Source organism: Mucilaginibacter gossypii (assembly GCF_017569325.2).
In the GTDB taxonomy this organism is placed as follows: domain Bacteria; phylum Bacteroidota; class Bacteroidia; order Sphingobacteriales; family Sphingobacteriaceae; genus Mucilaginibacter; species Mucilaginibacter gossypii.
Window position 1 is genome coordinate 2,649,544 of record NZ_CP071878.2, and the last position, 230,686, is coordinate 2,880,229.

General features: G+C 42.3%; 191 protein-coding genes and 1 tRNA gene (2 of these 192 running past the window's edge). 72 read left to right on the forward strand and 120 right to left on the reverse strand.

Annotation, left to right across the window (positions count from 1 at the left end; all coding sequences use genetic code 11):
* A protein-coding gene (locus J3L18_RS11065; RefSeq protein WP_112654922.1) for an alpha/beta hydrolase crosses the window boundary here: on the forward strand, nucleotides 1-551 show its 3' portion. The gene continues 313 nt to the left of window position 1, outside the view; the window shows 551 of its 864 coding nt (coding positions 314-864); the start codon falls outside the window, past its left edge; it ends in the stop codon at nucleotides 549-551.
* A gap of 65 nt (nucleotides 552-616) precedes the next feature.
* Here the strand turns inward: J3L18_RS11065 and J3L18_RS11070 are convergent, their stop codons facing one another.
* From J3L18_RS11070 to J3L18_RS11095, 6 genes are all read right to left on the reverse strand, one after another.
* Nucleotides 617-1,384 carry a putative universal stress family protein gene (locus tag J3L18_RS11070; RefSeq protein ID WP_129567664.1) on the reverse strand — a complete coding sequence of 256 codons (768 nt, stop codon included), beginning with the start codon at nucleotides 1,382-1,384 and terminating at the stop codon, nucleotides 617-619.
* A 501-nt stretch (nucleotides 1,385-1,885) separates the two neighbouring features.
* Entirely contained in the window at nucleotides 1,886-3,262 is a 1,377-nt protein-coding gene (locus J3L18_RS11075; protein WP_129567665.1) for an OmpA family protein, read from the reverse strand.
* A 310-nt stretch (nucleotides 3,263-3,572) separates the two neighbouring features.
* On the reverse strand, nucleotides 3,573-4,412 hold the full coding sequence (locus tag J3L18_RS11080) for a maleylpyruvate isomerase N-terminal domain-containing protein (RefSeq protein WP_129567666.1): 840 nt from the start codon (nucleotides 4,410-4,412) through the stop codon (nucleotides 3,573-3,575).
* A 28-nt stretch (nucleotides 4,413-4,440) separates the two neighbouring features.
* A complete protein-coding gene (locus J3L18_RS11085) occupies nucleotides 4,441-4,869 on the reverse strand; it encodes an OsmC family protein (RefSeq protein WP_129567667.1) in 429 nt (142 codons plus the stop codon).
* 91 nt (nucleotides 4,870-4,960) lie between these two features.
* A complete protein-coding gene (locus J3L18_RS11090) occupies nucleotides 4,961-5,377 on the reverse strand; it encodes a DUF3052 family protein (RefSeq protein ID WP_129567668.1) in 417 nt (138 codons plus the stop codon).
* On the reverse strand, nucleotides 5,377-5,811 hold the full coding sequence (locus J3L18_RS11095; protein ID WP_129567669.1) for a DinB family protein: 435 nt from the start codon (nucleotides 5,809-5,811) through the stop codon (nucleotides 5,377-5,379). The genes J3L18_RS11090 and J3L18_RS11095 overlap by 1 nt, the downstream gene beginning before the upstream one ends.
* Nucleotides 5,812-5,894: 83 nt before the next feature.
* On the opposite strand from J3L18_RS11095, the gene J3L18_RS11100 reads away from it, so the two are divergent.
* From J3L18_RS11100 to J3L18_RS11110, 3 genes are all read left to right on the forward strand, one after another.
* Nucleotides 5,895-7,142 (forward strand): spore maturation protein, encoded by a 1,248-nt coding sequence (locus J3L18_RS11100; RefSeq protein ID WP_129567670.1) that lies wholly within the window; start codon nucleotides 5,895-5,897, stop codon nucleotides 7,140-7,142.
* 71 nt (nucleotides 7,143-7,213) lie between these two features.
* A complete protein-coding gene (locus tag J3L18_RS11105; RefSeq protein ID WP_129567671.1) occupies nucleotides 7,214-7,633 on the forward strand; it encodes a hypothetical protein in 420 nt (139 codons plus the stop codon).
* Nucleotides 7,634-7,757: 124 nt separating this feature from the next.
* The gene (locus J3L18_RS11110) at nucleotides 7,758-8,171 is read left to right on the forward strand and encodes an OsmC family protein (RefSeq protein ID WP_112654931.1); all 414 of its coding nucleotides are present in this window, start codon (nucleotides 7,758-7,760) and stop codon (nucleotides 8,169-8,171) included.
* A gap of 221 nt (nucleotides 8,172-8,392) precedes the next feature.
* On the opposite strand, the gene J3L18_RS11115 is transcribed toward J3L18_RS11110, so the two are convergent.
* Entirely contained in the window at nucleotides 8,393-9,010 is a 618-nt protein-coding gene (locus tag J3L18_RS11115; RefSeq protein WP_091163733.1) for a TetR/AcrR family transcriptional regulator, read from the reverse strand.
* 178 nt (nucleotides 9,011-9,188) lie between these two features.
* Between J3L18_RS11115 and J3L18_RS11120 the strand changes: the two genes are divergently transcribed.
* On the forward strand, nucleotides 9,189-10,316 hold the full coding sequence (locus J3L18_RS11120) for a mechanosensitive ion channel family protein (RefSeq protein ID WP_129567672.1): 1,128 nt from the start codon (nucleotides 9,189-9,191) through the stop codon (nucleotides 10,314-10,316).
* Here J3L18_RS11120 and J3L18_RS11125 read toward each other — a convergent pair.
* The 5 genes from J3L18_RS11125 to J3L18_RS11145 all read right to left on the reverse strand — a co-directional run bounded on the left by J3L18_RS11125 (nucleotide 10,295) and on the right by J3L18_RS11145 (nucleotide 17,548).
* Complete coding sequence (locus J3L18_RS11125) at nucleotides 10,295-10,798, reverse strand: DUF4126 family protein (RefSeq protein WP_189549015.1); 504 nt, start codon at nucleotides 10,796-10,798, stop codon at nucleotides 10,295-10,297. The genes J3L18_RS11120 and J3L18_RS11125 overlap by 22 nt on opposite strands.
* A gap of 126 nt (nucleotides 10,799-10,924) precedes the next feature.
* Nucleotides 10,925-14,347: an efflux RND transporter permease subunit gene (locus J3L18_RS11130; protein WP_129567674.1), complete on the reverse strand. Its 3,423-nt coding sequence runs from the start codon at nucleotides 14,345-14,347 to the stop codon at nucleotides 10,925-10,927.
* A 25-nt stretch (nucleotides 14,348-14,372) separates the two neighbouring features.
* A complete protein-coding gene (locus J3L18_RS11135; protein ID WP_129567675.1) occupies nucleotides 14,373-15,476 on the reverse strand; it encodes an efflux RND transporter periplasmic adaptor subunit in 1,104 nt (367 codons plus the stop codon).
* A 30-nt stretch (nucleotides 15,477-15,506) separates the two neighbouring features.
* Complete coding sequence (locus J3L18_RS11140) at nucleotides 15,507-16,856, reverse strand: TolC family protein (RefSeq protein ID WP_129567676.1); 1,350 nt, start codon at nucleotides 16,854-16,856, stop codon at nucleotides 15,507-15,509.
* A gap of 80 nt (nucleotides 16,857-16,936) precedes the next feature.
* The gene (locus J3L18_RS11145) at nucleotides 16,937-17,548 is read right to left on the reverse strand and encodes a TetR/AcrR family transcriptional regulator (protein ID WP_129567677.1); all 612 of its coding nucleotides are present in this window, start codon (nucleotides 17,546-17,548) and stop codon (nucleotides 16,937-16,939) included.
* A gap of 204 nt (nucleotides 17,549-17,752) precedes the next feature.
* On the opposite strand from J3L18_RS11145, the gene purB reads away from it, so the two are divergent.
* The 3 genes from purB (at nucleotide 17,753) to J3L18_RS11160 (ending at nucleotide 21,008) form a co-directional block, all read left to right on the forward strand.
* The gene (purB, locus tag J3L18_RS11150) at nucleotides 17,753-19,096 is read left to right on the forward strand and encodes an adenylosuccinate lyase (RefSeq protein ID WP_129567678.1); all 1,344 of its coding nucleotides are present in this window, start codon (nucleotides 17,753-17,755) and stop codon (nucleotides 19,094-19,096) included.
* 189 nt (nucleotides 19,097-19,285) lie between these two features.
* On the forward strand, nucleotides 19,286-19,837 hold the full coding sequence (locus J3L18_RS11155) for a NifU family protein (RefSeq protein WP_129567679.1): 552 nt from the start codon (nucleotides 19,286-19,288) through the stop codon (nucleotides 19,835-19,837).
* A gap of 241 nt (nucleotides 19,838-20,078) precedes the next feature.
* Nucleotides 20,079-21,008 (forward strand): TFIIB-type zinc ribbon-containing protein, encoded by a 930-nt coding sequence (locus J3L18_RS11160; RefSeq protein WP_129567680.1) that lies wholly within the window; start codon nucleotides 20,079-20,081, stop codon nucleotides 21,006-21,008.
* Nucleotides 21,009-21,021: 13 nt separating this feature from the next.
* Here the strand turns inward: J3L18_RS11160 and J3L18_RS11165 are convergent, their stop codons facing one another.
* The 5 genes from J3L18_RS11165 to J3L18_RS11185 all read right to left on the reverse strand — a co-directional run bounded on the left by J3L18_RS11165 (nucleotide 21,022) and on the right by J3L18_RS11185 (nucleotide 25,165).
* Nucleotides 21,022-21,813, reverse strand: coding sequence for an inositol monophosphatase family protein (locus J3L18_RS11165; protein ID WP_129567681.1), 792 nt, complete (start codon nucleotides 21,811-21,813; stop codon nucleotides 21,022-21,024).
* Nucleotides 21,779-22,267, reverse strand: a complete 489-nt coding sequence (locus J3L18_RS11170) for a GtrA family protein (RefSeq protein ID WP_129567682.1) — start codon at nucleotides 22,265-22,267, stop codon at nucleotides 21,779-21,781. The genes J3L18_RS11165 and J3L18_RS11170 overlap by 35 nt, the downstream gene beginning before the upstream one ends.
* Nucleotides 22,260-23,429: a prolipoprotein diacylglyceryl transferase gene (locus tag J3L18_RS11175; protein WP_129567683.1), complete on the reverse strand. Its 1,170-nt coding sequence runs from the start codon at nucleotides 23,427-23,429 to the stop codon at nucleotides 22,260-22,262. Before J3L18_RS11175 ends, J3L18_RS11170 begins: the two co-directional genes overlap by 8 nt.
* Nucleotides 23,430-23,457: 28 nt before the next feature.
* Entirely contained in the window at nucleotides 23,458-24,777 is a 1,320-nt protein-coding gene (mtaB, locus tag J3L18_RS11180) for a tRNA (N(6)-L-threonylcarbamoyladenosine(37)-C(2))-methylthiotransferase MtaB (RefSeq protein ID WP_129567684.1), read from the reverse strand.
* Between the two features lie 202 nt (nucleotides 24,778-24,979).
* Entirely contained in the window at nucleotides 24,980-25,165 is a 186-nt protein-coding gene (locus J3L18_RS11185; RefSeq protein WP_129567685.1) for a hypothetical protein, read from the reverse strand.
* Between the two features lie 116 nt (nucleotides 25,166-25,281).
* Here J3L18_RS11185 and J3L18_RS11190 point away from each other — a divergent pair, with 116 nt between their 5' ends.
* Complete coding sequence (locus J3L18_RS11190; RefSeq protein WP_129567686.1) at nucleotides 25,282-25,890, forward strand: hypothetical protein; 609 nt, start codon at nucleotides 25,282-25,284, stop codon at nucleotides 25,888-25,890.
* 237 nt (nucleotides 25,891-26,127) lie between these two features.
* Here the strand turns inward: J3L18_RS11190 and J3L18_RS11195 are convergent, their stop codons facing one another.
* From J3L18_RS11195 to J3L18_RS11225, 7 genes are all read right to left on the reverse strand, one after another.
* Nucleotides 26,128-26,856 (reverse strand): (Fe-S)-binding protein, encoded by a 729-nt coding sequence (locus tag J3L18_RS11195; protein ID WP_129567687.1) that lies wholly within the window; start codon nucleotides 26,854-26,856, stop codon nucleotides 26,128-26,130.
* 13 nt (nucleotides 26,857-26,869) lie between these two features.
* Nucleotides 26,870-28,192: an MFS transporter gene (locus J3L18_RS11200; protein ID WP_129567688.1), complete on the reverse strand. Its 1,323-nt coding sequence runs from the start codon at nucleotides 28,190-28,192 to the stop codon at nucleotides 26,870-26,872.
* A gap of 59 nt (nucleotides 28,193-28,251) precedes the next feature.
* Nucleotides 28,252-28,584, reverse strand: coding sequence for a YnfA family protein (locus J3L18_RS11205; protein ID WP_176844389.1), 333 nt, complete (start codon nucleotides 28,582-28,584; stop codon nucleotides 28,252-28,254).
* Nucleotides 28,585-28,703: 119 nt separating this feature from the next.
* Nucleotides 28,704-29,228: a DinB family protein gene (locus tag J3L18_RS11210; RefSeq protein ID WP_129567689.1), complete on the reverse strand. Its 525-nt coding sequence runs from the start codon at nucleotides 29,226-29,228 to the stop codon at nucleotides 28,704-28,706.
* Nucleotides 29,229-29,314: 86 nt separating this feature from the next.
* The gene (locus J3L18_RS11215) at nucleotides 29,315-29,659 is read right to left on the reverse strand and encodes a hypothetical protein (protein ID WP_129567690.1); all 345 of its coding nucleotides are present in this window, start codon (nucleotides 29,657-29,659) and stop codon (nucleotides 29,315-29,317) included.
* A gap of 47 nt (nucleotides 29,660-29,706) precedes the next feature.
* Nucleotides 29,707-31,035, reverse strand: coding sequence for an MFS transporter (locus J3L18_RS11220; RefSeq protein ID WP_129567691.1), 1,329 nt, complete (start codon nucleotides 31,033-31,035; stop codon nucleotides 29,707-29,709).
* A 70-nt stretch (nucleotides 31,036-31,105) separates the two neighbouring features.
* Entirely contained in the window at nucleotides 31,106-31,636 is a 531-nt protein-coding gene (locus J3L18_RS11225) for a hypothetical protein (RefSeq protein WP_091163683.1), read from the reverse strand.
* A gap of 53 nt (nucleotides 31,637-31,689) precedes the next feature.
* Here J3L18_RS11225 and J3L18_RS11230 point away from each other — a divergent pair, with 53 nt between their 5' ends.
* A complete protein-coding gene (locus J3L18_RS11230; protein WP_129567692.1) occupies nucleotides 31,690-32,208 on the forward strand; it encodes a hypothetical protein in 519 nt (172 codons plus the stop codon).
* 615 nt (nucleotides 32,209-32,823) lie between these two features.
* Here the strand turns inward: J3L18_RS11230 and J3L18_RS11235 are convergent.
* The 18 genes from J3L18_RS11235 to J3L18_RS11320 all read right to left on the reverse strand — a co-directional run bounded on the left by J3L18_RS11235 (nucleotide 32,824) and on the right by J3L18_RS11320 (nucleotide 49,897).
* The gene (locus J3L18_RS11235) at nucleotides 32,824-34,563 is read right to left on the reverse strand and encodes a thiamine pyrophosphate-dependent enzyme (protein ID WP_129567693.1); all 1,740 of its coding nucleotides are present in this window, start codon (nucleotides 34,561-34,563) and stop codon (nucleotides 32,824-32,826) included.
* A 194-nt stretch (nucleotides 34,564-34,757) separates the two neighbouring features.
* Complete coding sequence (locus J3L18_RS11240) at nucleotides 34,758-34,967, reverse strand: hypothetical protein (RefSeq protein WP_129567694.1); 210 nt, start codon at nucleotides 34,965-34,967, stop codon at nucleotides 34,758-34,760.
* A gap of 2 nt (nucleotides 34,968-34,969) precedes the next feature.
* Nucleotides 34,970-37,285, reverse strand: coding sequence for a TonB-dependent receptor domain-containing protein (locus J3L18_RS11245; protein ID WP_129567695.1), 2,316 nt, complete (start codon nucleotides 37,283-37,285; stop codon nucleotides 34,970-34,972).
* Between the two features lie 38 nt (nucleotides 37,286-37,323).
* Entirely contained in the window at nucleotides 37,324-37,719 is a 396-nt protein-coding gene (locus tag J3L18_RS11250; RefSeq protein WP_129567696.1) for a hypothetical protein, read from the reverse strand.
* Nucleotide 37,720: 1 nt separating this feature from the next.
* On the reverse strand, nucleotides 37,721-38,488 hold the full coding sequence (locus J3L18_RS11255) for an ABC transporter permease subunit (RefSeq protein WP_129567697.1): 768 nt from the start codon (nucleotides 38,486-38,488) through the stop codon (nucleotides 37,721-37,723).
* Entirely contained in the window at nucleotides 38,481-39,200 is a 720-nt protein-coding gene (locus tag J3L18_RS11260) for an ABC transporter ATP-binding protein (RefSeq protein ID WP_129567698.1), read from the reverse strand. The genes J3L18_RS11255 and J3L18_RS11260 overlap by 8 nt, the downstream gene beginning before the upstream one ends.
* Nucleotides 39,188-40,423, reverse strand: coding sequence for a nitrous oxide reductase family maturation protein NosD (locus tag J3L18_RS11265; RefSeq protein ID WP_129567699.1), 1,236 nt, complete (start codon nucleotides 40,421-40,423; stop codon nucleotides 39,188-39,190). Before J3L18_RS11265 ends, J3L18_RS11260 begins: the two co-directional genes overlap by 13 nt.
* A gap of 8 nt (nucleotides 40,424-40,431) precedes the next feature.
* Nucleotides 40,432-40,857, reverse strand: coding sequence for a nitrous oxide reductase accessory protein NosL (locus J3L18_RS11270; RefSeq protein WP_189549017.1), 426 nt, complete (start codon nucleotides 40,855-40,857; stop codon nucleotides 40,432-40,434).
* The gene (locus J3L18_RS11275) at nucleotides 40,793-41,422 is read right to left on the reverse strand and encodes a hypothetical protein (protein ID WP_208102459.1); all 630 of its coding nucleotides are present in this window, start codon (nucleotides 41,420-41,422) and stop codon (nucleotides 40,793-40,795) included. Before J3L18_RS11275 ends, J3L18_RS11270 begins: the two co-directional genes overlap by 65 nt.
* A gap of 53 nt (nucleotides 41,423-41,475) precedes the next feature.
* A complete protein-coding gene (gene nosZ, locus J3L18_RS11280; protein ID WP_129567701.1) occupies nucleotides 41,476-43,452 on the reverse strand; it encodes a Sec-dependent nitrous-oxide reductase in 1,977 nt (658 codons plus the stop codon).
* A 20-nt stretch (nucleotides 43,453-43,472) separates the two neighbouring features.
* A complete protein-coding gene (locus J3L18_RS11285) occupies nucleotides 43,473-43,979 on the reverse strand; it encodes a c-type cytochrome (RefSeq protein ID WP_223266067.1) in 507 nt (168 codons plus the stop codon).
* A 220-nt stretch (nucleotides 43,980-44,199) separates the two neighbouring features.
* Nucleotides 44,200-44,628 carry an RrF2 family transcriptional regulator gene (locus J3L18_RS11290; RefSeq protein ID WP_129567702.1) on the reverse strand — a complete coding sequence of 143 codons (429 nt, stop codon included), beginning with the start codon at nucleotides 44,626-44,628 and terminating at the stop codon, nucleotides 44,200-44,202.
* Nucleotides 44,629-44,650: 22 nt separating this feature from the next.
* Nucleotides 44,651-45,613: an iron-sulfur cluster repair di-iron protein gene (gene ric / locus J3L18_RS11295; RefSeq protein ID WP_129567703.1), complete on the reverse strand. Its 963-nt coding sequence runs from the start codon at nucleotides 45,611-45,613 to the stop codon at nucleotides 44,651-44,653.
* 233 nt (nucleotides 45,614-45,846) lie between these two features.
* Complete coding sequence (locus J3L18_RS11300; RefSeq protein ID WP_129567704.1) at nucleotides 45,847-46,215, reverse strand: response regulator; 369 nt, start codon at nucleotides 46,213-46,215, stop codon at nucleotides 45,847-45,849.
* Between the two features lie 41 nt (nucleotides 46,216-46,256).
* Nucleotides 46,257-47,468, reverse strand: a complete 1,212-nt coding sequence (locus tag J3L18_RS11305) for a hypothetical protein (RefSeq protein WP_129567705.1) — start codon at nucleotides 47,466-47,468, stop codon at nucleotides 46,257-46,259.
* Nucleotides 47,468-47,800, reverse strand: coding sequence for a metal-sulfur cluster assembly factor (locus tag J3L18_RS11310; RefSeq protein WP_208102458.1), 333 nt, complete (start codon nucleotides 47,798-47,800; stop codon nucleotides 47,468-47,470). Before J3L18_RS11310 ends, J3L18_RS11305 begins: the two co-directional genes overlap by 1 nt.
* Complete coding sequence (locus J3L18_RS11315; protein WP_129567706.1) at nucleotides 47,793-49,079, reverse strand: hypothetical protein; 1,287 nt, start codon at nucleotides 49,077-49,079, stop codon at nucleotides 47,793-47,795. Before J3L18_RS11315 ends, J3L18_RS11310 begins: the two co-directional genes overlap by 8 nt.
* Before the next feature lie 2 nt (nucleotides 49,080-49,081).
* The gene (locus J3L18_RS11320; RefSeq protein WP_129567707.1) at nucleotides 49,082-49,897 is read right to left on the reverse strand and encodes a DUF2249 domain-containing protein; all 816 of its coding nucleotides are present in this window, start codon (nucleotides 49,895-49,897) and stop codon (nucleotides 49,082-49,084) included.
* A 491-nt stretch (nucleotides 49,898-50,388) separates the two neighbouring features.
* Here J3L18_RS11320 and J3L18_RS11325 point away from each other — a divergent pair, with 491 nt between their 5' ends.
* Complete coding sequence (locus tag J3L18_RS11325; RefSeq protein WP_129567708.1) at nucleotides 50,389-51,204, forward strand: universal stress protein; 816 nt, start codon at nucleotides 50,389-50,391, stop codon at nucleotides 51,202-51,204.
* A gap of 48 nt (nucleotides 51,205-51,252) precedes the next feature.
* Here J3L18_RS11325 and J3L18_RS11330 read toward each other — a convergent pair whose 3' ends face one another.
* From J3L18_RS11330 to J3L18_RS11340, 3 genes are read right to left on the reverse strand one after another with little or no spacing between them, the layout of a single operon-like run.
* A complete protein-coding gene (locus tag J3L18_RS11330; RefSeq protein ID WP_129567709.1) occupies nucleotides 51,253-52,464 on the reverse strand; it encodes an acetate/propionate family kinase in 1,212 nt (403 codons plus the stop codon).
* An 8-nt stretch (nucleotides 52,465-52,472) separates the two neighbouring features.
* Nucleotides 52,473-54,578: a phosphate acetyltransferase gene (gene pta / locus J3L18_RS11335; protein WP_091163631.1), complete on the reverse strand. Its 2,106-nt coding sequence runs from the start codon at nucleotides 54,576-54,578 to the stop codon at nucleotides 52,473-52,475.
* A 30-nt stretch (nucleotides 54,579-54,608) separates the two neighbouring features.
* Nucleotides 54,609-54,983, reverse strand: coding sequence for a hypothetical protein (locus J3L18_RS11340; protein WP_129567710.1), 375 nt, complete (start codon nucleotides 54,981-54,983; stop codon nucleotides 54,609-54,611).
* A gap of 527 nt (nucleotides 54,984-55,510) precedes the next feature.
* Between J3L18_RS11340 and J3L18_RS11345 the strand changes: the two genes are divergently transcribed.
* The 4 genes from J3L18_RS11345 to J3L18_RS11360 all read left to right on the forward strand — a co-directional run bounded on the left by J3L18_RS11345 (nucleotide 55,511) and on the right by J3L18_RS11360 (nucleotide 60,882).
* The gene (locus J3L18_RS11345; protein WP_129567711.1) at nucleotides 55,511-55,912 is read left to right on the forward strand and encodes an HYC_CC_PP family protein; all 402 of its coding nucleotides are present in this window, start codon (nucleotides 55,511-55,513) and stop codon (nucleotides 55,910-55,912) included.
* Nucleotides 55,913-56,040: 128 nt separating this feature from the next.
* Nucleotides 56,041-56,544: a DUF3347 domain-containing protein gene (locus J3L18_RS11350; RefSeq protein ID WP_129567712.1), complete on the forward strand. Its 504-nt coding sequence runs from the start codon at nucleotides 56,041-56,043 to the stop codon at nucleotides 56,542-56,544.
* A 43-nt stretch (nucleotides 56,545-56,587) separates the two neighbouring features.
* Entirely contained in the window at nucleotides 56,588-58,780 is a 2,193-nt protein-coding gene (locus J3L18_RS11355) for a multicopper oxidase domain-containing protein (RefSeq protein WP_129567713.1), read from the forward strand.
* Nucleotides 58,781-58,818: 38 nt separating this feature from the next.
* On the forward strand, nucleotides 58,819-60,882 hold the full coding sequence (locus J3L18_RS11360; RefSeq protein ID WP_129567714.1) for a heavy metal translocating P-type ATPase: 2,064 nt from the start codon (nucleotides 58,819-58,821) through the stop codon (nucleotides 60,880-60,882).
* Nucleotides 60,883-60,896: 14 nt separating this feature from the next.
* On the opposite strand, the gene J3L18_RS11365 is transcribed toward J3L18_RS11360, so the two are convergent.
* Nucleotides 60,897-61,589: a hemerythrin domain-containing protein gene (locus J3L18_RS11365; RefSeq protein WP_129567715.1), complete on the reverse strand. Its 693-nt coding sequence runs from the start codon at nucleotides 61,587-61,589 to the stop codon at nucleotides 60,897-60,899.
* Between the two features lie 233 nt (nucleotides 61,590-61,822).
* The gene (hemA, locus tag J3L18_RS11370) at nucleotides 61,823-63,094 is read right to left on the reverse strand and encodes a glutamyl-tRNA reductase (RefSeq protein WP_208102457.1); all 1,272 of its coding nucleotides are present in this window, start codon (nucleotides 63,092-63,094) and stop codon (nucleotides 61,823-61,825) included.
* Between the two features lie 394 nt (nucleotides 63,095-63,488).
* On the opposite strand from hemA, the gene J3L18_RS11375 reads away from it, so the two are divergent.
* Nucleotides 63,489-63,941: a pyridoxamine 5'-phosphate oxidase family protein gene (locus J3L18_RS11375; RefSeq protein ID WP_129567716.1), complete on the forward strand. Its 453-nt coding sequence runs from the start codon at nucleotides 63,489-63,491 to the stop codon at nucleotides 63,939-63,941.
* 239 nt (nucleotides 63,942-64,180) lie between these two features.
* On the opposite strand, the gene J3L18_RS11380 is transcribed toward J3L18_RS11375, so the two are convergent.
* From J3L18_RS11380 to J3L18_RS11390, 3 genes are all read right to left on the reverse strand, one after another.
* On the reverse strand, nucleotides 64,181-65,701 hold the full coding sequence (locus J3L18_RS11380) for a RagB/SusD family nutrient uptake outer membrane protein (RefSeq protein WP_129567717.1): 1,521 nt from the start codon (nucleotides 65,699-65,701) through the stop codon (nucleotides 64,181-64,183).
* A 9-nt stretch (nucleotides 65,702-65,710) separates the two neighbouring features.
* On the reverse strand, nucleotides 65,711-69,133 hold the full coding sequence (locus J3L18_RS11385) for a TonB-dependent receptor (protein ID WP_208102456.1): 3,423 nt from the start codon (nucleotides 69,131-69,133) through the stop codon (nucleotides 65,711-65,713).
* Nucleotides 69,134-69,272: 139 nt separating this feature from the next.
* Complete coding sequence (locus tag J3L18_RS11390) at nucleotides 69,273-70,442, reverse strand: FecR family protein (protein ID WP_129567718.1); 1,170 nt, start codon at nucleotides 70,440-70,442, stop codon at nucleotides 69,273-69,275.
* Between the two features lie 139 nt (nucleotides 70,443-70,581).
* On the opposite strand from J3L18_RS11390, the gene J3L18_RS11395 reads away from it, so the two are divergent.
* Nucleotides 70,582-71,166, forward strand: coding sequence for an RNA polymerase sigma factor (locus tag J3L18_RS11395; RefSeq protein WP_129567719.1), 585 nt, complete (start codon nucleotides 70,582-70,584; stop codon nucleotides 71,164-71,166).
* A gap of 87 nt (nucleotides 71,167-71,253) precedes the next feature.
* Here J3L18_RS11395 and J3L18_RS11400 read toward each other — a convergent pair whose 3' ends face one another.
* Nucleotides 71,254-72,699 (reverse strand): phytoene desaturase family protein, encoded by a 1,446-nt coding sequence (locus J3L18_RS11400; protein ID WP_129567720.1) that lies wholly within the window; start codon nucleotides 72,697-72,699, stop codon nucleotides 71,254-71,256.
* A 699-nt stretch (nucleotides 72,700-73,398) separates the two neighbouring features.
* Between J3L18_RS11400 and J3L18_RS11405 the strand changes: the two genes are divergently transcribed.
* From J3L18_RS11405 to J3L18_RS11425, 5 genes are all read left to right on the forward strand, one after another.
* Nucleotides 73,399-74,412 carry a glycoside hydrolase family 2 TIM barrel-domain containing protein gene (locus J3L18_RS11405; protein ID WP_189549019.1) on the forward strand — a complete coding sequence of 338 codons (1,014 nt, stop codon included), beginning with the start codon at nucleotides 73,399-73,401 and terminating at the stop codon, nucleotides 74,410-74,412.
* 287 nt (nucleotides 74,413-74,699) lie between these two features.
* Nucleotides 74,700-77,393 carry a glycosyltransferase family 2 protein gene (locus J3L18_RS11410; RefSeq protein WP_208102455.1) on the forward strand — a complete coding sequence of 898 codons (2,694 nt, stop codon included), beginning with the start codon at nucleotides 74,700-74,702 and terminating at the stop codon, nucleotides 77,391-77,393.
* 6 nt (nucleotides 77,394-77,399) lie between these two features.
* Nucleotides 77,400-79,085 (forward strand): glycoside hydrolase family 26 protein, encoded by a 1,686-nt coding sequence (locus tag J3L18_RS11415; RefSeq protein ID WP_129567723.1) that lies wholly within the window; start codon nucleotides 77,400-77,402, stop codon nucleotides 79,083-79,085.
* 122 nt (nucleotides 79,086-79,207) lie between these two features.
* Nucleotides 79,208-80,158: a manganese catalase family protein gene (locus J3L18_RS11420; protein WP_129567724.1), complete on the forward strand. Its 951-nt coding sequence runs from the start codon at nucleotides 79,208-79,210 to the stop codon at nucleotides 80,156-80,158.
* A 212-nt stretch (nucleotides 80,159-80,370) separates the two neighbouring features.
* Nucleotides 80,371-81,225, forward strand: a complete 855-nt coding sequence (locus tag J3L18_RS11425; protein ID WP_129567725.1) for an SDR family oxidoreductase — start codon at nucleotides 80,371-80,373, stop codon at nucleotides 81,223-81,225.
* A gap of 335 nt (nucleotides 81,226-81,560) precedes the next feature.
* Here J3L18_RS11425 and J3L18_RS11430 read toward each other — a convergent pair whose 3' ends face one another.
* The 14 genes from J3L18_RS11430 to J3L18_RS11495 all read right to left on the reverse strand — a co-directional run bounded on the left by J3L18_RS11430 (nucleotide 81,561) and on the right by J3L18_RS11495 (nucleotide 106,611).
* Nucleotides 81,561-83,168 carry an arylsulfatase gene (locus J3L18_RS11430; protein ID WP_129567726.1) on the reverse strand — a complete coding sequence of 536 codons (1,608 nt, stop codon included), beginning with the start codon at nucleotides 83,166-83,168 and terminating at the stop codon, nucleotides 81,561-81,563.
* A 22-nt stretch (nucleotides 83,169-83,190) separates the two neighbouring features.
* Nucleotides 83,191-85,662, reverse strand: a complete 2,472-nt coding sequence (locus J3L18_RS11435; RefSeq protein ID WP_129567727.1) for a glycoside hydrolase family 31 protein — start codon at nucleotides 85,660-85,662, stop codon at nucleotides 83,191-83,193.
* Nucleotides 85,662-86,807, reverse strand: a complete 1,146-nt coding sequence (locus tag J3L18_RS11440; protein ID WP_129567728.1) for a glycoside hydrolase family 88/105 protein — start codon at nucleotides 86,805-86,807, stop codon at nucleotides 85,662-85,664. The genes J3L18_RS11435 and J3L18_RS11440 overlap by 1 nt, the downstream gene beginning before the upstream one ends.
* A 42-nt stretch (nucleotides 86,808-86,849) precedes the next feature.
* On the reverse strand, nucleotides 86,850-88,991 hold the full coding sequence (locus J3L18_RS11445; protein WP_129567729.1) for a hypothetical protein: 2,142 nt from the start codon (nucleotides 88,989-88,991) through the stop codon (nucleotides 86,850-86,852).
* Nucleotides 88,992-88,999: 8 nt separating this feature from the next.
* Nucleotides 89,000-90,073 (reverse strand): glycoside hydrolase family protein, encoded by a 1,074-nt coding sequence (locus J3L18_RS11450; protein ID WP_223266068.1) that lies wholly within the window; start codon nucleotides 90,071-90,073, stop codon nucleotides 89,000-89,002.
* A gap of 26 nt (nucleotides 90,074-90,099) precedes the next feature.
* Nucleotides 90,100-90,906: a rhamnogalacturonan acetylesterase gene (locus tag J3L18_RS11455; RefSeq protein ID WP_129567730.1), complete on the reverse strand. Its 807-nt coding sequence runs from the start codon at nucleotides 90,904-90,906 to the stop codon at nucleotides 90,100-90,102.
* A 13-nt stretch (nucleotides 90,907-90,919) separates the two neighbouring features.
* A complete protein-coding gene (locus J3L18_RS11460) occupies nucleotides 90,920-91,687 on the reverse strand; it encodes a rhamnogalacturonan acetylesterase (protein ID WP_129567731.1) in 768 nt (255 codons plus the stop codon).
* 1 nt (nucleotide 91,688) lies between these two features.
* Complete coding sequence (locus J3L18_RS11465) at nucleotides 91,689-94,625, reverse strand: exo-beta-1,4-galactosidase (protein ID WP_129567732.1); 2,937 nt, start codon at nucleotides 94,623-94,625, stop codon at nucleotides 91,689-91,691.
* Nucleotides 94,603-96,012: a glycoside hydrolase family 28 protein gene (locus tag J3L18_RS11470; RefSeq protein WP_129567733.1), complete on the reverse strand. Its 1,410-nt coding sequence runs from the start codon at nucleotides 96,010-96,012 to the stop codon at nucleotides 94,603-94,605. The genes J3L18_RS11465 and J3L18_RS11470 overlap by 23 nt, the downstream gene beginning before the upstream one ends.
* 187 nt (nucleotides 96,013-96,199) lie before the next feature.
* Entirely contained in the window at nucleotides 96,200-97,723 is a 1,524-nt protein-coding gene (locus tag J3L18_RS11475; RefSeq protein WP_129567734.1) for a RagB/SusD family nutrient uptake outer membrane protein, read from the reverse strand.
* A 19-nt stretch (nucleotides 97,724-97,742) separates the two neighbouring features.
* The gene (locus J3L18_RS11480; protein WP_129567735.1) at nucleotides 97,743-100,958 is read right to left on the reverse strand and encodes a SusC/RagA family TonB-linked outer membrane protein; all 3,216 of its coding nucleotides are present in this window, start codon (nucleotides 100,956-100,958) and stop codon (nucleotides 97,743-97,745) included.
* A gap of 170 nt (nucleotides 100,959-101,128) precedes the next feature.
* Nucleotides 101,129-103,987, reverse strand: coding sequence for a glycosyl hydrolase (locus tag J3L18_RS11485; protein WP_129567736.1), 2,859 nt, complete (start codon nucleotides 103,985-103,987; stop codon nucleotides 101,129-101,131).
* Between the two features lie 13 nt (nucleotides 103,988-104,000).
* Nucleotides 104,001-105,221 (reverse strand): oligogalacturonate lyase family protein, encoded by a 1,221-nt coding sequence (locus J3L18_RS11490; RefSeq protein WP_223266069.1) that lies wholly within the window; start codon nucleotides 105,219-105,221, stop codon nucleotides 104,001-104,003.
* Between the two features lie 46 nt (nucleotides 105,222-105,267).
* Nucleotides 105,268-106,611, reverse strand: a complete 1,344-nt coding sequence (locus tag J3L18_RS11495; RefSeq protein ID WP_129567738.1) for a rhamnogalacturonan acetylesterase — start codon at nucleotides 106,609-106,611, stop codon at nucleotides 105,268-105,270.
* Nucleotides 106,612-106,864: 253 nt separating this feature from the next.
* Here J3L18_RS11495 and J3L18_RS11500 point away from each other — a divergent pair, with 253 nt between their 5' ends.
* The gene (locus tag J3L18_RS11500) at nucleotides 106,865-107,896 is read left to right on the forward strand and encodes a GntR family transcriptional regulator (RefSeq protein WP_129567739.1); all 1,032 of its coding nucleotides are present in this window, start codon (nucleotides 106,865-106,867) and stop codon (nucleotides 107,894-107,896) included.
* Here J3L18_RS11500 and J3L18_RS11505 read toward each other — a convergent pair.
* The 9 genes from J3L18_RS11505 to J3L18_RS11545 all read right to left on the reverse strand — a co-directional run bounded on the left by J3L18_RS11505 (nucleotide 107,891) and on the right by J3L18_RS11545 (nucleotide 117,086).
* Nucleotides 107,891-108,898, reverse strand: a complete 1,008-nt coding sequence (locus tag J3L18_RS11505) for a GntR family transcriptional regulator (RefSeq protein WP_129567740.1) — start codon at nucleotides 108,896-108,898, stop codon at nucleotides 107,891-107,893. The genes J3L18_RS11500 and J3L18_RS11505 overlap by 6 nt on opposite strands.
* 223 nt (nucleotides 108,899-109,121) lie before the next feature.
* Entirely contained in the window at nucleotides 109,122-111,125 is a 2,004-nt protein-coding gene (locus tag J3L18_RS11510; RefSeq protein WP_129567741.1) for an FAD-dependent oxidoreductase, read from the reverse strand.
* Between the two features lie 443 nt (nucleotides 111,126-111,568).
* Nucleotides 111,569-113,548, reverse strand: a complete 1,980-nt coding sequence (locus tag J3L18_RS11515) for a glycoside hydrolase family 127 protein (RefSeq protein ID WP_129567742.1) — start codon at nucleotides 113,546-113,548, stop codon at nucleotides 111,569-111,571.
* A 487-nt stretch (nucleotides 113,549-114,035) separates the two neighbouring features.
* Nucleotides 114,036-114,764 carry a DUF72 domain-containing protein gene (locus J3L18_RS11520; RefSeq protein ID WP_129567743.1) on the reverse strand — a complete coding sequence of 243 codons (729 nt, stop codon included), beginning with the start codon at nucleotides 114,762-114,764 and terminating at the stop codon, nucleotides 114,036-114,038.
* Nucleotides 114,761-114,988, reverse strand: a complete 228-nt coding sequence (locus J3L18_RS11525; protein WP_090525124.1) for a hypothetical protein — start codon at nucleotides 114,986-114,988, stop codon at nucleotides 114,761-114,763. Before J3L18_RS11525 ends, J3L18_RS11520 begins: the two co-directional genes overlap by 4 nt.
* The gene (locus J3L18_RS11530; RefSeq protein ID WP_091176224.1) at nucleotides 114,985-115,368 is read right to left on the reverse strand and encodes a TraR/DksA family transcriptional regulator; all 384 of its coding nucleotides are present in this window, start codon (nucleotides 115,366-115,368) and stop codon (nucleotides 114,985-114,987) included. The genes J3L18_RS11525 and J3L18_RS11530 overlap by 4 nt, the downstream gene beginning before the upstream one ends.
* Nucleotides 115,369-115,726: 358 nt before the next feature.
* On the reverse strand, nucleotides 115,727-116,215 hold the full coding sequence (locus tag J3L18_RS11535; protein WP_091176196.1) for a DUF421 domain-containing protein: 489 nt from the start codon (nucleotides 116,213-116,215) through the stop codon (nucleotides 115,727-115,729).
* Between the two features lie 175 nt (nucleotides 116,216-116,390).
* Entirely contained in the window at nucleotides 116,391-116,858 is a 468-nt protein-coding gene (locus J3L18_RS11540) for a low affinity iron permease family protein (RefSeq protein WP_129567744.1), read from the reverse strand.
* 36 nt (nucleotides 116,859-116,894) lie between these two features.
* Complete coding sequence (locus J3L18_RS11545) at nucleotides 116,895-117,086, reverse strand: hypothetical protein (protein ID WP_129567745.1); 192 nt, start codon at nucleotides 117,084-117,086, stop codon at nucleotides 116,895-116,897.
* Between the two features lie 106 nt (nucleotides 117,087-117,192).
* Between J3L18_RS11545 and J3L18_RS11550 the strand changes: the two genes are divergently transcribed.
* On the forward strand, nucleotides 117,193-117,363 hold the full coding sequence (locus J3L18_RS11550) for a hypothetical protein (RefSeq protein WP_189549021.1): 171 nt from the start codon (nucleotides 117,193-117,195) through the stop codon (nucleotides 117,361-117,363).
* A 108-nt stretch (nucleotides 117,364-117,471) separates the two neighbouring features.
* A complete protein-coding gene (locus tag J3L18_RS11555; RefSeq protein WP_129567746.1) occupies nucleotides 117,472-117,834 on the forward strand; it encodes a hypothetical protein in 363 nt (120 codons plus the stop codon).
* A gap of 136 nt (nucleotides 117,835-117,970) precedes the next feature.
* Here J3L18_RS11555 and J3L18_RS11560 read toward each other — a convergent pair whose 3' ends face one another.
* Together J3L18_RS11560 and J3L18_RS11565 are read right to left on the reverse strand one after the other, a co-directional pair.
* Nucleotides 117,971-118,345, reverse strand: a complete 375-nt coding sequence (locus tag J3L18_RS11560; RefSeq protein ID WP_112655010.1) for a response regulator — start codon at nucleotides 118,343-118,345, stop codon at nucleotides 117,971-117,973.
* 117 nt (nucleotides 118,346-118,462) lie between these two features.
* The gene (locus J3L18_RS11565; protein ID WP_129567747.1) at nucleotides 118,463-118,981 is read right to left on the reverse strand and encodes a sensor histidine kinase; all 519 of its coding nucleotides are present in this window, start codon (nucleotides 118,979-118,981) and stop codon (nucleotides 118,463-118,465) included.
* Here J3L18_RS11565 and J3L18_RS11570 point away from each other — a divergent pair.
* On the forward strand, nucleotides 118,970-119,209 hold the full coding sequence (locus J3L18_RS11570; RefSeq protein ID WP_189549024.1) for an ABC transporter permease: 240 nt from the start codon (nucleotides 118,970-118,972) through the stop codon (nucleotides 119,207-119,209). The two genes, J3L18_RS11565 and J3L18_RS11570, sit on opposite strands and share 12 nt — an antisense overlap.
* A 202-nt stretch (nucleotides 119,210-119,411) precedes the next feature.
* Here J3L18_RS11570 and J3L18_RS11575 read toward each other — a convergent pair whose 3' ends face one another.
* On the reverse strand, nucleotides 119,412-121,724 hold the full coding sequence (locus tag J3L18_RS11575) for a PAS domain S-box protein (RefSeq protein ID WP_129567748.1): 2,313 nt from the start codon (nucleotides 121,722-121,724) through the stop codon (nucleotides 119,412-119,414).
* 238 nt (nucleotides 121,725-121,962) lie between these two features.
* Between J3L18_RS11575 and J3L18_RS11580 the strand changes: the two genes are divergently transcribed.
* From J3L18_RS11580 to J3L18_RS11600, 5 genes are all read left to right on the forward strand, one after another.
* The gene (locus J3L18_RS11580; RefSeq protein ID WP_129567749.1) at nucleotides 121,963-124,311 is read left to right on the forward strand and encodes a PAS domain S-box protein; all 2,349 of its coding nucleotides are present in this window, start codon (nucleotides 121,963-121,965) and stop codon (nucleotides 124,309-124,311) included.
* A gap of 87 nt (nucleotides 124,312-124,398) precedes the next feature.
* On the forward strand, nucleotides 124,399-124,530 hold the full coding sequence (locus J3L18_RS11585; RefSeq protein ID WP_262511165.1) for a hypothetical protein: 132 nt from the start codon (nucleotides 124,399-124,401) through the stop codon (nucleotides 124,528-124,530).
* A 289-nt stretch (nucleotides 124,531-124,819) separates the two neighbouring features.
* Nucleotides 124,820-127,093: a tetratricopeptide repeat-containing sensor histidine kinase gene (locus tag J3L18_RS11590; protein WP_189549026.1), complete on the forward strand. Its 2,274-nt coding sequence runs from the start codon at nucleotides 124,820-124,822 to the stop codon at nucleotides 127,091-127,093.
* A 210-nt stretch (nucleotides 127,094-127,303) separates the two neighbouring features.
* Nucleotides 127,304-127,987: an alpha/beta fold hydrolase gene (locus J3L18_RS11595; RefSeq protein WP_129567751.1), complete on the forward strand. Its 684-nt coding sequence runs from the start codon at nucleotides 127,304-127,306 to the stop codon at nucleotides 127,985-127,987.
* A gap of 337 nt (nucleotides 127,988-128,324) precedes the next feature.
* Complete coding sequence (locus J3L18_RS11600) at nucleotides 128,325-130,718, forward strand: DUF5686 family protein (RefSeq protein ID WP_189549028.1); 2,394 nt, start codon at nucleotides 128,325-128,327, stop codon at nucleotides 130,716-130,718.
* Between the two features lie 938 nt (nucleotides 130,719-131,656).
* Here J3L18_RS11600 and J3L18_RS11605 read toward each other — a convergent pair.
* The 3 genes from J3L18_RS11605 to J3L18_RS11615 are packed head-to-tail and all read right to left on the reverse strand — an operon-like array spanning nucleotide 131,657 to nucleotide 137,634.
* Entirely contained in the window at nucleotides 131,657-132,124 is a 468-nt protein-coding gene (locus J3L18_RS11605; protein ID WP_091170908.1) for a DUF4231 domain-containing protein, read from the reverse strand.
* A 48-nt stretch (nucleotides 132,125-132,172) separates the two neighbouring features.
* Complete coding sequence (locus J3L18_RS11610; RefSeq protein WP_311086061.1) at nucleotides 132,173-136,240, reverse strand: nSTAND1 domain-containing NTPase; 4,068 nt, start codon at nucleotides 136,238-136,240, stop codon at nucleotides 132,173-132,175.
* Nucleotides 136,240-137,634, reverse strand: a complete 1,395-nt coding sequence (locus tag J3L18_RS11615; RefSeq protein ID WP_129567754.1) for a toll/interleukin-1 receptor domain-containing protein — start codon at nucleotides 137,632-137,634, stop codon at nucleotides 136,240-136,242. Before J3L18_RS11615 ends, J3L18_RS11610 begins: the two co-directional genes overlap by 1 nt.
* A gap of 800 nt (nucleotides 137,635-138,434) precedes the next feature.
* Here J3L18_RS11615 and J3L18_RS11620 point away from each other — a divergent pair.
* Nucleotides 138,435-138,965 (forward strand): recombinase family protein, encoded by a 531-nt coding sequence (locus tag J3L18_RS11620; RefSeq protein ID WP_129567755.1) that lies wholly within the window; start codon nucleotides 138,435-138,437, stop codon nucleotides 138,963-138,965.
* Nucleotides 138,966-138,999: 34 nt separating this feature from the next.
* On the opposite strand, the gene J3L18_RS11625 is transcribed toward J3L18_RS11620, so the two are convergent.
* The 6 genes from J3L18_RS11625 to J3L18_RS11650 form a co-directional block, all read right to left on the reverse strand.
* Nucleotides 139,000-139,890 carry an IS1595 family transposase gene (locus tag J3L18_RS11625; protein WP_189549506.1) on the reverse strand — a complete coding sequence of 297 codons (891 nt, stop codon included), beginning with the start codon at nucleotides 139,888-139,890 and terminating at the stop codon, nucleotides 139,000-139,002.
* A 207-nt stretch (nucleotides 139,891-140,097) separates the two neighbouring features.
* Nucleotides 140,098-140,177 (reverse strand) — tRNA-Leu (locus tag J3L18_RS11630).
* A gap of 19 nt (nucleotides 140,178-140,196) precedes the next feature.
* Nucleotides 140,197-140,721 (reverse strand): Fe-S protein assembly co-chaperone HscB, encoded by a 525-nt coding sequence (gene hscB, locus J3L18_RS11635; RefSeq protein WP_129568657.1) that lies wholly within the window; start codon nucleotides 140,719-140,721, stop codon nucleotides 140,197-140,199.
* 50 nt (nucleotides 140,722-140,771) lie between these two features.
* Nucleotides 140,772-140,966, reverse strand: coding sequence for a hypothetical protein (locus J3L18_RS11640; RefSeq protein WP_129568658.1), 195 nt, complete (start codon nucleotides 140,964-140,966; stop codon nucleotides 140,772-140,774).
* Nucleotides 140,967-141,068: 102 nt separating this feature from the next.
* Nucleotides 141,069-141,461 carry a hypothetical protein gene (locus J3L18_RS11645; RefSeq protein WP_129568659.1) on the reverse strand — a complete coding sequence of 131 codons (393 nt, stop codon included), beginning with the start codon at nucleotides 141,459-141,461 and terminating at the stop codon, nucleotides 141,069-141,071.
* 88 nt (nucleotides 141,462-141,549) lie between these two features.
* A complete protein-coding gene (locus J3L18_RS11650; RefSeq protein ID WP_129568660.1) occupies nucleotides 141,550-143,181 on the reverse strand; it encodes a carboxylesterase/lipase family protein in 1,632 nt (543 codons plus the stop codon).
* A 143-nt stretch (nucleotides 143,182-143,324) separates the two neighbouring features.
* Here J3L18_RS11650 and J3L18_RS11655 point away from each other — a divergent pair, with 143 nt between their 5' ends.
* The 14 genes from J3L18_RS11655 (at nucleotide 143,325) to J3L18_RS11720 (ending at nucleotide 156,381) form a co-directional block, all read left to right on the forward strand.
* Nucleotides 143,325-144,074 (forward strand): NUDIX hydrolase, encoded by a 750-nt coding sequence (locus tag J3L18_RS11655; RefSeq protein WP_091167709.1) that lies wholly within the window; start codon nucleotides 143,325-143,327, stop codon nucleotides 144,072-144,074.
* Nucleotides 144,075-144,239: 165 nt separating this feature from the next.
* Nucleotides 144,240-144,674 carry a VOC family protein gene (locus tag J3L18_RS11660; protein WP_091167712.1) on the forward strand — a complete coding sequence of 145 codons (435 nt, stop codon included), beginning with the start codon at nucleotides 144,240-144,242 and terminating at the stop codon, nucleotides 144,672-144,674.
* A 104-nt stretch (nucleotides 144,675-144,778) separates the two neighbouring features.
* Nucleotides 144,779-145,000, forward strand: a complete 222-nt coding sequence (locus tag J3L18_RS11665; protein WP_223266127.1) for a hypothetical protein — start codon at nucleotides 144,779-144,781, stop codon at nucleotides 144,998-145,000.
* Between the two features lie 64 nt (nucleotides 145,001-145,064).
* Nucleotides 145,065-145,448, forward strand: coding sequence for a VOC family protein (locus J3L18_RS11670; RefSeq protein WP_129568661.1), 384 nt, complete (start codon nucleotides 145,065-145,067; stop codon nucleotides 145,446-145,448).
* Nucleotides 145,449-145,875: 427 nt separating this feature from the next.
* Nucleotides 145,876-146,262 (forward strand): response regulator, encoded by a 387-nt coding sequence (locus J3L18_RS11675; RefSeq protein ID WP_090525064.1) that lies wholly within the window; start codon nucleotides 145,876-145,878, stop codon nucleotides 146,260-146,262.
* On the forward strand, nucleotides 146,243-147,331 hold the full coding sequence (locus J3L18_RS11680; protein WP_112655027.1) for a sugar transferase: 1,089 nt from the start codon (nucleotides 146,243-146,245) through the stop codon (nucleotides 147,329-147,331). Before J3L18_RS11675 ends, J3L18_RS11680 begins: the two co-directional genes overlap by 20 nt.
* Before the next feature lie 4 nt (nucleotides 147,332-147,335).
* Nucleotides 147,336-148,019 carry a TolC family protein gene (locus J3L18_RS11685; protein ID WP_129568662.1) on the forward strand — a complete coding sequence of 228 codons (684 nt, stop codon included), beginning with the start codon at nucleotides 147,336-147,338 and terminating at the stop codon, nucleotides 148,017-148,019.
* 3 nt (nucleotides 148,020-148,022) lie between these two features.
* Complete coding sequence (locus J3L18_RS11690; RefSeq protein WP_129568663.1) at nucleotides 148,023-150,188, forward strand: exopolysaccharide transport family protein; 2,166 nt, start codon at nucleotides 148,023-148,025, stop codon at nucleotides 150,186-150,188.
* A gap of 47 nt (nucleotides 150,189-150,235) precedes the next feature.
* Nucleotides 150,236-150,373: a hypothetical protein gene (locus tag J3L18_RS11695; RefSeq protein ID WP_167516160.1), complete on the forward strand. Its 138-nt coding sequence runs from the start codon at nucleotides 150,236-150,238 to the stop codon at nucleotides 150,371-150,373.
* Between the two features lie 24 nt (nucleotides 150,374-150,397).
* Complete coding sequence (locus tag J3L18_RS11700) at nucleotides 150,398-151,909, forward strand: O-antigen ligase family protein (RefSeq protein WP_129568664.1); 1,512 nt, start codon at nucleotides 150,398-150,400, stop codon at nucleotides 151,907-151,909.
* Nucleotides 151,910-151,913: 4 nt separating this feature from the next.
* Nucleotides 151,914-152,528 (forward strand): acyltransferase, encoded by a 615-nt coding sequence (locus tag J3L18_RS11705; RefSeq protein WP_112655031.1) that lies wholly within the window; start codon nucleotides 151,914-151,916, stop codon nucleotides 152,526-152,528.
* A gap of 10 nt (nucleotides 152,529-152,538) precedes the next feature.
* Nucleotides 152,539-153,882, forward strand: coding sequence for an oligosaccharide flippase family protein (locus J3L18_RS11710; protein WP_129568665.1), 1,344 nt, complete (start codon nucleotides 152,539-152,541; stop codon nucleotides 153,880-153,882).
* A 9-nt stretch (nucleotides 153,883-153,891) separates the two neighbouring features.
* A complete protein-coding gene (locus tag J3L18_RS11715; protein WP_129568666.1) occupies nucleotides 153,892-155,115 on the forward strand; it encodes a glycosyltransferase family protein in 1,224 nt (407 codons plus the stop codon).
* Nucleotides 155,116-155,166: 51 nt separating this feature from the next.
* On the forward strand, nucleotides 155,167-156,381 hold the full coding sequence (locus J3L18_RS11720; RefSeq protein WP_129568667.1) for a glycosyltransferase family 2 protein: 1,215 nt from the start codon (nucleotides 155,167-155,169) through the stop codon (nucleotides 156,379-156,381).
* 135 nt (nucleotides 156,382-156,516) lie between these two features.
* Here the strand turns inward: J3L18_RS11720 and J3L18_RS11725 are convergent, their stop codons facing one another.
* Genes J3L18_RS11725 through J3L18_RS11740 form a run of 4 tightly spaced genes read right to left on the reverse strand, consistent with a single transcriptional unit; the run spans nucleotide 156,517 to nucleotide 159,069 of the window.
* Nucleotides 156,517-157,068, reverse strand: coding sequence for a sensor histidine kinase (locus tag J3L18_RS11725; protein WP_112655035.1), 552 nt, complete (start codon nucleotides 157,066-157,068; stop codon nucleotides 156,517-156,519).
* A gap of 14 nt (nucleotides 157,069-157,082) precedes the next feature.
* On the reverse strand, nucleotides 157,083-157,418 hold the full coding sequence (locus J3L18_RS11730) for an STAS domain-containing protein (RefSeq protein ID WP_129568668.1): 336 nt from the start codon (nucleotides 157,416-157,418) through the stop codon (nucleotides 157,083-157,085).
* Nucleotides 157,419-158,558 (reverse strand): fused response regulator/phosphatase, encoded by a 1,140-nt coding sequence (locus tag J3L18_RS11735; protein ID WP_129568669.1) that lies wholly within the window; start codon nucleotides 158,556-158,558, stop codon nucleotides 157,419-157,421. It abuts the gene before it with no gap.
* 10 nt (nucleotides 158,559-158,568) lie between these two features.
* Nucleotides 158,569-159,069, reverse strand: a complete 501-nt coding sequence (locus J3L18_RS11740; protein ID WP_112655037.1) for a hypothetical protein — start codon at nucleotides 159,067-159,069, stop codon at nucleotides 158,569-158,571.
* A gap of 77 nt (nucleotides 159,070-159,146) precedes the next feature.
* Between J3L18_RS11740 and J3L18_RS11745 the strand changes: the two genes are divergently transcribed.
* Together J3L18_RS11745 and J3L18_RS11750 are read left to right on the forward strand one after the other, a co-directional pair.
* Nucleotides 159,147-160,070 (forward strand): glycosyltransferase family 2 protein, encoded by a 924-nt coding sequence (locus J3L18_RS11745; RefSeq protein ID WP_129568670.1) that lies wholly within the window; start codon nucleotides 159,147-159,149, stop codon nucleotides 160,068-160,070.
* Nucleotides 160,067-161,242, forward strand: coding sequence for a glycosyltransferase family 2 protein (locus J3L18_RS11750; RefSeq protein WP_129568671.1), 1,176 nt, complete (start codon nucleotides 160,067-160,069; stop codon nucleotides 161,240-161,242). Before J3L18_RS11745 ends, J3L18_RS11750 begins: the two co-directional genes overlap by 4 nt.
* 226 nt (nucleotides 161,243-161,468) lie before the next feature.
* Here the strand turns inward: J3L18_RS11750 and J3L18_RS11755 are convergent, their stop codons facing one another.
* Nucleotides 161,469-162,194, reverse strand: coding sequence for a glycosyltransferase family 2 protein (locus J3L18_RS11755; RefSeq protein WP_129568672.1), 726 nt, complete (start codon nucleotides 162,192-162,194; stop codon nucleotides 161,469-161,471).
* An 82-nt stretch (nucleotides 162,195-162,276) separates the two neighbouring features.
* On the opposite strand from J3L18_RS11755, the gene pbpC reads away from it, so the two are divergent.
* The 9 genes from pbpC (at nucleotide 162,277) to J3L18_RS11800 (ending at nucleotide 173,430) form a co-directional block, all read left to right on the forward strand.
* Nucleotides 162,277-164,667: a penicillin-binding protein 1C gene (gene pbpC, locus J3L18_RS11760; RefSeq protein WP_129568673.1), complete on the forward strand. Its 2,391-nt coding sequence runs from the start codon at nucleotides 162,277-162,279 to the stop codon at nucleotides 164,665-164,667.
* 99 nt (nucleotides 164,668-164,766) lie between these two features.
* On the forward strand, nucleotides 164,767-165,474 hold the full coding sequence (locus J3L18_RS11765; protein ID WP_091167756.1) for a 3'-5' exonuclease: 708 nt from the start codon (nucleotides 164,767-164,769) through the stop codon (nucleotides 165,472-165,474).
* Nucleotides 165,475-165,476: 2 nt separating this feature from the next.
* The gene (locus tag J3L18_RS11770; protein ID WP_129568674.1) at nucleotides 165,477-167,174 is read left to right on the forward strand and encodes an ABC transporter ATP-binding protein; all 1,698 of its coding nucleotides are present in this window, start codon (nucleotides 165,477-165,479) and stop codon (nucleotides 167,172-167,174) included.
* A 78-nt stretch (nucleotides 167,175-167,252) separates the two neighbouring features.
* Entirely contained in the window at nucleotides 167,253-169,391 is a 2,139-nt protein-coding gene (gene rnr, locus J3L18_RS11775) for a ribonuclease R (RefSeq protein WP_129568675.1), read from the forward strand.
* 89 nt (nucleotides 169,392-169,480) lie between these two features.
* Nucleotides 169,481-170,455 (forward strand): polyprenyl synthetase family protein, encoded by a 975-nt coding sequence (locus J3L18_RS11780; protein ID WP_129568676.1) that lies wholly within the window; start codon nucleotides 169,481-169,483, stop codon nucleotides 170,453-170,455.
* Between the two features lie 13 nt (nucleotides 170,456-170,468).
* Nucleotides 170,469-170,828, forward strand: coding sequence for an energy transducer TonB (locus tag J3L18_RS11785; protein ID WP_129568677.1), 360 nt, complete (start codon nucleotides 170,469-170,471; stop codon nucleotides 170,826-170,828).
* A gap of 2 nt (nucleotides 170,829-170,830) precedes the next feature.
* The gene (locus tag J3L18_RS11790; protein WP_129568678.1) at nucleotides 170,831-171,244 is read left to right on the forward strand and encodes an energy transducer TonB; all 414 of its coding nucleotides are present in this window, start codon (nucleotides 170,831-170,833) and stop codon (nucleotides 171,242-171,244) included.
* A 172-nt stretch (nucleotides 171,245-171,416) separates the two neighbouring features.
* The gene (locus J3L18_RS11795) at nucleotides 171,417-173,009 is read left to right on the forward strand and encodes a M1 family metallopeptidase (RefSeq protein WP_129568679.1); all 1,593 of its coding nucleotides are present in this window, start codon (nucleotides 171,417-171,419) and stop codon (nucleotides 173,007-173,009) included.
* 4 nt (nucleotides 173,010-173,013) lie between these two features.
* Nucleotides 173,014-173,430, forward strand: a complete 417-nt coding sequence (locus J3L18_RS11800) for an energy transducer TonB (RefSeq protein ID WP_129568680.1) — start codon at nucleotides 173,014-173,016, stop codon at nucleotides 173,428-173,430.
* A 66-nt stretch (nucleotides 173,431-173,496) separates the two neighbouring features.
* Here J3L18_RS11800 and rpmA read toward each other — a convergent pair whose 3' ends face one another.
* The 5 genes from rpmA to J3L18_RS11825 all read right to left on the reverse strand — a co-directional run bounded on the left by rpmA (nucleotide 173,497) and on the right by J3L18_RS11825 (nucleotide 176,741).
* Nucleotides 173,497-173,919 (reverse strand): 50S ribosomal protein L27, encoded by a 423-nt coding sequence (gene rpmA, locus J3L18_RS11805; protein WP_091167783.1) that lies wholly within the window; start codon nucleotides 173,917-173,919, stop codon nucleotides 173,497-173,499.
* Between the two features lie 49 nt (nucleotides 173,920-173,968).
* Nucleotides 173,969-174,277, reverse strand: a complete 309-nt coding sequence (gene rplU / locus J3L18_RS11810; protein ID WP_090467954.1) for a 50S ribosomal protein L21 — start codon at nucleotides 174,275-174,277, stop codon at nucleotides 173,969-173,971.
* Nucleotides 174,278-174,352: 75 nt separating this feature from the next.
* Nucleotides 174,353-174,859, reverse strand: coding sequence for a hypothetical protein (locus tag J3L18_RS11815; RefSeq protein WP_189549128.1), 507 nt, complete (start codon nucleotides 174,857-174,859; stop codon nucleotides 174,353-174,355).
* A gap of 60 nt (nucleotides 174,860-174,919) precedes the next feature.
* Nucleotides 174,920-175,285 (reverse strand): four helix bundle protein, encoded by a 366-nt coding sequence (locus J3L18_RS11820; RefSeq protein ID WP_129568681.1) that lies wholly within the window; start codon nucleotides 175,283-175,285, stop codon nucleotides 174,920-174,922.
* Nucleotides 175,286-175,367: 82 nt separating this feature from the next.
* Nucleotides 175,368-176,741 carry a dicarboxylate/amino acid:cation symporter gene (locus J3L18_RS11825; protein WP_129568682.1) on the reverse strand — a complete coding sequence of 458 codons (1,374 nt, stop codon included), beginning with the start codon at nucleotides 176,739-176,741 and terminating at the stop codon, nucleotides 175,368-175,370.
* Between the two features lie 270 nt (nucleotides 176,742-177,011).
* Between J3L18_RS11825 and J3L18_RS11830 the strand changes: the two genes are divergently transcribed.
* Genes J3L18_RS11830 through J3L18_RS11845 form a run of 4 tightly spaced genes read left to right on the forward strand, consistent with a single transcriptional unit; the run spans nucleotide 177,012 to nucleotide 179,232 of the window.
* A complete protein-coding gene (locus J3L18_RS11830) occupies nucleotides 177,012-177,539 on the forward strand; it encodes a hypothetical protein (RefSeq protein ID WP_129568683.1) in 528 nt (175 codons plus the stop codon).
* 41 nt (nucleotides 177,540-177,580) lie between these two features.
* Nucleotides 177,581-178,078, forward strand: coding sequence for an RNA polymerase sigma factor (locus J3L18_RS11835; RefSeq protein ID WP_090525007.1), 498 nt, complete (start codon nucleotides 177,581-177,583; stop codon nucleotides 178,076-178,078).
* Nucleotides 178,065-178,655: a hypothetical protein gene (locus tag J3L18_RS11840; protein WP_090525003.1), complete on the forward strand. Its 591-nt coding sequence runs from the start codon at nucleotides 178,065-178,067 to the stop codon at nucleotides 178,653-178,655. The genes J3L18_RS11835 and J3L18_RS11840 overlap by 14 nt, the downstream gene beginning before the upstream one ends.
* Before the next feature lie 25 nt (nucleotides 178,656-178,680).
* Complete coding sequence (locus J3L18_RS11845) at nucleotides 178,681-179,232, forward strand: GNAT family N-acetyltransferase (protein WP_129568684.1); 552 nt, start codon at nucleotides 178,681-178,683, stop codon at nucleotides 179,230-179,232.
* Between the two features lie 60 nt (nucleotides 179,233-179,292).
* Here J3L18_RS11845 and J3L18_RS11850 read toward each other — a convergent pair whose 3' ends face one another.
* The 8 genes from J3L18_RS11850 to J3L18_RS11885 all read right to left on the reverse strand — a co-directional run bounded on the left by J3L18_RS11850 (nucleotide 179,293) and on the right by J3L18_RS11885 (nucleotide 196,170).
* Complete coding sequence (locus J3L18_RS11850; protein WP_129568685.1) at nucleotides 179,293-181,650, reverse strand: GAF domain-containing protein; 2,358 nt, start codon at nucleotides 181,648-181,650, stop codon at nucleotides 179,293-179,295.
* 22 nt (nucleotides 181,651-181,672) lie between these two features.
* Complete coding sequence (locus J3L18_RS11855) at nucleotides 181,673-185,278, reverse strand: BamA/TamA family outer membrane protein (protein WP_129568686.1); 3,606 nt, start codon at nucleotides 185,276-185,278, stop codon at nucleotides 181,673-181,675.
* 49 nt (nucleotides 185,279-185,327) lie between these two features.
* Complete coding sequence (locus J3L18_RS11860; RefSeq protein WP_223266128.1) at nucleotides 185,328-186,224, reverse strand: SdiA-regulated domain-containing protein; 897 nt, start codon at nucleotides 186,222-186,224, stop codon at nucleotides 185,328-185,330.
* On the reverse strand, nucleotides 186,211-188,256 hold the full coding sequence (gene ppk1 / locus J3L18_RS11865; protein WP_129568687.1) for a polyphosphate kinase 1: 2,046 nt from the start codon (nucleotides 188,254-188,256) through the stop codon (nucleotides 186,211-186,213). Before ppk1 ends, J3L18_RS11860 begins: the two co-directional genes overlap by 14 nt.
* A gap of 36 nt (nucleotides 188,257-188,292) precedes the next feature.
* On the reverse strand, nucleotides 188,293-189,534 hold the full coding sequence (locus tag J3L18_RS11870; RefSeq protein ID WP_129568688.1) for a Pycsar system effector family protein: 1,242 nt from the start codon (nucleotides 189,532-189,534) through the stop codon (nucleotides 188,293-188,295).
* Between the two features lie 278 nt (nucleotides 189,535-189,812).
* A complete protein-coding gene (locus tag J3L18_RS11875; protein WP_129568689.1) occupies nucleotides 189,813-192,374 on the reverse strand; it encodes a DUF3857 domain-containing protein in 2,562 nt (853 codons plus the stop codon).
* A gap of 228 nt (nucleotides 192,375-192,602) precedes the next feature.
* Nucleotides 192,603-192,962 carry an endonuclease domain-containing protein gene (locus J3L18_RS11880; protein WP_129568690.1) on the reverse strand — a complete coding sequence of 120 codons (360 nt, stop codon included), beginning with the start codon at nucleotides 192,960-192,962 and terminating at the stop codon, nucleotides 192,603-192,605.
* Between the two features lie 184 nt (nucleotides 192,963-193,146).
* On the reverse strand, nucleotides 193,147-196,170 hold the full coding sequence (locus J3L18_RS11885; protein ID WP_129568691.1) for a DUF2723 domain-containing protein: 3,024 nt from the start codon (nucleotides 196,168-196,170) through the stop codon (nucleotides 193,147-193,149).
* Between the two features lie 359 nt (nucleotides 196,171-196,529).
* Here J3L18_RS11885 and J3L18_RS11890 point away from each other — a divergent pair, with 359 nt between their 5' ends.
* Nucleotides 196,530-198,158 carry a gliding motility protein RemB gene (locus tag J3L18_RS11890; protein WP_223266129.1) on the forward strand — a complete coding sequence of 543 codons (1,629 nt, stop codon included), beginning with the start codon at nucleotides 196,530-196,532 and terminating at the stop codon, nucleotides 198,156-198,158.
* Between the two features lie 57 nt (nucleotides 198,159-198,215).
* On the opposite strand, the gene J3L18_RS11895 is transcribed toward J3L18_RS11890, so the two are convergent.
* Both J3L18_RS11895 and J3L18_RS11900 read right to left on the reverse strand, forming a co-directional pair.
* On the reverse strand, nucleotides 198,216-198,362 hold the full coding sequence (locus J3L18_RS11895) for a glycine zipper domain-containing protein (RefSeq protein ID WP_189549148.1): 147 nt from the start codon (nucleotides 198,360-198,362) through the stop codon (nucleotides 198,216-198,218).
* 20 nt (nucleotides 198,363-198,382) lie between these two features.
* Nucleotides 198,383-198,685, reverse strand: a complete 303-nt coding sequence (locus tag J3L18_RS11900; protein ID WP_091167818.1) for a hypothetical protein — start codon at nucleotides 198,683-198,685, stop codon at nucleotides 198,383-198,385.
* A 127-nt stretch (nucleotides 198,686-198,812) separates the two neighbouring features.
* On the opposite strand from J3L18_RS11900, the gene J3L18_RS11905 reads away from it, so the two are divergent.
* Together J3L18_RS11905 and J3L18_RS11910 are read left to right on the forward strand one after the other, a co-directional pair.
* A complete protein-coding gene (locus J3L18_RS11905) occupies nucleotides 198,813-199,868 on the forward strand; it encodes a winged helix DNA-binding domain-containing protein (protein ID WP_129568692.1) in 1,056 nt (351 codons plus the stop codon).
* Nucleotides 199,869-199,913: 45 nt separating this feature from the next.
* A complete protein-coding gene (locus J3L18_RS11910; protein WP_129568693.1) occupies nucleotides 199,914-200,684 on the forward strand; it encodes a DNA-formamidopyrimidine glycosylase family protein in 771 nt (256 codons plus the stop codon).
* Between the two features lie 104 nt (nucleotides 200,685-200,788).
* On the opposite strand, the gene J3L18_RS11915 is transcribed toward J3L18_RS11910, so the two are convergent.
* From J3L18_RS11915 to J3L18_RS11925, 3 genes are all read right to left on the reverse strand, one after another.
* Complete coding sequence (locus tag J3L18_RS11915) at nucleotides 200,789-201,370, reverse strand: hypothetical protein (protein WP_129568694.1); 582 nt, start codon at nucleotides 201,368-201,370, stop codon at nucleotides 200,789-200,791.
* Between the two features lie 129 nt (nucleotides 201,371-201,499).
* Nucleotides 201,500-203,041 carry an MFS transporter gene (locus tag J3L18_RS11920; protein ID WP_129568695.1) on the reverse strand — a complete coding sequence of 514 codons (1,542 nt, stop codon included), beginning with the start codon at nucleotides 203,039-203,041 and terminating at the stop codon, nucleotides 201,500-201,502.
* Between the two features lie 103 nt (nucleotides 203,042-203,144).
* Nucleotides 203,145-203,837: a hypothetical protein gene (locus tag J3L18_RS11925; protein ID WP_129568696.1), complete on the reverse strand. Its 693-nt coding sequence runs from the start codon at nucleotides 203,835-203,837 to the stop codon at nucleotides 203,145-203,147.
* 180 nt (nucleotides 203,838-204,017) lie between these two features.
* On the opposite strand from J3L18_RS11925, the gene J3L18_RS11930 reads away from it, so the two are divergent.
* Nucleotides 204,018-205,250, forward strand: a complete 1,233-nt coding sequence (locus J3L18_RS11930; protein ID WP_129568697.1) for an alpha/beta hydrolase-fold protein — start codon at nucleotides 204,018-204,020, stop codon at nucleotides 205,248-205,250.
* Between the two features lie 14 nt (nucleotides 205,251-205,264).
* Here the strand turns inward: J3L18_RS11930 and J3L18_RS11935 are convergent, their stop codons facing one another.
* Both J3L18_RS11935 and J3L18_RS11940 read right to left on the reverse strand, forming a co-directional pair.
* The gene (locus J3L18_RS11935; protein ID WP_090524975.1) at nucleotides 205,265-205,636 is read right to left on the reverse strand and encodes a DUF779 domain-containing protein; all 372 of its coding nucleotides are present in this window, start codon (nucleotides 205,634-205,636) and stop codon (nucleotides 205,265-205,267) included.
* Nucleotides 205,637-205,750: 114 nt separating this feature from the next.
* Entirely contained in the window at nucleotides 205,751-207,253 is a 1,503-nt protein-coding gene (locus J3L18_RS11940) for an aldehyde dehydrogenase family protein (protein WP_129568698.1), read from the reverse strand.
* A gap of 154 nt (nucleotides 207,254-207,407) precedes the next feature.
* On the opposite strand from J3L18_RS11940, the gene J3L18_RS11945 reads away from it, so the two are divergent.
* A complete protein-coding gene (locus J3L18_RS11945; protein ID WP_129568699.1) occupies nucleotides 207,408-208,340 on the forward strand; it encodes an AraC family transcriptional regulator in 933 nt (310 codons plus the stop codon).
* Between the two features lie 105 nt (nucleotides 208,341-208,445).
* Here the strand turns inward: J3L18_RS11945 and J3L18_RS11950 are convergent, their stop codons facing one another.
* A complete protein-coding gene (locus J3L18_RS11950) occupies nucleotides 208,446-209,093 on the reverse strand; it encodes a redoxin domain-containing protein (protein WP_129568700.1) in 648 nt (215 codons plus the stop codon).
* Nucleotides 209,094-209,608: 515 nt separating this feature from the next.
* Here J3L18_RS11950 and J3L18_RS11955 point away from each other — a divergent pair.
* The 5 genes from J3L18_RS11955 to J3L18_RS11975 all read left to right on the forward strand — a co-directional run bounded on the left by J3L18_RS11955 (nucleotide 209,609) and on the right by J3L18_RS11975 (nucleotide 221,339).
* On the forward strand, nucleotides 209,609-211,267 hold the full coding sequence (locus J3L18_RS11955) for a L,D-transpeptidase family protein (protein WP_129568701.1): 1,659 nt from the start codon (nucleotides 209,609-209,611) through the stop codon (nucleotides 211,265-211,267).
* Nucleotides 211,268-211,631: 364 nt separating this feature from the next.
* Nucleotides 211,632-214,799 carry a SusC/RagA family TonB-linked outer membrane protein gene (locus J3L18_RS11960; RefSeq protein WP_208102453.1) on the forward strand — a complete coding sequence of 1,056 codons (3,168 nt, stop codon included), beginning with the start codon at nucleotides 211,632-211,634 and terminating at the stop codon, nucleotides 214,797-214,799.
* 5 nt (nucleotides 214,800-214,804) lie between these two features.
* Complete coding sequence (locus tag J3L18_RS11965) at nucleotides 214,805-216,421, forward strand: SusD/RagB family nutrient-binding outer membrane lipoprotein (RefSeq protein WP_091167840.1); 1,617 nt, start codon at nucleotides 214,805-214,807, stop codon at nucleotides 216,419-216,421.
* Between the two features lie 248 nt (nucleotides 216,422-216,669).
* Nucleotides 216,670-219,897 carry a VCBS repeat-containing protein gene (locus tag J3L18_RS11970; protein ID WP_129568833.1) on the forward strand — a complete coding sequence of 1,076 codons (3,228 nt, stop codon included), beginning with the start codon at nucleotides 216,670-216,672 and terminating at the stop codon, nucleotides 219,895-219,897.
* 104 nt (nucleotides 219,898-220,001) lie between these two features.
* Nucleotides 220,002-221,339: a vanadium-dependent haloperoxidase gene (locus J3L18_RS11975; RefSeq protein ID WP_208102452.1), complete on the forward strand. Its 1,338-nt coding sequence runs from the start codon at nucleotides 220,002-220,004 to the stop codon at nucleotides 221,337-221,339.
* A gap of 102 nt (nucleotides 221,340-221,441) precedes the next feature.
* Here the strand turns inward: J3L18_RS11975 and J3L18_RS11980 are convergent, their stop codons facing one another.
* The 4 genes from J3L18_RS11980 to J3L18_RS11995 form a co-directional block, all read right to left on the reverse strand.
* Complete coding sequence (locus tag J3L18_RS11980; RefSeq protein ID WP_112655073.1) at nucleotides 221,442-222,023, reverse strand: TMEM175 family protein; 582 nt, start codon at nucleotides 222,021-222,023, stop codon at nucleotides 221,442-221,444.
* A gap of 15 nt (nucleotides 222,024-222,038) precedes the next feature.
* Nucleotides 222,039-223,247 carry a glycoside hydrolase family 88 protein gene (locus tag J3L18_RS11985; RefSeq protein WP_129568702.1) on the reverse strand — a complete coding sequence of 403 codons (1,209 nt, stop codon included), beginning with the start codon at nucleotides 223,245-223,247 and terminating at the stop codon, nucleotides 222,039-222,041.
* A 219-nt stretch (nucleotides 223,248-223,466) separates the two neighbouring features.
* Nucleotides 223,467-224,114 (reverse strand): LamG-like jellyroll fold domain-containing protein, encoded by a 648-nt coding sequence (locus J3L18_RS11990; protein WP_129568703.1) that lies wholly within the window; start codon nucleotides 224,112-224,114, stop codon nucleotides 223,467-223,469.
* A 19-nt stretch (nucleotides 224,115-224,133) separates the two neighbouring features.
* Nucleotides 224,134-224,784 carry a hypothetical protein gene (locus tag J3L18_RS11995; protein WP_129568704.1) on the reverse strand — a complete coding sequence of 217 codons (651 nt, stop codon included), beginning with the start codon at nucleotides 224,782-224,784 and terminating at the stop codon, nucleotides 224,134-224,136.
* Nucleotides 224,785-224,917: 133 nt separating this feature from the next.
* Between J3L18_RS11995 and J3L18_RS12000 the strand changes: the two genes are divergently transcribed.
* The gene (locus J3L18_RS12000; RefSeq protein WP_129568705.1) at nucleotides 224,918-226,198 is read left to right on the forward strand and encodes a hypothetical protein; all 1,281 of its coding nucleotides are present in this window, start codon (nucleotides 224,918-224,920) and stop codon (nucleotides 226,196-226,198) included.
* A gap of 93 nt (nucleotides 226,199-226,291) precedes the next feature.
* On the opposite strand, the gene J3L18_RS12005 is transcribed toward J3L18_RS12000, so the two are convergent.
* From J3L18_RS12005 to J3L18_RS12020, 4 genes are all read right to left on the reverse strand, one after another.
* Nucleotides 226,292-226,738 (reverse strand): hypothetical protein, encoded by a 447-nt coding sequence (locus J3L18_RS12005; protein ID WP_129568706.1) that lies wholly within the window; start codon nucleotides 226,736-226,738, stop codon nucleotides 226,292-226,294.
* A 9-nt stretch (nucleotides 226,739-226,747) separates the two neighbouring features.
* On the reverse strand, nucleotides 226,748-228,958 hold the full coding sequence (locus J3L18_RS12010) for an outer membrane protein assembly factor BamB family protein (RefSeq protein WP_129568707.1): 2,211 nt from the start codon (nucleotides 228,956-228,958) through the stop codon (nucleotides 226,748-226,750).
* 223 nt (nucleotides 228,959-229,181) lie between these two features.
* Nucleotides 229,182-230,492, reverse strand: coding sequence for a hypothetical protein (locus J3L18_RS12015; RefSeq protein ID WP_129568708.1), 1,311 nt, complete (start codon nucleotides 230,490-230,492; stop codon nucleotides 229,182-229,184).
* A 94-nt stretch (nucleotides 230,493-230,586) separates the two neighbouring features.
* Nucleotides 230,587-230,686 carry the end of a hypothetical protein gene (locus tag J3L18_RS12020; protein ID WP_129568709.1) on the reverse strand. It continues 1,208 nt past the right edge of the window, so only the last 100 of its 1,308 coding nucleotides appear in the window; the start codon falls outside the window, past its right edge; its stop codon occupies nucleotides 230,587-230,589.

Below are 230,686 nucleotides of genomic sequence, written 5' to 3' on the forward strand. Positions count from 1 at the left end.
CTATTGATCCTAACAGCAAGTTTGAAACTTATATTATTAAGGAAGTGATTCCTTTTATCGATAGCAAATACCGCACTGTTAATGATAAAAAAGGCAGGCTTATCACCGGCTTATCTATGGGAGGATTTGGCGCGTTGTATCTTTCAACCAGGCATCCGGAACTTTTTGCAGCAGCAGGTAGTATGAGCGGAGCACTTGACCCAAACATGACCACCTGGAAGCTCCCCCCCGATAGGTTTGAGATGCTTACCAAAATGCTTGATAAAATTTGGGGGCCTATGACGCCGGATACTTACCTGCAATATTCGGTTGTGAACATGGCTGATCAGATCCGTAAAAACGGGCTGCCATTGGTTATTAATATAGGAGTTGATGACTTTTTGCTTGAGCCCAACCGTGAATTACACCGCAGATTAGTTTATAACCATACTCCACATGATTATTCCGAACAACCAGGAGGCCATACCTGGGAGTTTTGGCAAAACGCCTTGCCGGGGCATTTGTTGTTTTTCAGTAAAATTCTGAAAGCAAATGGTGTTTACGTTTTATAAACGGCGAAATTGAATATATAAGGGAAGATCGATGACGGTATCTTCCCTTTATATTTACGCTATTTTCAGCATGGAAAGATAAGCGCCGGTAGATGGGCATGTTCTTCATTCTCCATATTCTCCCAATCCCATAACCCATTTAATTGCGAGCTGCGGTTGCTCAATACAAAAAAATCAACTCGCATTATATTGGCCAGTACATCAACGGTTTTCATGATATCCCGCTCCTTGATATTCACCAGGTTCAGCCTTGAACCGGAGAACAATTGCCTGAACACAGCATCAGCATAATCATTATGCATATGGGGTAATCCCGATTCAGTTATATTAAAAAGCGAGGCCTTTACACCCATAGCTTCACTCATTTTACTTAAAAAATTTACAATATCCTTTTTGGCATAACGAAGATCGGCAAGGTATCCCATATTCGTAATATTGAATGAGGCACCTTCCGGAACGGCCAGTAATGGGCAGCATGAATGATTTAAAACAGGCACAAGCTGTTCATTAATTTCTTTTGCAGTTCCGCCAACCCCTTTGATAATTAAACCTATATCATATTTAGCTATAATTGCGTGGAGCGACATCCCCAAAGTATCCAGATAGTTAAGGAAAACTATCTTTTCGATGCCTTTATTTTGATCTTTAAAACTAAAATCCTCATCATCAAATATATCCTGTGTGGTAGTATCTGATTGCTGAACACTCATCGGCTCGGGTACCGTGTTCATAACAATTACTTTGGTTTTTAATTTATCACCTAAATTACCGGCGTAAGTAAGTGCATAATTGCTTTCTTTTTTGAGATTGTGAACTACCAGGATTCCTTTCATAGCTAATTTATATAATAATGAGATGTATGATTTGAACAAGTGATAACAAGAGCTGTTTCTTAATTTGTAATTAAAAAAGTCATAAAAAAGTCAGTTTGATACGCTCATGAGTTGCTGGCGGTGTATAAACTTTAACCTTTAGCTGAAAAGCGGATATTATTCACCACCTGTTGCAATAAACGGTTATGTTAGGTAATCTTTAAAATGGCTTTGTTTTAATTTACACTGATATTAAATAACGTTGCTTATTGATGTCACGGATAAATAAAAACAGATCAATTTGCAATAAAAATGACCGCTCATGCTAAACACTTGATCACTGTTGACGATTTCCTGGTAGCACCACCATTATCCGCTCCTGCTACAGGAAATTAGACAGGATGATGATATTGGCGAACTGATTAAAATCCTGCCTATTCAAACAATCACCTTTGATTGCTAAATATGAAAGCAAAAAAGCCACTCAATTGAGCAGCTTTATATAAGGTTTAACAACCTTTGTTAATACAAGGTAAATTCAACCCTGCGGTTAGCCTGACGGCCTGCAGCTGTTTTGTTTGTAGCTATTGGCTGTGTTTGACCATAGCCGGTTGCTTCAATACGCGAGGGATTTGCACCTTTACTTGCGAGGTATGATTTAACCGATTCAGCACGATCTTTTGATAAACGCATGTTTAAATCAGCCGAACCTGTATTGTCAGTATGGCCAGCAAGTTTCAGGCTAAAGTTTTTATCAACTAATAACTGTGCTACCCTATCCAAACTTGGATATGAATGCGCACGAATGGTAGCTTTACCCAAATCAAACTCAAGGTTTTTAATGGCGTCTTTAACTACTTTCTTATCTTCTTCAGTAACATAAACTACCGGTTTAGCCAAAGGACAACCTGAGCCATCAACTTTTTGGCCGGCCGGTGTGTTAGGGCATTTATCGTTTACGTCCACAACACCGTCACCGTCGCTGTCGGTAGTTAACTTGGCAAGATTGGCATTGGTTGTTGCAAGGTCGCCGGCCAGCTGTGCGTTTTTCGCTTTTTCAGCATCAATCTGTTGCTGTAGTTCAGCGCGGGTACGCTGGTTTTCCCATTGGTACTCTGTACGCATTGATGATACGGGATTATGGGTTGCCATCTGGTGCTTTTTCTTATTACCAAGGGCAAACTCCAAACCAATATGAGCGTATGAAAACCTGTCATCACCCGCCCCATACTTATATCCGTCAAGGTTATCGGCCTGTACAAAGTTAACCTGGTAACCTAAATCAAGGTTTATGCCCGGGGCAAGGTCAAATTTCAAACCTAAGCCAATGGGGATAAACAATTCGTTGATATGGCCATTATCGGTTTTCTTAAAGTTTTCCTGTTGCCCACCAATCGGGGTAATCCTCGGTGTGTAGTTCAAATTACCAACACCAGCGGTTAAATAAGGCTGAATAAATGGCTTTTCATGGCGCCAATTGATGTTAGCCAGCGTAATATTAGCACTTAAAGCTGCCGACCAATTTAATTTAGTAGAGTATGAATCATAGGGAGAGGTACCTGCTGCGTTAGGCTGACTGTTTGATGAAGTTAATTTACCGCGAAGGAAGTCGGCCTGTAAGCCCAAGGATGGCAATATTTGTTTTTTAATGTATCCGCCGTAACCAAACTGTTCGGTTGGATTGGTAAAATCCTGCCTATTGTTGCGTCCGAATATGGTAAAGGGGGTTAATAAACCGCCATGTACACCTATCGACCAGGTACGTAATTCACTGCCACCCGAAAATGGCCTCACGTAATCTTTTGCTGTAGCTGAGGTATCTGTTGACTGAGCGAATAATTTGCTACCAATCATAACTCCTGTAAGAAGTAATGAGGCTTTTTTTAAATTTGTTTTCATATCTATATATTTAATTATACGTTTAACATTCAAGTAAAACGTGCACTGGTTAATCCAACATTGATGCCATCAATATTTATTAAACCAGAAAGCCCATGGCCAAAAGGCAGGCTAATCAAATAAAAAAAGCATATGAAATTTGATATAAAATGCTGACTCACTAAGTCAAATGCTTAGGTTTTTATATCACCACTAAGGTTGCTTTAAACAGGCAATCACAACCAAATTCTTAACTTTTTGTACAAATTGGTTAATGAGTAAAAAAGAATACAGTTTTGTACAGTTAAAGAGTAATTAAACAAAATGGTTGTTAAGCGATCACAGCAACCATATTAAACAAGTTTTCGCCCAGGTTAATATTACCGCTAACTTTGGAAGCCTCCAATGCGGTTTGCGGATTGATGCCTTTGGTGAAAACCTTCCAGGCAATATCAGGCGATAAAGTTACTATAGCATCCGGCACAGATCCGGCATTTTTGATGAGTGTCCAGCCCTCAGCCATTTTAAGCAGGTACCAGTTACCGCCAGCTTCGCCAGTTACAGTGATTTGAATTAGCGTACTGGTGTTTGCTTTAACCGTACGATATGTATGCGGAAGCCCGCACATAAAAGTATCGATACAGGGATAAAACAATTCGGCAGTTAGGATGCCTTGTTTGCCAACCGCTTCGCGGATCTGTTGCTGGTGATGAAACTTTTCGGTGTATTCGCGGGCTATATGAAACCAGTTAACGGATTCATCTTCACCTGCCCAGGCTACTGAAAATGGTGCAGGTGCAAACAAATCAGCGGCAGCCATTACTTTGCTGTATTGTTTGCCTGTAGTTTCTAAAAGGTCGATAAGCAACTGCGGGCTTACACGCTTCATAGCGTTTACCCAGGTGGCGTTTAATCCATTCAAAAAATCAACTAAATCACTATAGTTATTGATGGGATTTGAAGGAGGATCGCCTGCAAATTGATGAGACGAAGAAATGACGCGTATGTTACCATCAAGCAAATGAGCGGCTATATCCTTTACTGCCCAAAGTTTTGCTAATGTAGGCCTGTTCCAGTCGTCCGCTGATAAAGACTTAAGCAGTTCTGTCAGCTTTTGATCCAAAAGGGGGAACAGGTGAACTGTTTTAATAGGGACTTCCTGTTCCGCCATCTGGTATTTTCAATGAGTAATAACTATGTTATTGAGCAGGGTGAACAATCACCTTCCATTTAATTTCGGCACCGGCTTTTGCAAGTGTTGCAGCAACCGAGCAGTATTTGTTAATAGAAAGTTCGGCAGCACGCACAGCTTTATCTTCATCAACATTGCCGTAAATATGAAATTCAATATCCACATCTTCCCACAGTGAAGGTTCCTTACCTGCTTCACGTTCGCCGTTAACCACCATTTTATAATCGGTTATTTCCTGGCGTTGTTTTTTCAGGATACTGATTACGTCAATTGCCGAACAACCAGCAAGGCCCATTAAAAGCATCTGCATTGGGCGGATGCCAAAATCCTGGCCGCCACTTTCCGGACTGCTATCCATTTTTACGGTGTGACCGTTAGCGTCAACAGCTTCAAAGCCAAAATCTCCATGTACACGTTTTAATTCAATCTGAGCCATATTATCGGGTATTATTGTGCTAAGTTATACAATTAAGTGCTTATGCTAAAACGCAGTGCCGTTTGTTTAACTGGTTTTAACTAAAAATGACCTATACCACATATTTCCTGTTTTTAACAGGTATCACCAGCTTTAAACCCGACCACACTTCATCAACCGCGCAAACCTTGATGTCAACCAAGCCTATTTGCAAAGCAAAGCTCCTGATCAAATCTTCTGTAATATCAGTAACTACTTTCGAAGCCTTTTTGGGCCAGGATACCCAAATCATGCCGTCCTGTTTAATTTGCTTTATCAGTTCAGGCAGCTTAACCCGGTATTCATCCGCACTTTTGCTAAAGAAATGGATCACATCAATTTCAAATGAAATATCATCTGTAAAATAAACATCAGAAGGCATGTCGCTAAACAGATCAAGGTAATGATCAGGTGCATTAACAAGCAACAGCTTCCTGCCTGCTTTTATGCCGAGTTTTTTTGCCAGGGGCGTAGCTGAATAGCCAGCCATTACAATATATCTTTCAGGTGATGCAGCATATGATCAACATAGTCGGCGGCAAGCCATTCTACAGTTTGCAGGTTTGGTTCCTGTTTGCTGCTGTCACAGCGGGAACTCCATCTGTCGGCAGGGTAATTCTCTAAAACCCGTACAATCTGCAGGTTCAGCAAGGCCCAAAGTTCAATCAATTCGTTAATGTCAGCATCCTGGTAACGTGCGGCAGCAACCCATTCTACCTGTTGGTAGGTAAGCCTGAAGTTTTCTTCATAGGTGCAACGCACAAAACGCTGCAGGTTAATTTGAGCACTGTCAATCAAATGGCCAACCACTTCTTTTTTTGACCACTTAGCGGACGATGCCTTACAGGCCCAGTCAATATCGCGGCCTTTTAGTTGCCTTACATTATCTATAATTCCGTTGAGTTTATGGATTGTATCGTTCATTTATTGGTTTATCGGTAGTATAAAAGTATCAGTATTTCATATTAAACAGCAAAAGCACTAACTTCAAAGCCTTAAACATTACTATGGCGCTTAACTATATCTGGATAGCTTTTTTTGTAATTGCATTTGTAGTTTCACTCATAAAATTAGTTTTTTTCGGCGACACAGAAGCTTTCAAATTATTGGTTGAAGGATTATTTAATTCGTCAAAATCGTCGGTAATGGATATCGCTTTGCCGCTGATTGGCTCTATGGCATTCTGGCTCGGCATTCTGAACATTGGCGAAAAAGCGGGGGCAATTAACCTTTTATCAAGGATAGTGAGGCCATTCTTTAGCCGCTTGTTCCCGGATGTGCCGAAAGACCACCCCGCCACTGGCCAAATGATGATGAATTTTTCGGCCAATTTAATGGGCCTTGATAACGCAGCTACACCGCTTGGCTTAAAAGCGATGGGCAGCCTGCAGGAGTTGAATCCAGATAAAGAAACAGCATCAAACGCCCAGATCATGTTCCTGGTGCTACATACATCCGGCTTGCAGTTATTGCCGGTTACGATTATTGCCCAAAGAGCTATCCTTAACTCCAAAGATCCTGCGGAGGTATTTTTACCCTGCATTATCGCCACATACGTAGCTACAGTAGTGGGACTTATAGCTGTGGCCATTAAGCAAAAGATCAATCTTTTCGACAGGGTAATTATTGGCTGGCTTGGCGGCGTTACCGTTTTCATTACATTGGTGGTATGGTACTTTACCACGCAGCTAACCAAAGAGCAGATCAGTACGGTATCATCAGTTATAAGCAATGTGATGTTGTTTACCATACCGGTAATATTTATCGTGGGCGGCCTTATAAAGAAAGTAAATGTGTTTGAAGTTTTTGTAGAGGGTGCCAAAGGAGGTTTTGAAACATCTGTCAAAATAATCCCCTATCTGGTAGCTATGCTGGTTGGGATCAGCGTGTTCAGGAATTGCGGCGCGTTGGATTATATGAATGAAGGATTGCGCTGGGTCTGCGTTCAGTTTAATTTAGATACGCGCTTTGTAGATGCTATGCCTGTAGCTTACTTGAAACCACTTAGCGGTTCGGGCTCAAAAGGTATGATGATAACGGTAATGCAAAATTTTGGTGTCGATAAATTTGCGGGGCGGCTTGCCGGGATCTTTAACGGTTCGGCCGATACTACTTTTTACATCGTTGCTTTATACTTTGGTTCGGTGGGTATTAAAAAATCGCGTTATGCTATTCCGGCAGGACTTATTGCCGATTTGGCCGGCGTTATTGCGGCTATTTTTATTGCTTATTTGTTCTTCGGCCATCAGCCATAATTGCTACATAAAGGGGTGGGGCTTTTATTTATCAATTAAATTGCTACTTTTATTGCACCCTTTTTAAACTAATGACTCAAACTTATCTTAAAGAAAAGCAGCTTAAAAAAAAACGCGCTATGAAAGGCGTATATGCCATTATCATCGCTGGTATAGTATTTATTTTTATTATGGTAAAGTTTGCCTTATCCGGCGGTGTTACAGAGGTGCTTTCATTTAGTAAAATGCCTAATGCTGATGACGCCTATAAAATTGCGAAGGAATTTGTAATCCCAACCATACGTTCGGGAAACATCTCCTTCCCCGATGACAGGTATCAATTTGGCAAAAAGGCCGACTCTGTTTTTATTATCAAATCGTATGCTATTTCAACAGATAGCCAGGGAGAAACAAACCGTACCAATTTTGAAGTGATCCTGAAATATAACGGCGGCCCAACCTTTCTGAAAAAGAACTGGAACCTTGTTGATATTAACGAAACACCCGAATAAAGAAAATTAAGTCAATAGTATTAAGTCGGAAGTCGGCAATCTGTTTTTTGCTTCTCTATACTAAGATCTCATACCTTAAGACTAAGCTTAATTTATTAATAACAGTACTCTATTTAAAAGTCTTATGGAAGAAACAGGAATTGAGTTAATAGAAACAGCTACTGCACTTATAGGACTCACTCAATATCAAACAGTAGTTAACAGTGGTGGGCATGGCCTTATAACCGATGAACCCCTTGAGGCTGAAGGCAGCAATACAGGCATGAACCCGTTTAGTTTGTTACTGGCGAGCCTCGCAAGCTGCACTGTGATCACCCTACGCATGTACATTAACCGTAAAATGTGGCCTATAGAGGAAATTAAAGCCGATGTTGAAATGTTTAAGACTTTAAGTGGTACACGCATTGAAACTAAAATTAGCTTTAAAGGTGAAGTAAATGACGAACAAAGAGATCGGTTATTGAAAATAGCAAATGCATGTCCGGTACATAAAATATTGACCGGCAATATTGCTATCCGTACAAATATCAACCCATAAAAAAAGCCCGCACGGCAAAAAGCTATGCAGGCTAAATCACTCTAAAACAATCACCTCTTAAAAAAGAAGTATTTTATAAATAACTAAACAGGGAGGTAATTACCTGGCTATTACATTATTTGTAAGTACAAATGTACCTATAAATAATAGCCATACTATTTAACAGCCAATTCATTTGACGGCTAACTGACAGTATGGGGTATTTATACCTTAAGATGACTTTAGTACATCAATCCTTTGATAAAAATATCAAGCAGGAGTAGTTTTTTATGATGAATTTCTTCCAGGTGTTCCTTGCGCGGAAAGTTGGTTTTCTTTTGAGATATTGCCCCCACCCTGATGCCGTGCAAGGCGTCCATCAATACATCAACAACTTCGTCAGGATTTTCTACAGGCTTAATGGCTCCTTTTTCAACTTCCGATTTAATAGCATTGCTTAACAAGTTTAGCTCGGCACTGTGCACTTCGCTAACTATTTGCCAAATGGTTTCGGGGAGGTTTTGTTCGTTAAGCCTGAAAAAATCAAAAAAGTTATAATTGTTTACTATAAACTCGTGATGGGTATTTACCTGGAAGGTGAAAGCTTCTTTTAAATTGGTAAATGTATTTAGCCTGTTTTCAAGTGTTTTAAGATAATCAGTAGCAAGCTTACGCATTACAGCAATGTACAACTGGCTTTTATCCGGGAAATAATAATAAAGCAGGGCCTTTGACATAGAGAGGTCGCCGGCTATTTCGTTCATAGTAGTTTTTGAATAACCGTAATGTAAAAAGCGCTGGTGCGAGGCTTCTAAAATTTTCTCTCTTTTAATATCCTGCTGGTCATTCACTGCTGCCATGTGCTCGTTAAGTTTTATTTAAACAGGTAAACAAAAAGTTAAGACAATCGATTTCCTGACTTTTTTAACAAAACTATCAAAAATTCATTAAACATATGTAACAACACCCGGTACCGCGGCATTTGCTAAAACAATTTTACATTCCAACTATTTTACTGTAGAAAACATTTGCCTTGCTATGAATATTGAAAACAGCTTATCCCCCGACCTGCTCACATTTTCACAGCGCATACCATCATTTGTCTGGAATCTGATCATCGCGCTAGTAGCCATACTTGTTGGCCTGAGTATAAAATTCATAATAACCCGTCTATTTAAATTTTATGCAAAAAAAACAGACGCATCCTACTCAATCTTAAGATCGATACTGGTTAACCTTGGGCCGGCTGTAGCTTATTTCATCCCGCTGTTTCTATTCAATATTCTTTCGCCATTAATGCGAATGAATCCGGTTTATTACAAACCTCTTGACAAAACTTTTGAGATTTTACTTACCATATCTTTCGCGGGCCTGCTTGTACGTTCGGTAAGGATCCTGGAAGATTATATCTATCACACTTACGACCTTAATAAAGTGGATAACCTGAAGGAACGTAAGGTACGCACCCAAATCCAGTTTATCCGTAAGATCATTGTAGTGACTATTATCTTTTTGACGATTGCCATTATATTGCTCAGTTTTGAAAGCATGCGTAAAATAGGTACCGGTTTACTTACCGGTGTTGGGATAGGTGGTATCATAGTTGGTTTTGCAGCACAGAGCTCATTAGGTAATTTGCTGGCCGGCTTCCAGATAGCTTTTACTCAGCCTATTCGTATTGATGATGTTTTGGTTGTAGAGGGCGAATGGGGACGCGTGGAGGAGATCACGCTTACTTATGTGGTTTTAAAAATCTGGGACGAACGTAGGCTGATACTCCCCATCAATTATTTTATTCAAAAACCCTTTCAAAATTGGACGCGGACATCTGCAGATATCCTGGGCACTGTATTTTTATATCTGGACCATACCGCCCCTATTGATGCGATACGTGAAGAATTTGAACGACTGATAGTTAAATCGAACCTGTGGGACAAGCGGGTTAAAGTAGTACAGGTAACTGACGTTAAAGAACATACCATAGAGATCAGGGTGTTAATGAGTTCCCGAACCTCATCAGATGCATTTGACCTCCGTTGCTATATCCGTGAAAACCTGATAAGCTTTATTCAAAAGAACTATCCTGACAGCCTGCCCCGGTCGCGTAATGAGATCAGCAACCTGGGCGAACTTGAAAAATATGTTCAGCCTGCAACCGGGGCATAGGTCTGCTTACTTAAGCCAAAGCCCGATCCTATTACCAAAGCATCTTCAATTGCGCCAATTACCGGGTCGGCGATATGATTTACCTTAACCGTATTTTTGCGTAAAAAGTAACTGGCATAGGTTGCAGATATTGCCGCCACCCCTCCTATCAAGGCTCCAGTTAATGCTTTGCCCCCCACCGCTTTATAAATACTGGCGCCGGCCAGGGCACCAGATAAACACCTTGCCGCTACCCCTGCGGGTTCTATACGGTTTGGAGTGGAGGGTAATTTATCTGCAATGAGTTCAGTAACGGATACGATCTTTAAAACAGCAGCCACCGATGTTGATTGCATGAATCTTAACGGTGGTGTTTCCAGTTGCTTTGATGGATGATGACTTAATACATGCGTAGTTACAACAGGGGCAGATAAGGTACGCATACCGGCTAACGTACCAAGGCATATTACCGGCCAAAGCGGTTTTGTTATTTTAAGTTTCATGGCTGTGATAAACGTTTGCATAGAGAACCATAAATACATTATTATGTTTTATTTAAAAACTGTCAAAAAACAAAACAGCCGCAATCTTTCGACTGCAGCTGTTTGTGTTATTAATGGCTCTTTATTTTAAACAGCTTCTGTTTCTAATACTTCAACATGTTTAGCTTCAACCGATTTTTTGCCGAACAACCTTGCTTTCAGATTATAACGGATCAGGTATAAACATGGTACAAGGATCAATGTAATAATGGTGGCGAAACCTAAACCGAAGATCATTGTCCAAGCCAGCGGCCCCCAGAAAGCAACGTTATCACCACCAAAGTGGATATGTGGCTCAAAATGGGTAAACAAGCCAACGAAATCGATATTGAAACCAACTGCCAAAGGTATCAGGCCCAAAATAGCTGCCGTTGCGGTTAACAACACAGGCGTCATACGGGTATGCCCAGCTTCAACCACCGCATCGTGGATGCTTACCCCCTGCTCCAACAGCATATCGGTAAACTCAACTAATAAGATACCGTTACGAACAACCACACCCGCCAGTGCGATGATACCAATCCCAGTCATTACTATAGACATGGTCATACCAAAGACACTAACACCCAGCAACACCCCAATAATACTAAAGAGGATCTCGCTAATGATAATGAGTGTTTTACCGATAGAGTTAAACTGGATCATTAAAATAATGAGAATAAGCCCGAACGACACACCAAGCGCAGAAAGCAGGAAAGTCATTGCTTCCATTTGGTCTTCCTGACCACCACCCTGCCTTATAATAACATTATCCGGTTTCTTAAAGTTGTTTATCGCCTTTAAAATATTGGCATTAACCTCGTTAGGGTTATTAGGCTTAATAACATTTGAGCCAAGCGTTAAAACCCTGCGTTGCTGTTTACGCTTGATATTGCTGTACGTAGTTGTATAACGTACATCAGTGAAAGCTGATATTGGCACCTGGCGTATTGTTCCATTCATTGCCATATCGCGATAGGTTATTTTTAAGTTTTTGATCTCATCAATACTGCCTCGCTGATCTTCGAGTGCTCTTACTTTTATTTGATAATCATCCTCTTTAGTATTTCTAAAATCAGCTGCTTTTTTTCCAAAAATAGCGGTTGCCAAATTATCAGTAATCTGCCCGGACGATATTCCTTCCCTGTTGGCACGCTCACGGTCAACATCGAATACTATTTCAGGCTTATCACTTTGCACGTCGGCAATAAGATTTTCGATACCAGCAATATTCTGTTTTGCTAAATAATTTTTCAGTCGGGTGCCTGTCGCTACCAAAGTATCTAAATTATCACCAACAATTTCAATACTTATATCCTTTTGTACAGGCGGGCCACTATTTTCTTGGGTTACTGATATTTTAGCGCCTGGGACACCTTGTACTGCTTCACGTATACGTTTGAGTATTGCTTTAGTATCTTTTCCGTTTCGCTTACCAAACTCAACAAAAGCAACTGTTATTTTGCCTTTATTCTGGTAGTCACTTTGGTCTTCATCTGTTGGATCGTTTACTCCCTTTGTAACATTTGAAATAACTGACGACACAATATCTTTATCAGGCTCAACAACTGTTGCAACCTTTTTTTCTATCTGCCTGGTTACTTCGTTAGTGTAAGCTTGATCAGTACCGATAGGCAAAGTAATATAGACGTATGCAAAGTTAGGGTCGCCGGAAGGAAAAAACTCCGGAGTCTTTCCTCGTACTGCCATCAGGAAAATAGCAAAACCAAATAAGCCAATGGTTCCTACCAAAACGGTTACTGGTCTGCGGACAGCGCGTTCAAGCCATTTGGCATACCAATTTTGAAATTTGGGCCAGGCGTTTTTCTGAAATTTGTCAATAATCCGCAGCAGGAAGAAATGATTGATCAGATATAATACCATGATCAGCACCATCAGGTTGCCAAAACCAATATTGATCAAGTAACCGATTACTGCAGCGATGGCCAAAAATATCATAGCCCTTTTTGTAGGCCTGTCAAACTTAGGGTTATCATGCTCACCATCATGATGAGGTTTCATAAAGTCAACCGCAAATACAGGGTTAAAGATATAGGCTACCACCAACGAGGCCAACAAAGTAATGATCAGTGTTATAGGCAGGAAAAACATGAAATGACCAATCAAACTATTCCAGAATGCCAATGGTATAAATGGAGCCAAAGTGGTCATGGTCCCTGAAAACACTGGCAAGAAAACCTCGCCTGCAGCCATTTTTGCGGCCTCCTTAATCGGAACCTTTCCGTTAGCAAAAATACGGTGTGTATTTTCTATCACTACAATAGCATCATCTACCACAATACCCAGCGCCAGCAAAAACGAGAACAACACGATCATATTGAGCGTAAAGCCAATAGCAGGCATCACCAAAAAGGCTATAAAGCATGACAACGGAACCGAGAGCGCAACGAAAATAGCATTGGTTGTGCCCATGAAAAACATCAGAATAACGGTAACTAGCAAAAAACCAATAACAATCGTGTTGATTAAGTCGTTTAACGTTGTACGGGTTTTGTCAGATTGATCCCCGGTTACTGTAATATCTAATCCTTTGGGAAATACTGTCTTCTGCTTAAGTTTGATCAGGTCGTTGATTTTGTCTGAGGCTTCTATCAAGTTTTCCCCCGCTCTTTTACTTACATTAAGCGTAATTACATTTTTAAAATTAGGGTTGGCATTAGTTTTCAAACGAGCATAGCTTTCCTGCTCAAGAAATGAATCCTTCACTTCCGCAATATCCCTAAGATATATTGGCTGTCCTTTAGGGTTCCTGATTACCATTGCTTTTACTTCATCAGCATTTTTAAAATCCTGCTTGATATCAATGGTACGTCGTACTCCATCTGTTTTCACTGTGCCCGTAGAAGCTAATATATTTTCGTTTCCTACAGCTGTAGTAATATCATTGAAGGTAAGCTGCGCGGCAGCCATTTTATTGATATCGACATTTATTTGAATTTCTGGAGTCAATGCGCCCACCTCGTCTACTTTAGAGATTTCTTTAAATCCTTCTATTTCATCTTTTAACGCGTCTGCATATTCTTTAAGCTTTTTGAGGTCGTAATTACCCGATATATTTATATAAAGGATAGGGATATCAGCCACATTAATATCTGAAATGGTCGATTCCTTAAGATTTGGATCTCCTTGCGGAAGATCCTGCTTCGCTTTATCAACAGCTTCCTTAACATCTGTTTTCGCATCTTTTATATCAATATCAGCATTGAACTCCGCAGTAATTACCGAAGCGTTTTGAATTGAATTAGATGTTACCTTTTTTAAACCTTTTAATGATTTCAGGCGTTTTTCGATTTGCCTGGTTACCAAATTTTCAATATTCTGCGGTGATTGCCCCAGAAACTGTGTTGTGACAAACACCTTTGATTGTGCTATATCCGGAAAATTCTCCTTAGGCAGGCGGTTATAACTTATCAGCCCCAGCGCAGTGATCAGGAACATGAGCACATAAATGGCTGTTTTGTTATCAATGGCCCAGCTTGAAGGGCCAAATTCTTTTTTTACATCTTTCATAATGAACAGATCAATTGGTTAATAACTAATTGGCCGACTGAACAACTTTGATCTTATCGCCGTCTTCTATTTCAGTTGCACCTTCAACAACCAGCTGGTCGCCGGCTTTTAAGCCTGATAATATCTCTGTTTGGCCACCATAGGTAACACCCGATTTTACATTTACCTGCTTGGCAATACCATTCTGATTAACAAAAACATGGTCGCCATTCTCTGATTTCTGTATAGCTTTAACCGGTACTGCTATAGTATTTGTTTTTGAATAATCAGCAATTTTTAAAATTGCAGTCATATTAGGGCGAAGTGTGCTGCGCTGAGGTAATTTGACCTCCACACCGAAACTACGCGATGTTGGGTCGATGGCTTTGGCAGCAAAAGTAACTTTAGTAACCAACGAGTCCTTAGCATCTGGAATTAATATTTTAACATCATTACCGGTATTTACGCTACTTGCATATGATTCAGGGACATCGGCCTTAACTTTTAAAACATCAGCATTCACAATACGGATCCCTGTTTGCCCCGGCGCGGCACCTTGTCCCAGCTTCAGGTCCATTTGATCCACAACGCCATTTATAGGTGATATGATACGATATAATGCCGACTGCTTTTTTAACGATGCTAAAGCTTTTTGGCTGCTTTGCAATGTGGTTTGAGCTTGCAAATATTGCACTTCGGTGCCAATTTTCTGATCCCACAGGTTTTTCTGACGATCAAACAATTGTTGATTTAAACTTACCTGGGCTTCGCTTTGCGCAATGTTTTGCTGCATAACGCTGTTGTCCAATTGCGCTAATACCTGCCCTTTACTTACATGCTGGCCTGGCTTTACATAAATAGCTGTAATAATTGCTTGTGCTTGCGGATAAGCCGTAACATTATCCTGCGCATCTATTTTACCCTGGATCTGTACATAGTTAATAAAACTGCCGTTTTTCACTTCTGTAACACTTACATCGGTTGTTTTAGCCGAATCGGTAGTACCCATTTCAGCCTGCAGCTTCGCTATTTTTGAATTGATATCCGATTGTTGCTTTTGCAGATCGGCCAGTTCGGCCTTTTTATCTTTGGGCTTACTTGAGCATGCAGCCAGTAAAACCAGGAAAGGTATGTATATGAATTTTTTCATTTTCATTGTTATATAGTGAGTTTAGTGTTGTTATTTAATTCGTCCGTAAGCTTTGTCAAGGTCAACTTTACTAACCAGGGCATCATAAAGGCCCTGGATATATTTATTGTCAGCATCTTCAAGGCTGGTTTGGGCCTGTGTGACCTCAATGCTTGATCCTACTCCCTGCTGATATTTTACTTTTGATACATGGAGTACTTCCTGTGCAAGCGCCTGGTTACGTTTTTGATTATTAAGTGATTGTAAGCCATTAATATATGACACAGTTGCCACCTTTGCATCAAGGTTTATCGTATTTTTAAGGTTTACGAGGTCGTTTGTTAATTTTTGAACTTCAATTTTTGCTTGTCTTACCTGGTTTAATCTTTGCCCTCCGCTAAAAATAGGGACGTTAAGCGTCAAACCAATATAGCTTGAAGGAAAAACCTGGCTGTAAAGCTTACTAAAGTTATTATTCTGATATGATGCCGCATAGCTGCCATTCGCGCTTAATGTTGGCAAATAAGTTGTTTTTTTGTTTTGCAGATCAAGCTCATTTAGTTTTTTCTGAGTTTCCTGCAAGGAGTACTCTATACGATTATGGTAAAAGCCTGTATCTACCGATATTTCTGCAACATTATTATCAAGACTAACATCGCTTAGCTTATCTTTCAACACAAGATTTTCATCAACAGGCATTCCCATCTGAAACTTCAGCATTTGATAGTTCAAAGCCAATGAACGTACAACGTTTTCGCGGTTAGTTATTAAATTATTGTATTGCACAGTAATGCGGTCTACATCAATTTTTTCAACAAAGCCTTGCTTATTTTGTGCTACGGTTTGGTCAACCTGCTGTTTTAACTGGGTTATATTAGCATCGTATAGTTTAATTTGTTCGTCGCTAACCAAAACCTGATAATATGCTTTGGTGACAGCAACGTTGGCTTCAATTTTTGAGCGGGTATAATTACGCTGTGAAAGCTCACGATATGTTCTTGAAGCCTTTAAACCAACAAGATAACTCCCGTTAAAAAGGATCTGATTTAAACTAACACCAAGGTTTGATTGGTACTTTACACCAAATTTAACCGGCACAAAGGTACCAGGGGCTCCAAAAAACTCACCCGGTAATAACGTGGTTGGTATTTTAAGATAATCCTGGAATGAGGCTGAGCCGCTGATTTGTGGTAAGCCAATGCCGGTTGTTTCTTTAACCTTATACTCCGCACTTTTGATATCGAGACCCGAGTTCACAACTGCGCTTTGGTGCTCGTAAGCATAATTTACACAATCCTGAACCGTAAAGTTAAAGGTTTGTCCATTTGGCGTTGCCTCCTGCGCGTAGCTTTTAAAGGCTACGGCGCAAAATACAGTTGCCGTAAAAAATAGATATTTCATTATATATATTGTGATTGAGTGATTTACTTAAACTGATACAAATTTCTTTTAGCTATTGACAACCTTGTGTCAGCAGCCGGTTATTCATTATTAATATTTTTATATTCGTTAAGCAGCTTGTAGCCCTCAAGCGTACAAATGCCATAGTTAAAATGATCTAGAAACTGAACTTGTACCTTCCAGGGGCTAAATTCAGTTACCGGAAATATTGAAGTGTTAAAACCCAACTCCACCTGGTTAACCCGCATCCGCGCCATTATCTTTACGTCAATATCCTTACGAATGTAACCCTGACCCATACCTTTAGTTAAAAGTTCTTCCATTTTTTGGATCAGTACCCCGGCCTTGAATCTTTGAAAGTCGTCCCAGGCTTCAGCATGATATTTTTGCAAATCATGAATAACAATCGGGTTGATCCTTGAAAATATCTCTTCTGAGCATTTGGTCATATTGATCATCTCCTCAATCACATTAGCTGATTTACTGATAATCTCATTCATTTGATCTTCATCTTCCTTCAATTTCTTTTTTGTAAGGGCAACAACTAATTCGTTTTTGTCCTTGAAAAATTGATAGATCGTTTTTTTTGACATGCCAAGGTGCCTGGCTATATCATCCATGGTGATACTTTTAATTCCCGCCGTTAAAAACAGGTCTTCAGCACCTTTTATAATTCTTTCTGTTTGACTCATTGACTTTCCGGGTCAAAACTAAGGAAACATTTTTTGAATAAAAAGTTTCCGTTCATTTTTACTTTTTCATTACAAATACTTGTTTGCTTTTTTTAACATCAGTTAGTTATTGTTTGTTGTAGTGGCTTATTTGCAAAGCTTTTAGTCTGCAAATGGCACATCAAAAATGATTACCTTTGCAAAAAATTATACCACTCTTTTAATATGACGCTTACTCCACTTTCAGCGATCTCGCCTATTGATGGCCGTTATAGAAACACCACCGCCGAACTTGCCGGATACTTTTCAGAATATGCCCTTATCAAGTACCGTGTATTTGTTGAGATAGAATATTTCATAGCACTTGCCGAATATCCACTACCTCAGTTACAATCATTTGATAAAAATCTATCAGAAAAGTTACGCGATATTTACAGGAATTTTTCGGAAGATGACGCTGAGAGTATCAAAGTGATTGAAAAAACGACAAATCATGATGTTAAAGCCGTTGAATATTTCATTAAAAAAGAGTTTGATAAATTAGGTCTGGAGCTCTACAAAGAGTTTATCCACTTTGGGCTTACTTCTCAGGATATCAACAACACCGCTATCCCGTACACCTTTAAACTGGCATTAAATAATAGCTACTACCCTGCCATTGATGATCTGGTTAGTATCCTGAAAGCATTTGCTGCAGAGTGGGAGAATGTTCCGTTATTGGCACATACTCATGGCCAGCCAGCTTCTCCAACCCGCTTGGGCAAAGAGATCCTGGTATTTGTTGAACGTTTGGAAGCCCAGCTTGTGTTGCTAAAACCTATTCCAAATTCAGCCAAGTTTGGTGGCGCTACCGGTAATTTTAACGCTCACTTTATCGCCTATCCTGATAAGGACTGGAAATCATTCGGTAATCATTTTGTGAACGAAATATTGGGTTTAAAACGCTCGCAGTTTACTACCCAAATTGAGCACTACGACAACTTTGCAGCTCAATGCGATGCTTTAAAGCGCGTAAACAACATCCTGATTGATCTTGACCGTGATATGTGGACTTACATATCCATGAACTACTTTAAACAAAAGATCAAAGCGGGCGAAGTTGGTTCATCGGCTATGCCGCATAAAGTTAACCCTATCGACTTTGAAAATTCGGAAGGCAACCTGGGAATCGCTAATGCTTTATTTGAGCACCTTGCAGCCAAATTGCCAATATCAAGACTACAACGCGACCTTACCGACTCTACCGTATTGAGGAATATCGGTGTGCCATTTGCGCATACATTGATCGCTATTAAATCAACCGTTAGGGGATTAAACAAACTATTATTAAACACCGATGCCATCAATGCCGATCTGGAAGCTAACTGGCCGGTTGTTGCAGAAGCTATCCAAACCATACTAAGGCGCGAGGCTTACCCTAACCCTTATGAAGCCCTTAAAGACCTTACCCGTACCAACCAGCAAATCAACGCCAACACAATAGCAGAGTTTGTTGATACGTTAAATGTAAGTGACGCCATTAAGGATGAGATTAAAAAGATAACGCCGTTGAATTATACGGGAATTTGAGTTAGATGCGCAAATGATATTTTGATTTGATGATGCTTTTGTTGTTCAATCAATTTGCACATTCGCATATCTGCACATTTGGAATCTGATCATCTGCACATCAAAGAAATGTCATAACAAAGTTTAGGGTAGCATTTAATAAAAAAGGTAGTTAAATTTGTTAATTAGATTGAATAAAAACACGAAACGATGAATATCAACGTATATACCGAATTAACGCCTAACCCGGCAACTATGAAATTCATAGTTAACAAACTGCTTATTAATGGCAGTGTTGACTTCCCTACTAAGGAAAGTGCCGAACATTCACCTTTTGCAAAAGAACTGTATAAGTTTTCGTTTGTAAACGGCGTTTTCTTTGCCAGCAATTTTGTTACCATTACCAAAACTGAAGGCAGCGAATGGGCAGATGTTGAACCGATAATGAAAGAGTTTGTTAAAGGCGCAATCGAATCTGAATTAAAGATCCAGTTAGAGGAAGAAGCCGAAGCCGGAAACTTTGAAGGCTCTGAAACTGAAGTTAAAATTCAGCAGATCCTGCATGATTATGTTCGTCCGGCTGTTGAGCAGGATGGCGGCGCTATCTCTTACCGCTCATTTAACGAGGGTGTTGTAACTGTTGAGCTTCGCGGTTCATGCAGCGGCTGCCCGTCATCAACAGTAACCCTTAAAGCCGGTATCGAAAACCTGCTTAAACGCATGGTGCCTGAAGTTACCGAGGTGGTTTCCGAAGCCTTATAATATTATTGATTTTGGGGTTCGAGCCCCATTGCATACCCGAAAGCCTTTCATGAAAATGAGAGGCTTTTTGCTTTTTTACCCCTAATCCTGTTTATAATTAAATGAGGTTATCTGTCTATAAGTTTCTATTTTAGCCACCCAATCGTTAAACTTTATCACAATGCCAAATTTGATTGATATTTCAAACCTCCACATTCTAATTTCAGTTGATGATACTTTGTTTACTCCAACTTTCTAAACTATGGAAGTTAATGAATTACTAAATTGTAAGAATTGCGGTGCAATATTAACTGCAAGCGCAAATCAAACAATTAAATGCGACTATTGCGGAACAATTTATCACCCAAAACCGCAGACAGATCATACAATATCGTCTACAGAAGTTACAACGGAAGGAGTACAACACCAACTGGAAAACGTGGAAAATGGTGATGCCAATGAAACACTCCAGTCAGATGATTTTCCTACCGATAAGCAAAATACAAATCTTGGATGTAGTATCGCTCTGATAGCTTCGGCCGCCATCATGGTGGTAATAGTCATAGCTAAAATCATTGGATCGGAGCAGAAGACTACTTATAGTGGTAGCATAGCTATTGACACCTCAATGTTAAACACACAACCCCAGCCTGTTGAACTGTCAGAAACAGCGCAAGCGAGTCTCAAAAAATTAGCCGCAATCAATGTGGATAAGAAACTCTTTAAAAAGTTAATTAAAGATTCAAGCAATATCACAAGAGAGTCTGCGGTTCAGCCAACGTATTTCAGAGATAAAAATTCAATAGTCGGTAAGCCAGTCACCGGTTTATACGCCTATATAAATTGTTATGACATAACAGGCTGCAACATTTATTTTGGTTGTCAACATATAAATAAAAAACCTTTAGGATTACAGAGTTTGACATTTGTTATAAATGGTAAACGTCTCCGGTACAAACCCGATTTTGCAACAGACTCTTTACAGCATTGGATAAACGAATACAGCGAGGAGACGATTTACGACGACAAAATCTCAATATTATTAAAACTTGTAACAGCAGATAAGGTCATTGTTCGTTTTAACGGTAACAAAGGCCACGATCAAATAATATTACCAAAAGATCAGCAAGATGCGCTTAAGAGGCAAGTGCAACTTTATAAAGGATTGCTTTTGGGATATGCTAAGGAATAAAGGTGTAAAAGTATTACCTGAAATACTTCTGTATCGCCCCCAACATCTCCCCCGTGATCTTCCCATTGGTAGCCAACAGTTCCCGCGTATCCAAAACCTCATTGCCGCCTTTAAAGTTCACCACTTCACCTCCTGCTTGTTTTACAATCACAATACCGGCGGCCACATCCCAGGCGTTGAGGTTATACTCGTAAAAAGCATCAAAACGGCCGCAAGCTGTATAGGCCAGATCAACAGCGGCTGAACCCAAACGGCGTAAGCCATGGCTGCTGCGCATCAGCTCTGTAAATAATTCAATATAGGCAGCCTGCTTGGTAAAATCGTAATATGGAAAACCCGTTGCCAGTAAGCTGGTACCGACTGTGCTGTTATTGCTTACGCTGATCTCTTTACCGTTCAGGTATGCGGGAGCATCTTTCCAGGCGTAAAAGCATTCGTCAAGGTTTATTTCATATATCACACCGGCTATCAGTTCATCGTATTCTTTCAAAGCAATACTTACTGAAAAAGCGGGTAAACCATGAATAAAATTGGTAGTACCATCCAGCGGATCGATGATCCAGTTGTAGCGTTCGCCTATTTTAGTGGTTGTTTTTTCTTCGGTAATGAAACCGGCTTCAGGCAAAATTTTGCTCAGGCCCTTTACAATAGCTTCTTCGGCGGTTTTATCAACGTAGGAAACCATATCGTTAAGGCCTTTATATTCTATCCTATCCGGGTCAAATGCTTTACGCTCCTGCCTGATGAAGTCACCTGCCTGTTTTGAAACTTCAATTACCTGGTGTATGATGTTCGCTGTTTGCATGGTTACGTTTTAATGATAGGCTAAATGAAAAAACTTTATGGATAAAAAAACTGGCGAAGAATAAGCTTAATGCAGCCGAAATCCGTGCTACTGTAGGATTAAAGCTGCAAGTTTGGATCAATATTTTTACAACTGATAAGTTGGCGAAGAAACCGATTATAGCCACCGTTACAAAGCGAAAAAACTGCTTGCGCGGTGCCGATTTAGATTCATTGAACACCATGTAACGGGTAATTAAAAAATTAACTATCACGCCCATAAAAAACGATAATGCCAATGATACGGTATAGTTACGAACGGTAAGCCCGAATATCCGGTAAGTGTGCTGTATTAGCAGGTTGTGGTAAAAAAGATAAAACGCCGAAACATCGACCAAAAAGCCGGCACCGGCCGAAACTACAAATCTGAATACCTGGTTATGGATTAAACTGCCTTTTGATTTGTTATCAGCCATTTGTTGTGCCCAGCGCTTTCTTTTCTTTGTTTAATCCGGTTACAATAAGTGTAATACCACCCAAAACCATGATCACAGAGATCATTTCGGCCTGGGTAAATGAAACACCAGCAACAACATACTTTGTATTAACCCTGATGAGCTCAATAAAGAAACGCTCAACACCTGCTAATATCATGTATATACCAAACAAAACGCCCGGAGCTTTAAAAATGTGCCTTATTTTCCACAATACAAAGAACAGTAATAAACAAATTACAGATTCATAAAATGAGGTTGGATAAACCGGATATTGCAGTTCATGGCAAAATTTGCCCATGCAATTTACCATTTGCACACCTTCGTCGTTCACGTTGTGCGGAAATTTGAAGCTCCACATCCAATCAGGTGCCCAGCTTAACCAATGAGGCTTTGGCGCCAGGTTAACTATACCCCAATCACCATCGCCGCTCATCTGGCAGCCGATACGGCCTAAAGCATAAGCCAGCATCATGCCCGGACCACCGATATCAAGCATATCCAGCGGTTTAATACCGTGTTTGTTAGCAATATAGAGTACTGCCGCGCCACCGCAGATCAGACCGCCATAAAAGGTTAAACCACTAAAGCCTATCAGCATGCCAACCGGGTCTTTCATAAAGTCGCCCCAGTTTTCCAATGCATTAAAAAGCTTCGCACCGGCAAAACCAAATACGGCTGCCCAAAGCAGTATACTGCCCAACAATTCATGTGGATGCACAATCACATCTTTTGTTTCGGGTTTATCAAGCTTTTGTTTTTGAGCTTCATGCCATGCCCAGTACGCGAACGCTGCAGCTCCAAGGATCCCACCTATCCAGTTGCCTCGCAGGGATAACAAAAAATCCTGCGGACTATCAATGAGAGCCTGGTAATTGAGAATACTGTCAACAATTTTATAGCCTAATATGAAGCCAAAAACACCATTTCCCGCAAGCTCGGCATTTGAAGCCGGCAACCCGATAGTAACCCGTTTTTTAAAAGTATGGATAACACCCAACGCTTCTTTACGTTTAAACTCCTGGCCAAATGCCCAGTAAGCGCCAACAAAAGCTATCGCCACAAAAAAGCCGAAGGTTTGTATAGGCAAAGGAAGATTAAAACCAAAAAGGTATTTCAGTAACGATGTAAGCGTTGGAAACATAGGTTATATTTTAAGGCGAATATAGAATTTAATACACTAATATTTCTTCGCCTTCTGTTATTTCAACATCACCATCAGGTGAAATATTTGTTAGGTGCACCGTTTTTAATTCGTTCACCAGTACAGGATCATACTTGGTGCGTACTTTCACATAGTTACGGGTAAAGCCGTGCATAAAGCCATCTTTAATATCGCCCTCAAACAAAACTTCCTGGTTTTTACCGAATTGGCTTTCATAAAAAGCACGGCGCTTTTTGTCCGATAGGATATGTAGCATTTTACTCCTCTCGCCACGTGCCGAGCCGGGTACCGCGCCCGTCATCTGAGCGGCCAAAGTATTTTCCCTTTCCGAATAAGTAAATACGTGCAGGTACGATATATTAAGTTCGTTGAGGAAGTTATAGGTATCGATAAAATCCTCCCTTGTTTCGCCGGGGAAACCAACGATAACGTCTACACCAATGCAGCAATCGGGCATCAGCTCTTTTATTTTGGCGACACGGTTAACATAGAGGTCGCGCTTGTAACGGCGGCGCATCAGCCCCAAAATCTTATCCGAACCTGATTGCAGCGGGATATGAAAATGCGGTACGAAACGTTTTGAAGCAGCCACAAAAGCGATGATCTCGTCGGTAAGCAGGTTAGGTTCTATGGATGAGATCCTGAAACGGTCGATACCTTCTACCTCATCAAGGGCCTTAACCAAATCAAAAAACTTGTCTTCGCGTTTACCGTTCCGGATCCCGAAATCGCCAAGGTTTACACCGGTAAGTACAATTTCCTTTACGCCCGACTCAGCAATTTGCTTTGCCTGCGCAACAACGTTCTCAATGGTATCGCTTCTGCTGGCGCCGCGGGCCAGCGGAATGGTACAAAACGTACAGGAGTAATCGCAGCCATCCTGCACTTTCAGAAAAGTGCGGGTACGGTCGCCAAAAGAATATGCGGGAACAAACTCATTAGCTTCAGACACCGGCTGATTAAGCACCAGCGCCTTTGGCCTTTTAGTTAGGTCGGTAATATGATCAACTATCTGAAACTTTTCGGCAGCGCCAAGCACCATGTCTACGCCGGGGATTTCGGAAATTTCCTGCGGTTTTAGCTGTGCGTAGCAACCTACTATAGTTACGTAGGCATTAGGTGAAATTTTAAGCGCCTCCTTAACAATCTTTTTACACTTTTTATCGGCATTATCAGTTACCGAGCAGGTATTGATCACAAAAACATCCGGTGTTTCGGTAAAATTTACCGTATCATAACCGGCCTGGTTAAACAGCCGACCAATAGATGAGGTCTCTGAATAATTCAGCTTGCAGCCTAAAGTGTAAAAAGCGACTTTCTTGTTCATTTCAATCGGCAAAGATAATGTTTTTTAAAGAAATGCCTATTTCAGCAATTTCACTTCAAGGTAAAAAGTATTTGTAAAATTATGGGTGTACCAAAATCGCCATTCCCCAAATAAAATTGGTTTTGCCTTTGCCGATTTTTTAAAATGTCCCATTTTTTGAGACTGAAACGCAAAACATGCTTTTTATGAAACATATTGATAATCAAAGCTTTAATATTTTACCTGAAACACCAATAAATATTTGATTATCAACCACTAAAACTTTATGGAGTATAAAATCAACACTTAAAGGGCGTACATTTATTTTCGGCTTTTTTTGAGTTTTTTTGAGTTTTTTTAAACCTGCAGGGCCTATTGCCAATACCCGCTGACAAAACAATACCACCATCGTTGCTTTAGTTTTTCTATAAACAAGAGCCTCTTTATAGTCCCGGTATTTTCATAATCCTGGTAATTTGCCTATTTTCAGTGCGGATAAAACGTAAACCCTAAACCGCCAATATCATGATCATATACGGCATCAAAGCGAAACTATTAAAAGCTGAAATAACAAGCGACACCTGCCCAAACTGCAATACCGGCAACAGTATACAAATGAATGTATTTCAACGCTGGGCACATATTTTCTGGATCCCGTTTTTCCCGATAGGTAAAACAGGCGTATCCCAATGCCTCAATTGCAGGCAGGTTTTGAAGCTTAAGGAAATGCCCGCCTCGCTTAAATTAAGCTATGATAATATAAAATCTCAAACTACAATACCTGTGTGGACATTTGCAGGCTGTTTCCTGATCGTTATCGGTTCGATATTTTTTTATATCAGCGAAAAGCAGAAAGCAAAAAAAGTAAACCAATGGGTTTTATCGCCACAAAAGAACGATATATTTCATATCAAACTTAAAAACGAACACTATACCCTTTACAGGGTAAATAAGGTTTCGGGCGATTCTGTTTACCTGGCCTTAAACAAATATGAATCAGACCGTGAAGAGGGCCTTGATGATATCGCGGCAAAGGGTGATACCGCCTATGATAACGCCCAGCAAGGTATTGCCAAACCCTTCCTTATAGAAATGGCCAAAGAAGGAGCTATTCTGGATATTGAGCGGAAGTAAAATAGTATCTTTTGGGACACTATCAAAAAATATTTATTGCCGTTGGTTTTAACCGATGGTAAAAAAGCTAAGAAGTCTTGGCTTTAGCCCAATTGTATTAGCGGATTTGGGCTGAAGCCCTCTTATCGCTACTCATTATCCCGTTGGTTAAAACCAACGGCAATGAAGCATTATCTATCTGTAAACGATATTCGTCAATTTTAAACGATGTCTAAATACGATTGATAAAAAACCTAACTACACATTCCCCCAGCCCAAAGCCAAAACATCAGCAATATGCATGGTTTGGATAGGCAGGTTATTTTTATCGATGTACCCCTGCATATGCATTAAGCATGAAGTATCTGTTGAGATAATGTACTCGGCACCGGCATCAAGGGCGTTATTTACTTTTTGCTGCGCCATGGCGGTTGAAATGCCATCAAACTTAACGGCAAAGGTACCGCCGAAACCGCAGCAGGTCTCGCCATCCTTGAGGTCTAACAATTCGAGGCCGAGTACTTTAGAGAGCAGTTGGCGCGGCTCATCCTTTATTTTGCACTCGCGCAGACCGGCACAGCTATCATGATAAACGGCCTTGCCATCAAGTTCGGCGCCGAAATAATCAAACTCCAGGATATTCACCAAAAAGTCTGATAGCTCGTAGATATTCCCTTGAATAGCCCTGCATTTATTGTGAACAGCCGTATTGGTAAACAGATCGTTATAGTAATTCTTTACCATTCCGGTGCATGACGCCGAAGGCGAAACAATAACACTGTCTTCCGAAAAATCGCTTAAAAACTTGCTTCCCACCTCTTTGGCATCATCCCAAAAACCGGCATTAAAAGCCGGCTGACCGCAGCAGGTTTGCGCCGGGTTATAACTAACCTTGCAGCCTGCTTTCTCCAACAATTTTACAGTATTAAAAGCAGTTGCCGGAAACAACTGATCTATGAAACACGGTATAAACAATTCAACCTTCATCGGCACAAATTAGTTAACGGGCGCTAAAATCCAAATTTTTATTGACGTTTCGTTCAGCCCTCAGCAAAGAAAACAACAAAACTAAGCCAACAATGAAAAATACACCCAATACCAAAACCGAATTTCGCGGACTACCGGTTATTTCTTCAAAAAAACCAAAGCTAAATACCCCGCCTACTATGGCCAGCTTTTCGGTAACATCATAAAAACTGAAGAAAGATGCCGTATCGGGGATATTTTCGGGCAGATATTTTGAATACGTTGAGCGCGACATGGACTGGATACCGCCCATCACCAAACCAACCACCACTGCTATGATGTAAAACTGTGTTTGTGTATAGGTAAAGTAAGCAGCTATACAAACCGCGATCCACAGGATCACCACACTAATTAAAACCCTTACGTTACCGTATTTACCCGACAGGCGCGACATAAGCGTAGCACCCAAAATAGCAACCAATTGAATAATTAAAATGATAGTGATGAGCTGCGGAGTTTCCATTTTAAGCTCTTTGGCAGCAAAACCGGTTGCCACCAGCATAATGGTTTGCACACCCATCGAATAGAAAAAGAACGATGGTAAAAACCTTTTTAACAACGGCATTTCCTTAACCTTTTTCCAAACGTGCCCTAATTCGATAAAACCGCCTTTTATAATATGATGGTTATGGCTTTGCGCATTCGGGCTGCCCTTAGGCAATACACTGAACGGGATCATAGCAAAACCTATCCACCATAAGCCAACCAGCAAAAATGATAATCGGGGCGCGAATGTTTTATCAACAATACCAAACCACTCCCCTTTCAGCACAAATAAAAAACAAATAAGCTGAAGCAGTACACTGCCGATGTAGCCATAGGTGAAACCTTTGGCACTCACATTATCCTGCATATCCACAGTGGCAATTTCGGGCAGGTATGAATTGTAAAATACAAAACCACCGCTATAACCGATAGCCGCCAGGGCAAAGCAAATGATACCTAACTCCAAGTGGTCTTTGTCAAAATTGAACAACGCGCAGCAGGCCGCCGAACCAAGCAGGGTAAAAAACATCATGAAGATCTTCTTATTGCCTTTATAGTCGGCTATTGATGACAATATAGGCAGCAGCAATACCATCACCAGGTAAGCAGCAGATAAGGCATAATCAGAAAGGGCAGTATTTACAAAGCTTTTACCAAAAAAGTTGACCCTATCGCCGTTGGCATGGTTAGTTGTGATGGCTACATAGTATGCCGGAAAAATGGTTGAAGTAATGACAAGGTTATACGCGGAGTTGGCCCAATCAAAGAAAGCCCAGGCGCGGATGGTTTTTTTGTTGTTTTTATTTTCCATTTGCTCACTAAATGTATGCAAATTTTAGAAACTGCAAAAAAGACCAACAATAGTACTTATCAATGCCCGCGCGGTGCATAAACAATGATACAAGCACCTGTCAATGCAATCAAAGCGCCGATAATATCATAACGGTCGGGCTTAAATCCATCCACCTTCCAGGCCCAGATCAATGCCAGTACAATAAAAATACCGCCATAAGCCGCATACACCCTGCCGAAATTGGCGGTTTGCCACGTTGCTACGATACCATAAAGCGCCAGGATCACCCCGCCCGCTATACCAAACCAAAGCGGCTTACCTTCTTTTAACCAAAGCCAAACCAAATAGCCGCCGCCTATCTCAAATAAACCGGCCAGCAAAAAAAGAGCAAATGAACGAATAATTGCCATTATTAAAATTTGAAAGTAACCACTTCGCTAAAGATATAAAAACGCCAACATTGGCCCGGGACAATCATAAAAAAAGGCCTCCCTTTCGGGAAGCCTTGATTATTTTTTATAAAACGGGCTTAGCTCCTGTCATAAAACGCGGGTGGTTCAATACCCAAAGTGCGAAGGTAAACATAGCCCTGGCCGCGGTGATGGATCTCGTTATCAATAACGTACTGTAAAATATAATTGACCAATCCTTCATATTGGCCAAATGCCAGTACTGTTTCCTGGAAACGCTCGGGCGTAATCCGGGGCCAATAGGTTTTGATTTCCTCAGTGGCCTCATCCCAAAGTTGCAGCAGTTCTGCCTTTGTAGTTGCTGCTATTTTACCTGTATGGTGATCCAGACCTGCAATTGGTGTCCAGTTATCTGTTACAACGCCTCTTACACAAGGCCCGCCCATACTAATAAACTCTTTGACCATATCGGCAAAGGGGCGCATACCACCTATCGAATAATTAAATAAGGCCTCCTCCGGAAAAGCGTCGATAACCCTGCGGGTTACCCGGCGCTGGCCAAGCCAGCTTTGTAAAAGTTGATCGGGTGTATAAACAGATGCTGCTGCAGTTTCTGTTGACTGTTGATTTGTGTTAGTTTCCATTGCTTTGATGTTTTGTTTTTGATTACAATACAAAGTAACCAAGCCATGGTGACAGCCCTATGTCAGCAGGAAAAAAGAAAAACTAACTAATTTGTGTTTTGGATAAACTCTACCACCTGTTGCTGCTCATTATTCGATAAAGTGCCTTCCGAATAATGCCATTTAGAAGTAACATCACCCTCAAACCTGATCTGTCCTAAATAATCCGGATTTTTGTTATCATCCAGCAGCGGCTTGCTTTCACCAATTTCGGGAGCTATCTCCTGAATTTCAAAAAGCGTAGCTTCCCCATCGGCCCCACCTTTATAAAGTTTGTACAAGCCGGTGGCATTTAATTCATGATTTGTTGATTGATGCAGTACCGGCTCAATAATGATATTTCTTTGTGTGCCGTTATCGCCGGTAACGTTGTGGTTAACTGTGTGGATCATGGCTTATGATTTTATTTATTGATAGTACAAGCCTGCCGCCAAATTGTTTAAGCCTCCACTTCAACCCGCTGTTTGCGAAGTTTATTTTCTTTAAACATCAGCACGATGAGCATAATAAGCCCCAACACAAAAAAGCCATCAAGCGCAAGTGTCGAGTCGCGCATTTCATTAGTCACGGCTTCCACAAAGCCAAAACAAAACAGGCCCACTACAATTGAAAGCTTTTCGGTGACATCATAAAAGCTAAAATACGAAGCCGTATCCGGGATGTTTTCGGGCAAATATTTAGAATAGGTTGAACGCGACAAGGATTGTACCCCTCCCATTACAATACCAATGATCACCGCGGCAACATAAAACTGGGTAGAATTTGTGATAAAGTAAGCATACAAACAAATGGCCGACCAGATTGCCACCAAACCTACCAGCGTACGCACATTCCCGAATTTCTCCGATGATTTGGATGCAATTAATGCCCCCGGCACAGCAACCACCTGGATGATGAGCACAATAGAGATCAGGGCAGCATCGGGCATGTGCAATTCTTTGGCAGCAAAGTTAGCCGCAGCCAGCATAATGGTTTGTACACCAACCGAGTAAAGGAAAAACGACACCAGGAAGCGTTTGAGCAGCGGCATTTTGCGCACTTTGCCAAAAACCTTTGCCAGTTCTTTAAAGCCGCCGGTAAGCACGTTATAACTATGCTTGCCCGCATTGGGCTGCCCTTTCGGCAACATGCGGAACGGGATAATGGAAAAACCTATCCACCATACAAAAACCATTAGGAATGAGATCCGGGCAGGCAGCCAGTCGTCGGTAATGCCAAACCAATTAGGTTCAAGCACTACGATAAAGCATAATACCTGCACTACAATACTGCCTACATAACCATAAATAAACCCTTTGGCGCTTACAGCGTCCTGCTTATCGGGCGTGGCTATTTGAGGGAGATAAGAATTATAAAACACAAAACCACCGCAATAACCTATAGAAGCAAGACCAAAGCAAAGCATCGGGATTTCCAACCCTGTGCCGGGCTTAAAGAAAAACAAACCCGCACAGGCCAGGCTACCCAACCAGGTAAACAATTGCAGGTATGATTTTTTATTGCCCCGGTAATCGGCTATGGAAGTAAGGATTGGCAAAATAGCCGCAACTATAAGGTAAGATAAACCGAGAATATAGTTTGATAAAACCGTGTTAACATACCTATGCCCCAGGAAAGTCACTATCTGGGTATTCTTCGAGTTAAACTTGGTAACCTCTACAAAATACGCCGGGAAAATAGTAGAGGTGATAACGATATTATATGACTGATTGGCCCAGTCAAACATGCACCAGGCCCAAATGGTTTTCTTGTTATTTTTTGCTTCCATTACGGGCTTAAAAGTAGGGAAATTTAGAGGAAGCCCGATTTACTGAAGAAAAATAAATTGCTTTATATCATCAACGACTGGAATTTATTTTAGGATGGTTCATATCATACTTTAGCCTGTAGTATATTAAAACAAAAATTACTATAAGCGTGAGGATTATAACGAAAACGCTCATGTTAAACTGTTTCTTTTTTTCAGGGGTATCTACCGATATTTTGTATTCCCATTCGATGCCATATTTATCCTTTAACCGGTTTGCAATATATTCAGTAAGCTTATAACATCCTGTTTTACGAAGGTCATTTACTTGTTCAAACGCCCGAAAACTGCAAAGCAAACAGATTTCTTCTGCATTTTTAACATAGATTTCAGAACAGGTGTTAATTCCCCTGGGCGAACCTTGATCAATTGTTATAAAAACCAGACTATCTGAACGAATATCAACTATATTGGTCTTTAGATGATCATTATGGATGATTGCTTTTGAATTTAAATGGATCGTTTTTTCGAAGGATAACATTGGGTTTTCATAAGAAACAATCAAGATATCATCATTTTCTTCCCTCAAAAACAAACCTGGAGCAAACTGCATTATCATCATGTAACGAAAGTAAAAAACATAATGTAGCTTTATTTTGATTTGTTGTAATTTTGATGAATCAAATAAGAAACGGCCAAATGTTCACCTATCTCCATTTTACAAACCAATTCGGCTCCTATCTTTATGATGATAATTTCCAGGCATTTTTAGCGGATACATTTACTGATCTTAGCTCATACAATATTTTAAAAAGCGATTACATGCGATCTGAAATATTGGGTATCGATTTGGGGTTCACCAATGAGGATGCTGTTATTGACGAAGATGAGTTGATCATTTTAGAACCCGGCCGGCCGATATTCTCTCATCTGAATATTTACCCTAACCCGGATATGCAATATATACTCCCATTTGAGATTTCATTCGACGATACCCGTGAAGAAGTCTTCAAAAAAGCAGGTGAGCCAACACAAACTAAACATGGAGATTCCCTCATTTTGGATAAGCCGTTCCTGGTAGATCATTACAGGATAGGCAACCTTGTTTTAAGTATCGATTACGATCCGGCTGATGAGCATATTAATTTTATACAGATCAGGGACAATAACATTGTTGCGCATTTGAAATTGTAAGTCAACACTTTTTATTCATATATACCGCCTTGAAACCTTATCCTTTCTTCAACATCAAAACCCGTCCCCAACACATATTCGCGATTGTGGCATTGTTATCAATTATACTTTCATTTTTTACGACTGCCGCAACAATAGATATCAATCTTCATAACACTTATTTCGTAATATCAGCGATTCATTTATGCCGCTTAATAGGCCTAATATTTTTTTATCTTATGGGTTATTTATACAATAACCGAACCGATATTGCCTGTAGTTTGGTTAAAATGGGGACACGTGCTGGTTACATTGATTGCGTTAATTATAATTTCTTATTTTTCCGCACAGCTATCAATACATGGTCCGCATAAATATTATACCGCAAGTCAAATACAGGAAACGGTCAATATTAATACAATTATTACTACTGCAATAGCCGTATTGCTCATTGCACAGTTGTTTTTTATAGCTAACCTTATAACTGGCATCATCAAAAAAAATCCGTCATCAATTCAAAACAAATGAGATCATTAATTTTGCACTAATTTTCTAATTGAATCAAATTACACGAATTAATTCCCAAACAAATTCGTGTAATTCGATTCAATTGTACACTACCCAAGCATTCGTGCCTTAATCAAATATTTCGGGCAGATGTTTGTAATTACCTTTCACAGTTGCCAACACCTCATCAAATTTACCACCAAGCATCATTTTGGTCATGGAGACGGCCATTCCTTTAACCATTTTAAGTTCGATATGCGGCGGCATGGCAAGGGCAGTTCCGTCGGTATAAACATTTACTAAAACTGGTCCTGTGTGTGCAAAAGCTTCGGCTATGCCCTGTTCAAGGCCCTGCGGGTCGTTTATGGTAATGCCCTTTATGCCCATTGACTCCGCGACCATGGTAAAATCAGGATTGTGCATGTCCACTTCAAAATCGGGCAGGCCCATTACTTCCATTTCCAGCTTTACCATGCCAAGGCTCCTGTTATTAAATACAATGATCTTTATAGGCAGATCATATTGTTTAATAGTGGCTAAATCGCCTAACAACATGGAAATGCCGCCATCACCACACATGGCCACAACCTGCCTGTCGGGACAGGCCAGCGCCGCGCCGATAGCATGCGGCATAGCATTAGCCATAGATCCATGAACAAACGACCCGATCATCGAACGCCTCCCATTAGCGCTGATATGCCTGGCACTCCAAACATTACACATCCCGGTATCGCAGGTAAAAATGGCATCAACAGAAGCATATTCGTCTACAATAGCGGCTAAAGCTTCGGGATGAATAGCATCATGTTCACCAAAATCCTTAATATAGGCTTGCTGTTGCTCTTTTACTTTAGCATGTACATGCAATTGCGCATCTAAAAAGCTGTTGTCGGTTTTTTCTTTAATTAAAGGGATCAACGCTTTAATTGTAGATTTTATATCACCATAAAGCCCCATCGTTAGTTTTGCGCGGCGACCAAGATTTTCAGGCTTGATGTCAATCTGCACTATCTTTTTATCCTGGGGATAAAAAGGCGTGTAAGGAAAATCGGTGCCAAGCAGGATAACCAAATCGCTTTCATGCATGCTATGATACGCAGCGGGCAAGCCAAGCAGGCCGGTCATGCCTACCTCGTAGGGGTTATCATGCTCCAAAAACATTTTGCCACGGAACGAATAACCAACCGGCGCTTTGATCAGTGCCGCCAATTCAACCACTTCATCATGAGCACCGGCACAGCCTATCCCTCCAAAAATGCAAACTTTGGGGTATCGGTTAATCAGGTCGGCCAGTTTTACTAACTCTTCCCATACCGGGGTAATGTTGGCCTTGCAAAAAAAGTTATTTACCGATGAGTCAATTTCAACAGCATCCTCCCCTGCCACATCGCCCGGTAAGCCCAATACGCCAACACCTTTGCGCTGAATAGCAGTTTGGATAGCTGCCTGTGCCATACGGGGCACCTGCTTATTGTTGGCAGCCACCTGGTTATAATAACTGCAATCGTCAAAAAGCTTGATAACATTGGTTTCCTGGAAGTAGTTACTGCCAAACTCTTTAGTAGCACAGGTAGACGCAATGGCTAAAACAGGCGCTCCTGACCGGTGAGCATCATAAAGGCCATTCACCAGGTGCACATGCCCGGGACCACTGCTTCCTGCACAACAGGCAAGTCCGCTCAGTTGCGCATCGGCCGAAGCTGCAAAAGCGCCTGCTTCTTCATTGCGTACATGGATCCATTTTAATTCGGGCGTTCTGCGTACCGCATCATTAAGTTCGTTTAAACTATCGCCGGTAATGGCATAAATACGTTTGATACCGGCCTGTATCAGCATTTCTACAAGTTGCTCGGCTACTTTTTTTGACATGTTTGGGTTGTTTAGCGTTAGTGATGTGGTAATTTACTATCCATAACACCAAACACGTGCCATTTGTTAAGCAATTAACCGTCAAATATTTGTAATTAACATATTTTTTGAGCTTTTTGATATACCGTGAATTCACGATAATAAATGATATATCGTAATGTTTAATTGTACATACCCATAATAGCCACAAGGGTTTACTTCACGCTTTTCCAAACCTCGTCATAAACGTTTCCTTTCAGGTATAATAGCGAATCTTTAAGCTTATAATTTAATACACCTTTCTTCCGTCCATATATTGGGCATATCCCCCCATTGCTTGAATCAATAAACAGATTATTGTCAATCGATTCTGCCTTGACATGAAAATCAGTGTTTACAATTTTTGCAAACCGATGTCTTTTCATGATCATAGTTTTGAAACAGAATGACTGATACCTAATGAAAAGGTGCGCGGAGGGGCCGCCGTATAAGTATCCCCATAGCTATTTCCAGTAACAGTAGTTGCATATAGCTTATTGGTCAGGTTCATAACATTGAACCAAACTTCCAGTCCCTTTGCGCTGCCGCTGCTGATGCGATAGGCAGTGCGTAAATTAAAAAGATCATAACCATTGTAGGTTTTGGTATTAGCTGCATTTGTAAAGTATTTACCCAAATGTTGCCATTCAACACCAGTTCTGAAGCCAGCGATAAAAGCGGGTTTCCAGGTAATCTCCGAATTAGCAATCCATTTTGGCGCATTGGTCATTTGATGACCGTCATAGCCGATGGATTTTCCGGCACTAATTTCACTGTATTTATTAAAGGTATGGGACGCAAACGTTCCACCGATGCGAAAGTCAAGGCTTTTTACGGAGCCAACCAGGAGGTTATACTCTAAGCCTTTGTGGGTAGTAGCAGCAGCGTTGGCATATTGTGTAGTATTGTCTGCCTGGATCAAGCTGATGATCTCATCTTTCCCTTGCAGGTAATAAGCAGTTAGCTCAAACCTGATCTTTTGGGAGAACAATGATGTCCAGCCGCCCAGTTCATAATTGTTATAAGTGGCCTGTTTAAGCGGTGTTAATTGCCTGGAATTGTAAAGGGTATTAGTTTCAGGCGGCTGAAAGCCCATACTGAAATTGGCATAAATGCCGCGCCCATTCTGCAGGTCATAAGTTACGCCAAGCTTGGGCGCCAATACATCATATCGATTATGCTCCTGTTGTTTGTACTTGGTTTTTAAAGGAGGAAGCTGGTTGTCAAAATTGTAAACGAGCAGGTCATAACGCAGTCCGGCAGTAATTTTTATCCGCTTAACCGGCTCTGCCATATACTGTACATAGGATGCGGCATTAAACAGGTGAATCTTATAATTATCAATCAGCGAATCAGTGTTGATATAACCGGTATAATACTGAGCGGTATTATCTTTTTTAATATTCAGGAAGTTAGCATAAAACGAACTTGGGCTATTATCCAGGTAAATGCCTGCGATCAATTGTGAGTGCATAAAATTTAACTTTACCGTATGCTGAGCAAGCAAGCCAAAGCTGTAAAAACTCAGCTCATTTATTTGACCTGTTGACTTTAAGTATTGGCCCTTATTGTTGCGGACATCGGAAATATAATAGCTGGGTAATTGCCCGGTGGAATTGTTTCTGAAAAAAAGCGTTAGAAAGGTGTGATTATCATCATTCCAATTATGATCAAGACGACTGCTGGCCCGGAATGCGTTCACCCTGCGGTAGGCAAAACGCTGATTACTACTGTAGGATCGGTTATAGAAACGTGCACTGTCTAGGTTTCCAGGCGTTTGTGTGTTAAGATAATTATAGGTACCGTATACTGTTAGCTTACTGTCGGCCCCCAGCGGATAGCTAACTTTAGCAGAAAGCGAATACTTATCAAAATCAGTATAATCCTGCCAGCCTTTTTCCTGGTGTGTGGCATAACCTGCCATATAAAACCCAACTTTTCCCGCAGTGAGCCCCCCTTGAATACCAGCCCGCAGGTAATGGTATTTATCTCCCTGTACATTGATTTGCCCTGCCGGGGTTACGGATTCTTTTGCCGTATTGAAGTTAACAGCCGCACCTATTGAGTTACTGCCATATAAAGACGAAGCTGGCCCCTTAATCACTTCAATATCCCGGATACCATCGGTATTGATCTCGTACAAAGCGTTATGATTGAATATGCCCGTTGGTCGGATCGGGATACCATCTTCCATGTAAAGGTAAAGCGCGTTGTAAGTAATCGGTTGGCGGATGGCCATGGTATGCTGCTCATTACCGAGGTTCACCATATATACCCCCGCAACTTTATTCAACAATTGATAAGGAGCGGTTGCATGCGCTTCGCGGATGGTATTTGAACTTATCTTGCTGATTGCAGCCGGTATATCCTTGCGGGGCTGCTCCTGGCGGCCCGCCGTTACCACCACCTCCTCCAGGCCGGCAATCACCGGTTTTAGTTGAACTGAGAGCGAGCTATCGCACCTGATACAGCAAGTACCATAACCGGTACAGCTAACCGTTAGGGAATCAGTTTTATTTTTATGCGCCAATATAAATTTGCCTGATAAATCAGTCGAGGTACCCAGCTTGCTTCCTTTGACACGGATACTGGCACCGACAACGGGTGCCTGGGTTTGGGCGTCGACAACAACACCCCGTATTTTTTGCGCTGATGCCTGTAAAGTAAAGGCAATAGCAAAGCAGAACACGATAAAGTATTTCATTTTTAAACATCTTCTTGTTAAACCAAAATTGAATTTGCTCAGGAGAGCATGTAGCGGTGAACTGAAGACGTAGCAGGGGGCCGAAAGATAGCTCCGAGCGGGCGAAGCAGCAGGGCGAAGCTTACCAGGGAGGTAAAAATGGCCAGCAGTTTGATGTGTACAGTAAATTGATTAACGCCGTGATAATAAGCCTCAAAAATGATTTCTTTAACGGTTCGGTTTTCGTTGCTCTTCTCTTCGCTATTAGCCTTTTTAAGCTGTTTGCTCAGGAAGCACCTGCCGTTGCAGTGTAGTATGGGCCTTGACTTATTGGCGCAAAGTTTTGCCGCAATATAATCCTGGTTGAGCCGGAACCCCACATAAAGCCATAGTGAGTTCAGGTTCATAACCAGTACCGAGAACAGGAGTAATATGGCGGTGAAGCGGCGGAACATCTTACAGATCTTTTTTGGAGAAAATTTTAAGCGCCAGTAGTACGGGTAAAACAGACCAGATCAATAGCATCGAAACACTGAAGGCAATGCCTGTACCGCTTCCGAAAAACTGTCGGTAAAGCGCGCCGGTGTAACCCATCAGAGCAGAAATATCCAGTTTTAACAAGATCATGATCCTTGCCAGATCTACCGGATTTAAGGCCGTGAGCACAATCATAGCCTTTTCCAACGGATAATCGCTGAAGGTGAACAGGAACAGCAGCACCAGAGCATCATAAACAATGGCCGCATAGAACCAAATCATTAGCGCAAGCCCAATACCCTTTGATTTATCCCTGGTTTTAGTGGAAGCCCAGAAAGCGAGTGAAGTAAAACTTAAGGTTACCAAACCTCCGGCAACCATTAGGGTGATGCCCGTAGCTGAGAGTGCAAACAAAGCAACCGGCAGGCAAACTCCGAGCACAAAAGCGCCCAGGATAGAGCTGCTGATGCCGAGGTATTCTCCCAATAAAATGTCCCTGCGTTTGATAGGCTGGGAAACAAGCAATTCGGTAAACTCCGCGGCGTTGAAATAATAGGTGGTTGCATAGATAATGCTTACCAGCGGCACAATGATCATCACAATGGTTGTAATACTTACCAGTCCTTTAATCACATCGCTGTCTGACAGGAAGATCACCGTACAAATGGTAGCGAGCAACAACGTGTAGGCAATGAGTACCTTACTGCGTATGATGTCGAGAATAATATATTTGGCTATCTTAAACATGTTCTTCAGTTAATAATCGGGTCAATATTTTACCCAGTTTCTGCTCACCTGTCTCCATTTGCAGCGCAGCCAGCGGCTCATAAAATTTGATCTTGCCTTCATAAAGGTACATCACGGTATCGGCCAACTCCTCCGACTCTGAAAGGATATGTGAGGTAATGATCACAAGCCTGTTATTTGCTTTTTCGTCGAGGATCTTTTGTTTTAAAATTTCGGTGGCAAAGGGATCAAGGCCCGCTGTGGGTTCGTCGAGTATCAGCACGTCAGGATTAAACATAAAAGCAAGGGCGGCGCTCACTTTTTGCCTGGTACCTCCGGAAAGTGTCCTCATAGGCTTATGGTACATACTTTTGAGCCGGTAAGCCTCAATCAGGTCTGTATCAGGTATTTTGTTGCAGTTACGAATATCAAGCATCATGTCGAACAACTGGCCAATCTTCATATTATCCGGGTAACGCCCGATCTGCGGCATATAGCCGATGTATTTTTTGTAATCAAAAGTCTTGTTGACTCTGGCTCCTCGAAACCGGATGTCGCCTTCGTCGGGTATAACCATACCGAGTATACTTTTGATCATGGTTGTTTTTCCGGAGGCGTTTGGCCCCAAAACAGACACAATGTTGCCGCTTTCAAAATGACAACTAATATCTTTTAGCACCTGTAATTTGCCAAATGCCTTTTTAATGTGGCTTAGTTCAATTAACGTGTCCATGGTTTCATTTTAGGGTTTATATCTTTAACAGATTCAGGGGTAAGAGATGGGATAGCCCGTTCAACCTTGTCTAAAAGATTGACCATAAAACTCCGCATCAACATCACGCTTTGCGGAATTTGCTCCATTATCTGCGCATAGAGGCTAACCGGCCGGTAGGGTACATCACCGGTGCCATCTTTATTCAAATCATAACCTTCATACTTGTCCCAGTAGTTCTGATCAAATTTATTAAGGTTGAGCACCCCGTTGGTTGTCACATCAAAAGAGTTCGACTCGAAATTATTCCGCTCAAACGTGCCGTTTTCACAATTAGCCAGTATACGCATAGCCCAACCGTTATTGATAAAGGTATTATTGTTAGCCGTCATGAGGTTGCAACCCTCCATGTAAATACCCGTCGTATTCCTAACGAAACGGTTGCCAACAATTTGGGACCGGGTAATATCTTTCAGCAGCAAACCATAAATGGAGCTTCCCCAGTTTTCAATAAACAAATTATCAAACATTCGTATCCGTTTGGAATACATCACCGCGACACCTGATCCGTTATTGCGAAAAGTGTTTTTTTGATACAGATCATCGTCCGAAAACATGAAGTGCAGCCCATACCTAAAGTTCCGTTCACTGGTATTACTGATGATCCTGCTCTTTTTCACAAATTCAAAGTAGATACCGTCGCGGTGGCGGGTAGAATAATTATTCATAATGATAACATCATGACATTGCCAGGCATGAATGCCGTTACCGGCCGTAAGCTCGGTACCAGTGCCACTGGTTGTATTACCAATAACAGACACATGATCGCAATCGGACAGGTAAATCCCAAAAAAGTTATTGATTAACCTGTTATTACTGATCGTAACATTGTGTACCTTATGCAGGCGGATACCGGCATAGTCGCGCATCGAACCGGTTTTAGAGTTTTTGAGCACAAAGCCGCTGAACGTAACACCATTCGTCAGGATAGTCACTACCTCTTCTTTATAATTTGCGTCCAGCACAGGATACCCATCGCCAATGATGGTCAGTCTTTTGGTGATAAGTGTATTGTACGAATAATAATACCCCTTCTGCACCTTGATCGTATCACCATCGGCAGCCTCCGCAACAGCTGCCTTTAAATCAGGCAGGGCAGTATTCACGGCCACTATAAGTGTGCGTGCATGCGAAACAACAGTTACCGCCAGGGCAAAAAGACAAATGAGCGAGATCCTTTTCATGCAATCTTTTATTTAACAAGTTCATTCCAGGTCAGCAGTTTCCCGTTTCCGTTGCCAAGAAAGATTTTCGCCTCTTGTTCGGAAGCAAGGGCCGCGAGGTTACCGCCCATCGGAGAACTGATCTTTTGGTCATGTATATAGGTGCATTTGCGGGCATCCATAAGTGTACCGCCTGACTTGTAGTTTACAACAAGATAAGTATCTGCATCGCCAAACTGCCCGCGTTTTTCGCTGATGTAACCCAGCATACACTCTGCAGAATCGAACTTATAAATCTTGCCTTTGGAAGTTACAATCTCTGCACCGAACTTACGGTCCATAATTGTCATCATACAGTGTACGCAGGCGTCTTTTCCATATTGCAGGGCCTCAGGCTTTTGACTGCAGGCGGTGATCCAAAGCGCCAGCAGCACGATCATTCCTCTCTTTTTCATTTCTTTTACCATTTCTTATTTCGATGTATAATGTAGCAGCGGTAATTATTCCGGCCAGGCCGATCAGCATCCCCCCCGTAGCAGGAAAAGATCCTGCCAGGAAGTTCAGAAGTTGTTTATACCCAATCAGCGGAGGTTGATAATACATACCTTCAACTTTAATGGCTGCATGAGGATCAAGATTGTGCCCATAGTTGTATTCCCATAGGTAAAAATCAATAAATCCGGCGGCGGCAAAAACGATCATCAGCGCCAGCAAGCCAATCAGCAGTTTTCTGCTGCCTTTTACTGAAGCAACCGACCCGATCAGGATGAGTAACCCGAACACATAGGGGGCAATCTTAAATTCGGCAAAGTTCTGCGGGTCGATATGCTGCATGCCGATATAGTGGTTAAGCCCATTGATCTGCAGCACGTTTCCTGTGATACCATTTAGCCATATATCCATACTCAGGCCCTCGGGGTATTGTGGTGCGGACAAGGTAATCTCCCATAAAGGAAGAAAATACGCTGTTAGCAGCAGCACCATGGCTGCAGCTATTGCTATTCTTGAACCGGTTTTCATATTATTGGTATTAATGGGAGGACACAGGGTCCTCCCGTTGAATAAAAGATCTGTTACCTTGCCGCGAGGTTTTCTCCCAGGTGGAAAGTAAGTGGTACGTTTGAGCCTTTAGGCGATACCCTAAAGTAACCAGACATCTCCTGGTGCAATGCAGAGCAGAAGTCGGTACAATAGAATGGGAAAATACCAGTCCGGTCAGGTGCCCATTTCAGTGTGGCGGTCTCACCCGGCATGACCAATAATTCTGAGTTATTGGAACCTTTGATGGCAAAGCCGTGCGGAACGTCCCAGTCCTGCTCCAGGTTGGTCACATGCACATACACATCATCACCCTGATTTATGCCTTCTATATTGTCCGGGGCCAGGTGAGACCGGATAGCAGTCATGTATACATCCACCCGGTTGCCTTTTCTTACTACGCGGGCTTCTTTCTCTGATTTGGCAGCATATGGGTTATCATTCTCTTCCAGTTTAAAAAACTTCACAGAATTTTTCTCTATTTTCTCCGCCGGTATGGTCTGCGCGTAGTGCGGCTCACCAATGGTCGGGAAGTCAAGCAATAGTTTCATCTTGTTGCCGGTAATGTCAATCAACTGGGCAGATTGCGTTAGCTCAGGGCCGGTGGGCAGATAACGGTCTTTGGTGATCTTGTTTAACGCAATCACATATTTACCATATGGATGCCTGGAATCGCCGCCCGGTACAGAAAGGTGGCCGATAGAATAATAAGTTGGAATACGATCGATGATCTCACGTGTGTCCACTTTCCATTTTACAATCTCTGAAGACACGAACATGGACGTATAAGCATAACCTTTACCGTCAAATTCGGTATGCAGCGGACCTAAACCCGGTTTTTGCACTTCACCTTCCAATACAGTATTATATTTCAATACCGGAATACCGTCAAAGTCCCCTTCAAATTGTTTTTGGTCAATAGCACCAAGCATCTTCTTAAACGAAAATACAGGAATCACCGCGGCCAGTTTACCGCTGGCTACAAAGTATTCGCCGTTGGGCTCCACGTCAACACCGTGAGGTGATTTTGGGCATGGAATATAATAGATTAGTCCCGGATAATCTTTTACATCCAGCATGGTCACGTCGTTTTCCATGGCTGAAGTAGCTGAATGGGTGCGCTCGTTATAGAGGTTATGCGCGTATTTAGCAGGCACTTTACGCCCCTTGCCCTGGGCCACCAACTCTTCTGCTTTTTTCCAGTTCACCGCCATGATAAAGTCCTTGTCGCGTTGACTGGCATTAACTTCAAGTAAGGTATTGGCTTGCTCTGTATTATAACAGGTAAAGAAAATCCAATCATGTGAGGGGCCTTTGCCAGCATGTGCCAGGTCATAGTTAAAGCCAGGAACAATCAATTGAAAGGCAATGTTCATGCGGCCCGTGTTCTTATCTACTTTGATAAAAGTCGCGGCACCTTTGAACTTCTTTTTGAAATCACCTATCGATACATCCTTATCTCCATCAAGCGGTACGCTAAAACGAGTATTACCTACTATATACTCGGTATTTTCTGTACAAAATGGAGAGGCATGGTTACCGGCAACGTTTGGTAATTCCATAATTTCTTCCGTTTTGAAAGTTGCCAGGTTGAGACGGGCAATGCGTGGCGTGTTATTACCGTTAATGAAAAGCCAGCGGCCATCATCTTCGCCATTGGTTTTGGAAAGTTCAGGATGGTGCGTGTCGTCCCAGGGTACAAATCCGTGCGAGGTGTTGAGCATTGGTTTGGTCTCTTCTGAGTAGCCATAACCATTTTCCGGGTTCTGGGAAAACACAGGTATCACTTTAAGCAACCTGCCGGAAGGAATACCATACGCTGCAATCTGGCCGCTGAAGCCACCGGAAGCGAACATGTACAATTCATCATGCTTGCCGGGCGCTACGTATACTTTTTTGGCAGCATCTTCATCGGTGGCCGCCTGCCCCGTTTTACCTGCTTTACAACCGCTGGCGATGGCAATCGCCCCCAGTCCCGCTAACAACAGGGTAGTTTGTGAAATTCGTTTCATGGTTTAAACATATAAAGAGGTTATTGATCGTTTTTTCTCAAATACTCAAGTATCTGTCGGGTTTCATCGTCACTTACATTCTGAAAACTCATCTGAGTCAGATATTTTGCTAAAAGCGCTTTACCCACGGGGTCTTTTTGTTCCATTTCTACCGGATTGGTGATCTGGTTCATGATCCATTCCGGCGTACGGCGTTTGGTTACCCCTTTCAGACCGGGCCCAACTACCTTCTGATCGGTGATCTGGTGACAGGCGGAGCACTTGGCAGTAAAAACTCCTTTGCCTTTGTCGGCCATTGCATTGTCGATTGCGCCGATCTCCACGCTTGTGAATTTACCTACGCCCTTGCTGTCACTTTTGGCGGCTGGGTCAACGTCTGCTGAAGATGCGGCCGAGCTATTTTCGGCATTGGCAGCCGGAGCAGATTCCGTCGCCTGTTTATCACCCCCATTGGAAGGGCCGCAAGCGGCCAAAAGGGCCATACCTCCTATAAAAGCGGCCCGGATAAAGCTGGTTGAAATTTTCATTATTTTCATATTTATAATACTTCGAAATTGCTTTATTAATTTTGACTATTTCATGATTTAAATCATGTTTTTTTAGTGATATATCTCATTTAAATAGCATTTTATATGATATATAATATACTTATAGATTCCGCCTCAAAGCCACCCTTTACAAATAAAGACATTTTTATCTTTTATTATTTTAAACTTGTCCCCTCCTGTTTGTTGAATAAAAATTTGCTTATTTTAAAACGTACTTATTTTGCTGGTAATCGCTTACCAGGTCTCGAAGGGATTTTTTGTTAAATTCGAGGAGCAGTTGTGTCCGTACCGTCTTAATTTCGTCGTGCACCGGACAAGGCTTCGTTTCGGAACAGTTTTTAAGTCCAAGTATGCAGGCATTGAATAGCCCGTCCCCTTCAATAGCCCGGATAATATCAATCAGGTAAACCTTGGCGGAGTTTTCAATATAAAAACCTCCGTGCGGACCTTTGCTGGAGGAAATGACGCGCTTTCGGGATAACCCCTGCAGGATCCTGGCAGTGAAATGTACAGGTGCACCTATCGCTTCAGCGACCTCTGAGATGCCGGTCTTTTCTTTGTTCAAGGTCTTATAACCAACATATACTGCCGCCCTGATGGCATATTCACATGATTTAGATAATAACACTACTATCCTTTCAACTTAAAACTTATAATTGAGAATTATCTTTTAACTGCTGTTCGAGTTGAACCGACTTTGGAAACAAAATATTGTTCTCGAGGTGTACATGTGTGTGCAGGTCATTTTCAAACTCCTGCAACTTTTGGAAAAGGATACGATACGAGGTACAAGCATCTTCCGGAAGCGTATAGCTATTTGTCATTTGCCTGATCTCTTCGAGTTCTTCTCCCGCTCCTTCATGCTCCATCTCCATCATTTGAATGGGATTCATAACCCCGCCAAACGGTGCCGGCAACACAGCGGTACCTAATTCCCGGGCTGTCACGATATCCCTGATATAAGGAAAAAGGATGCGCTCCTCTTTAATCATGTGCATGCTCAGTTCCTGTGCCACCGTAGCGAATACGTTAGCCACCCCAATCAATTCGGGGTGTTTGTCCCCGTGTACACGCGCCACTTTTGTTGCAAGTTCACCAATAAAGGGGATATTGTCACGCACATATTTATGATGGACATTTACTACGTAGTCACTTAAAAAATCAAGAGCCCAGTCCTGAAAATTATGAGCATTTACATATTCTCCGCTATCCGCCGACTGCAGTGCGAGCTTCACTTCTTCAACGGCAAGCCCTTTTTTCACGCAGGCTTCTGTTAATGTTTTTTTGCCGCCGCAGCAGAAATCAATGCCGAGTTTTTTGAAAACCATCGCCTTCCTATAGTCTTTAGCAACAATCTCACCAATTGTCTCTTCCTGGTTATGCGGGTTCTTTTTACCAATCAGAACCCTCCAAACCTCCGGGCCGCTCGTCAGATATTCCCAGTTAAAGATCTGTCCGCGCTCTGCCAGCAACTGATAATAAAGCGGTTTGGGGTCATGATCATTGTGAATGATCAATTCCTCACCGCCGGTCAGTTCATCGAATCTCTTAAAAATAGTGGGATGTTTTAGTTTTGGTTCAATGACCGTTACATCCAAAATTTGTGTTTCCATTTGTTATTAATTTAATAGAAGACAAATTTATCCTTTATTATTATTCTTGTATATTTTAGGCTGCTCTTTTTTCGTAAATGTGATAACAATCAATTTTCAAAGCGTAAAAGTGACCGCGCTCATTAGCTACGGCTGAAACTTTGAAAAGCATTGCCGTAATTTCAGTAAAAAATAGTCATGGCATGTTAACCCGATATTTGAGGCAAATTACCGGGCGTTCAACCGAAGGGAAATCAGATTATGTCCAGGCACTTCCGGATACAGTTGATAAACTCAGCTTCGTCATATGGTTTAATGAGATAGTTTTGTATTCCCATCACTTTTGCTATGTCCTGGTCCCTCTTTTCGGAAAGTGCGGTAGTAAAGATAAAGGGGATGTTTTTTTTAAGGGAATCCTCTTGAAGCTGATTGAACACATCGTATCCGCTAATACCCGGCATAACTACATCCGAAATAATCAAGTCCGGGTGTAAATCAGTCAGGTACAATCCTGCCTCGCCGCAGTCGGCAACCAGCACTTCGAAACCGTAAAGCTCCAGCAGCTCTGCTGCGTTTTCCCGAATGTCCTGGTTGTCTTCGATTAGGAGAACTTTGTTTTTCATATCCGGCGTGTTACTCCAAAAATAATTATTTGAATCTGATTTTACACGCTACCTGCCTCGCTTTTTTTTGAACTACCTAAAATTAGCAGCCCAAAATAGCCGACCCCGCATAGCAGCAACAGTATGGATAGCAACAATAATTGGGGCTCAACATCCTGAACTATTATTCCGACAAGTTTTAAGGCGGGTTCAACAAATAATATCACGAGATATGCGAAAGTCAACACTAAATAACTTCCGTTTATGATCTGCAATTTTTTTACGGCGCCGAAAAAGCCGGCTTGCTTAAACTGATCAAGTATGATTGGTGTCACGATGCCCAATGTCAGCAAATGAATATAGCCAATGATGATATTACGGTCACTGAAAGCCCATCTGCCAATGACGGGAATACATACCAGGGTTTGAAAAACGGTTTTTAAGGTGATAGCCAAAAATGCAACTTTTAACAGCAAAGGCAGTTTCAGCAGCCTCGTTTTCCGACCCCGGCATATCATAAACCACGCAGTAAGATTACCCGCAGCCGCAATTCCGGCTATCAGAAAAACCCAACCGGCAGGGTTGCTCCACAAGGTAAAAATTAAATACAGCGGCAGGTTCGACCAGATTAATAGTTGATATACCCAACGCTGCGGATTGGTTGGGCACATATTAAAATAGGTGATTTCAACCAACGCAATGGCCGCCAACTGCATCCAGCCATTCAACTGAAAATGCAGGTAAACATAAATTGCATCCTGGTACACTGCCGTGCCTTTTAATCCCATAACCATAAGCGGCCCCAGGGCTAAGGGGCCGAGTGAGGAAAAGCAGAGAAAAAACAAAGTGCCAAGGGCCAATTGGCGCGCGCCCTTTGAAAGTTGCCGGGTTTCCTTTAAACTTTTCAGGAACTGCAGGGTAAAATAATAAGTACTTAAAATAAAAAACGTCGAAAAAATAATAGAGACTGTTTTGTAGCCCTGAAAGGAGAAACTAACCAGCATGCCATATGCACTTACTAGTGTTGCATTAAGGGCATACAGGAACTTCCGGCGTCTTTGAACAGGCGAAACCCGTCCGGCCAATAGCATGGCCAATCCAAGAAAAGCCCACCCGGCAAAAGCGAAATGCGAGTGAGCATGCAGTAAAAAAGTATAGTTTAAATGAGGCACAAAGGCAATATGCATCAGCCTGAGCAACACGCCAAAAACAGCAAGCACCACAAAGCTGCCTCCTGCCCAATAATGATACCTGCCTTTACTTATCCAGTCCATTATCCCCACAATTGTTTTTTGCCTTCTTCGGTAATATTATCAAAACCCCACACTGGCTCCCAGGTGAGTTGCACATCTGTCTTGTAGTCCACAAATCTGGCTTCGAGGCAATTGGCCACCCCCTGCAAAATGGCTTCCCCTACCGGGCAACTGGGTGACGATAAGGTCATTACCACCACCAGCATCCTCAATGCGCTATTTGCCCTGATAGTATAAACAAGTCCCAAATCAATGATATTGACATGAAGTTCAGGGTCAATAATGGATCGTAAGCGCTCCCATGCTTCCATTTCTATGTAAGTATCAGGATCGGTAATGTCAAAGCTATGCATGGCCGGTTGTTTTTTTGTGGGTAAGGACCCTGGTTAAATTTAAAAGATAGCAAAGCGCCGTTAACAGCAGGCAACCTGAGGCAATACGCGCAGGCGTAGCCAGGCCGGATAACGCCATAGTGATCATGGATAATATAAAACCGGTAAAGGCAATACCCTGGATGATCAGTAATTTTTGACTGTATAGATCCGAAGGTAAAGGTGTAGGTTCTTTGCCAGTGCCTGGTCCATAAATTTTTAGCCAAACCAGAAAAGGCAAAGTTTTAAACGCCTGCCCCTGGATCAGTAAAGAAAGCCAGCCCATTAGCACCAATAACCCGTATAGTTTAGTAAGTGCAATGCCTTGTGTGGTATTTTGAACATGCGCGTTAATAATAAGCGGCTGTATCAGCAATGCAGCCAGCAGCAATATAAAAGACAACATGGTGTACATCATGGGCAAATCCAACTTTCTTTTCATTCTTGACCGGTAACATTGGATTAAATAAATGAAATATATGATAAACGCTGCAGCTGGAAGCAGTGCGATGAGATAGGTCCGGTTATTGATACCTTCCAGGTATGTATCAATCACAAATGCAAGCAGGCCGCCATTCAGCAGATAATAAACCCAATCAAGCAGCTGCAAATTCTGTTTGCGGGACACCAGGAACATTGGCACCAATTTACTGCTTACCCCTATCACCAACAATAAAAACCAGCCTCCCATTCCCATATGCGCATGGAGCCTTAAAAACTGAAGGTGATCCTGCGGCAGAAAGGCGTAACGGAGGTTGAATACCAGCAGAACCCCAAGAACACCGGTGGCCAGCAACCAGATACAGGAAGTATTGATCATTTCCTGATGAATGTTCTCCTTTTTGTTCTTTAATCTTTTTCCTGTTAGAAAAATGACAATGGTAAAGCCAAGCATGCCGGTTAGCAGCAGCAGTGCCCCTCCCTGCATACATAAACCTGGTTCAAAACGCCAGAAAGAACAAACCAACAGGACAAGCCCGCTCAAAAAAGCGACAAATGATAGCCAGGGCAAACGATAGCTTGACAACCCTGTTTCAAGTACGACCGGTACCAGTTGATACGCTGCACCGAAAATAACCATGGTAACCCAGCCCAACGCGGCAAGATGGGTAATGGCTAATAATTTCGGCTGAAAATAGTGCCCGGCAAAATCTGCCGACGCAAAGAAAAACAAGACACCGATAAGCACAAAACAAACTGCTGAAGCCAGGTAGTGAGCCCTTACAATAGGGTATAATTCGGGATGCTGTTTAGTGATCATATTCATGGCCTATAGATAAACAGGATAACTGCTTCCGCTGTTTCCATGATGCGAAAGTCAAAACCTCTTTCTTTTAATACCGGGAGCAGATGAACGGGGACTTTTCGATGCCGGACATACAAGGCTTCAGTGGTTTTCAGCGTTTCCAGCTTGTCCAGGATCATAGTCATAGGCTTGGGCATTTGGAAAGGCCTGACGTCCATAATGTGCAATTGGTAGGCTTTCATAAGTTCCGTGAGCCCATCTGCTTCAACCGATAATTCCGATATATTCATTATAAGCTCATCAGGTTCGGCCTCATTCTTTAGGAAATAAGTATTCACAAGTTCCGGTCCCGCGATGTCTATAAACGAACGGTATCCCTTATTTTCCAGAAGACTGATTAACGGTACAGGTTCAAAAGTATTGATCACTTTAAGCACCTCGCCATTTTTAAGCCCGGCCGCCGCTGTAAGGATGATTTTTAAAGGGTCATTTCCTGCCGCCAAAATCGGTCTGACATCAAGATCAATAATTTTAGTAAAAGAAGCGGCAAGGGGAAGCGGTAACCTGTCAACTTCAACAGCTTCGTGCGCCGCTTTAAATCCAAGCGGTCTAAGGACGTCAAAAAATTCATTCAACGAGCAGCCAGCTATCCTGCAAGCCTGAGCAACGGATACCCGTTTGGCTAAAACCTTTCTGAGCACAGGATTTTTCAGCCGGTTAAAATTTTTATTGAGTTCGGTAAGTTTTTGGATTATCAGCTCTTCGTTATACTTCAGCAGATCACTGATTAGGCTATTAGCATTCAATACAATGTGTATTTCTGACGGTTCCATTTTTTTATGAGTTGATGGACAAATGTAAATAATAAAAGATAAAATTATCTTTTATTATTCAGAAAGGTGACGCAAAGATTACGTTTACCCGGCTACGATATTTTTTTACGTCGTTCACCCATCGATCAAATGGCAGCCAACAATTGGTTTCCTGTTCTCTCTCTGCCCACATTACCTACGCTATTTTTAAAAAGCCCCTATCTCCTAAAATAAACTTTTCAAAATGGTCCGATGCTATGGCAGTTGATCTTCTCCCTGATTTCCTTCTGGTTTCCCTGCACTTGTTAGTAATTGTGATCATTTTTTAAGCTGATCAACGTCATGTTGAAGTTTAAAGCCATTCTTGATCTTTGTTTTTAAGAAACCACCGATAAAAAAGCAGAACAGGTCGCGCTGTTTAACTGAGCTATTTATGGTACAAAGGGTCTTCTACTTTTACGAGCCCGTATTTAATGGGTTTATGAATATTAACAAAACAACCAGTCACCCATATGAAAACTATAATTGCTGCAACAGACTATTCGCCGGCTGCTGAAAACGCGGTAACCTATGCCGCCGCTTTGGCCAAACATTTCAACTACAGGCTCCTGCTTTTTAATGCCTTCAGCTTGTCCCTGCACGAATCGAATACGCTCCTGCCAGCTTCAACTGTAAGCGACCTGGAGGCAAAAAATCAAGACCGGCTTGCACAACAAGCAGCAATAACTGCACTGATTCACGACATCACTGTCAGTTATGAAACCAGTTATACGCCGGTTACAGATGAATTACAAAACCTGGTAAAAAAGCACAATGCTTCGCTGGTAGTGCTTGGCATGGCCCCGGAAAGTCAGGATCAATGGGTTTTAGGCAATACAACTACAACTGCCATCAAAAATTTGGCTTTCCCTGTGCTGGTCGTCCCCATTGGCGCCCGGTTCAAAGGGCTAAGGAAAATCATGCTGGCATGTGATGTGGCTAATGACCAGCCGGTACAGTTACTTTCCATGATTCGGAATGAAGTTATTGCTTTCGAATCGCCGGTGGAGATTTTTTATGTTAATAAAGAAGCAGCTGAAATAAAACCTGTTCAGGGCACAGTACCGCATAATTTCCAGGCAGCTGGTATTGATTGTGTTTATAGAGAAACTAATTCAAATAAAATCGTTGCCGAATTAAAAAAAGAGCTTATTACTTGTGGCGCCGAGTTGTTGATCATGATCCCCAAAAAGCACGGCTTCTGGTCTTCACTCCTTCACCGAAGTAAAACCCGCCAAATGGCTACCGGGCTGAACATACCGTTACTTGCTGTTCCTATGAGTTCATGAAATTAAGTAATGATCCCCAGAATTATAAAATATTTGCCTGGGGATCAGTTACCTTCCGGTGGTTTCACTGAGCAATTGCCTGCACTGCCGGGCAATTTCCAATTCTTCGTTGGTGGGCACCACCAATATTCTGGCACGGGAAGCCGGTGCACTAAGATCACGAATCCCATTGCCTTTTTCTGAATTTTTTGCGTTATCCAGCTTAATACCTAAAAAATCCATATTCCGGCAAACGAGGTCGCGTGCCAGGGCATCATTTTCACCAACCCCAGCCGTAAACACAATTGCATCAAGCCCGTTCATTGCAGCGGCATAAGCGCCAATAAATTTTTTAATCCGGTAGGCATACATCTCATAAGCAAGCTCCGCCCGGGCATTCCCATTATTATAAAGCGCGCTGATATCCCGCATATCGTTATGACCGGTAAGCCCTTGCATGCCGCTTTGTTTGTTTAACAACGTAGTAAGTTGTTCTGTACTGTAATTTTCTTGTTCTGAAAGGTATAATAATACCGAGGCATCAATGCTTCCGCTTCTTGTTCCCATGATCAACCCATCAAGTGGGGTAAGCCCCATACTTGTATCCACGCTCTTTCCGCCGTTAACAGCGGCCATGCTGCAGCCATTACCAAGGTGAATGGTAATGAGTTTTGCTTCTGTATGATTAAGATATTTCATTGCTTCACCACTAACGTACTGATGACTTATGCCATGAAAGCCATAAACACGAATGCCGTGGTTTTTATAAAAAGAGTCGGGTATAGCATACCTAAAAGCTTTTTCGGGTAGCGATGTATGAAACGCGGTATCAAATACAGCAATCTGTACAGCCTGGGGGAAAATCTTTTCTGACACTTCGATACCCTTTATATGCCCCGGATTATGCAAAGGCGCCAGTGGGTACAGTGCTTTGATCTTGTCTTTTACCCCGGGCGTAATGACTGTGGTACCGGTAAGTTTTTCGCCGCCATGAACTACACGATGACCAACCGCGCCCACTTGTCCCGAATCGCGGATCACCGCGATACCATCCCTGGTGAGCAGTTCGCCCACAACCTGCATGCCGGCTTCGTGATCGGGTACCTGTTGTTGAATGTACAACACTTTTTCTTCGTCATGCTGCCTGTATTTATGAGTGATCAGCGCATCTGGCTGACCGATGCGTTCAACCAGGCCACTGCAAAGCGGGCTGCTTGAATCCTGAGAAAATAACTGGTATTTGATAGAGCTGCTGCCCGAATTGATAACAAATATTTCCATATGTAAAATTATAATGAGGCCGGGCTATCCTGACTTTGTATAGCAGTGATAATAACGGTATTAAAAACATCATCAACAGTGCAACCGCGGCTAAGGTCATTAACCGGTTTATTCAACCCCTGCAGCATCGGCCCAATGGCCAGGGCTCCCGTTTCCCGCTGTACCGCTTTATAAGTGTTATTCCCGGTATTCAGATCAGGGAAGATCAATACGCTTGCTTTGCCGGCAACTTCTGAACCGGGCATTTTCTGGCTGCCAACTACCGGATCTACAGCGGCATCATATTGTATAGGCCCTTCTACTTTAATATCGGGCCGTCTATCACGCACCAATTGGGTAGCTCGCCTAACCTTTTCCACATCGGCACCTGAACCTGATGTACCCGATGAATATGAAAGCATTGCAACACGCGGTTCAATGCCAAAACGCAGGCTGTTATCTGCCGACGAGATAGCTATCTCGGCCAGTTCTTCGGCAGTAGGGTCGGGATTTACCGCACAATCGCCAAATACAGAAACACGGTCGGCCAGGCACATAAAAAAAACAGATGACACCGTAGAGATGCCGGGCTTTGTTTTGATAAACTGCAGGGCTGGGCGTATGGTATGCTGAGTAGTATGAACAGCCCCGGAAACCATTCCGTCGGCGTGCCCTTTATAAACCATCATCGTTCCAAAATAAGATACATCCGTCATGAGGTCCCTCGCCATTTCGAGGGTTACGTTTTTACTTTTACGTAGCTCATACAGTGTTTGAACATAATCTTCGTAATGAGGCGAACTGGCCGGGGGTATAACGGTTACCTTATTGAGATCAAGGTCAATGCCCAACCGCTTTACCGAAGCGGCTATTTCTGCAGGATCGCCAAGCAGGATAATGTTAACCAACTGCTGGGCAATCAGCCTTGCGCTCGCCTGCAGGATGCGGTCGTCATTCCCTTCGGGCAGTACAATTGTTTTGCGTTCCCGCTTAGCCCATTGAGTGAGCTGGTATTGAAACATGTGCGGCGTCATCACATTGGAATGATATGTTACCAGCATTTTATCAAGGGCGGCGATATCTATATAACGGTTAAATGTTTCTATAGCAAGCCGTATTTTTTTAGTATTATCCGCTGTAATACGGGCTTTAACCGCTGCCACCTGGTTAGTTGTTTCAAAAGTGCCTGACCCGACAGCGAGGATAGGGACAACGTTCTGCAATCCTTCAATCAACCTCATCACCGGTTCTTCCGGAATTGCACCTGCCGTAAGTATAATGCCGGCCACGCGGGGATAACTGGCAGACTGATTGGCCTGCAACGAGCTGATGACAATATCTCCCCTGTCGCCAGGTGTAACGATCAAAACATTCTCCTTCAGATAATTCAAAAAATTGGGCACCTGCATGGCACCGGTCACAAAGTTATCAACCTGGTTTCCGAGGTGTTCACTGCCAAACAGCAACCTGCCGTCCAACTTTTCAAAAATATCGCGAACAGTTGGGTTTTCCAGGCCCGGATCAGCGGGTACAACGGCGATAAGTATATTTTCGGACAATTGCGCACGCAGCAATTGTTGTACATCTGCAGCCTGATCGGCCTGTACCCTGTTGACAACAACCGCTAATACCTGAATATCCTGCACCTGGTAAGCCTGCCTAAAATTCAGCGCATCCTGAACAATTTCGGCAGTGGTTTTCCCCACGCCCGATACAAGGAGTAAGACGGGGGAGTTCAGGTTTTTAGCGATGAGCCGGTTAGTTTCAAACTCAAATGCCGTTCCCTGCCCTTCAAAATCACTCCCTTCAACTACAGTAAAATCGCACGTCGCTTCTAAGGCCTTAAACCGTGCGATAATCGCGTCGATCATGTCACCCTGGTGCTGATCTTTGATCTGCTGCATAGCCCCCTGCCTGGTAAATACATAGGTATCCCGATAAGTTTGCGGTAGTTGAAAATGTGCCAAAACCGTTTCAATATGGGTATCTGGCTGCTCTTCCGGGCCGAACGGTATAATGGGTTTCAAATAACCTATCTTTTGTGCCCGGCCAAGCAGCATAGCCACCAGGCCCAATACAATAACTGATTTGCCGCTATAGGGTTCGGCCGAAGTGATATAAATACTTTTTGTCAAAACCTTTATAAATTAATTTTTCTTGTGGAACTAAGCAGCCCGCCTTATGCCCGTCAATGCCAATTTAAGATCCTTCATTGCCAATAAAGCGCCCCCTACCCTGATCTGTAAACTGATAAAATCATCTATCAGCGATAACCCGATCACAGCTCTCGGAACAACGATCAACTGTTCTATTTTGTTTATAAAATGAAGAATATCTTTATGCAGGTCATGTTGCTCAAGCATAGCCGAGTGCAGCCCTTCGTCAATATGCCTGGCCGCGTTTTTTTCGCCAGCCAGCAGTTTTGTTAAAAAGGCGTGCTCATTATCCAGGAAGGCAAGGTCTGCCAGCCATTGTTTACCGGTGAGGTAAATTTCCTGAAGTTCAAATTCCAGTTCGGTGTCTTCGATAAGTGCTTCCATCGTTTGAATATTTTATAGTACAAATATCGTTGCCGGATAAAATCTGATAAGGGTAAACGATCAAAAACAAAAATGATCTCCGTCATATTTAACTACGGCCTGAGCAGGATAGTGGGGATACATCCCTGGCTAAAAACAACAACTATATGGATAAACAGACCTTACCACACCAGCAAACGCCCTGCATCAGAAAAACTGCATCGGGCAGATGCTTAAGTGTCTTTCGCGTGATGAGATTTACCCCCGCGATGCACGCTTTTGTTTGCGCAAATGTAGGTGCGCTATTCCAAATAATGTAGCTTTAATAGACAAAATAGCTGTGATTAGTTTTTTCACGGTTGTTTGTTAGCCAAAGCAACGGCATTTGAAATAGCAAACAACTGACAATCAGCACAAAAAAAACAACAATAGTCATTTATTGCGAGGATGAATTATCCTATGTTTGAAAGATAATCCATCCCAAAAAAACATAAAAAGAAAAGGAAATTCTATAAACAACACTTTACTAATTTGCCGATATTTGCACCGTGATCAAGAAACTGTTCGTAACTTTTTTAGCTATGCTGTACCTCGGGGTTTCTTCGGGTGCAACATTGCATTATCAGTACTGCATGGGCAGACTGGTCAAGGTTGCGTTGTGGCATGATGAACAGAGCAAAAAATGCAATACCTGCGGTATGAACTACCAGGGCAAGGCTGCAAAAAAATGCTGTACAGATAAACACCAGCAACTCAAATCGGAAAAGAGCAGCTCACTTACGTACAGCCAGATTGGCCTGGGCACAAGCCCCGCATTGCTGGTTATACCGCTTTTCGGGTTAGTGCCTTACAATTATCTGCCGCTGAAAATTAGTCATCCGGTTGGCCAGTCACCGCCGCTTGTCACTACCCTACCTGTTTTTTTACGTAACTGCACATTCCGCATTTGATTTTCCTCTTGCTTCAATCCGAAGCCTGGTAGCTTTTTTATGGCTACCCTGCAAGCCTAAAACTTCTTTAATCTATAGTTTCCTGCTACGGCTGGAAATGATATTCATTATTTAACCATTTCTATATCATGAAAAAGATTCAAATTTTCGTTTTCGCCATCATCATGCTATTTGCTTTTAACCAGGTTAAAGCACAAAACACTTCATCCAAAGCTGATGTACTTTCGGCCTATTATGGCGTAAAAAACGCGCTTATTAGCGGCGATGCGTCCGCAACCAATGCCAAAGCCAAAATGTTACTGGCTGCAATCAGTTCATTTCCGGTCGACAAGCTTTCGGCAGCTGATAAAACTACCTGGACAAAATATGCAGATAAGTTGCAGTTCGATGCCCGTCATATTTCGGAAAGCGATGACATCACGCATCAGCGTGAACATTTTGCCAACCTTTCAGAAAACATGTTCGCCGCCGTACAGGCAATTAAGCTGAACAACGCCCCTGTTTACCGCGACTATTGTCCGATGAAAAAATCATATTGGTTAAGTGAAACTGCCGCCATTCAAAATCCCTACTACGGCAATCAAATGTTAAACTGTGGCGCTGTAAAAGAAACTTTACCTGCAGCTAAGTAATTAAAGGGCCGGGGCAAATACTCCGGCCTTACATTTTAATACCATGAAGAAGTTTATTTTATTGATCATTTTTTTGCTGCCTGTTGTCAGTTCCATTGCCCAACATTCGGGGATGAAAATAGAGCCAACCGGTCAGAGCAAGCATCTTCCGTTTTTCACCAAAACAGGTAACCGGGAGATATACCACTTATATATCAATGATACCACCGTTAACTATACCGGCAAACAGCGGCCGGCTATGGCTATAAATGGCAGTATCCCTGCACCCGAACTGGAATTTACCGAAGGCGATACTGCCGAGATCTATGTGCACAATGAAATGATGATGGAAACCTCTATCCACTGGCACGGACTGATCCTGCCCAACCGGTATGACGGTGTTTCCTATCTCACCACCACGCCCATCAAGGCTGGTGAAACGCACCTGTTCAAATTTCCGCTGGTGCAGCACGGAACCTACTGGTACCACTCCCATACCATGACGCAGGAGCAAAGCGGACTGTACGGGGCATTTATCATTCATGAAAAACAACCATCCCCTTTAAAGGAATATACCCTGCTGCTAAGCGACTGGACCGATGAAAACCCGGAACAGGTACAGCGCCGGCTCCATAATGCCACAGACTGGTATGCCATCCGTAAAGGGAGTACCCAGAATTATTTGCAGGCGATACAAACCGGACATTTCAAAACAAAGCTGGCCAATGAATGGAAACGCATGACTGCCATGGATGTAAGCGATGTTTACTACGACCGTTTTTTCAGCAATGGCAAGGCCGAAAATCAGGCTCCCGAATTTAAAGCCGGCGACAAGGTGAAACTGCGGGTAATTAACGGAAGTTCTTCTACCTATTTCTGGCTTGGCTGGGCGGGCGGCAAACTAAAAGTTGTTGCCAATGACGGCGAAGATGTTCAGCCGGTTGAGGTGGACCGGATGATCGTAGGCGTTGCAGAAACGTATGACCTGATAGTTACTATCCCTGCCGATGGCAGTTATGAGTTCCTGGCGACACCTGAAGATCGCACCAAATATACGTCGCTTTGGCTGGGCAGCGGTATCAAACATGCTGCTAAAAAGCTGCCCAAGCTGAAATACTTTGAGGGCATGAAAATGATGAATGATATGATGGATATGCAGGGTAACATGAAGGAAATGGAGGGAATGAAAATGACTACCCAGGTAATGGACATGAACACCGTGATGTATCCCGAACTTGACAAAGGCAAGCCGCCGGTTACCCTGAACTATGGTATGCTGAAAGCCCTTCAACCGACAACGCTTCCGACCGCCCCTACCAAAGTGTTCAATTTTGAATTAACCGGTAACATGAACCGCTATGTCTGGACGATCAACAACAAAACCGTTTCGGAATCTGACAAGATCCTGATTAAGAGGGGAGAAAATGTTCGTATTATTCTCTATAATAATACCATGATGCGTCACCCTATGCACCTTCACGGGCATTATTTCAGGGTATTAAACGGACAGGGAGAATACTCGCCGCTGAAGAACACCCTGGATATTATGCCGATGGAAAGGGACACCATCGAATTCCGTGCCAGCGAAAGCGGCGACTGGTTTTTCCATTGTCATATCCTATACCATATGATGAGCGGTATGGGGCGGATCTTCAGTTACGAAAACTCGCCGCCTAACCCCGAAGTGCCTGACCCGGCAGCTGGATTTAAGAAAGTAGCTGCCGACGATCGTAAATACTATGCATCGGCCAAACTGGGGCTGGAAACAAACGGCAGCGATGGCAACGCGGCTTTAGCAAATACCCGCTGGAAATTTTCTACCATGTGGCACCTTGGAATAAACAATACCAAGGGATATGAGAGTGAAACGATGTTTGGAAGGTACTTTGGCCGTATGCAATGGCTGTATGCTTATGCAGGATTTGATTATCATTATAAAAAAACAAACGAACAGGAAAAAAACCTGTTCGGTCAGCTCAGCAATAAAAACAACCGGCATACGGTAGTTGCAGGTTTGGCCTACACTTTGCCATTACTGTTTGTGGCCGATGCCCGTATTGATGGCAATGGCAAACTCAGGTTTCAACTTGGCCGGGAGGATATTGCATTGACCAGCAGGCTCCGGTTTTCTATTACAGGCAATACCGATAAAGAATATAGTAGCGGATTGCGCTACATCGTTAATAAGAATTTTTCTTTCTCCAGCCACTATGACAGCGATATGGGCTTAGGCGCCGGATTAACATTAACCTATTAGTAGTTATCAGTAAGTAAAGCTAATTAATACAAACGACTATGGAACATCAGCATCATAAACACCAGCACAAAATGCCTGAAATGAAAGGTCACGATCATGCACAACATCAGGAAAGGAATGGTATGGGGCATGGAGACATGGGCCACGCCGGACATGATCACGGAGCCATGATCGCTGATTTCCGTAAGCGTTTTTACGTAGTGCTGGCATTCACCCTACCTATATTGGCGCTATCGCCAATGATCCGGCATTGGCTGCACCTGCAAATTGGTTTCCCGGGCGACCGGTACGTACTTTTTGCGCTATCGACGGCAGTTTTTCTTTATGGCGGCCGGCCTTTTCTGACCGGGTGGCTTTCGGAACTAAAGGCGAAAAATCCCGGAATGATGACCCTGATTGGTTTTGCCATATCCGTTGCTTACCTGTACAGTGCGGCTACCATATTCGGGCTTAAGGGCATGGATTTCTTCTGGGAACTGGACACGCTTATTCTCATTATGCTGTTGGGACACTGGATCGAAATGAAATCGATAGCAGGTGCCTCGCGCGAGCTCGAATTGCTGGTCCAGCTCATGCCTTCAGCCGCGCACGTGCTTAAAGGAGACATTACAGAGGACGTAAAAACGGAAAGCCTGAAAGAAAATGACCTGATCTTAATTAAACCGGGCGAAAAGGTACCCGCCGACGGTATGGTGGAAGATGGCGAGAGCTACCTTAATGAGTCCATGCTGACAGGGGAATCTGCCCCGGTGCAAAAAACAAAAGGCCAGCAAGTGATTGCCGGATCGGTGAACGGTAACGGTTCATTAAAAGTTCGTGTTACACATAGTTGTAAAGATTCTTATTTGTTCAAAGTCATCGATCTTGTCCGCGATGCGCAAAACGCTAAATCAAACACGCAGTTGTTAGCAGATAAAGCGGCCCGTTGGCTAACTATCATTGCGCTCTTAGCCGGTATAACTACGTTCGTGGTATGGATTAGCCTGGGGCACGACCTGGCTTTTGCCATGGAGCGGATGGTGACCGTTATTGTGATCTGTTGCCCACATGCGCTTGGCCTGGCTGTTCCCCTCGTGGTAGCTAAATCAACATCCTTATCGGCGCAACATGGCCTGCTGATCAAAAACAGGACTGCTTTTGAAAATGCACGAAAGATCACTTCTATTGTTTTTGATAAAACCGGCACTTTAACTAAAGGAAAATTTGAGGTATCCAGGATGGTGCTTACCGAAGGAGTTCTGAAAAGCGAAGATGAATTACTTAGGCTGACGGGGGCATTGGAAAGCAATTCAGAACATCCGATAGCCACAGGCATTTTAAGTGAAGTTAAAAAAAGAAAACTAACCCTTCCCGAAGCCTCACAATTTAAAGCAATCACAGGTAAAGGCGTTGAAGCGGTTGCAGAGCAAAAGCACATCAAAGTGGTCAGTCCCGGTTATCTGAAAGAAAATAGCATCAGCCTTCCGGTAAATTTCAAGGTGGCCAGTAACGAAACAGTGGTATTTGTATTGATCGATGAAAAACTTGCCGGATTTGTTGCCCTTGCCGATACCATCAGGGAGGAATCAAAGGGAGCGATAGCAACCCTCCACGACAACGGTATCAAGTCGATACTCCTGACCGGCGATAATAAGCAGGTTGCCGAAAGTGTTAGCGCACAGCTGAAAATGGATGGTTTTTTTGCCGAAGTACTGCCGCATGAAAAACTGGAAAAGATCAAAGAATTACAGCAACAGGGCGAGTTTGTAGCAATGACAGGTGATGGTGTAAACGACGCCCCTGCACTTGCCCAGGCCGACGTTGGCATTGCTGTTGGCTCGGGCAGCGACATTGCTGCCGAAACCGCCGGCATTGTGCTGGTAAACAGCAATCCTAAAGACATCGTTAACCTGATCTTGTTTGGTAAAGCCACCTACCGTAAAATGACACAGAACCTGGCCTGGGCAACTGGTTACAATGTGATAACCCTGCCACTGGCAGCAGGCGTTCTGTACAATCAGGGTATTATGGTAAGCCCGGCAATTGGCGCGGTACTCATGACAGTGAGCACGGTAGTGGTGGCCATTAATGCCAGCCTGTTATCGATAGGGAACAAAAAATAGTTGGCAATTTGTAGCTAGCTGCCTGGTGTGAACCGGGCCAGTTCATAAATGCCTAAAGACTTTTCGATGCCGGCCACTTTCTCAACCATGCCCTCAAATCCGTTTTTGCCAAACAGTTTATGCTCGTTATTTTCAAATTCCTCACCCAGCGCATCATATTCATGATGGGATACGATCTTGCGGAAGGCTGGGAATAAAATGGTATCTTCCCGCGCTTCATGTGGGCGGTACATTCCGTTGAAATTATTCAACAAGGTAATAAGCTGATGTTTTTCCGTATCGGCCAGGTTTTGAGACTTAGTTAATTGCAAGAGCTTATCCGTGATAGTACGCCCGGCCTTATGTTGCGCCAGCAACGTTTGTACGAGATCCGTTAACTGGTTGGCCTTTTGAAAACGTGGGAACAGGTAGTTTTCTTCCTGCTTTTCATGGTAATCCTCAACAAAGGTGCGGATAATACCAGCCGAGTTTAACAATGCTTCCATCGGGAAATCCTGCTTATCTATTAGCAAGCCTTTGCAATGGTCATAGATGAGCAGCACCCGGTTCAGTAAACCGTGTTCCTGCATAAGATCCTCGGGCGGCGATACTTTTTGATCCCCGTCATCATCGTTGTCATTACAAGCTGATAACAATGCCAGCCCGGTTAATGAGGTGATGGCGGCTGTCTTAATAAAATCCCTGCGGTGTTGATTTGCGGTTTCCATAGCGAAGTTAGGTAAGATGATAATCAATAACTAACAAAAATCGTACTGTATCAGGCAATACTGCAAAATATGTTTAGTAATAAAGCTACTACGATATTTTGAACGCCGGAAACCCTCTTTTTCTTATTCGCTATTTAGTAATCTCTTTCATGCCCGGTTATATCCAGGCAAAATTGATATTACTTCCGTTTATCCGATAACCTCAATCATCTGCTTTGGCTGTCTATTGTTATTTATATTAACGTTCGCTCAGGATTTAACATATTGGTTGGTAAACCCGGGGGCGACATAAATTCATTTAAAGCCTCCAGGTAATGGCAGCCGGCTTTGTTACCGCCTTTCATTTTTCCTGCTGTTCCGTTTAATATTTGCTGTATTCTTTGCTCATCCGTAGAAGATACAAAGCCCGCAACACAGCCGGCGGATTTGGATTGGCTTAAACAAATGGAGGTTAACTGTTTTTTAATGGCATTCACCACTATGCAGCTTTTTCGCAGTTCGCACCATTCAACAAACCTGTTGATGAAATGGTTGTTGATCTCTCGCGCGGCAATAACCTGGCTTTGCCTTTTTTGAATAGTTTCACTGTTAACAAGCGAGAGTTCGTCAATATTAACCAGTTTAATGTGCGGTAATTCTGATGCTGCGGGTTCAACATTGTTGGGTATCGCCAGATCTATGATCAGTTTTTCACTGCAATGTTCAAGATCGGATTTAAGAATTACAGGTGTAGCGGAAGCGGTGGCAACGATGATAACATCTGCACGCGAAATGAGTATTGGCAAATCTGCTATATGGCCATAACTAATATCCATTTCTTCGGCAAGCCGCTCTGCCTTATTAACAGTCCTGTTAACCAAAGTAATACGAACCTTTTGTCCCAGGTAATCTTTAATGTTTTTACATGCACGCTGCCCCATTTTACCTGCCCCTACAATCAAAATATTTGTGGCATCAGCATGATATTGCTTAATGGATTGCAGAGCTGCAAATGATACGGAAGTAGTTCCTTTGCTGAGGCCCGTTTGATTTTTGATCTGTTTTGAAGCTTGCAAAACAGTGTTATATAGCTTTTCCAAAAAGGTATTGATAAAACCACGGTCTTTCGCAAACCTTACAGCCTGTTTAAACTGCCCGATAATTTCATAGTCTCCAAGTATCTGTGAATCTAAACCAGCTGCAACATTAAACATATGTTCAACCGCGCCGATGCCTTCCTTTTTATAGCAGTGGTCCTTAAATTCTTTTATTTCACCATTGGTAACACTGCATAACAGGTTAACCAGTTCATCTGGCGTATTGGTTACTCCGTAGATTTCGGTACGGTTACATGTCGACAAGATAAATAACGAACTAACGCCATAATTGCCTGCGTCTTTCAATATGGCTTCATATTGTTCGTTTGAAACTGCAAAACGGCCTCTAAGCCGGGCATCCGATTTTTTATAATTAATTCCGACCGCGTAAAAATTTTCGATCCCAATTATGCTGCTCTTATTATTCACGCTTTCCAAACTTTAAATTGTATATCAGGGAAATGATCGTTCGTTTACTGGCGGCATAGCTTACCTCAACTACTTTCATAACATTATTTTTATGAGGTAAAGTTGCGATGTTCGGCAGGTCAAAATAGTGACGGCCGTCACTTATACAATTGATTGTACACCCGAAACCGGATCAATTGATTAATAAAGCAACATAAAAAACAATCACAAGGATATTTACCTGTGATTGCGCTGAGGTACAACAGCGGGCAGATCGGGATGCATAGCATGTATCACAACATCAACAGCCCGAAAGACACTGACACAATGTGACCGCGATCATCCCCTTAACTGACCGGCAGCATTTTGTTTAAACAGTGATGAGCTTAGCTTTGGTCAATTAATATTCGCCGTTATGTTAGGAAAATTGGAACAACCGGAAATTGAAGCGTTGCTTAGCCGGCAGGTAACCGGCCGTTTAGGGTGCCATGCCGAGGGCACCACGTACGTAGTACCCGTAAACTATGTATACAAGAATGGCATAATCTATGCGCATTCAGGTCCGGGAAAGAAAATTGAAATGATGCGAAAAAACCCTAAAGTTTGTTTTGAAGTTGATGATATAAAAAACATCTTTAGCTGGAAAAGTGTCATAGCCTGGGGTACATTTGAAGAAATTACAGACATAGCGGAACAAGAGCAGACAATGCAGTTACTGATCCACCGGGTTATGCCACTGGTGGAACATGCGACAGACCATCCTTCCCATGGTATAACCGCAAATGAGTATGATATTGGCGACAAGATCGACCTGATCGTCTATAAGATCAGGATAGACAAGGTCACCGGCAGGTTTGAACATCATTGAGCTGCATAAATAATATTAATAATCAACACGTTAATATTTAGGCTTTGTGCATTCTGCATTTAGCTTTTATGTAAAGTACGGAATTATAGGATCAAAAGCTTTTGTAATGGGTGAAACCCGACCTAAAAGGAATGAGCCCGATAAAATACCGGGCTCATCACATGAATAATTAAGACTGTTGCGCAGATTTTGGCATGCGCTTCATTGACAGGCCTCCTTTGGCATTCAAGTTCCTGTTGCTATTTGTAATCCGGATTTTGTATAAGTACACCTCCGCTCTTGTCAATTTCTGTTTGAGGCAGCGGCCAATGGTAAAACTTATCCTCAAAATGATAATTGATAAGGCTGGTTTTTACAGCGTTAAGTACCGGGGCGGCAATATGCCATCTTAACAGATCGTAGTGGCGCAAACCTTCGAAAGCGAGCTCCACACGGCGTTCGTGCCTGATGCGTTCACGCATCTGATCTTTGGTATACCCGGCCGGGTAAGCGGGCATATTTACCCTTGCTCGCAAATCGGCCATAGCTTTATAAACTGTTGCATCAGGGCCGGCAATTTCATTTTGAGCTTCTGCGTACATCAGCATCACCTCACCTAAACGCAGTATAACAGCATCCTGCTGGCTAAGGGTTGAAAAACCATAAGGTATATTATTCGGTTCCAGGAACTTGATAGTTCCATAACCTGTAGGCCTGAGGTTTGAAGGATGATGAACTTTACCCGGTCCAAAATAAACAGAATCCGCGTATACGGTTTTAGCCAGCCTGGGGTCGCGGTTTTTGAACTGATTTTTGGTATCAGTTAACGGCGAAATACCATATGGCTGCCCATCTGTGCATTCAAAGGCATCAACCATATTTTGCAGCGGTGCGCAGGCATCCCAATCACCATAATACATATCCCATGGAGCAGTATTGTTTGGAGCCAGGAAGTTAACCGAAAACATGATCTCGGTATTATTTTTCTGGGTAGCATCCCTGAAAATATCCTCAAAATTGGTGCTTAGTTTATACTGGCCCATTAAATCCAAACAAAGGTTCCGCACCTGGGTTAGCATGGCGGCATCAGGCGTACCGGTGCTGCCAAACGCTGCAAATAACAAAACCCTTGCCTTTAATGCCTTTGCAGATGAAGCTGCAGCGTGGCCGCCGTTAGCGTAATAAGCTGCAGCGTTCAAATTGGCAATGCCATAGTCCAGGTCGGCAGTGATCTGGGCAAGCACCTGCGCTGCAGGAACTTTAGGCTGTTTTTGATTACTCAAATCAAGTGGTTGTATAACCAACGGAACGTCGCCATAAATACTGTATAGCTGAAAGTAAAGAAAGGCACGGATAAACCTTACCTCGCCTTCATAAGTTTTACGCTGGCTATCAGAAATATCGGAGCCTTTGTAACTACCTAAATTTTGCAAAAACAGGTTTACCCTTGTAATACCTATATAACTATCGTTATAAATGGCAGTTTCATAACCACCTGTAGTGGGGTTAAAGTTGCCTTGCACAAAATCCTTGGCAGCACCCGAATTAAACTGATTGTATCCATTATCGGTAAAGCCATCTCTGAAACCCATGCCATAAGAAAATTCTTCTTGTTGCAGGGAAGCATAAACCGCTGCCAAAGCTGCGTCAAAGTCTGCTTTCGTTTTATAAAAAGTTGAAGTGGCTATCTGATCATTAGGATTAAGATCAAGAGCTTTTTTACATGCGCCTAAAAACAGCGATGTAATTAATATGATGGTTAATATAATTCGATTTTTCATGTGGGCTAATTAAAAGGAAACGTTCAAACCAAAAGAGTAGATTTTATTTTGCGGGTACTGCACCTGGTCGCCGCTACCATAACGCTCAGGATCAAGGCCTTTAAACTTGGTTATGGTTAACAGGTTATCACCGGCAAAATAAACCCTTAACCTATTGATACCCAATTTTTTGGTAAGCTGTGACGGCAGGGTATAACCAAACACCAGGTTTTTAAGCCTCAAATACGATGCATCCTGTAGGAAATACGATGACCTGCGGCCGATTTTATCGGGTGCGCTTTGCCCGAAATAAAGACGCGGCATAGTGGTTGAAGGATGCTCAGGAGTCCAGGCGTTCAACCAATCGGTAGTTGGCGAAGAGCCCTGTACAAATGGTATGGTACCCCAACCCGATACATATGATTTAACTCCATAAACACCTTGCATCATAGCCGAAAGGTCAAAACCTTTATAGCTGGCCGACAGGTTAAATGAGTAGTTTAGTTTCGGGTAAACACCGCCGATGATGGTTTTATCATTTTGATCAATTTTACCATCGCCATTTACGTCCCGGTATTTCAGGTCGCCCGGTAAGGTAGAGTCAGAAAACTGTTTGGGAGAGTTGGCTACCTCTGCAGCGGATTGGAAAACACCGATAACCTGCAGCATGTAGAATGAGTTCCACGGCTGCCCGTTTTGGTTGATGGTATAATCTCCAATTTCTGTTTGACCAAATTTCACCAGTTTGTTACGGTTATGATCAACGTTTGCGCCTACATTAAAGGCTAAGCCCTTTAAAGCGCCATAAGTTATTACATTATTGTACGATATACCAAGCTCAATACCCCTGTTATTTACCGATCCGTCATTAATGGTAGGTGCACTTAAGCCCACAGCTGCGGTAACCTGTGCCTGCCTCAAAATATCAGACGTTGTTTTATTATACCAATCGGCAGTTAAATTAAAGTTTTTGAAAATGGTAACATCCAAACCAATATCGGTCATAGTAGTGGTTTCCCATTTAATGGCCGGATTGTTGAGGTTTTGCTGAGCTACGCCAGTTAACAGTGTCGAATTATCAAAAGAATAATTGCCGGTAAAGTTTAATAAAGCCTGATATGGATAGTTGGCACCATAGCCGTTCATTACTATATTTTGATTACCTAACTGTCCCCATGAACCTCTTAATTTGAAATTATCCAGCCAGGTTAAATTCATGGCTTTTACAAAAGGCTCTTCAGTAACCCTCCAGCCGGCTGAAAACGATGGGAATACCCCCCATTTGTTTTTACCGGCGAATTTTGAACTTCCGTCATCACGAATATTGCCCTCTAAGAGGTAACGCCCTTTATAGTCGTAATTTACACGACCGAAATAAGACATTAAGGCCCATTGGTTACTGGTTCCGTTTGCGTTTTGAATATCAGAACCACCTGCGTTTAACTCCTGCAGGTCCAGATCGGCAAAGTTTTTACGGTAACCTGATAAGTACTGATATTTACTTTGCTCAATACTATAACCAAATTGTGCTTTAATATTATGCCCATGAAAATTGTGTGCATAGTTCAGGTAACTGAACAGGTTGGTATATACGGTTTGCTCGTCCTGATCTGTTAAACCTTTACCCAGGTCAAGAGATGTTGCCAGCTGATTAGTGCGGAAATTATACTCATCCAACGTGGCTTTAAAGTCCTTGTACTTATCCATGTTAAAGTTCACAGCACCTTTAGTATACCAGGAAATATCTTTAGTAAACTGCACCTCAAACCAGCCCTGAGCGTTTACAGCGTAATCATTGGTGATCCTTCTGAAGTTTTGATCAAGTACAGCTATCGGGTTTTTATTGTTATACTCAAAGTCATAAGCTTTGTAGGTGTACCGCCCGCTACCATCAGCTAAATATGGACCATAAGTAGGTGCCTGCGACATGGCCGAAAGGAAAAGGTCCATAGATGAACCATCCCACTGGCTTGGTGATGAAGGGTTACCGGCCACTGCACCCCTGGTACCTGATTTTAACAATACATTAGTGCCGAATTTTATATGATCGTTAATCTTTGAAGTCAGATTGATCCGTGCGCTATATCGCTTATAATCAAAGCCCCTTTCAATACCGTCCTGGTTAACATATCCCAATGACACGTTATACGTAGTTTTTTCACTTCCGCCGTTAAATGTCAGGTTATGGTTTTGTGTTACAGCAGTCCTGAATATGAGGCTCAGCCAATCAGTATTAGGATAGCGTACCCTATCTGTAGCGTTACGATACAGATCAATCTGGTCCTGCGGATAAAGTGAGTTAGGATCTGTTGTGCCGCTGTTGATGCGTGCCTGGTTAAACATCTCCATATATTGGGCAGAGTTGGTCACCAGTTTAAACATTTTGGTAGGACTGTTGTATCCTAAGTTACCATCGTAATTAACAGACATTTGTCCGGCCTTACCTTGCTTGGTGGTTACAAGCACCACGCCGTTGGCGGCCCTTGAACCGTATATTGACGCAGATGCAGCGTCTTTCAAAACAGATACATTGTCGACATCGGTTGGGTTAAGATCGCTAAAGTTACCGGGAACACCATCAATCAATACCAACGGATCAGAACCGGCGCCACTGAATGTGCTGTTACCGCGGATCCGGATAGATACAGCCTCATTTCCAGGCTCGCCTGAGCCTGTGTTAATCTGCACGCCTGGTGCAAGACCTTCAAGCATAGACGCAGTGTTAACAACAGGACGTTTATTCAATGTCTCGCCGGATACCGATGATACAGCACCTGTAAGGTTTGCTTTCTTTTGTGTACCGTAACCAACCACTACAATTTCGTTTAGTGCCGATGTTTGCTCTTTAAGCGTTACATCAATTTTGGTTTGATTGCCTACAGATACCTCCTGGGTAACAAAACCCACAAAGCTGAATACCAACACTGCGCTATTGTCATTCACAGTAACAGTATAATTGCCATCAATATTGGTTTGTACACCCGTGTTGGTACCTTTAACCTTTACTGTAACACCCGGTAAAGACACGCCTTTCTGATCTTTTACCGTACCGGTAATCGTTATAACCTGTACCGGTTTCTTTTCGGCGGGTTTGGGGGTAACTACAATGGTGGTATTGTTAATTACATAACTAAAAGGCTGATCACGGAAACATTGCTGCAAAGCTTCTTCCAATCCCGCATCTTTAAGGTCGACGTTTACAGGAAGTGCTTTTTTTAGCATTTTGGAATTGTAGAGCACACTATATCCGCTTTGCCTGTGGATGTCTTTAAGCGTTTCAACAAGCGAAGCGTTATTTTTACTAAGACTTATCCTTTGCGCAAACGTGGTTGAGGCACTTACCTGAAGTATCGAAACCAGACACAAGAAGAACGACAATTTCATGATCAGAAATAATTTGGATACGGCACGGGGTATCTGCCCGCGCTTTAATGCAGTAGAATTTTTGTACATTTGAATGTTAGGTTAAATAACTGGTTGTGAGAAAAAATGATCGTTAACTGACCTGATTGCTATCCGTAGCATTGAGCCAGGGGCGGTGCGAACGCTCCTGGTTACTTTCTTTTTGGGATAGCATTATGGAAGTATTAGGTTACTTCATAATGATAACCCTCCTTCCTTCAATTTTATAGTGAATACTACCGGTAAGCTTGATATTATCAAGCAATTCTTTAATGTCTTTATATTTTGAGATGGTACCGCCAAATTCATTTTCCTGAACCTGGGCATCCTGATATTCAACATCTACATCATACCAGCGGCTTACCTGCTTCATGATATTTATAATGCTTTGATCATGAAATATAAAAAAGCCGTTAATCCAGGCCATATTAGCTTCAACATCGGCCTTTTGTACTTTTATTGATGAACCATTTTGGTTTACAGTTCCCTGTTGGCCAGGCAAAAGCATTACTGCTGCCGAGCCTTTGCTCATCTTAACCGAGCCTTCAAGCAGAGTAGTTGTTATATCCTGATTATCGCTATAAGCATTAATATTAAAATGGGTACCAAGTACCTGCACCTGCGTACCGTTGGCCTTAACGATAAATGGATGAGCTTTATCCCTTGCTACCTCAAAATAGGCTTCACCGTTTAATTCAATTTCCCGGTTGGCCCCGGTAAAATACTCCGGGAATTTGATTGACGATGCTGCATTAAGCTGCACCTTGGTGCCGTCTTCCAATACTACCTGGTATTGGCCGCCACGCGGCGTGGTGATGGTATTGATTTGTGGGATGCCTGCCTGCCCTTGTTCGTTTGGCTTTCTGTCAAATTTATAAACCACTAAACCGTTGGCTGCTTTGCTTACTTTTACACCAGCCCCTGCCGCCAGCTGCCCATTTTTGGCGTCATCAAGTAATATTTTATTGCCATTGGCCAAAGTGAGATATGCTTTGTTGCTCCCAGGGAGTATGGTTGTTATAGTATTCTTAACTATTGTACCTGTGATATTATCCTTTTTAACAGGCATAAACAGCAAGCCAGCCAATACAGCTATAGCAACTAATGAAGCAGCCGCCCATAGCCATTTGTAGCTCGTTTGTTTAAGAGGTTTTATGACAATAGCCTTTTGTCTGCTTTCAGTTAATTTTTTCCAAATCCGCGCATGTACATCTGCTTCACTTACCTCTTCATCATCCCAAACCTCGTCGGCTAACTGCATTTCATCACGATATGCATCCAATAGCTGTTTTTCAGCATCGGTGCATTGGCCGCTCATGTATTTTTCATACAGCGCAAGGAACTCGTTCTTAGTTATCATCAGGTTGCAATTGCAGGTTTATATGGTGTTAGTGTAAATTTTATGCCGGCACACACATACATTTTTATTTTTTTTTACGCCCAGGCTTAAAGGTTAAATAATTTTGATCGGCTTTTCCTAATTTTATCCAACCAATTGTATGTACAATTCTCATATTAGTGATCAGGACCTGTGGCTTGCCGTACGTAATAACGATGAGCACGCGTTCGCCGTACTTTTTGACCGTTATTGGGTAAGATTATATAAGACTGCCCTCCGGTACCTGAAAGACCGTGAAAATAGTGAAGAAGCAGTACATGATGTTTTCCTGAATATCTGGGATCGCCGGCATCAACTGGACATAGAATCTGTTCCCAATTTTCTGCTCTCGGCCATCCGCTACCAGGTTTATAATCGCATGCGCGCGGTAAAACGCCCGGTAATTGTGGAGTTAGATAATCTGGAAGCAGGCCTTTTCTCCGACTACAACCAGGCTGATTTCCGGATCAAAAATCAGGAGTTGTTACAGGAACTGAGTTATTACCTGGAGAAGTTGCCCAAGCGCTGCCAGGAAATATTTTATATGAGCCGCATGGAAAACCTAAGTAACCAGGAAATTGCCGTCCGCTTAGGAATATCCAAACGAACGGTTGAAAACCAGATAACCGTGGCGTTGAAACACCTAAGGGGCTGTTTCAAGCAAGTTTCAACGATGCTTTGCCTGTATTATTTGTTGTTTAAATAATACCGGGGAGGTGGCGCACGGCTTTGCGAAGCCTAACATCATTTTAGGTATGAAGAGCTGCTGCGACTCCTCAGCTTTGATTAATAATTATGATTGAATGCTGATGTTAAATACATCTTTTAAAGCGCGTTTGGCGGAATGGTAGCCGCACATACCATGTACCCCTCCTCCCGGCGGTGTGGATGATGAACAGATATAAATCCCCTTTGCCGATGTGCGGTACGGTGAGCGGCGCAATACCGGCCGGGTAAACAACTGGCCAATGTCAATTACCCCGCCGTTAATATCACCTCCGATATAATTGGGATTATAGTTTTCCAGTTGCTCTGTGTTAAAAGTACGCCTGCCTATGATGCGTTCGCGGAAACCAGGGGCAAAACGCTCCACTTGTTTTTCGATAATATCGGTCATATCTTTGTTTGATCCGTTGGGAACGTGGCAGTATGCCCAGGCGGTATGCTTGCCCTGGGGTGCACGGGTATTGTCAAAAAGGCTTTGCTGGGCCAGCAGTACAAATGGTTTTTCGGGGTGCAAACCGTCCCAGATTTGCTGTTCACACGCAGCAATTTCCTTCAGCGTACCCCCAATATGTACCGTTCCTGCTTGCCGGGCCTCTCCTGCTTTAAACGGAATAACATCATCAAGCGCCCAGTCAACTTTAAAAACACCCATTCCGTAACGATAACGTTCCAGTTGCCATTTATACAATGATGAAAATTTATGCCCGGCAATTTGCAGCAGTTGTTTTGGCGTAACATCAAACAAAATTGTCTTTGCCGATGGCAGCTGATCAAAATTATTGATGTAGGTATTGGTTTCTATCCTGCCCCCTATAGATGTAAAGTATGACGCCAATGCCTCCGCTATTTTTACCGAACCACCTTTAGGCACCGGCCAGCCTTTTAGATGCCCGTTAACTATCAACACTAAAGCAATTGCAGATGTGGTAAGATTTGTTAGCGGTAGAATGCCATGAGCAGCCATCCCGGCTAAAAGCCCTTTGGCTTCCTCAGTTTTGAAGCGCTTGGCCAAATAGTTTACTGAAGTTAAAGCAGCCAGCCCAAAAGCAGCCAGGTCGACACGATGTTTGGGGAAAGTAAGCGGACCTAAAACATCAGGCGCCAAACCGGGCCACGAAGTTACCAGGGGCGCCATCAGTTTAATGTAGTTATCCTTGTCGGCACCTAACAGATTGGCAGTTTCAACAACGGATTTTTTAAGTACCGCAGCCGTTCCATTATCAAAGGGATGCGCTGCAGATATTGTGGGATAAATATATTCAAGGCCATGCTCACGCAGTGGCAGTGTTTCAAAAAATGGCGAACCAACTGCCAGCGGATGAATAGCTGAGCAAACATCATGCTTATAACCAGGCAGGGTTAGTTCTTCAGTACGTAAACCGCCGCCAATAGTACTTTTTCCTTCAAGCAGTAATACCGAAAGTCCGTTTTGTTGCAACAATATCGCCGCAGCAAGGCCATTTGGCCCCGAGCCTACTATTATTGCATCATAATCATGTTTTTCCGGTTTCACAGGTATCTGTATTTTTGTATTTGCCCGCGCCTAATTTGCCGTTGGTAAAACGCGCACTGACGATTTAAGCTATCAGGCACAATATACACATCATTTCTTGCCGTCTTACCTTTACGTTCGATAAATTCGGGTAATTTATCCTGCAAATGGCCCCCAATCATGCCGGCGGTAAGGTGTATCTGCTAACCCATGGCCTCCTCCTGTTAATTCCTGGTCTACATATAAACAATTAATTATACTTTCCGTATACAGTCAATATTTACATGATTTTTTGAATATTCGCAACATGAACCAAAACCTGCAGTCGGAATTTCTTTTTATTCAAAAACTAAGAGTTTTATATATAACTACAAAAATATCGTTTGCTTTTTTAAATGAACCGAATTACTATTTATGAGATGTCCTCTTTTACGATTAATTATTAGCTGTCTGATACTTTGTCTTTTCTCTTTATCTTGTAATCGATCACAGCCTCGTAATGTCAATAAAGATGGAGTTTACATCAAAAATGAGAATGGCAAATATTCACTGTACCGTAATGGTGAGCCTTTTTTCATAAAAGGAGCCTCCGGTTTTACCAATTTAAAACGATTAAACGAGGCAGGAGGCAATACGATAAGGGTTTGGGATACCTTAAATTTAGGAAGTATTTTGGATTCGGCGCAGGCACATCATTTAGCTGTAATAGCAGGGTTGCCAATGCCTCCAAGCGAAAGTATAGATGACTTTTATAAAACCCCGAAGGCCAGTGCCCATGTGAGCAAGATTGCCGGGATTGTTAATAGATTTAAGCATCACCCCGCGCTTCTGAGCTGGTGCGTGGGCAATGAGCTTGCATTCCCTTACAAGCCGAAATACAATCAGTTTTATACCATATTTAATGCTGTAGTCGACATGATCCACCAGGACGATCCGCAGCACCCGGTTACTACAACCATTATGTCCTTTCAAAAGAAAAACATTGTCAATATTAAGCTACGGACCAAGATTGACTTCATCTCGTTCAATATTTTTGGTTCGATCCAAACTTTAAATGAAGATCTTCAGAAATTCAATTGGTTTTGGGATGGCCCGTTCTTAATAACAGAATGGGGAATTGAAGGTCCCTGGACCGCCGACAGTCAAAATGCATGGGGGGCTTATATTGAAAATACCAGTACAAAAAAGGCAGAGCAATATCTTTCAACCTATGAAAAGTATATGCCGGTTAATAATTCCAGGTTTCTGGGGTCGATGGTATTTTATTGGGGGCAAAAACAGGAACTAACCCCAACCTGGTTCAGTATGTTTGATGAAAATGGCGCTGAAACCGAGGCCGTTCAGGTGATGCATTATATCTGGACGGGGCAAAAAGCGCCTAAGAAGGCCCCTGTGTTGAAATACATGTTGGTAGATGGAAAAGGTGCCAGGGACAATATCTTATTTAAGCCTGGCATAACAATAAACAGCAAAGTGTATATTGAAGATCCGGACACCACCGGCTTAACATTTAAATGGGAAATATTTGCGGAGGATTGGTTCAAACCCAATGGCGCTTTTAACCAAAAGAAACCAAAAGAGATTAAAAATTTAATAATCGGGCAAAGCGGGCCGGACTTGAAGTTTAAAGTACCCGCCACAGAAGGCCCTTATCGCTTATTGGTTTATGTATATGATCAAAAGGGCTCTTTTGCTACCTCAAACACTCCCTTTTATGTATTAAAGAATCCATGAACAATACTATAAAACCACCTTCCAAACGGCAATTATTTTATTTAAGGCTGATGATTATCATCGGTTTGCTTTGTATGTTTTTTTTAATACATAGCCTGCTCAGAAAATCAGTTATTGGTTATCGGCCGCTATATTGGCTATTAATATCAACCTTTGTTTATACCTTTTTTAAGGTAATATATGAGTGGTATCATTATTGGTCAATAAGCGTTCCGCCTGCTTTACCAATAACGAAACAATATACGGTAGACATATTTACCACGTTTTGCGCCGGTGAACCATATGAAATGATTGTTGAAACACTTACTGCAATTCAGGCTATACATTATCCTCATGAAACCTTTTTGTGTGACGAGGCCGATGACCCTTACCTGAAATCAGTTTGTAAAGAACTGGGCGTTCATCACATAACAAGAACTAAAAAAATCAACGCCAAAGCTGGCAATATTAATAACGCATTAGCCCAGTCATCAGGCGAACTATGTGTAATTCTTGATCCTGACCATATACCCGTACCCGAATTTCTGGATCCGATAATAGCTCATTTTGATAACCCGGAAATTGGTTATGTTCAAATTGTGCAGGCCTATTACAATCATGACATTGGATGGATAGCTAAAGGCGCGGCACAACAAACCTATCAGTTTTACGGCCCCATGATGATGTGCATGAACAGTTATGGCACTGTGCAGGCTATAGGCGCCAATTGTACTTTCAGGCGAACAGCTTTGGAATCCATTGGTGGACATGCGGCCGGGCTGGCTGAAGATATGCATACGGCAATGCAGCTCCATGCACGCAATTGGAAATCCGTTTATGTACCCGCTGTATTGACCCGAGGCCTGGTTCCGGCTACTTTGTCAGCTTATTATAAGCAACAATTGAAATGGTCGCGGGGTGTTTTTGAGCTTCTTGTGACTTCCTACGTTAAACTTTTTAGAAAATTCAACTGGCGGCAGAAACTTCATTACGGTCTTTTACCTTTATTTTACTTATCTGGTTTTGTATTTCTTATTAATTTCTCAATTCCGGTTATATCCCTGTTCACAGATGCTTTTCCGTTAAGGATGGACTTTTCTGAGTTTTTAGTTATCAGTGTTCCTTTTATAACTTCAGTAGTTCTGATCAGGCATTTTGTTCAGCAATGGGTAATGGAGGATAATGAGCGGGGGTTTCATGTGGTGGGAGGATTACTGCTCATAGGTACATGGTGGGTTTTTATATTAGGTTTTGTCTATACTATTATCAGGAAGAACGTTCCCTACATAGCAACCCCCAAGGATATTAAAGATGAAAAAAATTTAAAAAACAACTTACCCAATATTGTAGTGTTGGCTGTATCCATCGCAGCTATTATTTACGGCCTTTACAACGACTGGAATCCCTATACACTTTTTATGTCCGGCATCGTTGGCCTGAATTGTATGTTCATGATATTTATGCTTATCGCAAGTTCAGAACTCAAGTTTCAGGCCTACCTGGATAAACATGCCACATTATTTACGGTCGTTTCAAAAATACAGCATGTTAAAATATTTTTTTGGCTGTTAAGAAGAAAGATATATTTCGGTGTAAGGAAAGTTAGCCTGATACTTAGCATATTAGTGGTTGGCATCTGCATATATGCTTCTCAGGAATCGGATGAAGATGCAAACTTTAATGTTGCGCGTGGTTTCGATGCTAACAATGATAATAGCAAAAAGTCTTTTGCAGAGTTCATCTCTTCATCAGACACCACCGGGTTATCGCAATTGATCAGGCAATCGCGACTTTACAATAGCACTTCGCGAGCGTCTTCAGATACTTCGATAAATATTATTGAACAAGATCCAGTCACCGGTCAAAAACGTTTATCAGTAAACCCTCCATTTTTTTCTTCAGTAAAAGGCGTAATCTACTCTAAAGGAAACTACTGGTACAAGAACATAGCTCCGCTAACCAAAAAAATGATAGTTAATGATTTTGAAGACATTCGAAAAGCGGGGATAAATACCATAAAAATATATGGACCTAATATTTACGACCACTCAATTTTTGAAGCAGCCGCACAAAAGGGCTTAAAAATTAATTATAGCTTCTGGGTGCCTGCCCCATCAAGCTTCATTAATGATACCACCTACCTGCACGAGCAATTCAATATCATCCTTAACACCATAAATAAAAATAAATCAAACCCTAACATCAGTGCCTGGCACTTAGCCAATAGTACCTACCAGCAACTATCCCAATTTTATCATGGGCCACAGTTGTACCAGGCCCAACAGCATTATATCAATTTGTTAAAACGTTTGGTAAATGAAATTAAACATGAAGACCCAACAAGGCCATTAACCATCGACCTTTTATCCTCACCCACACTCAACCCTGCTATGCAAATATTAAAGGAGCAAATACCGGCAATTGATGCTTTCGGAGTAATTGTTGATAATAAACAGTCATTGAAATATGTTAGCCGTGATTTTAAAATACCTTATTTTTTCAGTTGCACTGATCCCGGCGCACTCGAAGGTGTACAGCATTCCGGCGGAATTTTTTACGCTAACTGGCAGGATCAACAAAGCGGCACTGCTGTCACGTTTGACGGTTTAAAAGACGTATGGGGCAGAAATAAACGTTACCTTTATAAAATAAGCAAGAACTGGAATGGCAATACACCTATCTATAATTTGCCCGATATTAAAATACTGAAACCTGCATTAACAACTACTCCGGGGGCATCCCTGCGCTATAACGCCCTGGTATTTTCCTACGGTCACTGGAACATCGCTGCCTATTTAAAAACCGGATTGAAATTTGAATGGTATCTTGTCAAAACAGATAATTGGGGCAATGCAACCGGCATGAAAAAGGTAGGAAATAGTCCGGATGTAAACGTTACAATCCCAAAAAATGATGACAGATACAGGCTGTACCTTGTGGCAACAGATGGTGATAATGTAACTGTTGACTACGCAACATTAAATACCCCTCTTCAAAATTAATCGTCAATGAATAAAAAGTCCGTAAAGATTTATTTAGCGATCAGTTTAGGTATAATCGTCGTTATATCCTTTTGGGGCATTAAACTTTTTCGCAGTGATTATTTTACAAACAACTACTACCGCAGCAACGAACAGGTGGTTGGCATATTTAACCGCAGGAATTTAAGTGATACCTTACCGGCCAAACCTATTATTTGTTACACGGCAGTGTTTAAAAATACAGCTATAAGGTCAAGCCGGGGCAATGTGGATACAGCTTTGGCTAACAATGATGTATTAATCACCGTGGAAACCTGGCTTAAAGGTGTAGATTATCAAAACAACGTTTTAACTGAAGTGCTCAATGGTAGTTTTGACAAGCAGATCCATGAACTGGCTGTTTTGGCGGCAAAAAGTCACCATCAGGTTTTTATCCGCTGGAACCCTGACATGGAAGTACCGGCCAGTGTATTTCCCTGGCAATATAAATCGCCCAAAGACTATATTACTTCATTTAATTATTTTTCAAAAAAAATTAAAATGATTGCCCCAAAGGCACAAATCATCTGGGGGCCCTCAGGTTATCCCGGCGATACCGAATACTGGCCCGGAAATAAGACTGTTGATTATATAAGTATAACACTTGGAAGCCAATCAGAAAATACCACCCACTTTTATCCAAAAGACAGCACGGTTTCTGATATGTTAAAACATAAGCTCCATCGCTTAAGGTTTATAGACAAACCGGTATTGATCATAGATAATAATACCGGAAAAACACCTTTTAAATACAGTTGGCTAAACGAACAAAAAGACTATTTTATAAAATACCGGAATACCGTATACAGTGCCGATAACTACGCGGATAGTGCCGCTAAAAAGCCGGTAAGGACATCGCTCAAGATTGGGGTATTTGACCCAAATAAAAAACTGCTCAATCAACCAAGAATTAGTGTAGAACATCTTTTTACAGATTGGGGCGAAGTTGAAAGAGGCGATTTTGAGAAAAAATTCTCGGAGGTCATTAGCCGTCACCATGATGTTATTGTAACCATGGAACCATGGCGTGACACCAGCGGAATACCGGATACTGCTGTCACGGAAAGTATTTTAAACGGCCGTTATAACAAGCAGATCAAAAAACTATTTAATATAATTTCTGCCACACAGAATATCGTTTATCTCAGATGGATGCATGAAATGGAGATCCCGATCCACCGGTACAAGTGGCAAAGTCAGGATCCGGTTAACTACATCAATGCCTTCAGATATTTTATGCAGTTTGACGGAGGGCCGGGCAAAAATGTCAGAAAGGTTTGGGGACCTGCCGGCGACCGGGGCTCGGCGGATTTTTGGCCCGGAAGCGATGTAGTAGATTATATCAGTATAGCCATTTACGGTTTGCCGGATAAAAACATTACCGATCAGGATAAGCAGGAAGCCTTCAGCACCATATTTAACCGAAAATATTTTCGGATGAGGTTTCTTGATAAGCCTTTGTTCATAACCGAATTTGGTGTAAAAGGATCAGAAAGCTTCCAGGACAAATGGCTTGCCGATGCCGCTGAAACAATAAATGCGAACCCTCATATTTTTGGCGTTTGCTACTTTAATTTATACGACAACCCCAAGGCCTGGGGTGATATTAAAGCCCCTAACTGGAGTATTACTCCGCAGTCGATGCTCAAATTTTGCAGTTTATTGAAACAGTAATCATATTAATGGTTGGTAAAATAGATTACTTTTATTTTCATATTAAATAAATTTATTAAATTATAAAACATAAAACACTACCCTTGGTTGTATCATAACACTATCTACCAAAATCAAATGTTATGTTTCACCATGTAAAAGAACTACAATTTAACGCGCGCGTATCGCGCCCCGATCCCCGGTTTGCCAATTTATTGCTGGAACAGTTTGGCGGAGAGAACGGCGAACTGGCCGCAGCCATGCAATACTTCACACAGGCCTTTGGTGCAAAGGTGCCATACCCCGACAAATATGATATGCTGATGGATATCGCCACCGAGGAATTCAGTCACCTTGAAATTGTGGGCGCCACTATTCAAATGTTGCTCAAAGGCGTGAATGGCGAACTTAAGAATGCTGCCGACAGTTCCGAGATCATGCAGGTTTTGAACGGTAAAGCTGCCAAAGAAGATATAATTCACCAGGCAGTATTCGCCAATCCACAGTTTGGCGTTATTACAGGCGGCGGTGTTACTCCCCGCAACAGCCAGGGCATACCATGGTGTGCAAGTTATATCCATTCAAACGGCGACCTGACCGTCGATCTTCGCAGTAATCTTGCCTCAGAGTCACGCGCTAAACTGGTTTATGAACACCTGATGAAGTTCACAAATGATCCTTACATTCACGAAACACTGTCTTTCCTGATGACCCGTGAAGTGGCGCATTACAAGATGTTTGAAGCGGCTTTAAACGATATCCAGCCGAACTTTCCACCAGGGGTACTGGCAGCCGATCCACGCTTTACCCAGCAGTATTTCAATATGTCTAATGGTGCCGACGTTCACGGCCCGTGGAACGAAGGCGAAATGCCCGATTTGGAAAAAGAATTCATTTACATAGCTGACCCGGTAAAGCACGTCAGGGAAACACAGGGCCTCACCCAACTGGAAGACGATAAGGCGAGGGAACTTAAACAGGCCGAAAAGCTGAATAAGCAAATGAGCCAGGAAAAAAGCACCGAAGTAAAGGACTCTGAGCCCGAAGGCGTGGCGCAATGGAGTACTTACCCTGATAATAATAAAAGGGCCTGAAATACTTAAAAAAATAATGCTACCGGCCGTCATCCTGCTGATGACGGCTTTTATTAAACAGTTGCCCAGGCATTTTTAATGCCGCTAACTCCCCCCCTTTTCGAAAGCTTTACAGCTAACGATTTTTAAGAAAGTTTAAACAACTTTCAATAAGCGTCTGTGTTCCGGCTTTCGTTAGTCAACTCAACAACAACACTTTTTTAAAAGAATCTATGATAACCAAAGAAGAAACACCGCAAAAGCAGGATAGACAGCCAGGTATTGAAGCAAAGATGCATCCGGCTCCGGAATACATTAAAGACAATTATAAAGTCGCCGGCAAGTTGCAGGGAAAAATAGCCCTCATTACCGGGGGCGACAGTGGAATTGGCCGCGCGGTAAGCGTACATTTTGCGCAGGAAGGTGCTAATGTGGCCATCGTTTACCTGGAGGAGGACGAAGATGCCGAAATCACAAAGGACCTGGTTGAATTAACAGGCCAGCAATGCTTGCTCATTAAAGGGGACGTAAAAGACCCGGCCTTTTGCAAACACGCGGTACAACAAACCAAACAAGAATTTGGCGAACTCAATATCCTGGTGAACAATGCAGGTATGCAATTCCCGCAAAAAGACGTCAGGGCAATTGATCCCGGACAACTGGATGTTACCTTCCGCACCAACATATTTGCCTATTTTTATTTTGCAGAAGCTGCATTAGATCACATGCATGCAGGCGATTGCATTATCAATACCACTTCGGTAACCGCCTATCGTTCTTCGCCTTCGCTTATTGATTACTCATCAACCAAAGGCGCTATCACTACCCTTACGCGATCACTGGCTACCAACCTGACAGAAAAAGGGATCCGGGTTAACGCCGTAGCACCCGGACCGGTCTGGACCCCACTTATTGTATCCACGTTCGACGAAGAAAAGATCAAAAAGTTTGGCAGCGAAACGGCTATGAAACGTGCCGGACAGCCTTCTGAGCTTGGCCCCGCCTATGTTTTCCTGGCTTCAGACGACTCTTCCTTTATTACAGGCCAGGTAATCCATGTAAACGGCGGCGAAGTAGTAAACGGATAAGGCGACACCTGTTAAAAGTAAACCCAAGCACAACGTCAGTTATCTTCCTCCGGGCAGAGCCCGACTTCTCAGTAAAAGAAAATCACCTTTTTTTTATTGTTATAATAACATCACCATGAAAACAACAAATTGATAATTGCAGTTCCTCTACCTCACCATAGAAAAATAGACGGCTCGCCGATAGCAGCAGTGTAAACAGGGGCGGCGGGCCTTCGTTATTTCATCGGTTTGTGGATGGGCCTTAACGGTACTATGTGGAACTGAGCTAAAACATTTGCATTGGTAAAAGCTGGAAGCAGGAATACACAAGCTTAAAGCTAATTTATACTTTTTAATTATTCGCCTTTCGCTTTTGCTAACTTATCAAACTCCACCACTCCTGCCCTGGTGGCCCATAGCTTGTACATTGCTTCAAGCTCGGCTACTTTTTGAGGATATTGGACACTCAGGTCATTTAACTCGGAGCGGTCCGTGCTGATATTATATAGTTCCCATTTATTTTCGGGGCGTTGAGAAACCAGTTTCCAGTCGCCTTGCCTTACAGCACGATTGCCTTCGTGTTCAAAAAACAGCCCGTTATGCCCTTGCCACTTCTGGCCTTTAAATACCGGCACCAGGCTTATACCTTCTGTTGGCGTAATGTTATTGCCATGATAAACTTTAGGATAAGTTGCGCCGGCCAGATCAAGGCAGGTTGCCATCAAATCGATAATATGAGCGGGCTTATTAATAATTAAGCCGGGCTTAATCACATCCGGGTAGTAGGCTATGAAAGGCGTTGCAGTGCCGCCCTCATATTCCCAGTGCTTAAATAAACGAAACGGTGTATTACTTACATTAGCCCCCAATGACCCGTACGATGTAAAAGATGTTGGATCATTTGCCGGCTTATTGTTTGCAGCCAATACTTCAGGAGTAAAACCCGGACCGGCAATAGTTTCGTTACTGGCCCCATTATCCGACAGAAACATGATCACTGTATTTTTATCCTCACCCAGCTCTTTAAGTTTTTTCCTGATGCGGCCTATATTCTGATCCATCCGGTCAACCATCGCAGCATATACAGCCATTTTGGTATCAAATTGCTCTTTTTCTTCTGCCGTTAAGCTATCCCATTCCGGCACGCTCTTGTCCCTTGGCGAAAGCTTTTCATCCTTAGCGATGATCCCCAACTGTTTTTGACGTTCGAGCCGTTCCTGCCTGAGCCCATCCCAACCTTTCAGGTATTTGCCTTTATATTTGGCAATATCTTGTGGCAATGCCTGAATTGGCCAGTGCGGGCTGGTAAAAGCCATGTACAGGAAAAATGGCTTGTCTGTGCCTTTATTACCTTCAATAAACTTAAGGGCATAATCTGCATAGGCATTAGTTGAATACCAGTTTGGCCCTGGTGTGTATTCCTTATCATCTAAAGCGATGGTAAGTTTTTGATTAGGGCGGTAAGGCATTGTTGGAGTAAAATAACTGCTTGCCCCATCTATCAAACCAAAATAATGATCAAATCCGCGTTTAACCGGCCAGCGCGAGGGGGCTGTACCCACATGCCATTTGCCTGCCATCAATGTATTATATCCGCTTTGCTGAAGTGCCTCGGCTATTGTTACGCAGTTCTGGTTGAGATAGCCCTGATAAGCCGGAACATCGCGATGGTTTACCATATCGCCCACCCCTGCCTGATGCTGATAAAGGCCGGTGAGTAACGATGCCCGGGTTGGACAACAGCGCGACGCATTGTAAAACTGGGTCATCCGCAAACCGCCTTTGGCCATCGCATCCAAATTAGGTGTTTGCGTTTCGGACCCGAAACAGCCAATATCTGAGTAACCCATATCATCAGCCAGGATAATAATGATGTTTGGCCGCTTAGCCGCATGCTTATCCTGGGCGAATATCGGGTTGCTTACTATAGCAAAAAGAGAAATGATTTGGAGGAACTTTTTCATAGGGGTAGCTATAAATCGTTATCTATTTGAAATTAAGAACAATGTCCTCCCTGTTGTTATGGGAAGTTTTTATCCAAAGCAAATGAGTGGTTTTATCATAATACCAGCCCGCTGCTTTATCTAATGCTCCAACACCATCGGCCATTTTCAATGCGTCTTTATTTTCTGTTATTGAAGATGGTTCCGTATCACCGGCCCTATGTATTTTGGCCAGATAGGTATGCTGGGCAGGAACAAAGCTACCTGCCGGTTTCTTAATCCGCAATTCCCAGCCACCGGCAGCATTTGTCAATGTAATGTGAGTGATCGCCTTGTCCCCATGCTGATATTTTAAACTAACACCGTCATCTTCGTACAGTTTAAACTCCGACGCTTCCCGATCAGGAAATACATCAAGCATGATCACATCTACCGGCTTTTCGTCCATATATTTCATAGTCGGCTGCATTGGGATAATGCTTCCTGCCCTTACAAAAATGGGCAAATGATCGGCAGGGGTTAAGATATGGATATACTGTTTCCCAGTATATTTTGCGCCGGTCCAGTAATCAAACCAGGTTCCGTGGGGTAAATATATGGTACGGGTTTGTGCACCTTTTACGGTAACCGGGCAAACCATCATGTTATCGCCAAACAGGTATTGATCGGCTATATTGTACGTGTTGGGATCATCCTGATATTCCAGCACCAAAGCACGCATAAGTGGCATACCGGTTTGGTATTGCGTGTAAGCATTGCTATAGATATAGGGTATCAGCCTGTAACGGAGATCGTCGTACTTTTTAAAGTTAGCCAAAGGTTCGGCCCCATAATTCCAGGGTTCTTTATAACCTGGATGGTCCATGCCAAAAACCATAGCCACGGGGCTGAACATGCCAAACTGTACCCAACGAATGTATAACTCAGGATCGGCTGCATGTTCAAAACCGCCCATGCAATGTGCCCAATATCCAACGCCCGACAGGCCAATATTTAACCCGGCCTTTATAACCGGAGCAAAGTACTGCCATTCGCTTGGCCAGTCGCCCGCAAAAATGAAGGGATAACGTTGGATCCCTGAATAACCTTCCCGGGTTTGATTTAATCCGCGAATGCCATTATATTCCTGAAATTTTAAATACGGAGCTTTAGCATAAGCGATGGGAAATACATTATGAAGTTGTGCCACTTCTCTACCAGTAGGGCCAACTTTCTCACTTTCATTGGCTAATGAACCAAAGGCACTGCCTTCATCTGTTTTCAGGAATTTAGCACCAATTGAGGCTACTTTCATCACGCCGTTATCCCACCACCAGTTTGCAGCCTGCTGATCGAAAAAGTTCACAAACTCGCCCGGTTTGCCATTTTCGGGATAGGTGAAACCTTTGGCCTGTGCCTGATCAAGCAGGTTCAGATTTTTAGCGTTATCAAACCTTGGGCGGATATGCAGCCCCACCATTTTAAAGTTCATGGCATACAAGCTATCAAACATGGCTTTAGGGTCTTTAAATGTTTCGCGCCATTCAAAGGTCGTGGCCCCCTTACCCCCCTTTTTACCAAACAAGCGCCAGGTAGAATCAAGGAAAAGAATATCAACCGGGATGCCCATCTCGCGCATTTTGCGGGCCAGTTCTATTACATACCTGTCCGAAGTAAGCTCCTCATGCCCCCAGGTGCCGCCGCTATAAGTGCCCATGTGTAAGCCAAAAGCAAACCTTGGTAACAAAGGCGATTTACCTGTAATGCTTAAATAACTGTTTAAGATAACCGGGAATGTTGGGCCGTAAATAAAGTAATAATCCAGTTCGCCATCATTAGCCTTAAAGCTGTACTCATTATCAGTTTTGCTGCCCATATCCCATTCGGTTGCCGATGAATTGTGCAGGTATATGCCATAGCCCTTAGTGCTCATAAAAAATGGCACCGGGCAATAATTGGCCTCGTTGATGTTATAGGCACCAAGCAAGTTGTTTTTGATTTTGCCCCTACCTACATTGAGCTTTACCAGTTTGTTACGCTGGTCGGTAAAATCCATACGCTCACCAAAGCCAAAGAAATGCTCATCGGGAAGCAAGTCTTTAGTACACATAACCATATCACCTATGTGATGCAAACCTCCATTTTGTTTACTATCAGGCACGTACTCTGATGATAACATCACGCCCTTGCTGTCTGCTACATTGATTATAAACGGCGATTTAAGTACCGTGATAATCAACGCCGATGTTTGGATTATGTATGCAGACTTAGCATCAGTTATTTTATAATCAACAGCTGGCCATGTATAGTTTTCCTGCATTAAATGCTCATTTGGCGCAAATTTGCGGCTCCAGCTGGCCCTTACCCGAAACATGGATGCTGAGCACAACTCAATTTTAACATCTCCGTTGGTGTTACTGAAAAACAAGGTGTTGCCATCTTTTTTGTATCCGGATTTATTGCTGCCGATACCCGTTTGCGCAGAGGCAGCTATCGCAATGAAAACAAGGGCTAAAAACAGGGGGATCTTTTTCATTACTTGCTCAGTTTATAAACTTCGCTGCCTGCCAGCAGGAAACATCCCAAACCATAATCTTCGAAATCGGGTACATTGTTAAAGCCAACAGGCTGGCCATCTTTTGGTTCTTTGCCTGTTCCCTGTACAAAGCCAAGCATACCATCAGGATGCAGGCACTCTTTTGCCATGGCATTCCATGCTTTGAAAACTATCGGTAAATAGGTTTTCTTTTTCAGGATGCCGTGATTTACGCCCCAGGCCATACCGTAAGTAAACAAGGCTGTACCCGACAGTTCCTTGCCACCAAAATTGGTCGAATCTTTCAGGCTCACGTTCCAGTAGCCATCAGCACGCTGTAATGGAACCAAAGCCTCAATCATTTCTTTATATACTGATAAATATTCATTGCGGTGAGGTGCATTTTTAGGCATAACTTCCAGCACCCGCAGCATGGCGGCCACTACCCAACCATTCCCACGCGACCAGTAACAATCTGCACCATTAGGCTCTTTGTACGGTGCTACAAAGTCTTTATCCCTCCACCAAAGATGATCTGCCGTGTTATACAATCCTTTGCCGCCGTGTACGGTTTTTGAGTAATTGTAGATGTCGAACATCTTTTCATAATACTTATTGTCGTTATACACCGCACCGAGCCTGGCATATACCGGCATAGCCATTTGCAGCGCATCTATCCAGTTCCAGTCATCCCTTTTTTCGCTGTTCACCATCAGGTCGATGCTTTGCTTTATTTTTTCAATCCGTTCGGGCTTTTTATCAATCAGGTAAAGATCAATATAGGTTTGCCCGCAGCATTGATTATCTGCATTACGGGTATCAACAGTCCCGCGGGGGCTCCATTGGTGTTTCTCGCCCCAATCAACCGCATAATCATAGTACTTTTTTTTAGCATCAATTTTATACATCGCCATCAGCCCTTCGTAATAAACAGCCCTCGTCCACAAATTACTGGTACGGGTAATACCCTTTACCGTAACAGAAGCTCCCGGGTCGGGCCATTTCTGCATAAAATAATTATTGGCCAGGGTCATACCGGCCAACACCTCTGTTTTTGCAGGCTGTTGGGCAAATGCACTACCTATTATACCCATAACAGCGCATGTGCTTAATACCGTTTTTATTGTAAGCAATAATTTATTCATATCGTAGATTTTATATATCCGTTTTAAAAAACACGTTAAACATCAAGGCATTTTCTTAAGCCCTTCCCACTTTACCTTCCACTTCCCATCTTTTGGAAAACCGGGATTTACAGTGGTTGAGCCGTCCCAGCCCGCACACATCATGGCTACGGCGGCCAGTAAGCCGCCATTACCCGGCAGGTACATGCGCAGCCGTCCGTCCTGGTAGTTGTGGCCGTTGGTTAAGTAGGTATTAGTTTTTATTGGCATAAATAAAGCGTCGATAGCTTTTTCGGGCATGTTTAACCGGGCGGCGGTCATGGCCGTCATCGGGAAATCCCAGCCCCAGGTATCCTTCCAATCCCATACATCCCAAACCAGGTTAAAGGTTTTCTTCATTACCGTGGTATCCAGTTTATCATTATAGGGCAGCATACCGTAGGCAGCTAATACCGCCGGGTGATCTGTTTTTAATTTAGGGTTTGTATAGGCATCGGGCGAGCTTTCGGCAGCAAGGTAAACGCCATCCTTTTGAGGTAACAGGGCCAGTTTATCGAGGATTTGTGCATACCTTCTATCTGGCGGCATGCCCAGGCGTTTGCGCCATAACTGGGCCGTATTCAAAGCCCAGCGCCAGTATTGCAGCTCGTATGTTGGATTATATGTTTCTTCGGGCTTATAACGTTCCTGCGCCAGGATAATGCCCTTGCCCAAATTATACCGGTCATGTTCCTTGTCATAAGTGGGGAACGAAGCCATAAAATCTGCATCCGCCAGTACAAGGTCTTTATATTTATTGAGGGTTTCCTTATTCGAGTGGGCGCGGTAATCCAGTTCGGCAAAATAAATAAAGTGAGGCTGCTGCCAAATGAGGAATGCCCCTACCGATGATGGGCTTTCGTTACCGTCCGGGTCGGTCATTTTTTGCCAGCGGATCCCATCATATCCTTGTCTTTTGGCAATAGCCCGGGCATTGGCTTTTACATGATGATACCAGCCCAAACTGTTTTCAAGCAGTTGCTCCCTGCCCCAAAGCGCAAAATGAATACCGTGCCACCAGTGCATTTCGAGGTGGGGTTTGCCATACCAGCTGTTATATGTTAAACCAGTTTCCTGCGGAGGCTGATGGCCTGAGCATTGTATTTTGGTAAGGTATTGGGACAGCACCACCCTGCGTTCCAGTTCCTTTGCGCGGGGATCGGTACTGCCACTGAAATCAACCGCTCCGCCGCTTTGCCAAAAGGCTTTCCATTGTTGTATACTGTTGGCTTGCGTTTGGGCAAACCCAGGTAAAACCGCTGTGGATTTCTGCGGATTAAACGAACAGGTAAACGTCAATTCACCGGTTTTACCCTGGGGCGATAACACAAACTGATGAGCAGTTGTATTATTAACGGAAGCTACACCATCCCATGCAAGGCGGACAAAATACTGGTTAGTATCTAAACGATGAATGATCATCGACTGACGCCCCCCTGAACTAACAATTGCCGAATAGTGTTTTTGCGGATTTTTCCAGTTGTCACCATAGTCTGCAAATTGGTTGGTGGGGAAAGGGAAACGTAGCCTTACCTTAAGCCTGCCCTGCGCTAACAATGGCGACTGAACTTTTACCGCTATCAGATCCTGCCCCTGATGCGCGTAAGTTTGGACTGTTACCAGCTCACCATCAAAAGTAAAAGAGCTGCTGATAGCGCCTGTCCATAAATCGAGTTCCTGCCGGATATTTTGAATATCGGTTATCTGTGCCTCGCTTCCGTCTTTATGCAATAACAAAAAACCAAGGTTACCCAATTGCAGGCGATGTACATTTTCCCTGAACCAGTTGGCAGCATTCCTGTTACGGCCGGCCTGGTTCCATTGTACCGAATAACTTACGTTACGGCCATTGAGCGCGTAGTTTTTTAATGTTTCATCAAACTTGTAACCTGCGGTATCCTTAAAGCTGTGCCATCCCCACTCCGACTGCGTGCCTAAGGGGATGCCCTTATCGTAATGCTCAGGAAAAGTTTGCAAACCTGTAGCATCAACCGTAAAAGCAAAACGGCCGTTGCCAACAGATAGGGAAGATAGTGTGTCGGTGTCATTATTTATGACGTTGTGCCTTTGCACCAAAGCCTTACGGTTTATTTTATCTTGTGCCTTCAGTAAAACCGGCCAAACAACCGTAAAAAATGCAAAATATACAAGCAGTAGTTTTTTCATATCAGGCGTTATGAATCTATTTTAAATATGAATGGCGATGCTGTCATGTATTTACCGCCCTGCGAGGTAGTAAACATGTAGGTGGGTTTGCCATTTTGAAATAAGAGCTGGGGCCTCTCAAACCGGCCGTACTTGTTAAGGTATTTCGGTGGCGGCGGTTGATTGATATGATAATATTCGGCGTTAAAATAACCTATCTCCGGCTCGCTCCATTTTTTACCGGTTTTTGATTCCATGTACAAACCATACTGGTGATTAAATACGCCCATATCCCTGGCCAACATTTTAAAGCGACCTCTATCGAGCCAAACAAAAGCATCTTCCAGTTGGGCATTGTTACCACGTCCCGAAAAATCGATGACCGGATTGCCGTCGTACTTGATATAAGGGCCTTCCAGTTTGTCGGCAATAGCTAAACCGTATTTGCGGTTACCCTTTACCAGCCGGTCGGTTGATGTTTCATATTCCTTAGTGTTCCATGATTTATAAAACAGCCAATATTGCCCGTTGGGATGTTTAACAAACGCCGGGTTGGTGGTACAATGATCATCCCATGCCCCTTCAGGGCCGGGCAAAAGCAACGGCTCATCAGGGCGTGTCCAGGGACCATCAAGTGAATCGGCTGTAGCCAGGCCTATCCGCTTTGTATTTGTTTTACCGTTGGAATTGCCCATAAAAAACAGGTAATATTTACCATCAACTACTTTTATCGACGGATTATGACAGGTAGTAGCATCCCAATAACCTGGACCGCGCGGAGCAAGGATTGTTTCTAAAAATTTAAACTCACTTTCCGGTGTATCTGCCACAGCATGGCATATTTCTGATCCGTTGATCCATCCGCCCATTTTCTTTGAAGCAACCCACCTCGAAAAAAACACATGGATCCTGCCGTCGGGCCCCTCAATAGGACTGTTGCACCAAACGTAATAACCCTCCATTTCCAGCGCACGACCAACTGGCTTCAGCTTTTTGGCAAATGCCGAAACATGATCATCTGAATTACCAAAGGCCAAACCCGGCAATAACGCCATTGCCGAAACCATGCTTAACTGTTCAATAAAATCTCTTCTTTTCATCATCCGGACACAATCATTTACAGAACCTGTTACTTTAGATATTTATTGAGCGCCAACTGATTAAATGAGCGAATGCCCTGAATAACCATGCTGGCATTTAGCTGCGCACCCGGCTCAAGCGTATGTGTGGCATCAGTACCGAAGTAAGTTGATTTAACTTTTGTTTCGCCCTCCGCATCGTAATCATCGGCAATCAGTTTATTTAGGTCGATGAAAAAAGCCCCGGTTTGTTCGCCCAACTCACGCGCCCATTGCCCGTAGCTGTTTTCATTGTTACGTCCCGCAGATTTACCATCTTTCCAAACATTACGAGGTATCGGGGAGCAGATAATAGGTGTTGCGCCCTTCGCCTTAATATCAGCAATAAATTTGCGCATATACCAACCGTAGGTATGTACCATCTCTTTTACTTTCCGTATCGGGTTGTATATTTCCCGCTGCTCGTCACCGATGCCTTTGATAGTTCCGCGGGCCCGGGCTGTATCGTCAAGCGCGCCGCTATCATTGTGGCCAAACTGCATGATCACAAAATCGCCGGGTTTAACTTTAATCAATACCTTATCCCACAAACCCATGGTTTGGAAGGTGCGACTGCTGGTGCCACCAAGCGCATCATTTTCGACCGCTACTTTTGTTGTATCAAAATAAGGAGCTATGTAATTCCCCCATCCCCATAAACCACCATCGCCTTTGCCTTTACCATTTTTTACGGTTGAGTCGCCTATCAGGTAAAAGGTTGGCTTATCAGCCGGCTTCATCAACATAAAAGAAGATAACAGCATAACCAGGGCAAGCAGTAAGCCTAAGCCGGCATTTGTACGGATCATATTTTTCATAGCAGCCTGAAATTTAGTTTTTAAGGTATTTATTGAGAGGATTTGCAGGATTGGCCCTGATGCCATCAACTACTGATTCTGCATTCACGGTAGCACCCATTTTGTTAGTGTGGGTATGATCTCCGGGGAAGAATTTCTTAACCGAATCAGCTCCCCATTGATCATATTTATCGGCTGTGATGCGGTTCATATCAATGAAAATGACTCCTTCCTGCTGTGCCACTTCCTGCGCCCATTTGCCATAATCATTATCGGCACGGATAACTTTGCCATCACGAAACTCATTCCGTGGGATCATGGATAGTACGATAGGCGTTGCACCTTTAGCTTTAGTATCCCTGATAAACTTGTGAAAATACCAGCCATAGGAATGTACTGTTTCTTTAGTGCCATTGGGCCAGGTAAGTTCTACCGTTTCATTACCTGTACCCTTTAATACACCCCGATAACCGGCCTTTGTAGTATCGGGTTTACTGCCCTCATTATGGCCGAATACCATCAGCGCATAATCGCCAGGCTTTAAAAGCGAATCGACCTTGTGCCACCGGCCTTCCTTGATAAAAGTGCGCGTACTGCGACCGGCCATGGCATGGTTTTCAATATTGATCTTCGACAGATCGAAATAGTATGGGATAATGCTCCCCCATCCCCAGGTTTCTTTATCGTTATTATGCGTGGTTGAATCGCCAATCAAATAAATGGTTGGCTTTTGCTGATTGATAAAAGCCGGCCCTGCAAAGGCTATTATTAATAAGGGTAAAACCAGTTTCAATGCTTTCATGTTATTTTTTGATGTTTTTAGGCTTCAGTTCATCCGGCGCACCATTGGTATAGGACACAAACACCTCTTTTGAAGCAGTTTTGAAAAGATCATCAACAGTTTCCATCGCTATGCTATCAACAGGTTTAAACTGCGGTGAAGACATGTATTTTAAAATACTGTAATATAATTGCTTTGCAGCAGGCCTGTCGTCGCCGGTTGTTGGCGAAAGATCGGCGCTGCTTACCATCAGGCTCCCCTTGCCCATCCTTGCTTCAAAGAGCAGTGCTAAACGGCGGTTCATGAACCAGGTATCAATAGGCTGAATCACCGGGCGAAATGTTGCCGAAAAATCTTCCAGATGCATTACCTGAGCGTTCGACAGGATATCCCACCATTGTATTTCGCTGTATGATGAGGTAGGAAAATCATTAAATGCAGGATGTTTAGGATCGCACAAAAAACCCAGCGTATGCGGCGGGCGCATTTTAAACCAGGAGGTATTCCAGAAAACCGGCGTGAACGTTTGTATAATTTCCTTACCCTTGATTACCTTACCCGAGGCATTCAGAAATACCTTACCACCATTATTAAGCACCTCTTTGGCCTTATCATCCAGCGAAGTAGTATAATACACATCGGTTTTTACAGCAGGCAATGTTGCCGGATACACCCAAAAATCCCAATCGTTTACATATTGGGTATTGGGCACGGATACTTCAAGGTTCAGTTTTACCGGCGATTTTATTTTTGATAAAGCCACATTGATCACCCCTGCCTGCTGGCAGTTACCCATTACATAGCTCTTTTGATCAAGCACACCCGCACTAATTACCTTATGCTGTGCATCAGTTAATTTCCAGTTAAGCGTGGTTGTCATGGGCTTGCTATAGTTAAACAGCTCAACCTGCGCCTTTAGCGTTTCGTTGTTTTGATACACAAACTTTTCGGTACGGATTAGCGGCACTGTTGCATTGCAAAACCGTGCAAACTGCTTTGCTGTTATATAGCCCTTACTATCCCAAAAGGCATTGAGAACACCAACCAGGGCAGTACCCTGCCCCGGATAGTCATTTAACGAAAGCAACTGAAAGCCTGAATATCCGGGTGTACGCATGGCTTTTTCAATTTCATGTTTGTAGCATAAAGCCTGTAATTTACCCGAAGCCGTCAGGAACTTTTCGGCCTCATCGGCCATGCCATGATCTTTGAGATCTTCCTGAAAAAGTTCAAAGTTTTTAGCTTTATAGATGCCGGTATACTTCTTGATTTCCTTAAAATCAGGAAAGGCACAATACTGCCCCATTTCATGAGCTACAAACGGCACATTAAACTGGGCTATCTGTTTGCTGTAATCCGAATAACTTTCGGGCCGCTGGTTCCAGGCCAGTCCACGTGCACCCGCACGCGCCATATATTCATTATTGGGGATTACCGGCCAGCTGCCGCCTACCGCTGCACCGGTATAAAGCCTGCGCGGGTCTTTGGCTTTCCAGTAATCAACAAATTTGGTAAGGTATTCTACTTGCTTACCGCTGGGTTCATTGCCATAAGCCATCATACAAAACGAAGGATGATTACCATACCACTTAACCATACGGTTTGTTTCGTCATAAATATATTGGTCGATAGGCCGCCCTAAACCCAAGCCACTACCATGGTTTGCCCATGATGGCCCTTCCACATGTAAATAGAACCCTGCTTTATCGGCTGCCGCAAAAGCAGCCTCGGGCGGGCACCAGGAGTGGAAACGCATATGATTAAGCCCGTGTTCCCTGCAAATTTTAAAGATCCTGTCCCATTCTGCTTCGGTAGTTGGCGGGTAACCTGTAAGCGGGAACTCACAGTTGTTCACCGTACCGCGCAGAAAAACAGGTTTGCCGTTTATGGTAAATGTTTTGCCATCGGCCTTAAACTCATGCATGCCAAAATCCACCTGCCTAATATCTGTTGATCCATCCGCAGTATGCAGCGTTGCTGTAAGTCGGTATAAAACCGGATTAAATTCATCCCATGTCTGCATTTTTACGCCCATTGGCAAATCAATCGTTAACTCTGCTACACTATCCTTGATATCAACAGGCTTACTTACAACTGGTATTAGCTGTAAAACCTGGCTATTAAATGCTTTAGCCGAAAGTGTGATTTTACCGTTAACAGCTCCGCGTTCTGTTTTTACCCGTATTTTGATGTGGGCTGTTTTTTGTTTCAGGTCTGGATAAATCTGGATGTCATCCAGCCAGGTCTGGCTTCCGGCCCTCAGCTCCATTTTGCCGATCACCCCATTCCAGTTTCCTTGCGTATGATCTGTAATGCTATGAGAATCAGGACCGACGTTGATAGCTTTAATGCCGTTATCAATACACAATGTAATTTCATGTTTTCCGGGCGATAAGTGATCTCCAAGATCATACTGATGCGGCGCAACAAGGCTGTTTTGCATACCAATTTCGGTACCATCAATCCATAACCGAGTTTCGGTATGGGCCCTTTCCAGGAAAAGCACAAGGTGTTTATTTTTCCAATCTGCAGGGATAATTACCTCTTTTTTATACCATGCCGGCCCAGCGTAATATTTCGGCGGTGTAAGCCAGAATGGGATTTTGAGATTACCGGGAACCCTATACTTAGCCAAACGCGGGTTGTAAAACCATGAGCTGTCGTAAATACTTCCCGTCCATTTAGTTTTAAGGGTAATGTCATCTCCTTTTAGGTTTTGGGTCATAGAACCCGGCAAGTGAATAATATCCGCCAGTGATTTTAAAAACCATTTCTCTTCAATCCCCTTGTCAGTCGGATCCATTTGAAACTGCCACAGGCCCGCCAGCGAAATAACATTATCATCCTTTTGTGCCGAAGGGACTGACCAGGCACAAAAAAGTAACCCCAAACCTGCACCCAGACAAATAAGGGTTCTTTTAAAAAACTTGTATTTATTATTGACCAACCCCGGTATCATTTAAATTAAGTTTTGTATTATCCTGAGTAGTGATCTGTGAGTTTTTCCACTCCCATCCTTTTGCAAACTGAACATCGCCCGCTGTGCCTGACTCAATGTTAACCCCATCAAAATGAAAATTTTGCATGGCAGATTCTTTAAGACCTATGGCATTAATGGCCTTTTTTGCACCTGTTACTTTAATATTTGAAATAAAAACATCCTTAAAGTGTGGAATCCCTTTTTCGGCAGGCTCCACTTTATGCAGGATCTTTTTCCAATGATCGGGCAGCGTTGCCCCATTATAACCATCGGGCAGTTTAGAATAACTATAGGTTGGATTCCAGTTCATGGTAATTTGAAAAGCCGTGCCCACACCATTCATCGTTATGTTGGTAAAGTGGATGTCCTCAACTGTGCCACCCCTTGTAATGGCCGACTTAATATTTAAGCCGTTACTGGTTCCGTTACCTTTCAAATCTGTAGCAAGCACATGCCTGATCCCTCCAGAGGTTTCGCTGCCACAGGTAAGCAATCCTGCACCCGCCCTTGATACACATTTGCGGATCACCACATATTCGGTTGGTTTATTTACCCGCAAGCCATCCCAATCGCGACCGGCTTTGAGGCAAAAATCATCGTCGTTACAATCAATATCGCAGTTTTGCACAAGGATCCAGCTGGATGAATCTATATCTATACCATCTGTTGAAGGTCCATGCCCGTCGACATTATTACGAATGGTAATGCCATCAACAGTAACATGATCAGAATAAAGCAACTGTACCGTCCAGAACCCAGCTTGTTGCAGCGTAATATTTTTAATGGTAACATCCTGAGAGTTGGAAACCAGCAGCGTACGCGGACGTTTGGCGTCATAATCAACTATCCAGCGTAAACCTTTAGGATCATATTCAGCCCGCATTTTCCGGTAGAGATCCCAAAATGGCTTACCCTGTGCATTTACCAATCCTTTCCCGGTAATTGCCACATTAGTCTGCCCTGCTATGTTGATTAAAACAGCCGGCCATTTCATTTCGATACCGGCAACGCGGGTATCAATTTCGGGATAATCTTTTAGATCCTGGCTACCCAACAACTCTACTCCCTCATCAATATTCAGACAAACATTATTCTTCAGAAAGATAGAGCCGGTTAAATATTTACCCGGCTTAAATGTGACTATACCGCCACCTTTGGCCGAACACTGATCAATAGTTTTTTGTATGGCGGCAGTGTTTAAGATGCTGCCATTGTTAGCTGCACCGTTATCATTAACATACCAAACTGTTGTTTTTTCCGGAGAGTGTCGGGCCCCAACTTTTTTTGCCCAGTCCAGTTTAGTTTGCCCGTTAACTGCATTTGCGGCAATAATTATCAGAAAAAAAGAATAACGTAATAATTTCATAGGCAGCGTTAAGTTAATAGTACTAAGTCTTAAGTGAAAAGTTAAGCTCATTTTTTTGACTTAGAACTTAAGACTTTCGACCAATGACTACATTGGGTTATTCTCTAAAATGGTTTACCCTCCGACAACACGAAGGATAAACCATTTTTATGACGATCAAAATAGTTTGTTCATCATTTCCCCGAAATCAATATCCGGGATTTTGTGAGTATAACCCAGGAGCCGCATCCAATTGTGTTTGCGGTACAGGGTAAATAACATAATTAGCAATAACCGGTTTGATAGCTTTCTGGGCATCTTCCTTGGCAATCCAGCTGTTCATAATAGTTAACAGGTTGCCACTTCTTTGCAGATCAAACCAGCGCGAACCTTCATCGGCAAATTCCCTGCGGCGTTCGTCAAACAGTTGAGCAAGCGTTACACCTGCCACGGATGGCAGCCCGGCACGCGTGCGCACCTGGTTAACAATAGCATCCACATCAGCCTGCGAGCCTCCGGTTGCACCGTTCAATATACACTCGGCCTTAAGCATCAAAACATCAGTGTACCTGATAGCGATAAAGTTAATGCCCCAGTCAAACCTACTGGCAGTTGGAATCTTTGTTATATCAAGCCATTTTTTAAAGAACGGGCGGTTTTCTGTACTTCCAGCATTTGTATAGCCTGCGGTGTAGATACTAAAAGCCTTGCGTGTATCGGCAGCGTCATAGCTGTTGGCCAGATCATTTGATACCGGGATAATCTCCAGGCTTCCGTTCGATTTGGTATCCTTGATAGATAAAAAATAAGCGCTTGGTGCAAGCGTCCATGGGTATGAGGCTCCGTAAAGATCACTTGTACCGCTGATACCGCTGGTATACATCACATCAAAAACGGCCTCTTTATTAACGGCAGGGCTTTGATTAGCATATGAAAATATATTGCTGTAAGTAGGCTCAAAAGCGAACTTACCACTACTGATAATATCCTGCAACAAAGGCAAAGCTAAATTCCATTCGTTTGATCCGGTTCCCGGCCCTTCAATACCATAATTTGGCGCGGATTTAGCCATATACACCTGTGCCAGCAAGGCTTCCGCTGCATATTTGGTAGCGCGACCTACGTCTACCCCGGTATACGTGGTAGGTAAGTTAGCTATGGCCGATTGCAGATCGGCTATAATCAGTTTGTAAACATCAGCTACAGAACTGCGGCCGATAGAATTAGCTTCAGGCGCAGTAACCGGGTGGTCAATGATTGGAAGCTTGCCGAAATACCTAAGCAGATCGAAGTAATAAAATGCCCGCAGAAACTTAGCCTCGGCCTGTAACCTGGTTGCTAATGAAGCCGAACCTATGTAGCTGCCATTTTTGGCAACCTGGTCAAGCAGGGTATTAGCCCTGAAAATACCGTTAAAGTCGGTGCCCCAGGCTTCGGTAACGTAAGCGTTTGCTGCTAATGATGGCGAAAAATCATTCACAGGGTCCCAGTCACGCACGGTGACAGAAACACCATAAATATTATCCGAACGAATTTCAGACATATTAGCTAACCGCACCGGGTAATTGTGCAGATCGGCATAAATGGCATTGGTAGCCTGTAAAAAATCGCTTGGCGATTTGTAAAAAGTTGCTGTTGTTGAAGCTGATATAGGCACCTGGTTTAAATCCTTATTACAGGAGGCCATTAAAAATGCAGCTGTTATGGTTGATAGAAAAAATATCTTTTTCATTTTGATAATGTTGAAATAATTAAAAAGTAACATTTAACCCAAAGATCAATGATTTAGCCAGCGGCAAGCCTCCGTAATCACCTGCTTCGGGATAGTTACTGTCCGAACTGATGGCTGTGTTTTGCGCCTCCGGGTTGAAACCTCCATAATATTTGTCATGCCCGAAGAAGTTTTCGGCCGTAACATACAAGCGTGCTGCTCCTAAAACTTTGGTTTTAAAGATATTTTTAAGATCGTACCCTAACGTGATATTTCTAACCCTCGCATAATCTGAAGAATACAACCAATCGGTATTGGCTACGAAACCAAATGTAGAATAGGCTTTGCTAACGCGGCCGGCGCCCTGGTTTTCAGGAGATCTCCATCGATTATCATAAAATGCAGGAGCATTATCAGTAAAGCCCTGGCCGGTACGGGTTATAGCCCTGCCCAGTAGGGAATAAACAGATCCTCCATTTTGGCCCTGCACTAAAACAGTAAGGTCGAAACCTTTCCAGCGTACAGTATTGGTAATTCCCCAGGTGTAATTAGGGCTGGGGTGGCCAACAATTTGTTTATCAGCTTCGGTTATCACACCATCGCCGTTCAGGTCCTGGTACTTTGGATCACCAACTGTTTCACCGGTACCGTAGGTTGCCACATGGTTATCAAGATCGGCCTGTGTAAGGAAACCGATTTGCCTTACTACATAGATACTGTTTATTGGCTGACCTACGCGCAAAATAGCGTCTGAAACATCAAAGGAGTTTGGAATAATAATTTGTTTCTGGTTACCGTAAAGGCTTACGATTTTATTTTTGTAATGACTGATATTAATTGATGTGCTCCATTGAACTTTGCCAACCAAATTACGACTTGTCAATTCCAGCTCCTGACCAATGTTACGCACTGAACCTGCATTACGCAGCTGGCTGCTGAAACCGGTAGATTGCAGGATAGGTACATTCAGCAACAAGTCGGTATTTAGTTTGTTATAGTAATCAAATGAACCGGTTAAACGATTGCTGAAAAACCCGAAGTCGAGGCCCACATCATAAGTTTGTGATTTTTCCCATTTGATATCTGGGTTTGGTAAGTTACTTGGTGCCTGCCCGATGGCTAAAGCCTGAGGTGAACCCAAAACATAACCATATGAACCTATTTGCGAAATACTTCCATAATCGGCAATGCTGTTATTACCATTTACGCCATAACTAAAGCGTAGTTTCAAGTCGCTCATTACAGGCAGCTTTTTCATAAAATCTTCCTGTATGATACGCCAGCCTACAGATGCTGAGGGGAAAATACCGTATTTGGTATTGCCGCCAAACCTTGATGAACCATCTTCGCGTAAGCTTGCAGATAACAGATACTTGTTCTTATATGCATATTGCGCGCGGCTAAAGTAGGATACCAACACACTTTTGGTGCTGGAGGTACTGCCTGTTACCGCTGCGGCAGCATTTAAAGTTTGGATAACGCTGCTGGTATAACCGCCAACTGATGATAATGAAGACTGATCTAAACGATCTGTATTATACGACTGGCCTAACAATATACTCAGACTGTGATTTGCGTGAATAGTGGTATTATAAGTCAGCGTGTTTTCATTAACAAAGGTTTGCCTTTTAAAGGTGCTGTATGATCCTGAAGTATTAGCTGTTAAATTAGGATTTTTAGCAGCATCAAACGTTCTGGAAGCAAGATTACCGGCTATGGTATACGGTGTGTAGCTATTAGTGGCATTGTCAACATTATCAAGATTCAATGAGCTTCTTAACGTCAACCCTTTTATAATTTCGTATTCGGCAAATATGCTGCCCAGTGTGCGGTATTTTTTGGTTTGCCCTACCTTGTTCTCCAATTTAGCTATGGGGCTGTTTGGTGAATTACCCCAGGTGTATTGCCCATTCTTAAACGCATTAGGATATAAGCCTACCGTATCTTCCTGGATAGGGCTATAGCTTATAGCCTGGTGAAAAATATTATCTTTTCCCTCAACACCCGGATCCTGCGAAATTGAATAGGTAGGCGCTATGTTTAAACCTAATTTCAGATTTTTGGCAATACGAGCTTCCACATTGGCCCTGGCCGAGTAGGCTTTATAACCCAGGCCTTTCACAAAACCATCCTGGTTGGCGTAGTTGCCCGAAATAAAATAATTTACAAATTCATTGCCACCGCTTGCGCTCAATGCCTGGTTTTGCATAGCTCCTTTCTGCTCAATCGCTTTCTGCCAGTCTATATACTGCAGCCCGGGATGGCCCGGCATGGCCCATCTTGGATCGAGCATATAGGCTGAGCTAAAGGCACCGCCATTCATCGCCTGGCGTGTTGCATTATCGTCACTGGCAGTTGCTCCCTTTGCACCATATTTGAGCACATAGGCAGCATTGATCATTTCGGTAGCCCTGTCAATCCATTGGTCGCCGTTAAGCATAGGTAAATATTTGGCGGCAGCATTGTAACCGTAGTAAGCACTATAGTTAATTTTAGCCTTCCCCGATTTTCCTTTTTTAGTGGTGATCAATACAACGCCGTTTGACGCCCTTGAGCCGTAGATAGCCGCCGCTGCTGCATCCTTTAAAACCTGGATATCTTCAATATCGTTCGGATTGATATTATCAAGCGGGTTTCCTGAGCTAAAGCTACCACCGCTGCCTATCGCCGATACAGACAAAGGAAAGCCATCTATTACATACAAAGGCTCATTACCGGCACTGATAGAGCCACTGCCACGCACATTAACACTAAATGCTTTACCCGGCACACCTGTTGTTTGCTTGACAGTTACACCTGCCATTTGGCCTACCAAGGCCTGGTCAACACGGGTTATAGCCCGCTCGTTCAGGTTATCGGCCTTGAAGGTGGCCTGAGATCCGGTAACGTTTGCCCGTTTTTGAGCTCCGTAGCCGATTACCACCACTTCGTTTAATTGCGATTCGGTTTCAGTTAAGGTAACGTTGATGGTGTTGTTTGAACCTACGGTAACTTCTTTAGCATCAAAACCGATTGATTTAAATATTAATACCTCTCCTGTTGAGGCCTTAATGGCGTATTTTCCGTCTATATCGGACGTAGTACCCGATTTCGTGCCTTTTATTTGCACGGAAGCAGCCGAAACCGGTTGGTGCTTACTATCTGTAATAGTACCCGTAATGCTAAGCCTTTGTGCCAATGCACTGTTTGCTCCTGCCACACAAAAGAGCAGTAATAGCAATAGCATTTTACAAGAATGAATAAAAATTCTTTTCATAAAATCAAATTAAGGGGTTTACTGTTTGGTACAGTTTGGGTTATAATTGTATAAACGAACATAAAAGTTAATTTCAATAATACCATCCTGTAGTATCCTGCTCCGATACATTAAAAACACAAAAAAAGGCGACCAACATGACCACCTTTTTGAAATACACCCTTAAATAATTACTTAACAAACAACGGCTTAACCGGCTCAAGTGTTACCGGACCAATCAAACCGGAAGGCTTCGGTTCCCAGTTTATAGCCGTAAAAAGCCCGTCCGGTCCTTTAGAGCCGGGGCTATGGGATTGAAAATTGGTATTATAAAATATACGGTAAGGGATATGCTTCCTATCCATATCAATGATCCGGTTAAGCATGAGGTTAGCTACCCTCACTTGCAACTGGTTAACCGTCCTTAACTGTGCTGAAGGTATGGTGATCACATACTGCGGACCGATGAGCGTGGCCAGCTTTTTTCCGTTTAAATAAACCTCTGCACTTTCATTAACTTTCCCCAAATCAAGCTTCCAAACAGCAGCATTTTGCACCGGCTTTTTAAAGGAGATAGCATAACTGCCCGTTCCGGAAAAAGCCTTGAGATCATCACCGCCTAAATCAGTCCATGATTTGAGCGCTGCGGTTTTTATTGGCTGAGGTAATGTCGGACCACCTTCGGTAAAGCTCAGTGTCCACGTACCATTGATAGGCTCTGATTTACCTGCAACCTGATAATAAGGATACGCTGCTATTTGAGTTTTTACAGGCAGGGTTTGTAAAATAGAGCTTTGCCCCGGTGATAATTGCAGATAAACGCCGGTTTTGCCATCGGCCTGCTTCCGGGTTTTAGCCAATCCATAATTTTTTGTCATGGGATCAAATACTACTACTGATGCAGCGCTAACGGACAGGTCTACCCAACCATTAACCTGGTTGCCGCCATTATTTGTTATAAAGTAGCTGTTCCCATTTTTATAAGTACGGCGTACAAATTGCAGCCCTTTATCGGTCATTTGTTCCCTGTTTATTCCCGCCGCGTCCAGTAACGGAGCAATATCATCTGCTATTAAAAAACGGCCTTTGCCAACTTTGGCAATTTTAACACCATTATTTTCAGCAGTAAAATTAAGCCCGGCAAGCAGTGTTTTAAATGCTTTTTCGCGTTCCTGCAACCCGGAATATCCCGGAACACCCGATGGAAGATTTTTATACACCACAATTGTTGCCCCGGCCTTTGCCAAATCCACCATTTTATTAAAGGTTTCGAGCGGGATATATCTATTATCAGGCAAAAGGATAGTCTTATAATTAAGACCGCCGGTAAGCAAATGACTACCGGAGGTTTGTAAATCCATTATTTGCTTATCTGATATAAAATCAAACGTGTAGCCCTTTTTAAGCATTTCTTCGGCAGAGGATTCAAAGCCTGTCCCCTTAAAATCGGGTTTCATGGCATCATAATGCTTAAGCAAGCCCCTATCCCCCGGCTCGGAAAAGCTATCAAATAACGGGTAATAAACCAATATATCATTATTGGGCTTTCCTTGCTGCAAAAACGACTGACAATTAGTTATGTATTGATTTAAAGTTGAGAAATCATTCCAGAACGGGTTAGTTTGATTAAAGTGAACTGCAGCATAAAATAACCATCCCGGCCATTGGGCATTTTGAGGCGAGTAACTGATGCCGTGATAGAAAATATGGTTTACGCCTCCTACAAAATATTTATCGATAGCCTGTTTCACATCTCCCAGCGACGATAGAAAATGATCATTAAGCCATGTTGCCGACTCGGACGATGCAAGAGGTTTTCCCATTACATGTGCTGCCGATGTGGCAAATTTAAACCGCAACACATCATCGCCCTCTGTTTCGGGAATATCAATAGCAGCATACAGATCCAGTATATTTGATGGGGAACCGTGTGATTGATTGCGGATTAAAGCGCCCCTGGTTTTGGCCCAGTCATGCCATGGTTTGGTAAAATCATCAAGCAACAGGTCGGATATGGTTTGGCGATAGTCGCATAGTATGCGGCTATTATTTTCCTTATTATCATTACCTAATAAAGCCGGCAAGTGATCGCGCAGATCGTAACCGCGGCGTTTAATAAATTCGTCAAAAAACAGCGGGGTAAAGTTTGATTGCCCGCGGGCATCATCCACTTCGTACGAGTCATTAAAATATGCCCTGATCCCGCTTAAATCCTGGCCTTTGAACGCCTGGTCAAACCGGGCAAGGTAATGATCAAGTGCCGGTTTGGAAAAATGATCGATAACATAACCCTCACCTCCGGGAGCCGCACGCTCAACCATCTTACCATGCCAACCCTGAAAAAGTGCATACAACTTCCATTCGCCGGCGGGTGCTGTCCAGTTAAGTTTGCCGGCTGCATCAACTTTATCGGTAAGGTTCAATACCTGCCCCTTGTCATCATAACCCATTAAAACCGTTAAAGGGATCCGTTTCTCAAACCTTACCTGGTCAAGGGCCATTAACTGGAGGTTTTTATTGCTGCTAATGGGTTCAACAAGGTCGGTGATCTTCGGAGCCTGGCCGTCCGCCCTCACCAGGGGCTGCTGCACAAATACCACGGCGTCGCTTAATTTTTCGCCACCTTTAACGTCGTAATTTTTCCAGAACAGTTCTTTACTGGCATCTTCGTTAGTAACCCAGGGGCCGCCGAAAGGCCAGCCGGTAGCATTAGCCAAATCAATGCCCATATTCAGCCGCTTTGCCTCTGTTAGCGTATACTTTAACATATCTACCCATTGCGGCGACAGGTATTGTATAAACTCATTTTCGTTCCCTTTTACACCATAAATCGGCGTTATTTCCAAACCACCCAACCCGGCTTTATGGTAGCTCTCCATGTTCCAGGTCAGGTCTTTTTTATTTACCGCGCTCCCTTCCCACCACCAACGGGCCCAGGGCTTGGTTTGTTCAGTAGTTGCAGGCCAGCCAACTTGTGCAGACGCTGTTTGCGAACCTATTGCCAGTGCGAATGCAACAGCTATTTTAAAATTATTTTTGATCAATGACATCCTGTTTGGGGTATTAGTGTTTGGCAATTTCTACAGCGTAAACGCCCTCATGGCCTTCAAAATTGGCCCTGAAGATAACCCATTTTTCATCGGGCGAAAAATGCACATTAGGCTCCAGGTGGTAATTATGATGTTTCATGTTTACTAGTTTTTCTGATTTAAAATGATCGCCGTTAGGCTTAAACAAATAGATCCACATGCCATCGGGTGCTTTGGCTACTTGCCCGGAATTACCTCCGTCGCCGGCAAAGGTTTGCTCATCTTTAGTTACATTAAAGTGGATCGACCATTCGTTCCTGTCCATTTGATAAACGCGGTCTTCTTTTCCTGTTTTCATATTAATGCCTGCCAGAAAAAATGTTTGCCCCTTGGGTTTCTGCAAATCAAACCACTCGGTATTACCCAGCGGTGAAAAAAACTCGTGGCCTGCTATTTCATTTACCATGGTACGTTTATGCAACAGCTTGTTTTCGCCGGTTTTTATATTGATGTTCCAGATCCGGTCCACCTTCTCCCAGGGGCCTTCATGGCAATAGGAAAGGTTATCAGGATCTGTAGGCGAAAAAAGCAGGTGATTTGTCCATTCGTTTTCCTGGTGTATTTGTTTCAATGTTTTATGTTTAACATCGAGCACGTATAAGGTATGTTGGATATGGGCATCATAGATCCTGTTAAAGAAATCATGCTTTTCGGGATATTTTGCAAGTATTTCACGCTCCTGCTCACCGGTAGCTTTAACAGAGGCCATATAGGTTCCATCGGCATTTACAGTACCTACCCTTCCTTTAAAGTCGGGAGAAAAGGCGTAAATGAACCTTGTTTTATGGGTGTTAACATTTACGGCGAATATACTGTCGGCACTTTGGTAAAACGCTTCACGGGTTTTGGCGCAAACCATCTCGCCGGATACTTTCGACCTGTTTGTTAACTGCTCTATTTTCTGAGTTTTTAAATTAACCGTAAATAGCTGCTCTCCCTTGTCCGTTTTACCATAAAATACCATTAGGTCGCCTTCATTCTTTATTTGAGGAACAAAAGGTGTATTGTTGAAGTAAAAACTGCCATTGTCATTTTCGCGGTTCACCAGGCGGATTACCTTATGACTTGTTTCACTATCAATCCACTGTGCGGGCATAGGTTTGGCGCCACCTGTTTCCATTACCTCCTGGGCTTTTACAGCGGTCATGCCTGCTTGTAAAACAACAAGCGTTAATACAGCCAGTTTTTTACTCATTATCATTTTTATTAAAATTTATATGCTCCGACGTTCATACCGCCAATTAATTTCCATCAGGTTTTATAGTTCTGTTTTTAGGACTCGCCGGCAAGCTGAATGTTTCTGCCGGATCAGGATGAGCAGGATCAAAAGGCGGTGCATCAATAATATACTGCTCAATACCCAAATGATTGCTCCTGATGTCTTCTATAATGCATTTTGCAAGTTCATAAGCACCATAACTGTTAAAATGCGTGTTATCAGCCAAATCTTTCGGCTGGTTTGGGAACGAGTTTGCAGGATACCAAACAAAGGCTTTTTTTGATCCTTCGTTACCTAATGCCTCATAAAATTTAGCAGACATCGCATTAAGATCAATCAAAGGCACATGCAGTTCTGTAGCAACTTTTCTGGCTGCATCGGGATAATCGCCAAGGGTATTTACCACTTTATTGCTGTCATTAAAAGCCCGGCGACTGGTAGAGGTTATGATTACCGGAATGGCTTTTTTCTGGCGAGCTTTATTGATAAACAGCTTAAAACGTTCTGTATATGATTTATAGGCGCCATCCTCCGGCCCTTTTTCTTTTTGATCGTTATGGCCGAACTCTATAAACAGATAATCGCCCGGCTTAATTACACTCAGCACTTTATCTAAACGATGACTATTTAAAAAACTACCCAAACTAAGTCCTGATTCGGCATGATCGGCAATGGCCACACCCGGTTTGAAAAACCGGGTGATCATTTGGCCCCAGGAACACCATGGCTCATCATCCTGATCAACTACGGTTGAATTTCCGGCCAGATAAAGGGTTACCTGGTCATCTACCTTTTCTATCTCCAGCGCATCAACACAGGGCCTTGTACCGTTAAATTCAAGACTAAGCTTATTGTCCCAATCGTATTTACCCAACTCGCGGGGCTTAAGCGCTACTTTACCGCCCGTACTTATTTCCGGCTTACGGATGTTTACGATGAAGCTTAACTTTTTAACCGAATTATTGGTCGTTACTTTTTCCAGCATCAACCTCCGCGATTCAGCTCGTACCGTAATATCACCACTACCTTTGACGTCGCCAACCGTTAAGGTAACCTTATAATTACCCTCAGGCACATTTACTGAGAGATAAAAAGGCTTATCAGCGGTTATATAATCATCTGTAAGTTTATTCCCCTCGCCGCGCGTTATTGCCTTTACTTCCTGGCCAAAATCAAATCCATAGCCTTTAAGCTCGCTAAAGATATCATCAGGACTTACTTTTTGATAACCCGCTGCAGCTTTTCCATTACCAAAGTCAAACTTAAAGCTGGTTTTAACCGCCTGTGCAAAAAGTGGCGCAGGCAAAATAAGCCGAAGCGAGACGCCAATAGCGCAAAACAAGATCTTGTAAGGCAGCTTGATCATTATGGATAGTATTTATCTGGTTATTTGCAGGCTAACACGAGCCCTGGTTTATAATAGATAAAGTTATGGCATGTTCATACCAACAGCGTCCTGCACCATCCTGATTGAAGGCCCTCTTATTGTAACAAATTCATCACTTTATTTATTTTGGCTGCTTATTAAGCTTCCCCGGCTTACACACGCAAAAGGTGGGAGTCTTATCAAACCTAATTTGATTAACTTTAAGTTTTTGCCAGTAGCCAGTTCAATAGTTATGAAGTCTTCACGATTTTTAGAATACATTTATATTGATTATTATTCATCTACCCCTAAATACATCCAGTTAGCTAACTCGATCATCAAAAGTGTTCGTGAAGGGAAATTAATCATTAACGAAACGCTGCCATCCATTAATGAGTTAAACTGCAACTTTGAAATATCACGTGACACCGCCGAAAAGGCTTATAAACACCTGAAATCAATCGGCCTGCTTGGCTCGGTACCTGGCAAGGGGTATTACATCAAAAACACCGAGGCGGGGCAGCAATTTAAAGTTTTTTTAATATTTAATAAACTAAGCACCCATAAAAAGCTGGTTTATGATGCCATAGTTGATGGTCTTGGGCATGAAGCCGCTATCGACTTTTATATATACAATAACGACTTCGAATTTTTTAAAAAACTACTTCAAAATAATAGCAACGATTATACTCATTATGTGATCCTGCCGCACTTTATGCACGGCGGCGAAAACGTTCACGATATTATCAATACCCTGCCCAAAGAGAAACTGATCATACTTGATAAATTAGTGCCAGGGATAAAAGGCGATTTTGCTGCCGTGTACGAGAATTTTGAAAAAGACATTTTCCAGGCCCTGGAGGAAGCCCTGCCGCAATTAAGAAAGTATCACACCCTAAAGATTATATTTCCTGAATACACTTATTTTCCAGGCGAGATTTTGAAAGGCTTTTTCAGTTTCTGTATCCAATATGCATTTACCTACAAAGTAGTTCATGACATACAAGGCGAACCCATACATGAAGGAGACGTATTTATCAACCTGATGGAAAACGACCTTGTGGTTTTGATTGAAAGGATCCTGGCTACGGAATTAAAGATAGGTAAAGATGTTGGAGTGATATCATACAATGAAACCCCGTTAAAAAAAATCATCCTCAATGGCTTAACCACTATATCCACAGATTTTGAGGAAATGGGAAAAATGACCGCGGATATTATCAAAAATGGTTCTACAGGCCGTTACGAGGTGCCTTTTTATTTTACACTAAGAGCATCGTTATAGCGATTTTCGGATAATAATTTTAAAAGCGTTTTTAATAACCGCGGCTTTGTTTTGCAACATTAGCTCAGCTGTTTTTCTGCCCATTTCTTCAAAATCACTGGTAATAACGGTAATATCCAATAACTCTTTAAACACGGTTTCATTAAAAGATATGATCCCTATATCTTTCCCTAATTCATATCCACTTGCTCTGGCGCCTTTAATCAAATCGGCAAGGTCATTTTCGGTCAATGCAATATAAAGGGTGCTTTTTTTGAGATCGTCTGTTTTAAAAGCATCTATTACTTCAAACTTTTTGTTTTTCTCTTCACAAAACTGCATTATTCCATCTTTAATTTCGGGCGGATGGTGGCGGTCTACGGGATATATGATAATTAATTTTTTGTATTTGGCAATCAGATCGGTGACTACATTTAATGCCCCGTAGATATCGTTACGAAAATCCTGGAATACAGCCGACTGCCTAGCTAATTTGGGCAAATCTTTATCCAGCAATATCAACTGATCAACCGGGATCTTCTTTAAAATGGTTAAATATTCCTGCTCGTTACTATAATCAAAAAAATGCGGCATTACCACATAATAATGATAATTGCCCAAATTTGAATCTATACTTTCCTCGAGCAAAGCGGGATTATAATGATGAATATGAAGATCGACTCTGGCTTTATCACCCAGGGTGCGTACGATGGTATCATAAACTGTTTTCTTATAAGAGCTTAACTTATTAAACAACAAAAGTACCTTGATCCGCACATCGGGCTTACCGACTACAAAATAACCCTTTCCGGAAACCGAACGGATATAGCCATTGCTCTTAAGTATCGTGTAAGCCTTTTCAATGGTGTCCCTTGCTACACCGTGTTGCTTGCTGTATGTATTTATTGATAGCAGCTTTTCATTTTTCCGGTAAACACCTTTGTCAATATTCTTACTGATTGATCCGACAATTTGCTGTACGAGGGATTTCACCCCGTAATTAGCTCTTTGCTTTATTTGCATTATGCTTGTTTAATTGGTTTACAACGGCCGTTAAACATAGTTTAAATTTATCAAAGCCGTTATAAGCAATGAAATTATAAAATATGTTATTAAATTAAAATATTGGGGTTATAGGCAGCATCGGTATTGTTTATCAGCTATTTTAAGGCTCCACCTCTAATAAAATAAATCTATGTTTAATATGGCCATTTAATAATTTAAGCGTCGCACAAAAACGATAAAACTACCTAACAGGCACAAAAAGCACTGCATCAGCCACAATTACGCCATCTGCGTTTTTATTCGAAATTTCTACATATGCCTTCTTTTCATCTGAAAAGTTATATAGCCCCAGTGGAAGCCACTCACCTGAAGTTTGGCCTTCTACCTGCAAATCAGACTGGTTGATTATCTTTTCTGTGGCCTTCTCACCATCGTAAATAGTAATGTAAGTTTTTGCTGCCGGATTCATAACCTTGGGGAAATAGGTATAAACATGGTAAGCACCTTTTTTTAATTTTTCCGGAATAAACGTTACCGATTTCGCAGTTTCTGCTTTTGAGTTATCAGTGAGATAGGTTGGCCCATAACCGCCTGATTTTTCAGTTTTCCAATCGCCTGTTATGTGACTGTCCTCATTATCAACCAGTACTTCGGGCATACTACAGTCTGCAAGAGGGTCTGTCCTGAGCAAGCTTTGTACTTCTTTTACATTAACCTGCTGTACCGCAATCTTTTTATCAATAGCCTGGCAAGCAGCCACAGCCGAAGATTGGCCTAATACCATGAATACCGGCTCCATCCTGATTGATCCGTAAGCTATATGACTTGCAGATAAGCATACCGGAACAAATAAATTAGCGGCTTCCTTTTGCTTGGGGACTATAGCCCTGTACGAAACATCGTATGGCGCAAAACCATGTACCTGGACATCCCCCTCATTTTTCACCAGCCCATTCACTACCAGCCTTTCGCAATTATGCGAATCCATACCATATGCGGCCATTCCTACTCCATCTTCTACCTGTTCTTTTCCCTGGCAATGATGCTGGGTCATAACCAGTTCACCAATCATTCGGCGGGCTTCCCTGATATAAAGCTGCGGTGTCCAGTTCCCGTTATCCGTATATTCATCTTTAGGGTAGCCCCATTGTTTCATTTCGTCCCTGATATTTCCGGGTATGCGGGTGTCATTGCCGATAAAATAAAAGAAGCCTTTGGTATAATCTTCATGCTCCTTCCAAATTTTTGTCCTCGTATTATAATCAGCCTCCGGATATTCCCAGTTCATCCCGATCATATCCGTCGAGAAACCTCCGTTATTATTGATATCCGTTTTGCCATTAGGCATTTTACTTATAAAAAAAACATCGGAGCATGATTTCCAGGGTTGTTTCTCCTTTAAACGCAGCAGTAACTCATACTTTTTGGGATCATAATTTTCGGGTTTTGAAATTGGGATCCGATTTTCGGGCACATTGGTTAACGTGATACGAAAATTGTATGCCTGCACTTTTTTATCTCCTGCACCATTTGCTTGTAATACTTCCTTACTTATACCCCACAACAAACCGCTTTTCGCGTCGCCCGGCACTTTATAGGGATCAATATTATCCGGAAACTGGTGTTTATCCAGCAACTCCACTCCGTTTATAGTTTCATCATACTGGCTGTTAGCTTCTCTTCCTACAGTATAAGAAACACCCGAGCGGGCCATCAGGTCCCCTTCATAAGTACAATCAATAAATACCTTAGCTCGAATAGTTTTATTGGTAGCAGTCGAGGGCTTATAGCTGTCCTCTACTATAATTTCCTTTAGCTGATTTTCTTCCTTTTTCACTTTTATAAGCCTGTTCCGGAATAAAACAGGAAAGCCAGCTCTTTTTACATAATCGTTAAAAATGCCCTCCGCTACCTTTGGCTCAAATATCCATTGTTCAAATTTCCCATAATGCGTACCTATACGGCGGTAAAAATCCCGTGCTAAACCTGTCACCACATATTTGTTCCCAATATCCGTATAGCCAAGACCTCCCGAACTCATACCACCCAAATGCTTTCCCGGCTCTATCAAAATCACCGTTTTCCCAATCTTTTTTGCCGTATACGCAGCAATTACGCCTGCGGAGGTTCCGCCATATACACAAATATCAGCCGTAATTAATTTGCTGCTTTGCGCATTTACCGAAACCCCGGCCATAAAACAGGTAGTTATGATTGCAAGGATGATCACTTTAATATTTTTCATGATTGCTTATTAAACATTACATTTTTAGAAAAAGATATGCCAGCAAATCTTAAGGGATAGGTAGTTAAGACTTGTAAATTTTAATTATTTAATTTTAAGCCTAATATCTGACAATTAAAAAAAATATATAAATGTTTTCAGATTACGCCGGGGAGCTTAAATGATGGCGTATAGGTTTCGGAAGTTTGCTGTGATGAGTTGCCAATTCCTGCGCCGGTTAACTCAGTTGAACTGGTAGTGTATATAAATACTTTTCGCGTATTTATTGATCACCCAATAGTCAGGGTCATCAAGGGTATTTGCTAAACAGGCTGGTATCATGCCTGTAATGGAAAAGCCTCAGCAATGCTTTGGCAAATAATAAAACAAGTACGGGAATGCTGAATGCAATTACCCTAAACCATCCTATTTTTTTGCTGGAGAGTTACTGAGGCTTTAAATATTTATTTGGTAGCGGCATTTACTTCGGGAAACCAAACGGTCATTTCGCCTTTACCACGGTTTGCCCATGAATAATAAGGAATGGCCGTAAGCTCTACCTTTTTAGCAGCTTCGCCTTTTGTTTTACTTAGGATCTCTCCTTTTAAAACAGTTACGCCATTTAACAGGTTTGGTTCGGTTACAGGTTTAAAAGCTGCGTTTGCAGGGATTGCTAAATTGCTCACCGTTCCGCCGTTATCTTTCCACTCGGCGCAGTATATGATCGGGCCGCGTTGCAGGGCTGTTTTACCTTTATCATCAACCAATGCCTTATTGGCTATAACCTTTTTAACTTCCATTGGCAGGTTTAATCCGATGTTATCGCCTTTTTTCCATTGCCTGTTAATTACAGCGTAGCCATTTTCAACTTTATAAGCAACCGCTTTGCCGTTTAGTTTCAGGCTGATTTTTGCGGCTGATTTATTTTGGAAAGCATACAGATCAGACGGGATCGCCTCTGCCCTTGCCCAACCCGGGATCCGGATGTGTATAGCAAAATTAGTTGGCACCTCCGGTATTACGGCAAACGACAGGGCACCATTCCACGGGTAATTATTGCTTTGAACAATGCTCACTTTTTTATTGCCTATCTCCATATTGGCTGTACCAGCAATAAACAGGTTCACAAATACATTATTATCCTTTTGAGCATACATATAGCCTGATAACGACGGCAGAAAACGCGCCATATTGGTTGGGCAGCATGAGCACTCAAACCAGCCAGAACGCTCGGGCTCAAGTTCATGATGTGTAACCCCATTGGTTACCTGCATGGCATTGGTGTAGAAGAATGTCTTACCATCCAGCCCAACACCCGAAATTAACCCGTTGTACAAAACTTTTTCCATCACATCAATATATTTCGACTCGCCGTGCAGCAGAAACATCCTCTGGTTCCAGAACACATCACCTATTGCCGCACAGGTTTCATTATAAGCGGTAGTATTTGGCAACTCGTAATCGGCTCCGAAACGTTCACCGCCCGGTACTGCGCCGATTCCCCCCTGCACGTAGATCTTTTTGCCAACCATGTTGTTCCAGATCTTATCAATGGCGGCGATGTATTCCTTATCGCCGGTTAAAGCGGCAACGTCGGCCATGCCCGAGTACAAGTACATTGCCCTTACGGCGTGGCCCTCGGCATCTTCCTGGGCTATAACAGGTTCATTATCCTGCCAGTACATCCCGTTCTTCCATTCGTCGGTACTGGTTTTATCATAGGTGCGATGCCCTCTTTCGTCAATAAAAAATTTAGCAAGATCGAGATATTCTTTTTTGCCGGTGATGCGGTACAGGCGTACCAGGCCCATTTCCACAATCTCATGTCCGGGCGCTACATGCCTTTTACCCGGCCCAAAAGTTTTAACAAGCAGGTCAGCATTCTTAAGGGCGATATCTAAAAAATTGCGCTTGTTGGTAGCCAGGTAATGTGCGGCCGCTGCCTCAAACATGTGTCCGGAGTTATACAGCTCGTGGCTCAGCTCGTTCTCTTTTACCCAACGCTCCGGGCCCGACCATGCGTGCGGGTGCAATGGGTCAATAGTACGGGCAGTATAAAGATATCCGTCCGGCTCCTGCGCTTTTCCTATTATCGTGATCAATGAATCGACATAAGCATCCAGCTTTGTATCAGGATGAACGGCCATCGAGTAAGATGCCCCTTCAATGGTTTTATAAATATCCGTATCATCAAAAGGAAACTTAGTACAAAACTTGCCGCTGCGGGCGGCGGCCATTTCAAAATTTTTAACCCTGCCGGTATTCTCGCACCGGGCAAATGATGCCGGGATGGTGACCGTACGATTGGTTTCAATACGCGAGGTCCAAAACTTATCGTTAAGCTTTACATTGGTAAATGATATCGGCTTAATGGGATAATCCTTGGTTTGCGCATAAGCAATGCCGCAATAAAATGATAATGCAATAAGTAATCTTTTTTTCATCCTGATGATATGTTAGTTCAAAAAAACAGTGCAAGTCAACCCACCATCCCGCGCTTTATTTATTTTTATTAGTAACCTACGAGCTTTAGCCAATACCAGTTGTAGATTTCTTTAAACGCATCAATATCTCCAGGTTCAAAGAGCCCGGTCAATTGAACATCCGTATGATCATAAAAATTTTTCATTTAAGATAAAATCATCCTTACCGGCATTTCGTACGTACATAATTATAAGCGTACTAAATACATTCAATTGACGAGATAAAATTAATTAATTCAGATTGTTGTTTACGCTTATCACATCCCAAGCAGCAATTTTGGCATGGTGTAACTATTTTAGGCTATAACGACGACAAGATAAGAAATAATTTATATTGAAAAACAGAAATAAAAAAATTAATTGTATTTACAACACTAATAAATACATGCAGCTTGGCGATCCAATAAAGCGTTCGTACAGGGCAAGTTTAAGCTACCAAGGGCTTCGATTAAGCGAGAAGCTGTTTCAATAACTGGAGATTTTCCAGCGCTGCCCCGGCGGTATTGTTGAAGTAAACGTAAACTATTTTACCCTCCTGCTGCCATTCATTGATGTACGAAGCATATTCAGAAAGGAAACTTTCGCTGTAACTTCCTTTATAATTGCCCGATGGGCCATGAAAGCGCAGGTAAACCAGTTCATCGGCGGTGATTTCCATGGGCGTGGCCGATTTGGGCATATCCTGCAGTACCATTGCTGCCTGGTACCAGTTTAAAAGTTCAAAAACTTCATCCCTGTACCAGGACGGGTGACGAAATTCGACGGCCATGGACCAGGTATAAGGTTTAAGGGCCTCCAGCAATTCCGTTAACTGAGGAAGAGCTCCCGCCTGCAGGCTTGGCGGAAACTGAACAAGCAGACAACCCCGCTCAGTTTCCGGCAAACGGATAGCCTGTATAAAACGGGTAACATCTTCCTTATTGAAAAACAAATTTTTTTGATGGGTGATCCCCTGCCACAGCTTGAAAGTGAAACGAAACCCCTCGGTTACTTCCGTTACCCACCGGGCTATGGTTTTTGCCTGCGGGATTTTATAAAAAGAGCTGTTGATCTCTATACTGTTTTCCTGCAAAGCATAATAACCCAGCCGCGACAAATGGCTGTATTCAGGGGGAAAATCCCGCCTAGGCCTGTCGATTTGTAAGCCACTGGTACCTCCAAAAAATAGTCCTTTCATAGGTCAAGTATAATATACCAATGATTGTCATCGTCAAGGGCATAGGCCAGGCCGTCACTCATTTCATAAACATCACGGCCATGTTTTTGACTAAAGTAGATTTTCTCATCACGGATAATAGTCCCGTTGTTTTCCACCCGCAGAAAAAAAAGCAGCGCGCCTATATTCGGTGCAACATCTTTAAGGTGCCTGGCCTCCCCCTCTTTTACAAATGCCGAACTCATGCCTGTTTAAGTTTGGCTTCCATGCTTTGGGTAGTGTGCGGCACCGCAAGCAGGCGTTCCCTTGGTATCAGTTTACCGGTAGAACGGCAAATGCCATAAGTCCTGTTTTCAATACGCATCAGCGCGGCTTCAAGCTGCTCGATGAATTTTTTCTGACGGGCGGCCAGCTGGTTGATCTGTTCCTTTTCAAAAGTTGCCGAACCATCTTCAAGCGTCTTGCCCGCAATTGCGGCATCGTCCCCGTTGGTGTTTGAAGCACTTAGCGTTCCCACCAGTTCCTGCAGCTCTTCGCGTGCCATGCCGATCTTTTCTTTGATCAACGTTTTGAATTCATGTAATTCGGTATCAGTGTACCGTGTTTTAGTAGTTTCTTGTTGCATGATTGGCTTAACAAACATTTGCATAAATGGTTGGCATAAATGTTATAAGCCAAACAAACCTGTTTGGCCCCCCTAACAGCACTTCCCCGCGAAAAAGTTGATTATTCAGCCGACCCTCTCTTCAATTTAATTAAATAATTAAAAATATTCTTCAAAAGAAACCATTACGTATTTGCACTGTATTTAATGGTACAAAATCTATGCAATGACATTAATCAATCTTAAACGAGATGGTACCAGGAATAGTCCCTGGCAGTCTCTCAGCAGTCCGGCAGCCAGGGTTAAGCCCTCCGGGTAAAAGTATTTTTCCAGTGAAGATAGTAAAACCCTGAACATCTTATATCCCATTCCATAGGTATCATTTTTTAATGGCGCTGATATCGCCATTCCTTTCCATATACACCTTGTGTATCTTTTCTAAATCTTCGGTAAGTGCAGATTTGCGAACGCCCTGCATCACATCTTCACGGCAAACCAGCGCCCGTTTCATCCGCTCTTCATCAAACCGGCCGCCACGAAAAAGCGGGATCTTCTCTCCTTCTACCCAACTAACCAAAGGACTGTTACGTGCAATAAGCCAGCCCAGCAGCCGGTGCAGCAGAACCATCACAAAGCAGCAAACAATAACCGGCACAAAAGCCGATGCGCCAACCACCGCCCTGCTCATAACAGCCCCAAGCGAAATGCTGACGATATTATCAAGCGGGGTACGTAACCCAAAAGAGCGACGTCCTGAAATGCGGATCAGTATAAGCGCTATAAAAAAGATAACAACGCCGCGGCTGCTCATTTGCAGCGCATTCAGGTCCTTCCCCTCTCCAAAAACAGTGATCAATAACTTTTCCATAACTCAATTTTTTAAAGGTCCGCTGCAAACAACTACGGGCTTGACGTTTTGGGCCGAACGATACCTTACCGCCAGCCAAATGCCCGCTGCAACAAACCCGATGATGATCAAAAATCTTATTTTGCTTATCATAAACTCAATAACTGACGCGCCACCGGCGCTTCCAGGCATCCGGTTACTCTGACCTCTTATTACTCCTGGTATAACGTTTTGATTTATTTTGTTGATTTACCCGCGCGGCATCAATAGAATGTGTTTTGGTAAGGTCACTTTCTTTTTGCGCCAGTTCGGACAAACGGATATAAAATTTGTACAGGTGATCCAGCTCCTCTTCAGTCAGGTCCTCAATATTTACCATCCTGTTACTGGTACCTTCGTGAGAGGCCAGCAGTTCATTCAGTTTTAAATGGACAGCTTTCGAATCCTTATTCTGAGCTTTCTGGATAAGGAAGACCATTAAAAAAGTAACGATGGTTGTACCGGTATTGATAATAAGTTGCCAGGTCTCTGAGTAGTGAAATACCGGCCCTGTAACAGCCCATATCACTATGGTGGACGCAGCGATAATAAAAGCGGCCGAACTGCCGGTTGCCGCGGTAGCCCAATTAGAGAATCGTTCAAAATAATTGATTTTCTTTTTCATGTTATTTCCAGCTAATAGTGATTTCGACATTTTCTTTTAGTGTGATCTGTAAACGGTCGTTTGGTGAATAAGCCAGCCGGAAAACGACCTGGCTGCCACCAGCCAGCAACTGTCGCCAAGGTCATATATTTTAAAATCATAATTGCCTGCTGTGGTTTTATATACCGGAATAAGGTCAGGCAAGTGCAGGGCGGCTTTGGTATTCCAAAACCAGGGTGATGCGTTCATTGGTTTAATCGATTAACAATTAAAAAAATCGTTGAAAAAATATCTTTTAAATGATAATTAAAACATCGCTTGCTGTTTTAAGTTTTAAGTATAAAAATATCAGTCTATGAAAAAGCTAATTACACCACTATTCTTAAGCCTTTTCCTGTTATTGAGCAGCTGTGATGCCATTGTCGGTATTTTTAAAGCAGGTGCTGCCGTGGGCATTTTCGCGGTAATCGTCGTTATCGCGGTCATCATCTGGGTTATCTCATTGTTTCGCGGCCGCAGCAGTTAACAGGTATATCATGAAAAAAGAGCTGCAGAATTTTAAGATTGCCCGCTTCGCGCTTAATGCCCGTTATGATGACATCGGTAAGCCTCCATCGAACAACTGAAACGCCATTTGATTGATGCTTCGGGGTCGCTGATCCACGCTGGTAACAAACCTGCCATCCCCAAATTATTGAGGCAATTGCAGGTTATGGGCGAACGCGGCAAATGGAAGGTAACGCTTATTGAAAGTAAGTACAGGTTCCCGCTTCATCAACCGCTGATAGAGGCCGGTATCCTTGATCCTTATACCGTTGCTTATCCCGATAAAATGAAAACTAAGGTGAAGATCAGCCTAAAAAACGGTCAAACCCTAATTAGGGAACAGGGAGATTATCATGTTTTTTTACCCGTTCGTTTACGTGGAATGATACGATTGAAAAATTTCGGCGGCTCAGCAACAATACTGTTTCCGCAGAGACGCAGGACCAACTGATAGGCACGGTTCGTAACCTCGAAAACTTCCTGAAATTTCAACCTTAATTAGCCTGTTGGCAGCCTATATAAAAAAATTATTTGAGCCCCCATGGCAACTGCCATTGCACAACCGGAGATTTAAAGCATTGCACCCATCAGGCGGCAAAACGCCGGACATGGTTAATGAGCTCATTGACATCAAAAGGCTTGGCCAGATAATCATTGGCGCCGCATTGTTTCTCGTGCATCGTATGCAACCCGTGACTTGCCGAAACAATGATTATAGGTATATCCTGCATACCCGGGTCATTCTTCAAATGTTTACAAATGTCACGGCCATCCATATCGCCCAGCATAACATCCAGCAGCACAACATCCGGTCGTAAGACTTGTATTGCTTCAAGGACGCCATGACCATTATCCAGTTCGGTTACCGCATATCCCTCCATTTCCAGGATCAGGTGCATTAATTCACGAATGTCCTTATCATCATCAACAACCAGGACTCTCTTCTGATAAGAGGCAATCATTATAGTTCTAAAAGCTACGTTTTAACATAACTCTTTTCACACAAACATCATGCCCTGATATCGGAGGATTATTGAAAAATAGGTAGACGCCCCATCTTCGGACCTGTTTAAAGCCCCTTAAAGAGCAACCAACTCTTCGTTTTCTATTGGCACAGTAAAATAGAACGTACTTCCGATCCTTGCCTTACTTTCAAACCGTATGGTGCCATTGTTTCTTTCTACAAACTCTTTACATAATAACAGCTCAAGACCACTTCCCTTTTCACTGGCTGTACCAAAAGTAGCATATGAGGTATATTTGTTGAATATTTTTGATTGCGCTTCTTCAGGGATACCTTTCCCGTTGTCCCGGAGGTGAAGCCATGTGTTTATTTTTTTAATAAAGATGCCGGGGGTACGGTATAGCTGCGTATTAACCCAAAGGTGAGTGCCGGTACTGCTATAGCAAATATCCAGAGTGTATTTAAACGTTTTAATCCCGAGCAACCCTTTCAATATACTTTTATCGACGGAGCCTACGCTCAAAAATCTGGTAACGAGCAGCGCATAGGCAGGCTGGCCGCCTTCTTTGCCGGGCTGGCAATCTTTATCAGTTGCCTGGGATTGTTTGGCATGGCTTCCTTTATGGCCGAACAACGTGTAAAAGAAATCGGCGTTCGTAAGATGTTGGGGGCAACAGTTTTCAACCTTTGGCGGTTATTATCTGCAGATTTCATTAGCCTGGTCATGCTTTCATTACTATTGGCTACACCTATAGCATTTTACCTGATGTACAACTGGCTTCAGCATTTTGATTACCGGACGGGTATATCGGTGGATATTTATCGTTACCGGTTTTACTGCCCTTGTCATCACACTGCTTAAGGTTAGCTTACAGACGATAAAAGCAGCGTTAACCAGCCCCGTAAAGAGCCTGAAAAGCGAATAGCCGGAACAATTCCGGCTACGGTATATTGGAGTATAATACTAAAAAAAACTGTCGTAACTTTATTCAGGTAGGCTTTCGCTAAGGCACCGTGATGTGAAGTTTTTACTAAGTTTTAATTTTAACCATTAAATTACCTGTTTAAAGGTCGCGCGCAATTTGCATGACTTTTTCCGCTTCAATGCGACGGTGGATCTCATGCACCATGCTGTCCATTTCCGCGGCGCATTCGCGGAGTTTTGAAAAAATCTCTTTTCTCTCGCTTTCATCTTCAGTCATATCCAGCAGGTTTACCAATCCGAGCATAGTTGCCACGGGCCGCCTTATCTCATGTGAGCTTATCCACGCAACCTCACGGAGTAAACGGTTCTGCCTGTTAATCTCTTCTTCTTTTTCTTTACGGTAGGTTATATCCTGACAAACGATGATGTAACCCTGAAAAGCGTTATTTTCATCATATGCCGGGGTTAGCTGGGCTGATACCCAAACCGGGGTTCTGTTTTTGGTATAAATGATTGTATCTATACCAAAAGCTTCCCTGGCCTGTTGCTTTCTTATTAACGTTTGGATCACCGGGTCATCAGGGTCTGTCAAAAAATCACCCGGCATTTTATTTACCACCTCTTCCATAGCGTAACCGGTCAGCTCTACAAAGGCATTATTTACCCATTGTACCCTTCGCAGGTCATCTGTAATAAGCACCATGTTATTTACCTGTTTGATGATGCGCGCCAGCCGCTTATTTTCCTGGGTGCTGCGTTTAAGGGCATCAATATCTCTTACCGCCCCTATCAGTCGTATCGGCTGCTTTTGTTCGTTATATATAAAATACCCCTGGTCCATCACGTATTTATATTCGCCTTTACCGCAATTGAGCCGGTATTCGCATTCCCAGTTGGTTAAACCGGCGCGGCTGATCTTTTCCTGGCTGCTCACTACTTCTTCCATATCATCCGGATGAATCAGTGACCGCCACCATTCCAGCTCATAACTAATTTCATCGAGCGGTATTTGCACCAAATGCGTAAGGCTTGTATTGTATACCAGTTTATTTTCAACAATATTAAGGTCATAAACAACATCCCTCGTCGCCTGGGCCACCAGTTCGTAACGTTCAACTGCTTCTTTTAACCGTTCATCTTTAAGCCTGTCTTCGGTAATGTCGGCGAAGTATACAGCAACGCCTTCATCAGTAGGATATGCAGCCATTCTCAGCCAGCGCTGCAGGACAACCGAGTAATCTTCATGCCTTACAATAATCCTTTCTTCAAGCGCTTTCTGGTAAACATGATAAAACTTATTTTCGGCTTTAGGAAAAAACTCAAAAACACTTGCACCAATAATCCGACTTCTGTCTGTTTTAACCATCTCCCGAAAAATATCGTTTATCCGGGTTATTTTCATTTGGTGGTCGAGCTCGAAAAAGCAATCGGTGATACTGTTCAGAGTATGCTCAAAGCTATACTGGTACCGGTTACGCTCCATTTCCAATTGCTTGAGCTCAGTAATATCCTGTAGCGAACCTGCTATTTTAAGTTCCTGCTCCCCGCTGCTTTCTACGCGGGCAAGCTGCCGGATGTAACGGGTTGTGCCGTCCAGCGCAGTAATGCGGTGCGTTATATCGAGTTGTTTACCGGTACTGATCAGGTCATGCAAAGCGTTGATCATCAGCGGCCGGTCTTCCGGAAAAATATGCTGTACATAAATATCGAAAGCTTCGCGCCCATCTCGTTTCAAGCCCGCAATGCGATAAACTTCGTCTGACCATATCAACTTGTTTTCGCGAGGGTAGAATTCCCATCCGGCCACCCGCGACAACAACTGGGTTTCACTGAGCTTGTGTTTTTCTTCTAAAAGCTCCTGGTTTACTTTTTCAAGAGCCCGCTCAAATGCCACCCGTTCGGTCATATCACGTATCATAACCATGATATGGGGCTTTTTATTGAACCAGATTTTATGGGAGGTAATATTTACATAAATCAGTTGCCCGTCCTTTTTAATGTGACGCCAGGTACCGCTATCATTGAGCTTACTGTTCACCCGCTCTGATGAAGAAATCACATTTTCCCGGTCTTCCAAAGGCCTGATATCCAAAATTGTCCGCTGCCTGAACTCTTCCGCACTGTAGCCATAAACGGCAATGGCGGCATCATTTACCGAAATGAACCGGAGTGTCCCCGGCTCGTAAATCCACATCGGGTTTGGATTGGATTCATACATGCTCCGGTATTGCTTTTCGCTCTGCTTCAACCTTTGGTCTTCTGACCTGATCAAAGCGTAAAGAGCAATTGCTGTAACCACCACAAACAAGCACCCCTTTCCTAAACTCAGCCACAGGTATTGGTTGGGGCTAAGTATTCCTTCGAAATAAAACAATAGCCGGTCACTGAACATGATCCACAACAGGCTAATCAACAAATAAGCAAAGGCAATTCCAAACGCCCCTTTTCTCATATATAGTTAGTAAATCAATAAAGTTGTTAAACGTTATTGTTAATTAGTAAGTTACCAATTAAAAAAATTAAGCCCCTGAGTTAAAGTTAAACCTTTGTATAAATGGCAGACATAAAATTGTAACATCTATGTTACCTTCGACATTTATTAATGGCAACGCCAAACCATCTCCGTGTTTTTTTTCGTAAAATCATAAATTATTGCATACCCCTTAAAAACATTGTTACCCGGTATCTCTATGCGACTGAACTTTACCCGCAATTTGCAGCTCGGCTACGGGTTTTCAATATTGATCCTGTTGATCGTAGGATTGTTTTCTTACGCTACGATTAATAATTTGCTAAACAGCAATAAAGCTGTTGGGCACAGCACGCTGGTGATCCAGAAGCTTGAACAAGCTATTTCATCAATGAAAGATGCAGAAACAGGGCAGCGTGGCTTTCTGCTTACCGGCAAGACCGCCTTCTTAGGCCCTTATAAGGGCGCCTATCTCAAAACACAGCGCCTGATTAGTGAGGTAAGTGCCTTAACCGCCGATAACGCCCTGCAGCAAGCCAACATGGCAGGCATCCGTGCAATACTAACCCATCGAATGGCTATCCTGGAGCAACTTGTTTCAAAAAAACAACATCAACAGCTTGTTTCCACTGCCGATCTGGAAGAAGGAAGATCTGCCATGGATGAATTACGACATGCCATTGACCATGCAGAAGATACCGAACGCAAACTATTGGATGAACGCCGGGCAGTTTTGGAGCGTTATACCTTTGTTGCTCCTGCAGCCATAATCGTAGTGCTCATACTCGCCGTTGTGATCGCCTCACTATCATATATCAGTGCAATTCGCGATGTGAAGGTCAAAGACCGTCTACAGCGGGAACTGGAGGTCAAAGAACAGGAGACCGCGGCTTTTAATGAGGAACTTACCGCGGCTAACGAAGAGATCAGCACAGCAAACGAAGAACTCATCTCTATCAATGGTGAGCTTTTGGAGGCACAACAAGCACTTTCACGGATGAACGGATCGCTGGAGGAACTGGTAGCCGCACGCACTAAATCCCTTGCAGAAAGCGAAGAGGAAACACAAGCCCTTAATGAAGAACTTACAGCTATTAACGAAGAACTTGCGGCATCAAACGAAGAAATGCTGGCAAGTAATGAGGAACTGCAAAGAAGCAGGGAAGAAATACAAAAGAAGGAGCAGTTATTCCGTTCTATCGCCGTCAATATTCCCCGCTCGCTCATCCTCGTTATTGACAGGGAGCAAAACCTTATAACGATGGAAGGTGACCTGATGCAAAAATTAGGTTACAACGAAGATAGTTATGCAGGTTTACACATGGCCGAACTTAACTCTCCGGAGCGATATGCCATAACCAGGGAGTACCATGAGCGGATGTTGAACGGTGAGCAGATAAGGACCGAACTTAAAAGCACCGGCGGTCATGATCTGCAGGTAGATTTTGTACCATTAACAGATGAACGGGGAATGGTTTATGCCGGACTGGTGATCGCGCTTGACATATCCGATCAGAAAAAAGCAGAGGAACGCAGTGCCAAACTGGCCGCTATCGTAGAATCATCAGATGATGCGATAATAGGCAAATCGCTGGAGGGGACGATCACCAGCTGGAACAAATCTGCAGAAAGGATCTTTGGTTATCCAGCCTCCGAAATGATAGGACAATCTATTCTTAAACTGGTTCCGGAAGACCGGCAGGATGAGGAACCGCAGATAATAGCCCGCTTGAAAAACGGGGAGCGCATGGAACATTTTGAGACAAAAAGACTGGCGAATGGTGGTCGTGTCCTGGACGTATCCCTAACCATTTCGCCTATACGTGACAAACACGGAAAGATCACCGGGGTTTCCAAGATCGCCAGGGATATTTCAGAACAGAAACAGGACGAGCTGCGAAAAAATGATTTTATAGGCATGGTGAGCCATGAACTTAAAACCCCGTTAACCTCGCTGATGGCGCTGATCCAGGTAGCTAACCTCAAGTTGAAAAATAATCCTGATAATTTTCTCGCGGGTGCTATGGAAAAAGCGGATATCCAAGCGAAGCGGATGAGCAGCATGATTAACGGGTTCCTGAATATATCGCGCCTGGAATCGGGCAAAATCGCGATCAATAAAGAATTATTTGATCTGGACCTGCTGATCAGGGAAGTTGTTGAGGAATACGAGCTCACTGTTTCCACTCATATTATTGACATTGATATCAGTAATCATGTGCAGGTTAACGCCGACAGGGAAAAGATCGGCTCGGTAATTTCCAACCTGATTAGCAACGCCGTTAAATACTCGCCCAAACGCAGGAAGATTGAAGTGAAATGCGCTCCGGTCAATGGCTTTGCACAGGTTAGCATAAAAGATGAGGGAATGGGGGTTAATGCACAGGACCTGCCGAGGATCTTTGACCGTTATTACCGGGTTGAAAGCAACCAAACCCGTCATATTTCAGGTTTCGGTATAGGACTTTATTTAAGTGCCGAGATCGTCCGCCGGCACGAAGGACAGATCTGGGCAGAAAGCGAAAGCGGCACAGGATCTGTTTTTCACTTCAGTTTACCGTTGGCTTAAACCGAGCATCCTTACGGGTATTACGGGTAACCGGAGATTTTTTATTAATTTACATATGGCACCCGTTAAAGTTTAAAGTAGCATAAGATGCCCGAAAAAAACGGCATTTTATTTACATTACATCACCTGGGCAATAGTGAACGGGTTTGGGGATGTGCTACGGAATGGGGAGTTGTGGCACCTGTTTGGTACAAATTACCGGCCATAACTCAGCAATAAAAATAAATGTACTGAGCTGCAGCATCCTGATCAATGACGATCTATCAAATACGGATATATTTATACCGGAGAAAATATATTAAAAGATCCTGTGAATGCTGATATAGCCTTGCTAATGTTTTTAATTCTATTTCTTTTTCGATGTTGCTAATCATTTCTTTCAACAAAGCTTTAAAATAACTGAATACTAATAAATTACATAACACAAGGATAGCTTTTAAATTAGCAGATGTAGTTGAATATACCTAAATTTAAAAAAAGATTGATGCATACAGGCTCCCAACCAAAGATGAAACGAGCTGACACGATACCAAAATGCAAACTGATTATCCTGTGCTTTCTTTTGGCCATTTCAGCAAACGCGCAGGAAATTACCAGGCACCATGTTGATTCTTTGCTTTCGCAAAAAAGCTTCCCTGGTTCTGCCGCCGACCGCATCCATGTTGCGCTGCAACTGGCGGAGTTTTTCACCCATCTGCGCCACCCTTCCACTGCACAGTTGGATAGTGCTTCTCACTTTATTAACCAGGCCGAACAGCTTAATTACCGCTCTCCGCAGGCTGAAACCAGCTTTCGCATTGCATTGATCCGTTCGGCTTTTTACAAGTCGAAAGGCCAATCCAAAAACGGCCGCGCATTGCTTGAACAAACCATACAGGAAATTAAGCAGGCACATAACTGGGTGCTGCTTGGTAAAGCTTATTTTGAGTTATCTGAATATTACAGCCAGGATTTTTTACAGCAAAGCATGATTTCCCGGATTGATTACCTGAACCAGGCCATCGGTGCTTTTGAACGTACAAACCACCTGGTTGAACTTGCCCGGTGTTACCGGTTACTAGCCGACCTTCACCAGATGATGAATGATTATACCCTTGCTTTTGCCGAAACTAAAAAAGCATTAGCCTATTATGACCAGGCCCATTACACGGAAACCCAGGGGCTGTACGCGTTATTAGGAAGGCTGTATTATACCCAGGGCGACTATAAAACAGCAATCAGCTATGAACTGAGGGCCCTGAAAATTGCCACCACAAGCCACGCGGATAATGTGAGGTTAATATGCCAGATCAACAATAACCTGGGCTATAATTTTGTAAAGCTTGGCGACAATCAAAAGGCCATCAATTATTTTTCACGTGCTTTGGAAATTGCCAAATCAGAGAAAGATAATGCAACCATATACCTGCTGGCAGGCAATATAGTTGATGTTTACCTCCGGATGCATAAGCCCCAAAAAGCCCAAGCTTTTTTAACACAGGTAACTCGAAAATTCATACAGCCCTCCGGAGAATTATATGAAGGAGGCGATGAGCTAAGTCAAACCTATCTTAAAGTTTACCTGGCATTAAAACAGTATGATACGGCCAAACTTTACTGCGACAAACTGATACAGCAAACTAACAATCCCAACCTCAACTTATATGCCCGGACCAGCTATTATGAACTAATCATTAAGTTTTACACCGCAACCTCCAGGTTTGCCGAAGCGTTAAAATACCTCAAAATGAATCAGGATCTATTGAGGAAGATTGGCAATAACAATGACCTTGGCACCAATGAAACTCTTTGGTTTGGCCTTGATACCAGCCGGAGGCAGTATCAGTCGGCTATTCATCATCTTATATCAGCCAATACCATCAAAGACTCGATATTCAATACCACCAAAAGCAAACAGATTGAGCAGTTGCAAATTGAGTATGAAACCCGGCAAAAAGAAGCACAAATTACACTTTTAAACCAAAAGAGCAAGCTTGAGCAGGCTAATTTACAGCAGGCCAACCTGGTTAAAAACCTTACTATCGGCGCCATATTTTTATTACTGGTCATAGCGGCTTTATTATTCAGGCAAAACGTACATAAGCAAAAAAGCAACGAGGTGATCACTTCCAAAAACGTTCTTCTGGAAGATTTGCTGCTGCAAAAAGAATGGTTATTGAAAGAAGTACATCACCGGGTAAAAAATAACCTGCAAATTGTAATGAGCATTCTGAACACCCAGTCGGCTTATTTACAAAATGATATCGCGCTTGAAGCAATTCGCGGCAGCCAACACCGGGTAAACGCTATCGCGCTTTTACACCAGAAACTCTACAGCAGTACAACCACTGCCCTCGTATCTATGCCCGCTTATATTGGTGAATTGATCGATTACCTGAGCGATTCGTTCGATACAGGTTACAGGCAGATCAAAATAAACCAGGTATTAAATCCTCTTAACCTTGATCCGGCCCTGGCGGTACCCATCGGCTTAATATTAAACGAAGCTATCACCAATGCTATAAAATATGCTTTTGATCATAAGGGCGGCGAGATCAAGGTGAGCCTGTCAACATCAGACGATGAAAACGCTATTTTAAAGGTATCTGACACAGGGCGCGGCCTCCCTCCCGACTTTGACTTTAGTGAAGCTAATTCCCTTGGGATGGAAATGATGAAAGCGCTTGGCAAGCAGTTAAAGGGGAAATTTGTAATTGAAAATGGCCATGGCGTTACCTTAACGATAACCTTTCCTATTGAACAAAACCGGGAAGAAGCTTTTGTAGAAAAGGACTATTTATAGTGCACCTTAATTGATAACCTTTCGGCCCGGCAAAATCTTAGCTTATACATAAATATTTAACGTATCACAATGAAAAACAAACTTCTTTTAATCAAAAGCTTGTTCCGTTGATCGTTGTTTTTTTTTACAGCGCAGTCCTTTTATTACCGTTAGCTTTCGTCTTCTAAAAACTTGAAGTAAAGCACAATATTCACTAACGCTTTTCAACCAATGATTGACAGAACTAAAAAAACTTATTTATTTATACCAGGTGGGTGGCATGGTGCGTGGGTATTTGATCCAATAACAACGCGAATGAAATCGTATGAAAAAGATTGTTTTTCTTTAACATTACCCGGACTCGAGCAAAAAGCCGTTAGCCAAGACAAGATCATTAATTTGACAACTCATATTCAATTTGTCATTGATTTTATTGTTGAAAAGAAATTGACCGATGTGATCTTATGCGGGCATAGCTATGCTGGAATGGTTATTACAGGTGTAGCTGATATTATTCCTGAAAATATTTTCGGGCTTGTATACATAGATGCCTATATTCCCAAAGACGGGGATTCATGTTGGAAGCTAACTAGTGATCAATATCGCGAGCTTTTTGCAGCTGGCGCCGCGGCGGATGGATTTAATGTAGTTAGCAGACCAGGTTCTGATAGTAGAAGGCGCCCACACCCTTTGGCTACCTTTATGCAAAGTCTACAATTAATTGGTAACTACAAGCAAATTCGAAACCTTACTTTTATCTATCTCAGCGGCTGGGAAAGTACTCCTTTCCGGCAACTATATGAATTACATAAAAATTCTCCGGAATGGCGAGTGGAGGTGATTGATTGTGAACATAATGTTATGGAGCATCGCCCCGATGAATTGACTGAAATTTTACTGAGTATAGATAAATAGGCAATTTACCTAGTCTCGACCCATAATATTTGAATGATGCGATACGGCAAATCAGTCAACAAACGAGGAAACTCTCAAAGGTAATTTTCTTCTTCGGTCTGAAAATACAGCCATTCAACCGAGCGATAGCTCAAATGCCAAACAGGTTCATGATTGTATTGATTTTTTACGAGTTGTTAGGTCGAAAAAGAAAGTGAAGACTATCTAAATGCTATTTAAGGCAAAAACATATTTTCACAGAAATGGTTAATTAATCATGCGTTTGCGTCTTTGTTTTTTGATATGCTTTTCAATATCAGGCTTATGGGCCGCAGCGCAGACGTTAGTAACAGGGCAAGTGGTAGATGCATCTAGCGGTGAGCCCCTTGCATCAGTTTCAGTGACTTTTGCAGGTAGTAATATTGGCACACAGGCAGATTCGCTGGGACGGTTTCGGCTGGCCGGAGCAGTAACGTTTACACAGGTAGCATTTTCGCATGTTGGTTATTTACCCACCGTCAAAGTAATTGTACCCGGGCAAGCGAATAAATTACAAGTATTGCTTGAACGGGATGCCAATGAGCTGGCAAATGTAACGATAACCTCGGTGAGAGGGCAGCGTTATCGCAACAAAGGAAATCCGGCAGTCGCGCTCATTCAGCAAGTGATCGATCATAAGCAGGAGAACCGGGCAGAGGCTGCAGCTTATTTGCAATACGAGCAGTATGAACGAATGGGACTATCTTTTTTTAATTTACCGCAGAAAGTGGTTGAGAGTAAATTTTTTAGCCAATATAAGTTTATGTTGGATACGGTGCACGGGCAAACTTTTTTGCCGGTATTGCTGGAAGAAAAGCTGTCGGACATTTATTTTCGAAAGGAGCCGGAGAAGAAAATACAGATACAGAGAGCCTATAAAGGCGTTAATATATTGCAGTTTATTGACACCGCGGGGGTTAAACTTTATGTAAACCAATTGTACGGTCATCAGGTGGATATTTATGAGAATAACCTGTTCATTATAGCTAACCAGTTTTTGAGCCCTATAGCGGATCATGCGCCAAATTATTATAAGTTTTTTATTACAGATACCATTAGCACAGCTATGGGTAAACAAGTAGAGCTCGCTTTTACGCCGCGCGCAAAAGGGGATCTGTTATTTGAGGGCAAGTTGGTTGTAACGTTGGACGGGCGTTTTTCAGTAACAGCTTGTGAATTAAGGCTAAATGGGAAGATCAATGTAAATTTTGTAAGAAGCTTTGATGTACTGTTAGATTTTGCCCGGCAAACTGGCGGTCGGTATGAACTGGCCAGCAGTAGGGTTAAGGCTGATTTTGGGCTGACTAAAAAAGGCTGGGGTGTATTTGGTGAGCGTAAGGTGATATATCGTAACTACAAAATCGGCGCGTCGCAGACTGCGGCATTTTACCAGGGTGAGACTTTACAGGTGGCTACGGGCAAAGCTGGTTTTGATACGCTTAGCAAAGGCCAGGCACAGGTTTACGAAAAGTTGTACAAACTGGAACAGATGCCGTCTTACAAAAGAACAATGTGGTGGCTGTCCACACTTACAGCGGGCTATGCCGATACCGGCCCGGTGCAAATCGGACCAATTGCACATTTTTTATCTTTTAATAGCCAGGAAGGCTTGCATTTGGAATTGGGCGGACGAACTACTCCATTGCTGGATAGCACCTTTTATTTTGAGGGATACGGTGCTTATGGCACTAAAGATCATCGGGTAAAAGGGAATGCAATCGCTTATCTTTCATTAAATAAAACAGCGCCCTACCGTTTTCCTAATAATTATTTTAAGGTAAGCTATTTATATGATGTAGATGTACCTGGTCATACTTTTTCGGTAACCAACCGTGCTACAGCATTCTCATCTTTTCAAACCGGAAAAACCAACTATTGGCTATATAGTAGAATATTTGAGCTACAATATTTTCGTGATTTCGAAAATCATTTCTCGTATATTCTGGGTTATAAAAACTGGCAGCAAACACCGGCTGCAGCACTGGTTTATCAAAAAAATGATGATGGCAGTTTGGTGAACAATTTAACTACCAGCGAGCTAAATCTTCACTTACGCTATGCACCGCACGAAGAGCTTATTCAGGGCAGCCGCACGCGGCATAGTATCCATAACCCTTATCCTATTTATGACCTTCTTATTAACCGTAGCCTTGGTGGCAAGTATGCCTATACCGACTTTGGCATTAACATTTATAAGCGCTTTTATCTCTCTCAGGCGGGCTTTACCGATGTTACCCTGCTCGGCGGCTATGTGCTGGGCAAAGTGCCTTTTCCCTTGCTCAATATCAGCCCCGCCAATCAATCGCTCGCCTATAAGCGAGATGCTTATAATGCCTTGAACTATCTTGAATTTGTGAGCGATCACTACCTTGGCCTTAACCTTACGCACACCTTTAACGGCTTCCTGCTAAACAAAGTCCCGCTAATCAAGCATCTAAAATGGCGGGAATTCATCTCTGCTAAAATATTGTACGGTGGCTTGCGTGCCGAAAACGATCCGACGCAAAGCACAGGCCTTTATCGCTTACCTGCTGCAACCAAAAGCTCCAACGGCACTTACACCCTTGGCAGCGCACCGTATGTTGAAGTCGGGGCCGGTATAGCCAATATTTTCAAATTTTTGCGGATCGACCTTATTCGCCGTTGCAATTATCTTGACCAACCCGGCGCACGCGTATTCAGCATCAAATTTAGTTTCCAACCTGAATTTTAAAACCAATGAAACTTGATTTGAAGCGGGGTTAAAAACTTTGAAGGAAAATAACACCGAACATTTAGATAACGCCAAAATTATAGACATAGCATCGTTGCGGCTAAATATGCTGTTTAAAGCGTATAGAAAGGCTAAAATTGACGAAAAAAGGCCGATTATTGGTTCGATATTTCCAGAAAAATAGAAGATTTTAGAAAAAGCTGTAAGAACCATTCAAATTAACTTGACTGCATTTTTAATTCACCACACTAACAATAAGTTAGGAAGAAAAAAAAGCCGGGATAAAAACTTCGAAAAGCTTTCATCCCGGCTTGGTACTCCTTGACTTAGTTGGTTCGAACCAATTCAAAGAAGACTTGCCTACAATGTCCAGGACTCCTTTACAAGGAAATAAAAGATGATTTAACCACCGTACATTAATTAGATAACGTTATTCATTTGATAAGCGATTTGAGGAACACCTAAAAAATAATAATAGTTGTTTATTATTTTTTACACGTTCGAGCCCATCAGGGTGCATTTCTGAAAAAAGGCCGTTTTGACATCAAAAACGGCCTTTTTTTGTCTCTAAACGCGAAATAGGATCCTTCGCTGAAATGTTACTGTAACACTTTTGTAACATGATTTACACGTTTAAGAATGCGTTACGTATCTCACCACGGAACGCACCTACTAATGTTCAATTAAGCCTCAGATCCCAGTTTGCGGATTTAAGCATTTTCAGCGGTTCCTATAAATCATTCACTCCGCAAACTTTTCACTGGGTTGGTCAACGCAGCTTTTATAGCCTGAAAAATGATAGTGAACAGGGTGATCACGATCGCCGCTATCCAGGATGCGATAAATACCCCTGGACCAATACTCACGCCGTAAGCATATTTTTCGAGCCAATTTTCCAGGAAGTAGAGTGTAAGCGGCGAAGCAATGAAGCAGCTATTCTATTTTTTTTCGGTTTGCATTTTCGCCGGTGGCCATAAATCGTGCTCTGAACTTAGTATTGCTTCAACCCGCGTAACAAATAAACCTTCCTTATTTTGATCGGGCTTGGCGTAAGGCCCCAGGTTAAAATTGTAATAATGGATCTCCGGTTTGAGCTGTTCGTAAGTGGTACGTGCTGTTACCCAAAGTTCCTGATAATTGAAGGTTTTTAGTGCGGTAGTGAGAATGGCAACCGCACTCGATATAATCAATGTCAGGATAGTCCAATCAACGCCCAGTCCACTGCCAGGGGCGGCGTTACCTCCTAATTTTAACGCCGTAAATACCGGAGTCAATAACGACAGAATTATCAGAGTCCACTGAAAATTCCTGTAGAGACGATGGTTTTTAGCCGAGGTTGTCTTGTAATACTCCATTTGATGACGATACCTGTCTTCAACATACTTTTGAAAATCATTCTGTTCCATAATGGCAGATAAATGGCATAAGCTTTTGCTTTTTTAAAAGCACTATGCCTATGGGTTGGCGTTTAAAATTTCTTTAATCTTCAATACGGCGGGTTCTTTTCCAGTAATAACTTTCGTTTGTTGCATTTTCTCAAAATCATCCAGGAAACTCACCTTAATTGTCTGACTCCGGTACAAAACATCCTTATAATTCCGGTACAATAGTTCTGCCTCTGTATAATTTCCCTGTAGCAGATTGCCAAGCGCCAGGTTAGTGTAGATCCAAATTTCACCGGGACCGAGCTCCAGTCCCTTTTTTGCTGCAGCAATTGCAGCAGTGTAATCCCGTTCAAAAATTTTGTAGAAAGAAAGCGAACCATATGAAACAGACAATAATCGTTGCGCTTCTGCATCATTGGGAGTGAGAGCCAGATATTCGTTATAAAGTTTTATATTCTCCGCTGAAAGTTTAGCTTTTTCGCTGTAAACAGAAAGGTCAACTTCTGGCATCTCGGCAATCATTTGATTATTGACCATGGCGAGTTGCCACAGCTCATATCGCCGTTGGCTGGTGTGGTTTATTTGTAACGCATGCGTTAACAAAGCTTTGACCTTGATAAGGGTATCCATCGGCATCTCATTGTACGAATCCGGGGTATGCGGAAAAAAATAAAAAACCGACTTTCTGACCAATCTAACATTGTTAGAATGCATGATGTAATCATAAGAAAGCAGGCCACTTTCAAGCTTTTCTTCCTCTGATTGTTTAAGAAAGCCCTTTAATCGGCCAAAACTTTCGTTTATATCAGCCCTCGAATTGTTACGTGTATTCCAAAGACTCACAAGCCCGTCGTTGTCGGTCATCACTGCAGTTATATCATCAATAAATTTCGCGTCTTTAATTGGTGTATTCCCATTGCTGAACCTCTTCACTTTTATATCCGGATAGATTTTTTTCCTTGCATAACTACGCGTCATCTGGTTTGCAGACATATTATGTAATAAGGAATCGCCAGCCGACTCAATCAAAAAAGTGCCTCTTCTTGATAATACTATAGCTTTTTTCCAATCGGCAGAAAGCATAATCTTATCAATTTTTGAGCTGTTATAGCCCTGGTCTAAACCATTGCCGGGCAAAGGCCAGGAAACGATATTTAAAACTCTCCCATCAAACTTTGTCAGGTATATGCTATTTCCCCATACTACCAATAAATTATCGCTGTTCGGAGTAAAACTTACATAGTTTGTCCCCTTGAGGTAATAATTATTTCTTAAAGTAAGCTTTACCATATTATTAATATCCCATGCCTCGTCATACTCTGAGGTTTGAATCAACAACTTTAAGCCATCGGGCGACACTGTTAAACCTTTGATATTCTGTTTAGCTGTAAGGAATTTCCCCTTCATCCTGCCAAACCCGGGGCCCGTTTTTAATTGATCCAGATTCCAGAGCGTAACCGAATCCCGCAGGGAAGTAATAAGCTGTTTTCCGCCAGGAGTAAAAACTGCATATGCAGGTGATGGAATAGTATCTAATAAAGATTCACAACCTTTATCCCAATAAATCAAATTGCCCCGGTCAAGTGCAAGCAACCCGTTGTTGTTTATCGAAATGTATGCTTTCCATCCAAGGGATCCCCCTTTGATCCGGTAAGCCTGACGTAGCTCAATCATTTTGCCAACCGGATCATAACGAAGGGAGAACAGGGAGTCGCTGCCGATAGCATAAAAACCATCGGTTCCGGCGGGCGAAATTTTAAGATTTTCGTCATCTCCCACGTTCAGGATATTATCGGGAAAAAGATTGGTTTCGAAAATAGTCCTGATGATTTGACTCAGGTAAATGTTTTCTGAATGCATGTTCCACAAGGTGTCTGCCATTCTCAGTCCCAAAATAGCATTGGCTGGTATAGTATCAAATGCTATCGCAGCCCTGTTCAGAAGTTGAAGTTTATTATTGTCAATATATTTTTCTACATCTACCGTTCCAGAACGTTCCAGCTTTCCTTTTAACACATTACCCAACATATCGCCCTTGAGCTTGTCACTTAGTCCACTTACCTTATAAAAATGTTCCTTTTGAAGCGCGTTGATGGTTAGTTGTAGTTCAATCGCTTTTTTCTGACTCGCCACTTCTTTTGAAACTTTGCGAAGCGAATTAGTAAGTGAATCATTATGTTTTAGTTGCAATTGAAGGCCGGCCTGGCTTTTTATGAGCTCGTTGTTAACAAGTGTGGTCTGTTCCAGATATTTGTCTGCCCTGATCTTTGCGTTTTGAGCTATTCGGGCACTTTTTTGCGCTTCTACAAGGTTTTTGTTCGCCTCTGCCTTTTGCCGGTTTGCCTCTGCCTTTTGCTGAATAGCCCATGCTGCAACTATCAATGTCAGTACTAAACCGAAAGAAAGTATAAACATTAAAATCTTCCTGTTCCTTTCCCGTTCCTGCCTCCTGACTTCTGCCTCAATCTCTAATTTTTGCTCCTCTGTCTCCTGATCCTCCTTTCTTATGCTATAATCCAGGAAGGCAAGATTCTTTTCTTTAAGAAACTCATGATCAGGTTCAGCACCCTCTTCTTGCGGGGTTTGATGGTAACGTGAAGCCCATGCTGCCGTAATTTTTATCTTCTCCACCAGCTCTTTCAGTTCACGTAGTAATACACCCTTTATAACATCCGAAGGATCGTGTTCATAAAGCTCTCTTCTTTCATTAAGCCTGGTATAAAGTTTTCCGTTCGCGGTTTCTTCGTTGATCCAGGTACGGAGTTCAACCCAGTTTCGCATCAGGCTTTCATGTGAGATGTCGATAACAAGCTCCGGATTTAATGGCGTAGAGGGGGGCGGCATCAGAAAAGAAGTATCTGTTGCCCTGAAATACGCAATAACGGCATTTATTTCTTCCTCATTTGCAGGGAGCGGTTTGCATAGGTCATATATTTTACCGAGTGGAAGCGGCCGACGCCCCCCTTTTTGTCCGCCCTTACTTTGGTCAGTAATGGCCTGGAAAATCAGTTTAGCAATCTGCTGCTTTTTTGAAAGCTTTGCTTGGTTGTCTTTATCACCTAACTCCCGGAATTTATCGCTTGCATGGCGCGATAAAGATTCCTCCATTCCGCCAACGGCCTTGTAATCGTCATATACAATCTCTCCGTTAATTGATCTATCAGATGATTGCCGATACGTTCGCATTAGCGCATGCTGCAAAATTGGCAGTTGATCAAGGTTATCTTTTAACTTATTTTCTTCAATCTTGTTGATCAGCAGTTCGATAAGCCCGGATGCTATGCTCTTTTCCGCCAGCAAAAGCGGACCTTCTATTACTTCCTTCAATTGTGGCCGGTCAAGTTGCGGCACAAGATACTGACTCCGGTTAATAGCCTCAGGTAAGCCCTGAAAACGGACACAATCGCCAAGAAATTCCGACCGCATGGTGGTAATTACGTAAACAGGATCATCTTTAGTTGTGGCAGCTTTCAGCAACAGGTTTACAAACTGGGTCTGATGCCCGTCCATCAGCCCGCTTTTTGCTGTAAAACGAAATAATTCTTCAAATTGATCAATAATTACAAGCAGGTTTCGTTTTTTTCCTTCTTTTTTGCCCTCATTAAGCAATCTGGCAACATCCAACAATCCATAAATGGACCTAAGTAATTGTGGGTAGATCTCCCTGAAATCGTGCTCGATCACTTCTTTGCTCCTTGAACTGCTTCGTATACTGGCCAACGCGATAGCAAGGTTTTCTATAGGATCAGCTCCGGGCCGGCAAATAGCTACGTCCCATCTGTTGCTTGTACCATGCAGATAACCACCGAAGAGTTGCGGAATGAGGCCGGCGCGCACCAAAGATGATTTACCCGTACCCGAACTACCAATAACCGCAAGGAATTTATTGTTTTGAAGCCGCCTGATCAGTTCCTCGGCCTGCCCGCCCCTGCCTTTGAAAAGCTGAAATTCAGATGTGCGGTAAGGCCGCAGGCCGGGAAAAGGATTTTTCTTTATTTCGGCAGGGGTCAGTAATCGGATATGATTACCATCTTCCTGCAAGTCCAGGTAAAATTCATCCAATTGATAACACATGCCAGACAATCCCGCACCGTTATCTACTGCTGATACCTTTGGCGATTGATTTGGGTTGTTCATTACTTCGGTGCAAAAAGTCCGTTGATAAAACCTTCAAGTTCAAAATCTATTCTGTCTTTGCCTTTTATAATATGATTAAAAGCATTCTTGCTTACATCCCGGTCATATTTTAAATCAATATCAGGATCATCTATGCACAGCATTTTCTGTTGATTGCCTTTGGCGTCTATAAGCATTGACTGCCTTATAACAAACCACTCCGGGTTCGACTGCCCGTAATACAAACAAATCCCCTCGCTTTCTTGTGCTTCCGCGCGATCTTTTTCAAATGGAATGCCCGGTATGCTGAAATTAATGAGGATCCGTTTGTCGGTTTCCATCATGTTTTTAAGTTTAATACGCAGCATGCTGTTATGGTCTTTTTCAAAATCATAAAACATGTATACCTTTTTGTGCGGAGCAAAATCATGTCGCATCGCTTTTATCCTGGCCTCCTTCTCGGCATTCTTATCTTCAATCATCCGAAAAATCGTTTCAAAATTATTTCCAAGTACGGTGGGGTGCATCAACAGCTTTTCATCCAGTTCCTGGCTAACAAGCGGGTTGGGCAACCAAAGGATATTGCTAAAAAAAGCGGCCTGCTTTTCGTGTGTTATAGCAAGGTTATATTGCAATAAATCAAACCCTTCATCCAATTCATCGGCGGTCATCATGATATGAATAGCAAAGGCACATTCCTTTATCAGCTTGAGCATGCGGTCGCTTCTTTCGGTTTCTGGTAACTTTTCAATCGCTTCCCAATCTTTAATACCGGGAACAATTTCGTAAGGCCAGTTTTCATATTGTTTGCGCCCCATAACTACATAAAGAAACTCTTTCCGCTTTTCCCGTCCGCTTAAAGAATCAGGAATGGACAGAAACACCTTACGGTTATCGCTCAGCATCTCAATATCTTTTGCCGCCCGGCTTTGTTCATCCTGCTGATCGATTGACTTACGAATCTGCAGATCTGTAAGCATTTCGCCCGCAATTTCATTTATTTTTTTTACGATCTGAACGTATTCCCTGTCTGCAGCATCGCCTAATGTAGATAGAAAACGTTTATTGTCTGGCAGCCCCTGGAGCCTGGTTATCTGAGGATAGGGCTCAAGAAAACAATCTTTTACAAAAATCGGCACCACCCTTGTTTTTTTCTTATCCAGGTTTTCCAATGCGGTATTTAGCTCAACGTTATTAATATACCTGGAGTTTAAGAAAGTTTGAGTGATTAAAAGCAGCACGATATGTGCTTCATCAAGCCTGTTTTTTATCTCGGCGTCCCATTCTGCTCCAGGTTCTATTTTTCCATCGTCCCATATTCTGATGTTGGGGCAATTCCTGTCTGAAAGAAAAGTCCTTAACTGTTTGAGATGCCTTTCGTCCTCGTGCGAATATGAAATAAAGAGATTAATCATAGCGGGTAACGTTAAAGCACTGACTGATAAATAGTAACAGATGGTTTGTCTAAATAATTTATAAACATAGCATATATAACTATAGTTAAATCCATAAATAATTTTATCGCAACCTATTCAAATATGGCACTGCATAATCCGAATCGCAAGCGTATTTATACTGAGTTTAGCGCGTATTAATACGTTTTTACTGCAAAAAGGTGTTATTCGGCTACTACTGGCAAATTTAGGGTGTTCTAAATCCCTTAATCGTCAATTAAAAATGGAATAATGTGTGTAGGACTCGTAGGCTATTCTGAATGGGCGTTTATATTTTAAATAAACAGAGTGGGTTACATAAAAAAAAACGAAGTTAGAACTAAAATTAGAACTAATTCCGGCTCTGTACTCAATCCCGTCGTCTACACAAAACAATTTATTGTTGACTTAAAGCGGTTTTGCACTTTCTTTGATAATTAAAGCCGTTTTCAGTACTCAAACCCGTCGTATACACGAACAAACTTATCGATGACCTGACACGATTTGCCGCTTTATTTGAAGATTGAGGCGATTTGAAATATCTAAGCCGTTTTTGATTGACCCAATACCTACACTTAAAGTATACTTAACTATTTTATTTCATCTTTAAACTAATAAGTTGAGTTGATCACTCTCAAGTAGGCGTTTAGGATTACAAAATTGTTGCAGTGTAACTAATGCCTGGAACTTTTGGAAAACAGGTCGATGAACGACTCCTAAATATTCATTCATCTAAATAAGGTTAATTTTGTTAATTCATTTTTATAAACAAGACCTTTCTGATGGCCAATAAAGAACTGTTCAATATCGGGAAACGTACAAAGCAGGGCATCAGGAATGCAAAAGAAAGCGGGCGTTATTTAGGCCGTACTTTATTTGGCTATAAAAATGTGATTGATGGTACTAAACGCAATCTGATAGAGATTGACAAGCCCCGCACTTTGATTGTCGAACATATCTTTAAGGACTATATTGCCGGTCTTCCACAGTATATCATTTACAAGAATGCGAAAGCGATGGGATGCACTTTGACGGGTAAATCGACAATTCAGAGCATCCTTCAGAATTGCGTATATGTTGGATTAATTAAGGTTCCTGCATTGGGTGAACTACCCGAAAAATACGTCAAGGGACTGCATGATCCAATCATATCTGATACGGAATTTTGGCTGGTGCAAAATATGCTGGCAACTGCCAAACGCCGTACAAGGGTTCAACCTGCGGAAGATTTCCCGTTAAGAGGGGTTTTAAAATGCTGGCGCGGCAAAAGCATGACGGCAGGATGGTCAAAAGGAAGAAAAAAGGGAACATAATTCAGAAACATACCCTCATTAGAGTAATAGCCCATCAAGAGGCAGTAGCCATTTTGTTAATTAAAAAGTTAAACACCTGGTTATTGCCTCTATTGTTATATTTAAATGTGAACTCATTCAGGTATGATTGCAAATGTCTGAGCGATACTTTATGGTATTGACCATATATCCCCCGTTTTAACAATGTCCAAAAGCCCTCAATCGTATTGGTGTGATACTCTCCCCGGGCATACTCTTCTTTTTCCTTGTTTAATACCTGATGTTCACGGAATATTTTATTTAAACCGGCATATCCACCAAAGCCGTCCGTTACAATAGTAGCATCTGTGCTCACTGATTGTTCAACAATGGGTTTGAGCGTTTTCCCATGTGCCTTATCTATGACCTGAAGCTTTAGACGGCCATCCCGCTCCAATAACCCAATCACGGGCTGTTTATCCTGCATGCCGGTGACCTGCAAATTATTATCGCGCCTTTCCTGCCGCTTTTTCTTTGAGTGATTGGCTTTTTTACCACCTAAATAAGTCTCATCTACCTCAACAATACCCTTAAACAAACCGCCATCCCCGCCGTCCCGCATGGCTTCCCGTATCCGCATCTGCAAATACCAGCCTGTCTTACGATTGCATCCCAGATCCCTGCTTAACTGACGTGCAGATAACCCCTTTTTCGCATTCAGCATTAATGAAATAGCCAAAAACCATTGCGGCAAAGGAAGTTTGGTGCCCTCGAAAACAGTGCCGACCAAAACGCTATAGCTGCGGTTACAGCTATTGCAAATATGCCGTTGGCTTTCCTGGCGCTTGCTGCTCCGTTTGCTGTTGCAATACGGGCATTCTGGCAATCCTTGCCATCTTAATCCTTCAAGATAGTCTATGCAACTGGACTGATCTGGAAAACGCTTAATCGTCTCTATGATATTCATTATCATAAATATACAAATTATTCCTGCCTTTTCATGGGCTATTACTCTCATTAGGGGGGTGTTCAAAGATAATCTGTCGTGGGGTGGGGAAATGTTTAGAACCACTTTTGTTGATCCGGCGTTCTATGATAACGCACTGAAAGTCAAAGAGAAAGGGTTGCTTTTTTATGAGCAACCCTCTCGGATTTTGGGCTTGAGCCCGGTTAGTACCCAGCGCCGGAGTCGAACCGGCACGGTTTCCCACAGGTGTTTGAGACCAGCGCGTCTACCAATTCCGCCAGCTGGGCATGTTGTAAGTGTCTTTCCTTACAAGCGGGCTGCAAATGTAGATAAACTCTCCTTAATTCGCAACAGATATTTTTGTTTATAGTAAATATTTGCAATTTCTATCCGGCGGCTTTCCTTCGCGGCATCGTCCAACTTTTCATAATCTTTGGTCAGCTTCTCCAGCTCTTCATTCATATCCCCTTCAATAGCAAGTGTTTCTGCGGTTATGGCAGCCAGGTGCGTTGCATCATCAACTTCCATAAGCCGCTCATTGATATCCATCATTTCCATTAAAAAATCTGCAGGCAATTGTGGTTTTGCCCCTTCAGATACCAGGTCGTGCAGTTTTAAAATGTATTCTAAACGTTTTGCCGGGTCGCCAAGCGCGTGGTAAGCCTTGTTATTTAAGGTAGATAACTCCAGGATCTCCTGCTGCCTGATTTCATCCTCATTGGCATAAAAATCTGGATGGTAAAGCTTGCTCAGCTCGTAAAACTTTTTCTTAAGTAGCGCCTGGTCAACCTTAAAAGATTCAGCGATACCGTAAAATTCAAAATAGTTCATAGGGCAAAGATAACTATTAACAAGTTATCCATGCCGCTATCAACTTCATGTTAAAATAAGTTATCTGCTATGCATTGGTCGGTTTCGGCTTTTTCTACCAATTCTGTTTTGGGGTGCATATCTACAAACAGCTTTCTGTCTTTAGTTAAAGTGGGCGCTACGCCCAATATACCTATCCCGGCAGTGGCCAATGCCATAAACAATATAAGCCCGCAAAGCCTTATGAACTTTTTAAGTCTTTTCATTTCGATCTCAGAAAATAAACGACAGGTATTATCCTTTTAGGGTTTGTCCCTAAATAATTTAAATGGGAATGATTACCACATTGGATAATCAGTAAGGAAGAATTATCCTATGAGGGAATTATCGGCATCGCCTAAATCCGGATTGAAATCTTTATTGAAAAGAGCCTGTTTGTTGAGTCTGCCGGGTATAAACAATTTCGAAGTTTGTTTAATGCTGATATCGGCTTCCAGGCTATGCAAAAAGCTTAACGCGGGCAGACTGATATCCCCGGAAATTAAAGTTGAACAATTATTCCGCTTAGCCGTTTTAACAGCAGCTTTATATGAAAATGATTTTGAGACCCTGTTTACAAAACCGGCAACCAAAGTTGTATCGGGAAGAGCTGCCTTATTTGTGGTTTGGATAGTAAGCCCCGAAAAAGTAAAAAAGCAAAGCATTACCATAGCTGTTAACAACCATTTGGATAACACGCTTTTTACCGGACAAAATTTCATTATATAAATGTAATGATATTGATCCACAAAAAAGGCCCCTGCGAAAAATCACAGGAGCCAGCCCATTGGTCTGAAAAAATCTTATTTCTTATTTCATGTAATCTTTGTCCAAAAACAGGTAGCGCGCCCGGCTAACCTCCGGCATCTCCTCGCTTTTAACGTCAATATTCATGAATTTAACATGATTGTTATCCTTAATTGCCGACCATTTTGGCAAGCCTGCGCCGTTAGGGTTGGCAGTTTTTATAAAGTTGGCAAAGTAGTTTTCCATGGTTTCGGATACTTTGAAATCATCGGGTGTCCAGGCATAGGTTTTGTTCCCAGCCAGGTTCCCCATGGCATATTCAATTTCTGAAGCATGGGCAGCACCCACAGGTGGCGGCATTTTCGGGGCCGGTTTTGCGGCATCGCCTTTAACCACACCGCCGGCAAGCCCCGGGGTGGCATTCCCCATAGAAGCTACCATGGCCGGGCGAACCCGTGAAAACAGGTAACGATAAACCGGCTTCCCTCCGGTTTGTACCTGTAAGTCGGCCCATTTCCAGGTGCTGTATACGATAAACCGGTCGCTCGACAAGTCGGTTGCAACTTTGATCACTTCCCCGTCATTAGCAGCCGGGTATAGTTTCAATGCTTCCTCTGCCCTGTCACCATATAATTGTTTCAGCGTTTTGGTATAATTTTCAAGCGTTGGCGCATCGCCGCGCATCATGAACTGGAATGGTACTTCGGCCGAGTTCCAGCCCACTAACAAAGGAACTTTAGCCTGTTGGCCCGCCATGAAGATCTCAGGCAACGATTTTGGCAGCAAGTAATTATCAATAGTGGCCGACATTGGCGGCGTACCAGGTTTAAAAGCATCGTTCAACAATTGTTCGGCGGGTATAGCCCGGAGATCGGCCAGGGTATTGGCTTTCTCGTTAGCGGCAAACTTAAGGCCGTTTTGTTCAGCGTCAGCTAATGGTATAGGGAAAAGTGTTGGTTTGATACCCGCGCCACTCTCGCCGATAACACCCGCGATCAGGTCTTTTGATAAAGGTGAAGCCATTTGTACCGATACGGAGATAGACCCTGCCGATTCACCCGCAATGGTAACACGTTTGGGATCGCCGCCAAAGGCAGCTATATTTTTTTGTACCCACAGCAAGGCCAGGTGCTGATCAAGGTACCCATAGTTGCCCGACGAATGGTTAGGTGATTCTTTAGTTAATTCGGGATGCGAAAAAAAACCAAATACACCAAGCCTGTAATTTACTGTTAGCGCTACGATGCCTTTTTTAGCCATGCTTTCGCCATCATAGCGCGACTCAGAACCATCACCGGCCATTAAGCCCCCGCCGTAAAAATAAACCAATACAGGCAACTTCTCTTTGGCTGATTTTGCCGGCGTCCATACGTTTAGGTATAAACAATCTTCGTTCATACCTGATGAACGAAAGCCCATATCACCAAAAATGGGCTTCTGCATGGGGTTATGGCCAAAATGATCGGCTTTTAATGTACCCTCCCAGTTTTTGGCGGGCTGAGGCTCCTTCCAGCGCAAATCGCCCACGGGCGGCTGTGCAAACGGAATACCTTTAAAACTTAATACGTTTGACGCTTCGCGAGTACCCTCAAGCGCGCCGTTCTCAACGGCGGTTTTGTTTGCCGATAGCTGCGCCATTACCTTTACCGAGGCAACTTGTGCAAGCAACAGCATTACTAAAATTGGTTTCTTCATTACTGGTATTTGGTTAGTCTGGTTTAATTGATGGAGATTTTTTGAATTCGATCCTTATTGTATCAATTTGTTACAATAATAAATTATTTTTCGATAGCTATCAATTTTTTTTATTTACTTGTGCCTTTGTTTTGTTACGATACATGAATAAAGAGTTTCACCAACTGGAAAATAACATCGCGGGCGAGGGTTTTCTACCAGGTCTTGCTGTAGATACAGTTATTTTTGGTTTTCATGACAACCAGTTAAAGGTATTGCTTCTGGCTTATAAAAATACCGGGCTATATGCGCTTCCCGGCGGCTTTATTCATGATAATGAGGATGTGAACGAAGCGGCGCGGCGGGTACTTCAAAGCCGAACAGCCTTAACCAACATTTACCTGGAACAGTTTTATGTTTTTGGCAATTACAGCCGGTATGATCCCGGACCGCTTAAGGCCATTATGCAGGCCCGTGGCTATAACCCGCCCGCTGATCACTGGTTATTAAAGCGTTTTATTTCGGTGGGATACTATGCGCTGGTTGATTTTACCAGGGCTATCCCAACACCCGATGAGATATCTGATAGCTGCGACTGGTACAGCCTGAATGAACTGCCTGCGCTGATGCAGGACCATCAGCAAATTATTAATAAAGCACTGGAAACCCTGCAGAACGAGCTTGACCAAAAGCTAATAGGTTTTAACCTCATGACCGAGGAATTTACCATGGGCGACCTGCAATCGCTCTACGAAACCATTCTCAACAAAAAGCTGATCCGCGCTGCTTTTCAGCGTAAAATGCTGGGGTTGGGTATTTTGGAGCGCGTGGCAAAAAAATGGACTGGCGGCGCGCATAAGGCACCATATCTGTATAAATTTGTTTCGAACAGGCTGCCGGCGGATAATAGCTAAACCGGCAATACCTTCTTTATTGATCTATTTGTGTGTTTTGTGATGAAACAATGTCGCAATTAACCCCTTAACATGTCTTGATACCCCCCTCCTATATTAGGGTACAAGACTTAATTTTACTTTCACAAAATCACTCAATTATAAATCTATAAAAACAATAACATCATGTTAGCTATTAATCCTTATTTAAACTTTAACGGTAATACCGAAGAAGCTTTTAATCACTACAAGTCAGTATTTGGCGGTGAGTTTGCAATGGTTATGCGTTTTAAAGACTCGCCTGCGGCAGCCAATACGCCCGAAAAACACCAGGATAAGCTTATGCATATTGCACTACCCCTTGCTAATGGCAGCATGCTCATGGGTACGGATGCAATTGGTGAAGGAGGTATGCCATTCGTAACTATGGGTAATAACTTCTCGCTCACCATAAGTGCCGAATCAAGAGAGGAGGCAGACAAACTGTATAGTGGTTTAGCCGAAGGCGGTAATGCTGTTTCGCCTATGCATGATGAGTTTTGGGGCGATTATTTTGGCTGGCTTACCGACAGGTTTGGCATAAACTGGATGATCACACACAATCCTAACGCCACCAAATAATAATTTATTGATTTTTAGGGTCGGATGAACCAATCACCGTCCCTAAAAAATCAAACATTTCTATTGTTCAACCAAAGGTTTTAGGTACACACCAAAACAGGCTTATGATAGTAGAAGTTTTTAAAACCAATGTAAATAAACGCCGCCAGGCTAATATGCTTTTGAATGCCATCCATAGCACGTTTGGCAACCATAAAGCCAATTTCGATCTTGATGATTGTGACCGGATTTTGCGGGTGCAGTGCGATAGCGGCACATTATGCGCTCACTCGCTCATCAATTTTTTAAATGAGTTAGGTTTCCGGGCCGAAGTTTTGGAAGGCTAAACTCACTTTTACAAAACAAATTATTAAAAAGCAAGGTAGTATCAATAACATAAAGTCAACTATCATGTTAAAAGACAGCAAAGCATTCAGCGGATTTTCGGTAGATGATACAGCTAAAGCGAGGGCGTTTTATGCTAATGTACTCGGGTTAGATGTAAGTGATGTACCCGAAATGCAAGGCTTACTTAATCTTAATATTACAGGGAGCACCCCCATATTAATATATACTAAACCCAACCATACCCCGGCTACCTTCACCATTTTAAATTTCCCGGTTGATGATGTGGAAAAAACAGTTGATGAACTCAGCGCGCGCGGCGTTAAGTTTGAGATTTATAACCAGGAGAATTTTAAGACAAACGAAAAAGGCCTTTTTCTTGATGGGGGTCCAAAAATAGCCTGGTTTAAAGACCCTGCCGGAAATTTTTTATCCGTGATAGAAAAATAGCGCTATAAATACCTATACCCGGTATAAAATTAAATCCCATTTTGGGGAATTACAGCTACCCCCCGTGGGAATAAATTCCTCGACGGTTATTAACTTTCCGTTAATATCGCAATTTTTCACAACCATTTTATATATTAACCGTATAAAAGCCTACTAAGCCTTTAATTTCGGCTGTTTTTTTATTTGAGGAATGTTTTTTGCATGCAATTGCAGTGAAAAACAAAACGCGTTAATTGTAAGGCTATTTATTTTATACTTAGCTGTTAGTTAAAAACGGCTAATAAACCATTTTCTTTTCATTAATAACATTTATTAAATTTATATTTTTTTTTACATATCAGCATTTACAATAAATAATAATAACATACAACAAACTGATTAATAAAACATTTGCTTCTCTTTTATAAATAACCCCCATTAATTAAGTATGAAAAGAACGCTACTTATAGTTGATGATGACTTGAGTATACTAAAACTACTCAACTTCATTCTGTCAAAAGAATATGATATTGTAGTTAAAAATAATGGCATCGAAGCTTTTAGCTGGCTCGAAGACGGCAATATGCCCGAATTGATTATATCCGACCTCCAAATGCCTTATTTTGACGGCCAGTCTTTTATTAAGAACGTAAAGATTAGTGGCTTTTATCGTGAAATACCTGTTATATTGCTATCGGCCGCCCATGATCTTGATGCCCAGGTAAGCAACATGCCTTTTAAGGTTGATGCCTACATTCACAAGCCGTTTAACCCAACTGCATTAAAAACAGCTATTAATCAAGTTTTACAAGTTTATGAATCACCAAACATCTGATTGGAACGAAAGTTCAGGTTCTAATATCAGGATAGCCTATGCCGGCACCGAGTTTAAGGAAATGATTTCGGCTGGACTAAATGAAGGCTTTAAAATTGCTTACAACAACTCTATTGACCAGTTGAATGATTATTTAGGCGAGCAATCTATTTTATCCGTTCCTGATATTATTTTGGTTGAAGTTGATACTGAGGGCAAATGGATTAAAATGGTTGAAGAAGTTAAACAAAGCTTTCTTCTTAGTGGTTTAATTATTGTACTTCTTTCATCACAAAATGATAAAACTCTAAGGCAAAAAGCCATTAAATTAAAGGTTCATGATTTTTATGGCGAACCGTTTGCCATAAGTGACCTGCGCGAAAGGCTTAATTTTTTGGTGCGCTTTAAACTGATAAAGCCCAAATTGCTTGAGCTTTCAAAAGTAGTTGATACGACTTATAAAATGCCGGCAGGTAAGCGCCTTATCGATCTGGTAATTTCGGGCGGTATGATGTTTGTATTATCGCCTGTTATGCTAATAGTTGCTATTTTAATTAAGCTGGATTCAAAAGGACCTGTATTTTACAAAAGCAAACGCGTAGGTACAGGTTATAAAGTATTTGATTTTTATAAATTCAGATCGATGCGTACCGATGCCGACCAACTGCTGGCAAAGTTATCTGCCGAAAACAATCAATATGCCGCCGAAGGGGGCGACAATAAAGTTGCCTTTGTGAAAATCAAGAATGATCCGCGTATTACTAAGCTGGGCAATTTCTTACGCAATTCAAGCCTTGATGAATTACCGCAATTATTCAATATACTACGGGGCGATATGTCGGTAGTTGGTAACAGGCCATTGCCTTTATATGAGGCCGAGATGCTTACCTCTAACGAATGGTCGATGCGTTTTCTTGGTCCTGCCGGTTTAACGGGCCTATGGCAGATCAGCAAACGCGGAAAGGAAGACATGTCTGAACGTGAAAGGAAAAAATTAGATAATTTTTATGCCCAGAAATATTCTATTTGGTTAGATTTAAAAATTATTGCAGGTACAGTACCCGCATTATTCCAAAAAGAAAAAGTATAACTATATGCCCCTGAAACTGAAGCCCATTTATATTTTTATAATTGCTCTATTATTTACCACCCGCGCACATGCGCAGCAAACTTCATTTGTAAGTGACATTAACTATCCTTTTCTTGAAAAACTTATAGCAACTGCTAAAAAAAACTACCCCGAAGTAAAATCCCGTCAAAGCCAGGTAAATGCAGCCAAAGCCGTTTATAACTCCGCCGTGTTTTCATGGCTCGATGGTTTAACTGCATCTTACATTTATAGTCCGCAAACATCTATCAACATTTCGCAGCCAACCATATTTAAAGGTTATCAAATAAGCCTTTCGCTAAACTTAGGACACCTGTTTTCGAGGCCGGGAGTTATCAAGCAAACGAAAGAAATCTACAAAGCGGCAGAATTTCAACAGGCCGAGTATATGTTAAGCCTTGAAGCCCAGGTAAAACGCTATTACTTTGCATATCTGGCAGCGCAGGCCGAACTAAGGCTGAGGGCAAATGCCGTAATTGATGCCGAAAGTGCTGTTAAGCAATTAAAATACGCGTTTCAAAAAGGCGAAACAACTTTTCAGATCTATAATGAACAGCTTACCACCTTATACAGCCAAAACGCCTTTAAAGTACAAGCTGAATTATCGACATTTACAGCCAAGACCAATCTTGAAGAATTATTGGGTACCAAATTAGAAGACGTTAAGTAAAAGATGGAGATAGGCAATTTTTTCAATCTGCTAAAGAAATACAGAACTGTACTGATAATAATACCGCTTGTAGCAGTAATCACTTCTTTTTTCCTGGTAAAAAACTTACCTGATAATTACCAGTCGCACGCGGAAATAGCCACCGGCATAGTTGACGCCTCCAGCCATCTTCTTGATCAGGATCCTACGACGAACGTACAAGAGCAACAGGTTTACCGCGAATTCAGTAACCTCATGGCGATCATGAAGCTAAAGAAACTTATTGACCAGGTTTCTTATTCGCTCATGATCCACGACCTGAGCGATCCCTATCCCTTTCGTAAACAAAGTAAGGAATTACTTGAATTGCGGCCTTATGAAAAGGATAACGTATTAGCGATTTTTAAAAAGAAATTTGCCACCCTCCAACCGTTATCTGTTTATGATAAAACCGAGAACTCACTTATTGGGTTGCTCAGGTCAATGAAATACGATGAGCGTAACATAGTAAAAGACCTGCTAATTTACCGTGAAGAAAGCAGTGATTTTATTTCTGTAAGTTTTAATTCAGAAAACCCCCAGCTTTCGGCGTTTGTAGTGAATACATTATGCAAACAGTTTATCGACTATTATACCCAAAGCGTAAAGCAAAATGAATCAAATGCAGTAAATTTTTTATCAAATCTGTTAGATACCAAACGTAAAGCGCTGAGTGAAAAAACCAGCGAATTACAGCAGTATAAAATTCAAAACGGTGTATTGAACCTGGATGAGCAGTCCAAAGCGATTTTTAGCCAGATCATGACTTACAATGACAGAAAATTGCAGGCTGAAAAGGATGTAATATCCAATCAGGGCGCCATTGATGCTATCGTCCAAAAGTTCTCACCCGATGAAAGGAAATATGTTGAATCGATAACCAACAAATACAACCAGGCTATCATTTCCACTCAGGACCAATTGCATATACTGGAAGATCAGTATGTACGCAGCGGGTTTAATAATAAGTATAAAGAATCTCTTGATTCGTTACAGCAACAGCTCTCAAATCAGATCAATTTAACATCTGATAAATACATTACCAATCCGCTTGTGAGCAAAGAGGATCAGGTTAAACAAAAGCTTGGTCTTGAGATTTCCCGCGATCTGGCTAAATACAGCGTTAAATCAATAAATGATGAGCTCACAAATCTTAATGCTAAATTCTCCCGCCTGGTTCCGTTTGATGCGAAAGTAAAAACCCTTTATTTTGATATTGATATTGCAGGTAAAGAATACCTGGATGTATTGAACAAATACAATGAAACTAACCTGCGTTCAAGCATTTCAATAAAACTGGTCCAGATTGAAATGGCCCAGCCTGATGTAGCCCAGCCTTCAAAAAAAATGCTGCTTATTATATTAAGCGGCATGGGCAGTTTATTTGCCTGTCTCTTCTGGCTGTTCGTATTATTTTACATCGATGATACCATTAAAAGCCCTACCGAACTGGTTAATAAAACCCAGCTACCGTTATTAGGCTATCTGAACAAGATCAGCGGTGAAAATCTCGATTTGCGCAAACTGTGGGATGTGGAGCACCGTGAAAAAATGAAGACCTTTAAAGAGTTGTTGCGCTCTATACGGTTTGAAATTGACCAGGAATTAAAAGGTGAAAAAATTTTAGCCATAACAAGCATTGAGCCTGGCGAAGGTAAAACACTGCTGGCGATAAGCCTGGCATACTCTTACTCCATGATCAATAAAAGAGTGCTGTTAATTGACGGTAACTTCAATAACGCCACGATAAGTAATACCGCTCAGCCGCAAGTATACCTTGAAGATTATTTTAAAAACAGCCAATTTGGCAAATCCGAACTCAGCAGCTCAAACACTACTGTTTTAGGCAACCGCGGAGGTGACGTAACCCTGCTTGAAATTGGCAGCGAAGCCTTTGTTAAGAGCAAATTTGACGAGCTGCGGACTAAATACGATATAGTAATCATTGATACTACCCCGCTTACCGCGCTTAATAAATCCAAAGAATGGTTATTATTTGCAAATAAAACAATAGCTGTATTTGAAGCCAACAGGAAAATAAATAATATTCAGAAACAGCACATAACCTATTTGAAAGGGCTTGAAAACAAGTTTGCCGGCTGGGTACTCAATAAAACCGAATACGATCAGAAAAAAGAAAAACACCCTTAATTGAACGAAGTACGCAACCCTGGTTCATATACTTAATGTTACTTAAAATGAGAATTGACCCTCCCAAACCCAAAAAGGATCCATTTGAAGATTTAAGTCCGCTTCAAAAAAAAACACGCAAAGCGGCTATAGTATTTGCATTTATCAGTGTATTTGTGTGGGCTGTGAAGATCTTGTTCCTGTAAATTTACAAAAAGAGTTACTAATTCATGCGCAATGAACCAACAGGTAATACTGAAATTAAGCAAAACTTTTGGAAAGCGCTTTTGATTCAAAAGTTTTCGCATCCGTTTGCCCTGTTTTTTTTGGTTATTACCTCACTTGTGATAAGTTTTTTAACCTATAAGCTTGGATTTATAGGCATAGGTGCTGTTTTTGTGATGACAATGGGTTTACCCATTGTATTTGCCGTTACCGTTTATCCCGAATTCGGCATTTGCGCGTTTATCACAGGTGCATTTTTCATCAGTTACATTGCTGAATTTTTACCAAGCGGAGTACCTATCGGTACGTTGATGGATGTAACCACCTATCTGCTTATCTTTGGTTTTTTTATAAAACAGCGTACTGAACAAAACTGGACCTATTTTAAAAATCCTATAAGCTACATGATACTGGTGTGGCTGGCCTACAATATGTTTGAATTTGTAAACCCTGCGGCCGCGTCACGGCTGGCCTGGATTTATACGGTTCGGACTGTGGGTTTCATTATGCTGATGTACTTTGTTTTTGTTTACCAGATCCGCACGGTAAAGTTCATAAAAACGCTTTTAAAACTTTGGATATTGCTGGATATACTGGCGGGAATCTCTGCTTTTCAACAAGAAAACATTGGCTTTTTTCCATTCGAGCGCCGATCCCTGTATTCCGATCCGCTCCGTGTAAGTTTGTTGTTCATCAACGGGCATATGCGTAAATTTGCGATCTTTTCTGATCCTGTTACATTTTCATACAACATGGTTATAGGCGCATTGCTTTGCATTGTACTCATTATGGGCAAATTACCTGTCAAACGCAAAGTATTACTGGGCTTTATCGCCGCTTTCTTTTTATATGTTATGCTTTATTCCGGTACAAGGGCCGCCTATGTATTGGTACCGGGAGCACTCTCTATGCTGGCCGTTTTAAACTTCAACAAACGGGTTTTATTTTTCACACTTGTGGCAGGAGGCATGCTCGGCATTTTGATAGTAATGCCAACCTCCAACCCATTGATCAAGCGGTTTCAAACAGCTTTTAACCCATCCGATGACGCATCTTACAACGTTCGTGCTGAAAATCAAAAGAGGATCAAGCCTTATATCCTTTCCCACCCTATTGGCGGCGGCTTAGGTTCTGTAGGCGTTTGGGGCCGTAAGTTTTCACCAAACTCCATGTTAGCCAAATTCCCGCCCGACAGTGGTTATGTGCGCGTAGCCGTTGAAATGGGCTGGATTGGGCTCATCCTATTTTGTACACTGTTTTTTGTGGTGCTTAAAACAGGGATAAACTTTTACTTCAGTATCAAAAATTCCGAACTTAAAAATTACTGCCTGGCCATGTTGCTGATCTTGTTCGCGTTCAATATTGGTAACTTTCCGCAGCAGGCTATCGTTCAATACCCATCAAACATCCTATTCTACCTGGCCATATCCATCCTTGTAGTATGCAAGCGCCTTGACAACCAGGAACAGGAACAATTTAAAAAAAATAGTAGTACAGGGGCAATACTAATTCATTAAGCAGATGTCATTTGTATCATCCATAAAATCAAATCCCAGGTTAAAAAAATTAGTTCACTGGATGCTTATTCCGCCCGGACAGTCGAGGCCAAGGCTTTGGGTTAGGCTGATACTTAACCGCTTTTTCCATCACCGGGGTAAAAACAGTGTAGTAAGGTTTAATGCACGGATGGACCTTTTTCCGTTCAACAAGTTTTCACTTGGCGCAAAAAGTATTGTAGAAGACTTCGCTGTGATCAATAACGGCGTTGGCGATGTATTTATCGGGGAAGGATCAGGCGTTGGCATCAGTACGGTAATAATCGGCCCGGTTAAAATAGGCAATTTCAGCATGACAGCGCAGCATGTTGTAATATCCGGCCTTAATCATGGCTATCAGGACGTAAGTATGCCGCCACGCCATCAAAAAGTAACCACCCAACAAATTACTATTGATGATAATGTTTGGATAGGTGCTAATTGTGTGGTAACCGCCGGTGTAACCATTGGTAAACATTCGGTTATTGGGGCTGGCAGTGTGGTTACGAGGGATATCCCGCCTTATTCGGTAGCAGTTGGCAACCCCGCCAAAGTAATAAAACAATATAATTTCACAACACAATTGTGGGAGAAAGCGTAAAACATGATACATGAGTTTATTTAAAAAATTAATAAACAAACACACGCTTTCACTGGCAACCAACGCCGTATTGCCGGTTTTGGGAATGGTGATACTATCACTGCTGGCCCGCCGCTTAAGTAAACCCGCCTTTGGCAACTATGTGTTTTTCCAGATTGTATTTACACTGGCCGATACCTTTCGTACGGGTTTTCTGCAAACATCGGTCATTAAATTTTATTCGGGCTCCACGTCCGAGAGAATGAAAAACATATCAGGATCCGCCTGGTACCTGGGTTTTATGGTCACTTGTGTATTTGCCATCGTAAATCTCCTGATCTATTTTATTTACACAAATCCAGACGCTGATATAGTTATTACGCTTAAATGGTTTAGCCTCATTTATTTCTGCACACTCCCCTCGGCGGTGAGCCTTTGGACGCTCCAGGCCGAAGAGCGCTTTGATAAAATGTTCACCTTGCAATTAATGAACCAGGGAGGTTTTCTGGCGCTGGTGGTTGGCGTTGCCGTTGCGGGCAAATCAAATTTTGAAACAACTATATATTGTTACTTTACAGCTAACCTGTTAAGCAGCGTTATTTGCATTATTACAGGCTGGGCTAAGGTAAAAACCATAGCACACAAAAACTGGGCTACAATAAAACAAATGGCCCATTTTGGTAAATACAGTGTAGGCACATCTATAAGTTCATACCTGCTCAGAAGCTCTGATACATTTATCGTAAAGCCTATGTTCAGCCCCGATCTGTTGGCTGTTTATTACATTCCGCAACGGCTTATGGAGATTTTTGAAATCCCGCTAAGGGCTTTCATTTCTACTGCATTGCCGGTAATGTCGGCAGCTGTACAGCGGGGCGATCAAAAATATGTCACCTATATCATGAAAAAATATGCGGGCATGCTTACCATAGCGCTTACCCCTATCGCTGTTATCTGTTTCGTTGCTGCTGACCTTATTATCGGGCTGCTATTTGGCGCTAAATATCAGCATTCTGATGCAGGCAATATTTTCAGGATTTTTATGTGTTATGTAATGCTGTTACCTATCGACAGGTTTTTCGGTATAACGCTTGATATCATCAACAAACCACATCTTAACATGATCAAAGTGTTCCTGATGCTAACAGTGAACGTAATAGGCGATTTTACGGGAATTCTCATGTTCCACAACTTGTATGCGGTAGCAGTTGCTTCTATCTTTACCTTTGCTACCGGTGCTGTATTTGGTTACTGGGCATTAAAAAAACATCTTCAGTTTAAAATATCCGACATCTTTGTTTTAGGCTACATCGAATTAAAAGAGCTTATAGGTGTTGTGATGGGCAAAATAAAAGGAAAACGACTAACTGAATAAGCAAGTTATATGGAGCTTAAAAACCGGCATATCGTAATATTTTCGCAAATGCAGTTTGATAGCCGCCTCGAATCAACAAACTATACTATGGCCAAACATTTGGCCAAAGATAACTACGTGTATTATGTTGACAGGCCCTATACCTGGAAAGATTATATCCAGTTTAAAAACACGCCCGGGTATAAGGCACGCAAACCGCACTTCTTTTCTCCTCAAAATAGTTTTATCCAAACAGAGATCCCTAATTTAAAGATCATTATTACGCCTCCGGTACCGTCGATCAATTCATTGCCCGAAGGAGCTGTCTATCGGCTGGCCGTGAAAGTGAACGAACGAATTGTAGCGGCCAGGCTCAATAAGATTATTAAGAGCCTTAAAATAAAGGACTACATCTTTATCAACTCCTATGCGTTTTACTACCCAACCATGCACCGGTTGTTGAAATTGAAACCATTATTAAAAGTTTATCATTGCGTTGATCCGCTTATTGAGGAATACCAAATTCGTCACGGCCTTATATCCGAAGATATATTGGTGAGAGATATGGATCTGGTGATCAGCACCAGTAAAGAGTTACGCAATGCAAAAGCAAAACTTAACCCTAAGTCGTACTTCGTACCAAATGCAGCCGACATCGGCCATAGTCAAAAAGCGCTGGATCCGGCGTTGCCTGTAGCAGATATCCTTTCTGATATCCCTAAACCAATAATCGGTTATTTCGGCAATATTGAACGGCGTATTGATTATAATTTATTAACGCAGCTACTCGAACAAAATCCCGATAAAAACTTTGTATTTGTAGGGCCGGTTGGTAAAGATTATGAAAACAACCCCGCTTTTAATGCGCCTAATATTTTCAAAAAAGGAGCAGTACCCTATGAGCAGTTGCCTGCCGTGCTTAAGGGATTTGATGTTGCTATTATCCCCTTCAAAAAAGATGAGGTAAGCAGTTCCATTTTCCCGCTTAAGTTATTTGAATACCTGGGCTCGGGCCGGCCGGTAGTGATCACTGATTTTAACGAAGATTTAGAAGAGTTTACCGGCGACAGCGTATATATCTGCAAAAATGTTGATGAATTTTCTGCTGCCCTTAATTTATCGTTAAACGACACTCCTTTTTTACAACAAAAAAGATTAAAAATAGCGGCACAAAATACATGGGAGCACCGTATAACAGAGATCAAAAGTTTGCTTGCAACAAATTTGAACAATAAACGGAAAGTTAATTTTTAATAATACAAACCTGCTGCTAATTAATACAAACAGGGTTTAGCAATAAAACACATGGAAATCATTAAATTCATAGCATCCCTAATCGCCATTTTGTTGTTTATATATCTTGGTGTATATAGCCTGTACCTGTTTGTATTTTCGGTACTCGGAAAATTAATCCCCATCAAACCGCCTGCTACAGCCACCGCACTCAGTAAATTCATAGTTTATATCTGTGCTTATAAAGAAGATGAAATTATTTTAAACTCGGCGGCGGCGGCACTAACTATCGATTACCCTAAAGATATGTTCACGGTTTGTGTGATAGCCGACTCCATGAAACCTGAAACCATTGTTAAATTAAAGCAGATGCCTTTGCAGGTAGTAGAGGTGGTTTTTGAAACCAGCACCAAATCAAAAGCGCTGAACAAAGCCATTGAAAACACGGCGGTTGGATTTGATGCCGCGGTTGTTTTTGACATTGATAACATTGCCGCGCCCGATTACCTATACCAGATCAACAACTATTTACAAGCAGGTCACCGGGTGGTGCAGGGCCATAGGGTAGCAAAAAACTCAAACACACAGGTAGCAATACTTGATGCTGTAAGCGAAGAAGTTAACAATCATATTTTCAGAAAATCGCAGCAGTTGTTTAATTTTTCGGCAGCCATTATAGGTTCGGGTATGGCCTTGGAGTACAACCTGTTTGTAAATGTAATGTCGCGTATTGATGCCGTGGGCGGGTTTGACAAGGAAATGGGCTTATTATTGACCCGTGATAAGATCCATGTTGCTTATGCAGAAAAAGCGTATATCTACGATGAAAAAGTGAGTAACCCCGCAGTGTTTGAAAAGCAGCGTAAGCGCTGGCTTTCAGCTCAGTTTAACTTGCTTAAAAAGTATGGAGCAACCGCGCCGGCCCAATTTTTCCGCGGCAATTTTGACTACGTGAATGAGATTTATCAGATGGCTATCCTGCCGCGCGTATTAATGCTTGGCCTGATGCCTTTTATGCTATTGATCTCTTTTTTTACTCCGGGCATAGGCCCGCACTGGCATTTGTGGCTTGGGGCAACAGTGGCTTGTTACCTTGGTATCGTAGTTGCCATACCAACATCGTTTTATAATAGAAAACTTTTAGAAGCCATGCTTAAACTGCCGCTTATATTTTTTACCATGTTTTTACTGCTGTTTAAGTTAAAAGGGGCAAACAAAAAGTTTATTCATACACCGCACGATAATGCTCCTGCAGAACCGGTAAATGAAGATACAGCTTTGAAATAGCGAAAACGAATGTGATAATTAATTGCCCTATAATATAATTACTTTGCCGAAAGTTGCTCTCCCGGTCGCTGTAGTTCGGCCACTTAAAATTGTTCCTAACCATCAAGAAACACTTCAGAAATTGCGCAGAAATGCCTAACGCTGTTTAAGTTCAATTATCGAGGTAAAAGTATTTACGCCTGTATCAGGTTTATGTTTGTAGTTAAACGCATCGCTGGCACGCGCAATGATCATCAGGCCATAATGTTCATTTAAGCCCATAATGGTTTCCTTGTTAATATACCGTACATCAAGGTCTTCGGTAAAAAACTCTAATTGGTTACTGTTTTTCACCCGCCCTTTTAATGTACCGAAGTCATCGCCATAGATGGCAATTTCATTTGGGGTAAATTTGCTGTGCGTTAACGGCCATGTTAACAATGCCTGTCTGGTATTAATTTGCAGCGGCCTTCCCTTATCCTGTTTACTTATATATAATTTGTTATTTTTCAGATCGATCCCGATCCTGGTAACATCATCCCCCATGTGCTTGAGCGAGTTGGTAAGCAGTTCAATCAGGATGGTTTTTATCCTGAAGCCTGCGTCGTCATCAACTATATCTTTTGCTATGTTTTGGATATAGTTAATGATCTGGACAGTTAAAGGATAAATACCTTCGGTTTCATTGTTAAAAACAAATTTTTTCAAGGTAGTAAATTCGTTTATGCCCCGGTTAAAGCCTCCTGTGTATTTGTATAGATCCTGAACACCTTATCAAGCCGCACCAATTGAAACAATGACCTGATATCATTATTTAAGCCAACAACGGCAATGTCTCCCCCGCTGTTCATGGCCAGTTTAAGAGCCGATACCAATGCGCCCAAAAAAGAACTGTCAACATATATTACCTGTTCAAAGTTTACAATAACATACTTATTTCCTTTATTGATCAGGCTCATCAGTTCCGACTTAAATTGTTCAGCATTTGCCAAATTCGCCTCTTTAAGCAGGATATCCGCAATTAATGCATTATTAAGCAGATGTGTTTGTAATATCATTTAGCTGTTTTTTTGAATAAATATTAAACTGCAGTCATCAATTTGTTCTCTCGCTTTTTCGTTCAAAAAGCCATCATGTTTTAAGGTTGCAAATGAATTGGTTTTACCAAGATATTTTTCAATCTCATCAATAAAACTGTTCAGATCGGTTTTCTTTCCTGCCGGTGTCTCTTTATCTATCAATCCATCTGTTATCATGATCAACTGATCACCAGGCTGCATGGTAAATAAATGTTCATCAAAGCCGCCCTCTTTACTAATCCCCAGCAACAAGCCTGATGAGCTAATCCTGTTAAGTTTATTTTCCCTGGAGCTAAAATATAACAGCGGCAAGTCGCCCGCGCCGGTATAACTTAGCGTTTCATTCTCCGGATCGATCCTGACAAGTGAAAGTGTCGACAGCACGTCGCTCACAACCGGGTCATGGTAAATTACCGAGTTGATTTTTTGCATGATACTTTTGGTTGATACGTCCCCTTCCGAAACACATATCCTTACAGCTGCCCTTATATAGCTCAGATAGCCGAATGAAAAAAACCATGCTCCCCATTTTTTGCCCATCACATCGCCCAGGATAATAAAAGTATACCTGTTATTTATAGTTAGCACATCAATAAAATCTCCGCCCGGGTAATTCTCAAACGATTTATGCCAGAAATCTATTTCAAAGCCATTAATACGGGGTATTTCCTGCGGAACGGAATACAAATTTAAGGCTATTGCGGCGCTGCTCAGCTCCCTGATCGTGTGTTCGTGGCGTTCGCGGATGCTGTTCAAAAAATTATTGATCTTTGAGATAATGACCACAATGGGTGTATCCTTATCAATGTAGTCAATAGCATCAAGACTGATCCCCGCTATCATGTGAGCGTGATCGGTAACCGATGTTAAAAACATAAAGGGGATATTTTTATACTCAGGTACAGTCATTAAATGCTGCCTGAATACAAAACCATCTGTACCGGGCATTTGATAATCAGACAAAATCAAATCGGGGATCTCATTTTCAAGCACCGTCATAGCTTCCTCTACATTACCTGCCTTCCGGCTAATAAAACCCTCTTTTTCCAAAGCCTGGCCTATAACCATCAAAATCAGCGGGCTATCATCAACCAGGAGTATTTTTGGACGTTTCGGCATATTAGTGAGTTCAGGCGTTAATTTTTCGGAGTAGGGCATTTATAAACAAATATACACCCGATAATACTATTAACACCGATATAACATCCATTAAAGTTATACCGTCGTCCTTTGAAAAATAAAAAATGGTAAACATTTCAAAATATGGCGGTGCAGGCATGATGATCATGGCTAAACCAAGTATGATCATGGTAACCGCAATTGCTACCAAAACCATACGCTTTATTCTTTCATGCAGCAAGTATTTCTTCGATTCCCGGCTATCAACCTGGTGTTGGGTAAGTAAAAATTCCAGGTTTGTTACCATATCAAGCCGGCTTTGCTCCTGATCTAACCCGCTAAAGGCATCAAATTTTTGCTGGTTCGAATTACTTTCAATAGCATTATTAATTTTTTGCTGTATGGCTTTAACAAGTTCTTTATCAACATTCCCCTTTTTCAGCAATTGTATAAGCTCATCTGCTTTTATGGTAAGCAGTGACTCATCATTATTTGGTTGGTTATTATTCAAAGGAATATAGTGATATAATTGGTTAACTTTTACTAATATTAGCCGTAAAAAGCAATATCGATAATAACCCCTTTTAGATGAAAAAAGTTTCTGTTGTTACTGTAAGTTTTAATCAGCCATCCGTTACCGAGGAAATGTTATTATCAATTAAAAATACAAGTACTTATAGTAATATAGAAATAATTGTTGTTGATAATGCAAGTAAGATAGATCCGGTTCCAGGCTGGAGAATAAAATTCCCCGAAATAATATTTATCCGCTCAGATGTTAACCTTGGTTTTGCCGGTGGAAATAACCTCGGGCTTACGGTAGCAACCGGCGATTATATTTTTATGGTGAACAATGATACCGAGTTTACCCCGGGTTTAGTTGAAAAACTGGTTGAGGTAATGGATAGTAACACCGCCGTAGGAATGCTGTCGCCCAAGATCAAGTATTTCAGTGATAAACAATTAATACAATATGCGGGCTACACGCCTATGAACTATTACACCTGCCGAAATAGCGTGATAGGCTTAAAGCAAAAGGACGAAGGTCAGTTTGATCATATAACTGCGCCTACAGCCTACTGCCACGGAGCAGCTATGATGATCAGGAAAGAAGCTATTGAAAAGGCGGGCATGATGAGCGAAAACTTTTTTCTTTACTATGAAGAGGTTGACTGGTGCGAACACATCATAAGAGCAGGTTTTAAAGCCTGGGTTTGTACCGATGCGCTTATTTACCATAAAGAATCTGTTTCGGTAGGCAAAAAAAGCAAACTAAAGGAATACTTCATGAACAGGAACAGGATCCTTTTTATCCGCCGGAATGCCCCGACGTTTAAAAAAGTATTATTTTATTTTTATTTTCTGCTGATTGTGGTACCCCGTAACCTGGTTAACTACGTCAAAGAAAAACAATACGACTTTATTCCGATGCTTTTTAAAGCAGTATGGTGGAATTTTACCCACTCAAAAAACAGCAGCAATTTAGGATACCCCATTAATACCATAGCATGAAAATAATTTTAGCCATAAGCCTTTTTATTGTTTTTTACACTTTTGCAGGATATGGAATTTTTCTGTACCTGATCATCAGGATCAAAAGGGCTTTTAAAGGCCGGAAAGCTCTTCCTTCGGAAAACCTGGATGAACTTCCTTCATGTACTTTGGTGATAGCCGCTTACAACGAAGAATATTTTATTGAGCAAAAGATCAGCAACAGCCTCCTGCTTAATTATCCCGAAGGAAAACTAAAACTGCTTTTCGTAACCGACGGGTCATCGGATAAAACACCCGCTATTGTTGCCAGATACCCGCAGATACAATTGCTGCACCAGCCACAGCGCGCCGGCAAAATAGCCGCGGTACATCGTGCCATGAACTATGTTGATACAGACGCGGTTGTATTTACCGATGCCAATACATTTTTAAATAAAGATGCATTGATCAAGATCTGCAGGCATTACAGCGATGCAACAGTTGGCGCCGTTGCGGGCGAAAAACGGGTACATATTGATGAGAACGCAGATGCCAGTGCGGCTGGTGAAGGGTTCTACTGGAAATATGAATCGGCCCTGAAAAAATGGGATTCGGAACTATATTCGGTTGTGGGTGCGGCAGGCGAACTGTTTAGTGTGCGCCGCTCACTATATCAGCCTGTTGAAGCGGATACTGTGCTTGACGATTTTATGATCTCGATGCTGATAGCTGCTAAAGGCTACCGCATTGTTTATGAACCTGAAGCATACGCTACCGAAACGGCGTCGGAAAATGTGTCGGAAGAGTTAAAACGAAAAGTGAGGATAGCTGCCGGCGGAATGCAATCTATTTTAAGGCTAAAAAAATTATTCAATCCTTTCCCCTACCCAATTTTATCGTTTCAGTATATCAGTCACCGGGTTTTAAGATGGACCATTACACCGTTCCTGCTTATATTATCGTTTATTTTAAACGTTGTGCTGGCTCTTAAACCTGGAGAAACAGCTATTCAAGGGCTATTATTGGCGCAGGTATTGTTTTATTTGCTGGCCTTGCTTGGGCTGATAATGGAAAAGCGGCAGCTCCGTATAAAAGTTCTTTTCATTCCCTATTATTTTTGTGTTATGAACTATGCAGTGCTGGCGGGCATTATCCGCTATTTTAGTACCAAGCAAAGCGCGGTTTGGGAAAAAGTACAACGGAAGCAGTAAAACATTGATTTTAGTTTTAATGACAACTATTTTTTGAATGTTAAACATCTTAGAACCTGTTTAACACGTTGATTTGTATATTGAGACGCGTCACATTGCATCTACTGTGTGCAATTTAAAGTGGATAGGGCCACTCTAAAAAACGGCTTTCGTCATTCAAGTTCTTGCTGATAATTTCAGTGAAGAAGAAATACGGTTTATGAAAGCTACTGCTATAGAAAAACTCTTACTTTGATTTAAACAATCCATATTTAAGGATGCAGTAAATAGCCCTAACCCCATCCTTCCATCCTATCTTTTTGCCTTCCTCATAAGTACGGCCATAATAGGAAATGCCTACCTCATAGATCCTGATGCGGTGTACCCTCGAGATTTTTTGGGTAACCTCGGGCTCAAAACCAAAACGCTTTTCAGTGAGCTTTATGGATTGGATAACTTTGGTATTGAACAGCTTATAACATGTTTCCATATCAGTAAGGTTAAGATTGGAAAACATGTTTGAAGCAAAAGTGAGCCATCTGTTGCCAATGGTATGCCAAAAAAACAGGATACGGTGAGGGTTGCTTCCCATAAACCTGGAACCATAAACCACATCGGCAAAACCCGCTACTACGGGCTTCAACAGATCGTTGTATTCAGCCGGATCATATTCAAGGTCGGCATCCTGGATGATCAGGTAATCGCCTGTAGCTTTTGCTATACCTGTATGTAAAGCTGCTCCCTTACCTTTGTTTACTTCGTGCTTAAAGTATTGAATGTTAACTTCGGGGTTGGCAAGTTTATATTTATAAATAGCTGCTTCTGTATCATCCTTTGAGCAATCATTTACAATGATCACTTCTTTTTCAATATCGTTGATAAGGTTTACCTCCTTAATTTTATCCAAAATTAAATGAATGGTTTTACCTTCGTTGTAAGCCGGAATAATAATTGATAATTTTTGTATCGTCATTTATTGTATTATTGCCTGGTAGATTTTTGCCACAATTATAGTTGTATAAACCTGAACTGGCTTAATATTTTTATATTTAGTAATGCAATTTGTGCTAGAACGAGCTAAAAGTTATTTAAAAAAGCCTAAAGTTACAGTCTCGCTTTTCTTTTCGTTTGTTTTAACCCTGATATTTTGGTTTTGTTTGCCCAATCCTTTATTTAATAGCCCCACCTCCTACGTAATTGACGATGATCAGGGCCAGTTACTCGGTGCTTCCATAGCAAATGATGGCCAATGGCGCTTTCCTTATAATCCCACAGTACCCGAAAAATTCAAACAGTGCATTATCACTTTTGAGGATAAACGCTTTGAGCACCACCCCGGCTTTGATATTGTTGCTTTTAGCCGGGCCATCAAGCAAAACCTGAGCTCGAAAAAGGTAAGCAGCGGCGGTAGTACCCTTACTATGCAGGTGATCAGGCTGGCTACCAGGCATAAACGCAATATATGGAATAAACTGAAAGAGATTTTCATGGCAATGCGCCTTGAAGTAACCCATAGCAAAAGCGAAATTTTAGCGTTATATACCAGTAACGCCCCCTTCGGCACCAATGTCATTGGGCTGGATGCAGCGTCATGGCGATATTTTGGCCGCAGCCCTGATAAACTTTCCTGGGGCGAAATGGCGGCTATGGCTGTTTTGCCTAACTCGCCATCCCTGGTACATCCCGGCAGGAACAGGGCCATACTGCTCCGCAAACGGAATTCATTATTAGATAAATTGCATAAGGCAGGTATCATTGATAGTACAACTGCAGCCCTCGCCCGGCTAGAGCCAGTGCCCGACAGACCGATGGCCCTTCCTCAACTTGCTCCGCACCTGCTGCAACGTTTTAAAGCCGATCATCAGGCTAAGCCCGAGGGAGATACCCGCATTACAAGCAGCATCAAGTCGTCGCTTCAGCAACAGGTAAATGATATCCTGGAGCAGCATCATAGTTTACTAAAGGCTAACGACATCAACAATATTGCCGCCATTGTACTTGATGTTGAAACAGGTGCAACACTTGCATATGCCGGTAACATATCCCACCGGGAGGACCCGCAAATGGAGAGCGATGTTGATGTGATAGATGCCCCGCGAAGCCCCGGAAGTACCCTGAAGCCACTGTTATACGCGGCAATGTTGCACGACGGACTGATATTGCCCAATAGCCTGATGCCCGACGTACCTACCATGATCGCGGGTTACCATCCGGAAAACTTCGATCTGGGTTATGATGGTGCTGTCCCCGCATCACGCGCCTTATCCCGTTCGCTGAATGTACCGGCGGTTAAAATGCTGCAGCAATACAAATACGAGCGCTTTTATGATTTTTTGCATAAAGCAGGCATCACCACTTTAACCAAACCTGCCGATCACTATGGACTGTCGTTAATATTGGGCGGGGGTGAAAACACGCTTTGGGAATTAAGCGGCGCTTATGCGGATATGGCGCGTGTGCTTAATCATTACAACAAAAACGGCGGTAAGTATAACCCTGCCGATTTTCATAATCCTGTTTATGAAAAGAAGCCTGCAGCCAAACCTGAACTTGAAAAGTCCGGACTGCTGGATGCAGCATCTATTTATTACACCTTCCAGGCCATGGAGGAAGTGATGCGGCCGGGCGAGGAAATGCTTTGGCAGCAATTTAGCTCAAGCCAGCGGGTGGCCTGGAAAACCGGTACAAGCTTTGGCTTTCGCGATGGATGGGCAATTGGGGTTACTCCTAAATATGTTGTTGGCGTTTGGGTTGGCAATACCGATGGCGAGGGCCGGCCGGGCTTAACGGGCATTAACACAGCTGCACCTGCCCTGTTTGAAATCTTCAGGCTATTGCCCGTATCGCGCGATTGGTTTGAAATGCCAATGGGCGAAATGGTGAAAATAAATGTGTGCAAACAAAGCGGCTACCGGGCCGGGCAATACTGCCAGGATGCAAATGAGCAATATGTACCCAAAAGCGGCCTGAAAGCCCCTGTTTGTCCTTACCATCAATTGGTGCATTTATCTGCCGATGCCAAATGGCAGGTAAACGGTAATTGTGAGCCGCCGGATAATATCCTCAATAAAAGCTGGTTTGTGTTGCCGCCATCTATGGAATATTATTACAAAGCCAGGAACTATCAATATCATGTACTCCCGCCCTTTCGCCCGGATTGTATCCAGGCCGACAATGGAAATACAATGGAAGTCATCTACCCTAAAAACGGTGCTAAAATATACGTGCCCCTTGAAGCAGACGGCACCCGTGGCCGCATGATTTGCAACGCAGCACACCGCCAGCCAGGTATGAAGATTTTTTGGCACCTGGATGATCAGTACGTTGGCGAGACCAAAGATTTTCACCAGGTGGCTTTAAACCCACCTCCGGGCAAACATATTCTTACGTTGGTTGATGGCAACGGCAATACTATCAGCATAGCGTTTGAAGTATTGAAGAAATAAAAAACACAACTTATCGATTTTAATTTTTCTGTAAACTAAATGTCCGCAGCAACCATCTACTAACTTTATCATTATATTGGCTCAATAATTTTTAACCGGATGCTTGAACAGTACGATCTGCATAATTTATTGGTAATTGATATCGAAACGGTGCCGCAGTACAGCACCCACGAACAACTGCCCGAAAATCTGCAGGTTTTATGGGAACTAAAAACCCGGCATCAACGCAAAGATGAACCTGCTGACATTCATTATGAGCGCGCCGGCATCTGGGCCGAGTTTGGTAAAATAGTTTGCATTTCGGCCGGGATCTTTATTGCCGGGAAAAACATTGGCTTGAGGGTAAAATCTTTTGCATCACATGATGAAAAAGAATTGCTTACCAAATTCTGCAACCTGTTGGTCAGTCAACCGCCCAACCTTATTTTATGTGCTCATAATGGCAAGGAATTTGACTTCCCGTACCTCTGCCGCCGTTTACTGGTAAACGGCATATCAATTCCGCCGCAGCTGCAAATAGCGGGTAAAAAGCCCTGGGAGATTGTCCATTTAGATACCATGGAATTATGGAAGTTTGGCGATCACAAACATTACACTTCCTTAAACCTGCTTACCACAATTTTTAATATCCCAACCTCCAAAGACGATATAGATGGCAGCGATGTAGGCCGCGTATACTGGAATGAAAACCAGTTGGAGCGCATTTGCGCTTATTGCCAAAAAGATGTGATAGCTACAGCACAACTATTAAGACGTTACCGCGGCGAAGAACTGATAGCAGACGAATTTATAACCATTGTAGGCTAATAATGCTTAAAGTCAGTGATCTGTCGGTTAGTTTTAAGAATGGTAAAAACCAGTTCACAGCGGTAAAGGGAATTTCTTTTACACTTAACAAAGGTGAAACCATTGGCATTGTCGGCGAATCCGGCTCGGGCAAATCTGTTACCTCCCTTGCCCTGATGCGTTTGCTTAATGAAGATCAGGCCCTAATAGATGGCTCTGTACTTTTAAATGGTGTATGCCTGTGCAAATTATCGGAAGATGAAATGCGGCGTGTGCGCGGCAACCAGGTAGCCATGATTTTCCAGGAGCCCATGACCTCGCTTAACCCGGTACTTACTTGTGGCTTTCAGCTTACGGAAGCTATCAGGTTGCATTTAGGATCAAGTAAAGCGGAGGCTAAACAAAAAACCATTGAGCTGTTTAAAGAAGTACAATTACCGCGGCCCGAAGCCATATTCAACAGCTATCCTCACCAGATTTCGGGCGGACAAAAACAACGGGTAATGATAGCGATGGCTTTGGCCTGCAACCCGGAGATTTTGATTGCCGATGAGCCCACCACTGCACTTGACGTTACCGTGCAAAAAACAATCATTGAGCTGCTGCACAAGCTTAAAGCTGAAAGGCATATGAGCCTGATCTTTATATCGCATGATTTGGGTGTGATCAAAGAGATTGCCGACCGGGTTTTGGTGATGTACAAAGGCGAAATTATAGAGGAAGCCGCGGTAAAAGATCTATTCGCAAATCCCCGGCACCCTTATACTAAAGGATTGCTGGCCTGCCGTCCTTCCCCGCAGCAGCATTTGAAAAAACTCCCTGTTGTGGCCGATTTTCTGGATGGGGCCAGGCCCGCAGTAACTATAGAAAGCATCAGGGAATTATATCATTACCCGGACACCGAAATCGCCGAAAGGAAGCGTAAACTATATGAACAGCAGCCTTTGTTAAAGGCAGATAAATTAAACATCTGGTTTCCAACTGATACAGGATTTCTCAAACGGAAAGATCATGTTGTAAAAGCAGTGAACAATGTAAGCTTTGATGTATACCCGGGCGAAACCTTAGGCCTCGTCGGCGAATCAGGCTGTGGAAAAACCACTTTGGGGCGAAGCATTTTAAGGTTGATAGAACCAACATCGGGCAAGGTCTCTTTTGACGGCACTGATCTTCGCGGGCTTAAAAAGGATGAGTTGAGACAGATCAGAAAAGATATCCAGATCATTTTTCAGGATCCATACTCATCATTAAATCCTAAGCTTACCGTTGGCCAATCACTTATGGAGCCATTGCAGGTACATCAGTTTTACAGCAATGATACAACCCGCAAACGAAAAGTGCTTGAACTACTTGAACGGGTTAACCTGCTGCCCGCGCACTTTAACCGTTATCCGCATGAGTTTTCGGGTGGACAACGGCAGCGGATTGTTATTGCCCGGGCTTTGGCGCTCCAGCCTAGATTTATCATTTGCGATGAATCAGTTTCCGCGCTTGATGTATCGGTTCAGGCCCAGGTATTAAACCTCATTCGCGAACTTCAGGACGAACTTAAATTGACCTATATCTTTATTTCGCATGATTTGGCCGTGATTAAACATATCTCCGACCGGATGATGGTGATGAACAAAGGCGAGATAGTGGAAACCGGCTATCCCGACGATATTTATTATCGTCCAAAAGAAGAATACACCAAAAGGCTGATTGCTTCGATACCGGGTTGATTAAAACTGCTTTATCCATCACTATTGGGCCAAGATGGGGTACCCAAAATTCTGTATCTTTGATGCAAATACTATTCTATGTCTAAACGCAAGAAAAACAACTCTTCTATACACCAGGTACTTACCCAAATGGTACTTGATATATTTGAACAAAACGGCAATACGCCACTCAACTATAAACAGGTTTCTGCTAAATTAAACGTCCGTGACCCCGAATCGCGCGAGATCATCTACGACATCTTAAAAGACGAGGTTAAAAAATCGGTATTAAAAGAAATCGCTCCGGGCAAATTCCAGCTGCTCGAACTTAAAACTTTTATTGAAGGCGTAGTTGACCTCACCAACGATGGTTCGGCCTTTATCGTTACCGATGACGAGTTTGAAAGCGATATTTTCATCGCTCCGCGTAAGCTTCGCACCGCTCTTAACGGCGACCGTGTGAAAGTTTATGTATACGCCAAAAGCAAAGGCAAACACAAAGAGGGCGAGGTTATTGAAATTCTGCAACGCGCCAAGATGGAGTTTACGGGTATCGTAAAACTTTCGGAACGTTACGCCTTTTTCATCCCCGACGACCGCAAGATGATGCACGATATTTTTATCCCAATCACAGAATTGAACGGGGCTAAAAACGGCATTAAAGCAGTAGCTGAAATTACCGATTGGCCAACAGAGGCTAAAAACCCTATCGGCCGCATCAAACATATCTTAGGAGCGCAGGGTGAGAATGATACGGAAATGAACGCGATCCTGGCCGAATATGGTTTCCCGTTGGCATTCCCGGCCGAGGTTGAGCATGATGCCGAAGAAATTCCGGACGTGATAACACCTGAAGAGATTGCTAAACGTCGTGATTTCCGTAATATCACAACCTTCACTATCGATCCGTTTGATGCTAAAGACTTTGACGATGCACTATCCTACCGCGTACTGGATAATGGTAACTACGAAGTTGGCGTTCATATTGCCGATGTATCGCACTATATCATCCCTGATTCTGCTTTAGATAAAGAAGCTTTGGACAGGGCTACATCTGTTTACCTTGTTGACAGGGTGATCCCTATGCTTCCCGAAAGGCTTTCAAATGGTCTTTGCTCACTGAGGCCGAAAGAAGAAAAACTTTGTTTTTCGGCTGTATTTGAAATGGATGAAAATGCCAATATTGTTACCGAATGGTATGGCAAAACCATCATCTACTCCGACAGGCGCTTTACCTATGAGGAAGTGCAGGAAGTAATTGAAACCGGCGAGGGCGATTTTAAGAAAGAAATATTGAAGCTTAACGCGCTGGCTTATAAGCTTCGCGACCGTAAATTTAAAAACGGCGCTATCAGTTTTGAAACTACCGAGGTTAAGTTCAAACTGGATAAAAACGGCAAACCAACAGGCGTTTATGTAAAAGAACGCAAAGACGCCCATAAACTAATTGAAGATTTTATGTTGCTGGCTAATCGCAAAGTAGCCGAACGGGTGAGCAAAATGGGCAAAGGTAAACACAAATACACTTTTGTTTATCGTGTGCATGATTCGCCCAAGCCTGATGCGCTGGCCAATTTTGCCCAGTTTGCAGCAAGGTTTGGGTATAAGATCAACACCAAATCTGACAAGGAAACAGCAAAATCCCTCAATTATCTGATGGAGGATGTTGAGGGCAAAAAAGAGCAGAACGTATTAACTCACCTGGCTATTCGTTCAATGGCGAAGGCTATATATACCACCAAGAGCAGCAGTCACTACGGTTTGGCTTTTGATCATTATACGCACTTTACCTCGCCAATTCGCCGTTACCCGGATGTGATGGTACACAGGCTCCTGTTCCATTATTTAAATGGCGGCCAATCGGCCAATGCCGAGTTTTATGAAAAACTATGCTCGCACAGCTCTTTAATGGAGAAAAAAGCCGCCGATGCAGAGCGTTCTTCAGTAAAATACAAACAAGCTGAGTATCTTCGCGACCAGGTTGGCAACACCTTTATGGGTATCATATCGGGCGTTACCGAATGGGGCATGTATGTGGAGATCATCGAAAACAAATGCGAGGGCATGATTCGCCTGCGCGATATCTCTGATGATTTTTATACTTTGGACGAAAAAAACTATGCCATCATCGGTCAGCGTAAAAAGAAAATTTACCAACTGGGCGATGAAGTAAAGATTAAGGTAAAACAGGTTGATCTGACCAAAAAACAGATAGACTTTATATTGGTACAAGAATAATGAACCGTGATTCGCCTAATTTTAGGATTTCCTGATATTTATAATCAAGTCGATCCTAAAATCAAGAAAATCAGGGTTCCCGTAAACAAATGAAACAACTTACAGAGTTACAGTTACTAATAAATGATGCAGTAGGCAAACTAAGCTATCCCGCTTACCCGGCCGATCTGTATGAACCGATAAGCTATATTTTATCTATTGGCGGAAAACGTATGCGCCCTGCCCTGCTCCTGCTGGCCTGTGACCTTTTTGGCGGCGACGTTGACAAGGCTATTGAACCCGCACTGGCTATAGAGGTATTCCATAATTTCACGCTGATGCATGATGATATTATGGATAAAGCCCCGCTCCGCCGTGGCAAAGCAACTGTGCATGAAAAATGGAACGCCAATGTCGCTATCCTCTCCGGCGATGCCATGATGGTAGAAGCCAACCGCCTGATGATGAAGGTTGATGACAGCATTTTGCGTAATATACTTGACGTTTTTAACGATACTGCGACCGGCGTGTGCGAAGGCCAGCAAATTGATATGAGCTTTGAACAGCGTAACAATGTAAGTATTGAAGAATATATCAACATGATCCGTCTTAAAACGGCGGTGCTGTTAGGTGGTACATTAAAAATCGGCTCCATCATTGGCGGTGCAGCTTTAACCGACGCAGACCTGATCGATGCTTTTGGCGTAAACCTGGGCATAGCGTTTCAGCTACAGGACGACATACTGGATGTTTATGGCGATCCTGAAAAGTTTGGCAAGCAGGTTGGCGGCGATATCATCTCCAATAAAAAAACCTTTTTGCTAATTAGGGCCCTTGAACTGGCAAAAGGCGGCCAGGCACAAACGCTAAACCAATGGCTAAGTGCAGCTGAATTTGACACTGCAGAAAAAGTTAAAGCCATAACAAATATTTACAACAAACTTGATATCAGGCAGCATGCTGAAAAAGCCATGCAGACCTATGCCGATAAAGCTTTCGTAGCCCTCGACGCTATTAATCTGCCCGAAGATCATAAACAATACCTGCGAGATTTTGCAGACTGCTTGCTGGTGAGGGAGAATTGATTTATATTTAAGGATGAAGAAATTTTCACCCATCCTTATCATTTTAATGGTTTCATTAAGCGCTAAGGCGCAAAAACTTACGCCTCCGCATTTCCGTGGTGGCGATAAGGCATTTCATGAATTTTTAGATCAAAACTTAAAATGGCCAAAAGATTCAGTTGTTAAGCAAGGTATAGTCAAAGTAAGTTTTTATGTGGAGAGTAATGGTTTACTGTCGGACATTAAACTTGTACAAGGTTTTGCTCCTGAATTTGATAAGGAAGCTTTAAGGGTTATTAACCTTTCCCCAAGATGGGTTCCTGCTACTCGCGATGGCAAGTTTATCAAATCAAAATATTCTGTGCCCATTCTATATGAATTAACAGAATTGTGAGCATGAAAACAGTTTTCGTTATTATATCCTTATCGTTTTGGTCGATCTTAGTAAAAGCCCAAACTGAAACTTCTAAAATTGATACCGAAGAATATAAATACAATTGTGGCATTAAGGTAGACAAGCAACCTGAATTTCCAGGCGGCACCAATAATTTCTTCATTTTCGTCAGAAAAAATTTGCGATGGCCGGTTAAAAGTCAGGAGATTGAAGGTCGGGTGATAGTTGAGGTAACAATTACGAAAAATGGCAAATTAATAGGCGCAATTGTAAAAAGAGGTTTATCCAGAGAACAAGACAAGGAAGCATTGCGATTAATTAATAAAAGCCCTAAGTGGGAACCAGCCATGTTAAATGGCAAAGCGATAGATTTTAAATATTATATCATTATTTCGTTTAAAAGAGATATAGAATAGTTAGCTCTACCACAATGGACAAGGAAAAATAAAACTAACGAAATAGGATTGCGTGAGTTGTGGGTGCCCAAGCCTTGTAAATTATTCATTCACCAACCGAAAACCAGCGATTTTGCACCCCAACCTTTAGCCAAGAAGATATGCTATTATATTTTAAACCCAACAACGTTAAATGAAAAAGTTCTCATTTATTTTAATAATCTTGTTAGCTTCAGTCTCCCTGTATGCCCAAACCCTCACCTCAGGCGGAAAGCTGAAACCCGAGCAAGCCATCATGGATGTGCGGCATTACACTATTTCGCTTGCTGTGGATCCGGAGCAAAAAACCATTAATGGTTTTACTACCATTGATGTGATCATGACTAAGCCCACCAAAGTTTTATTGTTTGACCTGTTAGATTCATTAAGCGTCAGTAAGGTTTTAGTAAATGGCAAACAGGAACCGTTTGAATACAAGAATAACCTCATTACCATTAATACAGCCAAAGAGCTACCTGCCGGTAAAGCAAGCGTAAAAGTAATATATGGTGGCAAACCCCATGTTGCCCGTAGGCCACCATGGGATGATGGTTTTATCTGGACCCGCGATTCAACCGGGCACCAGTGGATGGCTATCACTGCCGAAGGCACTGGCGGCAAACTGTATTTCCCATGTAAAGACCATCCATCCGACGAGCCAAACGAGGGCGTGGATATGTTTATCACCGTGCCTAAAGACCTAGTAGTTGCCGGGCCTGGATTATTAAAAGGCGTAAGCAAGCAAAAGGGAACAGCGACATTTCATTGGCAAACCAAATACACCATTAACAATTACAGTATATTGTTCAATGCAGGTGATTATACCGTAGTAACTCGTCCATATACTACTGTAGATGGGCATAATGTACCCATCCAGTTTTATGTATTAAAAGAGCATGCCTCTAAGGCCGAGGACCATCTTGATATCTTTGTAAAAACAATTAAAGAGCAGGAGAAATATTTTGGTGAATATCCCTGGGTAAAAGAAAAGATAGGCATAGTTGAAACTCCTCACCTGGGCATGGAGCATCAAACCATGAATGCTTACGGTGCCAAATTTAAATACACCAAAGTTGGGGGCGAAGATTACGATGGCCTGATGCACCACGAATTTGGTCACGAATGGTGGGGAAACAAAGTAACCGCCAAAGACTGGGCCGATTACTGGATCCATGAAGGCATCTGTACTTACGGCGATGCGCTGTATGTAAGGGAATTTGAAGGCGAGAAAGCTTACATCAAGTTCTTCCAAAACTCGGCACTCTCATTCGGCAATAAAATTCCGATTGTTATCGGGAAAGATATTGATGAAGAATCGGCCTACAATGGTGATATTTATGGAAAAGGTGCATTCTTTATGCATACGCTAAGGTATATTATGGGCGATAGTATCTTCTTCCCCACTCTTAAAGGTTTTGTTACCGACCCGCGCTACACCTATAGCAATTTAGCAAGCACTGATGATGTGATCCAATATTTCAGCAAAGCTGCCGGTCAGGATCTCAAGCCGCTGTTTGATTTGTACATCTATTCCATCAATAAACTGGAAATACATATAAAAGCCCAGCGAGGCGATAAATACCAGGTTCAGTTGTTAAATATAGATATGCCTTTGCCTGTTGATATTACTACTGATGGTGTTACCAAACGGTATACACTTGATAAAAAAGGCATCACCGTAACCAGCAAAACTATGCCGGTTATCGATCCTAATACTTACTATTTAAAGAAACTGATCATCGAATAAACACATGAGATATCTGCTTGTATTTGGTTTGATTATATTACCTGTTGCGTTGTTTGCACAAGGCAAAGCTAAAAGGGAGCATGTTAAACCGGATACAACAGTTTATAAAACAGTAGATGTACAGCCAGAATTTCCCGGAGGCACAGAAAAGTGGACAAATTATCTTTTTAAAGTACCGATACCAAAAGACTACGACAAAGAGAATACACAGGCCAGTTTTCTTATACAAATGATTATAGAAACCGACGGAAGTGTAACGCATGCCAGTGTCAAAAGGAAAATAAACGAAGCAATGTGCAAAGCATTCATTGCTCATGTAAACAAATCACCAAAATGGAAACCGGGGCGTATTAATGGCAAACCGGTAAGGGTTTTGTATAGTTCTCCTATTAGTTGTTTTATGCTGCAATCTGACGAATAATCACAAAACAAAAAATCCCGATCAAAACTGACCGGGATTTTTTATATCCTAATACTTTTTAACTGATTATTCAGCTACAGTTTCTTCAGCAGCATCAGCAGCTTCTTCTTTTTTAGCTTTTGGTGCAGCAGCTTTCTTTGCTTTTGGAGCTTCTTCAGCAGCAGGAGCTTCAACAGCTACAGCTTCTTTTTTAGCTTTTGGTGCAGATGCAGCTACTTCTTCAACTTCAGCAGCTTCAAACGGAACTACTGATACGTATGAACGATTATCAGCTTTCTTTTTGAAAACTACGATACCTTCAGCCAGTGCAAATAAAGTATGATCTTTACCAAGACCAACGTTTAAACCTGGATTGTGTTTGGTACCACGCTGACGAACGATGATATTACCTGCGATTGCTGGTTGACCACCGAAAATTTTGATACCTAAGCGTTTGCTATGCGACTCACGACCGTTTCTTGAGCTACCGGCCCCTTTCTTATGTGCCATTTTTTATTTCTTTTATGGAATTGCAGAACAACTCCGGTTCAACCTTTAATTATAATGTAATACCGGTGATCTCAATTTTGGTAAATTGCTGACGGTGACCGTTTTTCTTTTTGTAACCTTTTCTTCTTTTCTTTTTGAAGATAATTACTTTATCACCTTTTAAATGTGACACGATCTTAGCCGATACTTTAGCACCTTTCAAATCAGAACCTAATTTGAATTTACCTTCGTTTTCTGCTAACAATACACTGTCAAATTCAATACTAGCGCCTTCATCGCCTTGTAACCTGTGTACAAAGATCTGCTGGTCTTTTGCAACTTTAAATTGCTGTCCTGCTATACTTACTATTGCGTACATGTTTGTTAAATATTGTTTTAAATTTCGAGGTGCAAATATAGGGATTGATTATTTAATAAACAACATCCCGATATTTTATTTTTTACCACGATTCTCTACATCAGTTAGTTTTTTTTGAATCTCGGCTATCAACCTTTGATTAGCGTCAATCAGTTTAGGATTGCCAAAATAATCGGTATCAAAGATCACACGCTTGGTTTTTTCCTTGTATTTGAACTCAATAATGTACCGAACAACTTTTCCATCAGCAACTTTCGACGTATCACCCGTTTCCTTCGACGGAAAATCCCAGAAACCCAGGTCGGCAGCTTTACGGTGCAGGTATAACAGGTCATCTTTAGTTAAACGCAAATGCTCTTTAACCAACGAATCTCGCCTGTCAAGGTATTGGAACAAGCCTGTACGTGAATCGTATTTATTCACCAGGCTGTCCTTATGACCATATTGGAAACTGATCGATTCAAAATCAACAAAACGGTAGGGCGCGTTCTTGATCATCATACCATAGTAATACACGCAGTACAGTATAAACGGCACCACTACAGTCATGATCAGAAATACTTTTTTTAAACGGGGAGACATATATAATTAATTAGTGAATTATTGAATTAGCGAGTTAGTGAATTAAATCACCGTTAAATTTCATGACACAGTTTTTCTTGATGCTGAAGTGATTTTTAATATCTGAATTGCTTCATCCAATAAGACTGCCAAGTCCGACTGTTTTACAACTTCGGCCTCAATTAATACTTCCATCCAAAATGCTGATTCATCCGCTTCCTCTACAACAATTGAAAGTTTTGAATGAAATTCGGCCTGTGAACGAGCCCTGCAAGCAGCACGATAGTTGGCCCCTACCGATGACGAAGATCTTAATAATTGCCTTCCGATAATTTTTGCTTCCTCTGTTTTAGGTAATGTCTTGAAAAACTTAATATTATCTACTACGAATTTCTTAGTTCGATTTCTAAATTGCTCAGCAAAATCTGTTTTATTTGTATCTTTCATATACCTGATTAATTATTGATAAGGTGATTAAAACGCGATAGGGGAAATTAATAAATCACTAACTCATTAAATCACTAATTCACTAATTAATTCCCTCTCCTTCCCACTTACTCACAACCGCTGTAGCCATTGCATTGCCTAATACGTTTGTGGCCGAACGTCCCATATCCAACAACGGATCGATACCTATTAGCAAAAACAAGCCGGCTTCGGGGATATTAAACATAGCCAACGTACCTGCTATAACCACGAGCGAAGCCCTTGGCACACCCGCCACACCTTTACTAGTAAGCATCAGCACCAATAACATGGATAACTGGTGCCCGAATGAAAGATGAATATCATATGATTGCGCCAGAAACAATGATGCAAAGGTCATATACATCATGGAGCCATCCAAATTAAATGAATAACCCAATGGCAATACAAAGCTTACTATTTTATTACTGCAACCAAATTTCTCCAGTTCTTCCAGCACCTTTGGATAGGCCGCTTCGCTCGTTGAAGTACTAAATGCGATCAACATGGCGTCTTTAATTCTGTTAATAAGTCTGAATACCGGCTTTCTCAATACAATATACCCGGCCAATATAATTACCGACCAAAGTACGATGAGCGAAAAATAAAACTCGCTGATAAAAATGCCATAAGTTGAAAGTACACCTATCCCCTGCTTGGCCACTACAGCTGTTATGGCACCAAATACCGCTAAAGGCGCCATTTTCATTACATAGCCGGTAATTTTCATAATTACATGGGCAAAGGCATCCATTGCTTTGATCACTATTTTACCTTGTTCGCCTATAGCAGCTGTAGCTACTCCAAAAAATAAAGAGAACACAACAATCTGTAATATTTCGTTATTGGCCATCGCCTCAATAAAGCTCTTAGGGAAAACGTGACCGACAAACTCGGTTAATGATAATGCAGATTTCTTGATACCGGTACTTAAATGACTATCCGGAAGCGGCAGGTGCATGGTTTTGCCCGGTTCAAACAGGTTAACCAATAACATGCCTAATAATAAAGACACTAGCGTAGCGCTGATAAACCAAAGCATGGTTTTGCCACCAATCCGGCCCACAGCTTTGATATCTCCTACCTTGGCTACGCCTACCACCAGGGTGGTAAATACCAACGGGGCCACAATCATTTTTATAAGATTGAGGAAGATCTTGCTCAGGATATTATAAAGTTCAAGTTTATCTTCCCGCGCATCGGTAGCCTGGCTTTGCAGTTTAGCCTGGGTAATTCTTTGTAACTTAAGATCTTTGTAGGCCGCAACCGTAGTATCGGATAATGCTTCAATATTTTTATCAATAGCTTTAATTGCAGTCCCGGCGGTACTGAGCTGTTTATTCAAATCGGCAAAAACATAGGTATTATAAATATAACCGGCTATCACACCCAATACCAGTGCGATAAAAATGAAGAGCGTCAGTCTGCTTTTTTTCATTTAATTTAATAAGCCTGCAAAACTACAAAATTTACGCGCTGTTTAAACAGGTGTGGGAATATTCTATTTTCCGTTTAAATAAGATGAGAAAATAAAATCGTTGCACCCAGCAAACGCTATTTCAGTTTCTTCACTAATTTTGCGTACTACAATTAATTACACCATTATAATTGGAACCCCTTTGTGTAATTCGTTCTAATTGAATCAAGCTTAAAAGGCAATTCGTGAAAAATATTTAAACAATTAGTATTTTACCCGCTTATTTACAACATGAGTACCACAGCTTACGGATTACAGCATATAAAAAAGGAAATTCAGCACCTGCACAACGAGCAATTGGCCGAATTAATGCTGCGCTTGGCACGGTACAAAAAAGAAAACAAGGAGCTGTTGGCCTACCTGCTTTTTGAAGCCCATGATGAAGCCGCTTTTATTGAAAAAGTAAAAGCCGAAGCGGGTTTCATGTTCAGCCAGTTATCATCGCTGAGTTACAACGCAGCAAAGGGTATGCGCAAAATATTGAGGTTGCTGAGCAAGTACACCAAATTTATCGCATCAAAAGGTGCTGAGATTGAATTACTGATCAATTTTTGCGAAAATTACCTTGAATATGCCGACCGGCGCACCTCATACAAACCCTTAAGGCTGATATTGATAAGGCAGGTTGAAAAGATCCGTGGTTTAATTAACAAGCTTCATGAAGACTTACAATTTGACTACCAGGATAGTTACAATAAATTAATAAGCGATGCTGAAAGTAAGCTGGGCTGGTTTAAAAAGAATGATCATTTGTTGTAACATATAAAGTTTAACATCGTCTAAATATAAAATTAACTGAAGTGGCCAACAAAGAAGCAGCATTCAAGCAGATATATGAAGCTAATTCTAAAAAGATATTCCATCTGTGCTATGGTTATACCGGCGATGACGATGCCGCCAACGACCTGCTACAGGAAACCTTTTTAAAGGTTTGGCAAAATTTAGAGAAATTCCGTAACCAGGCCATGATATCAACCTGGATTTACCGCATTGCTGTAAATACCTGCTTAACCTATTTGCGCTCGGAAAAACGCCAGGCCAAAGACGAACTAACCCCACAATTAGCGGAAACAAAACGAGAAGAACTATCGGATAAAAACGAGCAGGTTGCTTTGCTCTATAAATGTATTTCAAAACTGGAAGAATCAGAAAGGATTATTATAACTATGGTACTTGATGAGGTGCCATACCCCGAAATTGCTGAAATTTCGGGTATATCAGAAGGGAACCTGAGGGTGAAAATTTATCGTATAAAACAAAAATTAACGGAGTTATATAACCAGTATGAAAGACTTTGATCATTTGATGTCGGTTTGGCAGGGACAGCCAAAACCAGATCAGCTTTCGGTGGATGAGGTGCTGAAGCAGGTAAAGAAGGGAATAAGGAGTATAACCCAAAAGTTATACTGGAGTATTGTGGCCATGGTTGTAACTGTCGCATTCGCTTTTGTCGTCACTTTTTTCCTGGCATTTAAATCTGCAGTTACTACTATCGGAATCCTCATCGTACTGGTAACCATGTTGATGTATCTTTCATTAATGGTACGTCATTACCACATTTTGAGTAAGCGCGATGCAACACTCAACCCTGCCGAATATCTTGACAGCCTTAAGGCATATCAAAAAAACCGCAGCAAAGTTATAGGTTGGTTTTATTATACCTATATATTGTTGCTCAGCGCAGGTTTGGCCATGTATTTTATCGAAGTACTTGAACATTCATCCCTCACTTTTAAAATAGTAACATATACATCAATCGGGATCTGGTTTTTGTTCACTACGTTTTACCTTAAACCCCGGATGTTTAAGAACGAGGAAGAAAAGCTAAACCTTATGATTGACAGATTAGTGAGGTTGAAAGAACAATTTGATTAAAGGATTAGTTTTTTAGATTTGCCTGATGGCTATTTCCGAAACTGTAACAATTCAAAAATTAACTTTGGCTGATGCCGACGTATTATTGGAGCTAAGCAAAAAAACTTTTTTTGATTTCTTTGCTCATTTAAATAAACCAGAAGATATGGAGGCTTATACATCTGTAGCCTTCACTCCGCAAAAAATACAAGCAGAGCTCAGTAACCCAAACTCTCATTTTTTCTTCGCGATGCTGGATGGTGAAATAACCGGCTATCTCAAGCTAAACTATAGCCACGCCCAAACAGAATTTCAGGATCCTGCTGCAGTTGAAATTGAGCGCATTTATGTTTTGGCCGAATATCACGGCAAAAAGATAGGCCACCAATTTATTGATTTCACCTTAAAAGCAGCTACGGATAAACACCTGCAATACGTTTGGCTTGGTGTTTGGGAACACAACCTAAAAGCAATTGCTTTTTATGAAAAACATGGCTTTGAAGTATTCAGCAGCCATGAATTTACCCTGGGAAGCGATAAGCAAACCGATTTACTAATGAAGAAAGCGATCTTATTAAGCTCAAAGCCGAAAACCTAAGGCCGAAAGCTTTTTTGCTTTATTGATTTCTTTTCGCTTTAAGCTTTCAGCCTTAGGCTTTTAGCTATTTAATAACGGTAATTGATAATTAACTCCAACCCTTAACGCTTTTAAGCCTGTAACGCCCTGTAACTCTTCCAGTTCAAGATATTCCAGGTCATCAAGCAAGTAACCCTGTACTTGCAGGTACCTTATGTACTCGTCATATTCAGCAGCTTCTGTTGGGTTAAAATATACCATGGCTATTTTGCCGGGCTGGGTAAGACGTTCAAAAGTTCCTGCTATTAAAACTTTATCAATCCGCTTTTTTACCACCTCGTAACGGATATTATAGGCCCCCTCAACGTCAAAACGCCTTTCATCGTTTCTGAAACTGATATCTATAGCGTTTGAGTGGATAAATATTAAGTGCGTGGTTTGTAAAGGACGTGAAAGCTGATCGCCAAGGTCGTTTGTCATCCGGGCTATCTCGGCCATTGACCGTAGCTGCCACAAACGGATATTTTTAAGGTACAGCATATCGAAAACGCGTTGCGGCGCTATTGATTGCCCTATGTAAATATCATATTCCACCCCATCGGTACGGAATTTTTCAAAATAACAGGGAAATGATTCCTGCACTTCTGTCTGAGCCTGCTCCAGGTATTGGTTGATAGAAGTATTGATAAGCTGCATGGAGGTTTCCAGCTTACGCCTGTTTTCAAATGAGGCGCCGGTTTCCTCATTCATGGCATTAAAATACATGTCAATAGTTTCCCTTTCGGCAGGGTAATTATTTCTAAAATGCTCCAGGAAAGGATTAATCTCGTTATGAAGGAAAGTATCCAGCATCAATTCATCATTGGTAGTAATATAACCGCTGATGCGTTCGAGCCACTCTTCGCATTTAGATACCAACTTGCCGGTAAGGCTTAAATGAATATTTTCATTTAAAACCTGGAGCGTTTCAATAAGTATGGTGAGCAGATTTTTCAAATCCTCCTGCAGGGCGCTGTTGCGTTCAACCGTGGAGTTACGGATATCAACCGCACCAAATAAAGGGTAAACATGGCTGAATGATACTGTTTCAATTTCGGGGCTCTTTTTCTTCTTTCTTTTTTCCTTAAGATAATTCCAGGCCACTTCATTAAACTTCCATTGAACCGACGGTTGCAACGAGGTAAATTTATTTTTGATAACACTTGAAATGCGGGCCTCAAACTGATCGATGCTGTTTTGCAGCAATTGGGCAATCAGCGGGATAGTAGCCTGTAATTTCGAGAGCAGTTTTTCGTAAAAAACAATCTCTTTATATGAAAATACTTCCATGATGCCTACATTTTTCTTATTGTAGTACACCGGGAAAATTCCGTAAGATTTAATGCCGGCTTGTTTCAAAACCTGCAAAAAGGGGAATTTACCTATTTTTTCGTCGGTAATGGAATTGAAAAAGATAGGCCTCGGGTTTTGGTTGTAATCATCAATGATGGCGTCAAACGTTTCTTCCGCAAGGTTAAAATCTTTAGCGGCCTTAAGCAGTATGCTTCTGGAGCATTCGTCGTTATCAAAAATAGGCTCATTATTGATAGTTAAAAAAGGCATCAACCCAAACTCAATGCCCGGGCTTTCGGCAAGGGATTTTAACGAGCTGATGATGTGCGCATATTGCTCATCCTCATTTGCCGAATGGTTAACAAGCTCAGTACGAATATTTTCGAGCGCATGGGTTAGCGTTACATCAGTTAATGTAATTATCGAAAACCCCTTAAATTTAAAAATATTGAGCGGTATTACCTTTTCAATAAGCTCAAGGCTGGTATGCGAATGTAAATAGGGTTCAATAGTATCAAAACTAAGTTCAGGCAGTTCGCCATTCAATTCAATCTCCACGAAACGGGCATCAGTCTGGATATTAAAATACCTTGAAAGACCGGTTTCAGGATCTTCGTATGAAAACAGCAATTCATTCTTAATTGCCGACGAAAAGCCATACATCCGTTCAAGAATCAGGTTATAAATGAACCGCTTTTGCCTGTCACTGAACATTTCGTTCTTGGATACATTCAACGCATATAAATTAGAATGATGACTTGAATGGAAATCATAAAAAGCATCAGTACTGAAAAATATTTTATCAGGTACCGGTGTGCTTAGCGCCCAGTGAAATTCCTTCTCGTTAGCTATTGGCGGTGTCAGTATGGAGTAAATGAGCTCCAGCATTTCCCGGTACTTTTCGGCGTCCGTGGGCCGCATATCCAGGTCAATACATATATCATGCTCAAAACGTTCCAAAACATAGCGATAAAACTCGCTTTTGAGCGTCTTTTCGGTAGCAATCCGTTCTTTTAAATGCTCCACGAACGGGTTAAATGTCAGGCATGTTTCAACCTGACAAATGGTGCATTCGTTTTTGCTTATATTGAGTACTTCTGTGTGCATTTCTATAACAGTTTTACCCTCTTTAAAATCTGAAACTTGTTGAAAGATAAGGGTACCATCCTTCTTCAGAGTAACCTGCAATTATCTTGATAACCGCGAGTCTTGCCGGTGCTACGTAAAAACCTGCACCGGTGCCGTTATGCCATTTATCCGAGCTTTGCCCGTTTTCCCAAACACGGCCTATATCATAAAATCCTATAACGCCTATTTGGCCGGGAACTATATAACTGGCAAAATCAGTCAATTTTATCCTCAGTTCCAGGTTATTATAAAAACTATGCTGACCGGCAAACCTGTATAATCTGTAACCTAATAAATTATCTTGCCCCCCTAAAAACAACGACTGATAAAAAGCGGTTTTTCCGATGGTAATGCCGCCGCCCACCCTATCGGCCAAAACAATAGTGCTTTTGGCATTCAGGCTTTTGTACAAAGCAACCTGGGGTATAAGCTGGGCAAAACTTGTAGAGTTATTATTTAAGCCATTAAACTCCTGAAGTTTAATATTTACAAAACTTCCCCAGGCCGGAAGCACCTTATCGTTGCGTTTATCGCTGGTAAAGTTAACAACAATACCGGCATGCATTTTTGTTTTGTCAAAGGTATAACTGTCGGGCGCGTTTGTGAGTAACGGATATGTAATAAATCGGCCGATATTGTCATCAACATCTAATTTATAGTACTGAAAAGCAGGGCCTACCGTTACAGAAGTGCCCGATTCATTGCGCCACCTAAAGGCTGGGCTAAAGGTAAAATTATCAAAGCGGGTACGGTAATATTTGCGATAATCGCCTACTTTAACAAATGGTGTTTCATTGCCACGGCCAAAAAAATTGATATTATCCGGAAAGTCAATCTGGGCATCCATCAAAAAGTCGGCTTTGCCAAAAGCGTGGATCCACTCGCCGTTATATTTAATCTTAAAAGCCTTTGTAGTGAACGAGTGACTGGCAAACACTGTTTGCACATCGTTATAAGGTAACTTCTGAAAGCCTTCCTGGTGGGTGTATTTAAACCCGGCGCCAAGCAGTACCCCTTCATCCGGGTTGTAGGAAATATTGGCCAGCGGCGCAATCACATTCATCAGGTTAACCCGCAGGTACGATGTATTGGCGCTATCCTTGCTGATATGCTTGTTAACTTTTGATTCATCACCGGTTATGCTCAACTTTTTGCCCCGGTCATAAAGCTGTACCGTGTTAAGCGATTTTACAATATTGTAAGTTTTGGTGCCTGTGCTATCAATAAACCGCAGCTTAATTGGCGATGTGGAATTATCAAGCACTACTTTATCATCACCGCCGCTTACATAAATGCGGAGCTCTTTGGTAATATCAGGATGATAATTCTGGTTCATGAGCGTATCTTTAATATCACCATCTTTATTGATCTTATTGATGACCACATTGAGGCTTCCATTCGGCTCATCTTTCACCGTTACCAGCTCATTTTTATTTGAAGTATGGATATCAACTATTTTATTGATGAATTTGTAGTAATACTCCATTTCGGCCGGGATATTAGCGCGCCGTTCTTTCAGTTGCTTTAGCAATACATCATGCCTTAACTTATACGATGATTCCGGCAAACGCCTTAAACCAGCCTCCAGTACTTCATCAGTTTCTGCTGCAACAAAATCATTCACAATCTTTGTCCATTGTTCATGACTGTATTGTACAGATGGCCATCGTTGCATGAACATGGTTTTCCATAGAGAGTATTTTACGCTGTAGATCTCGCCGCTAAAGCCCTGCAGGTTCGGCGCAATCCATGGCTGCGCTGCTATGGTTGGCAATACACCCTGGTTGGTGTAAAATACCTGATCGCGGTCGCGGGGAACGGCGGTATAAAACTTGCCTTTCCCTTTATCCTCATCGCGCCAGCGCCACTGGTCGCCGTGCCTGTCCCAGTCGCCTATAAGCAAATCGAGCAGGCGGGCACGTAAAAATTCGTCGCCATCTACTGTATTATCATTATCCTCCAGCATTTTACCGATCATCTTCACGGTATTATCGGATTTGCCGCCCGGTTCGCGTTCTTCAAGCAAACAAACTTTATTGGCAAAAATATTTGCATATTGCCCTAAAACCGGATCAGCCGATACCACACCGATTATCGGGTTGGCATGCGGCACACGGGCGGCATCGGCCAGCGGTGGTACTATCAATGCCGAAAACGGGTGTTGGGCGCTCATGGCGTCGTTAACCCAGTCTTTGGCAAACGTTTCCTGGAATTCATCCGGCAGAATCTTTTCGGGCTGTTTCTCCACACTGCGGAGCACCCATTCCTTGCCATCCTTATCAATTAAACGAAGCGAGTGCGTCTGGAAACCACCGCCAATGCTTTCAGCCTTTAATCCGCCATGAATTTCCGACAGCCTGATCACCGGCAGTTTAGTTTCGGCGGCCCACTCCTTACGATAGTTTTCGCCAAACCACCGGCGGTGAAAATTGCTCACGCTGTCATATTTGGGGTGCACCCTAACCATGATGCTATCCGCTTTGATTGGTGTATGTAGTGTATCAGGAATATTTTTTACCGATGTGTAAGGTTGTGTATAGGTAAACACCTGTTTAACTCCTTTATCGCTATCGATGTAATAGGTAAAGCGCATCCGTTTATCTATTAACAGATCGGCAGTTACATAGCCTTGGGTAGCATCCGCAAAAAGCGAGTATTTGCCTTTAATGGCATAGGTTTGCTTGGCGCCTGCGCCGCTAACCACCTGCAACTGTTTGCTTTTGATGAATTGCAGACCATGCTCATGACCCGCCACGTGGATAAGGTTTGGAAAACTTCCAAAAACAGCATCCACCTTTTTGATCATGTCTTTATACAAGGGATGCCCCAAATCTTCGGGGTTTGAAAATGCAGAGCGTAAAAACGGGTAAAGCGAACCGATAACAGGCAACGGTACCCAAAGGTCTTTATTGGCTACGGTAAGCGGGAAAATATGATCTTTAAGCGAAAAATATCCTCCATGTGTACCATAGCTCTGGAACGGGTGGTGCGATGCCAGAATGATCACCTTGTCTTTGTTACGCTCAAAAATCAGCTTGATCTTATCGGCAATGTCATCTTTGTTTTTGCAATCGCACTCGGCGCCGGGGTTACTTTTATTGAAGGGATATAACCACCACTCACTATCAAACGCTATTACTGTAAGATCATTGGTAAGATTGATCTCAACCGGGTCGGGGCAGCCGTTTTCGGGTACCATTTTCAGCAGCTTATCGCCCTGTTGATCTAAAAATGCCCACTGTCGTTTTATTTTGGCTAAACCAAGCGGCCCCATCTTATCCCAATCATGATTGCCAGGTATAAAATATACAGGTGCACCGGCAGCCCGCATAGGCTGGTATTGCGACCGCAGGATCTTTTGGGTTTCGGCCTCCTCAGGACTACCCGGCAAACCCATTCCCCGTGGATAAATATTATCGCCCAGATAAAATACCGAAGTTTTATTTTTGAGCACATTAGCCGCCGCATGTTTTAAAACAGCACTTTGCTGCATGTCTATTTCACCGGCATCACCAATAAGGATCATCCTGTACTGTACCGAATCCTGGGCCTGGGTTTTTAGCATGCCCAATAGTAAAACAAACAACAAGGGTAGTTTTTTAATCATGAGGTTTGGTTGATGTATGTAGTATTTGTACTATTTGTGCTTCAAAGCACTATTTCTTAAAGCTGAATTTCAATATATTGCCGGCACTTAACTGATCGCCCTCGTTGGAGATGTACAGGTTACGCTGGTTATCAAATGCCATGCCTTCGGGCTGTCCGAATATGGTAACACTTAAAGGATAAACGTTTTTCACTTTCCAGTTAATATCGGTAACTACCAGCATTTTATTTACCGACGAAAGGACATACCACTCATTTGTAAAAGTATTTTTTGCTATTGCCGAAGGGCGAAAAGGCACACGCTTTTTATCAGCCAACCGCTCAATTTCCTTAACATCTATTGCAAAACTGCCGGTTTGTTTCAAGGTCCCGTCTACCTGAAGTTTCAAAATATAGCCGCTGCTGCTTTTGGATGTTTTTTCATCGGCACAATGCTTGCAAAGCACGTAAATCAATCCGGTCTTTTCATCCGCCCCCATAGCTTCAAATTCCCCTTCGGGTAGCTGGCCTTTAGTTTTTTGTACTTTGGTTACTTCTTTAGTCCTAACCTGGTTAAATGGAAAAGTAAATAACGTACCATCGCTTTTAAGCATGATCACCTGTTCGCGGCAAATGGCCACATCCTCATAATCACCGCTTTTGCCAAACTTGGTATAGTTAGCTTTTTTATCGCCCAATTTCAGGTTAAACAAAAAGCCTTCTTCGTCCTGTTCGGCATAAACCGAATCATTTTTACCATTGTGAAAGGCAAAACCTGAGATTTCAGTGAGATCTTCGGGCATTTTATATTTAACAGGATTATTAAGGTCGTATCCCGTCGGACTGGCAGGGATTGCCTTTTCTTTATTTTTACAAGAGATGATCAAAAAAACTACGACCACGGCAAGCATTCCGGCTACATAAAGGGTCATTGCACGTTTAGCACCTTGTTTTTTAAACCCTGTCATATTTTTTTTGCTGTAAAAGTTCATAAATGGCCCGCTGCGATTGTACCGGCGGTTCAGTTTTATCAACCCTTATGTTTTGCAATTGTTCATTTAATTTTACAGCCTGCACATTATCGGCCAGTTGAATATCAAGCATGGCAATTACCTCGTTCCTGATGCGCTCATCATAAACCGGAAAACACACCTCGATACGGCGGTAAATATTACGGTTCATCCAATCGGCCGAGCCCATGAAAACCTCCTGGTCACCGCTGTTATGAAATATAAAAATACGTCCATGCTCCAGGTAACGATCAACTATACGTCTTATGGTGATGTTTTCGCTCATACCCGGCACCCCGGGAATCAAACAACAAATACTGCGGACTATCATCCTGATCTTCACCCCCGCCTGCGACGCTTCGTAGAGTTTGCCAATCAACACCCGCTCTTCCAGGTTATTGAGCTTTATGGTGATCCCTGCCGGCTTCCCTTTACGGGCCTGCTCAATTTCCCTGTCAATAAGCTCAATAAACTTTGATTGCAAATTAAATTGAGCCACCAGCAGGTGTTCAAAATCAATATCATATCCCTCGGCCGATTTTGCTTTTTTAGCAAGGTAGATAAACAGCAGGTCCATTTCTCGCAGCAATTGCGGATTGGCCGTCATCATTATATGATCTGTATAAAAGGCAGCAGTACTTTCGTTAAAATTACCGGTTGCTAAAAGTCCGGCATATTTAACACGGCCATCAACAAAGCGCTTTACAAGCCCTACTTTGGCATGTACCTTTATAGCTTTATCGCTGTAAATTATATCGGCACCGGCCGCCTTTAGCTTTTTAGCCCATTTGATATTGTTGGCTTCATCAAACCGGGCCTTGAGCTCAACCAACACGCGCACCTTTTTACCACTCTGAGCAGCGCTGATCAGTGCATTTACAATCCGCGAATCGCTGGCTACGCGGTAAAGCGTTACAGAAATTTCCTCAACACTTTCATCGATAGCTGCCTCATTAAAAAACCGGAGAATAGAGTTATAGGATTGATAAGGTGCGTGAAAAATACAATCACCTTTATCAATGTAATCAAATATAGATTCGTCCGCGCTGATCTGCCTGTTCGCCAATGGCGGCCATTTAGTATATTTTAAAGATGGGATACCTACCGGCAAACCCATTAAATCTTTAAGGTTATGGTAAAAGCCGCCTTCAACAACACTTGATCCCAGTACACCCAGTTTATCTTCAACCAAATGCAATATGCGCAACGGAATCCCTGGCTGGTGCAAAAAGCGTGTTGCCAAACCCAGGTCACGTTTTAGCAATTGTTTTTCAATCTGCTCCTGAACGTCGCCATCATAGTCATCTTTAAGCTCAAGCTCAGCATCGCGGGTTATTTTGAAGCTGTAACAGCCTTTTATTTCTTCGGTTTTAAAGATCTTGTCCAGATTATACCGCACAATATCATCCAGGAAAATGATGTATTGTTTACCTCCTTCATTAACACTAAAAAACCGCGGTAACTGGTTTGAGGGAATGTTGAGGATCACTGACCTTTCCTTCTTCTTATCCAAACCAAGGTTCACTAAAAAGTATAGCCGGTTATTTTCGGGGAAGAATTGTTTTTTACCGCCTACCAGGTCAATAGGTTGCAAAAAGGCAAGTACCTGGCTGTAAAAATAGTCGCTCACTCTATCTGCTATAGAAGCCGGAATAGGCTCATTGAACAGCAGGTTTACATTATTTTCTTTTAACAACGGAATAAGCCTGCCTGTAAAAACCTTCCCAAAGCGATTTTGCTGAGCTTCTACCAGTTGCTGGGCTTTATATAGTACATCCTCGCTTTCATCGACTTTATTAAGCAGGTTAAGCTTGTGCAGTGCCATTACCACCGGCATCCGCACGCGATAAAATTCGTCGAGGTTGGATGAAAATATAGCAAGAAAATTTACCCTTTCCATTACGGGGAGTTCTTCGCTTTCGGCCTCCATCAATATGCGTTCATTGAAAAGTAACCAGCTCAGGTCCCTGTCGAAAAATGAGTATTCCATAGGTGCAGATTTTGTTTTTGGCAGTACCCCGACCGCCTACAATAACGAAGATATAATGAATGCTACTACCGATACAATAAGGCCAAACATGAATATATTGTACGATGCCCTGAGCAGCCTGTATTTTTTGCCAAGCACAACACCCTGCGAATAATTATCACGGATTAAGCTACCGTAAAGAAACTCCCGGTCTTCCATCATTTTCTCCATACCATCGCTGTAATCCTGGTATGACATGCGGTAGAAGTTACCGAAGAACAACAGGTTAACTGTTTTCTTATTGATATCCTCGGGGGTAAACAAACCCGGTGGGATTGACGGACGGGTTGAAAGTATGGAGAAGATCATAGTAGCCAAACTAACCGACAAGAGCATAAACGTTGGGATCAACAAATTAGAATGCTCATCAAGTTTACGCAGCACCAAACTGATAATTGCCGAAAGAATGATGGAGTTAACCGTGATCATGATATGGGCCTTATTATCGGCCATATCACTTAAACGCTGATGATTGCTGGAGCTGATCCTGAACATGGTTTCGATCCCGCGATCTGGCCTGTCATTCTTATGTTTTTTACCGCCGTGATCGTCATCGTGGTCTTTATCCTTTTCTTTTTCAACGGTAATAATGGCTTCACGATCTGTTTCTGTAGTGATCATGGCCGGGGTTTCTTTTACTTCAACATCAGCTTGTTTTTCAATTAGCTTTTGAAGATTTCTTTGTTTCTGATCGTTAAGCAGCAGGCGACAGTAATCTGTATAATACTCATGCCCCTGTAAAAACTCGATGTTGTAGCTGCGCCATTCGTCCTTATCAATATCATGTTTCTTGATGGCTTCCATCTCTTTGCGTAACCGCTTATTTTTATCGCGGAAATCATCTGTACCTAAATGAAACAAATCTGCATCGCAAATGATCTGTTGCAATAAGTCGGCAGGGTTTTGCGGCATTTTAGTAGCTAAAATACAGCCGGATACTTTATCAATAACAGGCTGCTCAACTTTATGCTGTTTAAGGAAATGTGTAGCCAGCGCAACACTTTTTGATTCGTGATCCTTTTTATCAGTAAAATATCCGGTATCGTGAAACCAGGATGCAGAGATCACCACAAAAAAATCTTCATCACTTAACTGGTAGTGGTTGGCTATCTGGGTGGCCGCTGCAACAACATCTTTAGTATGCCTCAGGTTATGATAAATTAAATCGGGATCATGATGTACGTCAAAATAGGATATAGCGTACTGTTTTACCTGTTCTAACAGCGGTTGAAATTTCATCGTAGTTTTTGTTGTTAAAAGTAAATCAATTTTTTTAAAATGCCTATTTGCAGCTATGCCGGGGGGAGAACATCATTTATCGGGCATTGTTTGCGCAAAAGACAAGAAAATGGTTGCCTTTATATTTACAAAACGCATACCATCCCAATATACTATTGATTTTCAACATCATAAATTCAACCAATCTCAATCATATGGCGATATTTCGTGGAATGTCAAAAATTTCTGTCAATTAAAAACAAAAACCAATTATAAATGGCCCTTAACTACCCGACAATTTAAGATACTGGTTCTTCGGCAACTCCGGGCCTCTCGTAACTATAATTATAAGGCGGATGTGGCACAATGAAAGTTTCCTGCACACGCGACGATTTTTTGAAATAAGGGATCCAGATGGCCGCTGTAACTATTGATCGTAAAAATGGACTAAGTGCTGTTTCTGCAAGTTTACTGCTGATACTGGCAGCCAAAATATAATCCGTCAGGAAAAAAACGAAGCCAAAAGCAAAATAACCGGTAATACATACAGGCAGTATATCGCGCCTATTTAACAGCAACACCAGGCAAAAAAGGGCGTAAACCATTAATGTAATATTACCAATTGCCTCTATAACAACCAGCGACCTGAAATTAAACTCATGTTGGTTGCCATGGTACACATTCCAGGTGTGGAGGCTAAAATAATCGCCTGTAACCATATTTGAACCTGTCACCAAAGCTGTAGCGGCTAAGCCTATTGCGATTAATATAAGCCACCCTCCTATCGGCACAAAGGTCGATCCGTAAGCAAACACAATCCCCGGCGTTTCTCTTTGATAAAACCATACACCCAATAAAACAAGACCAACCGTCAAAAGCAATACAACCAAAACTAATGTACTATTTGTAGTTGATGGCTTAGCAACTCCCTGCGGCGTATAAGAAAAACTGTAGCCCAAGCTGGTATTATTAAGTTTTTTAATATCTCCCTTAAACTCATCGAGTTTGTTTACAGGCACATAGTCACTCAAAAAGGATAGCTTGTAGTTAAGCGATAAAGTATCGCCAGCAGCAGTGAAATCCGATTCATAGTGATAGTAGTCCCGCTTAATGGAATCATGATCTTCATTAATATTCCAGCCGCCTGGCAAAACCACCTTAATAGCATAACTGGCATCGTAAGGGTAGGTAAGAGATACCGGCGTTTTTATGCGACCGGTTATTGAGGGAAACTGGTTGTAAATAAAATTGGCAAACAGATCGGCGGTAAGTTTGTCGCTGGTAGAATCTTTCTTAAAGAAGTCGGCTATTTTATAAGTTTCTATGGTAGTAAGCTTATTGGCTTTCAAATCATCCTTTACGATAATCGAATCCTTAACTTCTATTTTATTATAGATCTTTGCATAATAATCGAGATAGCTCTTTTCTGTTTCGGCCATCCCCGATGACTCCAGTTTACCCCGCATATAATCAGCTTCATCGCCGGTGTAGGTGGTTTTTACGGTGAAGAGTACCGGTGATTTTCCATCCCTTACTGTGTAAACATCCTCTCCGATAACTTTACCGCCTTTTGATGGCGGAATAGTGGTGAGTGCGTCGCTTCCTGGCTTCAATACCAATCCTTTGTCATAACGCGGAAAGTAAATATCCGTGCTCTCACCGCCCTGGTTATCCATAGTGGCGTCAACCCAAACGTGTTTTCCGTTTACGTTGGCGGTTACCACGGCATGGTTAAAAGCGTATGCTGTAGGTATGTATTGCTCAACATGCCCATTCATATCGGCATTCACCAAAACCATCGAAGCGTCAATCCCTCCTGCCTTCAGCATCGATACCAGCAACAACGACTTATCCTTACAATCGCCATAGCGTTGTTTAAATACTTTTTCGGGGTTATTTGCGCGGTGCGAATATTCGCCTATTTCAATGCCCATGTAACGTACTTCCTGCTGCACTGTGCGTACTGCATCCCTGAAATACTTTTCCTTGTTATTACCTGCATCCTTTTTCAGCTTCGCAATCTGCCCGCCAAGTTCCCCCTTTATATTTACTGCGGGAGGATTGATACTTAAGGCCCAGTTAACAACTTCGGCCCAGCTTGCAAACTCACTCACCTGGATAAAACCGCGTTCATTATACCATGATGGCTGACTATCATCATCGTGCGCCGGCGGTACCTGGAAACCTTCATACTCGTAACGTTTTAAGCCGTTCGCTTCGCTGATGACAGGCTTAGGTACCGTATTAAAAGTTTTAAAGTTCAGTTTTCGTTGAGAAGATGCAATAATGGCTGTATAGTGATGTGCAATGGGCGTATACCACTGAACATACATATTTGAACAAAATTTACCGTTCAATATGGGGTTACGGCCCGTAATGGTATATGAATATTCAATCCGGTCGCCTTTACGGATATCATCCAGAATACATAAGGCAGAAAAACTTCCCTGGTAAATAAAATTCGATAGGTCCTGCTCGTCGGCCAATACCTTAAAGGCCGAAGTTTTTAAGCGGTTTAAAGGTTTTCCATCGCGCCAAACGGTGATATCATGAAAGTCGAGCCGCTCGTAAGCAGGATCAAAACTAACAGAGATCTGCGATGCATTCTGAATGCCGGTTTCGGATACTATTTCGCGGATAATATGGTTATAGTCGGCCTGTTTTTCAACCTGCACCTGCTCTTCGATAAGCGCATAATAAAAACCGCGCTCAATGGCACGCGAGGAAGGTTTTTGATTATAAGGCTTTAACACACTAAGCCATGTTGGCCTACCCGAAATATGCACCGATGGTGTATCGCCAAAAGCAGTCCCGCTGCACCAAAACAACATCACCAAACAAAGGAAAAACGTAAAACGCATTTTAAAAGCTTTTGTATACAGGCTCTGAAAATAAAGAAATTCAGATCAATTAAATGTAACTATTTTAATATTTAACTGTGGGGTTATACGGGATAATAAACGTATTAAAAGGCAGGGTGACTGCGCGAAGGATTGACTCACCCCGGCGTTGCTCCGCTCGCCACCCCTCTCTACGCTTCGCGTATAGAGGGGATTTAAAGACTCTCAGGACTTCATGGTCTTATGGGATTAATGCAGATGTAAAACGATCTTATTCAACACTTCATTTATGTTGCTTATTATTTCATCGTTTTCAAAACGCAGTATTTCTAATCCTAAATCAGATAACACTTTATCGCGATTTTTGTCATATTCTTTTTTATACAAATGGATTGCCCCATCTGCTTCGATAACTAATTTTGCTTCATGACAATAGAAATCGGGGATATAGTATAAACTTTTTCCAAAATATGATTGTACACCAAGAGGGTGTTGCCTAAGGAATTTTTTGCCGGCTAACTTTCTGTTTCTTAATTCAAACCAAAGCTTTTTTTCAGCTGCAGTTTCCCGCTGTCTTAATTCTCTGCAAAAATCAATAATACTGCTCATTTTGATAAGGTGATAGGATGAGTAAAGATATTACTTAAATTCAAAATTAAAATTTCTCGTCCCCTCTTTACGCTTGCGTAGAGAGGGGTGACAAGCGCAGCGATGTCGGGGTGAGTAAACCCTTAAACCAACAAAGCCACCCCGAAACCGGGATGGCTTTGCCAATAAATATTATCAAGAATTACTATTGCCCTCCGCCTAATACAGCACGGAATTTTGATTCGTAACCCTTTAACTGGTTTTCAAATTTGGTAGCAAGAGCAGTTTGATGGTTGTCTTTGGTAAACTGCACCAGTCCGTTCAACACTTGCATGCCTATTTGTACATCGCGCCCGTTAATGCTATTAACATCCTGGCTTAGCAGGTAAGCATTATAATCCAACTGATCGGTAAGGTAATTGTCGATATTGCCTGCAAGTTTGTTACCCAATACCACGTCGTGAAGCTGATAAGCCAATTGCGTTAAATATAACTTACGACCAGCAACATCAACATACGGATAAATATCAGGCAGTTCAGCATCATATTTTTGAACAACTTTTAACGCTTTATCATTTTTGCCTTCCTGAACAAGGTTTTGGGCCAGGTCAAGGAAAGTAGTTACCATTACCGGGTAAAACATAGAGGTCGACTCATGATCAAGATATTTGGCTGTTTTGAACTTGCCAAATTTAAACTTGTTCATCACGTTATCGTACATTACATCAGTATTGGTTTTGCTCAACTGATCATGTAAAGCTGTATCCGGCTTAAACGGTATCAGATGGTAGGTAAAACCTTCTTTGTATAAATAAGGCTGCAAACCTATCAGGTTTTCGTTACCAATGGTAGTAGTGAAGCAGATAGGGCGTTTCCAGTGGTTATGAGCCAAAATATCAAACATGGCCAAATTCTCTTTGGTTACATAGTTTGAAGTATATTTCCACTCCATGGCGGTTGCAAGCTTATCTTTCTGATCGGCTTTTATTACGCCGTTTGCAATTACCTCATCAGGATTAACGGTAACTTTCAGGTTTTTGGTTGGCAGATAATTGCCATAGTCGCCGCTTTGATATTGTACCTGGGTAGCCTTATCATCAGAAGTAATGAAATCGAAAACTTCTTTAATATCCTGGTAGCCGGGCAATTTCTGATCGTTAAAATAAATAACATCCCTTACCCCTTCTTTATATTTGTCAAAAGGCATAGTGATAGGAAGTGGCTCAGAACTGTTCATTTTTTTCTGCATCTGGCGGATATACCAGTCGCCGGTAAACAAACTGAGGTTTACAATCCGCACATCCGGGCGGATGCCTTCGACTTCCTGATCGTACCACAATGAGTAGGTATCGTTATCGCCATAAGTAAATAAAATAGCATTCGGCGGGCATGAGATGAGATAATTATAGGCCATGTCATGCGGCGTCATTTTGGTTGAGCGGTCATGATCTTTCCATTCTTTGGCAGCCAACAGCACCGGGCAAACCAATAAACCGATCACGGTTGAACCGATGGCAGCCATTTTAGCGTCGGTATATTTGCGGCCAAATTCGGCGATGGCAATTACGCCAAGACCTATCCATATGGCAAAGGCATAAAACGAGCCTACGTATGAGTAATCACGCTCGCGCGGCTGCACTGATGCCTGGTTTACATACAACACAATGGCCAAACCGGTGAAGAAAAACAGCAAGCCAACAATCAACGCATCTTTACTGCGGCGGTTAACGTGGAAAAACAAACCTATTAAACCAATTATTAATGGCAGGGCGTATAGCGGAGTATAAGTAGTAGCCGCAGTTACTGATTTTGGTAAATGTTTGCCACCGTCAAACAAACCGGTTGTCCAGTTGCCGTCAATACCTTCGGTGCTGGTTTGCCCGTCAGCATCGTTATAACGGCCAACAAAGTTCCAGAAAAAGTAACGCCAGTACATCTGGTACATTTGCCAGCTAAACATCCATTTCAGGTTATCGCCCATAGTTGGGGCCTGCCCTTCGGGAATCCTCAGCCATTGCTTGTAAAACTGCACGTCGTTAGGATCGGTACTGTACATACGCGGCAGGGCTGTATTATGGTCATATACATAATCAGTTTTACGACCTGCATTTTCATATTTGGTTTTACCTTTACGATAAATGATACTACCCTGTTTTTGATCCGTAACCTGCGAATCATACATGGGGCCGGTTAGCAAAGGTACTTCGCCGTACTGGATACGGTTAAGGTAACCGTAAAGCGTAAAAGCGTTATCTGGATGTGAGTTATTTAAATTAGTATTAGCAGTTGCACGAATAGGGATATAAGCGAATGAGCCATATCCAAAGTATATAAATGCAACGCAAAGTAAAGCCAGGTTTAATACAGGTTTCTTTTTGCGGATACTGTACATGATCCCCAATACCAGGGCAACAACTATCAGCAGGATGAAAAAGAAAGCTCCGGTCCCAAAGCCCATTCCTAAAGAGTTAACAAAGAAAAGATCGAAATAAGCCGCGAACTTAATGGTATATCCCCTGATGCCATATTGTACCAGGCCAAGAATCACTACCCCTGCCAAAAAAGTCAGGATGCTATTACCAACCGTAATGTTTTTAGTTCGGCGAAAATAGTAAACCATTGCGATGGCCGGTATAGTCAACAGGTTTAACAGGTGGATCCCGATTGATAAACCGATAACATAAGCTATAAAAACAATCCATTTATCAGCACCGGGTTCATCTGCATGCTCATCCCATTTAAGAATTGCCCAAAATACAATAGCAGTACATAGTGATGACAGGGCAAATACAATGGTTTCGACAGCCGAAAACCAAAACGTATCGGTATATGTGAAGGCCAGGGCACCAACAAGGCCGGCCCCCATAATTACATATAATTTATAACCGTCGATAGCCTCATCACGTTTTTCAACCATCAGTTTTTTGGCAAAAGCAGTAATTGTCCAAAATAAAAACATAATAGTTGCACCACTGGCCAATGCCGACCCCATATTAGTAAAGAAAGGCACTTTAGTGTTATCACCAAATGACAATAACGACAAAACCTTGCCTATCATGGCAAAAACCGGGTAACCAGGCTGGTGCGCTACCTGTAAACGGTAGGCACATGAAATAAATTCGCCGCAATCCCAAAAGCTTACAGATGGCTCTAATGTTAAAATATAGGTTATTGAGGCTATAACAAAACAAAGCCAGCCTAACAGGTTATTGATTTTTTTGTACTGCATTTAATAATATCAATTGATTTAATAGCGCGGCAAATATCATGATTTTTATAACTTATTTAAAAAAAACACCTGCACGTGACAAAATTTAACATTAATTAACTTTTTGAAGTACTGGGGTTAAAGAAATTTTATTTACCGATCTTCACGAACAGGCATATTTCAATCCAATTATTTAATAACTATAAACCTGCTTTGTTGATAATTAATTCAATGATTATGACCGGCTAACCAGGTATCAATGTCCAAATCAATTTGCATAATTTTAATATATCAGAAACAACCTGCGGGGCATGTATGTATATATCCTTATTTACCAATGAAATTTTTAACTTAGAACAATTAATACTTATTTTGTTGTAATGCAAAAACTCTACTCCTTAAGTTTTCGAAAAACACTTATCATAGCCATAATTGCCTTATTCACATCGCAGTTAGGCAAGGCACAATCAGTTTATTTACCTAATTCATACCAGTTGTACCAAAAGTTCAATTCGGATATTTATTCTATAAAAAGCTCGGTTCATACTTCACTACGGCCTTTTTTAATTGATAGCACCATTCTGCATACCTATGATTCGGTAATGAATGTAGGGGTTAAAGATCGTAAAACCTGGGGCGGGCGTAAATTATTTAACGAACACCTTTTTGACGTAAAAGCAAAAGAATATACCTTTTATGCCGACTATATTACTGATCTGCAAGCCGGCAGGGATTTCACTAACAGTAATTCGACAAACTTAAATGTACGTGGATATCAAATTGGAGGAACAGTGGGCAGCAAATTTTCATTTTACACAAGCGGTTTTGAAAATTCGGCCAAGTTTGTATCGTATTATAACAACTATGTCAATACCAACGGTTTTATACCCGGCCAGGCATATGCCAGGAAGTATACAGGCCAACCGCGCAACTCACAAGATTGGTCGTACGTAACTGCAATACTCTCCTATTCAGTAACAAAAAAACTAAATATTACTTTAGGCGAGGATAAAATGTTTATTGGTGACGGATACCGGTCGGTGCTCTTATCTGACTTTGCCGCCAATATGCCGCTTCTCAGGCTTACAGCCGACCTTGGCCCCGTACGTTATATGGTAGCGTGGGCCTATATTGAAGACCTCAATAATGTTGCACAAAAATTTGACAGTTTTGGAAGTAACCGCCGCAAATGGGCTTTATTCCATTATATTGACTGGAATATAACCAAACGCGCCTCATTCGGTATGTTTAACGCCCTGATAGCTCCCGAAGCTAATAACCAAGGTAATCGGGCAGGCTTTGACGCCAATTTTGTGAACCCAATTTTATTTGCAAGCTCGCTGGGTCCGGGTGGTTATCAAAAGGATAATGTATTTTTAGGTTTTAATGCCAAATACAAGCTTTTTGATAAAGCTGCGCTGTACGGACAGATCATGTTCGACAGGTTCAAGGGCAGCGATTTCTTTTCGGGCAACAGTACCGATAACACCAACGGCTGGCAATTGGGTATCCGTGGCGCAGATATTTTTAAAGTTAAAAGATTAAACTATCTATTTGAATATAACACTGTTAAGCCATACACTTACAGTAACCAGCAGTCAATAAACAGTTATTCGTTTTACGGCGATCCTCTGGCCCATCCTTACGGAGCAAACTTCAGGGAACTTTTGGGCATTTTGAATTATTCGGTTGGCCGGTTTGATTTCCAGGGGCAACTTAATTATGCCAAATATGGACTTGATGCCACAAAGGCTGAAAATAACGGCAAAATAATTATCAAGCCTTTTATACCTTCGGCAAATACTACAACTACCATAGGCCAGGGTATAAGTACACAGCTTTATTATGGTGAAGGAACTGTTGCTTACATACTTAACCCAAAGTATAATTTACGCCTGGAACTCGGCGCATTGTACCGCCAGGAAAAAAATGACCAGAAAGATTCAAAAAACACCATGATCACCTTCGGGATAAGAAGCTCGTTCAGAAATTTATATCACGATTTTTAATCGATAAAAAGCCTTACGAAGTTTAAAACCTTTGTAAGGCTATAAACCAGAGAATCTTTACTCCCTTTTCTTTTTTCTTGAGCCTACAGATACCCCGACGGCTACACCAATTGCTATACCCAAAGCAAGGCTATGCAAAGCCAAACCAATAGCTGTGCCAACCACCAGCCCACCTGCAAAATAATTAGGATCTATCCTGTTCAAAATCGATATCAAAATTTAATTTACCAGTATTTTCTAACCGTGTACAAAAACACTTCATCTTCCTCATGTATCAAATTGAACTTGTCACTGCCAGCCATTTTTGATATAGTATCACCAACCTTAGCAACCTCATCGAAGTTGGCCGTTGTGCTTAATGAAACAGGAATGATACGAAATTCTTCGCTATTAACGGAAATCATAACATAGTCTCTGTAGCGATAAACAGATTCCAGCTTACCGTTAATTTCGGCATCGTGAAACTGATTATACTTTGTTACCCGTGCAACTACACAAACAATGATAACAGCAGTTATACAGCACAAAAGAAATAGTTTTTCATTTATTATAAAAGAAAGCCCAAATTACAAAAGAAACTTTTTATTTCTACCCTACTGACAAACTGCTGTCATAACCATATATTTATTTTGAACAGCATTCAAAAGCATCAATATGACCAAGCCTGATATTGCCAGCCTGCGGGTTTATAACCAGCATCTTAATCACGATAAATTTAAAAAACCTGAAGATGTGGTTGGATATATGTGCGCCATGCAGGCGCAGGAATACACGCATGCAAAATGGGCAATTGGTTTACGGATGCTATCACCTGCGGATAAAATGGTAGAAAAGGCTATAACAACCGGAACTATATTGCGCACCCATGTACTAAGACCAACCTGGCATTTTGTTTTACCTCAGGATATCCGCTGGATGCTTAGCCTTACTGCTCCAAGGATCAACGCGGGCAATGCCGCCATGTATAAAAAACAGGAGGTTACCGATGCAATTTTTAATAAAAGCTTTGACGTATTTACAAAAGCCCTGCAGGGCGGCAAACAGCTAACCCGTACAGAAATTGCCGCTGCGCTAAATCAGGCAAACATAGCTACCGACGATCTCAGGCTTACCATATTACTGATGAAAGCCGAACTGGAGCAGTTAATTTGCAGCGGGGCAAGAAAAGGTAAACAATTTACTTACGCACTGCTTGATGAACGTGCACCAATGAAACCGGCCATTGATCGTGCCGAGGCGGTAGCTCGTTTGGTTTTGCGTTATTTTACAAGCCATGCCCCCGCTACAATAAATGATTTTGTACATTGGAGCGGTCTTACTGTTGCCGATGCCAAAACCGGGATCGAAATAAATAAAGGCCGGCTCAGTAATGTAATCATTGAAGAGATAAGCTATTGGATGAATACTGATGTCGATTTCAGTACAGCAAAAAAAACAGGGGCTTACCTTCTGCCTGTTTACGATGAGTTAATTATAGCGTATAAAAATCGCGATGCCATGGTACCAGCCAGCTTTCGGGATAAAATGGGGGCTATTACCTTTTTCCCAACTATAATGGTCAATAACCAGGTGGTTGGCAACTGGAGCCGGAATATGGGTAAAAAGAATATTGATATTGAGCTCAAACCATTTGGCAAACTCAATAAGGCTCAAAACCAGTCTATTGAAAGCGCCATACAACGTTTTAAAAAGTTTAATGGTGTCGGATAACAAACATTAACTACATCAACAAGTTACTTATAAAAACAACATATTATGCCCGAACTACCCGATCTGCAGGCTTTTAGCCATAACCTGCAAAAAATACTTACAGGTAAAACCGTTAAAAAAATAGAAGTACCTAACGCTAAAAAACTAAATGTTAGCGTACATGAACTGAACGAGGTATTATGCGGACAAAAGCTCGAAAAAGTATATCGCGAAGGGAAGGAACTGCACATTAAATTTAGCAAAGGCGATGTCCTGGGTCTGCACCTAATGTTGCACGGTAAACTGTTTTTGTTCGATACCAAGAACGACAACAAGTACAGCATCATCGAGCTGCACTTTGATGATGGCAGCGGATTAGTACTGACCGATTTCCAGGGGATAGCGACGCCTACCCTCAACCCCGAAAAAAAGGACGTACCCGACGCGCTTGATGCCGATGCCGAGTATTTGAGAAAGCGCCTGGCAAAAACAAAAACCAATATTAAAACTGTTCTGCTTGATCAAAAGATCATGAGAGGCGTCGGCAACGCGTACGCTGATGAGATTTTATGGCACGCCCGCATTTCTCCGTTCTCCGTAAGCAGTAAAATACCGGAGGCCAAACTGAAAGACCTGGTTAAGGCAATAAAATCGGTATTGGAAGATGCAGAACAAAATATCCTTAAATCAAACCCCGGCATCATTAACGGTGAAGTTCGTGATTTCATGGATATTCACAATTCAAAGAAAAAACACAGCCCAACAGGCGCCGCGATCATAATTAACGAAGCATCGCGGAAAACATATTATACTGATGAGCAGGAATTGTTCGAGTAAATCTCGCAGGGTTTAAAGAAGAGTATTTAGCGTATTTTGCTGCGCTCGTTTAATGAGCGCAATGCTCAAAAGGCTCCCCTTTAGAGAAGATTTAGAGGGGGCACCTACTTCAACTTTTTCACCAGTACATTAAAATCAACACCAACAATCGGAATCTTCTTCCAGGGTTGGGTTTCACCATCCTTATGGAAGGTACCGCCGTTAAATAAGCCGCAGGCAAATCCAACGTTGGAGTTGGTTTTGGTTGTCAAAAATTCAATAGAAACCACAATATCACCGGCCACTTTAACATTGTATGGCGATAAGTCGACGGTGGTTAATTGATGATTTTCCACATTGTCGTATTTTTTAATATAGCCTTTTATTTCGTCTTTAACCAAATTAGCTTCATTTGGAAACTTCCCGGCCATTTGGTAAACATTTACTTTAAAAGGGATGCTATCGCTTGATCGGTTTTGAGTATGAAAGTTCAGCGTAAGTAATTTTACATGCTTTTTACCAGCATTCATTTCAATACCAACCTGCGCACCTTTAACAGCATCAAAGGTATTATTGGATGAGCCGCTTCGGGGTTTGTTGCCTATCGTTTTGGTTTTATCCTGGGCGGATACGCTAACGGCAATGAAGCATAAAAAACATAAGGCAACGAGTTTTGCAAAATTTCGGGAGAATATCGATTTGAACATAACAATAAGTTTTGGATGAATTTATAAGGTAGACGATGGCGATAAACAAATGGTTGCAACCTCGATCTGAAAATTTTTCATCGCGGATCCCTGTAGAGATTCATCACACGCCTCTGCAATCAGGCAACGTCATTCCTTCTTAACAGCACTGTTCCTGATAAAAACAGCCGACATCAGGGCGCCCAAAAAACCCAGGCCGGCGCAGATCCGCATAATATTGCCATAAGCCGAAATAAATCCATTGTGATACGCAATCTCGACTGCTTTTTTGTTGGATCCGTCGATACCGGCGGGCACTTTAGCATTACCTAAGTTGGCCGATTGTTCTATAACTATCTTTTTATCTTTTTCATTAAGGGATAACTTTTTTAACTCCCCCTGCATCGCTCCCGAGAAAAACAAAACCGCCAGGGCACCAAAAATGGCATTGGCAAAAACATTGGCAATCCGGGTCATAGCATTATTAATGCCCGACGCTGTACCCGAAAAATGATCACTTACAGATCCCATTACCGTTGCCGTAAGCGGCGCTACCGTTATTGACATGCCGAAGCCAAAAACAAGCACACCGGGAAAAAAGCTTGTCCAATAATCGGAAGGGCCTGCAGTTTGTTTAATGAACGACAACATTAGTAACCCGGCTCCCGCCAAAGCCGGACCGATGATGAGCAATAAACGTGGGCCTTTTTTATCGGCGATAGCTCCTGCATAACGCGCAATGGAGATCATGAGCACAGTAAAAGGTAAAAATGTTAATCCAGATTGCAGCTGGCTATACCCCTGCACCTGCACCATGTTTAGTGATATGAACAGCATACCGCCACCCAAACCCGCGTACAGAAAAAATGTAAGCAGGTTTATCCCGCTAAAGGTTTTACTACTAAACAGGTTTAGCGGCATCATGGGATGTTTGCTTGTACCTTCTATGTAAATAAAAGCAATGAGCAATAATAAGCCCAGGGCTAATGATCCATAAACCTGCCAGCTATTAAAACCAACCGCCGGCATCCGCAGAAAACCAAATGTTAGCAAAGCAAGCCCTGATGCAATAGAAATAGCCCCGGGAAAATCAATGGTTTGATCGGTATTATCATCCTTACTTTCGGCAACCTTGCGCCACAGGATGAGTAAAGCTACTACCCCTATGGGTATATTAATAAAGAATATGTACCGCCATAAACCGGCATCGGCTAAGGCGCCACCCAATACCGGGCCGCCCACTGTAACTACCGTGGTAATGGCCGACCATGTTCCGATAGCCTTGCCCCTTTCTTTTGCATTAATGGATGATGAAATAAGCGAAAGGCTCCCCGGAATCATCAGTGCGCCTCCAATACCCTGTATGATCCGAAAAATAATGAGATAAAAAACACCCGGTGAAAACCCGCAAAGAGCTGATCCGGTTATAAAAATAAAGATCCCTATCATGAAGACCTTCTTCCGCCCCAGTTTATCGCCAAGCGAGCCGCCTATTAAAATAAGCGAGGCAAGCATCAACAGGTAAGCGTTCAGGATCCAAAAGAGATCAGCTCCTTCGGCATCAAGGCTTTGTTGTAATGCCGGCAGCACCACATTAAGTGCTGTACCATCAATAAATGCCATGGCCGAAGCCAGTATAGCCGAAACCATGATCCATTTGCCTGCCGGGCTGCCCAATGAAACTGTAGCCATATTTTATAAGGTTGTAATTGAAAGGTTTATTACAAAGTTGCAGTAAATGATCGGATTAAACGGAGCCTAAAAAAACAATTTAAAGTGTTGCAAAAAAATATGACTATCGCCTGAAAACACCGATGTTTTCCGGGCAAAGCAGGATCAGCAAAAATATTGCAGCAAAATCAAGTGGTAAAACTTCCGACTCATTTACTGCCGAAAATAGCATTATCAAAATGGTTAATATAATTATTGCGATAACATGGTTGCGGTGCGGGATAGGAATTCCGATTCTATCAATAAAGCGTTTAGCCCTAAAATTACTCCGATATATAAACGGCAATATCAAAAAGTAAAAAGCACTTGCGGCTATCAAAATCCAATAGAGCACAATTTTTCCGGTCTCATTAATTTTAATTATTCCATTTGCATTTGCCCCCAACATTGCGGTGTTGGATTTAAAAAGCGAATGGGTTGACAGATGAAAAAGGTCAGGTAAACTGTTCATTTTTTCGGTGATGAAAAACAGGCTTGCTATCCCGGTTAAAATTAAAACCACACAAAACTGGATGCTGCGATAGCGCGAAAGCCTTACAATATATACTGCCGACACTATAAAAATTACAAGTAACAACAATACCGTGAAGTATCCTATAAAACCGCCATAGCGATTGTATATCATCTCAAAATATCCTTTATCAATGAAGAAGAGTATGATAGCCACTATAGTGAACACGATCATTAATCCGAAGATCAACGCCTCAAACTTGGTTAAGCTGTTTTTTTTACGGGCAGTATTATACGTATTGAGCACGGCGATAATTTTATGAATGATTGTAATAACTAACAAAAACTTACCAAAACATGTTTTCGGTCCGTTTTTAAAAAGAAAATAAGCTCTAAATTATTCCGTCACGCCAACGGCAACATTCGTCACATTTAATTCTGAAGGTCATATTGTTGCTGTACCATTGAATCATAAATCAACAGCCACATGAAAAAGCTTATCCTGATACTGATTCATCTCACCATTGCATACCTGTTGAAGGCGCAGCCGCTGCAGCAACCTATAGTTTTGGGCAGGGTGGACACCATTTATTCCAACATCCTGAAAGAGAAACGACCACTTTGGGTTTATACGCCAGGATATGATACCAACTACTTTTCAAAACCGGAATTTCCGGTTTTGTACGTTTTAGATGCCGATGATCATTTTATGTCGCTGGTTACTATGATCAAAGAACTTAGCGCAACTGCAGGCAATACGGTGCTGCCGCAAATGATTATAGTTGGCATTTTGAATACATCCGGACACCGTACACGAGACCTTACGCCTACCAGCAGCGCTATGTACAAGTCATCAGGCGGAGCGGAAAACTTTGCCGCCTTTATGGAAAAAGAACTAATTCCATATATCGACAAAGCATATCCAACTGCTCCCTATCGCACCATGATCGGTCATTCGTTGGGAGGATTAACGGTGATCAATTTATTATTAAAACATACACATGTTTTTAATGCCTATGTAGCTATCGATCCGAGCATGTTTTATGACAACGATAATTTACTTAAACAAGCAACCATTATCCTTAAGCAAAAGAATTTTGGCGGTAAAAAGCTTTTCCTCGGTTTTGCCAATACGATGAATGCAGGCATGGATACTATACAAGTAAAAAAGGACACGACCGAAATATCACATCATATCCGGTCGATCATAAAACTGGCCGATGATCTTTCTGTCAATAAAACCAACAATCTGCAATGGGCTAAAAAATATTATCCCGATGACGATCATAATTCAGTTTCGTTCAATGCTGAATATGATGCCTTACGGTTTATTTTCAAAAACAACCGCTTTCCGCGAAACCAGCCTTATAACCAATATTTTGATAAACAGTATAATGCCGTGCAGCTAAGACAAATGATAGATACCCATTACAAAATGATGTCCGCTGAAATGGGTTACACCGTACGCCCTCCCGAGCCGGAGATGAATGGCATAGGCTACGCGTTTTTGCAACAAAAAGATTATGAAAAAGCGGCTATGTTCTTCCAGGTCAACATAGATAATTACCCGAAAAACTTCAACGTTTATGACAGTATGGGCGATTGCTTTTTAGCCCGTGGGGATAAAGCAAATGCCGAAAAGTATTTTAAGAAAGCTTTATCAATAAAGTATACCAAAGAGATCATGGATAAGCTGGATAAGGTGCAGGCAGAGAAGTAAGAGATTTGGAGGGGCTAATCTATAAAACTCACCGGTTCCAAATCTTTCAACTCGTCTTCAGTAAACAACCTTGAATGGATCATGAACCTAAAACCCGTCGGTATTTCTATTGAAAAACTTGAACCACGGCCTTTGGTAATATCGAGCTGAAGCTGGGTATGCTGCCAGTATTCAAACTGGTCCCTACTCATCCAAAATTCACAGTCATCCACCTCTCCTATTTTCACGTCGCTGCCGCCGAGTTTAAACTCGCCCTTTTCAAAGCACATAGGCGATGAGCCATCGCAGCAACCACCGCTTTGATGGAACATCAGGTCGCCAAAGCGGGATTTGAGTTCGGCTATCAGCTTTGAAGCTTCGGGGGTTATGGTTACTCTTTTGATCATGTCTTCAAATTTCGCGCGAAGAAGCAGATAAGTAAAGAAATATTCAAACACATAAAGACTTACGAAGTTTCAGAAACTTCGCAAGTCTGGGGAACGGGGGGATTAAAGCCGGGATTAAAAAAATCCCAGCTTGTTCTTGTTATATGAGATCAGCATGTTTTTTGTTTGACGGTAGTGACCAAGCATCATTTTATGATTTTCGCGACCAAAACCTGATTTTTTATAGCCGCCGAACGGCGCATGTGCAGGATATGCGTGATAATTATTTACCCAAACCCTGCCGGCCAGTATTGCGCGGGGCACCTGGTAAAGCTCGTGCGCATCGCGGGTCCACACACCGGCACCCAATCCGTACAGTGTGTCATTGGCTATCGCGATAGCTTCTTCAGTAGTTTTGAACGTAGTTACACAAGCCACCGGACCGAAAATCTCCTCCTGAAAAATGCGCATCTTGTTATTACCCTTAAACAACGTAGGCTGAATATAATAACCGCCTTCCAGCTCACCATCAAGCTTTTTAACCTCGCCGCCGCAAAGTACCTCTGCTCCCTCTTCTTTACCAATTTTCAGGTACGACTGGATTTTTTCGTACTGGTCGTTAGATGCCTGTGCGCCCATCATTGTGGTGCCATCTAAGGGGTTACCCATAATGATAGCATTAGTGCGTTCTATCACCTTCGACATAAATTTATCGTAGATGTTTTCATGCACCAGGATCCTCGACGGGCAGGTGCAAACCTCGCCCTGGTTAAGGGCAAATAATACTGCGCCTTCAACAGCTTTGTCAAAAAACTCATCATCGGCATCGGCTACCGATTCAAAAAAAATATTTGGTGATTTTCCGCCCAGCTCCATCGTAACCGGGATGAGGTTTTCAGATGCGTACTGCATAATCAAGCGGCCGGTTGTGGTTTCGCCCGTAAAGGAAACTTTGGCAACCCTTGGCGATGAAGCCAGTGGCTTACCTGCCTCCGGACCAAAACCGGTGATAATGTTCAAAACACCAGGCGGCAAAATATCCTGGATCAATTCCATTAATACCATGATGGATGTTGGTGTTTGCTCGGCTGGCTTCACCACGCAACAATTACCGGCAGCAAGCGCAGGCGCAATTTTCCAGGTAGCCATCAACAGCGGAAAATTCCAGGGGATGATCTGTCCTACCACACCTAATGGTTCATTTAAACAAATACTTACGGTATATTCATCATGCTCGGAAATCCCGCCTTCTTCCGCACGGATAACACCGGCGAAATAACGAAAATGATCAATCACCAGCGGCAAGTCGGCAGCGCGACATTCACGAATGGCCTTTCCGTTATCGATGCATTCTACAACGGCCAAAAACTCCAGGTTGGCTTCAATAACATCGGCTATTTTATTTAACAGCGATGCCCTGTGTGCGGCTGAAGTTTTGCCCCATGCCGGGAATGCGGCATGAGCGGCATCCAGAGCCAGTTCAACATCTTCCTTTCCTGATCGTGCAGCCTTGGTGAATACTTTGCCGTCGATAGGCGAAACGTTATCAAAATATTCGCCTTTAACCGGCGGAACAAATTTGCCGCCGATAAAATTGTCGTATTTATCCTTGAAGGATGGTTTAGAAACAGCGCTCATAATTTTTATGGTTTTTTGGTAACACTAATGTAGAGCTACCTCGCTGTAAGGCATTTGCATTATGCTCTCAAAAGGTAGCACAATGGTCGCATTTTTTGCACCCACTTGTTAATCATAATAAGTATACCTAATTTGGTATAAATTATAAATGGCTATGAATAACAAAACCCTGTTATCTCCACTAAGCCTCTCACACGGAAAAGAACTGAATACCCTGGTTGAAAACCGCAGGGCTTACACCATGAACCATTGCGAACTCAACGTTTTTGAAACTTTTGAGCGCAGCGAACTGGTGCCCTTAACTTTTAGCGACCTGGTAATAACAAGCATGTTGCGCGGCAAAAAGGTGATGCACTTGTTTGATAAACCGGGGTTTGATTACCTCCCCGGCGAAACCGTTATAGTGCCGCCAAATATTACCATGAAAATTGATTTCCCGGAGGCTACTATCAACCAGCCATCACAGTGCACAGCTTTGGCTATTAACCACCAGGAAATTACCAATACGCTTGATTTCTTAAATGAGAATTACCCAAGGGAAGATAAGCGGGTTTGGCAGCTGAACTATAACCAGTTCCACTTTTTTAATAATTATGAGCTGGCCCAGCTCATTAATAAACTCATCCGCATCAGTACCGGCGATGCCCTGACCAAGGATGTGCTTGCCAACCTCACTTTAAAAGAATTGCTAATCCGCATTATGCAGATGCAAAACATTAACGAGATCAGCGATAACCTGCATGAGCTATCAAGCAGCAGCCGATTTGCCTATGTACTGGAATACATTAGGGTGCATTTAAGCGATAAGCTTAATATTGATGCATTGAGCCAAATGGCCTTCATGAGCAAAGCCAGCTTTTTCCGGGCGTTCAGGCACGAGTTGGGGATTTCGCCGGTTGACTATATCATTAAAGAGCGCCTGCAATTAGCCAAGCAGCTCATGAACAATCCGCATAACAGTATCTCTGAAGCTTGTTTTAAAGCCGGGTTCAATAACCTTAACTACTTTAGCCGCGCATTTAAAAAGATAGAGGGCATTACGCCAAGTTATTACAAGGCCAGGCTGCGGGGTGGGCACCTGAATTAACAGACTAATAAAGATATTATTTGGAAGGTAAGAAGCAATCTTATACGTGCACTTAGTAAACACTTATAAGATTGCTGTTGTGTAAGGCGCTTAACCTTCTGGTGTTTATGCCGATCTGCGGCTATTACTGATCAATGCTGATTCATAAACAGTGCTGATGATGTCTTCGGCAGAAAAAGTACCCAGGAAATCCCAGTCGATATGGCTGTAGATAACCTGTTTTGATGGTTCAATAATATAGGTGGCCAATAACGGCGCGTTTTCGTCAATGCCCGAAAACCTGTCCCACACCGGGTAATCCTCAGAATACACCCTAAATTGCTGTGCAATTTCTTTATCGGCATCGTGATAAAAATTAAGGGTGAGGCTTTGTTCCCACGCCCATTTTTCAAGATCTTCGGTACGTTCGTCACTAATGATAAGCAGGTTGCCGCCGCTTGCCTTAACCTCATGCTGCAAATTATTCAGTTGTTTAAGTTGCGCCAGCCCGTGCTGCCCCCAATGGCGCGAATAAAAAGAAATAACCAGCGGCTTATTTAATAAATTCCTTTGCGAAATAGGGCCATGTGTTTCGGCGCCATTGTAAAATTGCTGCCAGCGGCTATAATCGTTACTTAACTTAAATTCAGGGACCAAATTGCCCGCTTTTACAGGATGTAATGATTTCAGTTTACGAAACTTAAGATCGGGTTCGGCAACAACTTCAAGCAGATCGAAAAAAGGATATTTATTATTATTATTTGTGGTTTGCATTTTAAAATAGATTTATGATGTTATGGATAATGTTTTAAGGTAATTGTAGTTGAGCTTTATTGTTCAACAACAACGGCATAATCCATAAATTACCCGGTAACGCATGAGCAAGCCCGGCGGGATGGTGCTGCTTAATTGTTTATTGTTGGATGTGTTCATAAAAATATATTAATTGAGGTCAGTAAATTTAAAGGTGCGTAACAGCTTATCTGAGATGGAGAGAATTTCAACAACAGCAACATATGGGCATGTACATTTCGCCCCGGTTTTGAGCTGATGTGTATTTATTACTGCTGATTAAACTGTTGCCCGTCATCTGTTTTTGAATGCTACATAACAAATATACTATAATATCTATAAACTTAGTATAATTTATTTAAAATAGTTCTCTATTCTTTTTAACGTCAAAATTCCTTGTCACCTACTGGTATTTTATATCGGCTAACATTCAATGCTCTTGCCTTTCTAAAAACAAAACGTTGTAATTTGCGTTCCGTATAACTAATAAATTAACTATGCAGAACAGGTTGAAACCGCAATATATTATCGTACTTGTTTTAAGTGTTTTAGTCCTCTCCAACTGCAAAAACAACAGCAAAAAACATTACAATTATATAGCTGATTCCCAAAAAAAGAAAATGGTTAAAGAGTGGACAAAAACCATTCCTGGCAACTTTAGTGATCAAACCGAGGTTGTATTTGACAGTACCCGTATCGTCACATTTCTTCAAAGCCATCCCGCTTTGGCTCCCTATGAGCAGGATCTGCGGAGTTTTTACCGTAAGCGTAAATTCGCCTATGCATGGTACGAAAAAGGCACTTTAATTGAACAGGCCGGTAACCTGAACGACAGGCTGATGAACCTGCAAAACGAAGGCATATATAAAGGTATCCCCTATCAAAAAGATTTAGACTCACTGATATTTGATAATCATTCAAAAACAAGGGTCAAAAAGCCTGATATTGGCACCGAGTTAATGCTCACTGCCCAGTATTTCGCGTTTTCAAAACTGGCTTTCCGGGGTATGAGCGATTCGGTCAGCCGTTCGGTAAACTGGTTCCTGCCGCGTAAAAAGATAGCATATGATGATTACCTGGATACACTCTTAAAAAAAACTTCGACCCCCCCCCCTGCCATAAGCGAGCCGGTATACCGCCAGTACGACTTGCTAAAAAGTTTCCTGGCCAAATACCGCCAGCTTGATGCCCATGAGAACTGGGAGCCAATTATTATCAGCAAAAAACTCAAACCCGGCGATTCGTCGGCTGTAGTTGCCAACATAAAAGCCCGCCTATATAAACTGGAAGATTTTAAAGGCGATACGCTCAACAATAAGTTTGATGACGAGTTCAAAGCAGCCATAACCCAATTCCAGCTCAGGCACGGCCTTAGCGCCGATGGCTTGCCCGGTCCCGGAACTATGGCCGAAATGAATGTACCGCTCAAATCACGGATCAAACAGATCATTGTAAACATGGAGCGCTGCCGCTGGCTGCCTGTAAGTTTAACTACCGACTACCTCGCTGTGAATATCCCCGAATTTAAACTGCATGTTTACCATGCCGATAGCTTATTATGGAGCTGCAATGTGGTGGTGGGGGAAAAAGTACATCAAACAGTAATATTTTACGGCGAAATGCAGTACGTGGTATTCAGTCCTTACTGGAACCTGCCCGAAAGTATTGTGCGCAATGAAGTGTTGCCGGCTATGCGCAGCAATCCCAATTATCTTAACGAGCATAACATGGTCATTACCGGCCGGGAAAACGGGCTTCCGGTAATTCAGCAAAAACCTGGACCGGCAAACTCTTTGGGGCTGGTAAAATTCCTGTTCCCTAATAGTTACAGTATCTATTTGCACGATACGCCTTCAAGGTCGTTGTTTGGCGAATCGTCCCGGGCGTTTAGCCACGGCTGTATCCGCGTTGGCGAACCGGTAAAACTGGCTTCATTTCTTTTAAAATACGACAGCACCTGGACAACCTCCCGCATTAATAAAGCCATGCATCTCGGTAAACAACAGCAGGTTACACTCAAACAAAAGATGCCTGTATTTATAGCCTATTTTACCGCCTTTACCGACAGGAATAACCGGCTCAATTTCCGCAAAGATATTTATGACCGCGATGAACAGCTTGCATCTATGATCATGTCAGGCAGCGGGCAATACTAATCCACTTCTTACCAATCTCTTTTTCTTCATACAGCAGTTTAAAATACCGGTAATTAATAATTGCAAAATATTTTTCATGGGTTTGTAGGCAATCGCTAAAATTTAATTGTCCTCACTTTAAATCACTAAAGTGCATCCCTACAAAGGATAGTTTTCCTTTAGCACAGTGATCATTAACCAAACTATATGACATTATTAATAAACCCAGGAAAACTGATGCCTATGTAAAAAAAGCTTACTCTCCCCACTACAGGCAATAATTACCCGGAGGGAATTACTGCCTCGAAAAAGATTTTTGAATGTTTATAACTGCGTTGTGCTTCCAGGGCGCTTCGCTATTAACTCCCTTTAAATTCAATAAAATATGAAATTTTTCAAACACCCGGTGGGTGTACAGAGGCCATGGGTATCAAAATCCCTCAACCTGTGTAAATTTGCCCTTGCAGGTATGGTGCTCTTGAATATGCAGGCTTCGGCTGCTGAAGCGCCAAAAGCAAATGCCAAATCAAACTATAATTTTAACTTAAACTTCGCTAAACTTACCGGTAAGGTTGTTGACGAAAAAGGCGAACCACTCGTAGGCGTAAGCATCAGGATCAAAGGTACCACTACAGGTACACAAACCGATGCCAGCGGTAATTTTACGCTTGATGTTCAGCCAAACACTGTGTTGATTTTGAGCTATATCGGTTATGGCACTAAAGAAGTTGCGGTGGGAGGTAAATCAACTATTACCATTACTTTAACCTCAAACAACAATTTGAACGAAGTTGTGGTAACTGCCTTAGGTATTAAAAAAGAAGAGAAAAAATTAGGCTACGCAATTACAACTGTAAAAGGCGACCTACTTGATAAAGCGAAAGAAAGCAACGTAGCCTACTCATTAGAAGGCCGCGTGGCAGGTCTGAGCATCAGCGGTGTAAGTGGCGGTCCGGGTTCTTCAGCCCGTATCTTATTACGCGGTGTAACGAGCGGTACAGCTGGCGGCCCGTTATTCGTAATCAACGGTGTACCGATGGACAACACCCAGCGCGGTTCATCCGGCGAATGGGGTGGCGCTGATTATGGCGACGGTATCAGCAACATCAACCCTGATGATGTTGAAACCATTACGGTATTAAAAGGCCAGTCAGCATCCGCTCTTTACGGTACCCGTGCTACAAATGGTGTAATTTTGATCACCACCAAAGGCGGCAAAAAAAATTCGGGTTTTGGTGTTGAATTCAATACCAACTACCAAGCCGACAAGGTTAACAACACTACCGATTTCCAAACCACATATGGTCAGGGTCAGCGTGGTGTAAAGCCTCAAAATGCATCCGACGCACAAGCGTCAACTCGTTTAGCATGGGGTTCAAAACTTGATGGTTCACAAACCATACAGTTTGACGGCAAAATGTACCCATATTCCGCGGTAAACAATAATCTGCAAAACTTCTACCGCACAGGCAATACTTATACTAATACAGTAGCGTTTGACGGCGGTAATGAAACAGGAGCTTTCAGGTTATCAGTTTCGGATATGAATGCAGGTTCGATAGTACCTAACAGCAAACTCGACAGGAAAACTTTCAACTTAAACGCCAACCAAAACGTAACCGACAAACTGAACATCGGTATCGTGGCCAACTACCTGGTTGAAAACTCTACAAACCGTCCAAGCCTTTCTGACGGTCCGGGTAACCCGAACAACATCTGGTTTATCGCCCCTAACTTAAACCAATCTATCCTAAACCCTGGCTACGGTGCTAATGGTTATGAGCAGGTTTGGACAGACGACCCATATGTAACCAACCCTTACTTTGCAGCCAACAAGTTTATCAATAACACCGGCCGTAAAAGGTTAATTACAGCATTAACCGCCCGCTACAACTTCACCAGCTGGATTTACGCGCAGGCCCGTTTAGGTTATGACAACATTAACGATAGCCGCTTTAAAGTAACCCCTACCGGTACCGCGTACTACTCGGGCTTAATGGGCGGCCTGGACGAGCAATCAACCACGCAAACATCCGAATTAAACATCGACGGTTTAATTGGTGTTAAACACGACATTGTTAAAGACCTGTTAAGTTTCGACGTAACCGCAGGTGCTGCAACCCGTAAAAACCAATACGAATATACCAGCCTTAGCGGCGGTCCGTTCACGCTGCCGTTTTTCTATAGCATCAACAACGTAGGCAGCAAAAACTCAAGTTATGGCTTCAGCAAATCAGAAGTGCATTCGGCTTACTACAACGCTGATTTTGCGATTAAAAACTTCCTGACCATTGGTACCAGCGGCCGTTATGATGCATACTCAACGCTTAATGCCGGTAACCGAGGTATATTCACTCCATCGGTATCGGGCGCCTTCATTTTCTCCGAGTTGACACATATACCGAATATTGATTTAGGTAAAATCAGGTTATCATACGCTAAAACAAGTGGTGAGCTAAAAGACGCTTATGGCACTTCGGCTTATTACAGCCTGGGTAACAATATTAATGGTATAACTATCGGTAATTACTCATCTGATCTTTATAACACAGGTTTAAAACCATATACCCTTTCGGAAATTGAGATCGGCACCGAGTTAAAAATGTTTAACGGTCGCTTAAATTTTGATTTTGACTATTTTGCCCGTAAAACTAAAAACGAGATCCTGCGTAGCGGACTTGACATAGCATCAGGTTATACCACCCGTTTAATCGGTTCTCAGTCATTCCAAAATCGCGGCGTGGAGTTAGAGGTTAAAGGTACACCAATCCAAACTTCATCATTCTCCTGGACTCCATCGTTTAACTTTACTTATGTTAAAAACAAGGTGCTAAAAACCGATGAATTCGGCACTACGCAAAATTTAGGCACCTATCGTCCGTTAAATGCTAACCTTGCTTACGTAGTTGGTTTACCTGGACCGCAAATTATGGCTAACGATTACAAACGCGACGCAAGCGGTAATATTATTTTCGATTCAAGCGGTTATCCTGAGTACACCGATCGTAAAGCAATGGGTACAACAGTGCCTAAAATTTACGGCGGTTTAAACAACGATTTCAGCTACAAACATATTAATCTTTCGTTTTTGGTTGACTACCGTTTTGGTAATAAAATTCTTTCGGCAACAAACGCTTACAGCATCTACCGTGGTTTAAACAAAATCACACTTGATGGCCGTGAAGGAGGTGTAGTAGGCAAAGGTGTTACTGAAGCAGGTACGCCAAACACCAAAAATGTTGAAGCGCAGGATTACTACCAAAATGGTTTATATAAAGTATCGGCTCTTAACGTGTTAAGCGGCGACTTTATTAAACTACGCCAGGTAACATTGGGTTATACCTTTACAAGCGGCATATTGAAAGGTTCACCATTTAACGGTATTACCGTATCAGCAGTAGGTCGTAACCTTTGGACCATCCTGAAACATTCAGACAATATCGATCCTGAATCAGGCTTCTCAAACAATATCAACTATGCAGGCATCGAAGGTACCAGCTTACCGGCAACCCGCACATTCGGTATTAATGTTAACTTTAAATTTAGAAAATAACAGAGATGAAAAAGAAACTTATATATAGTGGTCTTTGTATTGCAGCGTCGCTTTTTGCCGGCTGTACCAAAGATTTCACCAAAATAAATACCGACCCTAATAAAACGTCGGCCGAAGTGTTCAATCCAAACTTCCTTTTAGCGCAGGCTGAACTTAATTATTCACAAACGGGCTACTCGCAGTTACTTTTTCAAAGTATGTGGTCGCAATCATTAGCTTCAACGTTCGGCTATTATGGTAACGGCGATAAATACACGCAAAGCGGATCATTTAACGATTATGTTGGCCGTGTGTATAGTGAGGGCTATGGCGCTGAAACTTACGCGCAGGAAATGAAAAACCTTACGGCGAGCAATGCAGCGTATTCAAATCTGAATAAAATAGGCACTATTATGAAGGTGCTTATCCTGCAACGCGTTACCGATACTTATGGTGATGTTCCTTACTCAGAAGCAGGCATGGCAAAACAGGGTATCTTTTTCCCTAAGTTTGATAAGCAGCAGGATATATATACCGCTATGCTTGCAGATCTTGACGCGGCAGTAAGCGGTCTTGATGCTGCAAAAGATAAACCGACTTCTGATCTGATCTACGGTGGCGATATTGCCAAATGGAAACGGTTTGGTTACTCTTTAATGCTGCGTGTTGCTATGCGTTTAACTAAAGTTGATGCCGCTACCGCGCAAAAATATGCCGAAAAAGCTTATGCCGGTGGTACCATGGCCAGCGTTGATGACAACGCCAAAGTAAAAACAGATAACGCGAATGGTTACAGCAATTCTATCGTTAACGCTTTATTAACTACTGATGATTTCCGTGAAGTACGCTGGTCAAAAACTTTGATCGATTACATGAAATCAACTACCGATCCGCGAGTTAGCGCAATTGCTGAAATCACTACGGGTAACGGTAAAGCAGCTAACGAAAACGAATCGCTTGCTGGTGATAATACCTACAGTAAACAGTTAGGTATGCCGAATGGCTATGATCTTAACGGCGGAGCCACTGATATATCAAAAGCACCGGGTTACCCAGGCGCAACTCCGGCTGTAAGCGCTACAGATGCTCCGGCGCCACTTGGCAAATATTCAAGACCAAGGCTCCAAGTTTATTACACCTCATCCGGAAGCATTAACCCTGTTGATAAAAGCACCATCAACATGCTGTTAACTTATGGCGAAACCGAGTTGTTACTTGCCGAAGCTTCGACCAGGAACTGGAATACAGGTAACGCTGCTACGCATTATGCTAATGCTCTTGCTGCTAACATGAAATCGGTCGCGCAAATCAATTCGGCCGCTACGGTAGATGCTGCCGCCATCACAGCTTATGTTGCTACACACCCATTGGTTAGTGCTACCGCGCTCCAGCAAATTAACATGGAGTACTGGGTTGAAACTTCAACCTTGTTCATGTTTAACGAAAACTGGACAAACTGGAGAAGATCAGGTTTCCCTGTATTAACACCTGTTGTTTACTCAGCTCAGTTTGATACTCAAATTCCGCGTCGCGTTATTTACCCAATTAACTTGTCATCAACAAACCCTAAAGGTTTAGCAAGCGGAGTTCAATCATTATCTGGTGGTGATAAATTTTCATCACGTGTATGGTGGGATAAATAATACCCCTATATAATTCATTTTAAAAACAAGGCTATGGCTTCATAGCCTTGTTTTTTGGTTTTTACAACAAAAAGGATTAATAATCCGGTGGCAATTATCAATACAAATAAGTAAATTTAAATCTCCCTGCGACCCGGAAAAAATAAAATCTGTTGATAATGTGTTGTTCTTCTCCCCTCGTTAATTTTAAACTTAAAAGGTTAAACACTTTTACATTTTGTACTGTTGCGTTGTTTACATTACAAAGTATGCGCGGTAATGCGCAGCAGCCGCTTTTTAAGCTGCTTACCCCCGACGAAACCAGTGTTAAATTCCGCAATGACCTGATTGAGGACGAAAAGCTCAATGTGCTCTCCTATGAGTACCTGTACAATGGCGGTGGTGTTGCCGTTGGCGATATCAACAATGACGGTCTCGAAGACCTATTTTTTACCAGCAACCTTGGTCAAAATAAACTGTACCTCAACTTAGGGAACCTGAAATTTAAAGATATTACCCAGCAAGCCGGCAGCGGCCTCGCGGGCAGGCCCGGCGACTGGAAAACCGGCGTTACCATGGCCGATGTTAACGGCGACGGCCTTCTAGATATTTATGTATGTTACTCCGGCCTTGGTGATAATGCCAAACGCCGCAACCAGCTTTTCATCAACAAAGGCAACAGCAAATTTGTTGAAATGGCCAAACAATACGGCCTTGATGATCCGGGCTATAGTACCCAGGCTGTATTTTTTGACTATAATAATGATGGCAAGCTGGATATGTTCCTGCTTAACCATAACGTTAAAAAAATCAGCAACCTTGAATTTGCGCAAGCCAAAGCCGAAACCGACGAACTGGCCAGCAATAAACTTTTTGAAAACAAGGATGGTCATTTTGTTGATGTATCCAAAAAAGCGGGCATCATTCAAAATCCCCTCACCTTTGGCCTTGGCGTTGCCATTGCTGATATGAACAAAGATGGATTACAGGATATTTATGTAACCAACGATTACAACGAACCCGACTACCTTTACATAAACAACGGAAACGGCACTTTTACCGAGGATAGTAAAAAGTGCTTCAAACATTTGTCGCAATTTTCAATGGGGGTTGATATAGCTGATATCAATAATGACGGCCTTCCTGATATGATGACACTTGACATGCTGCCGCCTGATAACCGACGTCAAAAGCTGTTACAACTACAAGAAAACTACGAATCGTTTGAGCTGATGCTGAACCAGAACCTGTACAAACAATATATGCGCAACATGCTGCAGGTTAATAATGGCGATGGTACTTTCAGCGAAATCGGTCAGCTGGCAGGTGTTTCCAATACAGACTGGAGCTGGTGCCCGCTAATTGCCGACTTTGACAACGACGGCTACAAGGATATCTTCATCTCCAACGGTTACTTCCGCGATTACACCAACAAGGATTTTTTACGGTACTGGGGCGATTATAAGCTAAAAAAAGCTATGAACCGCGAACCATTCCTGCTCATGGACCTGGTTAAAGCTATGCCCTCTACTACCCTGTCAAACTATATTTTCCAAAATAATCATAACCTTACCTTCACCGATAAAAAACAAGATTGGGGGATCAATAAAGGTGGCATTTCCAGCGGCTCTGTTTATGCCGACCTTGATAACGACGGCGATCTTGACCTGGTTACCAATAATATCAACAGCGAGGCTTCCATATTACAAAACATGACCATGGAAACCGGCAAAAAGAACTACCTGGCTGTAAACCTTAAACAACCGGAAGGAAATACAAACGCCATAGGTTCAAAAGTATTTGTATATAGCGGTAAGCAAGTACAGTACCAGGAGGTTAACCCTAACAGGGGATATCTTTCGTGCGTATCCACAGTTTTAAATTTTGGATTAGGCAATCAGCAGCAGGCAGATTCAGTACGGATCATCTGGCCCGATCAAACATCGCAATTGCTTAGCAACGTTAAAGCAAATCAACGCTTAAACATTACCTATAAAACAGGCAATCCTATATTTAAAACCAATGAAAAAGCCATTACCAAATCTGTTTTTAGTTTAGCTAAACCGACTATTGATTATACTCATACCGAAAATAGCATCAACGATTTTAAACGCCAGCCTTTGATGCTGTTCATGAGCTCAAAAACAGGACCGGTAATAGCCAAAGCTGATGTAAACAAAGATGGTCTTGAGGACCTATTTATTGCCGGTGATCAGAATACACCGAGCAAAATATTTATTCAAAAAGCAGGCGGCAATTATGCCGTTCAGGAGATATCGGACGTTAACAAAGAAAACACATCAGCAGCGGCGTTTTTTGACGCCAATGGCGATGGTTTTCCCGATCTGTACATAGCCAAAGGCGGCTATTCACTATTAGAACCCGTCGCTAATGAGCTGCAGGACAAGCTTTATCTAAACGATGGTAAAGGCAATTTCAGCTTTTCAAGCACCTCCCTCCCGATATTAACAGCCAGCAGTAAATCATGTGTGCGCCCTTGTGATTATAACAACGACGGAAAAATTGACCTGTTTGTCGGATCAAACGTTACACCGGGTTCTTATCCATCTGCACCAAAAAGCTACCTGCTTACCAATACGGGCGGTGGTCATTTTGAAATTACCGATGCACCATTTACAGGCATAGGTATGATCAAAGATGCGCAATGGGCCGACTTGAATGGCGATGGCCGTAAAGACCTGGTAGTATGCGGCGAATTTATGTCCATCATGGTATTTACCAACACCAAAGCTGGTTTTGTTGATGAAACAGTCAAATACTTTGACCATCCCGTTAGCGGTTTCTGGAACACGCTAACCATTACCGATGTGGATAGCGATGGCAAGCCTGATATTATTGCTGGCAACCTTGGCGAAAACACACAGATCCATGCCAGCCAAACAGAGCCTGCCGAAATGTATTTTGCCGATTTTGACGGCAACGGCTCAATCGATCCGTTTTTTAACTTTTATATACAGGGCGTAAGCTACCCTTTTGTAAGCCGCGACGAATTGAACGACCAGATTTACCCGATGCGTAAAAGGTTCGCTTCATACAAAGCTTATTGCGATGCGACCATGAAAGATATTTTCACGCCCGAAGAGCTTGCTAAAGCTACTAAGCTTACAGCTAATGAGGTTGCAACATGCCTGTTCATGAACCGTGGTGGAAAGTTTGTAAAAGCTGAGCTGCCGTTGCAGGCCCAATATTCGTCGGTATCAGAGATCCTCACCGGCGATTTTAATCATGACGGTAAAACAGACCTCCTGCTGCTGGGTAATCATTCAGATAACCGCCTGAAATTGGGAAGCTTTGACGCAAATTATGGTTGCCTGCTCACCGGCAACGGTAAGGGTAATTTCACATACCAAAGCCAACCGGTTGCAGGGCTATCAATAAACGGTGACGTAAAATCGGCCACAGAAATAAAAATAAACGGCGCAAATTATGTAATGATAGGTGCATCGGGCCAGGCTTTGCAGTTTTATAAGTACTGAGTTTTAAGTAACAAGTCTAAAGTATGGAATCGGGAGCTTTAGTGTGTTAGAGAACTATTAGCTTCTGCCTTAATGCTTGAAACTCGAAACAAAAATTAAAATAGATGATCAAACAAATATCAATATTGTTTTTAGCGCTGATAAGCACAACAGCTTATGCGCAAAAGAATAAAAAAAACATTCTTCCGTACCTGCATATCGATCAGGCTGTAAACGCTATTTCGGCGGTTATGATCCATGATGTTGTAAACCCACCAGCTGCTTCCCGCTATTATGCCTATGTAACCCTGGGAGCTTATAATTTGGTTAGCCTCAACAATAAACAAATAATACCAACTGGTGATTTCATCAAAAGCTACACACTGGATAACCAGATCAGCATCCCGGCCGATAAGTACGATTATCGCATAGCCGCTATGTATTGTATACTGGAAACAGGAAAGCAGATGCTCCCATCGGGTTTTATGCTGCAGGATGATGAGGCTAAATATGTAGCCCTTCTTAAAGAGAACGGCGTAACCGAAGATGTGATCAAACAATCAATAGCAGCTGCCACCGAAATGACTGGCAAGGTTATTAATTATTCCAAATCAGATAATTACAACAAACTGAGCGGTCGGCTTCGGTATTCGCCTATAAAAGGTGGTAAAAACTGGTTCCCAACCCCGCCGATGTATATGGAGGCCGTTGAACCCAACTGGAAAACCATTCGGCCTATGTTTATCGACTCCTCTAACCAGTTTGTGCCTATAAGGCCCGCCGTATTCAGCACTGACAGCACAAGCGACTTTTACAAGGAAGCATATGCAGTTTACAAGGTATCCAAAAATCTATCGACTGAACAAATCATGATTGCCAACTTTTGGGATTGCAACCCTTTTGCTGTCACCACATCGGGACACATGATGATCGGTTTTAAAAAAATCAGTCCGGGTGGGCACTGGATGAACATTGTCGGTATTGCCGTAAAAAAAGCCGGGCTTAGTTTTGATAAATCGATACAAGTAGCAACGCTGGTAGCCATGACCGAAATGGATGCATTTATCAGTTGCTGGGACGAAAAATATCGCAGTAACGGCATCCGTCCCGAAACCTATATTAACAAATACATTGATATTAAATGGGTGCCCATGTTGCAAACCCCGCCATTCCCGGAATATCCAAGCGGACATGCCGTATTGTCAAATTCGTCGGCTGGAGTATTAAGTTATCTGTTGGGTGATAATTTTGCTTACACAGATGATTCGGAAATCCCCTATGGTGTTGGCCCCCGCGATTTCAAATCGTTTAAGCAGGCTGCTGAAGAGGCTTCTTTGTCCCGTTTTTATGGCGGTATTCATTTTAATGATGCCATTGTTAACGGAAATCAGGAGGGGCGCGATGTGGCAGCAGCGGTTATTAAAAAATTAAAAGCGGCCGGAATAAACTATTTGGGTAAATAAAGCTTAGTTAAAAGTGAACTGCTTTTTAACTATGCGCACCAAGTAAGCAAGGTTACTGTACTTTTTATCATACCGGGATCCCGATCTTAATTCAGGAAACCGTTAAGATTCGAGGAGTCGTTCAAAACGTTTATCGGGTATGAACCAGGTCCCGGCTACCACTACATAAATTACCACGCTGATAACAGGATTTAACCATGTACATAAAATAGCAACCGCGTATAGCACCACAGAAATTTTGCCTTTAAAATCACTACCGAAAGCTTGTGCTATCAGCGAGTTTTCACCATGATGTTTTATAAGGCAGAAGGCCAAAATACGGTAGGCAATACCATTCATGATGAGCACCACACCATAAAAGAAAACCGGCCATTGGGTGAGGTGGGTCTCTCCCATCCAGCCGGTTACAAAAGGTATCAACGATAGCCAGAATAACAGGTGTAGGTTGGCCCACAATATTTTACCATTTACAGAGCGTACCGCTTGCAAGGTATGGTGATGATTGTTCCAGTAAATACCTACATATACAAAACTGAGCAGATAGCTTAAAAAAACCGGGATAAGTGGCTTCAAAGCTTCCAGGGTTTCGCCATGCGGAACCTTCATTTCCAACACCATAATGGTAATAATGATGGCTATTACGCCATCACTAAATGCTTCTAACCTGCCTTTACCTAACGCCATGGGCTAAATATAGCATTATTTGGCAAAAGCCTTATAACGCTGCATAGCCTCAACAAAGTAGTAATCGGCATAAGTTAAAGGTACGTCAACTTCGGTACCTGCCGGGAAATGCCCCACGCTGTGTTTCAAAATAAAACCTCCGTTGGTGTTCAAATCAGCTTTATATGCCGGTGCAGATAAGTTTTTGATAATAGTTTGAGCTGTATTAAAATACTTCTGACCATCCTTTTTATCAACGTAACGGCAAAGCTCTAACAAGGCAGAAGCCATAACTGATGCCGCAGATGCATCGCGAAGCGCGTTAGGGATGTTTGGTGCGTTATAATCCCAGTAAGGTATTTTATCGGCGGGCAAGTTTGGATTGGTCAATATAAAATGCGCTATATTTTTTGCCTGCTCAAGGTATTTTTTGTCTTTAGTTTCGCGGTACATAACTGTATAGCCGTATAGCCCCCAGGATTGTCCCCTTGCCCATGCCGACTCGTTAGCAAAGCCTTGCGCGGTTTTCTTTTCCTTTACCGCTCCTGTTTGTTCATCGTAATTAATTACGTGGTACGAACTAAAATCCTGGCGGAAGTGGTTTTTCATAGTGGTATTGGCATGGGTAACCGCTATTTTATAAAAACTCGAGTCGCCGGTTGCCTTGGTAGCGTAAAACAACAGTTCCAGGTTCATCATATTGTCAATGATCACCAGAAAATCATTAGCCTTTGAATTCCATGAACGGATACAGCCAACCGTTGGGTTAAACCTTGTTGAAAGTGATTTGGCACTATTAATCAGAATTTCTTTATACTCAGGTTTCGGCTCAAGATGGTTTGCTGTACCGAAGCTGCAGTACATCATGAAACCAAGGTCATGCGTCCCTTTATTATATTGTTCTTTTTCGAGGCCTTTCAAGTTTTCATTAGCCTGGTTAAGCAGCTCAGCATCTTTAGTTTGCTGATATAGATTTAGTAATGTACCTGAATAAAAACCACTGCACCACCAGCTGCTATTGCTTGTTTCAAACTTATCGGTAGTAGGGTGGTACGTTTTAGGGAACTGCTCCGGTCCAAATTGTTTGGCCATGTACTTATATTGTATGCCCGCATCAGCAAAGTTTTTTTTGATGGTTGCCAATACATCCTTTTGAGGTTTAAAGCTATTTTGCGAAAAAGAATTGAGGCTTAGCGCTAATAAACATGCAGTAATTGCTGATTTGTACAGGAGTTTAAATTTCATAGACTATAAGTAACTGGTTAAAGTGCTTATGCAGGGCACATTTCAAGTTATAAAAGTGCAGATTTTGGTTCAATAAAAACAAGCACCGGACAGCCATTTGACTATATATTTCTACTACATCGATGTAGTTAGGGTGATTTTTTTCAGCTGAAGACTCAGGAAGTTTAAAAACCTCGCAAGGCAGGACAGAGAGCACACAAATCCCGTCAGCATCATTTCTTAGTTAAAAGCCGTTACGACAAGATTTTTATATGCACCCTGTGGGCAGTTGCCGTGCCAGTAACCTACCGAACCGCTCTTCAATGATGGATCAAGCGGGGTGTACACCATAGCCGGCTTCGGGGCATTATCTACATAAACCTCCATTTTGCTGTCCTGAACTACCACCTTAACATGAAACCATTTATTTTGCGGGATCATAGCTTTAGCCTGGTATTTTGTTGCCTCATAGTCCCACCAGTTAAACTCCACCTTCTTTTCGGGCATGTACTGGATAGCGTTAATAGTACCGGATGATCCCGGCCTGAAATAAACTGTTTCATAATGATGGGCATCCCGGATATGAAAAGCCAAACCAACAAAGCCTCCTTTGGGGTTTATACAAGCTACATCCAATTCAATAATACCATCCTTAAAATTTAAGCCCGGCTTATAAGCTAAACTGGCCGATTTGTAGTCGCCGATTTTCCGTTTGATGAGCAGCGCTTTTTGCCCCTGAAAAGTGCCCAGCTCATAGTCAAGCGTATCGTTTTTAGGAATGATCCATTGTTTAGGGTTTACAACCGAAAGGTTGTATACCTGGTGCTTTTGTTGTGCCCGTGTTTCCACGGCAGCAAACAGTATTAACATTAAGACTAATTTTTTCATGATGATGGTTAGTTTATACTTATTGAGTAATAACAAGGTTGGCAAAATCGCCTGGCAGCCCGGACGACCAAAGGCCAACGAGCCCGCTCTGCCGGTTATTCAGTTTTTTTACAGTAAGCGATGGTTGATCGGAATGGTTAACATACACAATAATATCATTGGTATTAATTACAATATGCGCATGAAACCAGGCCTCGGCAAGCGGAAAAGGGTTTACTGCATTTTCATAAACCAGCGGATGCTCCTTACGGAGTTTATCCCAGGGAAAATCCGGCTCGCTGATGTATTGTACCGTATGTTTGCGGCGAAGCGTATCTGTGGTTTGGAAATTAAAAGGGCGGAAGTAGATAACATCATTGGTTGTAGTATCAACCCCGTGAAAAGCTATACCCAAAAAGCTTTCCTGAAAAACATCTCTGCCCCGTAAATCGATATCGATAGTGCCTGTCTTAAAATTCACATCTTTAAGCCATAAAATACCATCTAATGTTAGGCCTTGTTTATTGCCATCGGTAAGTTCTTTAACAGCTTGGCGGGTGTAGGCTTTCACCATTTTATTTTCCTTCAGCAATTGGTTAATATCATATGTAACTTTCTTTTGCTGACTGTAACAAAAGCCGCTGCCAAGCGTCATGTTTAGTATGGCAAACAATAAAATCTTGTTGTTCATGGGTTTTGATTTTAACTTTAATCAAAACTTGCAAATTGTCATTACAATAAAGCACGGGCGGCATTTCAAGTTAAGTTCAAATTTGTTCAAAGCGTTTTAGCGATTTTTAAACCACATTATTACCTATAGATCAATGGAAAAGGAAAAACAATTGCTTTTGTTATGCCGGCAGCTTATTGAGCGAACCTTAAATTGGGGTGATAGTGATATTTGGGGTAATGATGACTTTGAGCAGCTAAGCCAGCAGATCTTTGATAAAACGCGGGTACAGCTCAGTGTATCAACTCTGAAAAGGATCTGGGGTAAGGTGCGCTACGAAAGCTTCCCTAACGCAGCAACGCTGAACGCCCTTGCTTGTTTCCTTGACTACACCAGCTGGCGCGATTTCAGGCAGCACCACCAGGTTAACGGCGTAATTGAGCAACCGGTTAAAATAAATGATTCAGATACCGCAGTTTTGGTTCCGCTTTCAAAACCCGGTTTACGCTATATATGGTTTGGCAGCGCATTACTGCTGGTATTGGGCGCATTGTTTTTCATGAGCAGCAAGCGCAATAAACCTATTGATCCCGGCTCAATAAAATTCACCAGCAGGAAAGTTTCTGACGATTTGCCTAACTCGGTTGTATTTAATTACGACGCCTCAGCATTTCATTCTGATAGCGTTTTTATTCAGCAATCATGGGACCCTAATCGCCGCGAACAGGTATCCGGTGACGGCAAACAGTATACCTCTATTTATTATGACCCAGGCTATTTTATAGCTAAGCTCATCGTAGACAAACATGTGCGAAAGGAAACATCGGTATTTATTAAAACCAAGGGCTGGAAAGGCATCATCGATCACCAGCCCATACCTGTTTATCTTTCACGGGAAGAAATTAAAGGGCAGGGCTTTATGGGAATTACCGCTGATGTAATGGAGCAAAAGTTAGGTACTTCTGTTTTTAACAATACCAGGGTAAAGTTTGCCAACATTCGCGAATTTCCGGGAATTAATGCAGATAATTTCACCATGGATTGCACCCTGCGCAATATTTCAACACCCGGTCAATCGGCCTGCGCCAAAGCCGACCTCACCATTTTAGGCAACGGCACCGCCATTGTGATCCCCATATTAAACAAAGGATGCATCGCCAATATGGGCATTTTAACCGGTGAAGAATGGGTTGATGGAAAAAACCATGACCTGAGTGCCTTTGGCACAGATATGTCGCAATTTCAAAACCTGCGTTGTACTGTAAAAGACCACTACCTGAAGATATATCTTAACAACAAACAGATCTTTGAATTTAAACAGGCTCACACCATGGGCCGTATTGTAGGCATCCGTTTTGAATTTGAAGGGCCAGGGGAGGTTAAGCAATATAAATTGGAAACGCCGGGAGGAGCGGTTTATGAGGAGAAGTTTTAGGAAAGGCCGCTCGCGACCGTCAACAAAAAGACCTTAAACAACGTCATTGTTTCATACCTTATAATGACGTTGTTTTAATGTGGGCGATTATTCCTAATTTACCGAATTATCCTCTACCTTAATATCATATCCCTGTACAAGCAAATCACTCACACTTTTGGTAAAAGGCTTAACAAATTGCTCAATCTTAGCATAAGCCTGCTGAACGGCACCTTCATTTTGTGGGTCAAAAACAAGCTCATCCAAATTACTGATCGCCTTATTATCACCATGATGTACATCGGCGATTAAAAAGATGCCATTTGTATCGCTCTTATGATCGGGATGGTTAGGTTCTGTTTGAGCGTTAATAGCAAACACCAGTCCATAATCATCATCAGAGATATTTTTTAAAACAGTGATCTCCAATACAAGGCAAAAAGCGCCATTATCGCTGTAACATTGCTGCGTGTACTGGCATTTGATCAGATCCTGAAAATCACTTTCGGCCTTTAAGCGTATCTGCTCGTACAAATCAAAAACTGCTTCAAATAAATCCATAAAGAGGTGTTAGTCGGTTAATCCAAAACAAACATAACTATCTCCCGACTTACTTCCAATTTTTCCGCCGCCACAGGCAATAACTACGTACTGTTTACCATCAATTGAATAAGTTGCAGGGGTAGCGTAACCTGCCGCCGGCAAATCGGCTTCCCAAACCACTTTGCCGGTACGTTTATCAAACGCACGGATCTTTTCATCTTTGGTTGCAGCGATAAATACCAGGCCACCTTTGGTAACCACCGGACCACCATAATTTTCCGTGCCGGTTACAGGGATTCCTTTTTTGGTTAACTCAGGATACTCACCCAGCGGCACTTTCCAAAGCAACTTGCCCGATGTGAGGTCGATAGCATTGAGCGTACCCCATGGCGGTTTTATACCGGGATAGCCATCTTTATCTAAAAAACGATTATAACCATTCATGGCATAAGGGACTTCATCAACCATTTTCCTTTCCGCCTCCGAGCTGGCGACGCGATTGCCGGTTGGCTCTTTGGCTACTTCTTTCGCCGCCTTAGTTGCAGGAATCTTGAGCAGGAAAGCAAGCAGGTTCTTTTTATCTGCGGGCGAAATCTGTTTAAAAGAAGGCATCATGTTGCGGCCGGCAGCAATAATACCGCTCACCTGATCGGCAGTATACTTTTTGCCGATGTTTACCAACGATGGATAGGATGCTCCATTACCCTTCAGTTCGGCGCCGTGACAGCCAATGCAATTCGTATTATACACTACGTGTCCTAATGCCTGCGGTGAATGATCGTTAGTGTTGGTTTTAGGTACATCGATCATTACCTGTGCCCATGGCATTTCAGAGCAGTTTACGTATAGTATCTTACTTTCAGGATCAACAGCAGCTCCACCCCACTCGCCCCCACCATCAAAACCGGGGAAGATCCAGCCTCCCTCCTTGCTTGGCGGGGTGAACATGATCCGGTTTTTAACCTGGTTATATTTTGACAGCATTTCCCTGTGCACTTCGGGCGTACGGTCGGTAACATCTTCGGGATTAAACATTTGCCGGGCGAAAGGTTGCGGCAAAGTTGGGATGGGTTGCGTAGGCCAAACTTCTTCGCCGGGCAGGGTTTTGGTTGGCACAGGTTTTTCCACTATTGGGAATATAGGTTTACCATTCGCTCTGTCGAACATAAATACATAACCATGCTTGGTGATTTGTGTTACGGCATCTATCTTTTTACCGTCTTTAACAATGGTTACAAGGTTTGGATTGGCGGGCAGGTCGCGGTCCCACAGGTCGTGATGCACAAATTGGTAATACCATTTCAGCTTACCTGTAGCTGCATCAAGTGCCAGCAACGAATTGGCAAACAGGTTTTGCCCTTTCCTGAACCCGCCATAAAAGTCGCCACCTACCGAGCCGGTGGGAATATACACGATCCCCCGCTTTTCATCCAAAGCCATCCCTGCCCAATTATTAGCCCCGCCAAATTTTTTGTAAGCCGCTGTATCTTTCCAGGTATTGTACCCCACTTCGCCGGGATGCGGTATGGTGTGGAAGATCCATTTTAACTTTCCTGTCCGGGCATCGTAAGCACGCACGTGCCCAGGAGCCGCATCAGCTGATTCGGATACGCGGTCACCAACAATCAACACATCTTTATAAACCACGCCGGGCGTAGTTCCCGCGACAAATGATTTGGTATCCCTGTCTAAATTCTTAGTAAGGTCGAGATATCCACCCTTGCCAAATGAGCGCACCGGAGTGCCGTTTTCGGCGTCAATAGCCCAGGTTTTAGCTCCCACGCTGTAGAAAATCCTTTTTTCGCCTCCTTTATCATTTTGCCAGTATATTACTCCACGGCTCACTTTATAGTAAGCCATAGGGTCGCCATTATTAGTAGTATCATCCTTAGCGGGGTCAAACAGCCATTTTTGCAGGCCTGTAACAGCATTTAACGCAAACAGCTTCAATTTAGGACTGGTACCATACAAAATACCATCAACCATAATAGGATTGCATTGATTTTGGCTGAGATTGGCAGTATCCTTATCGCCTGTGCCAAAAGTCCACATCACTTTTAGTTTGTTTACATTATTTAAAGTAATTTCATCATTGGATGAATACCGTACCCCTTCTTTTGAACCCGCATAGGCAGGCCAACCACTATAGTTATTGTTTTGATTGCCTTGCTGATTTTTACAGGACGTATAAATGCCTGCCGCAAAGCACAGGGCTATCAAATACCGGGTGTTAATCATTTATAATGTAAAATTTGGCGTTAATTGGGTCCCGACGCATTTCAGTATACATGGTGCGGCGCGTGTTAGCAACAGTGCTCTCTAAATGTATGAATAAAAATTATTTTACAAATATTCATCCGTTGCCTGCGTATATCATTTCGTCCATAAAAAATGCCATAGCTAATAAAGCCATGGCATTACAAGATGTATCACAAGAATCCTCTACAGGGAATCCATACTTTTATTTCTTCACTAAACTAACAGGTGCAACCTCCTGGCTCAACAGTTTTCCAAACAGCTCCCAGCGTTTTGCGGGAGCTTTTGCGGTGCCTCCGTTTGATTCAATGTAGTTTTTCACCAAATCCTGGCCGTAATTATAATTGATAACATAACTACGATATTTTTTGATAAAGCTGATTGATTTTTGAGCAGTCTCATCGTTCATAAGGCAATACTTTCTAAGGTACGACAATGCTTTATCCTGGCTCATGGTATTATTGATCAAGCCTCTTGCTGCCTCGTTGCGGGCATAGTTTAAAGTGCCTTTTATAGCCAGGGCCTTGAAATACAGGTCGGCACCGGCGGTATCCAAACCGGCCAACGGCAGCAATACGTTTTTCGCAAACTTTATTTTATCATCACCGGGGAACGCTACCTCAATACCGTAATTGGCACTGCCCTCGGCAATCAACGATTGCGGACTAAACAACGGGTACAGAGAAATTTCAGCCCAACCTTTATCATGGTAAAGGTTTTTCTCCAGCAACATATTGTATACATGGTGTCCGGGATAACTTTCATGACTGCCCACATCAATAGCGCGGTCAATAAAAATCTTCAGATCGGTATTGATTTGTACCGTGCTTTTGTAACCTCCTTTGTACCAGTTATAACCCGACCATGGCTTATTAGTTACATATTCCAGCGTAAATGTTTCGCCGGCAGGCAGTTGGTAATGGGCAATTGTGCGCTTGCGGGCTTCGGCAATAGCCGCTTTTATAACAGGGTCTAATTTATCTTTTGATATAATGAACTTATTGGCCAGCTTTTGAAACCTGTCGTTCACGTTTCCTTTACCCGGTAAAATGCTGTCGAGCAGGGCTATCTGCCCCTTAAAAAAATCATCGGTATAAACCGGGGCAGCTACACCAAATAACTCGCGCGATTCTTCATCAAAAGGCCTTTCCTCTCCCGAAAAAATACGGATCCGGCGACTGAAAGCAACCAACTGATCGGCCATCCAATTAGCGCGGATCTTATTGGTATCAATTTTCGAAGTATTGGCGATGGTGCGCAGGTCATTCATCAGGCTGTTTGCCGACGCCAGCAGACTATCCTTAGGGAAAGTTTTCAGTGGCTCCGATTTTGGCTTCAATGAATCCGGCCCATAATAAGCATCTACAAAGTCGCCGTCGTATTGCCCTATTGCAAGGCCAAGCTTTACATATTCAACAGCAAGGCTATTGAGCTTTTTATTTTCGAGCTGCTGTGCCGGGCCATGCCCACATGAAAACAGTAATAACAAAGGGGCAAAAAACAGTAGTTTTTTCATGGCGATTGATCTTGTACGGTAAATGTGGCGCAAGATAATAATTCCATTTAGTATAAGAGGAATGCAAGCCTTACCGTAAGGGTTGTACAAAAGCTTAGGGTTTGCTGAACGAATTAAGATTATACGTTACCCCCACCGCTACACCCGTAGACTGCAGTTTAATATCAGAATATCCAACTCCTGAAATTGGCACT

Coding starts and splice junctions, on each gene's coding strand:
- J3L18_RS11235 (WP_129567693.1), bottom strand. CDS start 34,563: ATGTCAAAAAAAGTAGCCGAGCAACTTGTAGAAATGCTGATACAGGCC.
- J3L18_RS11395 (WP_129567719.1), top strand. CDS start 70,582: ATGTACAATTCTCATATTAGTGATCAGGACCTGTGGCTTGCCGTACGT.
- J3L18_RS11300 (WP_129567704.1), bottom strand. CDS start 46,215: ATGAAAAACAAAGTTCTCCTAATCGAAGACAACCAGGACATTCGGGAA.
- J3L18_RS11455 (WP_129567730.1), bottom strand. CDS start 90,906: ATGAAAAATATGATCCGTACAAATGCCGGCTTAGGCTTACTGCTTGCC.
- J3L18_RS11385 (WP_208102456.1), bottom strand. CDS start 69,133: ATGTACAAAAATTCTACTGCATTAAAGCGCGGGCAGATACCCCGTGCC.
- J3L18_RS11110 (WP_112654931.1), top strand. CDS start 7,758: ATGGAAGAAACAGGAATTGAGTTAATAGAAACAGCTACTGCACTTATA.
- J3L18_RS11505 (WP_129567740.1), bottom strand. CDS start 108,898: ATGCAAATAAAGCAAAGAGCTAATTACGGGGTGAAATCCCTCGTACAG.
- J3L18_RS11680 (WP_112655027.1), top strand. CDS start 146,243: ATGAATCACCAAACATCTGATTGGAACGAAAGTTCAGGTTCTAATATC.
- J3L18_RS11985 (WP_129568702.1), bottom strand. CDS start 223,247: ATGAAATTTAAACTCCTGTACAAATCAGCAATTACTGCATGTTTATTA.
- J3L18_RS11525 (WP_090525124.1), bottom strand. CDS start 114,988: ATGAGTTCGGCATTTGTAAAAGAGGGGGAGGCCAGGCACCTTAAAGAT.
- J3L18_RS11540 (WP_129567744.1), bottom strand. CDS start 116,858: ATGAAAAAGAAAATCAATTATTTTGAACGATTCTCTAATTGGGCTACC.
- J3L18_RS11355 (WP_129567713.1), top strand. CDS start 56,588: ATGAAGAAGTTTATTTTATTGATCATTTTTTTGCTGCCTGTTGTCAGT.
- J3L18_RS11425 (WP_129567725.1), top strand. CDS start 80,371: ATGATAACCAAAGAAGAAACACCGCAAAAGCAGGATAGACAGCCAGGT.
- J3L18_RS11495 (WP_129567738.1), bottom strand. CDS start 106,611: ATGATCAAGCTGCCTTACAAGATCTTGTTTTGCGCTATTGGCGTCTCG.
- J3L18_RS11365 (WP_129567715.1), bottom strand. CDS start 61,589: ATGGAAACCGCAAATCAACACCGCAGGGATTTTATTAAGACAGCCGCC.
- J3L18_RS11950 (WP_129568700.1), bottom strand. CDS start 209,093: ATGCAAACCACAAATAATAATAATAAATATCCTTTTTTCGATCTGCTT.
- J3L18_RS11930 (WP_129568697.1), top strand. CDS start 204,018: ATGAAAAAGCTTATCCTGATACTGATTCATCTCACCATTGCATACCTG.
- J3L18_RS11825 (WP_129568682.1), bottom strand. CDS start 176,741: ATGAAAAAAAGCAGACTGACGCTCTTCATTTTTATCGCACTGGTATTG.
- J3L18_RS11945 (WP_129568699.1), top strand. CDS start 207,408: ATGAATAACAAAACCCTGTTATCTCCACTAAGCCTCTCACACGGAAAA.
- J3L18_RS11485 (WP_129567736.1), bottom strand. CDS start 103,987: ATGTCATTGATCAAAAATAATTTTAAAATAGCTGTTGCATTCGCACTG.
- J3L18_RS11595 (WP_129567751.1), top strand. CDS start 127,304: ATGATTGACAGAACTAAAAAAACTTATTTATTTATACCAGGTGGGTGG.
- J3L18_RS11980 (WP_112655073.1), bottom strand. CDS start 222,023: ATGGCGTTAGGTAAAGGCAGGTTAGAAGCATTTAGTGATGGCGTAATA.
- J3L18_RS11625 (WP_189549506.1), bottom strand. CDS start 139,890: ATGAATATCATAGAGACGATTAAGCGTTTTCCAGATCAGTCCAGTTGC.
- J3L18_RS11415 (WP_129567723.1), top strand. CDS start 77,400: ATGAATAAAAAGTCCGTAAAGATTTATTTAGCGATCAGTTTAGGTATA.
- J3L18_RS11490 (WP_223266069.1), bottom strand. CDS start 105,221: ATGAGTAAAAAACTGGCTGTATTAACGCTTGTTGTTTTACAAGCAGGC.
- J3L18_RS12010 (WP_129568707.1), bottom strand. CDS start 228,958: ATGATTAACACCCGGTATTTGATAGCCCTGTGCTTTGCGGCAGGCATT.
- J3L18_RS11265 (WP_129567699.1), bottom strand. CDS start 40,423: ATGAAAAGGATCTCGCTCATTTGTCTTTTTGCCCTGGCGGTAACTGTT.
- J3L18_RS11570 (WP_189549024.1), top strand. CDS start 118,970: ATGGCCGAACAACGTGTAAAAGAAATCGGCGTTCGTAAGATGTTGGGG.
- J3L18_RS11195 (WP_129567687.1), bottom strand. CDS start 26,856: ATGAAGGTTGAATTGTTTATACCGTGTTTCATAGATCAGTTGTTTCCG.
- J3L18_RS11450 (WP_223266068.1), bottom strand. CDS start 90,073: ATGATGAAAAGAAGAGATTTTATTGAACAGTTAAGCATGGTTTCGGCA.
- J3L18_RS11875 (WP_129568689.1), bottom strand. CDS start 192,374: ATGCGTTTTACGTTTTTCCTTTGTTTGGTGATGTTGTTTTGGTGCAGC.
- J3L18_RS11390 (WP_129567718.1), bottom strand. CDS start 70,442: ATGATAACTAAGAACGAGTTCCTTGCGCTGTATGAAAAATACATGAGC.
- J3L18_RS11730 (WP_129568668.1), bottom strand. CDS start 157,418: ATGATATTACAAACACATCTGCTTAATAATGCATTAATTGCGGATATC.
- J3L18_RS11920 (WP_129568695.1), bottom strand. CDS start 203,041: ATGGCTACAGTTTCATTGGGCAGCCCGGCAGGCAAATGGATCATGGTT.
- J3L18_RS11125 (WP_189549015.1), bottom strand. CDS start 10,798: ATGAAACTTAAAATAACAAAACCGCTTTGGCCGGTAATATGCCTTGGT.
- ppk1 (WP_129568687.1), bottom strand. CDS start 188,256: ATGGAATACTCATTTTTCGACAGGGACCTGAGCTGGTTACTTTTCAAT.
- J3L18_RS11820 (WP_129568681.1), bottom strand. CDS start 175,285: ATGAAAGATACAAATAAAACAGATTTTGCTGAGCAATTTAGAAATCGA.
- J3L18_RS11575 (WP_129567748.1), bottom strand. CDS start 121,724: ATGAGAAAAGGGGCGTTTGGAATTGCCTTTGCTTATTTGTTGATTAGC.
- J3L18_RS11870 (WP_129568688.1), bottom strand. CDS start 189,534: ATGAAATTTCAACCGCTGTTAGAACAGGTAAAACAGTACGCTATATCC.
- J3L18_RS11765 (WP_091167756.1), top strand. CDS start 164,767: ATGCTTGAACAGTACGATCTGCATAATTTATTGGTAATTGATATCGAA.
- J3L18_RS11205 (WP_176844389.1), bottom strand. CDS start 28,584: ATGGCAATTATTCGTTCATTTGCTCTTTTTTTGCTGGCCGGTTTATTT.
- J3L18_RS11420 (WP_129567724.1), top strand. CDS start 79,208: ATGTTTCACCATGTAAAAGAACTACAATTTAACGCGCGCGTATCGCGC.
- J3L18_RS11475 (WP_129567734.1), bottom strand. CDS start 97,723: ATGAAAAAGATATTTTTTCTATCAACCATAACAGCTGCATTTTTAATG.
- pbpC (WP_129568673.1), top strand. CDS start 162,277: ATGCAATTTGTGCTAGAACGAGCTAAAAGTTATTTAAAAAAGCCTAAA.
- J3L18_RS11165 (WP_129567681.1), bottom strand. CDS start 21,813: ATGCAAACAGCGAACATCATACACCAGGTAATTGAAGTTTCAAAACAG.
- J3L18_RS11220 (WP_129567691.1), bottom strand. CDS start 31,035: ATGGAAGCAAAAAATAACAAGAAAACCATTTGGGCCTGGTGCATGTTT.
- J3L18_RS11705 (WP_112655031.1), top strand. CDS start 151,914: ATGTCATTTGTATCATCCATAAAATCAAATCCCAGGTTAAAAAAATTA.
- J3L18_RS11795 (WP_129568679.1), top strand. CDS start 171,417: ATGAAAAAGTTCTCATTTATTTTAATAATCTTGTTAGCTTCAGTCTCC.
- J3L18_RS11940 (WP_129568698.1), bottom strand. CDS start 207,253: ATGAGCGCTGTTTCTAAACCATCCTTCAAGGATAAATACGACAATTTT.
- J3L18_RS11770 (WP_129568674.1), top strand. CDS start 165,477: ATGCTTAAAGTCAGTGATCTGTCGGTTAGTTTTAAGAATGGTAAAAAC.
- J3L18_RS11840 (WP_090525003.1), top strand. CDS start 178,065: ATGAAAGACTTTGATCATTTGATGTCGGTTTGGCAGGGACAGCCAAAA.
- J3L18_RS11105 (WP_129567671.1), top strand. CDS start 7,214: ATGACTCAAACTTATCTTAAAGAAAAGCAGCTTAAAAAAAAACGCGCT.
- J3L18_RS11580 (WP_129567749.1), top strand. CDS start 121,963: ATGCGACTGAACTTTACCCGCAATTTGCAGCTCGGCTACGGGTTTTCA.
- J3L18_RS11430 (WP_129567726.1), bottom strand. CDS start 83,168: ATGAAAAAGTTCCTCCAAATCATTTCTCTTTTTGCTATAGTAAGCAAC.
- J3L18_RS11860 (WP_223266128.1), bottom strand. CDS start 186,224: ATGACAGGGTTTAAAAAACAAGGTGCTAAACGTGCAATGACCCTTTAT.
- nosZ (WP_129567701.1), bottom strand. CDS start 43,452: ATGAAACGAATTTCACAAACTACCCTGTTGTTAGCGGGACTGGGGGCG.
- J3L18_RS11140 (WP_129567676.1), bottom strand. CDS start 16,856: ATGAAATATCTATTTTTTACGGCAACTGTATTTTGCGCCGTAGCCTTT.
- J3L18_RS11535 (WP_091176196.1), bottom strand. CDS start 116,215: ATGGAAAAGTTATTGATCACTGTTTTTGGAGAGGGGAAGGACCTGAAT.
- J3L18_RS11160 (WP_129567680.1), top strand. CDS start 20,079: ATGGAAGTTAATGAATTACTAAATTGTAAGAATTGCGGTGCAATATTA.
- J3L18_RS11435 (WP_129567727.1), bottom strand. CDS start 85,662: ATGAAAAAGATCCCCCTGTTTTTAGCCCTTGTTTTCATTGCGATAGCT.
- J3L18_RS11275 (WP_208102459.1), bottom strand. CDS start 41,422: ATGAAAACCGGTTCAAGAATAGCAATAGCTGCAGCCATGGTGCTGCTG.
- J3L18_RS11690 (WP_129568663.1), top strand. CDS start 148,023: ATGGAGATAGGCAATTTTTTCAATCTGCTAAAGAAATACAGAACTGTA.
- J3L18_RS11075 (WP_129567665.1), bottom strand. CDS start 3,262: ATGAAAACAAATTTAAAAAAAGCCTCATTACTTCTTACAGGAGTTATG.
- J3L18_RS11695 (WP_167516160.1), top strand. CDS start 150,236: ATGAGAATTGACCCTCCCAAACCCAAAAAGGATCCATTTGAAGATTTA.
- J3L18_RS11885 (WP_129568691.1), bottom strand. CDS start 196,170: ATGCAGTACAAAAAAATCAATAACCTGTTAGGCTGGCTTTGTTTTGTT.
- J3L18_RS11955 (WP_129568701.1), top strand. CDS start 209,609: ATGCAGAACAGGTTGAAACCGCAATATATTATCGTACTTGTTTTAAGT.
- J3L18_RS11510 (WP_129567741.1), bottom strand. CDS start 111,125: ATGAAAAATATTAAAGTGATCATCCTTGCAATCATAACTACCTGTTTT.
- J3L18_RS11815 (WP_189549128.1), bottom strand. CDS start 174,859: ATGTCTCCCCGTTTAAAAAAAGTATTTCTGATCATGACTGTAGTGGTG.
- J3L18_RS11310 (WP_208102458.1), bottom strand. CDS start 47,800: ATGCATAGCTTTGACATTACCGATCCTGATACTTACATAGAAATGGAA.
- J3L18_RS11340 (WP_129567710.1), bottom strand. CDS start 54,983: ATGGAAGCACTTATCGAAGACACCGAACTGGAATTTGAACTTCAGGAA.
- J3L18_RS11995 (WP_129568704.1), bottom strand. CDS start 224,784: ATGAACAACAAGATTTTATTGTTTGCCATACTAAACATGACGCTTGGC.
- J3L18_RS11255 (WP_129567697.1), bottom strand. CDS start 38,488: ATGTTTAAGATAGCCAAATATATTATTCTCGACATCATACGCAGTAAG.
- J3L18_RS11855 (WP_129568686.1), bottom strand. CDS start 185,278: ATGATTAAAAAACTACCCTTGTTGTTTGTTTTACTATTGGGCATGCTA.
- J3L18_RS11780 (WP_129568676.1), top strand. CDS start 169,481: ATGAAACAACTTACAGAGTTACAGTTACTAATAAATGATGCAGTAGGC.
- J3L18_RS11975 (WP_208102452.1), top strand. CDS start 220,002: ATGATCAAACAAATATCAATATTGTTTTTAGCGCTGATAAGCACAACA.
- J3L18_RS11935 (WP_090524975.1), bottom strand. CDS start 205,636: ATGATCAAAAGAGTAACCATAACCCCCGAAGCTTCAAAGCTGATAGCC.
- J3L18_RS11665 (WP_223266127.1), top strand. CDS start 144,779: ATGATAGTAGAAGTTTTTAAAACCAATGTAAATAAACGCCGCCAGGCT.
- J3L18_RS11590 (WP_189549026.1), top strand. CDS start 124,820: ATGAAACGAGCTGACACGATACCAAAATGCAAACTGATTATCCTGTGC.
- J3L18_RS11735 (WP_129568669.1), bottom strand. CDS start 158,558: ATGCCGAAACGTCCAAAAATACTCCTGGTTGATGATAGCCCGCTGATT.
- J3L18_RS11830 (WP_129568683.1), top strand. CDS start 177,012: ATGAGTACCACAGCTTACGGATTACAGCATATAAAAAAGGAAATTCAG.
- J3L18_RS11915 (WP_129568694.1), bottom strand. CDS start 201,370: ATGTTCAAATCGATATTCTCCCGAAATTTTGCAAAACTCGTTGCCTTA.
- mtaB (WP_129567684.1), bottom strand. CDS start 24,777: ATGAACAAGAAAGTCGCTTTTTACACTTTAGGCTGCAAGCTGAATTAT.
- J3L18_RS11700 (WP_129568664.1), top strand. CDS start 150,398: ATGCGCAATGAACCAACAGGTAATACTGAAATTAAGCAAAACTTTTGG.
- J3L18_RS11190 (WP_129567686.1), top strand. CDS start 25,282: ATGATCATATACGGCATCAAAGCGAAACTATTAAAAGCTGAAATAACA.
- J3L18_RS11215 (WP_129567690.1), bottom strand. CDS start 29,659: ATGATCCACACAGTTAACCACAACGTTACCGGCGATAACGGCACACAA.
- J3L18_RS11645 (WP_129568659.1), bottom strand. CDS start 141,461: ATGAAATTTTGTCCGGTAAAAAGCGTGTTATCCAAATGGTTGTTAACA.
- J3L18_RS11675 (WP_090525064.1), top strand. CDS start 145,876: ATGAAAAGAACGCTACTTATAGTTGATGATGACTTGAGTATACTAAAA.
- J3L18_RS11410 (WP_208102455.1), top strand. CDS start 74,700: ATGATTGTTGAAACACTTACTGCAATTCAGGCTATACATTATCCTCAT.
- J3L18_RS11320 (WP_129567707.1), bottom strand. CDS start 49,897: ATGGAACCGTCAGAAATACACATTGTATTGAATGCTAATAGCCTAATC.
- J3L18_RS11750 (WP_129568671.1), top strand. CDS start 160,067: ATGAAAATAATTTTAGCCATAAGCCTTTTTATTGTTTTTTACACTTTT.
- J3L18_RS11360 (WP_129567714.1), top strand. CDS start 58,819: ATGGAACATCAGCATCATAAACACCAGCACAAAATGCCTGAAATGAAA.
- J3L18_RS11170 (WP_129567682.1), bottom strand. CDS start 22,267: ATGGCTGATAACAAATCAAAAGGCAGTTTAATCCATAACCAGGTATTC.
- J3L18_RS11890 (WP_223266129.1), top strand. CDS start 196,530: ATGCAAAAACTCTACTCCTTAAGTTTTCGAAAAACACTTATCATAGCC.
- J3L18_RS11130 (WP_129567674.1), bottom strand. CDS start 14,347: ATGAAAGATGTAAAAAAAGAATTTGGCCCTTCAAGCTGGGCCATTGAT.
- J3L18_RS11845 (WP_129568684.1), top strand. CDS start 178,681: ATGGCTATTTCCGAAACTGTAACAATTCAAAAATTAACTTTGGCTGAT.
- J3L18_RS12015 (WP_129568708.1), bottom strand. CDS start 230,492: ATGAAAAAACTACTGTTTTTTGCCCCTTTGTTATTACTGTTTTCATGT.
- J3L18_RS11850 (WP_129568685.1), bottom strand. CDS start 181,650: ATGCACACAGAAGTACTCAATATAAGCAAAAACGAATGCACCATTTGT.
- J3L18_RS11135 (WP_129567675.1), bottom strand. CDS start 15,476: ATGAAAAAATTCATATACATACCTTTCCTGGTTTTACTGGCTGCATGC.
- rnr (WP_129568675.1), top strand. CDS start 167,253: ATGTCTAAACGCAAGAAAAACAACTCTTCTATACACCAGGTACTTACC.
- J3L18_RS11470 (WP_129567733.1), bottom strand. CDS start 96,012: ATGAAATTATTACGTTATTCTTTTTTTCTGATAATTATTGCCGCAAAT.
- J3L18_RS11325 (WP_129567708.1), top strand. CDS start 50,389: ATGAAAACTATAATTGCTGCAACAGACTATTCGCCGGCTGCTGAAAAC.
- J3L18_RS11960 (WP_208102453.1), top strand. CDS start 211,632: ATGAAATTTTTCAAACACCCGGTGGGTGTACAGAGGCCATGGGTATCA.
- J3L18_RS11185 (WP_129567685.1), bottom strand. CDS start 25,165: ATGGTGGTATTGTTTTGTCAGCGGGTATTGGCAATAGGCCCTGCAGGT.
- J3L18_RS11785 (WP_129568677.1), top strand. CDS start 170,469: ATGAAGAAATTTTCACCCATCCTTATCATTTTAATGGTTTCATTAAGC.
- J3L18_RS11175 (WP_129567683.1), bottom strand. CDS start 23,429: ATGTTTCCAACGCTTACATCGTTACTGAAATACCTTTTTGGTTTTAAT.
- J3L18_RS11460 (WP_129567731.1), bottom strand. CDS start 91,687: ATGAAAGCATTGAAACTGGTTTTACCCTTATTAATAATAGCCTTTGCA.
- J3L18_RS11200 (WP_129567688.1), bottom strand. CDS start 28,192: ATGGAAAATAAAAACAACAAAAAAACCATCCGCGCCTGGGCTTTCTTT.
- J3L18_RS11270 (WP_189549017.1), bottom strand. CDS start 40,857: ATGAAAAAGAGAGGAATGATCGTGCTGCTGGCGCTTTGGATCACCGCC.
- J3L18_RS11550 (WP_189549021.1), top strand. CDS start 117,193: ATGAAAAAGCTAATTACACCACTATTCTTAAGCCTTTTCCTGTTATTG.
- J3L18_RS11605 (WP_091170908.1), bottom strand. CDS start 132,124: ATGGAACAGAATGATTTTCAAAAGTATGTTGAAGACAGGTATCGTCAT.
- J3L18_RS11640 (WP_129568658.1), bottom strand. CDS start 140,966: ATGAAAAGACTTAAAAAGTTCATAAGGCTTTGCGGGCTTATATTGTTT.
- J3L18_RS11545 (WP_129567745.1), bottom strand. CDS start 117,086: ATGAACGCATCACCCTGGTTTTGGAATACCAAAGCCGCCCTGCACTTG.
- J3L18_RS11715 (WP_129568666.1), top strand. CDS start 153,892: ATGGAGCTTAAAAACCGGCATATCGTAATATTTTCGCAAATGCAGTTT.
- J3L18_RS11660 (WP_091167712.1), top strand. CDS start 144,240: ATGTTAGCTATTAATCCTTATTTAAACTTTAACGGTAATACCGAAGAA.
- J3L18_RS11500 (WP_129567739.1), top strand. CDS start 106,865: ATGAAGTCTTCACGATTTTTAGAATACATTTATATTGATTATTATTCA.
- J3L18_RS12000 (WP_129568705.1), top strand. CDS start 224,918: ATGGAAAAGGAAAAACAATTGCTTTTGTTATGCCGGCAGCTTATTGAG.
- J3L18_RS11610 (WP_311086061.1), bottom strand. CDS start 136,240: ATGAACAACCCAAATCAATCGCCAAAGGTATCAGCAGTAGATAACGGT.
- J3L18_RS11440 (WP_129567728.1), bottom strand. CDS start 86,807: ATGAATAAATTATTGCTTACAATAAAAACGGTATTAAGCACATGCGCT.
- hscB (WP_129568657.1), bottom strand. CDS start 140,721: ATGAACTATTTTGAATTTTACGGTATCGCTGAATCTTTTAAGGTTGAC.
- J3L18_RS11585 (WP_262511165.1), top strand. CDS start 124,399: ATGCCCGAAAAAAACGGCATTTTATTTACATTACATCACCTGGGCAAT.
- J3L18_RS11250 (WP_129567696.1), bottom strand. CDS start 37,719: ATGTTCCGCCGCTTCACCGCCATATTACTCCTGTTCTCGGTACTGGTT.
- J3L18_RS11970 (WP_129568833.1), top strand. CDS start 216,670: ATGCGCGGTAATGCGCAGCAGCCGCTTTTTAAGCTGCTTACCCCCGAC.
- J3L18_RS11445 (WP_129567729.1), bottom strand. CDS start 88,991: ATGAAAAAACTACTGCTTGTATATTTTGCATTTTTTACGGTTGTTTGG.
- J3L18_RS11745 (WP_129568670.1), top strand. CDS start 159,147: ATGAAAAAAGTTTCTGTTGTTACTGTAAGTTTTAATCAGCCATCCGTT.
- J3L18_RS11090 (WP_129567668.1), bottom strand. CDS start 5,377: ATGGCTGGCTATTCAGCTACGCCCCTGGCAAAAAAACTCGGCATAAAA.
- J3L18_RS11155 (WP_129567679.1), top strand. CDS start 19,286: ATGAATATCAACGTATATACCGAATTAACGCCTAACCCGGCAACTATG.
- rplU (WP_090467954.1), bottom strand. CDS start 174,277: ATGTACGCAATAGTAAGTATAGCAGGACAGCAATTTAAAGTTGCAAAA.
- J3L18_RS11620 (WP_129567755.1), top strand. CDS start 138,435: ATGGCCAATAAAGAACTGTTCAATATCGGGAAACGTACAAAGCAGGGC.
- J3L18_RS11515 (WP_129567742.1), bottom strand. CDS start 113,548: ATGAAAAAAAGATTACTTATTGCATTATCATTTTATTGCGGCATTGCT.
- J3L18_RS11225 (WP_091163683.1), bottom strand. CDS start 31,636: ATGATGATAATGCAGTTTGCTCCAGGTTTGTTTTTGAGGGAAGAAAAT.
- J3L18_RS11315 (WP_129567706.1), bottom strand. CDS start 49,079: ATGATCACTAAACAGCATCCCGAATTATACCCTATTGTAAGGGCTCAC.
- J3L18_RS11800 (WP_129568680.1), top strand. CDS start 173,014: ATGAGATATCTGCTTGTATTTGGTTTGATTATATTACCTGTTGCGTTG.
- J3L18_RS11880 (WP_129568690.1), bottom strand. CDS start 192,962: ATGAGCAGTATTATTGATTTTTGCAGAGAATTAAGACAGCGGGAAACT.
- J3L18_RS12005 (WP_129568706.1), bottom strand. CDS start 226,738: ATGGATTTATTTGAAGCAGTTTTTGATTTGTACGAGCAGATACGCTTA.
- J3L18_RS11330 (WP_129567709.1), bottom strand. CDS start 52,464: ATGGAAATATTTGTTATCAATTCGGGCAGCAGCTCTATCAAATACCAG.
- rpmA (WP_091167783.1), bottom strand. CDS start 173,919: ATGGCACATAAGAAAGGGGCCGGTAGCTCAAGAAACGGTCGTGAGTCG.
- J3L18_RS11720 (WP_129568667.1), top strand. CDS start 155,167: ATGGAAATCATTAAATTCATAGCATCCCTAATCGCCATTTTGTTGTTT.
- J3L18_RS11080 (WP_129567666.1), bottom strand. CDS start 4,412: ATGGCGGAACAGGAAGTCCCTATTAAAACAGTTCACCTGTTCCCCCTT.
- J3L18_RS11230 (WP_129567692.1), top strand. CDS start 31,690: ATGAATCAAATAAGAAACGGCCAAATGTTCACCTATCTCCATTTTACA.
- J3L18_RS11285 (WP_223266067.1), bottom strand. CDS start 43,979: ATGAAAATTTCAACCAGCTTTATCCGGGCCGCTTTTATAGGAGGTATG.
- J3L18_RS11480 (WP_129567735.1), bottom strand. CDS start 100,958: ATGAAAAGAATTTTTATTCATTCTTGTAAAATGCTATTGCTATTACTG.
- J3L18_RS11305 (WP_129567705.1), bottom strand. CDS start 47,468: ATGGACTGGATAAGTAAAGGCAGGTATCATTATTGGGCAGGAGGCAGC.
- purB (WP_129567678.1), top strand. CDS start 17,753: ATGACGCTTACTCCACTTTCAGCGATCTCGCCTATTGATGGCCGTTAT.
- J3L18_RS11650 (WP_129568660.1), bottom strand. CDS start 143,181: ATGAAGAAACCAATTTTAGTAATGCTGTTGCTTGCACAAGTTGCCTCG.
- J3L18_RS11615 (WP_129567754.1), bottom strand. CDS start 137,634: ATGATTAATCTCTTTATTTCATATTCGCACGAGGACGAAAGGCATCTC.
- J3L18_RS11685 (WP_129568662.1), top strand. CDS start 147,336: ATGCCCCTGAAACTGAAGCCCATTTATATTTTTATAATTGCTCTATTA.
- J3L18_RS11560 (WP_112655010.1), bottom strand. CDS start 118,345: ATGATTGCCTCTTATCAGAAGAGAGTCCTGGTTGTTGATGATGATAAG.
- J3L18_RS11755 (WP_129568672.1), bottom strand. CDS start 162,194: ATGACGATACAAAAATTATCAATTATTATTCCGGCTTACAACGAAGGT.
- J3L18_RS11115 (WP_091163733.1), bottom strand. CDS start 9,010: ATGGCAGCAGTGAATGACCAGCAGGATATTAAAAGAGAGAAAATTTTA.
- J3L18_RS11905 (WP_129568692.1), top strand. CDS start 198,813: ATGACCAAGCCTGATATTGCCAGCCTGCGGGTTTATAACCAGCATCTT.
- J3L18_RS11120 (WP_129567672.1), top strand. CDS start 9,189: ATGAATATTGAAAACAGCTTATCCCCCGACCTGCTCACATTTTCACAG.
- J3L18_RS11910 (WP_129568693.1), top strand. CDS start 199,914: ATGCCCGAACTACCCGATCTGCAGGCTTTTAGCCATAACCTGCAAAAA.
- J3L18_RS11245 (WP_129567695.1), bottom strand. CDS start 37,285: ATGAAATACTTTATCGTGTTCTGCTTTGCTATTGCCTTTACTTTACAG.
- J3L18_RS11085 (WP_129567667.1), bottom strand. CDS start 4,869: ATGGCTCAGATTGAATTAAAACGTGTACATGGAGATTTTGGCTTTGAA.
- J3L18_RS11465 (WP_129567732.1), bottom strand. CDS start 94,625: ATGATACCGGGGTTGGTCAATAATAAATACAAGTTTTTTAAAAGAACC.
- J3L18_RS11380 (WP_129567717.1), bottom strand. CDS start 65,701: ATGAAAAATCGAATTATATTAACCATCATATTAATTACATCGCTGTTT.
- J3L18_RS11520 (WP_129567743.1), bottom strand. CDS start 114,764: ATGAAAGGACTATTTTTTGGAGGTACCAGTGGCTTACAAATCGACAGG.
- J3L18_RS11710 (WP_129568665.1), top strand. CDS start 152,539: ATGAGTTTATTTAAAAAATTAATAAACAAACACACGCTTTCACTGGCA.
- J3L18_RS11375 (WP_129567716.1), top strand. CDS start 63,489: ATGTTAGGAAAATTGGAACAACCGGAAATTGAAGCGTTGCTTAGCCGG.
- J3L18_RS11070 (WP_129567664.1), bottom strand. CDS start 1,384: ATGAAAGGAATCCTGGTAGTTCACAATCTCAAAAAAGAAAGCAATTAT.
- J3L18_RS11530 (WP_091176224.1), bottom strand. CDS start 115,368: ATGCAACAAGAAACTACTAAAACACGGTACACTGATACCGAATTACAT.
- J3L18_RS11145 (WP_129567677.1), bottom strand. CDS start 17,548: ATGAGTCAAACAGAAAGAATTATAAAAGGTGCTGAAGACCTGTTTTTA.
- J3L18_RS11790 (WP_129568678.1), top strand. CDS start 170,831: ATGAAAACAGTTTTCGTTATTATATCCTTATCGTTTTGGTCGATCTTA.
- J3L18_RS11100 (WP_129567670.1), top strand. CDS start 5,895: ATGGCGCTTAACTATATCTGGATAGCTTTTTTTGTAATTGCATTTGTA.
- J3L18_RS11670 (WP_129568661.1), top strand. CDS start 145,065: ATGTTAAAAGACAGCAAAGCATTCAGCGGATTTTCGGTAGATGATACA.
- J3L18_RS11095 (WP_129567669.1), bottom strand. CDS start 5,811: ATGAACGATACAATCCATAAACTCAACGGAATTATAGATAATGTAAGG.
- J3L18_RS11240 (WP_129567694.1), bottom strand. CDS start 34,967: ATGAAAAGACATCGGTTTGCAAAAATTGTAAACACTGATTTTCATGTC.
- J3L18_RS11655 (WP_091167709.1), top strand. CDS start 143,325: ATGAATAAAGAGTTTCACCAACTGGAAAATAACATCGCGGGCGAGGGT.
- ric (WP_129567703.1), bottom strand. CDS start 45,613: ATGGAAACACAAATTTTGGATGTAACGGTCATTGAACCAAAACTAAAA.
- J3L18_RS11260 (WP_129567698.1), bottom strand. CDS start 39,200: ATGGACACGTTAATTGAACTAAGCCACATTAAAAAGGCATTTGGCAAA.
- J3L18_RS11990 (WP_129568703.1), bottom strand. CDS start 224,114: ATGAAAAAATTAGTCTTAATGTTAATACTGTTTGCTGCCGTGGAAACA.
- J3L18_RS11965 (WP_091167840.1), top strand. CDS start 214,805: ATGAAAAAGAAACTTATATATAGTGGTCTTTGTATTGCAGCGTCGCTT.
- J3L18_RS11210 (WP_129567689.1), bottom strand. CDS start 29,228: ATGGAAACTAACACAAATCAACAGTCAACAGAAACTGCAGCAGCATCT.
- J3L18_RS11350 (WP_129567712.1), top strand. CDS start 56,041: ATGAAAAAGATTCAAATTTTCGTTTTCGCCATCATCATGCTATTTGCT.
- J3L18_RS11405 (WP_189549019.1), top strand. CDS start 73,399: ATGCCTCCAAGCGAAAGTATAGATGACTTTTATAAAACCCCGAAGGCC.